Annotated in this window: 183 protein-coding genes, 2 tRNA genes, 6 pseudogenes and 1 riboswitch (2 of these 192 running past the window's edge); of the genes and pseudogenes, 74 read left to right on the forward strand and 117 right to left on the reverse strand. The window is 59.4% G+C overall.

Annotation, left to right across the window (positions count from 1 at the left end; translation table 11 throughout):
* Positions 1–1960: the 5' portion of an NEL-type E3 ubiquitin ligase domain-containing protein gene (locus ACMXYJ_RS30540; protein WP_415758119.1), read on the reverse strand. The gene continues 3680 nt to the left of window position 1, outside the view; 1960 of the gene's 5640 nt are visible here — the first part of the coding sequence; the start codon lies at positions 1958–1960; the stop codon falls past the left edge of the window.
* Positions 1961–2255: 295 nt separating this feature from the next.
* Between ACMXYJ_RS30540 and ACMXYJ_RS30545 the strand changes: the two genes are divergently transcribed.
* A complete protein-coding gene (locus tag ACMXYJ_RS30545) occupies positions 2256–3380 on the forward strand; it encodes a sensor histidine kinase (protein ID WP_415758120.1) in 1125 nt (374 codons plus the stop codon).
* Between the two features lie 5 nt (positions 3381–3385).
* On the opposite strand, the gene ACMXYJ_RS30550 is transcribed toward ACMXYJ_RS30545, so the two are convergent.
* Both ACMXYJ_RS30550 and ACMXYJ_RS30555 read right to left on the reverse strand, forming a co-directional pair.
* Positions 3386–3691: a chaperone modulator CbpM gene (locus tag ACMXYJ_RS30550; protein WP_415758121.1), complete on the reverse strand. Its 306-nt coding sequence runs from the start codon at positions 3689–3691 to the stop codon at positions 3386–3388.
* Positions 3692–3714: 23 nt separating this feature from the next.
* On the reverse strand, positions 3715–4662 hold the full coding sequence (locus tag ACMXYJ_RS30555; RefSeq protein WP_415758122.1) for a DnaJ C-terminal domain-containing protein: 948 nt from the start codon (positions 4660–4662) through the stop codon (positions 3715–3717).
* Positions 4663–4959: 297 nt separating this feature from the next.
* Between ACMXYJ_RS30555 and ACMXYJ_RS30560 the strand changes: the two genes are divergently transcribed.
* Positions 4960–6234, forward strand: coding sequence for an Hsp70 family protein (locus ACMXYJ_RS30560; RefSeq protein WP_415758123.1), 1275 nt, complete (start codon positions 4960–4962; stop codon positions 6232–6234).
* Between the two features lie 131 nt (positions 6235–6365).
* Here the strand turns inward: ACMXYJ_RS30560 and ACMXYJ_RS30565 are convergent, their stop codons facing one another.
* The 3 genes from ACMXYJ_RS30565 to ACMXYJ_RS30575 all read right to left on the reverse strand — a co-directional run bounded on the left by ACMXYJ_RS30565 (position 6366) and on the right by ACMXYJ_RS30575 (position 8779).
* Entirely contained in the window at positions 6366–7379 is a 1014-nt protein-coding gene (locus ACMXYJ_RS30565) for an AI-2E family transporter (RefSeq protein WP_415758124.1), read from the reverse strand.
* Positions 7380–7614: 235 nt separating this feature from the next.
* Positions 7615–7920 (reverse strand): PsiF family protein, encoded by a 306-nt coding sequence (locus ACMXYJ_RS30570; protein WP_223433694.1) that lies wholly within the window; start codon positions 7918–7920, stop codon positions 7615–7617.
* A gap of 64 nt (positions 7921–7984) precedes the next feature.
* Positions 7985–8779 (reverse strand): AraC family transcriptional regulator, encoded by a 795-nt coding sequence (locus tag ACMXYJ_RS30575; RefSeq protein ID WP_415758125.1) that lies wholly within the window; start codon positions 8777–8779, stop codon positions 7985–7987.
* 96 nt (positions 8780–8875) lie between these two features.
* On the opposite strand from ACMXYJ_RS30575, the gene ACMXYJ_RS30580 reads away from it, so the two are divergent.
* A complete protein-coding gene (locus tag ACMXYJ_RS30580; RefSeq protein ID WP_415758126.1) occupies positions 8876–9763 on the forward strand; it encodes a DMT family transporter in 888 nt (295 codons plus the stop codon).
* A gap of 115 nt (positions 9764–9878) precedes the next feature.
* On the opposite strand, the gene ACMXYJ_RS30585 is transcribed toward ACMXYJ_RS30580, so the two are convergent.
* From ACMXYJ_RS30585 to ACMXYJ_RS30595, 3 genes are all read right to left on the reverse strand, one after another.
* Positions 9879–10769 (reverse strand): alpha/beta fold hydrolase, encoded by an 891-nt coding sequence (locus tag ACMXYJ_RS30585; RefSeq protein ID WP_415758127.1) that lies wholly within the window; start codon positions 10767–10769, stop codon positions 9879–9881.
* A 109-nt stretch (positions 10770–10878) separates the two neighbouring features.
* Positions 10879–11184: a DMT family transporter gene (locus ACMXYJ_RS30590; protein WP_008157366.1), complete on the reverse strand. Its 306-nt coding sequence runs from the start codon at positions 11182–11184 to the stop codon at positions 10879–10881.
* The gene (locus tag ACMXYJ_RS30595) at positions 11185–11823 is read right to left on the reverse strand and encodes an FMN-dependent NADH-azoreductase (RefSeq protein WP_415758128.1); all 639 of its coding nucleotides are present in this window, start codon (positions 11821–11823) and stop codon (positions 11185–11187) included. It lies immediately after the preceding gene.
* 110 nt (positions 11824–11933) lie between these two features.
* Between ACMXYJ_RS30595 and ACMXYJ_RS30600 the strand changes: the two genes are divergently transcribed.
* Positions 11934–12878 carry a LysR substrate-binding domain-containing protein gene (locus ACMXYJ_RS30600; protein WP_415758129.1) on the forward strand — a complete coding sequence of 315 codons (945 nt, stop codon included), beginning with the start codon at positions 11934–11936 and terminating at the stop codon, positions 12876–12878.
* 138 nt (positions 12879–13016) lie between these two features.
* Here ACMXYJ_RS30600 and ACMXYJ_RS30605 read toward each other — a convergent pair whose 3' ends face one another.
* Positions 13017–15092 carry an AsmA family protein gene (locus ACMXYJ_RS30605; RefSeq protein WP_415758130.1) on the reverse strand — a complete coding sequence of 692 codons (2076 nt, stop codon included), beginning with the start codon at positions 15090–15092 and terminating at the stop codon, positions 13017–13019.
* Positions 15093–15479: 387 nt separating this feature from the next.
* On the opposite strand from ACMXYJ_RS30605, the gene ACMXYJ_RS30610 reads away from it, so the two are divergent.
* The 7 genes from ACMXYJ_RS30610 (at position 15480) to ACMXYJ_RS30640 (ending at position 20876) form a co-directional block, all read left to right on the forward strand.
* A complete protein-coding gene (locus ACMXYJ_RS30610) occupies positions 15480–16076 on the forward strand; it encodes a hypothetical protein (protein ID WP_201183752.1) in 597 nt (198 codons plus the stop codon).
* A gap of 156 nt (positions 16077–16232) precedes the next feature.
* A complete protein-coding gene (locus ACMXYJ_RS30615) occupies positions 16233–16865 on the forward strand; it encodes a TetR family transcriptional regulator (RefSeq protein WP_046044801.1) in 633 nt (210 codons plus the stop codon).
* Positions 16866–17134: 269 nt separating this feature from the next.
* On the forward strand, positions 17135–17635 hold the full coding sequence (ureE, locus tag ACMXYJ_RS30620) for an urease accessory protein UreE (protein ID WP_415758131.1): 501 nt from the start codon (positions 17135–17137) through the stop codon (positions 17633–17635).
* Positions 17632–18306, forward strand: a complete 675-nt coding sequence (locus ACMXYJ_RS30625; RefSeq protein ID WP_415758132.1) for an urease accessory protein UreF — start codon at positions 17632–17634, stop codon at positions 18304–18306. Before ureE ends, ACMXYJ_RS30625 begins: the two co-directional genes overlap by 4 nt.
* Before the next feature lie 36 nt (positions 18307–18342).
* A complete protein-coding gene (gene ureG, locus ACMXYJ_RS30630; RefSeq protein ID WP_008157381.1) occupies positions 18343–18957 on the forward strand; it encodes an urease accessory protein UreG in 615 nt (204 codons plus the stop codon).
* A gap of 35 nt (positions 18958–18992) precedes the next feature.
* Complete coding sequence (locus tag ACMXYJ_RS30635; RefSeq protein ID WP_415758133.1) at positions 18993–19565, forward strand: HupE/UreJ family protein; 573 nt, start codon at positions 18993–18995, stop codon at positions 19563–19565.
* Positions 19566–19742: 177 nt separating this feature from the next.
* Positions 19743–20876 carry an AGE family epimerase/isomerase gene (locus tag ACMXYJ_RS30640; protein WP_415758134.1) on the forward strand — a complete coding sequence of 378 codons (1134 nt, stop codon included), beginning with the start codon at positions 19743–19745 and terminating at the stop codon, positions 20874–20876.
* Between the two features lie 133 nt (positions 20877–21009).
* Here the strand turns inward: ACMXYJ_RS30640 and ACMXYJ_RS30645 are convergent, their stop codons facing one another.
* The 8 genes from ACMXYJ_RS30645 to amaB all read right to left on the reverse strand — a co-directional run bounded on the left by ACMXYJ_RS30645 (position 21010) and on the right by amaB (position 31000).
* A complete protein-coding gene (locus ACMXYJ_RS30645; RefSeq protein ID WP_056746308.1) occupies positions 21010–21777 on the reverse strand; it encodes an SDR family oxidoreductase in 768 nt (255 codons plus the stop codon).
* A gap of 842 nt (positions 21778–22619) precedes the next feature.
* A complete protein-coding gene (locus tag ACMXYJ_RS30650; protein ID WP_415758135.1) occupies positions 22620–23336 on the reverse strand; it encodes an ABC transporter ATP-binding protein in 717 nt (238 codons plus the stop codon).
* Positions 23333–24208, reverse strand: coding sequence for an ABC transporter ATP-binding protein (locus tag ACMXYJ_RS30655; protein WP_415758136.1), 876 nt, complete (start codon positions 24206–24208; stop codon positions 23333–23335). The genes ACMXYJ_RS30650 and ACMXYJ_RS30655 overlap by 4 nt, the downstream gene beginning before the upstream one ends.
* A complete protein-coding gene (livM, locus tag ACMXYJ_RS30660; RefSeq protein ID WP_415758137.1) occupies positions 24205–25488 on the reverse strand; it encodes a high-affinity branched-chain amino acid ABC transporter permease LivM in 1284 nt (427 codons plus the stop codon). The genes ACMXYJ_RS30655 and livM overlap by 4 nt, the downstream gene beginning before the upstream one ends.
* Positions 25489–25491: 3 nt before the next feature.
* A complete protein-coding gene (locus ACMXYJ_RS30665) occupies positions 25492–26406 on the reverse strand; it encodes an ABC transporter permease subunit (RefSeq protein WP_150763612.1) in 915 nt (304 codons plus the stop codon).
* Between the two features lie 170 nt (positions 26407–26576).
* Entirely contained in the window at positions 26577–27710 is a 1134-nt protein-coding gene (locus tag ACMXYJ_RS30670; RefSeq protein WP_415758138.1) for an ABC transporter substrate-binding protein, read from the reverse strand.
* 364 nt (positions 27711–28074) lie between these two features.
* Positions 28075–29358, reverse strand: coding sequence for an L-pipecolate oxidase (amaA, locus tag ACMXYJ_RS30675; protein WP_415758139.1), 1284 nt, complete (start codon positions 29356–29358; stop codon positions 28075–28077).
* Positions 29359–29509: 151 nt separating this feature from the next.
* Positions 29510–31000 carry an L-piperidine-6-carboxylate dehydrogenase gene (amaB, locus tag ACMXYJ_RS30680; protein ID WP_415758140.1) on the reverse strand — a complete coding sequence of 497 codons (1491 nt, stop codon included), beginning with the start codon at positions 30998–31000 and terminating at the stop codon, positions 29510–29512.
* 174 nt (positions 31001–31174) lie between these two features.
* On the opposite strand from amaB, the gene ACMXYJ_RS30685 reads away from it, so the two are divergent.
* A complete protein-coding gene (locus tag ACMXYJ_RS30685; protein WP_415758141.1) occupies positions 31175–32086 on the forward strand; it encodes a LysR family transcriptional regulator in 912 nt (303 codons plus the stop codon).
* A gap of 88 nt (positions 32087–32174) precedes the next feature.
* Here the strand turns inward: ACMXYJ_RS30685 and ACMXYJ_RS30690 are convergent, their stop codons facing one another.
* On the reverse strand, positions 32175–32984 hold the full coding sequence (locus ACMXYJ_RS30690) for a helix-turn-helix domain-containing protein (RefSeq protein WP_415758142.1): 810 nt from the start codon (positions 32982–32984) through the stop codon (positions 32175–32177).
* A 184-nt stretch (positions 32985–33168) separates the two neighbouring features.
* Between ACMXYJ_RS30690 and ACMXYJ_RS30695 the strand changes: the two genes are divergently transcribed.
* The 4 genes from ACMXYJ_RS30695 (at position 33169) to nadE (ending at position 37499) form a co-directional block, all read left to right on the forward strand.
* Complete coding sequence (locus ACMXYJ_RS30695; RefSeq protein ID WP_415758143.1) at positions 33169–34629, forward strand: alanine/glycine:cation symporter family protein; 1461 nt, start codon at positions 33169–33171, stop codon at positions 34627–34629.
* A 127-nt stretch (positions 34630–34756) separates the two neighbouring features.
* Positions 34757–35014, forward strand: coding sequence for a hypothetical protein (locus ACMXYJ_RS30700; RefSeq protein WP_415758144.1), 258 nt, complete (start codon positions 34757–34759; stop codon positions 35012–35014).
* Between the two features lie 417 nt (positions 35015–35431).
* The gene (gene pncB / locus ACMXYJ_RS30705) at positions 35432–36667 is read left to right on the forward strand and encodes a nicotinate phosphoribosyltransferase (protein WP_415758145.1); all 1236 of its coding nucleotides are present in this window, start codon (positions 35432–35434) and stop codon (positions 36665–36667) included.
* A 4-nt stretch (positions 36668–36671) separates the two neighbouring features.
* A complete protein-coding gene (nadE, locus tag ACMXYJ_RS30710; protein ID WP_095127380.1) occupies positions 36672–37499 on the forward strand; it encodes an ammonia-dependent NAD(+) synthetase in 828 nt (275 codons plus the stop codon).
* Positions 37500–37672: 173 nt separating this feature from the next.
* Here the strand turns inward: nadE and azu are convergent, their stop codons facing one another.
* Positions 37673–38119, reverse strand: a complete 447-nt coding sequence (gene azu / locus ACMXYJ_RS30715; RefSeq protein WP_415758146.1) for an azurin — start codon at positions 38117–38119, stop codon at positions 37673–37675.
* Between the two features lie 343 nt (positions 38120–38462).
* Here azu and ACMXYJ_RS30720 point away from each other — a divergent pair, with 343 nt between their 5' ends.
* Positions 38463–39050, forward strand: a complete 588-nt coding sequence (locus ACMXYJ_RS30720) for a TIGR00730 family Rossman fold protein (RefSeq protein ID WP_415758147.1) — start codon at positions 38463–38465, stop codon at positions 39048–39050.
* Positions 39051–39118: 68 nt separating this feature from the next.
* Positions 39119–39310, forward strand: a complete 192-nt coding sequence (locus ACMXYJ_RS30725; RefSeq protein WP_018928487.1) for a hypothetical protein — start codon at positions 39119–39121, stop codon at positions 39308–39310.
* Positions 39311–39547: 237 nt separating this feature from the next.
* On the opposite strand, the gene ACMXYJ_RS30730 is transcribed toward ACMXYJ_RS30725, so the two are convergent.
* The 11 genes from ACMXYJ_RS30730 to rnr form a co-directional block, all read right to left on the reverse strand.
* Positions 39548–40438 carry a transglutaminase family protein gene (locus ACMXYJ_RS30730; RefSeq protein WP_415758148.1) on the reverse strand — a complete coding sequence of 297 codons (891 nt, stop codon included), beginning with the start codon at positions 40436–40438 and terminating at the stop codon, positions 39548–39550.
* Positions 40438–42924 carry a circularly permuted type 2 ATP-grasp protein gene (locus ACMXYJ_RS30735; protein ID WP_415758149.1) on the reverse strand — a complete coding sequence of 829 codons (2487 nt, stop codon included), beginning with the start codon at positions 42922–42924 and terminating at the stop codon, positions 40438–40440. The genes ACMXYJ_RS30730 and ACMXYJ_RS30735 overlap by 1 nt, the downstream gene beginning before the upstream one ends.
* Positions 42925–43012: 88 nt before the next feature.
* Positions 43013–46288 carry a DUF2126 domain-containing protein gene (locus ACMXYJ_RS30740; protein ID WP_415758150.1) on the reverse strand — a complete coding sequence of 1092 codons (3276 nt, stop codon included), beginning with the start codon at positions 46286–46288 and terminating at the stop codon, positions 43013–43015.
* Positions 46289–46595: 307 nt separating this feature from the next.
* Entirely contained in the window at positions 46596–48899 is a 2304-nt protein-coding gene (locus tag ACMXYJ_RS30745) for a YgiQ family radical SAM protein (protein ID WP_415758151.1), read from the reverse strand.
* 195 nt (positions 48900–49094) lie between these two features.
* The gene (gene dnaB, locus ACMXYJ_RS30750) at positions 49095–50489 is read right to left on the reverse strand and encodes a replicative DNA helicase (RefSeq protein ID WP_008157008.1); all 1395 of its coding nucleotides are present in this window, start codon (positions 50487–50489) and stop codon (positions 49095–49097) included.
* A gap of 122 nt (positions 50490–50611) precedes the next feature.
* Entirely contained in the window at positions 50612–51058 is a 447-nt protein-coding gene (gene rplI / locus ACMXYJ_RS30755) for a 50S ribosomal protein L9 (RefSeq protein ID WP_003197251.1), read from the reverse strand.
* 19 nt (positions 51059–51077) lie between these two features.
* Entirely contained in the window at positions 51078–51971 is an 894-nt protein-coding gene (locus ACMXYJ_RS30760; RefSeq protein ID WP_046044821.1) for a hypothetical protein, read from the reverse strand.
* Positions 51972–52007: 36 nt separating this feature from the next.
* Complete coding sequence (gene rpsR / locus ACMXYJ_RS30765) at positions 52008–52238, reverse strand: 30S ribosomal protein S18 (protein ID WP_002551829.1); 231 nt, start codon at positions 52236–52238, stop codon at positions 52008–52010.
* Positions 52239–52266: 28 nt separating this feature from the next.
* Positions 52267–52689: a 30S ribosomal protein S6 gene (gene rpsF, locus ACMXYJ_RS30770; RefSeq protein ID WP_003217491.1), complete on the reverse strand. Its 423-nt coding sequence runs from the start codon at positions 52687–52689 to the stop codon at positions 52267–52269.
* A 314-nt stretch (positions 52690–53003) separates the two neighbouring features.
* Positions 53004–53768, reverse strand: coding sequence for a 23S rRNA (guanosine(2251)-2'-O)-methyltransferase RlmB (rlmB, locus tag ACMXYJ_RS30775; RefSeq protein ID WP_415758152.1), 765 nt, complete (start codon positions 53766–53768; stop codon positions 53004–53006).
* Positions 53765–56395, reverse strand: coding sequence for a ribonuclease R (rnr, locus tag ACMXYJ_RS30780; protein WP_415758153.1), 2631 nt, complete (start codon positions 56393–56395; stop codon positions 53765–53767). Before rnr ends, rlmB begins: the two co-directional genes overlap by 4 nt.
* Before the next feature lie 226 nt (positions 56396–56621).
* On the opposite strand from rnr, the gene ACMXYJ_RS30785 reads away from it, so the two are divergent.
* The 4 genes from ACMXYJ_RS30785 to ACMXYJ_RS30800 all read left to right on the forward strand — a co-directional run bounded on the left by ACMXYJ_RS30785 (position 56622) and on the right by ACMXYJ_RS30800 (position 59896).
* Positions 56622–56708 (forward strand) — tRNA-Leu (locus tag ACMXYJ_RS30785).
* Positions 56709–56874: 166 nt separating this feature from the next.
* Positions 56875–56961, forward strand: a tRNA-Leu gene (locus tag ACMXYJ_RS30790).
* 359 nt (positions 56962–57320) lie between these two features.
* Positions 57321–58331 (forward strand): extracellular solute-binding protein, encoded by a 1011-nt coding sequence (locus ACMXYJ_RS30795; RefSeq protein WP_415758154.1) that lies wholly within the window; start codon positions 57321–57323, stop codon positions 58329–58331.
* Positions 58331–59896, forward strand: coding sequence for an ABC transporter permease (locus ACMXYJ_RS30800; RefSeq protein WP_415758155.1), 1566 nt, complete (start codon positions 58331–58333; stop codon positions 59894–59896). Before ACMXYJ_RS30795 ends, ACMXYJ_RS30800 begins: the two co-directional genes overlap by 1 nt.
* An 84-nt stretch (positions 59897–59980) precedes the next feature.
* Here the strand turns inward: ACMXYJ_RS30800 and ACMXYJ_RS30805 are convergent, their stop codons facing one another.
* The 12 genes from ACMXYJ_RS30805 to ACMXYJ_RS30860 all read right to left on the reverse strand — a co-directional run bounded on the left by ACMXYJ_RS30805 (position 59981) and on the right by ACMXYJ_RS30860 (position 74986).
* Positions 59981–61915 (reverse strand): methyl-accepting chemotaxis protein, encoded by a 1935-nt coding sequence (locus ACMXYJ_RS30805; protein ID WP_415758156.1) that lies wholly within the window; start codon positions 61913–61915, stop codon positions 59981–59983.
* Positions 61916–62065: 150 nt separating this feature from the next.
* Positions 62066–63355 (reverse strand): adenylosuccinate synthase, encoded by a 1290-nt coding sequence (locus ACMXYJ_RS30810; protein ID WP_415758157.1) that lies wholly within the window; start codon positions 63353–63355, stop codon positions 62066–62068.
* A gap of 54 nt (positions 63356–63409) precedes the next feature.
* Positions 63410–64597, reverse strand: a complete 1188-nt coding sequence (locus tag ACMXYJ_RS30815) for an ATP phosphoribosyltransferase regulatory subunit (protein ID WP_415758158.1) — start codon at positions 64595–64597, stop codon at positions 63410–63412.
* A 318-nt stretch (positions 64598–64915) separates the two neighbouring features.
* Positions 64916–65785, reverse strand: a complete 870-nt coding sequence (gene hflC / locus ACMXYJ_RS30820) for a protease modulator HflC (RefSeq protein ID WP_056746351.1) — start codon at positions 65783–65785, stop codon at positions 64916–64918.
* A complete protein-coding gene (hflK, locus tag ACMXYJ_RS30825) occupies positions 65785–66957 on the reverse strand; it encodes an FtsH protease activity modulator HflK (RefSeq protein WP_415758159.1) in 1173 nt (390 codons plus the stop codon). Before hflK ends, hflC begins: the two co-directional genes overlap by 1 nt.
* A gap of 96 nt (positions 66958–67053) precedes the next feature.
* Positions 67054–68355: a ribosome rescue GTPase HflX gene (gene hflX / locus ACMXYJ_RS30830; protein WP_415758160.1), complete on the reverse strand. Its 1302-nt coding sequence runs from the start codon at positions 68353–68355 to the stop codon at positions 67054–67056.
* A 12-nt stretch (positions 68356–68367) separates the two neighbouring features.
* Positions 68368–68628 carry an RNA chaperone Hfq gene (gene hfq / locus ACMXYJ_RS30835; protein WP_007902656.1) on the reverse strand — a complete coding sequence of 87 codons (261 nt, stop codon included), beginning with the start codon at positions 68626–68628 and terminating at the stop codon, positions 68368–68370.
* A 94-nt stretch (positions 68629–68722) separates the two neighbouring features.
* Positions 68723–69694 (reverse strand): tRNA (adenosine(37)-N6)-dimethylallyltransferase MiaA, encoded by a 972-nt coding sequence (gene miaA / locus ACMXYJ_RS30840; protein WP_415760828.1) that lies wholly within the window; start codon positions 69692–69694, stop codon positions 68723–68725.
* Entirely contained in the window at positions 69694–71604 is a 1911-nt protein-coding gene (gene mutL, locus ACMXYJ_RS30845; protein ID WP_415758161.1) for a DNA mismatch repair endonuclease MutL, read from the reverse strand. Before mutL ends, miaA begins: the two co-directional genes overlap by 1 nt.
* Entirely contained in the window at positions 71601–73028 is a 1428-nt protein-coding gene (locus tag ACMXYJ_RS30850; RefSeq protein WP_415758162.1) for an N-acetylmuramoyl-L-alanine amidase, read from the reverse strand. The genes mutL and ACMXYJ_RS30850 overlap by 4 nt, the downstream gene beginning before the upstream one ends.
* A complete protein-coding gene (gene tsaE / locus ACMXYJ_RS30855; RefSeq protein ID WP_415758163.1) occupies positions 73029–73499 on the reverse strand; it encodes a tRNA (adenosine(37)-N6)-threonylcarbamoyltransferase complex ATPase subunit type 1 TsaE in 471 nt (156 codons plus the stop codon).
* The gene (locus ACMXYJ_RS30860; protein ID WP_415758164.1) at positions 73487–74986 is read right to left on the reverse strand and encodes an NAD(P)H-hydrate dehydratase; all 1500 of its coding nucleotides are present in this window, start codon (positions 74984–74986) and stop codon (positions 73487–73489) included. The genes tsaE and ACMXYJ_RS30860 overlap by 13 nt, the downstream gene beginning before the upstream one ends.
* Positions 74987–75049: 63 nt before the next feature.
* On the opposite strand from ACMXYJ_RS30860, the gene queG reads away from it, so the two are divergent.
* Positions 75050–76144 carry a tRNA epoxyqueuosine(34) reductase QueG gene (queG, locus tag ACMXYJ_RS30865; protein ID WP_415758165.1) on the forward strand — a complete coding sequence of 365 codons (1095 nt, stop codon included), beginning with the start codon at positions 75050–75052 and terminating at the stop codon, positions 76142–76144.
* A 57-nt stretch (positions 76145–76201) separates the two neighbouring features.
* On the opposite strand, the gene ACMXYJ_RS30870 is transcribed toward queG, so the two are convergent.
* The 4 genes from ACMXYJ_RS30870 to orn all read right to left on the reverse strand — a co-directional run bounded on the left by ACMXYJ_RS30870 (position 76202) and on the right by orn (position 83751).
* Positions 76202–80827 carry an RHS repeat domain-containing protein gene (locus ACMXYJ_RS30870; RefSeq protein ID WP_415758166.1) on the reverse strand — a complete coding sequence of 1542 codons (4626 nt, stop codon included), beginning with the start codon at positions 80825–80827 and terminating at the stop codon, positions 76202–76204.
* Positions 80828–80910: 83 nt separating this feature from the next.
* Entirely contained in the window at positions 80911–81906 is a 996-nt protein-coding gene (locus ACMXYJ_RS30875) for a hypothetical protein (protein ID WP_415758167.1), read from the reverse strand.
* A 435-nt stretch (positions 81907–82341) separates the two neighbouring features.
* Positions 82342–82953, reverse strand: coding sequence for a trimeric intracellular cation channel family protein (locus ACMXYJ_RS30880; RefSeq protein WP_415758168.1), 612 nt, complete (start codon positions 82951–82953; stop codon positions 82342–82344).
* A 255-nt stretch (positions 82954–83208) separates the two neighbouring features.
* Positions 83209–83751 (reverse strand): oligoribonuclease, encoded by a 543-nt coding sequence (gene orn, locus ACMXYJ_RS30885; protein ID WP_008153265.1) that lies wholly within the window; start codon positions 83749–83751, stop codon positions 83209–83211.
* A 107-nt stretch (positions 83752–83858) separates the two neighbouring features.
* Here orn and rsgA point away from each other — a divergent pair, with 107 nt between their 5' ends.
* Positions 83859–84890 (forward strand): small ribosomal subunit biogenesis GTPase RsgA, encoded by a 1032-nt coding sequence (gene rsgA, locus ACMXYJ_RS30890; protein ID WP_074873186.1) that lies wholly within the window; start codon positions 83859–83861, stop codon positions 84888–84890.
* 109 nt (positions 84891–84999) lie between these two features.
* Here the strand turns inward: rsgA and ACMXYJ_RS30895 are convergent, their stop codons facing one another.
* From ACMXYJ_RS30895 to motA, 3 genes are all read right to left on the reverse strand, one after another.
* A complete protein-coding gene (locus ACMXYJ_RS30895; protein WP_415758169.1) occupies positions 85000–85278 on the reverse strand; it encodes a hypothetical protein in 279 nt (92 codons plus the stop codon).
* A 210-nt stretch (positions 85279–85488) separates the two neighbouring features.
* Positions 85489–86523, reverse strand: a complete 1035-nt coding sequence (gene motB, locus ACMXYJ_RS30900; RefSeq protein WP_415758170.1) for a flagellar motor protein MotB — start codon at positions 86521–86523, stop codon at positions 85489–85491.
* A gap of 3 nt (positions 86524–86526) precedes the next feature.
* A complete protein-coding gene (gene motA, locus ACMXYJ_RS30905; protein ID WP_415758171.1) occupies positions 86527–87378 on the reverse strand; it encodes a flagellar motor stator protein MotA in 852 nt (283 codons plus the stop codon).
* Positions 87379–87544: 166 nt separating this feature from the next.
* Between motA and ACMXYJ_RS30910 the strand changes: the two genes are divergently transcribed.
* From ACMXYJ_RS30910 to asd, 3 genes are read left to right on the forward strand one after another with little or no spacing between them, the layout of a single operon-like run.
* Positions 87545–89083 (forward strand): HDOD domain-containing protein, encoded by a 1539-nt coding sequence (locus tag ACMXYJ_RS30910; RefSeq protein ID WP_415758172.1) that lies wholly within the window; start codon positions 87545–87547, stop codon positions 89081–89083.
* A 43-nt stretch (positions 89084–89126) separates the two neighbouring features.
* Complete coding sequence (locus ACMXYJ_RS30915) at positions 89127–89942, forward strand: rhodanese-like domain-containing protein (protein WP_415758173.1); 816 nt, start codon at positions 89127–89129, stop codon at positions 89940–89942.
* Between the two features lie 18 nt (positions 89943–89960).
* Entirely contained in the window at positions 89961–90821 is an 861-nt protein-coding gene (gene asd / locus ACMXYJ_RS30920) for an archaetidylserine decarboxylase (protein ID WP_027922000.1), read from the forward strand.
* 57 nt (positions 90822–90878) lie between these two features.
* On the opposite strand, the gene ACMXYJ_RS30925 is transcribed toward asd, so the two are convergent.
* Positions 90879–91280 carry a lectin OAA family protein gene (locus ACMXYJ_RS30925; protein ID WP_042932429.1) on the reverse strand — a complete coding sequence of 134 codons (402 nt, stop codon included), beginning with the start codon at positions 91278–91280 and terminating at the stop codon, positions 90879–90881.
* Positions 91281–91479: 199 nt separating this feature from the next.
* On the opposite strand from ACMXYJ_RS30925, the gene ACMXYJ_RS30930 reads away from it, so the two are divergent.
* On the forward strand, positions 91480–93258 hold the full coding sequence (locus tag ACMXYJ_RS30930; protein WP_415758174.1) for a molecular chaperone: 1779 nt from the start codon (positions 91480–91482) through the stop codon (positions 93256–93258).
* A gap of 71 nt (positions 93259–93329) precedes the next feature.
* Here ACMXYJ_RS30930 and serB read toward each other — a convergent pair whose 3' ends face one another.
* Positions 93330–94544 carry a phosphoserine phosphatase SerB gene (gene serB / locus ACMXYJ_RS30935; protein ID WP_008153333.1) on the reverse strand — a complete coding sequence of 405 codons (1215 nt, stop codon included), beginning with the start codon at positions 94542–94544 and terminating at the stop codon, positions 93330–93332.
* A 135-nt stretch (positions 94545–94679) separates the two neighbouring features.
* Here serB and ACMXYJ_RS30940 point away from each other — a divergent pair, with 135 nt between their 5' ends.
* The gene (locus tag ACMXYJ_RS30940; protein WP_415758175.1) at positions 94680–96212 is read left to right on the forward strand and encodes an AhpA/YtjB family protein; all 1533 of its coding nucleotides are present in this window, start codon (positions 94680–94682) and stop codon (positions 96210–96212) included.
* Positions 96213–96461: 249 nt separating this feature from the next.
* Here ACMXYJ_RS30940 and ACMXYJ_RS30945 read toward each other — a convergent pair whose 3' ends face one another.
* From ACMXYJ_RS30945 to ACMXYJ_RS30985, 9 genes are all read right to left on the reverse strand, one after another.
* Positions 96462–97175, reverse strand: coding sequence for a PqiC family protein (locus ACMXYJ_RS30945; RefSeq protein ID WP_415758176.1), 714 nt, complete (start codon positions 97173–97175; stop codon positions 96462–96464).
* 176 nt (positions 97176–97351) lie between these two features.
* Positions 97352–99619 carry a DNA topoisomerase IV subunit A gene (parC, locus tag ACMXYJ_RS30950; RefSeq protein ID WP_415758177.1) on the reverse strand — a complete coding sequence of 756 codons (2268 nt, stop codon included), beginning with the start codon at positions 99617–99619 and terminating at the stop codon, positions 97352–97354.
* A gap of 7 nt (positions 99620–99626) precedes the next feature.
* A complete protein-coding gene (locus ACMXYJ_RS30955) occupies positions 99627–100151 on the reverse strand; it encodes a retropepsin-like aspartic protease family protein (protein ID WP_415758178.1) in 525 nt (174 codons plus the stop codon).
* Positions 100148–101137 (reverse strand): esterase-like activity of phytase family protein, encoded by a 990-nt coding sequence (locus tag ACMXYJ_RS30960; RefSeq protein WP_415758179.1) that lies wholly within the window; start codon positions 101135–101137, stop codon positions 100148–100150. The genes ACMXYJ_RS30955 and ACMXYJ_RS30960 overlap by 4 nt, the downstream gene beginning before the upstream one ends.
* Positions 101137–103041, reverse strand: a complete 1905-nt coding sequence (gene parE / locus ACMXYJ_RS30965; protein WP_046045699.1) for a DNA topoisomerase IV subunit B — start codon at positions 103039–103041, stop codon at positions 101137–101139. The genes ACMXYJ_RS30960 and parE overlap by 1 nt, the downstream gene beginning before the upstream one ends.
* A 54-nt stretch (positions 103042–103095) precedes the next feature.
* Positions 103096–103704 carry a YqiA/YcfP family alpha/beta fold hydrolase gene (locus ACMXYJ_RS30970; protein WP_415758180.1) on the reverse strand — a complete coding sequence of 203 codons (609 nt, stop codon included), beginning with the start codon at positions 103702–103704 and terminating at the stop codon, positions 103096–103098.
* Between the two features lie 185 nt (positions 103705–103889).
* Positions 103890–104705 (reverse strand): 3',5'-cyclic-AMP phosphodiesterase, encoded by an 816-nt coding sequence (gene cpdA, locus ACMXYJ_RS30975; protein ID WP_415758181.1) that lies wholly within the window; start codon positions 104703–104705, stop codon positions 103890–103892.
* Positions 104706–104803: 98 nt separating this feature from the next.
* Positions 104804–105256 (reverse strand): DUF1249 domain-containing protein, encoded by a 453-nt coding sequence (locus tag ACMXYJ_RS30980; protein ID WP_008153350.1) that lies wholly within the window; start codon positions 105254–105256, stop codon positions 104804–104806.
* Positions 105247–105864: an NUDIX domain-containing protein gene (locus ACMXYJ_RS30985; RefSeq protein WP_415758182.1), complete on the reverse strand. Its 618-nt coding sequence runs from the start codon at positions 105862–105864 to the stop codon at positions 105247–105249. The genes ACMXYJ_RS30980 and ACMXYJ_RS30985 overlap by 10 nt, the downstream gene beginning before the upstream one ends.
* A gap of 228 nt (positions 105865–106092) precedes the next feature.
* On the opposite strand from ACMXYJ_RS30985, the gene ACMXYJ_RS30990 reads away from it, so the two are divergent.
* Positions 106093–106839: an RsiV family protein gene (locus tag ACMXYJ_RS30990; protein ID WP_415758183.1), complete on the forward strand. Its 747-nt coding sequence runs from the start codon at positions 106093–106095 to the stop codon at positions 106837–106839.
* Here the strand turns inward: ACMXYJ_RS30990 and cytX are convergent.
* Together cytX and thiC are read right to left on the reverse strand one after the other, a co-directional pair.
* Positions 106808–108100: a putative hydroxymethylpyrimidine transporter CytX gene (cytX, locus tag ACMXYJ_RS30995; RefSeq protein WP_415758184.1), complete on the reverse strand. Its 1293-nt coding sequence runs from the start codon at positions 108098–108100 to the stop codon at positions 106808–106810. The two genes, ACMXYJ_RS30990 and cytX, sit on opposite strands and share 32 nt — an antisense overlap.
* 151 nt (positions 108101–108251) lie before the next feature.
* The gene (gene thiC, locus ACMXYJ_RS31000) at positions 108252–110141 is read right to left on the reverse strand and encodes a phosphomethylpyrimidine synthase ThiC (protein WP_415758185.1); all 1890 of its coding nucleotides are present in this window, start codon (positions 110139–110141) and stop codon (positions 108252–108254) included.
* Positions 110142–110306: 165 nt separating this feature from the next.
* Positions 110307–110412: riboswitch (TPP riboswitch) on the reverse strand.
* Between the two features lie 192 nt (positions 110413–110604).
* On the opposite strand from thiC, the gene ACMXYJ_RS31005 reads away from it, so the two are divergent.
* Entirely contained in the window at positions 110605–112044 is a 1440-nt protein-coding gene (locus ACMXYJ_RS31005; protein WP_415758186.1) for a TolC family outer membrane protein, read from the forward strand.
* 117 nt (positions 112045–112161) lie between these two features.
* Here the strand turns inward: ACMXYJ_RS31005 and waaA are convergent, their stop codons facing one another.
* The gene (gene waaA, locus ACMXYJ_RS31010) at positions 112162–113439 is read right to left on the reverse strand and encodes a lipid IV(A) 3-deoxy-D-manno-octulosonic acid transferase (protein WP_415758187.1); all 1278 of its coding nucleotides are present in this window, start codon (positions 113437–113439) and stop codon (positions 112162–112164) included.
* Positions 113440–113450: 11 nt separating this feature from the next.
* Positions 113451–114353 carry a LysR family transcriptional regulator gene (locus tag ACMXYJ_RS31015; protein ID WP_415758188.1) on the reverse strand — a complete coding sequence of 301 codons (903 nt, stop codon included), beginning with the start codon at positions 114351–114353 and terminating at the stop codon, positions 113451–113453.
* 103 nt (positions 114354–114456) lie between these two features.
* On the opposite strand from ACMXYJ_RS31015, the gene ACMXYJ_RS31020 reads away from it, so the two are divergent.
* The 4 genes from ACMXYJ_RS31020 to ACMXYJ_RS31035 all read left to right on the forward strand — a co-directional run bounded on the left by ACMXYJ_RS31020 (position 114457) and on the right by ACMXYJ_RS31035 (position 117975).
* Positions 114457–114789: a DMT family transporter gene (locus ACMXYJ_RS31020; RefSeq protein WP_008027887.1), complete on the forward strand. Its 333-nt coding sequence runs from the start codon at positions 114457–114459 to the stop codon at positions 114787–114789.
* Between the two features lie 200 nt (positions 114790–114989).
* Positions 114990–116165, forward strand: a complete 1176-nt coding sequence (locus tag ACMXYJ_RS31025) for an NAD(P)/FAD-dependent oxidoreductase (protein ID WP_415758189.1) — start codon at positions 114990–114992, stop codon at positions 116163–116165.
* Positions 116162–116974: an aldo/keto reductase gene (locus ACMXYJ_RS31030; RefSeq protein WP_415758190.1), complete on the forward strand. Its 813-nt coding sequence runs from the start codon at positions 116162–116164 to the stop codon at positions 116972–116974. Before ACMXYJ_RS31025 ends, ACMXYJ_RS31030 begins: the two co-directional genes overlap by 4 nt.
* A 32-nt stretch (positions 116975–117006) precedes the next feature.
* Positions 117007–117975, forward strand: coding sequence for a metal ABC transporter ATPase (locus tag ACMXYJ_RS31035; protein ID WP_415758191.1), 969 nt, complete (start codon positions 117007–117009; stop codon positions 117973–117975).
* Between the two features lie 108 nt (positions 117976–118083).
* Here the strand turns inward: ACMXYJ_RS31035 and hldE are convergent, their stop codons facing one another.
* The 6 genes from hldE to ACMXYJ_RS31065 form a co-directional block, all read right to left on the reverse strand.
* Complete coding sequence (gene hldE / locus ACMXYJ_RS31040; RefSeq protein ID WP_415758192.1) at positions 118084–119508, reverse strand: bifunctional D-glycero-beta-D-manno-heptose-7-phosphate kinase/D-glycero-beta-D-manno-heptose 1-phosphate adenylyltransferase HldE; 1425 nt, start codon at positions 119506–119508, stop codon at positions 118084–118086.
* A gap of 76 nt (positions 119509–119584) precedes the next feature.
* On the reverse strand, positions 119585–121006 hold the full coding sequence (locus tag ACMXYJ_RS31045) for a PIG-L deacetylase family protein (RefSeq protein WP_415758193.1): 1422 nt from the start codon (positions 121004–121006) through the stop codon (positions 119585–119587).
* Positions 121007–121022: 16 nt separating this feature from the next.
* The gene (locus ACMXYJ_RS31050; RefSeq protein WP_415760829.1) at positions 121023–121919 is read right to left on the reverse strand and encodes a GNAT family N-acetyltransferase; all 897 of its coding nucleotides are present in this window, start codon (positions 121917–121919) and stop codon (positions 121023–121025) included.
* Positions 121919–123709 (reverse strand): lipid A export permease/ATP-binding protein MsbA, encoded by a 1791-nt coding sequence (msbA, locus tag ACMXYJ_RS31055; protein WP_415758194.1) that lies wholly within the window; start codon positions 123707–123709, stop codon positions 121919–121921. The genes ACMXYJ_RS31050 and msbA overlap by 1 nt, the downstream gene beginning before the upstream one ends.
* Positions 123710–123843: 134 nt before the next feature.
* Positions 123844–125028 (reverse strand): O-antigen ligase family protein, encoded by a 1185-nt coding sequence (locus ACMXYJ_RS31060; RefSeq protein ID WP_415758195.1) that lies wholly within the window; start codon positions 125026–125028, stop codon positions 123844–123846.
* A gap of 5 nt (positions 125029–125033) precedes the next feature.
* Positions 125034–126008 carry a capsular biosynthesis protein gene (locus ACMXYJ_RS31065; RefSeq protein ID WP_415758196.1) on the reverse strand — a complete coding sequence of 325 codons (975 nt, stop codon included), beginning with the start codon at positions 126006–126008 and terminating at the stop codon, positions 125034–125036.
* Between the two features lie 419 nt (positions 126009–126427).
* On the opposite strand from ACMXYJ_RS31065, the gene ACMXYJ_RS31070 reads away from it, so the two are divergent.
* Positions 126428–127060, forward strand: coding sequence for a toluene tolerance protein (locus tag ACMXYJ_RS31070; RefSeq protein WP_415758197.1), 633 nt, complete (start codon positions 126428–126430; stop codon positions 127058–127060).
* A gap of 18 nt (positions 127061–127078) precedes the next feature.
* Here ACMXYJ_RS31070 and ACMXYJ_RS31075 read toward each other — a convergent pair whose 3' ends face one another.
* From ACMXYJ_RS31075 to glnE, 12 genes are all read right to left on the reverse strand, one after another.
* On the reverse strand, positions 127079–128365 hold the full coding sequence (locus ACMXYJ_RS31075) for a capsule biosynthesis protein (protein WP_415758198.1): 1287 nt from the start codon (positions 128363–128365) through the stop codon (positions 127079–127081).
* Positions 128366–128476: 111 nt separating this feature from the next.
* Positions 128477–130231: a carbamoyltransferase family protein gene (locus ACMXYJ_RS31080; protein ID WP_415758199.1), complete on the reverse strand. Its 1755-nt coding sequence runs from the start codon at positions 130229–130231 to the stop codon at positions 128477–128479.
* 227 nt (positions 130232–130458) lie between these two features.
* On the reverse strand, positions 130459–131337 hold the full coding sequence (locus ACMXYJ_RS31085) for a DUF3800 domain-containing protein (RefSeq protein ID WP_415758200.1): 879 nt from the start codon (positions 131335–131337) through the stop codon (positions 130459–130461).
* Between the two features lie 71 nt (positions 131338–131408).
* Positions 131409–131744, reverse strand: a complete 336-nt coding sequence (locus ACMXYJ_RS31090; protein ID WP_415760830.1) for a YceK/YidQ family lipoprotein — start codon at positions 131742–131744, stop codon at positions 131409–131411.
* 237 nt (positions 131745–131981) lie between these two features.
* Positions 131982–133433 carry a lipopolysaccharide kinase InaA family protein gene (locus ACMXYJ_RS31095; RefSeq protein WP_415758201.1) on the reverse strand — a complete coding sequence of 484 codons (1452 nt, stop codon included), beginning with the start codon at positions 133431–133433 and terminating at the stop codon, positions 131982–131984.
* Positions 133433–134185: a lipopolysaccharide kinase InaA family protein gene (locus ACMXYJ_RS31100; protein WP_415758202.1), complete on the reverse strand. Its 753-nt coding sequence runs from the start codon at positions 134183–134185 to the stop codon at positions 133433–133435. The genes ACMXYJ_RS31095 and ACMXYJ_RS31100 overlap by 1 nt, the downstream gene beginning before the upstream one ends.
* Complete coding sequence (locus ACMXYJ_RS31105) at positions 134182–134916, reverse strand: lipopolysaccharide kinase InaA family protein (RefSeq protein WP_415758203.1); 735 nt, start codon at positions 134914–134916, stop codon at positions 134182–134184. The genes ACMXYJ_RS31100 and ACMXYJ_RS31105 overlap by 4 nt, the downstream gene beginning before the upstream one ends.
* The gene (gene rfaP / locus ACMXYJ_RS31110; protein ID WP_415758204.1) at positions 134916–135722 is read right to left on the reverse strand and encodes a lipopolysaccharide core heptose(I) kinase RfaP; all 807 of its coding nucleotides are present in this window, start codon (positions 135720–135722) and stop codon (positions 134916–134918) included. Before rfaP ends, ACMXYJ_RS31105 begins: the two co-directional genes overlap by 1 nt.
* Entirely contained in the window at positions 135722–136843 is a 1122-nt protein-coding gene (locus ACMXYJ_RS31115; RefSeq protein ID WP_415758205.1) for a glycosyltransferase family 4 protein, read from the reverse strand. Before ACMXYJ_RS31115 ends, rfaP begins: the two co-directional genes overlap by 1 nt.
* Positions 136843–137904, reverse strand: a complete 1062-nt coding sequence (waaC, locus tag ACMXYJ_RS31120; RefSeq protein ID WP_415758206.1) for a lipopolysaccharide heptosyltransferase I — start codon at positions 137902–137904, stop codon at positions 136843–136845. The genes ACMXYJ_RS31115 and waaC overlap by 1 nt, the downstream gene beginning before the upstream one ends.
* Before the next feature lies 1 nt (position 137905).
* Entirely contained in the window at positions 137906–138940 is a 1035-nt protein-coding gene (gene waaF / locus ACMXYJ_RS31125) for a lipopolysaccharide heptosyltransferase II (protein WP_415758207.1), read from the reverse strand.
* 173 nt (positions 138941–139113) lie between these two features.
* Positions 139114–142053, reverse strand: a complete 2940-nt coding sequence (gene glnE, locus ACMXYJ_RS31130; protein ID WP_415758208.1) for a bifunctional [glutamate--ammonia ligase]-adenylyl-L-tyrosine phosphorylase/[glutamate--ammonia-ligase] adenylyltransferase — start codon at positions 142051–142053, stop codon at positions 139114–139116.
* Between the two features lie 383 nt (positions 142054–142436).
* Here glnE and aceE point away from each other — a divergent pair, with 383 nt between their 5' ends.
* The 5 genes from aceE to msrA all read left to right on the forward strand — a co-directional run bounded on the left by aceE (position 142437) and on the right by msrA (position 152591).
* On the forward strand, positions 142437–145082 hold the full coding sequence (gene aceE, locus ACMXYJ_RS31135) for a pyruvate dehydrogenase (acetyl-transferring), homodimeric type (protein ID WP_415758209.1): 2646 nt from the start codon (positions 142437–142439) through the stop codon (positions 145080–145082).
* A gap of 11 nt (positions 145083–145093) precedes the next feature.
* Entirely contained in the window at positions 145094–147064 is a 1971-nt protein-coding gene (gene aceF, locus ACMXYJ_RS31140) for a dihydrolipoyllysine-residue acetyltransferase (RefSeq protein WP_415758210.1), read from the forward strand.
* Between the two features lie 380 nt (positions 147065–147444).
* Entirely contained in the window at positions 147445–148842 is a 1398-nt protein-coding gene (locus tag ACMXYJ_RS31145) for an alkaline phosphatase D family protein (RefSeq protein WP_415758211.1), read from the forward strand.
* 225 nt (positions 148843–149067) lie between these two features.
* Complete coding sequence (locus ACMXYJ_RS31150) at positions 149068–151761, forward strand: putative bifunctional diguanylate cyclase/phosphodiesterase (protein WP_415758212.1); 2694 nt, start codon at positions 149068–149070, stop codon at positions 151759–151761.
* 182 nt (positions 151762–151943) lie between these two features.
* The gene (msrA, locus tag ACMXYJ_RS31155) at positions 151944–152591 is read left to right on the forward strand and encodes a peptide-methionine (S)-S-oxide reductase MsrA (RefSeq protein ID WP_415758213.1); all 648 of its coding nucleotides are present in this window, start codon (positions 151944–151946) and stop codon (positions 152589–152591) included.
* 131 nt (positions 152592–152722) lie between these two features.
* Here the strand turns inward: msrA and ACMXYJ_RS31160 are convergent, their stop codons facing one another.
* Complete coding sequence (locus ACMXYJ_RS31160) at positions 152723–153559, reverse strand: 23S rRNA (adenine(2030)-N(6))-methyltransferase RlmJ (protein WP_415758214.1); 837 nt, start codon at positions 153557–153559, stop codon at positions 152723–152725.
* 240 nt (positions 153560–153799) lie between these two features.
* Between ACMXYJ_RS31160 and ACMXYJ_RS31165 the strand changes: the two genes are divergently transcribed.
* Complete coding sequence (locus tag ACMXYJ_RS31165; RefSeq protein WP_415758215.1) at positions 153800–154177, forward strand: hypothetical protein; 378 nt, start codon at positions 153800–153802, stop codon at positions 154175–154177.
* Here ACMXYJ_RS31165 and ACMXYJ_RS31170 read toward each other — a convergent pair.
* The 7 genes and pseudogenes from ACMXYJ_RS31170 to putP form a co-directional block, all read right to left on the reverse strand.
* Positions 154164–154661, reverse strand: coding sequence for a hypothetical protein (locus ACMXYJ_RS31170; protein WP_415758216.1), 498 nt, complete (start codon positions 154659–154661; stop codon positions 154164–154166). The two genes, ACMXYJ_RS31165 and ACMXYJ_RS31170, sit on opposite strands and share 14 nt — an antisense overlap.
* 147 nt (positions 154662–154808) lie before the next feature.
* Positions 154809–155132, reverse strand: a complete 324-nt coding sequence (locus ACMXYJ_RS31175) for a hypothetical protein (RefSeq protein ID WP_095127456.1) — start codon at positions 155130–155132, stop codon at positions 154809–154811.
* 466 nt (positions 155133–155598) lie between these two features.
* Positions 155599–156015: a hypothetical protein gene (locus tag ACMXYJ_RS31180; protein ID WP_415758217.1), complete on the reverse strand. Its 417-nt coding sequence runs from the start codon at positions 156013–156015 to the stop codon at positions 155599–155601.
* Position 156016: 1 nt separating this feature from the next.
* A pseudogene (locus ACMXYJ_RS31185) lies at positions 156017–160797 on the reverse strand (RHS repeat-associated core domain-containing protein).
* The gene (locus ACMXYJ_RS31190) at positions 160797–161534 is read right to left on the reverse strand and encodes a DUF4123 domain-containing protein (RefSeq protein WP_415758218.1); all 738 of its coding nucleotides are present in this window, start codon (positions 161532–161534) and stop codon (positions 160797–160799) included. The pseudogene ACMXYJ_RS31185 and the gene ACMXYJ_RS31190 overlap by 1 nt, the downstream one beginning before the upstream one ends.
* Positions 161524–163542, reverse strand: coding sequence for a type VI secretion system tip protein VgrG (locus ACMXYJ_RS31195; protein WP_415758219.1), 2019 nt, complete (start codon positions 163540–163542; stop codon positions 161524–161526). Before ACMXYJ_RS31195 ends, ACMXYJ_RS31190 begins: the two co-directional genes overlap by 11 nt.
* A gap of 365 nt (positions 163543–163907) precedes the next feature.
* Complete coding sequence (gene putP, locus ACMXYJ_RS31200) at positions 163908–165392, reverse strand: sodium/proline symporter PutP (protein ID WP_415758220.1); 1485 nt, start codon at positions 165390–165392, stop codon at positions 163908–163910.
* A 463-nt stretch (positions 165393–165855) separates the two neighbouring features.
* On the opposite strand from putP, the gene putA reads away from it, so the two are divergent.
* Both putA and ACMXYJ_RS31210 read left to right on the forward strand, forming a co-directional pair.
* A complete protein-coding gene (gene putA, locus ACMXYJ_RS31205; RefSeq protein WP_415758221.1) occupies positions 165856–169809 on the forward strand; it encodes a trifunctional transcriptional regulator/proline dehydrogenase/L-glutamate gamma-semialdehyde dehydrogenase in 3954 nt (1317 codons plus the stop codon).
* A gap of 244 nt (positions 169810–170053) precedes the next feature.
* Entirely contained in the window at positions 170054–171856 is a 1803-nt protein-coding gene (locus tag ACMXYJ_RS31210) for an acyl-CoA dehydrogenase (RefSeq protein WP_415758222.1), read from the forward strand.
* Positions 171857–172086: 230 nt separating this feature from the next.
* Here ACMXYJ_RS31210 and ACMXYJ_RS31215 read toward each other — a convergent pair whose 3' ends face one another.
* From ACMXYJ_RS31215 to ACMXYJ_RS31230, 4 genes and pseudogenes are all read right to left on the reverse strand, one after another.
* A complete protein-coding gene (locus ACMXYJ_RS31215; protein ID WP_415760831.1) occupies positions 172087–172932 on the reverse strand; it encodes a methyl-accepting chemotaxis protein in 846 nt (281 codons plus the stop codon).
* Positions 172933–172953: 21 nt separating this feature from the next.
* Positions 172954–174024 (reverse strand): annotated as a pseudogene (locus tag ACMXYJ_RS31220) (cache domain-containing protein); the annotation flags it as partial.
* A gap of 100 nt (positions 174025–174124) precedes the next feature.
* Positions 174125–174427 (reverse strand): cell division protein ZapA, encoded by a 303-nt coding sequence (locus ACMXYJ_RS31225; protein WP_008149648.1) that lies wholly within the window; start codon positions 174425–174427, stop codon positions 174125–174127.
* Positions 174424–174654: a hypothetical protein gene (locus tag ACMXYJ_RS31230; RefSeq protein ID WP_008149645.1), complete on the reverse strand. Its 231-nt coding sequence runs from the start codon at positions 174652–174654 to the stop codon at positions 174424–174426. The genes ACMXYJ_RS31225 and ACMXYJ_RS31230 overlap by 4 nt, the downstream gene beginning before the upstream one ends.
* Before the next feature lie 341 nt (positions 174655–174995).
* On the opposite strand from ACMXYJ_RS31230, the pseudogene ACMXYJ_RS32105 reads away from it, so the two are divergent.
* The 5 genes and pseudogenes from ACMXYJ_RS32105 to selO form a co-directional block, all read left to right on the forward strand.
* Positions 174996–175403 (forward strand): annotated as a pseudogene (locus ACMXYJ_RS32105) (MCP four helix bundle domain-containing protein); the annotation flags it as partial.
* Between the two features lie 99 nt (positions 175404–175502).
* Positions 175503–176450 (forward strand): annotated as a pseudogene (locus ACMXYJ_RS32110) (methyl-accepting chemotaxis protein); the annotation flags it as partial.
* A 327-nt stretch (positions 176451–176777) separates the two neighbouring features.
* Positions 176778–178520: a potassium/proton antiporter gene (locus tag ACMXYJ_RS31240; RefSeq protein ID WP_415758224.1), complete on the forward strand. Its 1743-nt coding sequence runs from the start codon at positions 176778–176780 to the stop codon at positions 178518–178520.
* Between the two features lie 34 nt (positions 178521–178554).
* Positions 178555–181905, forward strand: a complete 3351-nt coding sequence (mscK, locus tag ACMXYJ_RS31245; RefSeq protein WP_415758225.1) for a mechanosensitive channel MscK — start codon at positions 178555–178557, stop codon at positions 181903–181905.
* 48 nt (positions 181906–181953) lie between these two features.
* Positions 181954–183417: a protein adenylyltransferase SelO gene (gene selO / locus ACMXYJ_RS31250; RefSeq protein ID WP_415758226.1), complete on the forward strand. Its 1464-nt coding sequence runs from the start codon at positions 181954–181956 to the stop codon at positions 183415–183417.
* A gap of 6 nt (positions 183418–183423) precedes the next feature.
* Here selO and ACMXYJ_RS31255 read toward each other — a convergent pair whose 3' ends face one another.
* A complete protein-coding gene (locus ACMXYJ_RS31255; RefSeq protein WP_415758227.1) occupies positions 183424–183825 on the reverse strand; it encodes a helix-turn-helix domain-containing protein in 402 nt (133 codons plus the stop codon).
* Positions 183822–184118 (reverse strand): annotated as a pseudogene (locus tag ACMXYJ_RS31260) (type II toxin-antitoxin system HigB family toxin). The gene ACMXYJ_RS31255 and the pseudogene ACMXYJ_RS31260 overlap by 4 nt, the downstream one beginning before the upstream one ends.
* Positions 184119–184314: 196 nt before the next feature.
* On the opposite strand from ACMXYJ_RS31260, the gene trxC reads away from it, so the two are divergent.
* Positions 184315–184749: a thioredoxin TrxC gene (gene trxC, locus ACMXYJ_RS31265; RefSeq protein WP_415758228.1), complete on the forward strand. Its 435-nt coding sequence runs from the start codon at positions 184315–184317 to the stop codon at positions 184747–184749.
* 10 nt (positions 184750–184759) lie between these two features.
* On the opposite strand, the gene ACMXYJ_RS31270 is transcribed toward trxC, so the two are convergent.
* Entirely contained in the window at positions 184760–185530 is a 771-nt protein-coding gene (locus tag ACMXYJ_RS31270; protein WP_008149632.1) for a ParA family protein, read from the reverse strand.
* Positions 185531–185884: 354 nt separating this feature from the next.
* On the opposite strand from ACMXYJ_RS31270, the gene ACMXYJ_RS31275 reads away from it, so the two are divergent.
* From ACMXYJ_RS31275 to ACMXYJ_RS31375, 21 genes are all read left to right on the forward strand, one after another.
* Positions 185885–186610, forward strand: coding sequence for a beta-ketoacyl synthase chain length factor (locus tag ACMXYJ_RS31275; RefSeq protein WP_415758229.1), 726 nt, complete (start codon positions 185885–185887; stop codon positions 186608–186610).
* Entirely contained in the window at positions 186586–187395 is an 810-nt protein-coding gene (locus ACMXYJ_RS31280; protein WP_415758230.1) for a lysophospholipid acyltransferase family protein, read from the forward strand. Before ACMXYJ_RS31275 ends, ACMXYJ_RS31280 begins: the two co-directional genes overlap by 25 nt.
* Positions 187376–187636 (forward strand): phosphopantetheine-binding protein, encoded by a 261-nt coding sequence (locus tag ACMXYJ_RS31285; protein WP_008149626.1) that lies wholly within the window; start codon positions 187376–187378, stop codon positions 187634–187636. The genes ACMXYJ_RS31280 and ACMXYJ_RS31285 overlap by 20 nt, the downstream gene beginning before the upstream one ends.
* Before the next feature lie 9 nt (positions 187637–187645).
* Complete coding sequence (locus ACMXYJ_RS31290) at positions 187646–187900, forward strand: acyl carrier protein (protein ID WP_007992314.1); 255 nt, start codon at positions 187646–187648, stop codon at positions 187898–187900.
* Positions 187897–188442, forward strand: coding sequence for a hypothetical protein (locus tag ACMXYJ_RS31295; protein WP_415758231.1), 546 nt, complete (start codon positions 187897–187899; stop codon positions 188440–188442). Before ACMXYJ_RS31290 ends, ACMXYJ_RS31295 begins: the two co-directional genes overlap by 4 nt.
* Positions 188439–190121, forward strand: coding sequence for an AMP-binding protein (locus ACMXYJ_RS31300; protein ID WP_415758232.1), 1683 nt, complete (start codon positions 188439–188441; stop codon positions 190119–190121). Before ACMXYJ_RS31295 ends, ACMXYJ_RS31300 begins: the two co-directional genes overlap by 4 nt.
* Positions 190114–190848 carry a glycosyltransferase family 2 protein gene (locus ACMXYJ_RS31305; RefSeq protein WP_415758233.1) on the forward strand — a complete coding sequence of 245 codons (735 nt, stop codon included), beginning with the start codon at positions 190114–190116 and terminating at the stop codon, positions 190846–190848. Before ACMXYJ_RS31300 ends, ACMXYJ_RS31305 begins: the two co-directional genes overlap by 8 nt.
* On the forward strand, positions 190845–191786 hold the full coding sequence (locus ACMXYJ_RS31310; RefSeq protein ID WP_415758234.1) for a glycosyl transferase: 942 nt from the start codon (positions 190845–190847) through the stop codon (positions 191784–191786). The genes ACMXYJ_RS31305 and ACMXYJ_RS31310 overlap by 4 nt, the downstream gene beginning before the upstream one ends.
* Positions 191767–193311 (forward strand): HAL/PAL/TAL family ammonia-lyase, encoded by a 1545-nt coding sequence (locus ACMXYJ_RS31315; RefSeq protein ID WP_415758235.1) that lies wholly within the window; start codon positions 191767–191769, stop codon positions 193309–193311. The genes ACMXYJ_RS31310 and ACMXYJ_RS31315 overlap by 20 nt, the downstream gene beginning before the upstream one ends.
* Positions 193304–193729, forward strand: coding sequence for an acyl-CoA thioesterase (locus ACMXYJ_RS31320; RefSeq protein WP_056741216.1), 426 nt, complete (start codon positions 193304–193306; stop codon positions 193727–193729). The genes ACMXYJ_RS31315 and ACMXYJ_RS31320 overlap by 8 nt, the downstream gene beginning before the upstream one ends.
* On the forward strand, positions 193726–194328 hold the full coding sequence (locus ACMXYJ_RS31325) for an outer membrane lipoprotein carrier protein LolA (protein ID WP_415758236.1): 603 nt from the start codon (positions 193726–193728) through the stop codon (positions 194326–194328). Before ACMXYJ_RS31320 ends, ACMXYJ_RS31325 begins: the two co-directional genes overlap by 4 nt.
* Positions 194312–196651: an MMPL family transporter gene (locus ACMXYJ_RS31330; RefSeq protein WP_415758237.1), complete on the forward strand. Its 2340-nt coding sequence runs from the start codon at positions 194312–194314 to the stop codon at positions 196649–196651. Before ACMXYJ_RS31325 ends, ACMXYJ_RS31330 begins: the two co-directional genes overlap by 17 nt.
* The gene (locus ACMXYJ_RS31335) at positions 196648–197808 is read left to right on the forward strand and encodes a sodium:proton antiporter (RefSeq protein WP_415758238.1); all 1161 of its coding nucleotides are present in this window, start codon (positions 196648–196650) and stop codon (positions 197806–197808) included. Before ACMXYJ_RS31330 ends, ACMXYJ_RS31335 begins: the two co-directional genes overlap by 4 nt.
* Positions 197795–199042, forward strand: a complete 1248-nt coding sequence (locus tag ACMXYJ_RS31340; protein WP_415758239.1) for an NAD(P)/FAD-dependent oxidoreductase — start codon at positions 197795–197797, stop codon at positions 199040–199042. The genes ACMXYJ_RS31335 and ACMXYJ_RS31340 overlap by 14 nt, the downstream gene beginning before the upstream one ends.
* Entirely contained in the window at positions 199039–199764 is a 726-nt protein-coding gene (locus tag ACMXYJ_RS31345) for a class I SAM-dependent methyltransferase (RefSeq protein WP_415758240.1), read from the forward strand. Before ACMXYJ_RS31340 ends, ACMXYJ_RS31345 begins: the two co-directional genes overlap by 4 nt.
* The gene (locus ACMXYJ_RS31350) at positions 199764–200246 is read left to right on the forward strand and encodes a hypothetical protein (RefSeq protein WP_415758241.1); all 483 of its coding nucleotides are present in this window, start codon (positions 199764–199766) and stop codon (positions 200244–200246) included. The genes ACMXYJ_RS31345 and ACMXYJ_RS31350 overlap by 1 nt, the downstream gene beginning before the upstream one ends.
* Complete coding sequence (locus ACMXYJ_RS31355) at positions 200243–201439, forward strand: beta-ketoacyl-[acyl-carrier-protein] synthase family protein (protein ID WP_415758242.1); 1197 nt, start codon at positions 200243–200245, stop codon at positions 201437–201439. The genes ACMXYJ_RS31350 and ACMXYJ_RS31355 overlap by 4 nt, the downstream gene beginning before the upstream one ends.
* On the forward strand, positions 201436–201897 hold the full coding sequence (locus ACMXYJ_RS31360) for a hotdog family protein (RefSeq protein ID WP_095127485.1): 462 nt from the start codon (positions 201436–201438) through the stop codon (positions 201895–201897). Before ACMXYJ_RS31355 ends, ACMXYJ_RS31360 begins: the two co-directional genes overlap by 4 nt.
* Positions 201894–202622, forward strand: a complete 729-nt coding sequence (locus ACMXYJ_RS31365) for a 3-ketoacyl-ACP reductase FabG2 (RefSeq protein WP_415758243.1) — start codon at positions 201894–201896, stop codon at positions 202620–202622. Before ACMXYJ_RS31360 ends, ACMXYJ_RS31365 begins: the two co-directional genes overlap by 4 nt.
* Positions 202622–203848: a beta-ketoacyl-ACP synthase gene (locus ACMXYJ_RS31370; protein ID WP_282481062.1), complete on the forward strand. Its 1227-nt coding sequence runs from the start codon at positions 202622–202624 to the stop codon at positions 203846–203848. Before ACMXYJ_RS31365 ends, ACMXYJ_RS31370 begins: the two co-directional genes overlap by 1 nt.
* A 162-nt stretch (positions 203849–204010) precedes the next feature.
* The gene (locus ACMXYJ_RS31375) at positions 204011–204448 is read left to right on the forward strand and encodes an excinuclease (RefSeq protein ID WP_415758244.1); all 438 of its coding nucleotides are present in this window, start codon (positions 204011–204013) and stop codon (positions 204446–204448) included.
* A 42-nt stretch (positions 204449–204490) separates the two neighbouring features.
* Here the strand turns inward: ACMXYJ_RS31375 and ACMXYJ_RS31380 are convergent, their stop codons facing one another.
* The 4 genes and pseudogenes from ACMXYJ_RS31380 to ACMXYJ_RS31395 form a co-directional block, all read right to left on the reverse strand.
* Entirely contained in the window at positions 204491–204934 is a 444-nt protein-coding gene (locus tag ACMXYJ_RS31380; RefSeq protein ID WP_415758245.1) for a DUF2846 domain-containing protein, read from the reverse strand.
* 219 nt (positions 204935–205153) lie between these two features.
* Positions 205154–205330 (reverse strand): annotated as a pseudogene (locus ACMXYJ_RS31385) (addiction module antidote protein); the annotation flags it as partial.
* Positions 205331–205360: 30 nt separating this feature from the next.
* A complete protein-coding gene (locus ACMXYJ_RS31390; RefSeq protein ID WP_415758246.1) occupies positions 205361–205627 on the reverse strand; it encodes a DUF6124 family protein in 267 nt (88 codons plus the stop codon).
* Positions 205628–206132: 505 nt separating this feature from the next.
* Positions 206133–207035: a LysR family transcriptional regulator gene (locus tag ACMXYJ_RS31395; RefSeq protein ID WP_056741199.1), complete on the reverse strand. Its 903-nt coding sequence runs from the start codon at positions 207033–207035 to the stop codon at positions 206133–206135.
* 166 nt (positions 207036–207201) lie between these two features.
* Between ACMXYJ_RS31395 and ACMXYJ_RS31400 the strand changes: the two genes are divergently transcribed.
* Positions 207202–208431, forward strand: a complete 1230-nt coding sequence (locus ACMXYJ_RS31400) for an MFS transporter (RefSeq protein WP_415760832.1) — start codon at positions 207202–207204, stop codon at positions 208429–208431.
* A 1-nt stretch (position 208432) separates the two neighbouring features.
* Here ACMXYJ_RS31400 and ACMXYJ_RS31405 read toward each other — a convergent pair whose 3' ends face one another.
* The 12 genes from ACMXYJ_RS31405 to ACMXYJ_RS31460 all read right to left on the reverse strand — a co-directional run bounded on the left by ACMXYJ_RS31405 (position 208433) and on the right by ACMXYJ_RS31460 (position 225026).
* Entirely contained in the window at positions 208433–208945 is a 513-nt protein-coding gene (locus ACMXYJ_RS31405; RefSeq protein ID WP_415758247.1) for a cytochrome b, read from the reverse strand.
* Positions 208946–209202: 257 nt separating this feature from the next.
* The gene (gene hemE / locus ACMXYJ_RS31410; protein WP_415758248.1) at positions 209203–210270 is read right to left on the reverse strand and encodes a uroporphyrinogen decarboxylase; all 1068 of its coding nucleotides are present in this window, start codon (positions 210268–210270) and stop codon (positions 209203–209205) included.
* 248 nt (positions 210271–210518) lie between these two features.
* On the reverse strand, positions 210519–211937 hold the full coding sequence (locus ACMXYJ_RS31415) for an FAD-dependent oxidoreductase (RefSeq protein WP_008149580.1): 1419 nt from the start codon (positions 211935–211937) through the stop codon (positions 210519–210521).
* A gap of 33 nt (positions 211938–211970) precedes the next feature.
* Positions 211971–216416 (reverse strand): glutamate synthase large subunit, encoded by a 4446-nt coding sequence (gltB, locus tag ACMXYJ_RS31420; RefSeq protein ID WP_415758249.1) that lies wholly within the window; start codon positions 216414–216416, stop codon positions 211971–211973.
* Positions 216417–216766: 350 nt separating this feature from the next.
* Positions 216767–218362, reverse strand: coding sequence for an AAA family ATPase (locus ACMXYJ_RS31425; RefSeq protein WP_415758250.1), 1596 nt, complete (start codon positions 218360–218362; stop codon positions 216767–216769).
* Positions 218363–218372: 10 nt separating this feature from the next.
* Entirely contained in the window at positions 218373–219473 is a 1101-nt protein-coding gene (gene aroB / locus ACMXYJ_RS31430) for a 3-dehydroquinate synthase (protein ID WP_415758251.1), read from the reverse strand.
* Positions 219474–219624: 151 nt separating this feature from the next.
* Entirely contained in the window at positions 219625–220143 is a 519-nt protein-coding gene (gene aroK / locus ACMXYJ_RS31435) for a shikimate kinase AroK (protein WP_010464421.1), read from the reverse strand.
* 4 nt (positions 220144–220147) lie between these two features.
* Positions 220148–222238 carry a type IV pilus secretin PilQ gene (gene pilQ, locus ACMXYJ_RS31440; RefSeq protein ID WP_415758252.1) on the reverse strand — a complete coding sequence of 697 codons (2091 nt, stop codon included), beginning with the start codon at positions 222236–222238 and terminating at the stop codon, positions 220148–220150.
* A 13-nt stretch (positions 222239–222251) separates the two neighbouring features.
* Positions 222252–222779 carry a pilus assembly protein PilP gene (locus ACMXYJ_RS31445; protein WP_415758253.1) on the reverse strand — a complete coding sequence of 176 codons (528 nt, stop codon included), beginning with the start codon at positions 222777–222779 and terminating at the stop codon, positions 222252–222254.
* A complete protein-coding gene (gene pilO, locus ACMXYJ_RS31450; RefSeq protein ID WP_415758254.1) occupies positions 222776–223399 on the reverse strand; it encodes a type 4a pilus biogenesis protein PilO in 624 nt (207 codons plus the stop codon). Before pilO ends, ACMXYJ_RS31445 begins: the two co-directional genes overlap by 4 nt.
* On the reverse strand, positions 223396–223962 hold the full coding sequence (locus ACMXYJ_RS31455) for a PilN domain-containing protein (protein WP_415758255.1): 567 nt from the start codon (positions 223960–223962) through the stop codon (positions 223396–223398). The genes pilO and ACMXYJ_RS31455 overlap by 4 nt, the downstream gene beginning before the upstream one ends.
* The gene (locus ACMXYJ_RS31460) at positions 223962–225026 is read right to left on the reverse strand and encodes a pilus assembly protein PilM (RefSeq protein ID WP_415758256.1); all 1065 of its coding nucleotides are present in this window, start codon (positions 225024–225026) and stop codon (positions 223962–223964) included. Before ACMXYJ_RS31460 ends, ACMXYJ_RS31455 begins: the two co-directional genes overlap by 1 nt.
* A gap of 218 nt (positions 225027–225244) precedes the next feature.
* Between ACMXYJ_RS31460 and ACMXYJ_RS31465 the strand changes: the two genes are divergently transcribed.
* Entirely contained in the window at positions 225245–227692 is a 2448-nt protein-coding gene (locus tag ACMXYJ_RS31465) for a penicillin-binding protein 1A (RefSeq protein ID WP_415760833.1), read from the forward strand.
* 241 nt (positions 227693–227933) lie between these two features.
* On the opposite strand, the gene ACMXYJ_RS31470 is transcribed toward ACMXYJ_RS31465, so the two are convergent.
* The 3 genes from ACMXYJ_RS31470 to rpmE form a co-directional block, all read right to left on the reverse strand.
* Positions 227934–229202, reverse strand: coding sequence for a malic enzyme-like NAD(P)-binding protein (locus ACMXYJ_RS31470; protein ID WP_008149557.1), 1269 nt, complete (start codon positions 229200–229202; stop codon positions 227934–227936).
* Positions 229203–229385: 183 nt separating this feature from the next.
* Positions 229386–230186, reverse strand: coding sequence for a thermonuclease family protein (locus ACMXYJ_RS31475; protein ID WP_415758257.1), 801 nt, complete (start codon positions 230184–230186; stop codon positions 229386–229388).
* 14 nt (positions 230187–230200) lie between these two features.
* A complete protein-coding gene (gene rpmE, locus ACMXYJ_RS31480) occupies positions 230201–230431 on the reverse strand; it encodes a 50S ribosomal protein L31 (RefSeq protein WP_008080648.1) in 231 nt (76 codons plus the stop codon).
* A gap of 170 nt (positions 230432–230601) precedes the next feature.
* Between rpmE and ACMXYJ_RS31485 the strand changes: the two genes are divergently transcribed.
* A protein-coding gene (locus ACMXYJ_RS31485) for a primosomal protein N' (protein WP_415758258.1) crosses the window boundary here: on the forward strand, positions 230602–230686 show its beginning. 2135 nt of this gene lie beyond the right edge of the window; the window shows 85 of its 2220 coding nt (coding positions 1–85); the start codon lies at positions 230602–230604; the stop codon falls past the right edge of the window.

Raw genomic sequence — 230686 nt, forward strand, 5'->3', positions numbered from 1 at the left:
CCGCCGAATTGTGTTCGACCAGCGGCGCATAGGCGTCGGCCCGGGTCGGGTGTTGCAGGTGATGTCGACTGGTTTGTGCATCCTCTTTCACCACGTACTGCTTGTCCTCCAGTCGCAGCACTTGCTTGCCTTGATGCTGGTGCAATCCCAGATCATCGGGTCTGGAGCCCTTCGGTAGCGGAGTTTTGTGCTCGTACACCGTGAGATCCGGGTTCCACAGGCGCGTGGCGCCATCAGGCATCGAAACAGGCTTGAGGTTATCGACAAACGGCGACGGTTTGATCGCAGCAGCACCGCTGGGCAATATATGGCCCGCGCTCATCATCGCCAGTTGGGCGAAGTTGATGATCACGCTGTTGATGTGGGCAGAGGCTTCGTCCTTGTCCCCTTTGCTCCAGTCCTCGATGCCCTCGGCGAATTCCGCCATCAATTGCGCGACCATCACGCCCAGCACCACTTCGCCCATGCCCGGCACCAGCATCACGCCGAAGTTGAAGATGTTCCAGCCGATGTCCAGATAACCGACCAGCCTGTTCCAGCGGGTTTTGGCATCCTCATCGCCCGTGGGGACGGCAATGAGCCGGGCATCGGCAATGGCCTTGTCGCGTTTCTCGCGATACAGATACTCCCAGAGATTGACCGCGATCGGCACGGTGATCGGTTCGGCATCGGGGTTCTCGACAGGCGTTTCCCGCCACCAAGGGCCCATGCTCAGCGGTTCTCGTTGATGCCAGGTGATTTCCTTGAGCCGCTCGTTGACCCGCTTGAAGAACTTCGGCTTGTCCTTTTGCGCCACGAATCGACTGAAATACTGCTGATAGGAATTGTCCAGCAGTTGGGTGATCAGCTCTTTCATGAACACGGTCAGCGAGGCGTATTCCTTCAAGAGATGAACCGGGTCATCGGGTACATAAGCAATCAGCGGCCCGGTTAAACGGCTTTGATCGTAGAAATCGTTACGGCGTGAAACTTCTTCGGTGACGGCACCAGGGCCATTGGCGAAAACATCACTGACCACTTTATATTTTTCATAAAGATTGTCGTTAAGTCCGGGTATCCGCCTGGACCAGTCAAACAGGAATTGAAGTTCTTCCGGAAGAAAGCCCAGCAAGAACTTTTGTATTTCATTCTTTTGCGCAACAGCGCTGAACAGTACAACGCCCGACAACTTCAAGCCGAACAGACTTAATCGGTGTGCGTGCAAAGGTTGACCATTGTATTGGATATCTTTTTTACCGCTGAGCACATCCTTGAGAACAGCCTGACCGTGGCGGCCAATGTCCGAGGTCATGCCTGCAATCGCCACGGCCACTTCAAGGGCCGAGTTTTCAACGGCAATCGATTGCTGCCTCAGCGCCTCCTTCTCCTTCTCGTCGGAAGGGGTCAGCAACGCCTTGATGTGTGCCTGGTATTGCGCGCCGATATCCAGCTTGCGACACAGGGCCGTGAATTGCCCGGTGGTGACAGTATGAAGCCTGGGGGCTCCCGTCTCGTCAGGGGTATAAACGCCGGAGCCGGTGCGGAAGGCGTCATCCTCGGTTTCCGGCTCTTCGAAGTTATGCAACGCAGCCTCGAGCAATGACGTATGCCGGGCGCGACTGGCGCCACGGTCGATGCCGAAAATGATTTTGTCGGGCACATACAGCTTGAGCGTTGTCGTATCGACGTCCAGGTCCACACCCAATTCGCTCTTGATCGCTTGCGCCAGCAGCGGCCGGGCAAACCCCTGGATGTCTTGCTCAAGACCCTTCAGGGTTGAGTCGAGCACGCCTTGCAATTGCCAGTGGGTCAGTAAACTTTGTTTCAACAGGGTCCGGTCGCCAGGGCTCAGCGACCGGTAACTTTCCGCAATCGCCACTTCTTTTTTCAACGACGCCAGGCGATGCATCGGAGCCTGCTTTATTGCGTCAGGAATAAGCGCCTTGATCCGCTCATAGTGCACACCATTATCATTACGCAATGATTTATCATTATTTAAAATTGACAGCGATACGTTTTCACCAAACATGCCAAACCATCCAAAACCAAGTAAAGGAAAATCTAGATTACTGTTCAGGATGGAAAAAATATAAATCAAAAACCTGCTGACTAAATCGAAATAAAGTTGCCAACAGCTCAATTATTAAAGATACAAAAACAACTATATACCGCACCCACCCCCACTGATTCTGCAGCCCGTTTCGATCACTGCCTATCCAAAGGTGCCAGGATGTACCACACTTCCTCGCAATCACTCCCAGAGTCAGGTACCGGACATGCGTTTGTCTGAATTCATCGTGCAGCATGTGGATCGCATCGTTGATGAATGGGAAAAATTCGCCGAAAGCATCAGTGCCGACCCGTCACTGAATCGCGCGACATTGCGCGATCACGCGAAGTCAATGCTGCTGGCCTCGGCATCGGATATGCGCAAGGCCCAGACCGCCAGCGAACAAGCGGCCAAAGCCAAGGGAGAAGGCCCGGAGAAAACCCCGAGCCTGGACATTGCCGCCGCCAGCCATGGTGAACTGCGCCACACCGTCGGCTTCGATCTGGTGCAGATGACCTCCGAGTTCCGCCACTTGCGGGCCTGCGTGATTCGCCTGTGGGTCGACAGCCTCGAGTCTCCGGATCTTCAATACTTTCAAGACATGATCCGCTTCAACGAAGCCATCGACGAAGCGCTTGCCGAATCCACCGCGGCTTATGCCGAACAGGTCAATCGCTCGCGGGACATGTTCCTGGCGATTCTTGGCCATGACCTGCGAGCGCCACTGCAAGCGGTGAGCATGTCCACTGAAATGCTGCTGCGCAAAACCACGCTCGAAGACGACGCGCTGACCTACGCGATCAACATCAAGCGCAGTGCGCGGCACATGGCGGTGATGGTCAGCGATTTGCTGGAACTGGTGCGCAGCCGCTTGGGCAAGAGCCTGCCGATCGAACCGATGCCGATGGACCTGGCCGACGCCGCGCATGAAGCGATTGCCCAAGCCTGCGCCGGCAACCCGGAATGCGATCCAACGCTGAACGTAACGGGAGACACCCGAGGTGTGTGGGATGCCGGGCGGCTGGACCAACTGCTGCAGAACCTGATCGGCAATGCGTTGCAGCATGGTCTGAACAAGCGTGACGTGACAGTCACCCTCAGTGGCGAACCTGACGCGGTTCGCCTCACGGTGCATAACTACGGAGCGCCGATTCCCGAGGACGCTATCGGCACAATCTTCGATCCACTGGTGCGCAGCGCCGACGAAGAACTCGGCCAGCCATCCACCAGCCTCGGTTTGGGCCTGTTTATCGTCAAGGAAGTGGTCAACGCCCATTCCGGGACGATCGAGGTCAGCTCGAACGAGGCCGATGGCACGTTGTTTACCGTGGTGTTGCCACGCCAGGCGTGATCGGCCTACTCGACCACCAACCGAGCCAACCGCTGCTTGAGCATGCGGTTCTCGGCCCGCAGTTGCTGGACCTCTTCAAGCAGGTCCAGCGCCAGGGCGACGCCTTCCCATTCCAGCTCCAGATCGTGCCGCAGCTTGGCGGCACGCTTGGCCAGTGCCAGCTCATAATCGTTGAAACGCCAATCCTTGGGCTGCTTGCCCTGAGGTTCGAGGATGCCGTGTTCGACGATCTCGATCACGTAGACGTCCGACAGGTCGGTCGCCTCACAGAATTCTGCCATGTCCAGTTGAACGATCAGGGGGTTGCTCATGATGGGCTACTCCGTCTCTTGGATCAGAAGTTTTCTCTGGGGTTAAAAGCCGCTTTTTCCGCCAGTTCCTGCCACAACGCCTTCACCTCGTCGTCCGAGGTTTTAGGCATGACGGCCTTGAGCTGTACAAACAGATAACCACGATGACCGGCCTTGTTCAGCAAACCGTGGCCCTTGGCCCGCATGCGCTGGCCATTCTGACTGCCGGCCGGAATCTTGAGGTTGATCTTGCCTGTCAATGTAGGCACTGCCACTTCAGTACCCAATGCCAACTCCCACGGAGCCAGCGGCAAGGTAATGATCAGGTTCTCGCCTTCGACGTCGAATTTGGGGTGCGGCACAAAGCGAATGATCAGGAACAAGTCGCCATTGGCCCCGCCACCCGTGCCCGGTGCACCCTGGCCCTTGAGGCGGATGCGCTCGCCGTCGGCCACGCCGGCCGGGATCTTCACGTTCAGACTTTTGCTGGTGTTGCTGACATGCTGGCCGGCAGCGTTGTACTGCGGCACCTGGAAGGTGACCTTCTTCGATTCGTTCGAGAGGGTTTCTTCCAGAAAAATCCCGAGTTCCATTTCCACGTCTTGCCCTCGACGTCCGGCGCTACGGCCCGACTGTCCACCACCAAATCCAGGGCCACGGTTACCGAAAATCGAACTGAAGAAGTCCGAAAAATCGCCCGTATCCTGACCACCGCCGAAACCGCCTGCGCCACGCCCCTGCCAACCCGGCGGGCCCTGGAACGGTTGGCCGTGCTGGCCGTATTTGCGCAAGTCGTCGTATTCGGCCCGCTTGTCGGCGCTTTTCAGCGCTTCATAGGCTTCCGAGGCGTCCTTGAATTTGGACTCGGCGTCCTTTTCCTTGCTGACGTCCGGGTGATACTTGCGCGCCAGCTTGCGATAGGCGGCCTTGATCGTCTTATCGTCCGCGGTCGGTTCCACACCGAGAATCTTGTAATAGTCTTTGAAGTCCATCTAAGGATCACCATCCGTTATCGATATCGCGCCACTACCGGCAGCATGCGCTCATTGGCAGCCGCCAGGTTGACCGATCTCAAGATTGTGACCGGGTAGCGCATCAGAAATTTATCGGCAGCGGTGGGCAGTTCTTGCGACCGCCGAATGGCTGCCAGGGTCGATGCAGACAAGTTTGGGGCATAGGGCCAGCTTATCAAGGCGCTATTCGTGTTGATTTAGCAGATAGTCGGCCTTCGAATCTGCGCCGCACTGGCATACACTGCGCGGCCGTTTTTTAACCGGAACTCGAAAGACATGAAAAACGCATCTCCAGCCCGTGCCTGTGGTATCGACTTCGGCACGTCCAACTCCACCGTCGGCTGGCTGCGCCCCGGCATGGAAACGCTGATCGCGCTGGAGGACGACAAGATCACCCTGCCTTCGGTGGTCTTCTTCAACATGGAAGAACGCCGCCCGGTGTACGGCCGGCTGGCGCTGCACGAGTACCTGGAAGGCTATGAAGGCCGGCTGATGCGCTCGCTCAAGAGCCTGCTGGGCTCCAAGCTGATCAAGCACGACACCAGCGTCCTCGGCACGGCAATGCCGTTCAAGGACCTGCTCGGTTTGTTCATCGGCCAGTTGAAGAAGCGCGCCGAGACCGCCGCCGGTCGCGAGTTCGATGAAGTGGTGCTCGGCCGTCCGGTGTTCTTCGTCGATGACGATGAGTTGGCCGACCAGGAAGCCGAAAACACCTTGGTGGACGTGGCCCGCGCCATCGGCTTCAAGGACGTTTCGTTCCAGTACGAACCGATTGCGGCGGCCTTCGACTATGAGTCGACCATCGAAAAAGAAGAGCTGGTACTGATCGTCGACATCGGCGGTGGTACGTCAGACTTCTCGCTGGTGCGCCTGTCCCCTGAACGCCGTACCCACGACCATCGTCACGACGACATCCTCGCTACCGGCGGCGTGCACATCGGCGGGACCGATTTCGACAAGCAGCTGAGCCTGCAAGGCCTGATGCCGCTGTTTGGCTACGGCAGCCGGATGAAGAGCGGCGCCTACATGCCGACCAGCCACCACATGAACCTGGCGACCTGGCACACCATCAACTCGGTGTACTCGCAAAAGTCGACCCTGGCGCTGGGCAGCATGCGCTACGACATCGAAGACACCGGCGGCATCGATCGCCTGTTCAAGCTGATCGACCAGCGCGCCGGCCACTGGCTGGCGATGGAAGTTGAAGAAACCAAGATCCAGCTGACCCATGCCGACAGCCGCCATGTGCCGCTGGACCGCATCGAGCCGGGTTTGAGCGTGGAGTTGAGCCGGGCACTGTTCGAATCGGCCATCGACAACTTGCTGGAGCGCGTGCGCAACAGCGTTACCCAGCTGCTGAACGACGCCAACGTGCGGGTTGATCAGGTGGATACGGTGTTCTTCACCGGCGGCTCGAGCGGAATTCCGGCTCTGCGCAACAGCGTTTCGGCGATGTTGCCGAATGCGCGGCATGTGGAAGGGAACATCTTCGGCAGCATCGGCAGTGGCTTGGCGATTGAAGCGATGAAGCGCTACGGCACGATGGATTGATCCTGCTGTGATCGTTCCCACGCTCTGCGTGGGAATGCCGCCATGGACGCTCTGCGTCCGCTGTTGAAGCTGTGACGCGGAGCGTCACGGGATGCATTCCCACGCAGAGCGTGGGAACGATCGGGTGGTCGTTAAACCATTCCCACCTGCTTCAACTCACTCTTCAGGTACGCGTAATAAATCGGCCCCGCCACCACCCCCGGCAGGCCGAACGCGGCCTCGAACACCAGCATCGCCAGCAGCAACTCCCACGACTTGGCACTGATCTGCCCGCCAACGATGCGCGCGTTGAGAAAGTATTCGAGCTTGTGGATAACAATCAGGTAACCCAGCGCCGCCACGGCCACCCAGATCGACAGCGACAAGCCGACGATGGTGATCAGGGTGTTCGACATCAGGTTGCCGATCACCGGAAGCAGGCCGAGCAGGAACGTCAGCACGATCAGGGTTTTGGTCAGTGGCAGCTTGATCCCGAACATCGGCAGGACCACCGCCAGGAAAATCCCGGTAAAGAAGGTGTTGAGCAGGGAAATCTTGATCTGGGCGAACACGATGTTGCGAAACGCCTGGACCAGCAGGTGCAAGCGGTCGAACAGTGCGGCGGCCAATGGCTTGCGCTTGGTCACGTCCGGCACGCGCTGCAAGGCAATGATCGCCCCCAGCACCATGCCGATCAGCAGCGTCACAAACATGTGCGCCGCGTCCTTGCCCACCAGTTGCAAGTCGCTGAGGTGCTTGCTCACCCACTCGCCAATCGCCACGCGGAACTCGGCGGCGCTGGCGGGCAGATAGGCGTCGATGAACGGCGGCAGTTGCCCGCGCGCCCGATCAACCACACCCATGAATTTGTCGAGAGAAGCGCCGGGGTTTTCCGCTTCATGCAGCAGAAAGCTGAAGGCACCGGCAAAGATCAGCGACAACACACTGACCACCAGCGTCCCCAACAACGCCACCGCCAGCCATCGCGCACGCCGACCTTCGATCAGCCGCTGCAATTGCGGGGTGAGCATGTTGACCAGTTCGAACACCAGCAGCCCGGCCAGCAAACTCGGCAGTAATCGCAGCGGGATCACCAGCAACAAACCACCAAAGATGATGACCCAACTGACTGACAACAAGACTTGGCGTTGAGAAAACGTTGGCATACAGCCTCAAAACGAACGGCGTAAAAGGATTGGCAGTCTGCCAGCGTTCCGATGCCAGCACTAGGGATTGTGTAGGTCGACCTTAGTGGGGGTGCTGGCGACTTTTTGCAGTGAGCTTATTGGCCCCATCGCGAGCAGGCTCGCTCCCACAATGGACCTGCGTTCGCAGGACTAATGTGGGAGCGAGCTTGCTCGCGATGAGGCCCTCACACCCCCACATCTTCCAGCCCAATGTTTATTTTTTCTTCAGACAATCACTCATGAAGGTTTTGCGCGCGTCGCCTTTAAGGGCCTGAGTGGCGGCATCGGCGTTGCAGGTTTTCATTTTCTCTTGCTGAGGTGTCAGGGGTTTGGCGGCATCGGCGGCGGGTGCAGCTTTGAGGCAATTGCTCATGAAGGCTTTGCGTTCGTCTCCCTTGAGGGTTTTCGCGGTAGCGTCAGCATTGCAGGTGGTCATCTTGTTCTGTTGCTCGGTGGCGGCAAAGCCCTGGGCGCAGAACAGCAAACCGATCATCAACAAAGGGACACGCAACATCTTCATGGAGTTTTCTCCTTGTTGCCGCACTGACGAGCACGGCCTCGCTCTGGAGTGTAGACAACACCTGTTACACCTTCCTGGTCTCAAGGTGACTGCGTCGATACTGTTCCGGCGTGCACTGCGCCTGGCGTTGAAACATCGCGATAAACGCTGATCCGGTGCTGTAGCCCATGTCGAACGCGATCTCCTGGATGCTGCGATGGCTGTCCAGCGCTTCGATCGCCGCCAGAAACCTCAACCGCTGCCGCCACTCACCAAAACTCATGCCCAACTCACGCACGAACCGCCGCGCCAGGGTGCGTTCGCTGACATGGATCTGCGCAGCCCATTGCGCCAAGGGCCGGTTATCACCGGGCTCGGCCTGCAAGGCTTCGAGTATCCCGAGCAAGCCGGGGCTGCTGGCGTAGGGCAAATAGCACTCGTGGATGGGCGCCTGTTGCAGCTGATCCACCAACACCTGAGCGAGACGTTTGTCGGCTTCGTGCTCGGGAATTTTCACATCCCGGGTGGCGAAGTCTTTGAGGATCGCTTTAAGGATGTCGCTGATGGCCAGGGTGCAGGCCTGTTGCGGCAGGTCGTGGCACATCGGCGGCGCCAGGCAGACCGCGCGATAGTTGATCGGCTGATGACTGTAGAAGCTGTGCTCGGTCTGCGGCGGTACCCACACCGCGTATTGCGGCGGGGACATGAAGCGGCTGCCGCCGATTTCCATGTGCAATACGCCGTGGGCCGAATACTCCAGCGTGCCCCATGGATGACGGTGCGCCGAGGCATAACGATGCGCATCAAAGTCGGCATACCGGAAGTACACCGGGGCAGGCAGTTCGCTGAAATCCAGCAGATCGATGTGTTTACTGTTCATGCTGTCCGTCATCAGGGGCAGGTTGTCTGGATCGAAGTATAGGCTTGTATCCAGACAGTGGATAATTGCCCCTCATTAACGTTCTGGTTTTCTCTGATGCAATACGCTTATCCCCTGCTGGCCATTTTCATTTGGGCCGGCAACACCGTGATCACCAAGATGTCGGCCGGGGCGATCTTCCCCGCCGAGATCGGCTTTTACCGCTGGCTGCTTGCCGGGCTGCTGTTCACACCCTTCATGCTCAAACCGGTGATCGCCCATTGGCCAGCGATCCGCCCGAACCTGGGCAAGATCTTTGTGCTCGGCGTGCTCGGCATGGCTGTTTACCAAAGCCTGGCGTACTTCGCAGCGAGCCTGACCTCGGCCACCAACATGGGCATCATCCTGTCGCTGATGCCACTGATGTCGCTGGCCATGGCGATCATCAGCCTCGGCCAGCGCCTGACCATCGGGGCCCTGGCCGGTGCGGTGCTGTCGTTTGCGGGGGTTTTGGTGGTCGTCTCGTCCGGCAGCCTTGGCGCACTGCTGGAACATGGCGTGAACCTGGGTGACGCGATGATGCTGATCGCCACCCTGGCCTACGCGATCTACAGCACGCTGCTGAAAAAGTGGCAGCTGCGTTTGCCGCCGCTGGTGTTGCTGTACTTGCAGGTATGGGTGGCGGTGGCGGTGCTGTTTCCGCTGTTCCTCGCTTCACCGAAGATCGGCCCGACGCTGCAGAACATTCCGCTGGTGCTTTATGCCTGCCTGCTGGCCTCGATGGTTGCGCCATTGGCGTGGATGCAGGCCGTGGTGCGCCTGGGCCCGAGCCGGACCACGTTGTTTTTCAATCTGCTGCCGTTGATTACTGCGCTGATTGCGGCGGTGGTGCTGCATGAGCAGTTGGCGATGTATCACCTGGTGGGCGGGATGTTGACGTTGGGTGGGGTGATTCTTTCGGAGCGCTGGACCACCGTGTTGGGCCGTAAGACTTGCGTCGTTTGATCTGACGCTTTCGCGAGCAAGCCCGCTCCCACATTTTGGAATGCATTCCCCTGTGGGAGCGGGCTTGCTCCGGGCGGCGTTCCGACGAAGAACGATGACACGGTCTAATTGGCGGCTAAACCCCGGCGGCTTTCAATCGGGCAGCGTGCTCGACAAACAACCGCACCGGCTCCGCGCCCTTCCCCACCAGCCCCAACGACTGATTGACGATGTCGAAGTGATCCATCGGATACTCGTCACCAATCACTGTCCCCAGATGCGAGCTGTAACGTCCGACCATCCCGTCGCAATGCCCGACCTCCCGAACGAAGGTTCTGGCAAACAACCGACAACTGCGGTTGGTCCCATCAAACAGGTTTCGCCCGCGATCGGTCTTGCCCGGCTGCAAGGTCCCGGACCAGGAGTAATACCGCACGCCGTTGACCTCTTCCGGCCCATGTCCGCCCCAGGTTTCAGGCAAGCCCTGTGGATAACGCTGGTTGAACAGCGCCACGCCTTCCGTCGTCAGTGAATGATGGGAGGCATGGATATCCACCGGTAATTTCGGTCCGCGATAACCGGTTTCCAGCAGGCTCATCAGCGCACTGATCCAGCGCAGCAAAACGCTGAGCAAACGCCCCTTGGCGCTGTCTCCCGGGTAGTGTTTATGCAGGTAATCCGCCAACTCCGAGCCGTGATTGGGCCCGGCCACCGAGGTGACCGAGGCGACCCGATCCGGGCGTTTGGCCGCGGCATAGCGGGCGGTCAGCGCCCCTTGGCTGTGGCCGATCAGGTTGACTTTCTCGGCCCCGGTTTCCCGCAGGATTTCCTCGATTCGCGCCAGCAGTTGCTCGCCGCGCACTTCGCAGGAGTTGATCGGTGAGACCTGCACCGCAATCACCGTCGCCCCACCCCGGCGCAACGCCGAGATGATCCCGTACCAATACGGATAGAGCAGCAGACGGATAAACCCGAGCATTCCCGGGACCAGCACCAACGGGTAACGCGTGGCGGAACCTTGCGACATGGGCGAACGTCCTTGTGATCGGTGAGGTGACGCCAGGCTGAATGCAAGACATCAGCCAAGCATCGGCATCGAAGATGACAACTCGACGACCAGTCTATGACATTGCGCCCTACTTCAGCCCCACCACCCCCGCCACGATCAATCCGACCGACACCAGTTTGACCGCCGTCAGGCTTTCACCGAGCAACGCAAACCCGAGAAACACCGTGCCCAGTGAGCCGATGGCGGTCCAGATCGGGTAAGCGATGCTCACCGGCAACTCGCGCATGGCCAGGGTCAGGAAGTAGATCCCGCCCACCGCAGCCACCACGGTGATCATCGACGGCCAGAGCCGGGTGAAGCCCTCGGCGTACTTCATGCCCATGGCGAAGGTGACTTCGAAGCCGGCGGCAATCAGCAAAAACAGCCAGGCCATCTAGAACTCCCTGGCCAGCGCCAGCAAACGCTGCTCGGCCTCGGCGGCGGAGATCTGGAAGGTGCGCGCCTCGGACTCTTCACCTTCGGCGGCCACGACCGTGATGTCGGTGATGCCGATGAACCCCAACGCCGTTCGCAACAACGGATCGGCATGGTTCATCGCCTCAAGTTCTCCACCGGGCCCGAAACCGAACCCGCCGCGACTGGTGACGATCAACGCCTTTTTGCCCTGCACCAGCGGCTCGTATTGAGCGACGCCATTGTCCAGGGTGTGATTGAAGGTCAACCCCAACCGCACAATCTGATCGATCCAGGCCTTGAGGCCGCTGGGCACGCTGAAGTTGTGCATCGGCGTGGAGATCACCAACAAATCGTGACCGAGTAACTCGCCCACCAGTTCATCGCTGAACGCCAGGTCGGCCTGCATCGACAGCGGTCTCGCATCGGGCTCGGGGTAAAACGCGGCGGCCACAAAAGCCTCGTTGACCGGCGGAATCAACGCTCGACCGACTTCGCGACGGGTCAGGTGCGAACGCGGATTGGCCGCTTGCCAGGCTGAAAGAAACACCTCGGCCAAGCGCCGGGAGTGAGAACGGTCGCCACGGGGGCTGGCATGCACGGCAAGAATTGTGCTCATCTGAATCTCCTGAAGGACTAAACTCAAACTGCTTGTGGCTTGCAGCTTGAAGCGCGTAGCCGCCCCTCTTCAAATGAACAAAAATCAGTCTGGATGAATTGATTTCATCCATGGAGTTTTCAATGTTTGCCTCGCTGCCGCTGACCGCCCTGCGCGCCTTTGAATCCGCCTCGCGCCTGCTGAGCTTCAAGGCTGCCGCCGAAGAACTCTCGGTGACGCCGACAGCGGTTTCCCATCAGATCCGCTCGCTGGAGACCTGGCTCGGTGTGCCGCTGTTCGAACGACTGCCACGGCAAGTTCGCCTGACGGACTGCGGTGAACGGTTGTTCCACAGCTTGCACGGTGCCTTGCTGGAAGTGGCGCAAAGCGTCGATACCTTGCGCCCGCAACGCAGCGGCGCGAGCCTGACGATCTCCACGACCGCGGCTTTCGCCGCGTTGTGGCTGGTGCCGCGGCTGGGCCGGTTCTACGCCCGGCACCCGAACATCAGCCTGCGGCTCGATACCCATTGCGAAGTCATCGATTTGCATCAGGACGCCAGCGTCGATCTGGTCGTGCGCTATAGCCTCGATGATTACCCGAATCTTTATGGCCTGTGTCTGTTCGATGAATCCTTCGGCGTCTATGGTTCGCCGGAGCAAGTCGCCCTGGCCGCCAGCCGAGTGCCAACGCTGATCAGCGTGCGCTGGCACAACTCCAAACTGTACGCCCACGGCTGGGAAGCCTGGTGCGCACAGTCCGGCGAGACCTGGCTCCCGGGGAAGCCAGCAATCCGTGAATACGACGAAGAGCATTACGCCCTGCAAGCGGCGATTGCTGGGCAAGGCCTGGTGCTGGCGAGCAACATTCTGGTGTCCGAGAGCGTGGCCAGTGGTTTGCTGGTGGCTTACAAGGGGAAGGTTCAGGTCGATGGTGCCGGTTACGCTGCACTGTGCGTTCCGGGGCGCGAACGGCATCCGCCGGTCCGGGCGTTTTTTACGTGGTTGCAGGAGGAAGCTGCGTTGTCTGGGCTATTGCCAAAATCGCGGCCTACGGGAGAACGTATTCCAAGGTGAGACATCCTGAAAAATATGTAGCGCCTGCTGAACCGCCATCGTCGGATCGTCGCCCGGAACAAGCTCGCTCCCACAGGAGATCACTGTACCTGTGGGAGCGAGCTTGCTCGCGATGGCGTCATAACAGACACCAACTAATTACTTGGTTGGTTTGACGGTCACGGGCGCCTTGCCGGCCTTCATCTGCTCCAGTAACGGAGCGCACTGATTCGGTTCGCCACCGCTCGGCGCCACCAGCGCCAGCAACCCCGCCGCCGGTGCGGCAATCACACCCAACGCCACCATCCCCGCCCCGCGCAGTATCAGCGGCACAGCCTTCACACCCGCATCAGGCTTGATGAACTTGCCCCGCACGTACAACGGCGAACGCAGCGAGATCAACCGCCAGCCCTTGGATTCCGGGGTGATGGTCAGGTCCAGTTGCTCAGTCGCCATGTTGGCAGTGCCATCAATGTAGATAATCGCGTTTTCAGTATCGAAGACGAACAGACGCGTGGTCGCCAGTCCCGTCTTGATATCGAAGTCGGCGGCAGCGCAGTTGATCTTCACTTCCTTGTCGCCAAAGATTCTGCCAACCACATAGTTGCCGACGTTGAGCCCGGCCAGCTCCATCAACTCGCGGCTGATGGCGCCGTCGTTGATCAGCATTTTCAGATTGCCATTGGCGCTGCCCAGCAGTTTGGCCACCGAGTTGCCACGACCGGTGATGTCGGCATCGCCATTGAGCTCGCCGAAACTGGTTTTCATCGGCTCAAAGGTCGGGAACAACTGCTTGAGTTTGAACTTGCGTGCGGTGAGCTTGGCCCGGCCTTCCAACGGTTCGGTTCGGCCATTGAGTCGTATCTGAGCCTCCAGGTTGCCGCCGGCCACGCCGAAGCGCAGAGGTTCAAGGCTGAGCACGCCGTCAGTGAGTATCAGGTGGGTGTAGAGATCGTTGAACGGCAGTTTTTCGCTGTGGACGATGCGCTTACCAGTGAACTCGACGTCAGCGTCCATATCGCGCCAGCGCTCGGTTTTGAACTCTTCGACCGGCAATACCTTGTCTGCTGGCTGCTTGCTTTCGCCGCCACGGGCCTTTTGCTTGGCGTTGGAATCGGCACCGATCAGCGGGGCCAGGTCGGCAAACAGCAGTTGATTGGAAACCAGCGATCCGCTCAGCTTCGGACGCGGTTGGCTGGCGACATAGGCCAGGCTGCCATGGATGTCGCTCTGACCGATCTTGCCGTTGAATTCTTCGTAACGGAAAACCGCGCCGTCCGCTTCATGCAGCTTGGCGATCAAATGCCCGTCCGTCTCGTACGGCGGTGTGTCCGGCAGGGTCACGCCGGTCAGCGGGTAGAGATTGCCCAGGCTGGCGCCGGCCAGTTTCAGGCGCAAATCCAGAGCGCCGAGGTTCAGTGGATCGGTAAGGGTGCCGGCCAGTTCGACGCTGGTGTCAGCGATTTTCACTTGTGCCTGAAGCGGGAACGGTCTGGCCGCGTCCTGCAAGGCCAGCAGGCCGCCGATCTTGCCTTCGCCCGCGAGTTTCTGGTCGTGGTATTGGCCTTTGACCTTCAGTGCGAACGCGTAATCCTGCGGCGCAGCGCCCTTCTCCGACGCGGTTTTCGCGGCTTTGTCACCGACGATGTCACTGAACGGTATCGGTTTGCCCAACGGGTCGATGATCAAGTCGAGCTGAGTCTTCAGGCTCTGGTCGTCGAGGATAACGTGGCCTTTGTCGAAGCCGATCGCACCGATGTCCACCACCCAGCTTGAAGGCTCTGCGTTCGGGTCTTTCGGATCGAATTTGAAGGTCCAGTTGGCGCGACCATCGGCAAGGCGCTGGAGGTCGGCATTCGGTTCGGTCAGGTCAACACGCGGGATCACCACGCGCTGAGCCAACAAGGCCAAGGGCGAGATGCGCAACTCGACACGCTTGAGGGTGACCATCTGCGGCTTCTTCGACCAGTCCGGGTTCCCCAGGCTCAGGTCCTCCGCCACGACATGCGGCCACGGCACCCACGCGCGCCAACCGCCCTCATCGGGTTCGCGCTGCCAGACCACCGCAAGGTTGCCGTTGATGGCGAACGGGCGATGCAGCTCTTCGGAAACTTTGGCGTTAAGCGGTGGTTTGATCCGGTTCCAATCGAAGAACGCGATGATCAGAACCAGTACGGCCAGCAGGACAACAAGGCTGGCGAGGGTCCAGACAAAAACTTTACGAGTGCGCGTCATTGCACAGGGCTCCTGATACGACTGAGCGCCCTGACTGCGACGCACGCTTGAAACGTTAGGCCAGAACCGGCCTGCCATGGAGTCTAGGACTTGGAAATGGCGCGCAGGTTTAACCGAAATGCCGCTTAACGTTCAAATAATCGGTCGGCGTCACATTGCGCCCTCAAATCAGCGTTACCGCCCCCGCACTTTTGCAAGGCGCAAGTGAGTCGAAAATACCCACTCCAGTGCAAAAACGTCCGCCGGAAACGCCCGATTTAGAGCGGCTCAACGGAACAATCAATTCCGTTGATTATTACCATTGCGTTTATGAACTTTTATATCGACTTATCGAGAGTAGCATTGCCCTCGTACCCACTTTATCGCCCTCCCACGGAGCACCCAATCATGAAACGCCAATTACTGCTTAGCCTTACCCTTTCAATGCTGGCCAGCACTGCTTTTGCCCTGCCGGCTGCTGACCAGGCCACGCCGCAAGTGAAATCCACCCACTCGGTGTTCAGCCAAACCGTCGCCGAAGGTGGTAATGATCGCCTGAAAGAAAAAGGCCTGATCACCCAGGATGGCTCGGACCGCACTCCACAAGGTCAAACCCTGGCTGCTGATGGTTCTGATCGCACTCCACAGGGCCAAACCCTGGCTGCTGACGGTTCTGATCGCACTCCACAGGGCCAAACCCTGGCTGCTGACGGTTCTGATCGCACTCCACAGGGTCAAACCCTGGCTGCTGACGGTTCCGATCGCACTCCACAAGGTCAAACCTTGGCTGCTGACGGTTCCGATCGCACTCCACAAGGTCAAACCCTGGCTGCTGATGGTTCCGATCGCACCCCACAAGGTCAAACTCTCGCTGCTGATGGTTCCGATCGCACTCCACAAGGTCAAACCCTGGCTGCTGATGGTTCCGATCGCACCCCACAAGGTCAAACCCTCGCTGAAGGTGGTGGTGACCGTGTCATCGAACGCAACAGCGCTTTGAGCTGAGCCCATGGTGGCCCTGAAAAAAAGCCCAATCCCCGGATTGGGCTTTTGACGTTTTAGATGCCTCACTTCCCCGCTTGATCCTCCGATAGTCATTCGACGCCGGCAAAGCCGATTTGCTAGAGTGCGCCGCTGACTTATCCAGAAAACACCCTTGCGATGCTGCCCCGCGCCGAACAGAAACAACAGACCCGCAACGCCCTGATGGACGCTGCCCGCCACTTGATGGAATGCGGCCGAGGATTCGGCAGCCTGAGCCTGCGCGAAGTCGCTAGAACCGCCGGGATCGTGCCCACCGGTTTCTACCGGCATTTCGCCGATATGGATGAACTGGGACTGGTGCTGGTGAGTGAAGTCGGTCAAACCTTCCGCGAAACCATTCGCCTGGTGCGCCACAACGAGTTCGTCATGGGCGGCATCATCGACGCCTCGGTGCGGATCTTTCTCGACGTGGTCACGGCCAATCGATCGCAGTTCCTGTTTCTCGCTCGCGAGCAGTACGGCGGTTCGCTGCCAGTGCGGCTGGCCATCGGCCGTTTGCGCGAAGATATCAGCTCGGACCTGGCGGCCGACTTGTCCTTGATGCCGAAACTGCAGCACCTGGACATCGCCGGCCTGAGCGTCATGGCTGATCTGATTGTTAAAAGCGTGTTCGCAACCTTGCCGGACATCATTGATCCGCCGGCACAGGCGCTGCCCGAGCATCTGACGCCGCAGGCGAAAATCACCCAGCAATTACGCTTTATCTTTATTGGCCTCAAACACTGGCAAGGCTTGGGCAGCACCGAATAACCCTGTGGGAGCGAGCTTGCTCGCGATAGCGTCAGTGCAGCCAGCATTTGAGGTGACTGACATTCCGCTATCGCGAGCAAGCTCGCTCCCACAAAAAACCAATCAACGCATCAATTCGGTGCGACTCAAACATCCACGCACCACCTCCGCTCAAAATTCTGCGACATCCAGAAATACCCACTGAGCTCCGACAGGCATTTCCTACGTATCACCCGATTGGCAAGCCCCTTGCTCTAGCCTAAGCATTGTCCATTGCTGGAAGCCTTCCGATGCTGGTGATTCATCGCAGAATCGACCCTCAACCCGTCTGGGCCGCCGAGTTGCACCTGACCTTCGAAGCCCGGAGCAAAAGCCGTTTGCGCTGTTTCAGTGCCGAGGGTGAAGACGTCGGGTTGTTTTTGGAGCGCGGCCAGCCACCGCTGTACGACGGCGAGTGCCTGCAAGCTGAAGACGGGCGCATCGTGCGCGTCTGCGCCCGGGCCGAACAACTGCTGCACGTCACCTGCGCCAATGCTTTCGAACTGACCCGCGCGGCCTATCACCTCGGCAACCGCCACGTCGCCCTGCAAGTGGGCGATGGCTGGTTGCGCCTGCTCGACGACTACGTGCTCAAGGCCATGCTCGAACAGCTTGATGCCAGGGTCGAGAACATCGAAGCACCGTTCCAGCCGGAACACGGCGCCTATGGCGGTGGCCATCACCATTCACGCCACGGCGACGAAGACTTTAACTACCCGCCGAAACTGCACCAATTCGGCGTGCGGCTATGAACCCAGCCTGGGCGCTGTTGCGCCTGGCCAGTCCGCAGTTGCCGATTGGCGGCTACAGCTATTCCCAAGGCCTGGAAATGGCTGTGGATAACGGCCGGGTGAATGATCCTGACAGCGCCCGTCGCTGGATCAGCGATCAGTTGCTGCTGAACCTGGCGCGTTTCGAAGCGCCGCTATTGCTCGCCCATTGCGTGGCCGCGGCAGAAGAAAACTGGGGCGAATTGCTGCAACGCTGCGAAGAACATCGCGCCAGCCGGGAAACCCGCGAGCTGCATCAGGAGAGCCGGCAGATGGGCTATTCGTTGCAGCAACTGCTCAACGGATTGCCTGAGCTTGATGCGCCGGCCCGCGCCTTTCTTGAACAACGCCCCGAGCCGCACCTGGCCCTCGGCTGGGCACTGGCCGCTCGCGCTTGGAGCATCAGCCCGCAGGACGCGCTGGCGGCGTGGCTCTGGAGTTGGCTGGAAAACCAATTGGCCGTGTTGATGAAAACCCTGCCGTTGGGCCAACAAGCCGCTCAACGCCTGACCAGCCAGTTGCTTCCGCTGCTGCAAGAGGCTCAGCAGAACGCCACCCGAATCAATCCCGAACACTATGGCAGCGCTGCTTTCGGCCTGTCCCTGGCGTGCATGGCCCATGAGCGCCAGTACAGCCGTCTGTTCCGTTCCTAGGGCCTTTTTTTTGGGCCTGTTATTTTGGAGAAGCACATGAACACACAACCTCTGCGCGTCGGCATCGGCGGCCCGGTCGGTTCCGGCAAAACTGCCCTGACTTTGGCCCTGTGCCTGGCGCTGCGCGATCGCTACAACCTGGCGGTAGTCACTAACGACATCTACACCCGCGAAGACGCCGACTTTCTGGTGCGCAACGAAGCCCTGGCGCCGGAGAGGATCATCGGCGTGGAAACCGGCGGCTGCCCGCACACGGCGATCCGCGAAGACGCTTCGATCAACCTCGAAGCCGTGGACCAACTGAACCGCCGCTTTCCGGGGCTTGACCTGATCCTTGTGGAATCCGGTGGTGACAACCTGTCTGCCACCTTCAGCCCTGAACTGTCTGACCTGACCATCTACGTGATCGACGTCTCCGCCGGCGACAAACTGCCGCGCAAGGGCGGCCCGGGGATCTGCAAATCGGACCTGCTGGTGATCAACAAAATCGACCTCGCCCCATTGGTGGGTGCGTCGCTGGAATTGATGGACAGCGACACCAAGCGCATGCGCAACGGCAAACCGTTCGTTTTCAGCAACCAGAAAACCGGCCTCGGCCTGGAAGAAATCATCGCCTTCATCGAACGCCAGGGCCTGCTGACAGCGGCGTGAACACGATTAACTTTTATCAACAAGGAAGCTTATCCATGACACTTAAACGCATTCTGGGCGCCATGGCCCTGCTGCTGACCCCGGCCATCGCCTTCGCCCACCCGGGGCATGGCGACAACGGTTTGATCGCCGGCATCAGCCACCCGATCGGAGGCCTCGATCACTTGCTGGCAATGGTTGCGGTCGGTTTGTGGGCTGCGCAGCAGAAAGGCGCTGCACGTTGGGCGCTGCCGTGCACATTCGTCGGCATCATGCTGATCGGCGGGTTGCTGGGGTTTGAAGGGCTGAACCTGCCGGCGCTGGAAAGCGGGATTGCGGCGTCGGTGCTGGCGTTGGGTCTGGCGGTGGCTTTGGCAGTGCGTCCGCCGTTGAGCCTCGCCGTGGCGGCAACCGCGTTGTTTGCGCTGTTCCACGGAGTGGCGCATGGTCTGGAGTTGCCGCAGATGTCCAGCCCTTGGGCGTATGCGGCGGGTTTTGTAGCGGCGACGGCTGCGTTGCATGGATTGGGTTACGCCGTGGTGCGGGTGTTGCCGCAAGCGGCGGCGCCGTTGGTTCGACTGGCGGGTGCGGCCTCGGCGGCGACAGGCGTGTGGTTGTTGGCGAGCTAAGCCGACCATGATCGTTCCCACGCTCTGCGTGGGAATGCAGCCCGGGACGCTCCGCGTCCCTTTCGAAGCGGACGCGGAGCGTCCAATGAGGCATTCCCACGCAGAGCGTGGGAACGATCGACGCGTTCTCTCTGCTAACATGTCGCGCAATCAACCCTGCCGTGACGACGCCAGCCAATGCCGCCTGTTTCCCGCTCCGCCTCCCAGCCTGAATTGACCGCTCTGTTTGCTTCGGTGCAACAGCATTTCCAGGACGTGATCGTGCCGCTCTGGCAAGGCCCCGGCTGGAATGCCGACATGGCGCTGCCCTATGAGGCGCTGGACGCCGAGCACCAACCGCTGCCGCCTCAACGCTATCGCGCCATGGCCTGCGCGCGGCAGCTTTACCTGTTTTCCAGCCTGATCGGCCAGGTACCGGCCGCCGAAGAGCGCGCCGCCGCGCTGTTCCGTTCCCTGCAGCAGCATTTCCACGACGCCGAGCATGGCGGCTGGTTCTACAGCGTCGACCCGCAGGGTGCGCCGCTGGATCAGCGCAAAGACCTCTACACCCACGCCTTCATCCTGTTCGCCTGCGCCCAATACTGGGACAAAGTCCGCGAGCCGCTGGTGGAATCAGTGCTCAACGCCGTACTGGAAGTGGTCGGGCAGCGCTTCGCCACGGGCGACGGCCTGTACGAAGCCAGCCTCGACCGTGACTGGTCCTCGCTCGAATCCGGGCCGCTGCAAAATCCCCTGATGCACTTGGCCGAAGCCTTCCTCGTCACGCTGTCGGTGCGCAAAGACGTCGCCGTGCAAGACGCGCTCGTCGAGTTATGCACAGCGATGCAGAAGCGCTTTATCGACCCGCAACACAGTGTGTTGATGGAAAAGCCGCTGGGCGCTGTGGATAACTGGTTTGAACCTGGGCATCAGTTCGAGTGGTATTTCCTGCTGGAATCGTCTTCGTTGCTGCGCGGTTCGACACTCCACGCTTCTCTGGAACGCGCCTTTGCGTTCACCGAACAACTGGGCGTCGATCAACAGACCGGTGCGGTGCGGGCCATGCTTGACCTGAAGCCGGACAGCCCACCTCGGGACGCTACGCAGCGAATCTGGGCTCAGGCTGAATACCTGCGCGCCCTGACCTTGCGGCCACACAGCGAGGCTGCGGTGCTGCGCCAATTGCAGGCGTTGCAGCAGCGCTCTCTGCATGCGGGTGGCTGGTATGAGTGTCGTGATGAGAACGGTGATGTGACACGTCGGGACATGCCGTCGACCACGCCTTATCACTTGGCAACCTGCTATCGCGGATTAGCCGATTATCTGCGCTGATTGATAGATCGACTTCGCGGGCAAGTCGGGTCGCCGCACCGCTCGCTCCTACAGGTTTTGTGTTGTTCGCATCATCGCAAATCAACACAAAACCTGTGGGAGCGAGCTTGCTCGCGATGGCCGTTACGCGGTCTTAAGCCTTGGCATTGCGCTCAATCGCAAACCCGCTCCACGTCTGGCTCACCGGCATCAGCTCCAAACTGTTGATGTTGATGTGCGCCGGGGCATTGAGCACCCAGAAAATGGTGTCGGCAATGTCTTGCGGCTGGATCGGCTCGGCACCGGCGTAGGTCGCGTTGTAACGCTCCTGGTCACCAGCGAAACGCACCAGTGAGAACTCGCTTTCGCACAGGCCCGGCTCGATATTGCTGACGCGCACGCCTGTACCTTGCAGGTCGCAGCGCAGGTTCAGGGAGAACTGTTTGACGAACGCCTTGCTCGCGCCATACACGTGGCTGCCCGGGTACGGGTAGTTGCCGGCGATGGAACCAAGGTTGACGATGCCGGCGCCACGACCGTGAGCGATCAGGCGGGGCAACAACAGACGAGTGCTGTACATCAGGCCTTTGATGTTGGTGTCGACCATGGTGTCCCAATCGTCGAGGTCACACTTGGGCGCCGGGTCAACACCCAGGGCCAGCCCGGCATTGTTGATCAGACCGCGCAGTTTGGCGAAGGACGGCGGCAGGTTGGCGATTGCCTCCTCCATGGCCTTGCGATCACGCACGTCGAGCACCAGGCCATGAACCTCGGTCTGCTTCGACAACTCGGCACACAGCGCATTGAGGCGTTCTTCACGACGGCCGGTCAGCACCAGTTTCCAGCCGGCTTCGGCAAAACGACGGGCGCAGGCTTCACCAAAACCGGAGGTCGCGCCGGTAATAAACAGGGTGTTGGACATCGTGTTCTCCTTGCTTCGGCTGATCGACAGCCACTGGAATAGAAAATCAGCAGGCAGCATGCCCGGCCTTGCCCACAGCGGCAACTACCTTACGAGCTGTACAAAAAACGATCAAACCTTGCCGCGCCTTGCCCGCCGTGGCTCTCAGCCATGTGCGCGCACCTTATCCACAGGCCGGTCCACAGTTTCCGGGGGCAAGTGGAAAAGCTGTAAGCCGCTGTGCACAAGGCTTTGCGGGCAAATTGGAAATTTTTTTGCTTGACCCTGGAACGCCGGGTGTGTAGCCCATGGCATTTTGCACGATTGACCGGTCATACCGACGATGGCGCCAAGCCAGTAACTACGGCCTTCAGCCGAGTCTTTCCAGAGTTTAACCACAGACTTATCCACAGGCAGCTCCACCCTGTTTCGGCCCGTTTTCCTCATCAACAAAAAGGTTGACAAAGCCCGCTCGCGGTCACGCAAAAACACCTGGTCAAAAAAACAACCACAACTCTGCAAGCCACGGTTTAAAAGGCTTTCAGCCAGCTACTCCCACGTTATTCACAGCCAGCTCCACAGCAAACGGGGACAAGTCAAAACCGTGACAAAACAACTATTTGCAGCGGCTTTATGTCGCGCTTTAAGAGCTTGGCAAATTTGTTTTCCACAATTTTCAGAAAGCACACAGAGACACCCTGTGGGAGCGAGCTTGCTCGCGATAGCGGTGGGTCAGTCACCTCATTTGTGACTGTGATGACGCTATCGCGAGCAAGCTCGCTCCCACAGGTATTTGTGGTGTTTTGGAGACGTAAAAAAGCCCCGGCGATTGCTCGTCGGGGCTTGTGCATAACAACGCAGACTCAGTGACCGCCGAGATAGGCGTTACGCACTTCCTCGTTAACCAGCAGCTCCTTGCCGGTGCCGGTGAGGCGAATCTCGCCGTTGACCATCACGTACGCCCGGTCCGACAGTTTGAGGGCGTGATTGGCGTTCTGCTCCACCAGGAAGATCGTCATGCCGGTTTTCGCCAGTTCCCGCAGGGTCGCGAAGATCTGTTTCACCACAATCGGCGCCAGGCCCAGACTCGGCTCGTCAAGCAGCAGCAGTTTCGGCCGGCTCATCAGCGCACGTGCGATGGCGAGCATTTGTTGCTCGCCGCCGGACATAGTCATGGCCCGCTGATTGCGTCGCTCTTCGAGTCGCGGGAACAACTCGAACATGCGTTGCATGTCTTCCTTGGCGTACTTGTCACCGATAGGAATGGTGCCCATCAGCAGGTTTTCCTCGACGGTCATGTCGGGGAACACCCGCCGCCCTTCCGGTGATTGAGCGATGCCGTTGGACGCGATGTAGTGGGACGACTTGTGGGTGATATCCACCCCCTGATAAATGATCTGCCCGTCCGCCGCCCGCGGCTGACCAAAAATCGACATCAGCAAGGTCGATTTACCGGCGCCGTTGGAGCCGATCAGGCTGACGGTTTCCCCCTCATTGATGTGCAGCGAGACATTCTTCAGGGCCTGGATCGGCCCGTAAAACACATCCAGATCCTTCAGTTCGAGGATGGGTTGGCTCATAGCACCACTTCCTCTTCATCGGCGCCCAAGTAGGCCGCAATCACTTTCGGATCGTTACGAATGGCATCAGGCCCGCCCTCGGCGATGACGATGCCGTGGTCCAGCACCACGATGTGGTCGGAAATGCTCATTACCATGCCCATGTCGTGTTCAATCAGCACCACGGTCAGATCGTGCTCGTCGCGCAGCAGCCGGATCATCGCGCTCAGCGCTTCGGTTTCCTGAGGGTTGAGGCCGGCGGCCGGTTCGTCGAGGCAGATGATCTGCGGCCGGGTGCACATGGCCCGGGCAATTTCCAGACGGCGTTGCTGACCGTAGGACAGTTCACCGGCGAGACGGTTGGCGCAGTCCACCAGGTCCACCACTTCCAGCCAGTAGAACGCGTGGTCCAGCGCATCGCTTTCGGCTTTGCGATACCCCTTGGTGTTGAGGATACCGGCCAGCATGCTGCGGTTGACCCACATGTGTTGGGCCACCAGCAGGTTTTCCAGTACCGACATTTCCTTGAACAGGCGAATGTTCTGGAAGGTCCGCGCCAGACCGGCACGGTTCACCAGGTGGGTGCCACCGAACATCTTGTAGTACATCCGACTGGCGAAGGATTTCGGCGAGACAAAATCGGTGGGTTTGAACGACTCGCCGAGCAGCTTGATAACGTTGGTTTGCTCGCCACGCACATTGAGTTCGATCTTGCCGCCCGAGGCCTTGTAGAACCCGGTCAGGCAGTTGAACACGGTGGTCTTGCCGGCGCCATTGGGGCCGATCAGGGCGAAGATCGAGTTGCGTTTGACCTTCAGGCTGACATCGTTCAACGCCTTGATGCCGCCGAAGTGCATCATCAGCTTCTCGACCGAGAGTACGACTTCGCTCATGGCGCTACTCCTTTACGCGGGGTCACACCGGTACGGCTGATCCGAATCAGGCCGCGCGGTCGCCAAATCATCATCAACACCATCAGGATGCCGAACAGCAGCACGCGATACTCCGCGAACCCACGCAGCAGTTCCGGGGCGACGGTCAACACGAAGGCCGCAATCACCACGCCGATGGTCGAGCCCATGCCGCCGAGTACCACGATGGCGAGGATCAATGCCGATTCGAAAAAGGTGAACGAGGTCGGGTTGACGAAACCTTGATAGGTCGCGAAGAACACGCCGGCCAGACCGGCCGTCGAAGCACCGATGGTGAACGCCGAGAGTTTGACCAGTACGTGGTTCAGGCCCATGGAGCGGCAAGCGACTTCGTCTTCACGCAGGGCTTCCCAGGCGCGACCGACCGGCATGCGGGTCAAGCGGTGCTTGATATGCAACACGGCCAATACCACCAGGAACAACACCGCGTAGATGAAGTAATACTTCACGTCCGGGTTATAGGCGATGCCAAAGAACTCATGGAACGGCACCCCGCCCTCTTTCGCCCTTTTGCCGAACTCGATGCCGAAGAAGGTTGGCAATGGAGCTGCCATGCCATTCGGGCCACCGGTCAGGGACAGCCAGTTATTGAGGATCAACCGGATGATTTCACCGAAGCCCAGCGTCACGATCGCCAGGTAGTCACCGTGCAGGCGCAGCACCGGGAAACCGAGGATGCAACCGGCAAGGCCTGCGGTAATCGCCGCCAGCGGCAGCACCGTCCAGAAACCCAGCCCCAGGTATTGATAACCGAGCGCCAGCCCGTAGGCACCGATGGCATAGAACGCCACGTAACCCAGGTCGAGCAGGCCGGCCAGACCGACCACGATGTTCAGCCCAAGGCCCAGCAGCACGTAGATCAACCCGAGGATGACCACGCCCAGCAGGTAGGAGTTGGAGAAAAACGGGAACACCACGGCGACAACAATCAACACCGGAATGATCCAGCGCAACCGGCTTTTGTAATCAGGCGGCAGTACATGAACCCCGGAGCCGGTGCTTTCAAAGCCTTCAAGAATTTTCAGGCCCTTTGGGGTTTGCAGGAACAGGCTCAGGGCAAAGCGGCCGGCCATGACGATGGCGACAATCCACGCCACCCGCGTCGTTTCCAGGTTGAAGCCGTAGCCGTCGAGGACCACGCCGACAATCGGGCCGAACACAATCAGGGCCACCAGGCCGGCAAGAATCGCGTCAACCAGGCTTCTTTTGAGATCAATGGTTTTTTTAGTGGTTGAAGACATCGCTTACACCTTCGACACAAGAGGACGGCCGAGCAGGCCTTGGGGCCGAAAGACCAGAACAAGAACGAGCAGCGAGAAGCTGAAAACGTCTTTGTAGTCCGAGTTCACCAGACCTGAGAAGAGTGATTCGGAGATCCCCAGAATAATCCCGCCAAGCATGGCGCCAGGAAGCGAACCGATCCCGCCGAGCACCGCGGCGGTGAACGCCTTGATCCCGATGATGAAGCCGGCATAGAAGTCGAATGTGCCGTAGTTCATGGTGATCAGCACGCCGGCCAGGGCCGCCATCGCGGCACCGATGATAAACACGTAGGAAATCACGCGATCGGTGTTGATCCCCAGGATCGAGGCCATCTTGCGGTCTTGCTGGGTGGCGCGGCACATGCGGCCGAGCTTGGTGTACTTGATGACGTAGGTCAGCACGGCCATCCCGGCAAACGCTGCGACCAGAATGAAGATCTTGGTGTAGGTGAGCTGGACGAAGCCGGTCCCGACTTCAACTCGCCATGCACCGGTGAGCAGTGTGGGTACACCCTGTTGGCGAGCACCCTGGGCGATCTGTGCATAGTTTTGCAGGATCAGCGAAATACCGATGGCGCTGATCAGCGGTGCCAGTCGGGTGGAGTTACGCAGGGGTTTATAGGCAACCCGTTCGATGACCCAGCCATACACTGCCGTGACGATGATGGTGAAGATCAGTGTGCCAAGCATCAGCAGAGGGAAGGATTCAATACCGAAGTATGCCAGCAGAGCCAGACTGATCGCCGCTAGGTAAGCAGAGATCATGTAAACCTCGCCGTGGGCGAAGTTGATCATGCCGATGATGCCATAGACCATTGTGTAGCCGATGGCGATCAGGCCATAGACCGACCCGAGGGTCAGGCCGTTGACCAGTTGCTGCAGGAAAATACCATCCATAACGCAATCTCACGCATTTGAGAGACTGCACAGAAGCCGGGTGCGACAGACCGGGGTTCAGCCGCCGGCGCAACACGGTTGTGTGCAGCTCTACGAGAAAAGACAGGTACTGCACGGACATGTTCTTTGATTGCCCGGCGCACAAGGCGCCGGGCAATCAGCAAGTCATATCACTTCTGTTTTTCCAGCTGGTGGTATTTGCCATCCTTGTCCCACTGATAAACCACGTAGTCGGAGACTTTCAGATCGCCCTTGGCGTCCCAGGTCTTCTCGCCCATCACGGTTTTGACCGGATTTTTCTTCAACCACTCGGCGGCTTTCTCGCCACTGTTGGACTTGGCGCCGTTGAACGCTGCAGCCAGGGTCTGGACCGAAGCATAGGCGTACAGGGTGTAGCCTTCAGGCTCGGTGCCTTTCTTGCGGAACTCGTCCACTACGGTCTTGCTGTCTGGCAGCAGACGTGGGTCGGCACCGAAGGTCATCAGTACGCCGTCGACGAATTGCGGACCGCCAGCAGTGGTCACCAGTTCGTCGGTTACGATGCCGTCATCGGACATGAACTTGACGTCTTTGAGACCTTGCTCACGCAGTTGACGGACCAGAGGACCGGCTTCCGGGTGCAGACCACCGAAGTAGACGATGTCGGCGCCAGCGCCGCGGATTTTGGTGACGATGGTGCTGAAATCTTTCTCGCCACGGGTCAGGCCTTCATACAGCACCGGCTTCACACCGCGTTTTTCCAGCTGGGCCTTGGTAGCGTCCGCCAGGCCTTGGCCGTAGGTGTCCTTGTCGTGCAGGACCACGACTTTCTTGCCCTTGAGCACGTCGACGATGTAGTCGCCGGCCACGATGCCTTGCTGGTCGTCACGCCCGCACATACGGAACATGGCACTCAGGCCGCGCTCGGTAACAGCCGGGTTGGTGGAGCCTGGAGTGATCGCGATGATGCCCGCTTCGTCGTAGATCTCCGAAGCCGGGATGGTCGAGGAGGAGCAGAAGTGACCGACTACGCCAGCAACTTTCTGGTTGGTCAGGTCCTTGGCGACCGTCACAGCCTGTTTCGGTTCGCAGGCGTCATCGCCCTTGACCAGTACGATTTTTTCCCCGTTTACGCCGCCCGCTGCGTTGACCGCATCGGCCGCAGCCTGTGCACCCTTCATGTACTGTTCGCCAAATGCCGCGTTGGCGCCCGTCATTGGTCCCGCCACACCGATTTTCACATCAGCCTGTGCAAACGCAGAAACACCCAACGCAGTTGCCACTGCGAGGGCCAAAAAGCCTTTTTTGTAAAACGTCTGGGACATGAGGTGGTGCTCCAAGGTTTTTTTTTAGTTGGCACTGCGACTTCCTGAATGCTCAGAGCAAGGGCCGTGCCATCGGTTTTTTATTCTGAAAAAAGTCGCTGCTTTATTGTTATTTCGACTGTTTCGATCCCATTTTCATTGGGCGTGCAACCGTCTAAACCGCGGAAGGTGAAACCATTTATTTTTAAAGGCGCAACCCGAGCGCGCCATCATTGCAACCGCGGCGCCAAACGACGTGCAACCAGCCTGTAACAACGTGCGTCACCGAAGTGCACACTGCTGGTGCGCAACTGCTACAACCCGCACCTTTTACAGGCTAGCCGCTGCGCGAAAAAGCGCCGCTTCCAGCAACAAATTTCAACAATCAAATAACGATCCGCAGGCACTGGCCTGCGTGATACAGCGAGAATCCGGCCTCGTACAAACAGCTGCGTAACCCCACGCCCGCCAATGGCTGCATGGGCGCAAAGGGAATCGGCAGCGCTTGAGGGTTTCCGTTACACAGATAATCGGCAAAGGCTTTGCCGACGACAGTGCCAGTAGTGACGCCCCGGCCGTTGTAACCGGTGACTGCCACTAAACCGGGCGCCGGCTCGAACAAACGCATCAAATGATCGGGGGTGAAGGCGATGCAACCGGTCCAGGTGCATTCCCATTCCACCGGTTTGAGATAAGGAAAGTAATGCTGCTGAACCCGGTCGGCCCAGGCTTTGAGGAACCAGGTCGGTTTCTGATTGCCATTGCCGAGACTGCCGAGCAGCAGACGGCCATCCTTATCGCGACGAACACTGCTGAGGACCTGGCGGGTGTCCCAGGAACCCTGGCCACCGGGGAGAATTTGCTGTGCAGCCTCTTCGGTCAGCGGGACCGAGGCCACTTGATAGTAATAACCGGGGAAGAAGTTGCGCCGTAATTCCGTCCAGTCACCTTCGGTGTAAGCGTTAGAAGCAATCACGACTTGCTCGGCAAGCACCGAACCCTGAGCGGTTTGTACCGACCAGCGCTGGCCCTGACGTTCGAGCCGGGTCACCGGGGAATGATCGAACAACTGACCGCCGAGGCCGATGGCCGCTTTGGCCAGCCCCGTTGTGTAAGCCATTGGGTTGATCGTGCCTGCACGCCGATCGAGCAGTGCGGCGGCGATCTTTTTGGTGCCCGTCGCTTGTTCGCAGGCTTGACCGGTCAGCAGTTCAACCGGCGCGCCGCGACGTTTCCATTGTTCTTCACGACTGCGCAAGTCCGCTTCGCCACGGGCGTTGTGCGCCATGTGCAACGTGCCTTCGCGACGCAGTTGGCAATCGATGTTGTATTTGTCGACCAGGCTGAACACCAGGGACGGCGCCGCACCGAGCATGCGGTTGAGCTGACTGCCGACCGCCTCGCCAAACCCGGCTTCGATCTCGTCCGGTGGAATCCACATCCCGGCATTGACCAGCCCGACGTTGCGCCCCGATCCGCCATGACCGGAGCGATGGGCTTCCAGTACACAGACGCTTTTGCCTTTTTCCAGCAGATGCACCGCCGCCGACAGACCGGTGAAACCAGCGCCGATGACGCAGACATCCACCCTGACTTCGCCCTGGAGCAACCCGTTGTCAGGCCTTTGCGGCGTCAGTTTTTCCCACAGACACTCTTCGCGTAACGGCATTGCCAGACTCCAACAGAAACCTAACCAACCCTCGTTGTGCAGAGGCCGCCAAAAGATCGCAGCCTGCGGCAGCTCCTACAAAACCGCAGCCAGGCACAACCCCGTAGGAGCTGCCGAAGGCTGCGATCTTTTCAGGCACACCAATTTTCTATCAGTCGAACGTAATGCCCTGAGCCAACGGCAACTCCAGCGAATAGTTCACGGTATTCGTCTGACGGCGCATGTAGCCGCGCCATGCATCGGAACCGGATTCACGACCACCGCCCGTTTCTTTCTCACCGCCAAACGCCCCGCCGATTTCCGCGCCGCTCGGGCCGATGTTGACGTTGGCGATGCCGCAGTCACTGCCCACCGCCGACATGAACTGCTCGGCTTCACGCACGTCAGTGGTGAAGATGCACGAGGACAAGCCTTGTGGCACGGCGTTGTTCAGGCGCAGCGCTTCGGCGAAATCCGTGTAACCGACCACGTACAGAATCGGCGCGAAGGTTTCGTGGCAAACCACATCACTCTGCTCCGGCATTTCGACGATGGCCGGCGAGACGTAATAAGCGTTAGGGAATTTGTCTTCCAGTTGACGCTTGCCGCCGAACACCCGGCCGCCTTCGCTCAAGGCCTGCTCAAGCGCGTCCTGCATGTTTTCGAAGCTGTGTTTGTCGATCAGCGGACCGATCAGATTGCCTTCCAGCGGGTTGCCGATACGCACTTTGGAGTAAGCGGCTTTCAGGCGGGTGACGATTTCCTCTTTCACCGATTCATGGGCAATCAGGCGACGCAGGGTGGTGCAACGCTGACCGGCGGTGCCGACGGCGCTGAACAGGATGGCTCGTACGGCCATGTCCAGGTCGGCGCTTGGGCCGAGGATCATTGCGTTGTTGCCGCCCAGTTCCAGAATGCTGCGAGCGAAACGTGCAGCGATTTTCGGTGCCACTTCGCGGCCCATGCGGGTGCTGCCGGTGGCGCTGATCAGCGCCACACGCGGGTCATCGACCAGGGCTTCGCCGGCATCGCGACCGCCGATGATGACTTGGCTCAGGTGTGGAGGCGCATCGCTGAAGTTCTTCAGTACGCGGTCGAACAGCGCCTGGCAGGCCAGGGCGGTCAGCGGGGTTTTCTCCGACGGTTTCCAGATCACCGGGTTACCACACACCAGCGCCAGCGCGGTGTTCCAGGCCCAGACCGCAACCGGGAAGTTGAACGCACTGATGACGCCAACGACGCCCAGCGGGTGCCAGGTTTCGCGCATGTGGTGGCCAGGACGCTCGGAAGCGATGGTCAAACCGTACAGCTGACGGGACAGGCCGACGGCGAAATCGCAGATATCGATCATTTCCTGAACTTCACCCAGGCCTTCCTGAGTGATCTTGCCGGCTTCCCAGGACACCAGCTCGCCGAGGTCGGCCTTGTATTCGCGCAAGATGTCGCCCAGTTGGCGGACCAGTTCGCCGCGGCGCGGCGCCGGGACCTTGCGCCACAATTCGAACGCATGATCTGCACGACTGATGTGCTGCTCGACTTCAGCGGCGCCTTCCCAGTTCACGGCGGCGATCTGGCTGCCATCGATCGGCGAATGCACCGGCACTTTGCCGTTCTGGTACAGGGCCGGGTTCACACCAAGACGATCAAGCAATGCGGCAACCATGGGTCACTCCTCAAGCGAAAAACAGAAAACGTGCAGCCGGATTAATTCGGCTGGTGAGGCCTGTAGTTTTAGCGCTCCCGACGTTACCCAACAAACGACCTTTAAGAGAGATATCATTCCGTTTATTCATGCTGCGAATTGCTAGTAAGAAAGAAACAAGAAAAAGGACAACCAATGCTGAATAAACGCTACTTGCCGTCGATCACCGCGCTGCAGTGTTTTGAGGCCGTAACCCGGCATTTGAGCTTCACCCGGGCGGCTGAAGAGCTGAACCTGACCCAGAGCGCCGTCAGTAAACAGGTCGCGCAACTCGAAGAATTGTTGCAGCACCTGTTGTTCCGCCGGGTGCGCCGACGCCTGCAAATGACCCCGGCCGGTGACTTGTACCTGGTGGAGGTAAGAAAAATCCTCACGCAGGTCGAGATGTCGACCCACTACCTGCGCTCCTACGGCGGTGAAACCGAAGTCCTGCGCGTCTCGACGCCTCCGACCTTCGGCGCGCGCTGGCTAGTGCCCCGCTTGAAAGGCTGGCGCCTGCGCCATCCCTCGATCCATCTGGACCTGTGCAGCGAACAGGAAGCCGACGATCTTTTGCAAGGTCGCAGCGACCTGGCGTTCTACTTCGGCCAGGGCTCACGCCCCGGCACTGAATGCCTGAAGCTGTTCGGCGAAGAGCTGGTGCCAGTCTGCGCACCGGGCAGCCTGCCGAACACGCCGTTCACCGATCCTACGCAACTCACCGACCTGGTCCTGCTGCAAAACGCCTCCCGCCCCCAGGCCTGGCACGACTGGTTCGATAGTCAGGGCTACCACACCGAACACAGCTATCACGGCCCGCGTTTTGAAACCTTTTACATGTGCATCCGCGCAGCCCAGGTCGGCTGCGGTGTGGCGCTGTTACCGCGGTTTCTGGTGGAAGAGGAATTGGCCGACGGCAAACTGGTCATACCCTGGCAGCACGCGATGCCCAGCACCGATGCCTACTACCTGGCGTATCCGGAGCATTCGGCGGAAGTGCCGAAAGTGCGGGATTTTGTGAAGTGGATGCTGGAGCAGATTGATAGCCCGGATGCCTCGCCGCATTGAAGCTTCACACCATCTCTGTGGTGAAGGGCTGGCCCCGCTGAGTCGACCCTATGAGCCAGCAACCCGGGTTGTAAGGCTCATAGTGGCGTCACGCAATACCAAAGAGGCCGTCGACGATTTTGGTTTGAGCGAGGCGCCCGCGCAGGTCTTGATCAATGGAGGGATCATCCATTCTGTACAGGCGCACCTTGCGATACGCATTGATTCGATTGATCTCACGCCCCAGATACTCCCAAACCACCCGCGAACATGCCGGAGTGCGATGGTCGGCCGCCGAAACACCCATCTTCAAGCCATTGAGTCGAATAATCCGGCTTTTGTAGTTAGGAATAAGAATGGTCTGACTGATCTCGTTTGACGTCAGCGACTCATAGTCGAGCAGGAACAAGCGATCCTGTAGATAGTAGGCAACCCCAACGTAGCGATACCGCTCAAACGTCCCCTCTGCCCCACCAATCTGTATCCGCTCATTTCGTTCATACACGAAATGTTGGCCCTCCTCCCTTATGTGCACCAATGAACACAGAATGCAACCTGGCTCTGTCATCGCGTAGTAGTACTCGTAGTAATAACCACAATAGGCCCTGAGCTGCGGCGAAGAGTGTCTGCGAAGGTGATCAAGCATGCGCTGAGGCGCCGCCGCCTCGTCCGAGGGTTTGATTTTCTTGGCTTTAACGCCAATGAGCGTGATGAATTGTTCCGTCGGCAAATATATCTCGTACTCTTCAACGCCAAAAAAATCACAGATCCGTTTAAGGTTAAACGGTGTCGGAAGACTATTTCCACTCAAGTACTTATTGAATTGCCCGCGATTAATAAGAAGTTTCCTACAAACCTCCGCGATAGATCGGTAGTGACTGCATAGCTGCCTTAAGTTAGCCGGGAAAAAATCACGCATATCAGCTCATCACAATAGTGCTAGAAGGCTCAAACATAGCAGCAACTCGCATCATTTTTAAGCAAGTCGCGAAATTGCACTCAGCGATACGATAACCGGATATTACGAGCCTTGAGGTTTTCTCAAGACAGCCAACAAAAGCCGAACAATTCGCCACTACTCTAAAAACAGCAGGGAGCACTCAATGCTTGAAGTCATTAATGACTTTCTCTCCGGAAAAATCCTTATCCCATTGGTCCTTGGTTTGGGAGGCTACTTCACCATCCGATCAAGATTTGTCCAGTTCAGGTATTTTTTTCACATGCTATCGGTATTGCGCGGCAGTTGGCGCACCGGCAATCATCATCTGAGCTCATTACAGGCATTAACCCTCAGCCTCGCAGGTCGAGTCGGGACGGGCAACATCGTTGGTGTAGGCATCGCCGTGAGCATGGGCGGGCCAGGGGCCGTGTTCTGGATGTGGATGACCGCGCTCCTGGGCATGTCGAGCAGTTTTTTCGAATGCGCTCTTGGACAACTCTACAAACGAAGCGACGGAAACGGCCTTTATCGTGGTGGTCCATCCTGGTACATCCAGCATGGTCTGGGTAAACGCTGGTTAGGGATGATTGCCTCGCTCCTGTTGTTGGTGACCTTCGGTTTTGCAATCAATGGCCTGGAGGCTCATGCCGTATCGCACTCGCTTAAGGATGCTTTCGACATTTCGACCACTGGGTCGGGGTTGGCATTGTCGGTGATGCTGGCTGTTGTATTTGTGGGGGGGATCAAACGAATAGCAGCTGTCGCCGACCTGCTGGTACCGCTTAAAGTTCTCGCCTACGTCGGGGTCACGCTCTATGTAATTGTCCTGCAATCGGAGCAGGTGCCCTCGGTGTTAATGACCATCGTCAAGAGCGCGTTCGGCCTGGATCAAGCGTTCGGCGGACTGCTCGGCACTGCAATAATCATGGGTGTGAGGCGCGGTGTGTTTTCCAATGAAGCCGGTTTGGGAAGCGCGCCTAACGTTGCTTCGGTGGCCAAGGTCGAACACCCGATAAGCCAAGGTGTGGTGCAATCACTGAGCGTCTTCATCGATACCTTCGTCATCTGCACCTGCACAGCATTGGTCATCCTGTTATCTGGTTTCTATACACCCGGCTTCGAAGGCGACGGCATTGCGCTTGCACAAAACTCGCTGGCAGCCATCGTTGGCGAGTGGGGTCGAATGTTTATTAGCGTGGCGCTGACATTATTTGTATTTACCGCAATGCTCTATAACTACTACTTGGGTGAAAACAGCTTGCGGTTCATGTTCGGCGAGCCCCGAAAAACCTTGATCATCTACCGTGTACTGGTCTTGGCGCTGGTGTTCTGGGGCTCGATTGAAGACCTTTCCACCGTACTCGCATTTGCCGACATCACCATGACACTGCTTGCCTTCGTCAACCTTATAGCCATGGCCTTGCTGTTTAACATCGGCATACGCATCTTGTACGACTATGACGAGCAACGTCGCGCAGGAATCAAGAATCCAGTGTTCGACTCCAGCAAGTTCAAGGATCTGGATCTCGATTTTAGGGCCTGGCCAGCGAAAGAGAATGACCCGAACACGTTAAAGCATCCTGCCCACCTTTCTCGTAACTGCACATATCCGCAATCGGCATAAATGAAGAACCCTGAGCCATTGCGAACTCGCAACGGCTCAGCAGCGAAACCAACAACAATTAGTTGTCATATATAAACAATAGACACCACTATCCAAACACGATTAAAAACTCTTAAGGAGCTTGTTAATGAATCGTTACCACCCTCTTAAATCCAACACCTCCGAAGTCCCGGTACTTTGTATAGATACACACATAACTCCAAATCACCTCTTTGAAAATGCCTGTTTCAGGATTCGAACCGCTACCAGTCTTTTAGAAACACTCACCTCAGTAACCATAAAGCATACCGCCGACATTGATCTTTACCGGCTAATACTTCCAGCTTATTTATTACTGCAGGATGGTGTCGACACACTGGAACAAATCACCTTAAAGGCGGAGTGAAATCATGGCCACCCCTGCAACTAATGAAATGCTTAAGGCTGCAATGAGAAAAGCAATTGAAACCGGCCTTATCCCTAGTTACTCGCACCTTGATGGATATTTAAGAAGCTGGGAAAGCCTTGCGTTGGTCGTCCAAGCCGCGGTTGACGCTACCCCGATAGTTGAGCCCCCTCCGAATTGTTCAAACAAGTGCTGTCGAGGGTTGCCACTCTCCCGTTTTCGTTCCAAGTGAATGGAAGGCGTTACGATGCTCCCGAAAAAATCGCAGCCTTCGACAGCCCATGAAATCTGCGAGAAATCGATGCTACTGCAAAAAAGGCTGGCAAACCGGGCCACTGATATGCGCCACTAGCCCCATTCATTGAAACAGCTGCAACGTCGCTGCCACGGGCCGCGGCCAGCCTGGAGAACCCCGTTATGAGCGAGAGCGTGTTTGGCGATCGCATCGTGCAGAACCTGCTCGACACCGACTTCTACAAACTGACGATGATGCAGGCGGTGCTGCACAACTACCCGAACGTGGAAGTCGAATGGGAATTTCGCTGCCGTAACAGTGAAGATTTGCGCCCGTACCTGGCGGAAATCCGCTTCCAGATCGAGCGCCTCGCCGAGTTGAGCCTGAGCGCTGACCAGTTGAGTTTCATGGAGCGCATCAGCTTCATGAAGCCGGATTTCCTGCGTTTTCTCGGGTTGTTCCGCTTCAATCTGCGCTACGTCCACACCGGTATCGAAAACGGCGAGCTGTTCATCCGCCTGCGCGGGCCATGGCTGCACGTGATCCTGTTCGAAGTACCGCTGCTGTCCATCGTCAGCGAAGTGCGCAACCGCTATCGCTACCGTGAAGTCGTCCTGGAACAGGCGCGCGAGCAGCTCTACCGCAAGTTCGACTGGCTGACTGCCAACGCCAGCGCGGAGGAACTGTCCGAATTGCAGGTCGCCGATTTCGGCACTCGTCGTCGCTTCTCGTACCGCGTGCAGGAAGAAGTGGTGAACGTGCTCAAGCACGATTTCCCCGGTCGTTTTGTCGGCACTAGCAACGTGCACCTTTCACGTGAGCTGGACATGAAGCCGTTGGGCACCATGGCCCACGAATGGATCATGGCCCACCAGCAACTCGGCCCGCGGCTGATCGACAGTCAAATTGCCGCCCTCGATTGCTGGGTCCGCGAGTACCGCGGTCTGCTGGGGATCGCCCTCACCGACTGCATCACCACCGATGCCTTTCTCGGCGATTTCGACCTGTACTTCGCCAAGCTGTTTGACGGCTTGCGCCATGATTCCGGTGATCCGGTGCTCTGGGCGGAAAAGGCCATTGCCCATTACCACAAGCTCGGCATCGACCCGATGAGCAAAACGCTGGTGTTCTCCGACAGCCTGACGCTGCCAAAATCCCTGGAGATTTTTCGGGCGTTGCGCGGTCGGATCAATGTCAGCTTTGGCATCGGCACCAACCTGACGTGCGATATTCCGGGTGTTGAACCGATGAGCATCGTGCTTAAAATGGCCGCCTGCAACGGTCAGCCCGTGGCAAAGATTTCCGATGAGCCTGGCAAGACTCACTGCAAAGACCCGAATTTTGTCGCCTATTTGCGACACGTTTTCAAAGTACCTGCCGCCCTTTCCAGTACATCTAGCATTTCTAGCAAGGAGTGAATTCATGCAAGCCGAACAGCGTGAGATTGCTGAACAGCTCAAGGTCCAGCCGCCGTTCGCCGACCAGGCCGCCCTCGAGGCTGAAGTCACCCGGCGGATCATCTTCATCCAGGACTGCCTGGTCAATTCCGGGCTCAAGACCCTGGTGCTCGGCATCAGCGGTGGCGTCGACTCCCTGACCGCCGGCCTGCTTGCCCAGCGTGCGATGCGCGAACTGCGCACCCGCACAGGCGACAACAGCTACAAATTCATCGCCGTGCGCCTGCCGTACGAAACCCAGTTCGACGAACACGACGCCCAGGCTTCGGTGGATTTCATCGCCCCGGACGAGCGCCACACCGTGAACATCGGCCCGGCAGTCAAATCCCTGGCCAGTGAAGTCGCCGCCTTCGAAGGCAAGCACGCGGTCTCGGTGGATTTCGTGCTCGGCAACACCAAGGCGCGGATGCGCATGGTCGCCCAATACACCATCGCCGGCGCGGCACACGGCCTGGTGATCGGTACCGACCACGCGGCGGAAGCGGTGATGGGTTTCTTCACCAAGTTCGGTGACGGCGCTTGCGATCTGGCGCCATTGAGCGGCCTGGTGAAAAACCAGGTCCGGGACATCGCCCGCAGCTTCGGCGCGCCGGAGTCGCTGGTGGAAAAAATCCCGACGGCCGACCTTGAAGACCTGTCGCCCGGCAAACCGGACGAAGCGTCCCACGGCGTGACCTATGCCGAGATCGACGCGTTTTTGCATGGCGAGCCGGTGCGTGAGGAAGCGTTCAAGATCATTTGTGACACGTATAAAAAGACTCATCACAAGCGAGTGATGCCGTTCGCGCCGTAATTTCCGAGGCGTCTATGCCGACGCCATCGCGAGCAAGCTCGCTCCCACATGGGTTCTGTGAGCGACACAAGACCTGTGGGAGCGAGCTTGCTCGCGATGAACGATGATGCGGTCCAGCGTCAGGCACAAAAAAAGCGTCCCAAGTGGACGCTTTTTTTATGCGTTCGATTCGATTACTTCAGGGTAACCGTGCCTTTCATCATCGAGATGTGGCCTGGGAACGAGCAAAAGAAACCGTACTTCTCAGCAGCATCGAGCTTCGACACGTCGAAGGTCACCGAGTCGGTTTCCTTGGCGCCGATGATTTTGGTGTGGGCGATGATGCGTGCGTCGCCTTCCGGCAGGTAGTTCTTGTCGATTCCGGCCGCCAGGCCTGCGGTGGCGATCGGCTGCATATCAGCCTCTTTACTCAGCACCCAGTTATGGCCCATGACGTTTTTCGGCAGGTTGCCGGAGTGTTTCAGCTCCACGGTGAACGTCTTGCAGCTCTTGTCGATGCTGATTTCCTTGGTGTCGAAGGACATTTGATCAGTCGAGTCGACAGTGACCTTGCATTCGGCAGCCATCAATTGGCTGCTGGCCAGTGTCAGCAGGGATACCGCAACAAGTTTGGCAAACATGGTGAATCTCCAAGGCAGGGTTAACAAAAGTGCGAATGGACAGAAGACTGCCTGAAAACCTCGCAAGTTCCTATGACCTGAATCAAAAATTGTATACAACTTTCGGGCTATGACACCTATCGAAACAATCTACCAGCCAGACGTCTGGGGCAGCCCTATCATCAGGTCGTCCTCACCCATTTGGAGCGTCAGTCATGTCCCTTAACAGCCTGTTGCGCAGTTTGCTTGCCGCCTACGCCTGTGGCGCCAGCGGAACCTGTGAAACACCTGAACGCGAAGTGTAGACCTTGGAACGCCGCGTGCCTGCCTTTACTCTGTGGCCATCCTGACCATGGAGTAAGGCATGTCTTTAGCGTCCGTTTGTGTATTTTGCGGTGCCAGCACTGGCACCAACCCGGCTTATCGTGAAGCGGCTGTCGCCCTGGGGCGAGCATTGGCCGAGCGTAAGCTGACTCTGGTCTATGGCGGCGGCGCCGTCGGGCTGATGGGAATCGTCGCTGATGCTGCGCTGGCGGCCGGCGGTGAAGTGATCGGGATCATCCCGCAAAGCCTCAAAGACAAGGAAATCGGCCACAGCGGCCTGACCCGTCTGGAAGTGGTCGACGGCATGCATGCGCGCAAGGCGCGGATGGCCGAGCTCAGTGACGCCTTTATCGCCCTGCCCGGCGGCTTGGGCACGCTGGAAGAACTGTTCGAAGTCTGGACCTGGGGCCAGCTCGGCTACCACGGCAAACCGCTGGGGCTGCTGGAAGTGAACGGTTTCTACAGCAAGTTGACGTCTTTTCTCGATCATATCGTCGGCGAAGGCTTCGTTCGTGAACCGCACCGTGACATGCTGCAAGTGAGCGAATCGCCACAAACCTTGCTCGATGCACTGGACACCTGGCAACCCTCGGTACTGCCAAAATGGGCCGAGCAAAAACCCAGCTAACGGCTGGGCATCGATACAGGGCAGAATACGCGCCGCTCAACCTCACCTTCGACCCCAGAGGATCGCCCATGGCTAAACCCAATTATTCCTTCGCCAAACGTCAGAGAGACTTGGCCAAGGAGCAGAAGAAAGAGGAAAAGCTTCAGCGCAAGAAAGCTACAGCTGAAGAAGAAGCCGCCGCACTGAACCCGGATGCAGAAGGTGAAGTGGCCGCAGAAGACGATGTTGAAGCACCGAAAGATCAGGCGCCCGACGCCTGAGACCCTCAGGGCCCGATGATCTGATCAGGCCCACCGGATCTGTGTCCAGGGTCAGCAGTCACTTTGCTGACCCTCACAGTCCCATCTGAAATGCCCCCTCCAGAACTGACTTGCACATTCCCATGTGGGAGCGAGCCTGCTCGCGATGACGGCGGTACATTTAGCAATTATTTGACTGATACACCGCTATCGTCGGAACACCGCCCGGAGCAAGCTCGTTCCCACAGGGGATCTTCGTTACTCCAATGGCATCACGGTGACTCTAACCTCGGGATCATGACTGCCGCCCCCCAGAATCACCCCACGCAACGGCGAGACATCGGAAAAATCCCGGCCCCAGGCCAAGGTGATGTGTTCCAGCGCCGGCTGCACGTTGTTGGTCGGGTCGAAATCCACCCAACCGAGCACCGGGCAAAACACTGAAACCCAGGCATGGGACGCATCGGCGCCGATCAGTCGCGGCTGGCCCGGTGGTGGCTGGGTCAGCAAATAACCACTGATGTAGCGTGCCGCCAAACCCCGCGAGCGTACGCAGGCGAGCATCAGGTGAGCGAAGTCCTGACAAACACCGCGCCGGCGCTCCAGCACTTCCACCAGCGGCGTCGCCACTTGGGTCGCTTCAGCGTCGAAGGTGAATTCGCTGAAAATCTTCTCCATCAGCGCCTGAACACCCAACAGCAGCGGCCGACCCGGTGGAAAACAGCTTTCGGAGAACTCGACGAAGTTGCGCTTTAAATGCACGTAGGGTGATTCGAACCGGTAACGACACGCTTCCAGCAATTCAGTGGAAAGCGGCTGACTGCTGTAGGTCAGCGCGTTGCGGGTTTCTTCCCACGCGGGAGATTGATTGAAATCCAGCGCAGGCCGGGCCAGCACTTCGACGGTGAGCCGGGCGTTGACCAGCAATTCATCGTGCGGCCGCTCGAACGCCAACCGGGTCAGCGGATTACCGAACACATCCAGCTCATCGCGGCGGGTCGTCGGGTCGGGACTGATCTGCAGTTGCTGCTCGGTGCAGCGCTGCCAGGCACACGACCGCGGCCACAGGTGCGCAAGCTGCTGAGCCAGAGAGACCGGGCTGTCGTAGTGATAATGGGTGTCGTGGAGAATCTGGTAATGGGCGCTCATCAGACGGACACCGTGCGCTGGCTGACGTCATCGACGTGGGCGAAATGGCGCAAGGCCAGACGATCCGACACTTGCCCACTGGCGTCGGCGATCTCTTGCAACAGGTCGGCCAACCCCTCAATGGCTGCCCGAACGCTGGCTTCGCCGAACAGCGAGTTCTCCAGGCATCCCAGATCGAACTGTGCCAGGCGTTCCACCAACTGCGGCAAGCCCGCTTCGCGAGGCACGCCAAAGTCGTCATTCAAGCGTTTCAAGGTTCGAGTCACCAGTTTCAACTGAAACAGCACGGCGTGGGGGTTCTGCTCGTCGAGCAGCAACAGGTCGAGCACCGGGATCAGTTGCGCCACCGCCAGATACCGCGAACGGTAAGTGATGCTGCTGTTGCCCAGCTCCAGCAGCCACTCCAGTCCGGCCTGATCGAAAGCGCCGGTACCGCGCAGAAACGCCGCCAGGCTGGCGCTGAGAAACTGCAGACGCTCGATCCGGCGGCCGATCATCAGGAAGCGCCAGCCTTCGTCCCGGGTCATGTCGTCGAGGGCGAAACCGGATAACGCCGCCAGGGACATCACCAGACGGTTGAGGAAGTCCAGCAATTCGCCGAAATCCGGCTCTTCGGCTTCCAGCTCCATGGCTTCACGCTGCAGCTCCACCAGCGCTTGCCAGTTTTCCCGCGATAGCTTGCCGCGCACCTGCGAGGCCGCCCACTGCAAACGTTGCAGGTTGGAGCGCAGGCTGAACGACCAATCGTCGCCGAGCAATGCCGCCATTAAACGCTCCGGCAACTCGCCTTCATCGGGCAACAACATCAACCGTTCACCCAGATCGACCGCCGCCTCCAGGGCTTGCGGGTCATCGCCATCGACATAACGCGCCAGCATGATCCGCAGCAGCCGCGCGCTGTCATCACAGCGTTCGCAATAACGCCCGAACCAGAACAGGTTTTCCACCACTCGCGACGGCAGATACGGATCGCGTCTTACCAGGTCGTGCACACCGATCGTGCGCTGGGTTTTCCATTGCTCACCGCTCGGCGGGCGATCGCCCAACACCCAAGTGTCTTTGCTCGCGCCACCGCGTTGCATGGACACCACTTCGGCGTCAGCCTCGGCGGCAACGCGAGTGAGGCCGCCGGGCAGGACCCGATAACCCTCACGGCTGGCCACGGCGTACACACGCATGCCGATGGCCCGGGGTTGCAGATGACCGTCTTCAGCCTGCCAGATCGGGGCTTGCGAGAGCTGAGCCAATTCTTGCGCGACATAGGCATAAGGCCGGGCCTGCATGCGCCCGGCCAGCTCCTGACGCTGTTTTTCACTCAAATCGCGCCCAAATACTGGCGTGAAGCTCTGTGACGGGAACGCCGGTTTGATCAACAACTCCGGCAATTTTTCCAGGGCCTGAGCCAGCACCGGTGCTTCACCGCACCACCAGGTCGCGATGGAAGGCAGTATCAGTTCCTCGCCGAACAGGAATTGATTGATCCTCGGCAGGAAGCCCAACAATCCCGGCGACTCCAGCACGCCGCTGCCGAGGGCATTGGCCACCAGCACCCGCCCTCGGCGTACGGCTTCCAGCAATCCCGGCACGCCAAGCGCCGAGTCAGTGCGCAGCTCCAGCGGATCGCAGAAGTCATCGTCGAGCCGCCGCATGATCGCGTGGACCCGGCGCAGTCCGCTCAAGGTTTTCAGGTAGACCGTGGCATCCCGGACGGTCAGGTCGCCGCCCTCTACCAGCGGATAACCGAGCTGGCGCGCCAGATAGAGGTGTTCGAAATAGCTTTCGTTAAAACGTCCCGGTGTGAGCAGCACGATCAGCGGCGCTTCGTCATCACTCGGCGCCTGACGGGCCAGGGTTTCCTGAAGCGTGCGGAAGAACCCGGCCAGGTGCTGCACTTTCAAATCGCGGTACAGCTCGGGAAAGGCCCGGGACACGATGGTGCGGTTTTCCAGGGCGTAACCGGCACCGGATGGCGCTTGCGTCCGGTCCGCCGTGACCCACCAGCGACCGTCGGGCGTACGTGCCAGATCAACGGCGTACAGATGCAGAAAAGCCCCGTCGGGTGGCGTGATGCCCTGACAGGGCCAGAGGAAGTTGTTGTGACCGAATACCAGTTCAGCAGGCAGCAGACCCTCAGCGATCAAGCGTTGCGGGCCGTACAAATCTGCCAGCACCGCATTGAGCAAGCGTGCCCGCTGGGCGATCCCGGCTGACAACTGCTGCCATTCATCCGCCGCAATCACGTGCGGTAGCAAATCGAGTTCCCACGGCCGATCGGCACCCTTAGGGTCGGCGTAGACGTTGTAAGTCACGCCGTTTTCCTGGATCTGCCGGGTCAGCAGCGCCTGACGCTGCACCAATTGCGTTGGTGTGCTGCGTTGCAATTGGTCGAACAACCGACGCCAATGCGGACGCACGGCGCCGCTGTCGTCGAGCAGTTCATGATAAGTGCCCGCCGTCAGCGGGTAGCGGTCAAGCAGGTCAGGCATGGAAAGCTCGGCAGACAGCAAAGAACGGTCAGACTAACGCAGGCTCATGACGCTCGGATATACGAAAAGTCCGAGCGTCGCGTACGGTTTAGAAGCGTCGTAAATCGAGAGTCATCGGTAGCTCGTCGTTCACTTCCACATTCGGTATAGGAAGTTTCCCTGGGCTGTGTCCGATGCGGAAGAACCGCGCCATTCGCCGGCTCTCCGCCTCATTGGCGTTCACCGGCAAGCTGTCGTAGTTGCGCCCGCCCGGATGGGCGACGTGGTACTGACAGCCACCCAGCGAACGCTGCATCCAGGTGTCGAGCAAGTCGAACACCAACGGCGCGTGGACCGGGATGGTCGGCTGCAGGCAGTTGGCCGGTTGCCAGGCGCGGAAGCGCACACCGGCCACAAATTCGCCGACCCGTCCGGTGGGTTGCAATGGCACCGGGATGCCATTGCAGGTCAGAAGATAACGCTGCGGCGCCAAGCCCGTGAGTTTGACCTGCAAGCGTTCCAGCGACGAATCCACATAACGCACCGTACCGCCGACTGCGCCTTCCTCGCCCAGCACATGCCAGGGCTCCAGCGCCTGACGCAACTCCAGTTCGATCCCGCTGACGGCGTAATCGCCGACCTTGGGAAACCGGAATTCCAGATGCGCTGCGAACCACTCCGCACGCACGGGATAACCGGCGGCATTGAGGTCGACGATGACGTCGGCGAAGTCCTGTTCGATAAAGTGCGGCAACAGGAAACGATCGTGCAGCTCAGTGCCCCAGCGTGCCAGTTTCGGCGGCGCATAAGGCTCACGCCAGAACCGAGCGACCAGCGCCCGCAGCAACAATTGCTGCGCCAGGCTCATGCGCGCATGAGGTGGCATTTCAAAGGCGCGCAACTCGAGCAATCCAAGGCGACCGGTAGCGCCGTCCGGGGAATACAGTTTGTCGATGCAAAACTCGGCACGATGAGTGTTGCCGGTCACGTCGATCAGCAGGTTGCGCAGCAGCCGATCCACCAGCCACGGCGCGCACTCCTCGCCCGGCTCAGGCATCTGGGCGAAGGCGATTTCCAGTTCATACAACGCATCATTACGCGCCTCATCAACCCGTGGCGCCTGAGACGTCGGGCCGATGAACAATCCGGAAAACAGGTAGGACAAGGACGGGTGGTTATGCCAGTAGCTGATCAGGCTGCGCAGCAGATCGGGGCGCCGGAGAAACGGTGAGTCAGCCGGTGTCGCGCCACCCAGTACGAAATGGTTACCGCCGCCGGTGCCGGTGTGCCGGCCATCGATCATGAATTTCTCGGTGGTCAGTCGGGTCTGGCGTGCCTCTTCGTAAAGAAATTCGGTGCGCTCGACCAATTCATCCCACGTGGCAGACGGCTGCACGTTGACCTCGATCACCCCCGGATCGGGCGTGATGCGGAAGTTGCTCAGCCGCGGATCGCTCGGCGGCTCATAGCCTTCCAGCAACACCGGGCAATGCAATTCCTCGGCGGTGGCTTCGATGGCACTGACCAGTTCCAGATAATCCTCGACCCGTTCCAGCGGCGGCATGAACAGGTACAACCGCCCTTCTCGCGCTTCGGCGCAGAACGCCGTGCGGGTCAACCAGTCGGCGGATTCGTCGATCTTCGGCGTGCGTTCATCAGCAACCGCAGGCTCGCCTTGGCTCTGAAGTTGTGCAGTGTCGGGCAGCGCAGGGAAATCCTGATTCGGGTCCACAGGATGAATGAACGGGTACTCCGCCGCTTTCACCCAAGGCTGCGAGCCGAGCGGCAAGCGATAGCCCAGCGGCGAATCCCCTGGCACCAATCGACAATGCTCATCGCGCAGATACCAGCGGCCGCTTTGCCACTGATCACCCTTGGCGGTGCGCGCCAGCGGCAGGACCTGACCGATAACCTTGTCCAGCCCCTGGCTGAAGACTTTACGCAGGCGCGCACGCTCCAGAGGTTCTTCAAGACGTGAGTCTTCGGCGCTGACGTTCTGCGGCAACGTGCCTTCGCGCCAGAGGTAATAGAAATTGTCTTCGTAGGCGGGAAATACAAAGCGTGTCGGAATTTTCAGGCGTTCGGCGACGCTGGCCAGAAAACGACCGGCCAGCTCGCCATTGGCACCGTAGTCTTGCTGCTCATCGGCAATCAGCGCGCTGTTGTGCCAGATCGGCACATCGTCGCGGCGCCAATAGCAGTTCAGCGACCAGCGCGGCAATTGCTCGCCGGGGTACCACTTGCCCTGACCGAAATGCACCAGACCATCGGGTGCGTAGTGCTTGCGCATGCGCTGGAACAGTTCGGCGGATAGGCGCCGCTTGTCTGGCCCAAGTGCCGCCGTGTTCCACTCGGCGCCGTCCGGATCGTCGATGGAAACAAACGTCGGTTCGCCGCCCATGGTCAGGCGTACGTCACCCTCGAGCAGGTCGGCATCGATCTGCCGACCCAACGCCTGGATCGCCAGCCACTGGTCTTCGGTGTAGGGCTTCGTTACCCGCGGTGCTTCCCAAATCCGCTCCACCGACATTTCGTGGGTGAATTCGCACTCGCACGGTTCAACCAAGCCACTGATCGGTGCCGCAGAGCCCGGATCGGGACTACAGGCCAACGGAATGTGTCCTTCACCGGCAAACAGCCCTGACGTCGCGTCCAGGCCGATCCAGCCGGCACCGGGCAAATAGACCTCGCACCAGGCGTGCAGGTCGGTGAAGTCCACGTCAGTGCCCGACGGGCCATCAAGGCTTTTGACGTCGGCGGTCAGTTGAATCAGGTAGCCGGAGACGAAACGCGCCGCCAGACCGAGGTTGCGCAACAGCTGCACCAGCAACCACGCAGAGTCACGACAGGAACCGGAGGCATGCTCCAAGGTGTGTTCGGGCGTTTGCACGCCCGGCTCCATGCGAATCAGGTAGCCAATGTCTTCACTCAGGCGCTGATTGAGTGCGACGAGGAAATCCACACTGGGCAGTGGCGTGCGGTCAATGCCGTCCAGATAGGCCTTGAACTTCGGTGTCAGGGGCAAGGTTTCCAGGTACGGCGCCAGCTCCTTGCGCTCATCTGCGGCGTAGGTGAACGGAATCTTTTCCGCGTAAGGCTCAAGAAAGAAGTCGAACGGGTTGAAGACCGCCATCTCCGCCAGCAGATCGACTTCGATCCGCAGTTCATCGGTTTTCTCCGGGAACACCAACCGAGCCAGGTAATTGCCCTGGGGGTCCTGCTGCCAGTTGATGAAGTGCTGCTCGGGCGAGACTTTCAGCGCGTAGGACAGTATCCGCGTGCGACTGTGGGCAGCCGGGCGCAGGCGAACGATCTGCGGACCGAGCTCGACGGCGCGGTCGTAGCGGTAATGCGTGACGTGGTGCAATGCGACATGAATCGACACGGCGTGCCTCCTGCGAGCCTTAAGCGTTATCGAAAGCGCGCAAGACTTATGCCATCCAGCAGCGCTGGCGCTTTCTTCGGTTGCTTGAGGCAGTACAGCACCAAAATCGGGCGATGCGGGAAATTGGTTTGAGGCAGTTGCACGGAAATGTTGCGACCGGGAGCCGTCAGCCGGGTTTTGCGGCGGCGGTTCCGACGAAGAGGCCAGTTGCTGCAACCTACTTTCTGGCATTGACACAGGTTTTTGCTCTGCCAGAAACGCAAAACGCCAACCCGAAGGTTGGCGTTCTGTTATCAGCGGTCAACGTTTAGCGCGGTACAACCGGCTTACGCGTAGGCTTGGGCCCTTTGCCTTTAGCCGCGTCCTTGCGATCCTTGGCCGCCTGCTGATTGCGGGCGAACGCCGCAGCCTTGGCCTGTTCACGCTTGTCCCACGGATTGCCGCCATCACTGGCGCGCGGTGGCAAGCCCGTGTGCTGGGTCAGGATCTTGGTGGTCTTCTCACCCGCGACCTTGTGGCTGCCGGACGGTGTCGAGTTCTTGCGACGAGCGCTCTGGTAGCTGTCGGTCGCCGGCTGGTGCAGCGGGATCAACTGGGTCTTGCCCGGCCCGATCAGGTCGGCGCGGCCCATGCGGGTCAGCGCTTCACGCAGCATCGGCCAGCCTTTCGGGTCGTGATAACGCAGGAACGCCTTGTGCAGACGACGCTGCTCTTCGCTCTTGACGATGGTCACGGCGTCGCTCTTGTAAGTGACCTTACGCAGCGGGTTCTTGCCCGAGTGGTACATCGCGGTGGCGGTGGCCATCGGTGACGGGTAGAACGCTTGCACCTGGTCGGCACGGAAGCCGTTGCCCTTGAGCCACAGGGCCAGGTTCATCATGTCTTCGTCGGTGGTGCCCGGGTGAGCGGCGATGAAGTACGGAATCAGGTACTGCTCTTTCCCGGCTTCCTTGGAGTACTTCTCGAACATGCGCTTGAACTTGTCATAGCTGCCGATGCCCGGTTTCATCATCTGATTGAGCGGACCTTCCTCGGTGTGTTCCGGGGCGATCTTCAGGTAACCACCGACGTGGTGGGTCACCAGCTCTTTGACGTATTCCGGCGACTCGACCGCGAGGTCGTAGCGCAGACCGGAAGCGATCAGGATCTTCTTCACACCCGGCAAGGCACGGGCGCTGCGGTACAGCTGAATCAGCGACGAGTGATCGGTGTTCAGGTTCGGGCAAATGCCCGGGAACACGCACGAAGGCTTGCGGCACGCGGATTCGATTTCCGGGGTCTTGCAGGCGATGCGGTACATGTTCGCGGTCGGGCCACCGAGGTCGGAAATGACGCCGGTAAAGCCTGGAACCTTGTCGCGGATCTCTTCGATTTCGCGAATGATCGACTCTTCGGAGCGGTTCTGGATGATCCGGCCTTCGTGCTCGGTGATCGAACAGAAGGTGCAGCCGCCGAAGCAGCCACGCATGATGTTCACCGAGAAGCGGATCATGTCGTAGGCAGGGATTTTTTCCTTGCCGTACGCCGGGTGCGGAATGCGCGCATAGGGCATGCCGAACACGTAGTCCATTTCTTCGGTAGTCATCGGAATCGGAGGCGGGTTGAACCAGACATCGACTTCGCCGTGCTTCTGCACCAGCGCACGGGCGTTGCCCGGGTTGGTTTCCAGGTGAAGCACACGGTTGGCGTGAGCATAAAGAACCGCATCACCGCGGACTTTCTCAACCGACGGCAGACGAATCACGGTCTTGTCGCGAGTCATCTTCGGACTGGCCAGGATCTGCACGACCTTGGCTTCGCTCGGGTCTTCAAGCGGACCTTTTTCCTGCTCGATGGCGCAGGCTTGGGTGTCCTGGGTGTTTACGTACGGGTTAATGATCTTGTCGATCTTGCCCGGACGGTCGATGCGCGTGGAATCGACTTCATACCAGTCTTTCGGCGTGTCGCGACGAATGAACGCGGTACCGCGAACATCGGTGATGTCTTCGATCTTGTGACCGTAGGACAGACGCTGGGCGACTTCGACGATCGCACGCTCGGCGTTGCCGTAGAGCAGGATGTCGGCGCAGGCGTCGATCAGGATCGAGTTGCGAACCCGGTCCTGCCAGTAATCGTAGTGGGCGATGCGGCGCAGGGACGCTTCAATACCACCAAGAACGATCGGCACGTTCTTGTAGGCTTCCTTGCAACGCTGGCTGTAAACCAGGCTCGCGCGGTCCGGACGTTTACCCGCCATGCCGCCAGGGGTGTAGGCGTCATCGGAGCGGATTTTTTTGTCGGCGGTGTAGCGGTTGATCATCGAGTCCATGTTGCCGGCCGCGACGCCGAAGAACAGGTTCGGCTCGCCGAGCTTCATGAAGTCGTCTTTGGACTGCCAGTTTGGCTGGGCAATGATCCCGACGCGGAAGCCTTGCGACTCCAGCAGCCGGCCGATGATTGCCATGCCGAACGACGGATGGTCAACGTACGCATCACCGGTGACGATAATGATGTCGCATGAATCCCAGCCAAGCTGATCCATCTCCTCCCTGCTCATCGGCAGGAATGGCGCTGGACCGAAACATTCGGCCCAGTACTTGGGATAGTCAAATAACGGCTTGGCTGTTTGCATGACGATGACCGGTGTTGAGATGAAAAATCGCGGGCGCGGAATATAGCACAAAAAATAACCAATTCCGACGGCTATGGTCGGAAATTACGTGTAACCCATGTGGGAGCGGGCTTGCTCGCGAAAGCGGTACATCCGTCAACATTGATGTCGACTGACACACCGCCATCGCGAGCAAGCTCGCTCCCACACAGATTGTTACTCGTCGTCGAAGTTATAGCTGCCCGGCGCCAGGTTTTCGAAGCGGGTGTACTTACCGATGAACGCCAGACGTGACGTACCGATCGGGCCGTTCCGCTGCTTGCCGATGATGATCTCGGCGATGCCTTTGTGTTCGGTTTCCGGGTGATACACCTCGTCCCGGTACACGAACATGATCACGTCGGCATCCTGCTCGATCGCTCCAGATTCCCGAAGGTCGGAGTTGATCGGGCGTTTGTTCGGTCGCTGCTCCAGGGAGCGGTTGAGCTGGGACAACGCCACCACCGGGCAGTTGAATTCCTTGGCCAGGGCCTTCAAGGAACGGGAGATCTCAGAAATCTCGTTGGTCCGGTTGTCGCCGCCCGAACCCGGAATCTGCATCAGCTGCAGGTAGTCGATCATGATCAGGGCGACATCGCCGTGCTCACGCACCAGGCGTCGGGTCCGCGCACGCATCTCCGAGGGGCTGATACCGGCCGTATCGTCAATGAACAGCTTGCGATCGTTGAGCAAGTTGACCGCCGATGTCAGGCGCGGCCAATCGTCGTCTTCCAGGCGACCGGCACGAACCTTGGTCTGATCGATCCGGCCGAGGGACGACAACATACGCATGATCAGCGATTCGCCTGGCATCTCCAGCGAGTAGACCAATACGCACTTGTCGCTGCGCAGCACGGCGTTTTCCACCAGGTTCATCGCAAAGGTGGTTTTACCCATGGATGGACGGCCGGCGACGATGATCAGGTCAGACGGTTGCAGGCCGCTGGTCATACCGTCGAGATCGGTGTAACCGGTGGACAGGCCGGTAATGGCGTTGTCAGTGTTGAACAAGGTATCGATACGGTCGATGGCCTTGGTCAACAGGTCATTCACGCTCACCGGGCCGCCGGTTTTTGGCCGGGCCTCGGCGATCTGGAAAATCTGCCGTTCAGCTTCGTCGAGGATCTCTTCCGCGGAGCGACCTTCCGGATTGAAGGCGCTGTCAGCGATCTCGGTGGCGATGCCGATCAGTTGGCGCAAGGTCGCCCGCGCACGAACGATCTGTGCATAGGCCTTGATATTGGCGACGGACGGCGTGTTTTTTGCCAGTTCGCCAAGGTATCCGAGGCCGCCGACTTGCGAAGTCTGACCTTCCTTGTCCAATTGCTCGGCAAGGGTCACGACGTCGATCGGCGAGTTCTGGTCGGCGAGCTTGGCGATCGCACGGAAGATCAGGCGGTGGTCATGTCGATAGAAATCGCCGTCCGACACCTGATCAAGCACGCGTTCCCAGGCGTTGTTGTCCAGCATCAAACCACCGAGCACAGCCTGTTCGGCCTCGATGGAATGCGGCGGCACCTTCAGGGCAGCGGTTTGCAGATCGTATTGCTCGGGAGCGGAGATATCGTTCATGGCCACTTGAATTGAGTGTGTGAAAATCAGGAACTGCAGAAAGACAAAGGGCACGACCTGTAAACAGGATCGTGCCCGATGTTACCGGCAAGCACCCGAGGGTGCCAGCCGACAAGTGCTGCTTAAGCTGCTACCACGACAACGCGTACGGTGGCTTCAACTTCGGCGTGCAGGTGCACGGCTACGTCGAATTCGCCTACGTTGCGGATAGTGCCGTTCGGCAGACGAACTTCGCTTTTTGCAACTTCAACGCCAGAGGCGGTCAGTGCATCAGCGATGTCGTGGGTGCCGATCGAACCGAACAGCTTGCCTTCGTCACCAGCGGTGGCAGTGATAGTCACTTCCAGCTCAGCCAGTTGGGCGGCACGGCTTTCAGCCGAAGTTTTACGGTCTGCTGCGGCTTTTTCCAGCTCAGCGCGACGCTCTTCGAACGCAGCCAGGTTGGCAGCGGTCGCAGCGGTAGCTTTGCCGTAAGGCAGCAGGTAGTTACGACCGTAACCAGCCTTAACGTTCACTTTGTCACCCAGGTTGCCCAGGTTGGTGACTTTTTCCAGAAGGATCAGTTGCATGTGAAAATCCTCTTAACTTTTAACCTTCACCGTTCGCGCTATCGACGTCTTTCGGCGTCGAACGACCGCGAAAATCAATCAGGCTGTCGACGATGGCCAAGACCACCAGCAACGGATAGATCAGCTGCATGAACAGCAACAGCGTGACGTACAACCCCACCAGCCAGAATCTGGCCAGTCGCTTTTGCGCCACCAGCCCATGAATCAGGGCCAGCCCGGCGAACACCAGCGGTACACTGCACAACGGCGTCAACATGGCCATCTGCGGACCGATATTCGGCCCCAGAAGCATGAACGCCAGCAGTAACATCGCCAGCCCCAGCGGGAATCGGATGGCGCGAAACTCGCGACCAAAACCACCCGGGTTGTACAACAACGCCTGCCAGTAGCGCCCGACAAGCAGGCTCAGCACACTGACGATTTGCAACAAGGCCGCAATCAGGCCGGTCAGGACCGGTGCGATCAGGGACGCAAAATGCGCTTGCTCGTCTACCGACAACTTCTGGTAGACATCACCGAGTAGCGACGGCATGACTTTTATCAAAGCCTGCGCCAGCATCTCGATTTGGGGACCAAAAACCGTCCCCAGCACCACTGAAAACACCACTCCCATCGCTATGCTGACCAGCAGCACGCGGTTCCAGGATTCGCTTGCGCGTAAAACCAACGCAAGGCTCCAAGACCCCAGCAGCACCAGAAGTGCCCGTGGGTCATCGGAGTAAAGCCACCAGATCAACGCCGGCAGCAGTCCCAGAGCAAGAACGCCCAGGGCGTCCTTCAATCCGCGCCGCAGGAGCACAAGGCAACCAGCGGCAGCACCCAACCAATACAACAGCGGCAATGTTGCGCATCCGGCCACTACGAGAGTGGCCTGCATACGGCCGCGCATGATGAACTCAGCTATGGCACGCATGCTTTCAATCCTTTGCTACGTGTCGACTGCCCGGTCTCAGCGGCCGTGGCTGTCGGTGTAGGCCAGCAGGGCCAGGAAGCGGGCGCGCTTGATAGCGGTGGCCAGCTGACGCTGATAACGTGCTTTGGTACCGGTGATGCGGCTTGGAACGATTTTGCCGGTCTCGGATACATAAGCTTTCAGAGTGTTGAGATCTTTGTAATCGATCTCTTTCACGTCTTCAGCGGTGAAGCGGCAGAATTTACGACGACGGAAGAAACGTGCCATGTAATAGGCTCCTCAAAAGGTCCGTGGATTACTCGTCAGCGTTATCGCTGTTGTCGCTGTCATCACTATCAGCGCTTTCAGCGCCTTCGTGCTCAGGACGGTCGCGACGCTCACGGCGCTCACTGCGGTTTTCTTCAGCCTTGAGCATCTCGGATTGGCCGGTAACGGCTTCTTCGCGACGGATGACCAGGTTACGGATCACTGCATCGTTGTAGCGGAAGTTGTCTTCCAGCTCGGCCAGGGCCTTGCCAGTGCATTCAACGTTCAGCATCACGTAGTGAGCCTTGTGAACATTGTTGATTGCGTAGGCCAGTTGACGACGGCCCCAATCTTCCAGACGGTGGATTTTGCCGCCGTCTTCTTCGATCAGCTTGGTGTAACGCTCTACCATGCCGCCGACTTGCTCGCTTTGATCCGGGTGGACCAAAAAGATGATTTCGTAATGACGCATGAATGCTCCTTACGGGTTGTAGCCTGCCGCTCAAAAGCGGTCAGACAAGGAGTGAATGACACTTATGGACTTGCTTGCGATAGACACATGCGTGCCTGCCGTCACAGCAAGGGGCGCAATTGTAGAGAAGGGAAAGAAGAGGTGCAAGGCAATTGGTGATTATTTGAACAGTTCGTTCACACGCCAAATTTTGCCTCATCACAAACTACTGTGGGAGCGAGCTTGCTCGCGATGTGGATACAACATTCAACATTGATGCTGAATGTTACTCCGCTATCGCGAGCAGGCTCGCTCCCACAGGGATTACTACTGGATCAGGACTTTTTGCCGGTCCCGGCAGCCTTGACACTGCGCTGGCGCTGAGCTTCGAACAGGCAAACGCCGGTGGCGACGGACACGTTGAGGCTGCTGACGCTACCGGCCATCGGCAGGTGCACCAGGTAGTCGCAAAGATCGCGAGTCAGGCGGCGCATGCCGCTGCCTTCGGCGCCCATGATCAGGATGGTCGGCCCGGTCATGTCCTGGTCATAAATATTGACCTCAGCCTCACCTGCCGTACCCACGACCCACAGCCCGCGCTGCTTGAGTTTTTCCAGGGTGCGCGCCAGGTTGGTCACGGCGACCAACGGAATCACTTCCGCCGCGCCACAGGCGACTTTTCGTACCGTTGGGGTCAGCGTGGCTGACTTGTCCTTCGGAACGATCACCGCCAATGCGCCGGCCGCATCGGCCGAACGCAAGCAAGCACCAAGGTTGTGCGGATCGGTCACGCCGTCGAGCACCAACAACAGCGGTGCACCTTCGGTGCGATCGAGAAGCTCGTCGAGCATCGCCTCACCCCAGACCTGGCTCGGACTCACGTCCGCCACCACGCCCTGGTGCACGCCTTCAACCCAGGCATCCAGCTCACGGCGCTCGGCGTTGCCGACGGCCACGCGATTTTCATTAGCCAGTTCGATCAGCGTCTGAACCCGCGGATCACTGCGGCCTTCGGCCAGCCAGATCTGCTTGACGCGTTTTGGGTGGTGACGCAGCAACGCTTCTACAGCATGCACGCCGTAGATCTTTTCCAGACTCATGACTTGACCTTCGGTTTACGCGCCCCGCCGCTTTTGGCGGCTGGAGCAGAACCCGCTTTTGGCGGGCCTTTACGGTGTTTACTCGGTTTGGCTGGCTTGCCGCCGGGAGCCTTGTCAGGCGCCGACCGTCCGGTCTTTCCCCCAGACGCCGCTTTACCGCCGCTTTTCGCTTCAGACAGCAACGCCTGCTTCATTTCGCGGCTTTTGCGCAATTCAGCATTTTTCGCCGCGGCATCGCTCGGGCGATAGGCTTCTACGGCTTTTTCCTTGGCAGGACGACGACCGGTTTTCGCCGGAGCCGGCTCTGCAGCCGTTTTGGCAGCTGGCGCAGCGGTTTCAGCCCCACGCTTCTTGCGGCCAATCGGCGCGCTGATGGTCTTTTCAGCCATCTCGAAGTCGATCTTGCGTTCGTCGAGGTCGACGCGCATGACCCGCACTTCAACGGTATCGCCAAGACGGAAGCTGCGACCGGTACGCTCACCGGCCAGGCGGTGGTGCACAGGATCGAAGTGGTAGTAATCGCCCGGCAGCGCGGTGACGTGCACCAGGCCTTCGACGTAGATATCGGTCAGCTCGACGAACAGACCAAAACCGGTCACGGCAGTGATCACACCCGGGAACGACTCGCCCACACGGTCTTTCATGAACTCGCACTTGAGCCAGTTCACGACGTCGCGGGTCGCTTCGTCGGCACGGCGCTCGCTCATCGAGCACTGCTCGCCGAGCTGCTCCAGGATCGCCTCGTCGTACGGATAGATGCGCGCTTTCGGAATGGTCATCGCGCCAGCACGGCGAACGTGCGGGGTGTCCATTTTCGAATGGATCACGCTGCGGATCGCCCGGTGCGTAAGCAAGTCCGGGTAGCGGCGGATCGGCGAGGTGAAGTGGGTATAGGCTTCGTAATTCAGGCCGAAGTGGCCCTGGTTATCGGCGCTATACACCGCTTGGCTCAACGAACGCAGCATGACGGTCTGGATCAGGTGGAAATCCGGACGGTCCTTGATGCTCGCCAGCAAGGCCTGGTAATCCTTCGGCGACGGGCCGTCCTTGCCTTTGTGCAGGGACAGGCCAAGCTCGCCAAGGAAGGCGCGCAGTTTTTCCAGACGCTCCGGTGGCGGACCATTGTGCACGCGATACAGCGCAGGGATTTCGTGTTTCTTCAGGAATTCAGCAGTGGCCACGTTGGCCGCCAGCATGCATTCCTCGATCAGTTTGTGCGCGTCGTTACGAACGGTCGGACGGATTTCGGCAATCTTGCGCTCGGTGCCGAAGATGATCCGGGTTTCCTGGGTTTCGAAATCGATCGCGCCACGCACGTGACGAGCGCCCAGCAGCACTTTGTACAGTGCGTAAAGCTGCTTGAGGTGTGGCAGAACGTCGGTGTACTCGCCGCGAAGCTGACGTGCTTCGGTGAGTTTCGGCGTTTCCAGCATCGCGCTGACTTTGTTGTAAGTCAGACGAGCGTGGGAGTGGATCACCGCTTCGTAGAAGCAGTAGTCGGTCATCTCGCCGGTTTTGGAGATGGTCATCTCGCAAACCATGGCCAAACGATCGACGTGCGGATTCAGCGAGCACAGGCCGTTGGACAATTGCTCAGGCAGCATCGGCACAACGCGCTCGGGGAAGTACACCGAGTTGCCGCGAACCTGGGATTCGTTGTCCAGCGCCGAACCGATCTTCACGTAGCTGGAGACGTCGGCAATCGCCACGTACAACTTCCAGCCACCGGAGAACAGGCGCAGCTTGCCTGGCTTGGATTCGCAGTAAACCGCGTCATCGAAGTCGCGCGCATCTTCACCGTCGATGGTCACGAACGGCAGATGGCGCAGGTCGATGCGCTTCTCTTTGTCTTTCTCTTCGACTTCAGGCTTGAGCTTGGCGGCTTCTTTCAACACCGCCTCAGGCCATACGTGCGGGATATCGTACGCGCGCAGGGCGACGTCGATTTCCATGCCCGGCGCCATGTAGTTACCCACGACTTCAACCACGTCGCCTTGCGGCTGGAAGCGTGGCGTCGGCCAGTGAGTGATCTTCACTTCGACGAACTGACCGATATTGGCATTGGCGTTGCGACCCGGCGTGACCAGCACTTCTTGCTGGATCTTCGGATTATCCGCAACCACGAAGCCAATACCGCCTTCTTCGAAGTAGCGGCCGACGATGGTCTCGTGGGCACGGGACACCACTTCGACGATCATGCCTTCGCGGCGACCGCGACGGTCCAGGCCGGAAACACGGGCCAGGGCACGGTCGCCGTCGAATACCAGGCGCATTTGCGCCGGGCTCATGAACAGGTCGTCACTGCCGTCGTCCGGGACCAGGAAGCCGAAACCGTCACGGTGACCGCTGATGCGGCCCAGGATCAGGTCGAGCTTGTCCACCGGCGCATAGGTGCCGCGACGGGTATAGATGAGTTGAGCGTCGCGCTCCATGGCGCGCAGGCGGCGGCGCAGGGCTTCGATCTGGTCTTCTGTGGTCAGACCAAACTCTTCGACCAGCTGCTCGCGGTTAGCAGGCGAACCCCGATCAGCAAGGTGCTGAAGGATCAGTTCGCGGCTAGGAATAGGGTTTTCATATTTTTCCGCTTCACGAGCGGCCTCGGGATCGAGGGACTGCCAATCGGCCATTAGAGAGTTTTCACCTTGTCTATATGCGGGTTAGTTTGGCATAGGCGTAATGAAACGGGAAATTTCAGGCTATGACAGCCCATCTAAAGCCCTTTATCGACATCGCGAAGCTGAATTAAATGCCACTTGTAAATTTTTTCAGGTTTTTTCGACCTCAGGGGTTTACAGTTAAAAAGACGCTCCGTATAGTGCGCGCCATCGACGACGCAGACGCATTGTCGATAATGCCCAGATGGTGAAATTGGTAGACACGCCAGCTTCAGGTGCTGGTGACCGCAAGGTCGTGGAAGTTCGAGTCTTCTTCTGGGCACCAATTTCGAGCTTGAGATTAGTTCAATTTCAAGGCTCACACAAAAACCCGCGAAAGCGGGGTTTTTGCATTCTAAGCCTCTGATTTATTAAAACTAAATCAGGGGTTTACAGATCAAAAAGCTCTCCGTATAGTGCGCCACATCAACAGCGGCAACGCTGAAGATAATGCCCAGATGGTGAAATTGGTAGACACGCCAGCTTCAGGTGCTGGTGACCGCAAGGTCGTGGAAGTTCGAGTCTTCTTCTGGGCACCAATTCAAATTCAAGGTCACGATCTTGAATTTCACAGAAACCCGCGAAAGCGGGTTTTTGCGTTTCTGGCCTCCTGAAATCAAGTCAATATTTCTCCTGAATGAAGGTCTTCTTGTGGCGAGGGGATTTATCCCCGTTGGGTTGCGAAGCGGCCCCAAAACCTGCACCGGCAATGTGCCAAGATCGCGCGCTATGTTTTAACGACTGCTGCGCAGCCGAACGGGGATAAATCCCCTCGCCACAAAGGATGTGCGCCAGCCGCTCTAGCAAAGACATCCTCGCCCCGCAAGGCGCACTTGAGAAACAATATCGTTTATCATTGTTTCAAGTTTTTGCAATGCGACAGTGAGGAACCTTGCGAATGATGTTTCGAAATACCCTGCGCCGCGGCCTGACCATCACCCTGCTCGGTCTGGCACTCGCTACCCCCCTCACCCAAGCCGCCGAACCGGTTTCCCTGACACTCTATAACGGTCAACACAAAGAAGTCGGCGACGCTATCGCCAAAGCCTTCGAAGCCAAGACCGGGATTCACGTCAATGTGCGCAAAGGCAGCAGCAACCAGCTCGCCAGCCAGGTCGTCGAAGAAGGTGATCGCTCCCCTGCCGACGTGATCTACACCGAAGAATCGCCACCACTGAACAAACTCGGCGAACAAGGCCTGCTGGCGCAGACTGATGCCGCCACCCTTGCCGTTCTGCCCAAAGACTACGTCGCCGGCAACGGCACCTGGATTGGTATCACCGCACGGGTCCGCGTGGTCGCCTTCAACCCGAAACTGATCGATGAAAAAGACCTGCCAAAGTCGGTCATGGAGTTCTCCGATCCGAAATGGCAAGGCAAGGTTGGCTTCGTGCCTACCAGCGGCGCCTTTCAGGAACAGGCCGTGGCAATCATCAAAGTGCACGGCATGGACGCTGCCGAAGAATGGCTGACCGGCCTGCGCGCGTTTGGCAAAACCTACAGCAACAACATGGTTGCACTGAAGGCGGTGGAAAACGGCGAAGTCGCTACCGTGCTGGTGAACAACTATTACTGGTTCGCCTTGCAGCGTGAAAAAGGCCAGCTCGATTCGAAACTGCATTATTTCACCGGCGGCGACGTCGGCGGGCTGATCACTGTTTCCAGTGCGGCCGTACTGAAATCCAGCAAACATCCAAAAGAAGCCCAGCAATTCCTCGCTTACATGGCCAGCGAAGAAGGTCAGCGCGTGATCACCCAGACCACCGCCGAATACCCGCTGCACAAAGGCATGGAATCGGATCGCGGGCTCAAGCCGTTCAGCGAGCTGGAAGCACCGAAAGTCACGCCAGCCGACCTCGGCAATGCCGAAGAAGCCCTGGACCTGGAACGTGACGTTGGCTTGAACTGATGAGCGCATCGTTATCCGCCCCCGCCTCGAGCGGGGGTTACGTGCCACGGCGCAAGCGGCCATCGATCTGGCTGCTGCTACCGGTTTTGCTGCTGGTGGTGCTCAGCCTGTTGCCGCTGGCGTATGTAGGACTCAAAACCTGGCAGGCCGGTTGGGCCGAGGCGCTGCATTTGTTGTGGCGCCCTTATGTGTTTGGCCTGCTGCGCAACACCCTGGCGCTGATGGTCGGTGTGACGCTCGCCTGTGGCGTGATCGGCCTGTCGCTGGCTTGGCTGCTTGAGCGCAGTAACTTGCCGGGACGGCGCTTGTGGGGCGTGATTCTGTGCCTGCCGTTCGCGGTACCGGCATTTGTCAGCAGCTTTACCTGGGTCTCGCTGAGCGCTCATTTCGAAGGCCTGGGCGGGGCGATCCTGGTGATGACCCTGTCCAAGTACCCGCTGATCTTTCTGCCGGTCGCGGCGACACTGCGCAATCTCGATCCTTCCCTCGAAGAATCCGCCCGCACACTGGGGCAGAATCGCTGGGGCGTGTTTTTCAGAATTACCCTGCCGCTGCTCTGGCCGTCACTGCTCGCCGGTTCGCTGCTGATCGCGCTGCACATGCTGGTGGAGTTCGGTGCGTTGTCGATCATCGGCCTGCAAACCTTTACCACCGCGATCTATCAACAGTTCGAACTGGAATTCAGTAACGCAAATGCAGCGATGCTTTCCGCCGTGCTGCTAGCGCTGTGTCTGATGCTGCTTTGGTTGGAACTGCGCGTACGTGGCAAGGGCCGACACGTGCGTACCGGTCAGGGCGCGGCCCGGTATGCGGAACAGGTTCGGCTGGGGCCTTGGGCTGCTGCCGGACAACTTTATTGCCTGGCGCTGGCGATCATCGGCAGCGGTATACCGCTGGGGATGCTGGCGTACTGGCTGGCAGTGGGTTCGTCGGCTGCGTTCCCGGTAGCTGCGATCAGCGAGGCGCTGCTCTCCTCCCTGGCTTTGTCGCTGGGCGGCGCGGCGCTGTGCCTGGTGCTGGCAGTGCCGGTGGGATTGTTGGTGGTGCGCTACAAAGGCCAATTGGCGATCTGGGCCGAACGCTTGCCATATCTGCTGCATGCGCTGCCAGGACTGGTGATAGCGCTGACATTGGTGTATTTCGCCCTGCACTATGTGCCGGCGCTGTACCAGACTTCGGCATTGTTGCTGATCGCTTATGCGCTGTTGTTTCTGCCGCTGGCTCAGGCGCCAATTCGTACGGCACTGAACAAGGCCGCGCCGCAACTGGAAGAGGCTGCACGCACGCTGGGGGCGTCGTCCTTCAGCGCGTTTTGCCGGGTGACGTTGCCGATCATCTTCCCCGCACTCGGCGCGGCGTTTGCGCTGGTGTTTCTGGATGCGATGAAGGAACTGACGGCGACGCTGCTGCTGAGTCCCACCGGGCTCAATACGCTGGCGACGGAAGTCTGGGCACATACCGCGAATGTGGAGTTTGCGGCGGCGGCGCCTTATGCGGCGCTGTTGATATTGGTGTCGGGGTTGCCGGTTTATCTGCTTACTACCCGGATGTATTTGAGCCGCTGACATTGTCATCGTCGGAACGCCGCCCGGAGCGAGCTTGCTCCGGGCGGCGTTCCGACGATGACTTCTGACGCAGCAATACAAATCTTAAGCCCTGAACTGCCCCAGGCTCGCCTTCAACTGCGCCGCCAATCCATCCAGCACCTTGCCGCTGGCCGTGGTTTCCACCACCGCTTGAGCCGCTTTCTCGGCCTGTGCATGAATGGTTTCAACCCGACCACGCACCGCCTGCGCGCCTTGCGCCTGATGCGCCGCTGCCTGCGTTGCCAGACCTATTGCCGCATGCACTTGCTCGACCGACGCCTGCACCGATTGCTGCAACCGTGCACTGTCACGTAACACCAGCAAACCTTCACTGGCCTGACGCCCGGCCTGACCGATTGCGGCCACCGCCTCACGCGCACCTTGCTGCAAGGCAACGATGTGCGCCTGAATGTCGCCGGTGGAGCTTTGCGTCTTGCTCGCCAGTGCCCGCACTTCGTCCGCCACCACAGCAAACCCGCGACCGGTCTCGCCCGCACGCGCTGCTTCGATGGCCGCGTTCAGCGCCAGCAGGTTGGTTTGCTCGGCGATCCCGTGAATCACCGTCAGCACCACTTCAATCTGCTCACTCTGCTGCGCCAGCCGCTCGATGACTTTCGCCCCGGTATCGACCTGCCCGGCCAACGCCTCGATCAGGCTGCCGACTTTCGCCGAGGTCCGCGTGTTTTCATCCGTGGCCGAACGAATATCCACCACTTGCTGCAAGGCTGCCTGCATGGCATGACTTTCAGACTGGGCTTCGTCAGCCATCTGCGACAACGCCCGCAGGCTCTCGGCCACTTCATCGCGCTGCATGCCCGCCGCTTTATCGGCCCCGGCATTGCGCAAGGTCATCGCGCCGATTTCCACGCCGGTACGCTGAGCCACATCGCCCGCTTCGCGCACGATCGGCTGCAACTTATCCACAAAGCGATTGACCGCCGAGGCCATGTCGCCGATTTCGTCCTTGCTGTTGATCTGCACGCGCTTGGTCAGATCGCCCTCGCCCGCCGCCAGATCATCCATGGCCGCAATCAACAGCTTCAGGCGATTGACTACACGACGACCCAGCACCACGGCCAACAATAGCAACACGCCAAAGCCCACCACCGCCAGACCCATGCCGATGCGCCAGCGCAAGGTGCCCGCCGCTTCCTGCACGGTGCTGGTGGTGTTGGCCTGCATCTCTGAAGCCGTGGATTGCGCCGACTTCAGGCGCGCGCCCATCGCTGCCGCACTATCAGCCGCCGCGCCTTTGAGGCTGTCGCCGACCAGTTGATCACTGCTGGCGATCAGCGCCGAAAAGCGCTTGTCGAGGGCTGCCAGATCGACTTCCACAGAAGCGGTGGAGACACCCATCAAGACCTTGCCGATTTCCACGCCATTGGGGCTGATTGAGGCTTCGAGGTAGTAGACCGATGGATCGCTCTTCGCCGCATCCAGCACTTTGTCCAATGCGCGCTCGCCCTGGCCTTTCTCCAGCAGCGCTTTGTTGATTGGGTTCTCGCGGTTCAGATAACGCGTCAGGTGCTGGCCGGTAGCGTCGTCGTAGATCACGAATAGCACGCTGGGATTACGCTGAGCCCGGCGGGCGAATTCGGACAGGGTTGGAACGTCGCTGTCCCACATGGCGCGGGGTGCGACCGAAGCCAGAAGCTGCGCCATATCATTGGCGGAGTCCTTCAGATCCTTCTCCAGCGTCGCACGCAGCTGTGCCTGCTCGTCCTTCAATCGCGAGGACAAGCCCGCCGTAAGGCGCTGACGAGTACTGGTGGAGAGGCTGTCGAGGCTCGACGTGACTTCACGCCCCGCTTGCTCCAACTCACCGGAAAGTTTTTGACTGTCGGCACCCAGGCGCACGCCCAGATCGGCTTCCAGTGCGGTCACTGTGCTCCGAGTCAGGGCGACAGCCACCAGCACCTGCACCAACAGTGCGATACCAAGGGTAACGAACACGGGCCGTAATAGACGGCTTTGTAACAATGAGAGAACCGCGGACACTTGATATCCCTCGACCTGAACGCCATTAAATTGATGGCACGCCAGAAGACGCGCGCTTAATGAAGATCACAGCAAAGGTCATGCCGTCCAACAGGCATAAACGACAAAGGCCCCGATTAAGGGGCCTTTGTTTTTTACATCAATGACTTATTAAGCGAACGGGTGACGCAGAACGATGGTTTCGTTGCGGTCCGGGCCCGTCGAAATAATGTCGATCGGCGCACCGATCAGCGTTTCGACGCGTTTGATGTAGGCACGTGCGTTGGCCGGCAGCTCTTCCAGGGTTTTGGCACCCACGGTCGACTCGGTCCAGCCCGGCACTTCTTCGTACACAGGCTGCAGGCCCACGTAGCTGTCAGCGTCAGTCGGGGCAACATCGTTACCTTCGGCATCTTTGTAGCCGACGCAGATGTTGATGGTTTCCAGACCGTCGAGTACGTCCAGCTTGGTCAGGCAGATGCCCGAGATGCTGTTCACATCGATAGCGCGACGCAGGATAACGGCGTCGAACCAGCCACAACGACGGGCGCGGCCAGTCGTTGCGCCGAACTCGTGACCTTGTTTGGCCAGGTGTGCACCGACTTCGTCGAACAGTTCAGTCGGGAATGGACCCGAACCTACACGCGTGGTGTAAGCCTTGGTGATGCCCAGGATGTAGTCCAGGAACATCGGACCAACACCCGAACCGGTAGCAACGCCGCCAGCGGTGGTGTTAGAGCTGGTCACGTACGGGTAGGTACCGTGGTCGATGTCCAGCAGGGAGCCCTGGGCGCCTTCGAACATGATGTCTTTGCCGGCGCGACGCAGGTCGTGCAGCTCGGCCGTCACGTCCAGCATCAGCGGCTTGAGCAGCTCAGCGTATTCCTTGCACTCAGCCAGGGTCTTTTCGAACTCGATAGCCGGCTCTTTGTAATAACCCACCAGCATGAAGTTGTGGTAATCCACCAGTTCACGCAGCTTGTCTTCAAAGCGCGGCATATTGAGCAGGTCGCCAACACGCAGGCCACGACGCGCAACCTTGTCTTCGTAGGCCGGGCCGATGCCGCGACCGGTCGTACCGATCTTCAGCTCGCCACGGGCCTTTTCACGGGCCTGGTCCAGCGCAACGTGGAAGGACAGGATCAGCGGGCAGGACGGGCTGATACGCAGGCGCTCACGCACCGGTACGCCTTTCTCTTCCAGCTTGACGATCTCGCGCAGCAAGGCGTCCGGTGCAACCACCACGCCGTTGCCGATCAGGCACTGCACGCCTTCGCGCAGCACGCCCGACGGGATCAGGTGCAAGACGGTTTTTTCGCCATCGATCACCAGGGTGTGACCAGCGTTGTGGCCACCCTGGTAGCGCACTACGGCGGCAGCATGTTCGGTCAGCAGATCAACGATCTTGCCTTTGCCCTCATCACCCCATTGGGTGCCCAGGACTACGACATTCTTACCCATAACACTTGTCCTCATTCGCGCAAACTTGGTGCCGGCCGCGGCCGACAGGAAAACTCAAGAAGCCAGTGGCGATACTTGCCAAAGCCCGTTCTGCTGAATCAATTGCCGGTCGCAGTCCGCTTCACGGGCGGCGGCCAAAGGTTGCCCAGGCAACGCCTGAACGACACGCTGACCCTCACTGCGCAACTGGCAAACCTGCTGCCAGAGTGCCGCATCCGTACTGTCAGGCATCCAGATACCGCCAGACGGTAACTCGATCTCAGCACGCCCCAGGGTCACCAGGGTTTTCAAATCGGTAGAGAAGCCGGTTGCCGGACGGGCACGACCGAAGTCGGCACCGATGTCGTCGTAACGACCGCCCTGAGCAATGGACTGGCCAACACCCGGCACGAACACCGCGAACACCACACCCGTGTGGTAGTGGTAACCGCGCAACTCGCCCAGGTCGAAATACAACGGCAACTCAGGGAAACGCGCGGACAGACGCTCGGCAATCGCCAGCAAATCGTCCAGGGCTGCCAGAACCGGTGCCGGTGCATTCGCCAGACGCTCGCGGGCAGCGCTCAATACGTCACGGCCGCCACACAGGTCGACCAGCGCCCGCAACATGCCCGACAGATCGGCAGGCAAGCCTTCGGTCAAGCTAATGACCTCGTCGATGGCCTTACGTTGCAACGCATCGAACAACTGTTGTTCAACTTCACCGGACAAACCGGCGGCGCGAGCCAGGCCGCGGTAGATACCCACATGACCGAGGTCCATGTGCACATCCGGCACATCGGCCAGTTGCAGCATAGCCAACATCAGGCTGATGACTTCCACGTCGCTGCTCGGGCTGGCATCGCCGTACAACTCGGCACCCAGCTGGATCGGGCTGCGCGAGGACGACAAGGCGCGCGGCTGAGCGTGCAGCACGCTACCGGCATAGCACAGACGGCTCGGGCCTTCGCGACGCAAGGTGTGCGCATCGATGCGCGCCACTTGCGGCGTGATGTCAGCACGGAAACCCATCTGCCGGCCCGATTGCGGGTCGATGACCTTGAAGGTACGCAGATCGAGGTCCTGGCCCGCGCCGGTCAGCAGGGATTCCAGGTACTCGATATGGGGAGTCACGACAAACTCGTAACCCCAGCTCTGGAACAGATCCAACACCTGACGACGCGCGACTTCAATGCGCGCCGCTTCTGGTGGCAGTACTTCTTCGATGCCATCTGGCAGCAGCCAGCGGTCTACCGTTGCCATTACGCCATTCCCCTATGATCCGGGCGGCAAGCCTTTGGGCGAGCCTTGAGTGAAGCAGAAAATGATCGGTTCATACGCACAAACCACGCGCATGAACAACGTGGCGAAAAGCCTGAAACCGGCTTCGCCAACCACTTTCCTCGAAAAACCTGTCGAGTCATTCAACTCGCACGCCTGCATAAAAAACAGCAATCAAACGTGCAGACGCAAAAAAGCCGGGAATTTCCCGGCTGCCGCATCATACACACGTTTTCCCAAAGGATCACCCCGCCCGAGGTGTTAGCCGTCAGGCGGGGGATGATTCAGGTCAACGTCGTATCAAGGCTTGGCTTTTTCCAGGTAACGGAAGAAGTCGCTGCTTGGGTCCAGGACCATGACGTCGGATTTGTTCGCGAAGCTTTCACGGTAGGCACGCAGGCTACGGTAGAAACCATAGAACTCCTGATCCTGGCCGTAGGCCTTGGAGTAGATCGCAGCGGCCTGGGCGTCACCATCACCGCGAACCTCTTCAGATTCACGATAGGCTTCAGCCAGCAACACGCGGCGTTGACGATCAGCGTCGGCACGAATGCCTTCTGACAGTTCGTTACCCTTGGCGCGGTGCTCGCGAGCTTCACGCTCACGCTCGGAACTCATGCGCTCGAACACGCTGCGGTTCACTTCTTTTGGCAGATCGATGGCCTTGACCCGAACATCGACAACTTCGATGCCCAACTCTTTTTCCGCCATCTTGTTCAGCGAAGCCGTGATATCGGTCATCAGCGCATCGCGCTCACCGGAAACCACTTCGTGCAGCGTGCGCTTACCAAACTGGTCACGCAGGCCCGATTCCAGACGACGGGAAAGTCGCTCGTCAGCAATCTGCTTGAGGCCGGACGTCGCGGTGTAGAAGCGCTCGGCATCTTTCACGCGCCACTTGGCGTAGGCATCAACCATGACGGCTTTCTTTTCCAGCGTCAGGAAGCGTTGTGTCGGTGCATCCAGCGTCATCAGGCGTGCGTCGAATTTACGCACCTGGTTAACGTAAGGCACTTTCACATGCAGGCCTGGCTGAACATCAGCCTGGACCACGCGACCAAACTGCAGCAGCACCGCACGCTCGGTCTGAGCCACGATGTAGAAGCAGTTCCAGGCAGCGATCGCCACGACGACGCCGACAATAAGGGCGATCAGCGATTTATTGCTCATCAGCGACTCTCCCTGGTACGTGCTGGCTGTTGCTGCAGATCGGCTGCCGCACGCGCATTCGCTTCATTGCTGGTGGCTGCCGCACCGGTCACCGAAGTGCTGGTGTTGCGACCACTTTCGACCATTTTGTCCAGCGGCAAGTACAGCAGATTGCTCTGGCCATTCTTGTTGCCGGTCACGAGAACCTTGCTGGTGTTGCTAAAGACTTCCTGCATGGTGTCCAGGTACAGACGCTCACGGGTAACTTCAGGTGCCTTGCGGTACTCGGCGACCAATTTAGTGAAGCGATCGGCCTCACCCTTGGCGCGCGAGACGGTTTCGTCACGGTAACCATTGGCATCTTCGATGATGCGCTGGGCCTGACCACGGGCTTCCGGCACGACACCGTTGGCATAGGTTTCAGCCTGGTTGCGCGAACGCTGCTCGTCTTCACGGGCGCGGATCACGTCATCGAAGGCTTCCTGCACTTCACGCGGTGCGGCTGCGCTCTGTACGTTGACCTGAGTGACGGTGATGCCGGTGCGATACGTATCCATGAAGCGTTGCAGACGCTCCTTGATTTCGCTGGCCATCAATTCACGACCTTCGGTCAGCACCTGATCCATAGCGGTGGAACCCACCACGTGGCGCAAGGCACTTTCGGTCGCGTGCTGCAGGCTGATTTCCGGCTGATCGACGCTCAGCACGAAGTCCTGCAGATTGCTGATCTTGTACTGCACGGTCAGCGGCACTTCGACGATGTTCTCGTCTTCAGTGAGCATTTGACCCTGCTTGGTATAGGCACGCTCACGCGTGACGTTTTCCAGGTACTTGCGATCGATCGGCGGGAAATAGATGTTCAGGCCCGGGCCAACGGTTTCGTAGTACTTGCCGAAGCGCAGCACCACGGCTTGCTCCTGCTCGTCGACTACATAGACCGCGCTGTACAGCCATACGGCCGCCAACACGACCAGACCGATGCCGAGCAGACCGCCGAAGCCGCTACTCCTGCCCGAACCACCACCGTCATCACCGCGTTTTTTACCACCACCGAACAACCCGTTCAGGCTTTCCTGCAGCTTTCGGAAGGCCTCGTCGAGATCCGGTGGTCCCTTGCGGTCGCCGTTATTGCGGCGCTTGCCACCCCAAGGATCCTGATTATTCGAGTTGCCACCCGGCTCATTCCAAGCCATAGCGCTCTCCATCTGATAAAGCAAAGACGCACCCACGGCGCGCCGACCAATGCTACAGAATGCCTGTCACCGCGGCACAACCGCTTTCTCAGGCTTTTATTGCAAAGTGTGTTGCTCGATGAATTCCATCGGTTGCAGACCTTCGCGACTCACCAGTCGATTCAACTCGACCCGTGGCAAGCGAACGGCCAGCAGGCTGATGCCTTCTTCGTCGTGTTCTTCTTTCTGCACCGCACCGAGTTCGAAAAACTGCGCACGCAGTCGAGCAAAACGTTGCGGCAAACGCAAGGTACCGATAAACAACTCACTGCCCAGCAACTCGGCAATGGCTTGTTCAAGCAATTCCAGACCAGTGCCATCACGCGCCGACAGCCAGACCCGTTGGGGTTTGCCGTTTTCGTCGCGCTGAATTTGTGGCTCAACGCCTTCAAGCAAATCGAGTTTGTTATAGACCTCGAGTATCGGCAAGTCCTGGGCACCAATCTCGCCCAGCACCACCATCACCTGCTCAATCTGCAACATGCGATCCGGTTCGGCCGCATCGATCACGTGTAACAACAGGTCCGAGTTGCTCGACTCTTCGAGGGTAGACCGAAATGCCTCGACCAGCTTGTGGGGCAAGTGGCGAATGAAACCTACAGTGTCCGCCAGGACAATCGGCCCCAGGTCGTCCAGTTCCAGACGACGCAAGGTCGGGTCCAGTGTGGCAAACAATTGGTCAGCCGCGTAAACGTCGGATTTCGTCACGTTATTGAAGAGCGTGGATTTACCGGCGTTGGTATACCCCACCAGCGACACGGTAGGGATATCCGCACGCATACGGCCACGTCGCGACTGCTCGCGCTGGCTGCGTACTTTCTCCAGCCGGCCCTTGATCTGTCGCAGGCGAACCCGCAGCAAACGGCGGTCTGTTTCCAGTTGGGTTTCACCCGGACCACGCATGCCGATACCGCCACCTTGGCGTTCAAGGTGAGTCCAGCCACGAACCAGCCGGGTGCTCATGTGGTCAAGCTGGGCCAGTTCTACCTGGAGCTTGCCTTCATGGGTACGGGCGCGCTGGGCGAAAATATCGAGAATCAGACCGGTGCGGTCGATCACGCGACACTCGAAAACACGTTCGAGGTTACGTTCCTGACTGGGCGTGAGGATGTGATTGAAAATCACCAGATCGGCCTCTTCGGCCTTGACCAAGTCGCGCAGTTCCTCGACCTTGCCACTGCCAATGAGGAATTTGGCGGTTGGCCGATGACGCGGCACGTTAAAAAACGCAACGGTCTCGGCGCCCGCCGAATTAGCCAGCTCCTGAAACTCCTGCGGATCTTCGCGCGCCTCAGGGTCCTGTCCATCCAAGTGAACGAGGATTACTCGCTCACCACCACCGTGGCGCTCAAAGAACAAAGGAGACTCCTATCAGGCGTTACCTGGCTCAGCGTCACCTGCTTCGGATTCGGTTGCGCTAGGCAGACGAATTGGACGAACCGGCACCACTGTAGAGATAGCGTGTTTGTAAACCATTTGGCTAACGGTGTTTTTCAGCAGGATAACGAACTGGTCGAAAGACTCGATCGTGCCTTGCAGTTTGATCCCGTTGACCAGGTAGATGGAAACCCCCACTTTCTCTTTACGTAAAGTATTCAAGTAAGGGTCTTGTAGCGAATGCCCTTTTGACATGTGCCGCACTCCTTTAAGGATTCAATATAAAAAATAGGTAAACAAATGGCTTGTGGCCGTCACACCCCCAAGGATAGACGGCAAATGCAAGGACTCAGCTCAATATGGAGATGGTCCCAAGGTATTTCAAGGCGCGCGGCAGATTGTCGCAATCCAGGCTGTCCAACCAGTGTAAATCAGCCCAACTGCGCAGCCAGGTGAACTGGCGCTTCGCCAATTGGCGCGTGGCAATGATTCCACGCTCCTGCATCTCGGCTTGCGTCAGCTTGCCATCCAGGTAATCCCAGACTTGTCGGTAGCCTACTGCACGTATAGACGGCAACCCGGCATGCAGGTCACTTCGCTTACGCAGGGCTACGACCTCGTCAATGAATCCCTGTTCCAACATATTCGTGAATCTTTGTTTAATTCGCTCGTGCAATACCTGGCGATTTGCCGGAGCAATGGCCAAGTTCGCGACAGTATAGGGCAATTGTTGCAGTCCCGAGGCGGCTGCTTCAGTACTTTGCGCAGATTGTTGCAACCTTAGTGCAGTCATGCTCTGACCGCTGACGCGATAAACTTCCAGCGCTCGACTGAGTCGCTGCGGATCGTTCGGATGAATACGCGCCGCAGATTCCGGATCGATGACTGCCAATTGTTCGTGCAAGGCTTGCCAGCCAAGGCGTGCAGCCTCTTCTTCGATCTGTGCGCGAATGGCTGGGTCAGCCGCCGGCATGTCTGCCAGACCTTCGACCAAAGCCTTGTAATAGAGCATTGTGCCGCCCACCAGCAGCGGAATTTTGCCCCGCGCGGTGATCTCGGCCATGGCTTCGAGGGCATCACGACGGAAATCGGCGGCCGAATAGCTCTCTGCCGGATCGAGAATATCGATCAAACGGTGTGGAAATTCAGCCAGAAGCTCTTTTGAAGGCTTGGCAGTGCCGATGTCCATGCCACGGTAGACCAGCGCCGAATCGACGCTGATCAGCTCGCAAGGCAAGACTTTGGTGAGTTCGATGGCCAGGTCGGTCTTGCCGGCGGCGGTCGGCCCCATCAGGAAAATCGCAGGAGGGAGCTGGCTCATCAACGACCGCGCAAAAACAGTTTGTCCAGATCGTCCAGGCCCAGTTGGGTCCAGGTCGGTCGGCCATGGTTGCATTGACCGCTGCGCTCGGTGTTTTCCATATCCCGCAACAGACCGTTCATTTCCGGCAGGGCCAGACGCCGATTCGCACGAATCGCGCCGTGGCAGGCCATGGTGCCGAGCAGTTCGTTCAGGTGTGCCTGAATCCGGTCGCTGGTGCCGTATTCCATCAGATCTGCCAGAACGTCACTGACCAATCGATTGGCTTCAGCTTGCTTGAGCAGTGCCGGAATCTGCCGGATGGCCAGGGATTCCGGGCCCAGACGCTGCAATTCAAAGCCCAGGCGCTGGAACCACGCGACGTGCTCTTCAGCGCAATCGGCTTCACGCTGACTGACCGCCAGAGACTCCGGCACCAGCAACGGCTGACCGCTCAGGCCTTCGCTGGCCATGGCGATTTTCAGACGTTCATACATGATCCGCTCGTGAGCGGCGTGCATGTCCACCAGCACCAGGCCCTGGGCGTTTTCCGAAAGAATGTAGATACCCTTGAGCTGCGCTAGCGCATAACCCAGTGGCGGAACATCGTCCTGCCCGGCCGGAAGTGCGACCGCATTGGCTTCGGGCAACGGCGCGAAAAACTCGCGATACGCAGCCTGGGCTTCCGCCACCGGCACGCCGGACTGAGGCTTAGGCGTGTATTGATACTGATAACCGGCGCCAGCGCCCGAGCCCGCCGCCGTATTAAAGGACGGTTGCCCTTGAGGCTGTTCCAGCAACGCATTCGCTGCCAGACGCATTTCGCCCTGTGGACCGAACTCGCCAGCATCAATGCCGGTCGGCCGAACGATGGCCGTCGCGACAGGCGCGGCCAGATGGTCTTCCGGCCGCACATCGCCCAAGGCACGGTGCAGGGTGCCATAGAGGAAATCGTGAACCATGCGCCCGTCACGGAAGCGCACTTCGTGCTTGGTCGGGTGCACGTTGACGTCAACGCCTGCCGGATCGACTTCGAAAAACAGCACGAACGTCGGATGCCGACCATTGAACAGCACGTCGCGATAGGCCTGGCGCACCGCGTGGGCCACCAGCTTGTCGCGTACGGCACGGCCGTTCACAAAGAAATACTGCAAGTCCGCCTGACTGCGGTTGAACGTCGGCAAACCGACCCAACCCCACAAATGCAGGCCATTGCGCTCGATCTCAATCGGCAGCGCCTGCTCGAGGAACCCCGAACCGCAAATCGCCGCCACACGCCGGGCACGGGCCGCGTCGTCATGGGCTTCGTGCAGACTGAGGATGGTCTTGCCGTTGTGGCGCAGATGGAACGCCACGTCGAAACGCGCCAGTGCCAGACGCTTGATCACTTCTTGCAGGTGATCGAATTCGGTTTTTTCGGTTTTGAGAAACTTGCGTCGCGCCGGGGTGTTGAAGAACAGGTCACGCACTTCCACCGACGTGCCCACCGGATGGGCCGCTGGTTGCACGCGAGGCGCCATGTCCCGGCCTTCGGTCTCGACCTGCCAGGCCTGATCGGCCTCTTTAGTGCGAGAGGTAAGAGTCAGACGCGCCACGGAGCTGATCGAGGCAAGTGCTTCACCCCGAAACCCGAGGCTCATGACCTGCTCGAGGTCTTCCAGGTTACGGATCTTGCTGGTGGCGTGTCGCGCCAGGGCCAGCGGCAAGTCATCGGCAGAAATGCCGCTGCCATCGTCGCGCACCCGCAGCAGCTTGACGCCGCCCTGCTCCACATCGACATCGATGCGCTTGGCGCCGGAGTCGAGGCTGTTTTCCAGCAGCTCCTTGATCACCGAAGCCGGGCGCTCAACCACCTCACCGGCGGCAATCTGGTTCGCCAGTCGCGGGCTGAGCAGCTCGATGCGAGCCGTGTTGGTCAGCACCTGGTTCATTCTTTGGCCGCCAGTTCAGTGCCGGGAATGGTCAAGTGCTGACCGATTTTAAGCTCATCACTCGACAGCCTGTTGGCGCTGCGCAGCGTGGCCGGAGACACCTGATATCGCACGGCAATCATCGCCAGCGTCTCGCCGGGGCTCACCCGATGGTCACGAGGACCTTGGGCGATCCCACCGGAGTCGCGCAGCCAGGCGATGTAGGTCCCCGGCGGTGGATTCTGCTGGAAGAACTGGCGCACGCCGCTGCTGATCGAACGCGCCAGCGCTTGCTGGTGATTCGCTGCGGCAAGCTTGGAAGCTTCGTTGGCGTTGGAGATGAACCCGGTTTCCACCAGGATCGATGGAATGTCCGGCGACTTCAGCACCATGAACCCGGCCTGCTCTACGCGCTGTTTGTGCAGCGGCGTAACGCGGCCGATGTTGCTCAGCACCTTTTGGCCAACGTTAAGGCTGGAGGTCAGGGAGGCAGTCATCGACAAGTCGAGCAGCACGCCCGCCAGCATGCGGTCCTTGTCGTCGAGGCTGACGTTGCCGGCACCGCCGATCAAGTCGGAACGGTTTTCGCTGTCGGCCAGCCAACGGGCCGTTTCCGAGGTAGCGCCGCGATCAGACAGGGCGAACACCGAGGCACCGAAGGCAGCGGCCGAAGGCGCGGCGTCGGCGTGGATCGAAACGAACAGGTCGGCGCCCTTCTTGCGGGCGATTTCGGTACGGCCACGCAACGGAATGAAATAGTCGCCGGTGCGGGTCAGTTCGGCGCGGAAGCCTTTCATGCCGTTGACCTGACGCTGCAGTTCGCGGGCGATGGCCAGCACCACGTCTTTTTCACGCTGACCGCGAGAGCCGGAGGCACCCGGGTCTTCGCCGCCGTGACCGGCATCGATGACCACAACAATGTCGCGCTTGCCGGCCGGGGCTGGCGGCAGCTTCACCGCAGGCTCCACCGGCGTGACCGGCACCGGGGCGACCGTCGCGACGTTGGTCGGCGCTGGAATTGGCGCGGCGTCAGCGGCGTTATCGAACAAGTCGACCACCAGGCGATTGCCGTACTGGGCGTTTGGCGCCAGGGTAAAACTTTTCGGCGTCACGGCTTTTTTCAGGTCGATGACCACCCGCAGGTCGGTCGGCGTACGTTGAGCCGAGCGCATGGCGGTGATCGGAGTGTTCGAGCTGTTGACGTTCAGCGGCGCCCCCAGTGTCGCGCCATTGATGTCGATGACCAGCCGATCCGGGGCTGTCAGGGTAAAGACACTGTGCTGGACAGGCCCACTCAGGTCGAACACCAGTCGTGTGTTGTCCGGAGCCCGCCACAGGCGAACGCTGTTGACCTTTGTCTCGGCCACAGCGTCGACGGTCACCGCCAAAAACAACAATCCTACGGCAGCTACCATCGCGCGAAAGCGCATACCTAACCCCATCATTTAATTGGTTTCCAATGCCAAAGCGGCACACCACGACTCGCCACGCGAGCCCTGGGACAAAATTTTCAGCGAACGCCCGCCATCTTGCGGGCTAATGGTAATGGTCAGGTCGGGCTTTGGCAAAAAGCCTGCACCCTTTTCGGGCCACTCGATCAGGCACAACGCGTCGTCTTCGAAGTAGTCGCGGATGCCGAGGTACTCCAGTTCTTCAGGATCGACCAGGCGATAGAGGTCGAAATGGAAGGCCCGGATGTCGCCAATCTCGTAGGGTTCGACCAGGGTGAAGGTCGGACTTTTTACTGCGCCCACATGCCCCAGGCCACGGATGATGCCCCGGGACAGCGTGGTTTTCCCCGCGCCCAGATCTCCCTCGAGAAAAATCAGACCGTGCCCTTGAGTGGTTTTTGCGATGCGCCCGCCAAATGCAGTCATCGCTTCTTCATCAGCCAGGTACAGGGTTACTTCAGACACGGTGCTTGCTCCTCCAACAACTGACGAATGGCTGGAATCAGATCACTGGCCGCCAGCCCACGGCCCGATTTACCTTCTTGCGCGCCGGCATTGGCGTGCAGCCAGACGGCCAGGCAGGCGGCGTCGAACGCCTCCATGCCTTGCGCCAGCAATGCGCCGACCAGACCGGCCAGCACATCACCCAAACCGGCGGTGGCCATGGCCGGATGGCCCTGATGACACAACGCCAGGCGCCCATCGGGGCTGGCGATCAGGCTGCCGGCGCCTTTCAGCACCACGACAGCTGTATATTTTTTGCTCAATGCGTGAGCGGCAGCGGGGCGGTCAGCCTGAACTTCGGCAGTTGATATCCCCAGCAGTCGCGCCGCCTCGCCCGGATGCGGTGTGATCACACAATCCTTGGGCAAGCTCACGTGCTCTGTGGCCAGCAGATTCAATGCGTCGGCGTCCCAGACTTGCGGCAGCGGCGCGTTGGCAGCCGCCGACAAAAGACTGCGCCCCCAGGAAGCCTGACCCAAGCCTGGGCCGACAACCAGCACGGAAACCTTTTGCAGCAGTTCCATCAATTGATTGGCCGACGAAGTGCCCAACACCATGGCTTCGGGGATTCTCGCCAGCGCGGCCGGAACATGCTCACTGCGCGTCGCCACCGACACCATGCCCGCACCGCTACGTAGCGCACTTTGCGCGCTCAGCAGGATGGCGCCACCAAAGCCGCGATCACCGCCGATCAGCAATACGTGGCCGAATTTGCCCTTATGGGAAGTTGAAGCCCGGCTTGCCAGACGCGGCAAGGAACTGGCCGTCAGCCGACGTGCACTGATGGGGACTCCGTTAAACGACTCGGGGGAGGCCTGCAGATCGTTGAACACCCACTCGCCGACCACGTCTGCAGCATCGCCGGTGAACAGACCCAGTTTCAGGCCGATGAACGTCACCGTCAGGTCAGCCCGCACCGCAGCGCCTAGTATTCGGCCGGTATCAGCGCACAACCCCGAAGGGATATCCACTGCCGCAACCGGCAGCCCGCTGCCATTGATCGCTGCGATCACGCCGGCGTAGGGTTCTCGCACCTCTCCCGTCAGACCGGTACCGAGCAAGGCATCCAGCACGATACCGCGCAACTCGGACTGTGCGCTCCAGGCTTGAACCGCGACACCTTCGGACACGGCCTCGGCATGGGCCAATGCCGCATCACCTTGTAAACGCGTGGGATCACCGGCCGCCAACACCCGCACATGCCAGCCCGCACGCCTGGCCAGCACGGCCACCAGATAACCGTCGCCGGCGTTATTGCCATGACCGGCCACGACACTCAATTCGTTCGCCGTCGGCCAATGACGGACCAGCGCACGCCAGGTCGCCCGCGCCGCGCGCTGCATCAATTCGAAGCCCGGAGTACCGCCCGCGATCAGGCTCGCATCGAGGGCTCGCACTTGCGCGGCGCTATACAGCGCGTCGGGTAAATCATCTTTAGTGTGCGGCATGCGTCTTCGGGCTCCGATGTCTGGCAGAATTATACGCACCTCAGCTCCGGTTTCTCTCGCCTCATGCCCGCAATTACCACAGACCTATCCACCCTCGCCCAATCCATCAAGGATTGGGGCCGCGAGCTGGGCTTTCAGCAAGTCGGCATCAGCGGCCTCGACCTGGCCGAGCATGAGCAGCACCTGGAGCGCTGGCTCGCGGCCGGCTACCACGGCGAAATGGACTACATGGGCGCCCACGGCAGCAAACGCTCACACCCGGAAGAGCTGGTGCCCGGCACACTTCGGGTGGTTTCCCTGCGCATGGACTACCTGCCGGGCGACACCGAAATGGCCAAACGCCTGGCACAACCGGAAAAAGCCTACGTCTCGCGTTATGCCCTGGGCCGCGATTACCACAAGTTGATCCGTAAACGCGTGCAACAGCTGGCCGATAAAATTCAGGCCGAAATCGGCCCGTTTGGTTTCCGCGCCTTCGTCGACAGCGCACCCGTGCTGGAAAAAGCCATCGCGGAACAGGCCGGTCTTGGATGGATCGGCAAAAATACCCTGGTCCTGAATCGCAAGGCCGGCAGTTATTTCTTTCTCAGCGAACTGTTTGTCGACCTGCCGCTGCCGGTTGATCCGCCACACAGCACCGAACATTGCGGCCGTTGCACCGCATGCCTCGACATCTGCCCGACCAACGCCTTCGTCGGCCCGTACGTGCTGGATGCCCGACGCTGCATTTCCTACCTGACCATCGAACTCAAAAGCGCGATCCCGGAAGATTTGCGGCCACTGATCGGCAATCGGGTGTTTGGTTGCGATGACTGCCAGATCGTCTGCCCGTGGAACCGCTTCGCCCGTCCGTCCGGCGAAAGCGACTTCAAGCCACGGCACAATCTGGACAACGCCGAACTGGCCGAACTGTTCATGTGGGACGAAGAGAAGTTCCTCAGCAGCACCGAGGGCTCACCACTCAGACGCGCGGGTTACGAGCGCTGGTTGCGCAATCTGGCGGTGGGTTTGGGTAATGCGCCCTCAACGATTCCGGTGCTGGAAGCCTTGAAGGCGCGGCGCGAGAGCCCGTCCGATTTGGTTCGCGAGCATGTGGAGTGGGCGTTGCAGCAGCACGAACAACGCGCCTCAAAAACCTTGGCAATCAAACCGGTATGACACCCGGAACGCGCCATTCATCGCAATGACCTCACAAGATCGCGGCGTCGAAAAAGCTTAGGTAAACGCCAGACGATGTGCCGAAAGTTCCCGCACCTGAGAATGGGAACCGCCCTCGTCGCCAGCCGCCTCGCGCGGCCGCCCCTGTCTGACCCCTGATGCCTGGGTCATGCGAGAGGACAACGTCCCACGCTCGGACGAGGGCCTATTCTTGAATATCGCGGCTCCGGTAATGTTTGAGGGGTCGACACCCGCGTAAGGGTCAACGCCACTGGAACCTTTCGAATCAAACGCGCCCAACTGATCAGACAGGCCGTAACCGAGCTCAAGCACACCGTAAATCCCCCCGGCGCTCGGCCCCTTCGATAAACCATTGCCGACTTTCGAAGCAAAACCTCCTGCCCCTTTGGTGGCCGAGTTGACCCAGCCAGCGCCCATCGAGCCCACGCCCAACCCCAGACTCACCCAGCCGAGAATCCCGCTGGGATCCAGATGCGGGGCAACCTCCTGAATGATCGAGTCCGCGATACCCACCGCGGCAGACGCGACAGCCAGCCCGATACTCAAGATCGCCAAGGGTGTTGCAGCTCCGGCAGTCAGAACGGTGATCACCACGCCTGCCACCGCCAGAAACACCCCTAACAACGCCTTCCAGAAGTGCCCGGCCGGGTCGACGCGGTTGATCGGATCGCCCCCGCAATAGGCGTAAGGATTCAGCCCCCCCTTACCAAATGGGCTCATGTTGTCGGGGCTCAGGAAACGCATCAGCGTCGGACTGTAGGCCCGGTAGCCATTGCCTGACAGGTACAAACCGGTCAAGGGATCAAGTTGCTCGCCACTGAAGCGCAACAGACTGAACAATCCGCCCTCGGCCGGATGATGACCGTAAGGGGTGAACGCCAGATCCTGGTGCTGCGTTCCTTTCAACTCAGTGAGCACCGTCTGCTGCTGGTCGACACCGAACAGCCGGATTCCCGCGTCCTGCCCACGCGACTGCTGGCCGAGCACAATCGCGTCCTGGCGCATCAGCGTGCAGTTGTCGTTGCCGCGAATCTCATTGACAACCTGATCGTCTCGATAGACGCGCAAGGTGGCCGCCCCCGTTGGTTGCGAAAGTTCGACCAACTGATCCTGACCGTCATACCGATAACCACGGATAACCGCTCCGACCGCGCTGGCCACCTGAGTCAATCGTCCCAGCACATCGTAAGTAAAGGCACGTCCTTGCTCATCCTTGATCAATCGACCACTGGCGTCGTACCGCAACTCCACTGGCGCTGGATAATCCTTGTGCGTGTGAGAAATGCCGATCAACTGTGTCGGATCTGCTGCACTGTACCGATAGCTCGCCACGTTCACGCCGCCCGAAAATTCGGTTGTCAGGGTCAGGAGATTGTCCATCGCATCGAACACGTAGGTTTGCCGGTTGATCGTCTTGCCATAGGGGTCGACCGGCCGATGCTCGCCCGTGCAGGTGTACTGGCGGAGGCGTCCACGCACGTCATAGCTGAAATGCTCATCGCGCAACAACGTGCCGCCCTGTCTCCAGGTCTTCTGCGCCAGCTTGTTCGCCAGGGTGTAACTCGACGTCAGGGTGTGCGCTTCCTGGCCACTGATCTCAAAACGACGCGAGGCCTCTCGCCCTTGGTCGTCATAGGTGATCCGAGTGACCAGCGAGCGTTGCGTGGTCTTCTCCACGGTGCTGACCGTGATCAGCTGACCCAGACCGTTATAGGCAAAAGTTGCCTTGAGGGAAGGTTGTTCATAGGAAATCGGACGCCCGCACTCATCGTAGTCAGTTTTGTGTTCGTCCCCGAGGGCATCGGTGAAGGTCAGCGGACGCCCTTCCAGGGAGTAGCTATAACGAACGTTATGGCGGTGACCTGCACCGGTCAGTGTTTCAGCTTTCAGGCGTCCGGACGGGTAGTACTCTCGAACAGCTTCGCGCCCTTGCTCCGCCAACTTCGTCGGCAGGCCCAGCGCGTCGTAGTGGTAGCCGGCCAACAGTTCGCCCGCGTTGCGCGACGTCATGCATCCGCTGAGACCGGACTCATAGTGATAGTGGATCTGATCGCCACCGGCCGTGCGACTCCAGGCCGGCTGGGAGTGGCCTGCCGTGTAGCCCAATGTGGACACCCGGCCGCCGACACGATTTTCGGTCATTCGGCCCAAGCCATCGAACACTTGCTGCCCCACGCTGCGCTGGGCCACTTTGAGTTCAGTGGGCAACGCGGCCCGGCTGTGACTGGCATAGGCGGTTTCCACCCTGGTGCCATCGGGCAATACGCTGACACACAAACGATCGAATACATCGTATTCAAAAAGGGTCACGTTGCCGACCGGATCCGTCTGGCTGACCGTACGGCCCAACCCGTCATAAACTTGCGTCGTCTTGCCCAGGCTTCCTTGCTGAAGATCAAACACCTCGACGCTTTCCGGCTTGTCGAAGAAATTGAAGCGGGTGACTTTTTTGCCCATACCGTCGATCCATCGGGTTTCGGTGCGCGATACCGGATCAATGTCCTGGTGCTCTGTCCGACCATCGGGGTGAAGAATGCTTTTGATCTGCCCCCAGTCATCAAAGACAAAACCTGTTTTCATTACCACTTGGCGTCCCGCCCACCAATCGGTGCGAACCTCTTCGATCCTCTGCCCCAGCACATCGTGCCGGGCCGTGAGCACCGGCCTCATTACGCCCCCCGCCGAATTCTGCGTCGAGTCACTGTCTTGCTCCTCGATGCCAATCACCCGATCCAGGCCGTCGTAAATGACTTTGTGCTGAACATTGTTGGCATCGGTGCCGAGAATCGCGGCAGGTGTGTCACTCCCTCGGGCCAGTTCATAGGACGTGATACGAGTTGCCTTGAAGATCGTGTCGGGCGCCACGGTTTCGCTCACGACCCGACCCAGCGAGTCGTATTCGAATGTCAGCATGCTGTCGTCTTCATTGTGCTCGGACAGTTTCAAACCGTTGAGCGCGGAGAAGACCTGGGTCGTCGTCTTGCTGGTGCGGTCGAATCCTCTCTGTGTGGTTTTGCGGGTCAGGGAGGTGCCATTGAGCACGTACTCGAATTGCAGCAGGGTCGACTTGTTGTCCTGAGTCATGGTCTGCTGCTGCGGCAAACCGTGGCGCCGAGGGTCGGAGGGACTGCTGAGATACTCGTGATCGGTCTGCAGGCGCAGCGTTGCACGGCTCCCAATGACCTCAAGCAACTGCTCCTGCACGAGCACCACATCTGGCGTAACGGCCCCTTCAAGCAGCGGCAACAATTGGTACCGCGAGCGAGTGATCTTCGTCGCCGCCGCTGCCAGCCCGGCAGCCGGAATGACCGTCCGCTGCTTTTCAAAACGCACAAACGCCAACGGGTCGGCGACGCAGCCGTCGCTCCCGCCGACGGGGTAATACTCAAATACGGTTGTCACGCCATTGGGCTCAACCTTCTTGAGTAGATTTCCGTACTCGTCATAGACGGTTTCCGTGACTTCGGGAACGGATTTGAGCTTCGACGAACGATTTTCGTACACCCATGTCTGGGTTTTCGGTAAACGGAACTGTGCAGGCTGTCTGGCAAGACTTTCCCCAGGCAGCAAGTGATATTCGATGTCCTGAGTACTGACGGCATCGCCGCACGTCTCGACTTCTTTAATCAACAGATGAAACTTGTTGTAGGTACGCACGACAAACCGGTGAACCCTGTCTCCCGACATCAGCCGCTCGGTAGAACTGTAAGTAAACCGGGTGGCCGCTCGATAGAGGTTATCCCCTGTGCTTGACCAGTTGATACCTGCCGCCCCGCCGAGAAAGTTGGCGTCCGAGAATTGGTACTGCCGAGTGATGGCTGGCTGACCATGACGGGGGAAAACGGTATGCGAACTGACGCACGGTATCGATTGCATAGGCGCCTGCGGGGGAAGGCGATGTCCGACCGCTTTGTAACTGATGGTCTCGCGGCCCCCCTGGGGGGTTTCCACCGAGGTCACACACGTCACACCGCCAATTTGCTGCAAACCCAGAACCCAGGCGCCTCCCTTGGGCAGGCTCACCGTTGCCTGGCTGCTGGATTGCGAGAGCATGAAACTCGCCTCACAGGCCGAGCCCGGGTACATCACCACTCGCACGTTCGCGTTGCGAATCACGCTCAACAGCACGCGCCCCGAGCTCCCCGCCTCTGCTTCCCTGATTTCACTCAGCACCGGACGTCCATTGATCGAGGTGTACGCCAGCACCACCGTTGCACCCTTGGGCGAGACAATCCGCATCGGTACTGCCATGTTGCTTGAGCCGTAAACCCGCAACTCTTCGCGCAACCCGCTTTTGTGGAGCACATGGTAATCAACGCTGGAAAGTTTAGTGACCTTGACGGTGTTGAGCTTGAGCTCGTTGAACACCAACACGCCGGAGGTCTCCGCGGCCTGATAACTCTCGCCGTTGGACAACATTATCGTCTTGCCAAGCACGTCATAACGCGTCAATGCCAACGCCCAACCCGAACCAAAACCACTGTCAGTACGATTGAGCGGATTGAATTGCAACTGAACAGGCAGCGATGGACCGTTCAACGCACCGGACTTTATCTCGCCCAGCGATAGAGCCGCCGTATATAACCCCGTGCGCGGATCAACCCCGCCCGAGATGAAATCTTCAAAATTAAAAGCATTGGAATACAGACTTGAGCTATCCATAGCACCAAGCACTCCTTATCAAACAAATATATAAATCAATAGAAACACGCGAGAGGTAGCTGGCATTAGCCAGCCACCGGCCATCAGCCACGCAGCAAGGTGAAGTAGGCGTTAGTTAAATTGATACCGATCATCAATCGGTGTTCATTACCATATTCATCAATAACAGAAAACCGATAAGGTTCCCGACGCACGCGCGCATTATCGTAATACTTGGTAGATTGCCCAAGAACAACCGTTAGTTCACCACGACTCTGGTTTACCGGAAGATAGTAATGATGCGAAGCACCACCCGGCAGGTTCACATCAACCCGACTGACATGTACTGCGGGAAAGACGCCCATAAAATGCCGTATCGATTTACCACTCCCCAGGTCACCAGAACTGCAAAATTCTACGGGTGGATAATGTGGAGCGTATTGTGTGCTAGTCCACGACAACAAACGAACTTGTTTGGCGGACAGGTACAACCCCAGTTGATAGCGATAGATAACATCACCGTCCAACTCGCCACCGACACGCTGCGGCCCCCAGGAAAACTGCTCAACCGCATAGGTAACGGGGGGGACGGCGATGAGTGTTACAGCAGAATCATATCTATCACCAACCGGATTGGCCGTATTGTTGGTCCTGAATACTTTCCCGGCCACCGTGATTTCGGCCGCAATATCCAAAGACTCCGCTCGGTTCGAGGACACCCAGAATTCGACAGGTCGGGTCGCCAAAGATTGTGTCGATACCTTGCTGGCCAACGCCGCCTGGCTGCCACCCGGCATGTCATGGGTATATTCGTTCTCAATACTGCTCACAGTCCAGCCATCCCTTAACGGCCGGCCGTCCCGGTATTGAATCAACTTCAACGTCAAGAGATCCGGGTAATAAGCCAGCGGCACCGGGTTCCCGTCCGCATCCTCACCTTCCGCAAAAACCATGACCCGGACTTGCATCCGGCCATTACCATACAAGCTTTTGGACTGAACACTGGAGAAGGCATCGAACCTGACTTCAAACTTCGACAACTTCACTGCCGGCCCTGCTACGGTTACCGAAGAGGCGTTACTTCCTTGTAAATCATTCATAGTTTATTCCTTGCTATGACTTTAGACGTGCGACACGCAGGTCGCAATTTAACTCACCACTCGAACAAACAACTTATTCAGTCAGCGGCAAGCCATTGATCAAAAGCAATAACACGGAGATGCAACTTTAGCAAAACCCAAACAAGACACTTAACAATCAACGACAGCAACCAAACACTTCAAACCACAACAACTTATTTCAGTGTAATTATTTTCCACACCTTCAATACTTCCAAAGCAAACTTTACCCACCCCACTACCAACCCACATCAAACAAACAAAGTGCTTCAGCAATCGAATGCGCTACAGCACGCTCGATTTAAATAGACCGGTGATGTGGGTCAATTTATTTCGGCATTCCTGATTTCCGGAGATATCTTGCAGCACTCATCCTCCCGCAAAAGTCGGGCGCAAAGTAGAACGAGGCAGAGCAACTCAGGCTTCGTCGTTGTAAACGAATTTCGGCATTTCCCAGTGAAAACGGATTGCCAGTAACCGCAACAGGAAGCCGCCAAACAGGGTGATCAAAATCGCCTGTTCACCGGGCAATTGCAGGTAAATGCAGAACATGTAGCACCACGCGGCAGCGAACGAGACACTGGCGTAAAGTTCGCGGCGGAAAATCAGCGGGATGTCGTTGCAGAAGATGTCGCGCAGGATGCCGCCGAACACCCCAGTGATCACGCCACTGACCGAAGCCACCAGCATGCCGTGACCCATTTCCAGCGCGGTCATGCAGCCGATCAGGGTGAATGCCACCAGGCCCACGGCGTCGAGCACCAGGAACAGCGAGCGCAGGTGGCGCATCCAGCGTGCGGCGAAGACCGTGAACATCGCCGCCACTGAGGTCAGCACCAGGTATTCCGGGTGTTTGACCCAGGTCAGCGGGTAGTGACCGAGCAGCACGTCACGCACCGACCCCCCACCCAACGCCGTGACGCAGGCAATCAGCACCACGCCAAACCAGTCCATTCCGCGACGGCCGGCGGACAGGGCACCGGTCATGGCTTCGGCGGTAATGGCGATCAGGTAAAGCATCAGCAACATGGGGGCGGTCCTTGCAGGAAGGCGCGCAGTCTACTCATTTCACCGAAGCACCAAAAGAGGGCAAAACAGACACTGAGACCTGTGGCGAGGGGATTTATCCCCGCTGGAGCGCGAAGCGCTCCCCTGCATTCTTTCAGTGGCAACGCATTCACAGGTTTTACGACTGCTTCGCAGCCGAACGGGGCGGTGCGACGTTTCGACAAGCCCCCTCGCCACAGAAGGCCACGTCACCACAAAGGCATTGGCTGCTCTGCATCAGAACTTGATGAAGTTCTTGCGATAGTGCTGCAGCTCGGCGATCGATTCGCGAATGTCGTCCAGCGCCAGGTGAGTGCTGCCCTTTTTGAAGCTGTCGCGTACGTCCGGTGCCCAGCGTGCGGCCAACTCTTTCAGAGTCGACACGTCGAGGTTGCGGTAGTGGAAGAAGCTTTCCAGGGATTTCATGTGGGTATAAAGGAAGCGACGATCCTGGCAGATGCTGTTGCCACAGATCGGCGACTTGCCCTTCGGTACCCATTTTTCCAGGAAGGCGATGGTTTCGGCTTCCGCTTCGGCCATGCTGATACGGCTGTCGCGAACGCGCTGGGTCAGCCCGGAGCCGCCGTGCTGACGGGTGTTCCACTCGTCCATGCCAGCGAGAATTTCGTCGCTGTGATGGATGGCGATCACCGGACCTTCGGCCAAGGTGTTCAGGTCACTGTCGGTGACGATGGTGGCCATTTCGATGATGACGTCGGTATCAGGGTTCAGACCGGTCATTTCCAGGTCGATCCAGATCAGATTCTGTGGGTTTTGCATGTGTCGGCTCCTAGGCAATGCTGCGCAGTTTAGCCTAGGCCGGTGGCCGGGCGTGCTAAACTCGCGGCCGTTTTACCTAATCGCTGCATTCTTGATACGGAACACCCATGGCCAAACGCCAACTCAATCGTCGTCAAAACTGGCGCATCGAAAAGATTCAGGGCGAACGCGCTGCCCGCGCCGCCAAACGCGAGTCCTCGGCTGTCGAGGCACTTGAGGGTGGCGACCTGGGTCCGGAACAGACGGGCCTGGTGATCGCGCACTTCGGTGTGCAGGTCGAAGTTGAAGCCCTCGATGGCGATTTGGCCGGCCAGGTGTTCCGCTGTCACTTGCGCGCCAACCTGCCGGCGCTGGTGACCGGCGATCAGGTGGTCTGGCGTGCCGGCAACCAGGGCATCGGTGTGATCGTGGCGCAACTGCCGCGTAAAACCGAACTCTGCCGCCCGGACAGCCGTGGTCAGCTCAAGCCTGTAGCCGCCAACGTCGACATGATCGTCATTGTCTTCGCGCCACTGCCCGAGCCTCACGCCAACCTGATCGACCGCTACCTGGTCGCTGCTGAACACGCCGGCATTCGGCCGCTGCTGTTGCTCAACAAATTCGACTTGATCGACGAGCAGAACGCCCCGGCGTTGAATGCCTTGCTGGCGGTTTACCGCACGCTGGGTTATCCGGTGTTGGAGGTTTCGGCGCACCACGGCAATGGCATGGAGCAATTGCAGGCACAACTGGACGGGCACATCAGCGTATTCGTCGGCCAGTCCGGCGTCGGCAAATCGTCGTTGGTCAACACCCTGTTGCCTGAAGTCGAAGCCCGTGTCGGCCCGCTGTCCGAGTTGTCCGGCCAGGGCACTCACACCACCACGACCGCGCGGCTGTTCCACTTCCCCGGCGGCGGTGAGTTGATCGACTCCCCGGGTATCCGCGAATTCGGCCTGGGCCACGTCAGCCGTGCCGACGTCGAAGCCGGTTTCATCGAGTTCAACGACTTGATCGGCACCTGCCGCTTCCGCGATTGCAAGCACGACCGCGAGCCGGGTTGCGCTCTGCTCAAGGCCCTGGAAGAAGGTCGCGTGCAGCAGCAACGGATGAACAGTTATCGGTCGATCATCGCCAGTTTGCCGGAGACCAGTTACTAGACCACCACAAAACCTGTGGGAGCGAGCTTGCTCGCGAAAGCGGTATGTCAGTCAACATTGATGTTGAATCTGCTGACCCCTTCGCGAGCAAGCCCGCTCCCACAGGGTTTCAGGGTCCTGCTTTTTCCAGCTTCCAGCCCAGGGCGTCCAAGGCGTCCAAGGCGTCACAGCCATCCTGAATCAACAGGTGCGCGGCATTGGCGAAATGCTCCAGATCATGACCTTCGGCGTCTTTGACACACAGGCAGGTGACGCTGTTGAGCAGATTACGCGCGGCTTTGAGTCGGTGGACGGCGGTTTCGAGGAGATCGGAAGCGCGGGCTTCGGTGTCGATGTACAGCGTCGGGGCGACGCTGAAGTTGCCTTGGAGCGGGTGATACTTAGCCATGGGTCAAAACTCCGGATAATTTCGAGAGATTTCATCTGTGATTCGACCGGCTAAGATCGGTCACCGTGTTGGCAGCAACGGCGGAACTATAGTCAGATGTTTGTACGACTGAGAACCCCGGCACGAAATTTCAGATCGTTCCTACAACCACCACCAACGCACAAACAACAGGCACAAAAAAGCCGACATCACTGTCGGCTTTTTCATGGGTCACTGCTTCGGCGGTTCACCCGGTTTCGGCGCCGGATCTTCGAACAGATTCAAACGCTCACGAAGCTCATGCGCCGGCAACGGTTCCTTATCCGCCGGCAACGCGTTCGGATCGACCGGCGTGGCGGGCACTTCGCCCGGGCCGCCCTGCCCTTGCGTTGGCGTTTGCCCTGGCGCCGGTTCCACACCTTGCGAACCTTCGATGGCACGCTGGGCTTTCTTGGTCAGCACCACGATGTCGATACGGCGATTGATCGGATTGAACGGGTGCTCGCGGTCGAACAACGCTGACGAGGCATAACCCACGACTCGCGCCACCTGTGCATCCGGATAGCTGCCGGCGATCAGCGCTCGACGTGCCGCGTTGGCACGGTTGGCCGAGAGCTCCCAGTTACCGAAATCACCCGTGCCCGTGTACGGTTTGGCATCGGTGTGGCCACTGATGCTGATCTTGTTCGGCACCGCTTTGATGGTGTCGGCCATGGCCAGCAGGATGTCTTCAAAGTACGGCTTCAGGCGAGCTGAGCCTGAGTCGAACATCGGCCGGTTTTCGGCGTCCACGATCTGGATGCGCAAACCGTCCGGCGTGATTTCGAAACTGATCTGATCTTTGAATTTCTTCAGCTGCGGGTTCTCTTCGACCTTGGTCTGCAGTTCTTGCAGTAACAGCTCGAGACGTTCCTTCTCGACCTGCTCGGCCATGCCTTCAACCTGCTCGGTGTCGATGGTCACCTTGTCTGGCTGCGGCTGGGATTTCACCTCGGGGTTGAGGGTGCTCTCCGGCGCCAGGGTCGGTGTGCCGCCCAGGTCGATGATGTACGGCGTGCCGCTTTCCGAAAAGCCGACCGGGTCCTTGAAGTAACCGGCGATGGCGATCTTCTGTTCGGGTGTTGCGGTGGACAGCAGCCACAGCACCAGGAAGAACGCCATCATCGCCGTCGCGAAGTCCGCGAAGGCGATTTTCCAGGCGCCCCCGTGGTGCCCGCCGGCGATGCGCTTGACGCGCTTGATGATTATCGGCTGGTTATTTTCCATGACTTAGCGACCGCGAACCGCTTGTTCCAGCTCAGCAAAGCTAGGACGGTGCGCCGGGTACAGAACCTTGCGGCCGAACTCTACCGCCAGCGACGGCGGCATGCCGGAAGCGGAAGCCACCAGCGAGGCCTTGATGGCTTCGTAGACGTTCAGTTCTTCCTTGGCATCGTGGGCCAGGGAATGGGCCAGCGGACCGAAGAAACCGTATGCCGCGAGAATACCGAAGAAGGTACCGACGAGGGCCGCACCGACGTGCAGGCCGATGGATTTCTGATCGCCTTCACCCAGGGAAGCCATGGTCACCACGATACCGAGTACCGCCGCGACGATACCGAAACCAGGCATGGCGTCGGCAATGCCGTTCACCGCGTGGGACGGATGCTCGAGGTCTTCCTTGAGGCTGTAAAGCTCCATGTCGAACAGGCCTTCAAGCTCATGGGGCGCCATGTTGCCGGAGGACATGATGCGCAGGTAATCGCAGATGAACGCGGTCATGCGTTCGTCTTTCAATACAGCAGGGTATTTGGCGAAGATCGGGCTCGCGGCGGCATCTTCGATGTCGCCTTCGATCGCCATCATGCCTTCGCGGCGGCTCTTGTTGAGGATCTCGTAGATCAGGCCCAGCACTTCCAGATAGAACGTGTGGGTGAACCGCGAAGTGAACATGCCCAAGGATTTCTTGAGTACGTGCATGGTCATGTAACTAGGGTTGGCCTGGAGGAATGCGCCGAGGGCCGCGCCACCGATAATCAACACCTCGAAGGGCTGAATCAGGGCGGCAATCTTGCCGTGGGAAAGCACGTATCCGCCGAGCACGCTCGCGAATACGACGATGATGCCGATAATTTTAGCCATAGGTAGGAGAGCACTTACTGAGTCGGGTTCAAGGTCATATTCGGAAGTTAAAAAATCTCTTCTTCTACTTATCGGCAAAACTGCGCCAGACTATAGCCAGTTCAGGCGAAAAGCCAATTTGGCCCGCTCCGGGCATAGGTAATGCAGACGATGATCGCGTCCAACCATGGCTAACGAAACGAACGTTCCAACTCTAAAACCAACCACTCTCGAAGGCTGGGTCAAGCTTCTCGATGGCGTGCGCCTGCCCGTTCCGCAAGCCAGTCATGACCGCGTCTGCAAGGCCATCGCCAACAGTCGCAGCTCTTTGCGCGATATTGCCGAACTGATACAGGACAGCCCCGCGCTGGCCTTGAGCGTGATTCGCGAAGCCAATCGTCACACCCACGGCAGCATGACCGAGCCTGCGGAAAACCTTGAGGTGGCGATCAATCGCCTCGGTTTGAAGCGCACCGAAGCACTGCTCGCCCGGTTGCCCGCCCAGCCGCAATTGGAAATCCCGGTGGCCCTGCGTCAGCTGCAGTTGATCAGCCAGCACGCGACCCAACAGGCCAACGGTTTTTTCGCCAGTCGCCTGGCGCGGCTGTGGCAGGACATCCACTGGGGCAGCCTGCTGTTTCTCTCGCCGCTCTGGCCGATGGCATTGACTCATCCGCAGCTGCTCGAAGAATGGGAGCTGCGGGTCATTCATAAAGGCGAGTCGGCGTACAAAGTTGAAAAGCAATTGTTCGGCGCTCGCCTGCTGGACATCTGCCTGGCGCTCGTGGACATCTGGCGCCTGCCGATCTGGGTGCAGCAGGGTTATCGGCTGCTGCTCAACGAGCAACGTGAGCTGGTGAAAGTGCTACGCATCGCGCGCGACAGCGATCATCCATTGCGCCAGCAGAACCGCCTCGATGACGATCCGACCCTGCGCCGCTGGCTCAATCAACCGGCCAATACGGTGCTGCTGGCCAACGGTCTGGCGCTGTCGGCGCAACAGGCCTGGGACGGTCCGCACAGTGAGCGCTGGCAGTATCTGACCAGCCTTTACCTGCAAATGCCGATGGACGAAGTGCAGCAGCAGTTGCACCAACAGGCCGCCAACAGCGCCCGTCATCATGCAATGCCAGACCTTTGGCACCCGGCCGTGTCGCTGATCTGGCCGTGGGGCATGAACCGTGTCCACGCCGGATTGCTGCCGGCCCCGGCACCGACTGCCGAAGACCTGGCGAAATGGCGCAGACAGTGTGCCGAGTTGCTGGTCGAGCCGAGTCGCTTCACCAATGCCATGCACTTGACCACGTCTGCCCGGGACGCTTTGGTCGCGTGCGGCATGCGTCGGGTGATGATCCTGATGGCCGACCGTACCCATGACAATCTGCGAGTGCACCAGACGGCCGGGCTGCCAAAAGAAGTGGCCAGTCTGAACTTCGCCGTCAGCCAGAGCACCGTGCTGCAACGCCTGCTCTCGCAGCAAGCCCAGGTACGCCTGACGCCGGCCAACAATGCACAATTCTCAGCCCTGTTACCGGCCAGCCTGCGCTCACAGTTCGGCGGCGAACACTTGCTGTTGCGCTCACTGGTCAATAACGGCCGGGTCATCATGATTGTGGTGGCGGATCAGGGCGGCGGGCCGTTCTCGGAAATCACCGTGCAAGCCTTTGGCAAAACCGCGCAATGCATCGAAAAAGCGCTGCACAGCTTTAGCCAGCGCGGTCAATGAATGCTGCGCTACAATCCCCCCCTTTGTGTTCTGGAGACCTCAAATGTCTGACTTCTCTGGCTTGCCGCTGGTGATCGAGCCGAGCGACTTGCTCGCCCGTCTCGACTCCCGCGAACTGATTCTGGTGGACCTGACCAGCAGCGTCCGCTATGCCGAAGGGCATATCCCTGGTGCGCGTTTTGTCGATCCGAAACGCACGCAACTCGGTCAGGCGCCTGCGCCGGGACTGATGCCGCCGCAAGCGGCACTCGAAGCGTTGTTCGGTGAACTGGGACACAACAAAAACGCAGTCTACGTGGTCTATGACGACGAAGGCGGCGGTTGGGCCGGGCGCTTTATCTGGCTGCTGGATGTCATCGGCCACAGCAAGTACCACTATGTCGACGGCGGCTTGAAGGCCTGGCTGGCAGAAGGCTTGCCCATGTCGATCCAGATCCCGGCCCCGGTCGGCGGCCCGGTTGCGTTGACCTTGCACGACGAACCCACTGCCACCCGCGAGTACCTGCAAAGCCGTCTCGGTGCCGCCGACCTGGCGATCTGGGACGCACGCGGGCCGCTGGAGTACTCCGGCGAGAAAGTCCTGGCGGCCAAGGCCGGGCACATTCCCGGCGCGGTCAATTTCGAATGGACCGCGGGCATGGATCAGACGCGCAACCTGCGCATCCGCACCGACATGCCGCAGATCCTGGAGAAACTCGGGATCAGCAAAGACAAAGAAGTGATTACCCACTGCCAGACTCACCATCGTTCTGGCTTCACCTATCTGGTGGCCAAATCCCTCGGTTATCCGCGGGTCAAAGGCTACGCCGGTTCCTGGGGCGAATGGGGCAACCACCCCGATACGCCCGTAGAGATTTAAGGTTTTTAAGGACAGTTAATGAATAAGCGTTTGTTTATCCTCAGCCAATACCTGCTGCCCCATCACCTGCTGTCGCGACTGGCCGGCTGCATTGCCGAATGCCGCGTACGCTGGTTCAAAAACGCGTTTACCGCGTGGTTCGCCAAGCGTTATCAAGTGGACATGTCGCAGGCGCTGGTCGAAGACCTGACGGCCTACGAGCACTTCAATGCGTTCTTCACTCGCGCCTTGAAGGACGGCGCTCGCCCGCTGGACGAGACGCCAGGCGCGATCCTCAGCCCGGCCGACGGCGCGGTCAGCCAACTCGGCCCGATCGAACACGGTCGCGTGTTCCAGGCCAAGGGTCACAGCTTCAGCGTGCTGGAATTGCTGGGCGGCGACGCTGCCAACGCAGCGCCATTCATGGGCGGTGATTTCGCGACTATTTATCTGTCGCCCAAAGACTACCACCGCGTGCACATGCCGCTAGCCGGCACTCTGCGCGAGATGGTCTACATCCCGGGCCGGATTTTCTCGGTCAACCAGACCACCGCTGAAAACGTTCCGGAACTGTTCGCCCGCAACGAGCGTGTGGCGTGCATTTTCGACACCGAGCGCGGGCCGATGGCCGTGGTGTTGGTGGGCGCGATGATCGTTGCGTCGATCGAAACCGTTTGGGCCGGGCTGGTCACGCCGCCGAAACGCGAGCTGAAAACCTTCCGCTACGACGAAGCTGCCCGTGCGCCGATCCATTTGGAGAAAGGTGCAGAACTGGGTCGGTTCAAACTGGGTTCGACCGCTGTCGTGCTGTTCGGGCCTGATCAAGTGAAGTGGGCTGAAGAACTGGCGGCCGGTTCGCCGGTGCAGATGGGCCAGGGCATGGGTCTGCCAAAAGCCTGATCCCCTGATCCGCCCCCGCGAACGTCTTCGCGGGGTCGGACATTTCGGTGGGTGCCGTTACTCTATCTGTCCTCGGAAGCCGATCGGCCCTTCGTTGGCGTAGGTATTGGTGCCACTGAGGTTTTTCCCTCCATCGCTGGAGGTCACACTCAACGCCACAACGTTCTGATTATCCCGGCCTCCGATGACCCATTTGCCACCCGGATGCCATGGAGCATCGTTGCCGCCCCACTGATTTTCAACGTTGTACTGGTTCTGGCCCGTGCGTTGAGCCTTGAAGCCAATGGGACCTTCACCCGCATACGTCATGGTGCCGGTGAAACTCTTCCCGCCATCGCCCGATTTGATCTCGATCGCGACAACGTTCTGGTTGTCCCGCGCGCCTAGCGTCCAGTCTCCGCCCGGATGCCAGGGTGCCGAACTACCGCCCCATTGATTTGCCACTACGTATCTAGACATAAACTTCATCTCCTTGAAGTTACAAAGAGACCTGCCCTGCGAAGGCAGCAGGCCATACGACTGTGCGTATCCAGTCGCACGACTGTCAGATTAGTAGTACGCCCGGATGGCACTCGACTGACAGACAAACGGTCAAAATCCATAGCTGCTACAGTCAGGTCATTCACTGCCCATTTACCGGTTGGAGTTTTTCCACGGCATGAATGAGACCAGCCCCCACCTCCTGCTACGCGCGCCCGTCCCGCTGCAGGTGCGTCTGTCGTTCTGTGAAGCCACCCCGCGCGATCTCAAGCGCTGGATCGCCAATCTGCCCAAAGCCAACATCGGCGAAACCGCTCGCCAGTTGTATCAAGGCTTGAGCGAACTCAACCAACTGCTCACGCCCAGCGACAATCGCCTGCAATTGCTCGAACTGCTGCGGCCCGAGGTGTATTACGTCTGCAAACACCTTGAGCAGCATTTCCTGCATCAGTCGATTGTCCTCGACGAACGTTCGCGCAAGATCGCCAACCTCTGCCAGGCGCTGCAAAGTCACTTGGCCATTGGTTATAAACAGATCGTCGTGCGCATCACACCAAAGTTCAGCAAGGACCGTGCGCCGCTGCTGACCCAGGCGCTGCAACGGGCGATCCATTGCCTGAACGGGCCGCTGATTCGCGCGACCAAACTCTATTGCCCGGTGCCGGAAGGCCTGTGGCTGGAGCTGCATCAGCTCTACCGGATCGCCTGCGCGCACCGGCTCCAGCACACGAGCCTGCGCGATGAGCTGGCCAGCCAGACGCAAACCCTGAGCATCGAACAGACGTACGTGGTCGCCTTGCTGCTGGGCGCCTCACGCTGCAACCAACTGCGCCAGCACCAGATTGCCCGGGTGGCGGAAGTGCTGGAGCCGTGGAGCCAATGGATCAAGCTGCAACCCGGCAAACCGGCCACCGGACTATTCGCCGTCGCGCCAGACCTCGACACCGGGCCGCGTTACCGCACCAAGTTCCGCGCCGAGCAGCAAGAGAGCTTATTGGGGATTGATTCGCAGCCGTTGGTCGCGGCGATTGAAGCTCATTTGCAAAAAAACGACAGTTCATCGCCGCTGCCCGTGCCGACAGGGTTAAGCCTGGATACGTTGCAACACCTTCATGCCGCCTGGGGCCAGACGACCGAGCGCAGTTTCCAGCGCACCGTCGGCCAAGGCACGTTGACCCTGTGCATAGGCATGAGCGCGCTGCACTTTTATCTGGGTGGCCAACGTTCATTCAGCGACATCCTGAAAAACCCCGGCGCCCGGCCTGCACAATTTTCAGTAACGTCAGTGATCGGCCGTGAAAAAGACCAATGGCACCAAGCCTTCGACGCCGCGCCCCAAGGCCATGCAGACGCTCTATTGCCCTACGAAGAGATCGAATACCCGCAACTTCAGAATGACGAATGCCACGAAGCATCCGACCGCAATCAGCACTTCCCGACCCATGTCCTTTCAGTGATCAATCACAGCCCCGGCGGTTACTGCCTGGCCTGGCCCGGCGCTGTGCCGGCCGAGTTACAGGCGGGTGAAATGGTCGGTATCGAGGATTCTGCCGGTCAGGGCTGGAGCATCGCGGTGGTGCGCTGGATCCGCCAGGTCCGTGGCGGCGGCACGCAGATGGGCGTCGAGCAGGTTGCGCCCTGCGCCGAGCCTTGCGGCCTGCAACTGGTGCGCACCCGTGATGACCACAGCCAATACCTTCGCGGTTTGTTGCTGCCGCAAATCAGTGCTATCGACGTGCCGGCCACCCTGCTCGCACCGCGCCTGCCCTTTCAGGAGGGCAACAAGGTCATGATCAATACCCACGGCGAGGAACGCCGGGTCGGGCTGGAGCGGCGGGTGGCGAGCACCAACAGCTTTAATCAATTCGCTTACCGTCCGCTGGAGGTCGCCAGAAACGACAACGCCGCGGTGAGCGGCGCTGAGGAGGATTTTGATTCGTTGTGGAAAACACTTTGAGGAAGTAGCAGATCCCTGTGGCAAGGGGACTTGTCCCCTCGCCACAAGGGCCCTGTCAGTCAATACAAGACTCAGAGTTGCCCATCGCGATCCCGGAAGCCCAGCAGATACAGCACGCCATCCAGCCCCAACGTGGAAATCGCCTGCTTCGCCGACTGCTTCACCAGCGGCTTGGCACGGAACGCGACGCCCAACCCGGCAATCGCCAGCATTGGCAAATCGTTGGCGCCGTCGCCGACCGCAATGGTCTGCTCCAGACGCAAACCTTCCTTGTGCGCCAGCTCCTTCAGCAGATCCGCCTTGCGCTGCGCATCAACAATCGGCTCGACCGCCACGCCGGTGACTTTGCCGTCGACCACTTCCAGTTCGTTGGCGAACACATAGTCGATACCCAACTTGGCCTGCAATTGCTTGGCGAAGTAGGTAAAGCCGCCCGACAGGATGGCGGTTTTGTAGCCCAGACGCTTGAGCTCGGCGAACAGGGTTTCGGCCCCTTCGGTCAGGCGCAGGGAGGCGCCGATGGAATCCAGCACGCTGACGTCCAGCCCTTTCAACAAGGCCAGGCGCTCCTTGAAGCTGGCGCGGAAGTCCAATTCGCCGGCCATCGCCCGCTCGGTGATCGCAGACACCTGATCGCCCACGCCGGCCGCCTTGGCCAGTTCGTCGATCACTTCGGCTTCGATCAGCGTCGAGTCCATGTCGAACACCGCCAGGCGACGGTTACGACGGAACAGCGAATCTTCCTGGAAGGCGATGTCGACGTTCAGTTCCTGCGCGACGCTGAGGAATTCGGCCCGCAGCGCTTGCGGATCAGCCGCTTCACCGCGAACGGAAAACTCGATGCAGCCCTTGCCCTGATCGGCCGGGGTGTCCAGCGGCATGCGCCCGGACAGACGATCGATGTGGTCGATGTTCAAGCCATATTTGGCGGTGATCGAACTCACGGCCTGCAATTGTCCGGCGGTCACTTTGCGGGTCAGCAGGGTCACGATGTGGCGTTTCTTGCCCTGATTGCCGACCCACTGCTGGTAATCCTCTTCGGACACCGGCGTGAAACGCACCTGCTGATCGAGTTTGTAAGCCGTGAACAGGATGTCCTTGAGCACCGACTTGCCTTGCTCGGTGTCGGGAATTTCAACCAGGATGCCGAACGACAAGGTGTCGTGGATCACCGCCTGACCGATGTCGAGAATGTTCACACCACCCTGGGCCAGAACGCCGGTAATGGCCGCAGTCAGACCCGGACGGTCGACTCCCGTGATGTTTATCAGGACGATTTCGCGCAAGGCGCACCCCCGCAGGTGGAAAAAAACCGCATTCTACCCACATTCAGTGACCATCGGGCACCGTGAGCGCTTTGACGGTCTAGGGCCTGTCGCTATACTGCGCGTCAACTTCACGGACAAAAGAGCCGAGCTCAAGTGAACCGGCCCACGCCAGTAAAAACCGATAACTTCTTTCTGCTGATCTTCCGTGCACTGCGCCACCGCCGTGTACCGATTGCATTGCGCATCGCCAGCCATAACGTGATCCTGGTCGCTCTGGCCCTGGTGATCTACGCCTGCGTGATGGGTTTGCAGTTCAAGCAGGCCATGCACGAGCAGGCGGATGCCCTGGGCGAAAGCCTGACCACCCAGACTGCCACGTCCGCCACGGAGCTGTTGGTGTCCAACGACATCCTCAGCCTCAACGTGCTGCTCAACAACCTGACCAAAAACAAGCTGGTGGCTCACGCTGCCATCTACAGCGTGGATAACCGCATCCTCGCCGAAGCCGGTCAGCGCCCCAAGCATAGCCTGCTGGGCGAAGCCGAAGGCATGTACCAGAGCAAGATCACTTTCCAGGATGTGACCGCCGGGCAACTGCGCATCAGCCTGGACATGGATCAGTTCCAGCAGCCGATGACCATCAGCCTGCAAAGCATGGGCATTTTGAGCGCGATCCTGCTGGCGCTGTCCCTGGCCTTGAGCCTGCGACTGGGTCGGCACATCTCCACGCCGTTGCTGCAATTGCGGGTGTGGCTGCGCCATATCGACGAATACACCCCGGGCACCGAGCGTCAGGATGAGATCGGCGACCTGGCTCGCCAGCTGCACGCTGACTTCGCGCCAGAGCCCGCCGAGCCGGAACCCGCTCCCGAGCCTGAGTACGACGAAAGCGACTACGAAGACGCGGACGATAACGAGCCAAACTTCGAAGTGCGCAACTTGCGTGACCCGAGTTTCGATGAAACCAAACCCGTGGCCGGCCTCAAACCCGCGCCACGGCGCATTGTCAGCACCGTAGAAGACGATGATGACGACGATGCATTTGCCGACTTGCGTGATGAATCAGCTTCGACCGCGCCGAAACCGGTCGTAAAACCGAAGCTATCGAACGTGCCGCAGCACAGCGCGGTGCTGGCCGTGCAACTGGGCGCTCAGGATCAACTGCGTCGCCTGCCCCGCACACGTCTGGAAGAACTGCTCAAACGCTATCGCGACTGCCTCGATCAGGCCGCCTCGCTCTACCAGAGCGAGCTGCACACCCTGAACGATGGCAGCACGCTGATGCTGTTCCACACTGAAGACAGCGGCGACGACTACCTGACCAACGCCATTTGCTGTGGTGAGTTGTTGCGGGCTCTGGGCCATCAGTTGCAGATCGAAGTCGCCGACAGCGGCATCACCCTGCAATTGCAATTGGGCCTGACCCTGGGTGATGAGCTGTTCGGCCTGAGCCAGATAGATCTGCTGCTGACCGAAACCGCTCAGGATGCGCTGGCCCTGTCGCAACACAGCCGCAACCTGTTGCTGGTGGAGCGCAAGATCGGTGACGACGCGCTGATCCGCCAGCGCGCACGAATCCGACCGATCGCAAGCCCGGAAGGCGCTTGTTGCGTAGAGCGGCTGATGGAGCCTTATCCGTCGATGCTTGAACGGCAACTGGCGCGGATGCATGAGCGTCGGGCGTAAATAGCCCCGTTATGAAAAAGCCCGCAGACGAGTAATCGTCTGCGGGCTTTTTGTTGCCTGCGCTGGCCTCATCGCGAGCAGGCTCGCTCCCACAGGGATCTTCTGTGGACGCATCCTCTGTGAGCATCAGATATCCCCTGTGGGAGCGAGCCTGCTCGCGATGAGGCCCTCAGCAGCAAAGGAGATCCCCAACCCGCAGAAACAACAAAGCCCGCACATGGCGGGCTTTGTTCCTGGATCAATCCAGGCTTAGAACCTGAACACTTCCATATCGGTCCGGATCGGCGAAGCCATCGGGATCTTCGGTTGCTTCTCTTGCTCGGCTGCCGGTGCCGCAGGCTTTGCAGCAGGTTTACGTGGCGCTTCGGCAATCGGCGGCTGATTGGCCAGCGGCTTGAGCGCCGTCGACAGTTGCTCGGCCAGACGCTGCAACAACACACCCTGAGCCTGAACCTGAGCCGCCGTGCCACCGGCATGCTGTTCCTGCAGGTGAATGATGCGATTATCACGAACCTGACCACGACGGTCGATCAGACGCCATTGCGCATCAAGGATCGCCGGTTGCGCCTCACCTGAGTCCAGGCGAGTAATCGTCAGAAGAACCTGCACATCCGGCGTGAAGCCCACTGTCGCTGGCGCCAGCACCACGCGCTGGCTGTCCAGATGACCCGCTACCTGACGCAGCAGCAGCTGATCGATGTCGGATGACAGGCTACCCGCCCAACGACCATCAGTCGAAGCTTGCAGGCTGCCATCCGGCTGTCGCTGCAACAACGTTTCGCGTTGCAGGTAATCAGCTACAGTTACCGGACCCAGCAATACAGCCATGCCCGCGCTTTGCGCAGGCTGAGCCGGACTTCCGCTGTCCAGCTGATACAGCGACACCGGTTGGTGAGTGCTGCAACCCGCCAGGCCAAGTACGCCGGCGAGCATCAAAATAAAAGGAAGGCGCAGAGCAGTCATCGTCCCATCCAGGTGGTTGCCACAAGGCTAACCACAGTGAAAATACTCAATAAATATGAAGAACGCTCGGCCACGCCGGCGCTTGAAAGGCCATATCATCCGTGAATATGCGTTCCGACTCCAGCGCCAAAGCGTCGATCTACGCGTTAAATCGTAGATCGAGCGCTCTAGGACGCTTAATTGAGGTTTTCGACGAGCAGCGCATCTACCCTCTGAAAGCCACGTGGCAATTTGTTACCACGACGTCCACGCTCACCTTTGTAGTGTTCGAGGTCGTCTGCTTTTAGTGACAAGGTACGTTTTCCGGCCTGCAGTACCAATGTGGCGCCATCCGGCAATACGGCGATGTCCGTGACATATTCTTCGCGGCTGGCAACACGCTCGCCGGAAATCCCGATGATCTTGTTGCCTTTGCCCTTACCTAATTGTGGCAGATCGCTGATTTTGAAGATCAGCAGGCGACCTTCGGTGGTCACCGAGGCCAGCCAGTTCTGCTCACGATCAGCCACCGGACGCGGCAGAATCACCTTGGCGTTGTTCGGCAGGCTCAACAGCGCCTTGCCCGCCTTGTTCTTGGCTTGCAGGTCTTCACCTTTTACCACGAAACCGTAACCGGCGTCGGAGGCGATCACGTACAGCGAGTCGTCTTCCGGCATCAGCACGCATTCAAACGTCGCCCCTGGTGGCGGCGTCAGACGACCGGTCAGTGGTTCGCCCTGGCCTCGGGCCGATGGTAGCGTGTGCGCGGCCACCGAATAGCTGCGACCTGTGGAATCGATAAACACCGCAAACTGGTTGGAGCGCCCGGGCGCCAGAGCCTTGAAACCATCCCCGGCCTTGTAGGAAAGCCCGGTGGCGTCGATTTCGTGACCCTTGGCGGAACGAACCCAGCCTTTTTCCGACAGGACGACGGTCACTTTCTCATTCGGCAGCAGGTCGTGCTCGGTCAAGGCCTTGGCTTCTGCGCGCTCGACGATTGGCGAGCGACGGTCGTCGCCGTAGGTTTCGGCATCCTTGATCAGCTCGGTGCGGACCAGTTTTTTCAGCTTGGCTTCGCTGCCCAGCAGGGCTTGCAGCTTGGCTTGCTCCTTGAGCAGTTCATCCTGCTCGGCACGCAGCTTCATTTCTTCCAGTCGCGCCAACTGACGCAAACGGGTGTCGAGGATGTAGTCGGCCTGGATTTCGCTCAGGGCGAAACGCTCGATCAATGCAGCTTTCGGGTGCTCCTCGGTGCGGATGATGTGAATCACTTCATCCAGGTTGAGGTAAGCAATCAACAAACCGTCCAACAGGTGCAGGCGACGCTCGACCTTATCGAGGCGGAATTGCAGGCGACGACGCACAGTCTGGACCCGGAATTCCAGCCACTCGACCAACAGCGCGCGCAGGTTTTTCAGCTGCGGCTTGCCGTCGAGGCCGATGATGTTGATGTTGACCCGGTAGCTCGACTCCAGCTCGGTGCTGGCGAACAGGTGGGTCATCAATGCATCGTGATCAAAGTTTTTGCGTGCGCCCGGAATAATCACGATCCGGCACGGGTTTTCGTGGTCGGACTCGTCTCGCAGGTCAGCGATCTGTGGGGCTTTCGACGGCTTGGCCTGCATCATGGCCGCGATCTGTTCCAGCACCTTGGCGCCGGAGACCTGATGCGGCAGCGCGGTGACGATGATGTCGCCGTCTTCAATGTGGTACACGGCGCGCATGCGCACCGAGCCCTTGCCGGTTTCGTACATTTTCAGCAGGTCGGCACGCGGCGTGATGATTTCCGCTTCGGTCGGGTAATCCGGGCCCTGGATGTGTTCGCAGAGCTGCTCGACCGTGGCTTTCGGCTCATCGAGCAAACGCACGCACGCCGTAGCGACTTCGCGCAGGTTGTGCGGCGGTACGTCGGTGGCCATGCCCACGGCGATGCCGGTGGTGCCGTTGAGCAGGATATTCGGCAAACGTGCCGGCAACACCAGCGGCTCGTCGAGGGTGCCGTCGAAGTTCGGGCCCCAGTCCGCAGTGCCCTGGCCCAGTTCGCTGAGCAGCACTTCGGAATAGCGCGACAGCCGCGCTTCGGTGTAACGCATGGCGGCGAAGGACTTGGGATCATCCGGCGCACCCCAGTTACCCTGGCCGTCGACCAGCGTGTAGCGGTAACTGAACGGCTGGGCCATCAGGACCATCGCTTCGTAGCAAGCCGAGTCACCGTGCGGGTGAAACTTGCCGAGCACGTCACCGACGGTACGCGCCGATTTCTTGTGCTTGGAATCGGCGTCCAGCCCCAACTCGCTCATCGCGTAGATGATGCGTCGCTGTACCGGTTTCAGGCCGTCGCCGATATGCGGCAAGGCACGGTCCATGATCACGTACATGGAGTAGTTGAGGTAGGCATTTTCGGTGAAGTCAGCCAGTGACCGGCGTTCTACACCGTCCAGGCTGAGATCAAGGGAGTCGCTCATGCGGGCCTCATCGGTTCGTTGTCTGGCGCAGCAGCATGGTGCCACCGCGCTGGGTAAATTCAAGTTTGTTCAGTGCGCTCATACCGAGCAGCACTTGCTTGCCATCCAGGCCTGGCACGACGAGGGCGCGCACATCACGCAGCACAATGTCGCCCAGTTGCAGCCGATCGATGCGGGTTCGGTAACCCTGGGTGCGACCGTTGGCTGTGCTCAGGGTCACCCCAAAGCCTTTTTCCAGTTTTAGCTGTTCGGCCATTTCGGCCGGGATCGACACATCAGTCGCCCCGGTATCGAGCATGAAATCCACCGGCAGGCCGTTGATCTGACCGCTGGCAACGAAGTGACCCTGTGTGTTGCTGGCCAGTTTCACTTCGATAAAACCTTCGCCCTGCTCAGAGCTGACGACGGTGTTGGGGTTCTGCTGACGCGCTTCCCACTGGCCGAAAAACCGCGTCGCCAGAAATAGCGCCGCGCACCAGGCCAGTACCATAAATACCCGACCGGCGCGTTTTCCCGGCGTTTGCTGGCTCACGGCTTGGCACTCCAGCCACCTTCAGGCGCAGCAAAGCGCCAGACGATCGGACGTTCCTCGCCATCGGCGCGGGCATCGTTGTTGTTGTCGGTGCCAATCCACGCGCCCTCGGCGTCAATAATCAACGCTTCGGTCAGGCCGTAAGGATTTGAATAGCGGCGATGCGCCTGCAAGGCTTCATCGGCAAACGACCAGCAGCGCTCGACCTTGGCCGTCACCGGATCACGGCGGCAGATCTGGTAAGCGTTGCGCTCAAGGGTAAACAGCTTGCCGTTGAACAGCGACAGGTCGGCAAAGTCTCGGGACACGGCTTTGGCTTTGGGAAACTGCGCCGGCTGCATTTCTTTCCCGGCTTCGCTCAGCAACACACAGCCACCATCGCAATCCCAGACCGTTTGTTTGCGCTTGATCAGCAACAAGCCACGGCTTTGACGCTCGGCGGCGAGCCACAATTGATCACCCGCCGGATTGATCGCCACACCTTCAAACAACGCATTGAAATGCAGCAGCATGCCGCTGGCGCGCGCTTCGCGAATCAGAATCGGCGAGATCTTCAGCCAGGACGATGGCCCAACAGGTGGCACTTGCAGAATCGCGGCGTGGGACTCGCTGACGATGTAGCGATTACCGGCGCTGTCGCAGGTGATGCCTTCAAAATCCAGATCCCCGCCACGGACAAACGACGCTACCCAGGTCCGCGAACGCAAGCCCCAAGGCAAACCGCTGTCTGGCACCGGTGGTACGCCGATGCCCACGGTTTCGGCCTGCCATACCCTGTCGCGGGTATCGAGCCGGTAAATCTGATCGTCGTCGCGATCCGACACCGTCCACATATCCTTGCCGCACTGGGCCAGCCCGGACAGGTTGCCGCCGCGCATACCGTCAACGGGATGCTCGGACAACAGGCGCAGTTCCGGCACCGGTTCGGCAAACACCGAAACCGAGGTCAGAAGTAACGCACACGCCAGGGCAAAGCCAACCCGCATCAGCCAAGAACCTCGGCCAGGTTGCCTTTGGATTCCAGCCAGGATTTGCGGTCACCGGCACGTTTCTTCGCCAGCAGCATGTCCATCATTTCCGAAGTCGCTTCGAAATCGTCCAGCGTCAGCTGCACCAGACGCCGAGTGTTCGGGTCCATGGTGGTTTCGCGCAGCTGCGGCGGGTTCATTTCACCCAGACCTTTGAATCGTGTGACCTGCGGCTTGCCGCGTTTCTTCTCGGCCACCAGACGATCGAGGATGCCATCGCGTTCGGCTTCGTCCAGGGCGTAGTAAATCTCTTTGCCCAGGTCGATACGGTACAGCGGCGGCATCGCGACGTAGACGTGACCGGCATCCACCAACGGGCGGAAATGCTGGACGAACAACGCGCACAGCAAGGTGGCGATATGCAGACCGTCGGAGTCGGCGTCGGCGAGGATGCAGATCTTGCCGTAACGCAGCTGGGCGATGTCTGCCGAGCCTGGATCGACACCGATCGCCACGGCGATGTTGTGCACTTCCTGGCTGGCCAGTACTTCGCTGCCGTCGACTTCCCAGGTGTTCAGAATCTTGCCGCGCAACGGCAGGATCGCTTGAAACTCTTTATCCCGCGCCTGCTTGGCCGAACCGCCGGCGGAATCACCTTCCACCAGGAACAGCTCGGAACGCATCGGGTCCTGCCCGGCACAGTCAGCGAGTTTGCCCGGCAGTGCCGGCCCCGCTGTGATGCGCTTGCGCTCGACCTTCTTGCTGGCCTTCAGACGACGGCCGGCGTTGTTGATCGCCAGTTCCGCCAGCAGCATGCCGGTTTCCGGGTTGGCGTTGAGCCACAGGCTGAACGCGTCCTTGACCACACCGGAAACGAACGCGGCCGCTTCACGGGACGACAGGCGCTCTTTGGTCTGGCCGGAGAATTGCGGCTCTTGCATCTTCATCGACAGCACGAAAGCGATGCGCTCCCAGACGTCTTCCGGCGCCAGCTTCACGCCGCGAGGCAGCAGGCTGCGGAATTCGCAGAATTCGCGCATCGCATCGAGCAAGCCCTGACGCAAACCGTTGACGTGGGTACCGCCCTGCGCCGTCGGGATCAGGTTGACGTAGCTTTCCTGAACGCTGTCGCCACCTTCCGGCAACCACAGCAGCGCCCAATCGACCGCTTCTTTGTTACCGGCCAGGCTGCCGCAGAACGGCTCGTCCGGCAGGCGTTCGAATCCATTGACCGCGTCGACCAGGTAGGAGCGCAGGCCGTCTTCGTAATGCCATTCGACTTTCTCGCCGGTGGCCTTGTCTTCAAAACTGACCAGCAGCCCCGGGCACAGAACGGCTTTGGCCTTGAGTACGTGCTTGAGGCGGCTGATGGAGAATTTCGGCGAATCGAAGTATTTCGGGTCCGGCGCGAAGAACACGCTGGTACCCGTGTTGCGCTTGCCGACGGTACCAATGATTTCCAGCTCGGTTTTCTTGTAACCGTCGGCGAATGTCATCTGGTATTCGTTGCCGTCACGCTTTACGCGCACCCGGACTTCGTTCGACAAGGCGTTGACCACGGAAATACCCACCCCGTGCAGACCGCCGGAGAACTGGTAGTTCTTGTTGGAAAACTTGCCGCCCGCGTGGAGCTTGGTGAGGATCAGCTCGACGCCCGACACGCCTTCTTCGGCGTGGATATCCACCGGCATGCCGCGACCGTCATCGCTGACTTCCAGGGAGTGATCGGCGTGCAGGATGACCTGCACCGAGGTCGCATGCCCGGCCAAGGCTTCATCGACGCTGTTGTCGATGACTTCCTGGGCGAGGTGGTTCGGCCGACTGGTGTCGGTGTACATGCCGGGGCGTTTACGCACCGGGTCGAGGCCCGAGAGGACTTCGATGGCGTCTGCGTTATAAGAGCTAGCGCTGGGAGTGGCCATGGGGTCTCGTCGTCCGCCTGTAAAAAGAGTGTTCTGTGAAAAAGAGGCGACGACTCACAGTGCAGTGAAATCGATCGCCTGATACAAATCTGCGCCGATGCCGGCAAAACTCAGCATTGCCGGCAATTGCTCGGCAAAACCCTGGAAACTATGGTCGCCGCCGGCCTGGATGCGCAAGGCACAGGCCCGGTAGTACTGCTGGGCGAGGCGGTAGTCCAGCGTTTCATCGCCGGTCTGCAACCACACCTGATACCGCTGCGGGTCCTGGGGCGCCGGCACTTCCAGCTCGGCCAGAGCCGTCACGTGGTCGTGGGTCAATTCCCAGGCCTCATCGGTATACAGGTTTTTCTGCGTCCCCAGATACCCGTCGAACATCCGGTGCGGACTGACGGCAGGGTTGATCAGCAGGGCCTTGAGGCCATGGCGCTCGGCCAAGTGAGTCGCATAGTAGCCGCCGAGTGAGCTGCCGACCAGCAGTGGCCGCCCAAGCTCCTCAATCGCCTTGCTTAGCTGACCGATGGCCTCACGGGGATGGTGATGCAAGGCCGGGACGCGCAACTGATCGCTCAAGCCCAGACGTTCCATTACCTGTACCAACTGCGTGGCCTTTTTAGACGAAGGCGCGCTGTTGAAACCGTGGATATAAAGGATCGAACCAGACATTTGAGCTCCCTGTGCGTCGGGTAAAGAGGCGCAGTTTACAGGGAGATGGGGAGATCGGGGATATCCGTGGGAATCAGGTTGTCTTGGCGGACGCCATCGCGAGCAGGCTCGCTCCCACAGGTGTATGCATTCCAATGTGGGAGCGAGCCTGCTCGCGATGGCCGCGCCGCGGTCTTTCTGAGAGTTCAGTAACCGTTAGAGCCGTAATCAATCTGAAAGTCGAAACCGGTAACGCGCTCCACGCCAGTTTCGAGCTGGCCATCAGGCCTTAGCCGCAACCAGCGATACCCCGGCGCCTGGTCACTGACCTTGAAATCATCACTGCCCGGTTCGAACTGAATACACGTCGAAGGCGAGGCAATCAGCCGCACACCGTTGCGATCCTGGTCGATCTCCTGATGCACATGCCCCCATAAAACAGCGCGCACCTGCGGAAACCGATCCAGCACGGCAAACAAAGCGTCTGGATTGCGCAATCCAATGGGCTCCATCCACGCACACCCGATCGACACCGGATGATGATGGAAGCACACCAAATGATGCCGTTCTGGCGCCTCACTCAGCGAACGGGCCAGCAACTGTAGCTGCTCATCCTGCAAAAACCCCGGCACTGAACCCGGCACAGCCGAATCGAGCAACGTGACGCGCCAGTTACCGACATCCACCACCGGCTCCAGCAACGCACTCTGCACGGCGGCTTCGGCCATGATCTGCGGCTCATCGTGATTGCCGGGAATCCAGCGCGCCGGTGCATCGAGCGGCCGCGTCAGGTCGCGAAACAGCTGATAGGACTCCAGCGTCCCGTCCTGAGAAAGATCGCCACTGGCAATAATTAGGTCGATCTGCGGCTGCTGAAGCCGCACCAGCTCGATGACTTTTTGCAGGCTGTCCCGGGTATTCATGCCCAACAACGTTCCGTCCGTTTCGGCAAACAGATGGCTGTCGGAAAGTTGCACCAGCAACGCCGAATCGGCGGTGGTCAATGTGGATACGCTCGGCAAGGCGTTCTCCCAGGGCTGAATCACGGGATGGATGAGTGCCGCAATTATGCTGGGGGATGATCAAAAGGGGAAACCTGTGAAGCTGACACAGTTCACATCTATCGAACGACGGCGTACTCGTGTCCGCAGGCCAGGCAATGGCTCAGCCATTCGCCCAGAAACATATTCAGCTGGGCCTTTTCGTCCGGCTGATGCATTGAGGCATTCGGGTAAGGATAGATGCCGCGAAAGCGTCGCGCATGTTCGGCGCTGACGACTTCGGCCATGCACGCGTCGTGATAGACCTGAACTTCCAGTTGCGGCACCGGTAACCACGGCAGGCTGTGTTCCTGGCGCACTTGCAAGGTTGTGGTGTACGGGCAGACCTGCAGTACTTCGAGGGCCAGCACGCCGAGCATCTGGTCGCCGTGGGTCACGGCAATGCGCCGCGCCTCCGGCTCGTTGCGCATGTCCGGCAACAGTCGCATCAGGCGCGCGTAGTTGGCCTCGCAGGAGGCTTGCAGCCCCACAAGGTCAACCCGATAGCGATCGCGCAGTTTGTTTACGACCATAACCCCCTCACTTCAGCGCGGTTCAAAGCTAACCATTGCATGGCAATGATGCTGGCCGCGTTGGCAATTCGTCCGTCGCGTACGGCCTGCAGGGCATCTTCGAACGCCCAGACCGTGACGCGGATATCTTCTGCTTCTTCCTCCAGCCCATGCAGGCCGCCGACGCCGGTGCTGTCGCAACGCCCCAGGTACAAGTGCACGAATTCATTGCTGCCGCCCGGCGATGGAAAATATTTGGTCATCGGCCAGAGCGCCCCGAACACAAGCCCAGCTTCCTCCTGCGCTTCGCGGTGAGCAACTTCTTCCGGCACTTCATCCTTGTCGATCAGACCGGCGACCAGTTCGATCAGCCAAGGATTGTCAATCTTGCCCATGGCGCCGACGCGAAACTGCTCGATCAACACCACTTCATCGCGCTGCGGATCGTACGGCAAAACGCACACCGCATCGTGGCGAACAAACACTTCACGATTGATCTCGCGACTCATGCCACCGGCGAACAATTCGTGACGCAAGTGCACTCGATCGAGCTTGTAGAAGCCCTCGTAGCACTTTTCGCGCCGAACGATATCAACGGCGGTCGGAATGGCGTTGGCAAAATCAGTCATGACTATCCTCTTTACTGCAAATCCGTTATGAGGCTCCTTTTTGTTACTTGCAACCTCGACTTCGCGCCATCCTAACGCGCCCGCGACGTTTGATGCAGCCCCTTTACAGTCAGCGGGATAGACGGTGAGGGCGAAACCAACTCTAATTAGCTTAGTGGCGAACTGACTGCTTCGTTGATAGTCGAAGCGGATAACTTTTTGCCTTTCCCTGTTTTATGAAGGACGCCCATGTCGCTTTTTAAAATCGCCTCCGTGGCTGTAATCGCCCTGACCCTGGGCGCCTGCCAGAGTTTGTTCCAACCCAACTACCGGACGCCGCTGGAAACTACCCGCGATGCATCCGAACAACTGAAACCGGGTTGCACAACTCCTGACTGCCCGCTGGTGAACATCGATACGCTGCGCTTCCCCGCCGAACCTGCACTTGACGGCATCATCGAAAAACGCCTGCTGCAAATGACCCGCACCTCGCCCGACGCCCCGGTGGCGCCGACGCTGGCCGCGTATCGCGAGCAGTTTTTGAGCAGTGCCGGCCCGCGCTACAGCAGCTATCTGCAAGCCAAGGTACGTGAGCAGCATGACGGCTTGGTGATCGTCGAATTTTCCAGCTACCTGGACACCGGCGGCGCCCACGGCACACCAGGCCGCAGCTTCATCAACTATTCACGCCAGCAACACAAAGTGCTGACGCTGTCGGATATGTTGGTGCCGGGGCAGGAAGAGGCGTTCTGGAAAGCCGCACAAGTCGCGCACAACAGCTGGCTGATCAGCACCAAGCTCGATCAGGAACCGGAGTTCGTGAAGCAGTGGCCGTTCCAGAAAACCCAGAACGTGGCACTGACGTACGGCGGGGTGATCCTCAAGTACGAAGTGAGCACCATCGCGCCTTACGCGCTGGGTCACGTCGAACTGAAGATCCCTTACCCACGCCTGAACGGCATTATCAAGCCCGAGCTGTTTCCTGGCCGTAACTGAAGGCCCGACCCAGCACGAGTTGCAGCAGCCCTGCCAGAATCAGTGACGGCAGGGTTGCGCCGATGTCCGGATACAGATTAGCCAGCAAATGATAGGTGCTCACCCCGCCCAACCAGGCGAGCAACGCCGGCCAGCGCAATGCGGCTGACGCCACGCGAGCACCGCGTTTGCGCAGGATGAAGTGATCCACCAGCACCACGCCGAACAGCGGCGCAAACACCGAACCGATCAACAGCAAAAAGTTTTGATACTGGGCCAATGGCGCCAGGCACGCGATCAGTGTGCAGATCACGCCGATGGCCAAGGCCAGGTGCTCGACTTTCAAGCGCAACAGAATTCCGCTGGAAACGGCCGCCGAGTGAATGTCGGCGAAGGCGTTTTCCGACTCATCCAGCAGGATCAGCAGCAGCGGAATCCCCAAACCGGCACCGGCCAATGCCAACAGCAAGGCATTCACTTCACCGCTCGGCGCAAACGCCAGGGTGTAGGCCACGCCCAGGCTCATCAGCCAGAAGTTACCGATAAAGAAGCCCAGTGCCGTGCCGCCGAACACGTTTTTCGCACGCTTGCCGAAACGCGAGTAGTCGGCAATCAGTGGCAGCCAGGACAGCGGCATGGCGATGGCAATGTCGAAGCCCACGGCGAACGACATCGAACCGTCTCCGGCCTGCGCCCACAACGCCACCAGATCAGCCTTGGCGAACAGGTTCCAGGTCAGCCAGATGCACGCGGCCAGCAGCAACCAGATGCCCCACTTGCGCAGGATCTGACGGACGAATGTCAGCGGACCGCTAACGGCCAGCAAGGTCGCCAAACCACCAAAGAACACGGTCCAGAGCAGCGGATTCGACAGCAGACTGCCTTCGCTGAACGCCCGCGCGCCGAGCAGGCTGGCGGCGTCGCGCATGACGATGATTTCGAACGAGCCCCAACCGATCAGTTGCAGCAGGTTCAGCACGGCCGGCAAGCTCGCGCCTTTTGCACCGAGGCTGAGCTTGAGCGCGGTCATCGATGACAGGCCTGTGTCGCTGCCGATCACGCCGACGGCGGCCAGCAGCAAAACGCCGACCAAGGTGCCGAGGAAGATGGCCAGCAGCGAGCCGGACAGGCCCAGACCTGGCGCGAGCAGAGCGCCGGTCTGCAGGACCATCAGGCCGATGCCGAGGGAGAACCACAGGGAAAACAGATCGCGGCCGCCGAAGACACGTTTGTCTTTGGGCACCGCAATATCAGGGGAATAAGTGCTGGGTTGAATGCTCAAGGGTGTTATCTCAGAGGGACATTTGTTGTTGTGTAGATCTCAATCGCCAGCAGGCTGGCTCCCACAGGGGACTTGTGAACGCCACAAATCCAATGTGGGAGCCAGCCTGCTGGCGATGGGGCCTGTGCAGGCCCCACCGTTTCAGGTCAGATCAAACCTTCTTGTACAGCTGACTGCCTTCCTGTTTGAACCGCTCGGCCTGGTCCGCCAATCCCTGGGCGACTTCGGCGTCGACGGTTTCGATGCGTTGGTTGGCCGCGTATTCGCGGACTTCCTGGGTGATCTTCATCGAACAGAATTTCGGCCCGCACATGGAGCAGAAGTGCGCGACCTTGGCCGAGTCCTTCGGCAGGGTCTCATCGTGATACGAACGAGCGGTGTCCGGATCAAGGCCCAGGTTGAACTGGTCTTCCCAACGGAATTCGAAACGCGCCTTGCTCAAGGCATTGTCGCGGATCTGCGCGCCCGGATGCCCTTTCGCCAGATCGGCGGCATGCGCGGCGATCTTGTAGGTAATGATCCCGGTCTTCACGTCATCCTTGTTCGGCAGACCCAAGTGTTCCTTCGGCGTCACGTAGCAGAGCATCGCGCAACCGAACCAGCCGATCATCGCCGCACCAATACCCGAGGTAATGTGGTCGTAGCCTGGCGCGATGTCAGTGGTCAGCGGGCCGAGGGTGTAGAACGGCGCCTCGTCGCAGCATTCCAGCTGCTTGTCCATGTTCTCTTTGATCAACTGCATCGGCACGTGGCCCGGGCCTTCGATCATGCACTGCACGTCGTGCTTCCACGCGATCTTGGTCAGCTCGCCGAGGGTTTCCAGCTCACCGAATTGTGCCGCGTCGTTGGCGTCGGCAATCGAGCCCGGACGCAGGCCATCGCCCAGCGAGAAGCTGACGTCGTAGGCCTTCATGATTTCGCAGATGTCTTCGAAATGGGTGTAGAGGAAGTTCTCTTTGTGGTGCGCCAGGCACCACTTGGCCATGATCGAACCACCGCGGGAAACGATACCGGTCACGCGTTTGGCGGTCAGCGGCACGTAGCGCAGCAGTACGCCGGCGTGGATGGTGAAGTAGTCGACGCCCTGCTCGGCCTGTTCGATCAGCGTGTCGCGGAACAGCTCCCAGGTGAGGTCTTCGGCAGCGCCGTCGACTTTTTCCAGGGCCTGATAAATCGGCACCGTACCGATCGGCACCGGCGAGTTACGGATGATCCACTCGCGGGTTTCGTGAATGTGTTTACCGGTGGACAGGTCCATGACCGTGTCCGAACCCCAGCGAATGCCCCAGGTCAGTTTCGCCACTTCTTCTTCGATGGACGAACCCAAAGCGCTGTTGCCGATGTTGCCGTTGATCTTCACCAGGAAGTTACGGCCGATGATCATCGGTTCCAGTTCGGTGTGGTTGATGTTGGCCGGAATGATCGCGCGACCGCGGGCGATCTCGTCACGGACGAATTCGGGGGTGATGATTTTCGGCACGCTGGCACCGAAGCTGTGACCGGCGTGTTGCTGGTCCAGCAGGCCGGCGGCGCGAGCCACTTCAAGCTTCATGTTTTCGCGGATGGCGACGTATTCCATCTCGGCGGTGATGATGCCTTTGCGGGCGTAGTGCATCTGGCTGACGTTGGCACCGGCCTTGGCGCGGCGCGGGTTGTTCACGTGAGCGAAACGCAGCTTGGTCAGCTCCGCATCGGCGAGGCGTTCCTGGCCGAAGTTGGAACTCAGCCCCGGCAGACGCTCGGTGTCGCCACGGGATTCGATCCACGGCGAACGCACATCGGCCAGGCCTTTGCGCACGTCGATGATGACGTTGGGGTCGGTGTAAGGGCCCGAGGTGTCGTACACAACGACCGGCGCGTTGATCTCACCGCCGAAATCGGTCGGGGTCACATCAAGGCTGATTTCGCGCATCGGCACGAGGATGTCCGGGCGAGAGCCCTGAACATAGATTTTTTGCGAGCGGGTAAACGGCTGAACCGATTGCTGATCGACTTGGGCCGAATCACTCAGGTTCGTAGTGTTTTTTAGTTTTATCGTCATCACGGGCTCTCCAGACACACATCCAGGCAGTGGATTTTTGTCGGAGCGAACCTGTAAACGAATGGACGCACGGGCGCTGGGAAAACCAGCTGTGCTGTGCTCAGTGCTCGAGGGGTGTTCGATTGTCGAACAACATCCCGGACGAAGCACAAGAGGACTCGCCGGGTGACGAGAAATCTTGTTCCCTACGCAGGCGCTAACCTGATCAGGTTCAACGGGATCCGAAATTATTCGATCTCAGCCTCATAGCAAGGCACCCCGACAAGAACCCGGCCAGTCTAGACACAACTGGCAAAGAACGCCAACACCGCGGTAAACACCATGATGAATGGCGTAATTACAGGATTGTTGCGGTCGTTGCGCACAACTACACTCGCCATGCCATGCTGCGCCTTGACGCTGTATGAGCCGCGCCGTAGCCTTGGAGCTCAAATTATCAGCGTAATTTTTTAGGGATGGCCTCATGCTGCGCAAACTCTCACTGGCCCTTGCCGTGTCTTGTGCGTCCAATGGAATGGCCTGGGCAGCAGAAGCGCCCTTATCGACCAAGAACGATCTGGTCAACGTCTATCAGGAAGCGGTGGACAACAACGCCGACCTCGCTGCAGCCATCGCTCAATATGGCGCCCAGAAAGAAGTCGTGCCCCAGGCCCGCGCCGGGCTGCTGCCGAATCTCTCGGGCGGCGCCGAACTTGCCGCCGTGCGCACCGCGCTCGATCAGCCTTCGCTCACGTCCAACCGTAACGCTCATTCCTACCAGGCGACCCTGGCTCAACCGCTGTTCCGCGCTGATCGCTGGTTCCAGTTCCAGGCGGCCAAAGACGTCAACGAGCAGGCGGCCTTGCAGCTTTCTGCCACCCAGCAAAACCTGATTCTGCAGACCGCCGAAAGCTACTTCAACGTGCTGCGCACCCAGGACAACCTGGCCTCGACCAAGGCCGAGGAAGCCGCGTTCAAACGCCAGCTCGATCAGTCCAACGAGCGCTTCGATGTCGGCCTCTCGGACAAGACCGACGTACTGCAATCGCAAGCCAGTTACGACACTGCACGGGCCAACCGAATCGTCGCGCAGCGTCAGGTGGATGATGCGTTCGAAGCCCTGATCACCCTGACCAACCGTCAATACAACTCGATCTGGGGGGTTGTCCACACTCTGCCGATCCTGCCGCCGGTGCCGAACGATGCCAAAGCCTGGGTCGATACGGCCGCCCGACAGAACCTCAACCTGTTGGCCAGCAACTACGCCGTCAGCGCCGCCGAAGAAACCCTCAAGCAGCGCAAGGCCGGCCATGCACCCACCGTGGATGCCGTGGCGAAATACGAGAAAGGTGATAACGACGCCCTGGGTTTCAGCAACCCGAACGCCCTCGGCCAGCCTTACGGTGGCAACGTCGAGCAAACGACGGTGGGCCTGCAACTCAATATCCCGATCTACAGCGGCGGCCTGATCAACTCCCAGGTGCGTCAATCGTATGCACAGCTGGATCAGTCCGAGCAGCAACGTGAAGCCCTGCGTCGGCAAATCGTCGAAAGCACCCGCAATCTGCATCGCGCGGTGAACACCGACGTCGAGCAGGTGCAAGCGCGCAAGCAGTCAATCATCTCCAACCAAAGCGCGGTGGAAGCGACCGAAATCGGTTATCAGGTGGGTACGCGAAACATTGTTGACGTGCTGGATGCGCAGCGTCAGCTGTACACCTCGGTGCGCGACTACAACAACACTCGCTACGACTACATCCTCGACAACCTGCGCTTGAAGCAGGCCGCGGGCACGTTGAACCCGGGGGATTTGCAGGACCTGGCGCGTTACCTCAAAGCTGATTACAACCCGGATAAAGACTTCCTGCCGCCGGATCTGGCGAAGGCTGCGGCGGCGCAGTTGAAGGCAAATCCGACGCAATAAAAAGTAAAAGATCGCAGCCTCGTTTCACTCGACAACTCCTACACGGGATTTGTATTCATCCTGTAGGAGCTGTCGAGTGAAACGAGGCTGCGATCTTTTTACGTCAAGCGACTCGGTCTAACGCTCGATCAACCGCCCCAACCCATCCAGCAACCGTTGCAACGCGCCCTGATTGGTGCGCATCACTTTCAACCCGGCCTCCGCCATCCGCTGCGCATCGCGCGGCAACTCGAACAGCCGCTGCACCGCCAGCGCCAGACCTTCGGCATCCTCCACTTCCTGCAACGCCCCGGCGTTGCGCAGTTGCGTGGCGATTTCGAGGAAATTAAACAGGTGCGGCCCGCTCAACACGGGTTTGGCCAGAGCCGCCGGCTCCAACAGGTTGTGCCCGCCGTTCGGCACCAGACTGCCGCCAACAAAAGCGCTGTCAGCCAAGGCATAAAGAAACAGCAACTCGCCCATGGTGTCGCCCAGCAGCACCGACGTATCGACGGTGACGGGTTCGCCAGCGGAACGACGGACCGTGGCGAAACCCTGCTGCCGACACAACTCGAACACCGAATTGAAACGCTCCGGATGGCGCGGCACCAGAATCAGCAACGCATCGGGATGATTGGCCAGCAACTGACGATGAGCCGCCAGCACCACTTCGTCTTCACCTTCGTGAGTACTCGCAGCGATCCACACCGGACGCTCCTGCGCCTGCCATTGCGCACGCAACTCGGCGGCACGCTGAAGCAGTGCCGGGTCGATGGTCAGGTCAAACTTGATCGAACCGGTCACTTCGACCGTTTCCGGGCGGGCGCCCAACTCACGGAAGCGCTGCGCCTCGGCCTCGGTCTGCACCGCGAACAGGCTCATCTCGGCGAGCATCGGCTGGGTCAGTTTGCCGAAGCGGCCATAACCCTTGGCTGAACGCTCGGACAGTCGCGCGTTCGCCAGGGCCACGGGAATCCCGCGCCTGGCGCACTGATGGATGTGGTTCGGCCAGAGTTCGGTCTCCATGATCACCGCCAGTTTCGGCTGGACCCGATCAAGGAATCGCTTCGCGGCGCAAGGCAAGTCGTAAGGCAAATAGCAGTGCTGGATGCGCGGCTCATTGGCGAACAGCGCGTGGATGCGCTCCGAACCGGTCGGGGTCATGCAGGTCACGGTAATGGGCAACTGTGGATAACGTTGCAGCAAGGCGCGAATCATCGGCGCCGCGGCAATGCTTTCACCCACCGACACCGCGTGCACCCAGATGCCGCCCGTTTTCATCGCCGGTAACCCGAGGGAGAAACGTTCGCCAATGCGCTTGGCGTAGGCCGGCGCCTTGCGCGCCCGCAGCCAAAGCCGAATCGCTACCAGTGGCAGCCCCAGGTAAAACAGCGCGGTGTAGAGAGTTCTATTCATGGCGGCGGAGTTTATCGGCTTTTTTCACCGATCGTCTGCAAGTGCACGGCAAAACGTTCGGCCAACCAACGAGCTGCCGGACCCAGAGGTTCATCGCGGCGCCAGACCAACTCCACCACCAGCGCTGGCGGGGTCCATTCGCTGGCCAGTTCGACCATCAGATCCTGATACGCCGGGTACTGCACCACGTGGCGCGGCAGCCAGGCCCAACCGAGGCCGCGCACCAGCCATTCAGCCATCACGTAGAAACTGTCGGCCCGCCAGACTTGCGGGCTGGCCGGTTCGCTGCCGGGATAGACACTCGACTGTGTGGACATCAGCAACTGACGATGCTGCGCCAGTTGCTGACAATCGACCTGAGCCTGTTTCGCCAGAGGGTGATCGACGCCGCACACCGTGACCATTTCGACGCTGCCCAACACCCGCCGCTCCAGCGCTTCGGGAATCTGATCGTGATAAAACAGCAACCCCAGATCGGCCCGACGCTCCACCAGTTTGCGCGCCACATCGCCCTGGGCGGCGCTGGTCAGTTGCACTTCAAGGCTGGGAAATTGCTGAGCCAGGGCTTCGAAGCTTTCGATGATCGGCTGATAGGGCATCGCCTCATCCTGGGCCACACGCAAACGCGCCTCCTGGCCGCGCATCATGGCCAGCGCCCGACCGTTAAGGCGTTCGCATTGGCGCAGCACTTCCCGCGCCTCATCCAGCAATGCATTACCGGCCTCGGTGAGTTTCGGCTGGCGGCCGCTGCTGCGGTCGAACAGGCTGACGCCCAGGTCCTCTTCCAGCAGCGCAATCGAACTGCTGACCGCCGACTGCGCCTTGCGCTGATCCCGCGCCACCGCAGAAAACGAGCGCTGCTCCGCTACGCTGACAAACAGACGCAGTTGCTCCAGATTCCATTGCATGTTCATGGCTCAACCCATCTTCAAAACAGATAGGTAATGACTTTACCGCATCTGGAGAATCTCTAAAATGCCGACCTCAGAAAGCAACACTTCACACGAGGATGCACCTATGACCGCTTACTACTACCTGGCCATTGCCATCTGCGCCGAAGTGATCGCCACTGTTTCGATGAAAGCGGTCAAAGGTTTCAGCACCCCGCTGCCGCTGATCCTGGTGATTGTCGGTTACGGCATTGCTTTCTGGATGCTCACGCTGGTGGTGCGCAGCGTTCCGGTGGGCGTGGCTTACGCGGTGTGGGCCGGCATGGGGATCGTGATGGTCAGTGTTGCGGCGCTGTTTATCTACGGGCAGAAGCTGGATGTGCCGGCGATGCTGGGGATGGCGCTCATCGTGCTGGGTGTCGTCGTCATCCAACTCTTCTCCAAAACCGCCGGCCACTAGAACTTGAAACCCGATCCATTGTGGGAGCGAGCTTGCTCGCGATGACGGTATTGGATTCAGCATCAATGTTGACTGACTCACCGCTATCGCGAGCAAGCTCGCTCCCACAGGGTTTTGCATTCGCCGTGTTGATCGCCAGCAAAACCTCCAATCCTCGAGTCTGTATACTGCGCCCTCGTCTTGAACACTGAGGTCGCTGCATGCCATCCGTTATTTCCACCGACGTTCTGATTGTCGGCGCTGGTGTCGCCGGCCTCTGGCTGAATGCGCGCCTGCGCCGCCAGGGCTTTTCGACCGTGCTGGTGGAAAGCGCCAGCCTCGGTGGCGGGCAGAGCCTGAAATCCCAAGGCATCATTCATGGCGGCGCCAAGTACGCATTGCATGGCGCCCTGACCGGCGCCTCGGAAGCCATCGCCGACATGCCTCGGCGCTGGCGTGAAGCCCTGGCCGGTGACGGCGAGCTGGACCTGACCGGCGTGCGCCTGCTGTCCGAAGCTCATTACCTCTGGTCCCCCGGCACGATCGCCGGCAACCTCACCAGTTTCTTCGCCAGCAAGGCCGTGCGCGGCCGTGTCGATCAGGTCAAGGGCGAGCAACTGCCGCCCGCTCTGCAAGACAAGCGCTTCAAGGGCAAGGTCTATCGCCTGGCGGAACTGGTGATCGACGTACCGAGCCTGATCCAGCGCCTGGCCGATCTGGCGGGTGATGGCCTGCTCGCCGGTCAGAACATCGAACCGCTGCTGGAAGGTGGAAAACTGGTCGGCCTGAAGGTTGACGAGCGTGAGATTCGCGCCCAGCGCATCGTCTTGAGCGCCGGTGCCGGTACGGCGGCGCTGCTTGAAGCGCTGGGGCTGAGCCAGCCCGCCATGCAACGCCGGCCGTTGCACATGATCATCGCCAAAGGTCCGGGTCTCAAACCGCTGTACGCCCACTGCCTGGGCGGCGGCACCAAGCCGCGCATTACCGTGACCACCCATCCGGCCGCCGATGGCCAGTGGGTCTGGTATCTGGGCGGTGATATTGCTGAAGCCGAAGGTGTTGCCCGCGAACCCGCCGAGCAAATCGCCACGGCGCAGAAAGAACTCGGCCAGTTGCTGCCATGGATCGACCTGAGCACCGCGCAATGGGCCACCCTTCGAGTGGATCGCGCCGAGCCACTGCAATCGGGACTGACCCGCCCTGACAATGCATTCCTTGCCGAAGAAGGCCGGCTGCTGGTCGGCTGGCCAACCAAACTGGCGCTGGCTCCAGACTTTGCTGATCGCGTCATCACGTCCTTGCAGCGCGACGGCATCCAGCCAAGCCATCCGGCGCCGCTGCCCGACCTGCCAAAACCGCCGATGGGCGTGCCTGCCTGGGAGCAACTGCTGCCATGAGCCAACCGACCTTGCACGATCTGCATCGCCCGTTGGGCAGCACCGGCCTGTTGGTTTCGCCACTGGGCCTGGGCACCGTCAAACTCGGCCGCGACCAAGGCGTGAAATACCCCAACGGTTTCCAGATTCCCGATGATGACGAAGCGCGCATGCTGCTCAAACTCGCGCGCGACTTGGGCATCAACCTGATCGACACTGCCCCGGCCTATGGCCGCAGCGAAGAACGCCTCGGTCCGTTGCTGCGGGGTCAGCGTCAGGACTGGGTGATCGTCAGCAAGGTCGGCGAAGAGTTTGCCGACGGTCAGTCCCATCACGACTTCAGCGCCGCTCATACCCGGCTCTCGGTCGAGCGCAGCCTCCAACGCCTGGAAACGGATTTTATCGACCTGGTGCTGGTGCACTCCGACGGCAACGATCTGGCGATCCTCAACGACAGCGAGGTCTATGCGACCCTCGCCGAGTTGAAGAGTGAAGGCAAGATTCGCGGCTTCGGTTTTTCCGGCAAAACCGTCGAAGGCGGTTTGAAGGCTCTGGAACAAGGTGATTGCGCGATGGTCACCTACAATCTGAACGAGCAGAACGAGAAGCCGGTCATTGACTATGCTGCTGCTCACGGCAAAGCCATTCTGGTCAAAAAAGCCCTCGCCAGTGGCCACGTATGCCTGAGTCCGGGTGTGGACCCTGTTCGCGCCAGCTTCGAGTTGTTGTTTGAACATCCGGGTGTTGCCAGTGCTATTGTCGGGACCATTAATCCGCTGCACCTCGCCCATAACGTCGCGACCGTTGCCCAGGTCCTACGTAGAAACTGATGCCGCCCACGCGGCCTTAAGCAGGAGCCGACATGCCGCGTACGCTCATAAGAAAGAACCCGAGCAACTTCAAGACCCTGCCGTTATTCGTCGAAGCGACTCCCGAAGGCCTGAGTTATCAAAGCGTCGGGATGCCGCTCAACTTCTCCCAGACGCTGCAGCGTCGCCGCCCGGTGACGGTCGCCGACACTCAGCGATTTTCGCTTGAGCTGGCCAACCTCGGGGTCTCGGTGCGCCTGACCCTGCATTGGCAGAATCGCGATTACTGGGTGTTGGTCCGTCAGCGTCGGCAAGACCGCGGCGACGTGGTGCTCAAACTGATCTCCGGTTACGTGCCCGCCCATGAGCTGAACCTGCCGCTGCACACCGCGATTCAGGAAATTGCCGAAGAGTGCCTGCTGGAGACCCCGGAAGGCTGGCTCAGCGGGCGTTTCAATGACACGTGGCTGCCGGCGCCCTACTCGTCCGCCCTGCATTATCGCGAAGCCCTGCCGTTTCGCCTGACGCCGCTGTCCGGTTCGGCGCGGCCGGTGCGTTGCGCCAAGATGCAGTTGATCGAACGCCCACGGGCTTACGTGCATTTGCCGACGGCCTCGCTGCAATTGATCTATGACTTGCGCCTGGACGTGCCCAAGGAGGCCAAATCCCTGAGTTTGTTTCATGTCGACGAACGACTGGAAGGCGATCAACTGGTGGCCCGACTCGATCGAAAACGTCCCGATTTGTACTTGATGCCGCTGCAGGACGGCCAACCGATGGCCGAGCTCTATACCTTGAAAAAGGATCAGCTGTACCCGGCGAGTACTCGCGGGTTGTACCTGGCAGAGAGTTTTGCCCAGCAGGAAGGCTGGCTGGTGAGGGATGAGCGGATTCGCTGGAAGGATTGGGTGCGGCAGCAGGGCTTGAGCCCGCCGGGGAAAGATTCAGGTTTGGCGCGGTTGCGCGGGAAGGCGAAGCAATTGCTGAAGAGAATCGTACCGCGTAAAAAAGTCAGCTCTTAAAGCAAAAGGTCAAAAGTTCGCAGCCTCGTTTCACTCGACAGCTCCTACATTGAAATGCGATTCCCTGTAGGAGCTGTCGAGTGAAACGAGGCTGCGATCTTTTAGGCTTCACTCGGATTGACGGATTTTCTCGACAATCGCGGTAGTCGAGCTGTTTTCCACCAGCCCCAGCACTTTCACCGTTCCGCCGTAAGCGGTCACGATGTCCGCGCCGACGACCTGCTCGATTCCGTAGTCCCCGCCCTTGACCAGCACATCCGGCTTGACCTCGCGCAGCAGGTTTTCCGGGGTGCCTTCAGCGAAGCTGATCACCCAATCCACGGCGCCCAGACCTGCCAGTACGGCCATGCGACGGTCGACGCTGTTGATCGGACGACCCGGCCCTTTCAGGCGGCTGACCGACGCATCGTCGTTGACCGCGACGATCAAGCGATCACCTTGGGCCCGAGCCTGTTCGAGGTAGGTCACGTGACCGGCGTGCAAAATGTCGAAGCAGCCGTTGGTGAAGACAATCTTCTCTTTATGCGCACGCGCATCATCGACCGCCAGCAGCAGCTGCTCAAGGCCGAGTACACCGCGCTCCGAACCTTCTTCACGCTGGATGGCGCGACGCAGTTCCGGTGCGCTGATGGCCGCCGTACCCAGTTTGCCGACCACGATGCCCGCCGCCAGGTTGGCCAACGCCACCGCGTGAGGCAGTTCTTCGCCAGCAGCTATAGCGGCCGCCAGGGTGGAAATCACCGTGTCACCGGCACCGGTCACATCGAACACTTCACGGGCACGGGCCGGCAGGTGCAACGCCGGATGATCCGGACGCAGCAGGGTCATGCCGTGTTCGCCGCGGGTCACCAGCAACGCGCCGAGGTCCAGGTCGTGCATCAGCTGCGCGCCCTTGCTCACCAGCTCGTGCTCATCGGCGCAACCGCCGACGATGGTTTCGAATTCGCTGAGGTTCGGGGTGATCAGGCTTGCACCACGGTAGATCGAGAAATCCTTGCCCTTGGGATCGGCCAGCACCGGAATGCCACGGGCACGGGCCGCCTGGATCAGCACTTGATGGTTTTTCAACGCGCCTTTGCCGTAGTCGGACAGCACCAGCACCTTGATGCCTTCGAGCAATTCGTCGACCTGCTCGCTCAACGCCAGGGCGTCGGTGGCGAAAGGTTCTTCGAAGTCGATACGCAGCAGTTGCTGGTGACGGCTCATGACCCGCAGCTTGACGATGGTCGGCTGGTGCGCGATGCGCTGGAACAACGCCCGCACGCCAGCGCCTTTGAGGCTATTGGCCAGACTGTCGGCGGCCTCATCGTCGCCGGTCACGCCGACCAGCGAGGCTGGGGCGCCGAGGGCGGCAATGTTCAACGCAACGTTGGCGGCACCGCCCGGGCGATCCTCGATTTGCTCGACCTTGACTACCGGTACCGGCGCCTCAGGGGAAATCCGTGAGGTACCACCATGCCAGTAACGGTCGAGCATGACATCGCCGACCACCAGGACAGGGGCCTGATCAAATCGTGGCATGGATAACTTCATGGAAACTCCAGGGGCGATAAAAACGTCGCGGATAATAACATAGCGAAAGAGTGCGGCCGCACGCGAGACAACGGGTTCAGCGGCGGTCATCCTGTGGCGGTGCATCCAGCGGACGCACCCAGAATAGTTCGTGTCGGCGCACTGCCTTCCGGAAGAACTCGTCTTCACCGGTGCGGGGCCAGCGACGGCCGGCCAACAACCGCTGAATCACCCGGCGCAGACGTCTTTTGAGCGGTGGCCGGCCCTGCAGGTCGTGTTGCATACCCAGGGCCATGGCTTTGTCCATGCGGGTTGGGGCATCCAGCACCGGGCTCCATAGCCCGTCGGCCGGTAACGGCTCGATGGTCGGCGGCAGGGCAATGCCATAACCCGCCGGCCCCATCGGCCAGCGGTCATTGTCGTGCAAGTGATTGGCATAGAGCAGCAGGGTACGCGGGCGCCAGGTACTGAGTTCAATTGCCTCCATCAAGGCGCGAGTGCTGGCGACATGATCGCTGTGGGGATCCAGCTCCGGATGGGGCGTCAGCACCGCCTCGGGCCGGTGATGCTCAAGCAGACGCGCCAGATCAGCCACCAGGTTGCCCCAGTGGGGCTGGCCATCGACGTCACCCGGCAGGCTCAGGGCATTGTGCCGACGCACGTCGCGAATATCGCTCTCCCCCGACTCCCGGGAACCGAAGCTTTGCTCCGGCTGCTGCGCCATTGCACTCAGTTGCAGGCAGTAGTAGCCCAATTGCGCACACTGCTGTTGCGGCACCCCGCCCCACAGCGGCACCGCCAGGCTGTCCCAACTACGCAGACGACCCTTGAGACGGGCGGCCTGAGCGATGTCGAGGCCCATATCGCGGTAGTTCTCGGCCTCAATCTCGCCTTGGGTCAGCGTGACGATAGCCACATCGGACGCCCGGCTATAGAGACCGAAAGCCGCCAGTTCGGCGTCATCGGCATGGGGGGCGATGATCAGCAGACGCTGCTGGCCAAAATCCGGATTGCTCAGGGCGTGCAAAGTCGCCTGTGGCACCAGGCTGCAAAAGCGTCCACGTAATGTCAGGGTCCCGGCAGCCAGTGCAGGACCTTGCCCAGACAGATTGAGAAAACGCTCTCCCGCAACACCGCGCTCCAGGTCCTGACGATCGTCACCGATCCATACCTGAGGATCAAGAAAGCGCCCCAGCCAGTGGCTCTTGAGTCGCACCTGCAAAACCAGGGTTTGCGCCCCGCCAAAGTCACCCGTCACCTGCAAGGTGCCATTGACCAGGGTTGCGGGGAACTGCGGCGTATCCTCCGGAAACTCATAGTGATAATCGTCGCCCGGGGCATAGAACAGATGGTCGGCGAACCAGGCCTCATGGGCGATCCAGCCCAGCAGCAGGAACAGCGGCAACGGCCACCATGCGACAAAAATGCCAAATAGTAACGCAGCCAATAACGCACCGATCAATACCGCGCGTTTGCGTTGGCGATGGCGTTTTAGCAACTGTTGCTTGCGTCCGCTCATGGCTGCTTGTCCTTGCTCAAACCTGGTAGACCGGAACCTGGTGACACCAGCGATCCTTGTATTCGCGATCCGAGCGGCCGAACGAGTAACGCAGCGGCTTGCCCACGGCGCGGGCCTGCTCCCACGCGGCTTGGGTGTTGACGAAACTGAGCACACTGCCGGGGCTGAACTCGCGGTTCTGCGGGTCGACACCGCCGTTAATGTATTCCAGGCTAACCCACTTGGGCGCCTCGACCCGATACAGAATCTGGATCGCCACCGGCTCATCATTCAGGTAGATCAAGGACCCAGTCATGAACTCACGCAACAGGCTGAACACTTCAGCCAGGTGCGCCTTGCCCGGCGCTTCAAAGTTCCATCGGCGCTGGAACAGGTCGGCATAGATGGTCGCCTGTTCGCTGGCGTTCAGCTCCAGCATCGGCCGGATACTGCCGCCTGCCTCCTCCAGCAAACGCTGTTCGCGACGCTGGTTGTAGCGAAACTTCTTGCTGTAGTCCTCGGGTTCACGAGCCAGCGCCAGGCCTTCAGGCTGCTCAACGAGGCTGGTGATGCTTTCGGCATTGAGTTCGGACACATAACGCATGCGATGCCGCACACGAACCCGTGCGCTGTCGGCTGCCGGCAGAATGATCTCGGCATTGCCGAGATCGAACAGGCCGCGTTTGCCTTCACGCTTGAGCACGTCCTTGGACAAAGCCACATGACGGCCCCAGGTCGGCATCGCGGCGCACAATTCACCGTCGGCGAACCAGCCCAGATAGCGCACCGGGATGCCTACCAGCCCGGCCAAGCGCTCAACCACTTCGGGGTGAGTCGCCACGCTGCCGCCAAACTGTTGCCAGGCCTGGGCGTAAGCCGTGACATCAATGGGCGTCCAGCCGCTTTCTCGCCAAGCCCGCCAGTAACTCAAAATCAAACGTGGGACTCCGTCATCGCCTCGTCGGTGCTTTCGACGAAGTCCTTCTCGTGCAGGCGTGCATAGAAACCATTCAGCGCCAGCAGTTCGGCGTGGGTACCGCGTTCGACGATACGGCCCTGGTCCATCAACAGGATCAGGTCAGCCTTCTCGATGGTCGACAAGCGATGAGCGATCACCAGTGTGGTGCGGCCTTTCATCACTTGATCAAGGGCTGCCTGGATGTGGCGCTCGGATTCGGTGTCGAGTGCCGAGGTGGCCTCATCGAGGATCAGCAATGGCGCATTCTTGAGCAGTGCCCGGGCAATCGCCAGACGCTGACGCTGGCCGCCGGAAAGCAGCACGCCATTTTCGCCCACCAGAGTGTCGTAGCCTTGGGGCATTTGCTCGATGAACTCGGCGGCGTAAGCATCTTCGGCAGCCTTGCGCACGTCTTCGAGCGGCGCGCCGGCGAGGTCGCCGTAGGCGATGTTATTGGAGACGCTGTCGTTGAACAGAGTGACCTGTTGGGTTACCAGCGCAATGTGACGACGCAGGTTGGTCAGCTTGTATTCCTCGACATCCACACCGTCGAGCAGGATCTGGCCCTTGTCGTGGTGATAGAAACGCGGAATCAAGTTGGCCAAGGTTGACTTGCCACTGCCCGAACGACCCACCAGAGCGACCATCTGGCCCTCTTCGGCGGTAAAGGAAATATCGTTGAGCACGACCCTCTCGGTGCCCGGGTACTGGAAGCTCAGGTTACGCACTTCCAGGCGACCGCTGACGCGCACCATTTCCTTGGTGCCTGTATCGACTTCCGGCTCTTCGTCGAGCTGCTCGAAGATGCTCTCCGCACCGGCCAGCCCCTTCTGGATCGTAGCGCTGACTTCCGACAACTGACGAATCGGCTTGGGTAACAAACCGGCGGCGGTGATGTAGGCAATCAGTTCGCCAGCAGAGGCATCGCCGCGAAGGTAAAGCACTAGGTACATCAATACGGCCATGCCGATGTAAATCACCAGCTGCAGCACCGGAGTGTAGATCGACTGAGTGCGGGTCATGCCAAGGCTGCGGTTCATGTTGTCGGCGCTGGCCTTGTGGAACCGCTCAATTTCGTAGGTCTCACCGCCAAAGCTGCGAACCACGCGGTAGCCCTGGATCGTCTCCGAAGCCACATGGGTCACATCGCCCATTGCCACCTGGATTTTTTTGCTTTGCTTGCGAAATTTCTTGCTTGCGCTACTCACCAGAACCGCGATGATCGGCAGGATTGCCAGCAATACCAGGGTCATTTTCCAGTTGCTATACAGTAGGTAACCGATCAGGAACACCACCGTCAGACCTTCACGGATCACCACCTTGATCGCATCGGTGGCGGCGCCAGTGACCATGGTCACGTTATAGGTAATACGGGAGATCAGGTGACCGGAATTATGGTTGTCGAAGTAGCGGTTAGGCAGGGTCAACAGGTTGTCGAACAAGGCACAACGCAGATCGTGGACCACGCCACGGGCAACCTTGGCCAGGTAGTAGTTACCCAGAAATGAGCCGACACCCTGATAGATCGCAATCAGTACGATCAACAATGGCACGCCGAGCACCAGCGAGACACCCAGAAACTTGGTGTCATTGGGCTTCTGCAGGGCGTCGAGAAAATGTTTGAGCATGTCCGCCAGCATCGGCTGGCTGGATGCGAATAGCACGAAGCCGACAATACTGATGGCGAAAGCGCCCCAGTACGGGAGCACATATTTCAGCAACCGCACGTAAATCTTCATGCTCGACTGCTGGTCGGAATTGGCCATTCGGCGCGCCTCGTATGTTTGAAAAAGACAGACAAGCTGCGGATTGTAACAGCGAACGAATTACAACATCGGCTCAGCCAGGACAAGTGCCGGAAACCGCAGCAGTAGCACTTCGCTTCGAAGCCAGGCGCGCATCAGGGGGCTGATACGGTCCAGGTGGAACCTTGGGTTTCATTTCTCCCACGAACGGCCAACACGATACTCAAGGCGATCGGCAGCCAGGTGATCAACCAGTCCGCGTTGGGCTTGAGCCAGAGACCAATGCCATCGGTCATCAACGACGCTCCGGAAAACACCCAGAGTGCCAGCAATACCTGCCCCAGTGGCTGCTCGCGCGAAATCCAGCCACGCCAGCCAGCTGCCAGCCACAGCCAGCCGAACAGCAGCAGGCCAGGCACACCGAGACGCACACCGGTATCCAGGAACAGGTTATGGGGATGTTTGAATGCCTGTCCAATTTCAGGGACAGGAATCAGGTACCCATGGAATCCCAACCCCATCGCCCAGTGATCCAGTATCAATTGAACGCCACCGCGCCATAGCTCGGGACGGAAGGAAACGCCACGCTGCAAGAGGATTTCCGGCGCGAACAAAGCGATGGCCACCCCCCCTACGAGCACTAGAAAGATCAGCCCGCCCGCCAGACGTGACGGGCGAGCCACTCCCATCACGAGCAGGCAGGCCAGCATGCCGATCCAGACACCGCGGGTTTGGCTAAAACCCAGAAACAGCGCATATCCCAGCGCAGAAATCAGCAGCAACACCATCACCCAGGGATTGAAGCGCTTGGTCTGCAACGTGAAGGCGCCAAGTATCGCCAAGGCACCCACCGCGTGCGCGGCCGTGATCGCCGTGTCCCACAATCCAATGGCAATCAGCCTGCCGCTGTATGGTTGAGCGGATACTTCATAAAAGTAGATCCAGGAAGCCGCAGCAAAAAAACCGCCCAAAATCGATGCGTAAAGCAACATGGACTCGAACCGCCACTTGCGGTTCTGTGCAGCCAATAGCACGCCTAACAGGGAGAGGGCCACATAGAGCGTCACCTTGCTCTTGTTGAGGCCGCCGTCGCCACCCTCAACCACCAGCACCAATAACGTCCAGGCCACGAAGATGACAAAGAGGACGCACTCCGGTTGCTTGAGCATCTCGCGAAAATCCCGATGGAACAGTGCCAACAGGGCGGGAAGCCACAGCAGGAAAATCAATAATTGATGATAAAGCTTGTTGTCCGGGAGTACCCATGCCCCACACAGCAGCACGAGAAAACCGATGGATGCCCACACCGCCAGGACATCCTTACCGATAAGTTTCTTCATTCCTGTCAGCACTCGGCTTTACCCAGCATTCGATTGGCAACCCGCTGCAACTGGGCCCTGTCGGCGTTCTTCCAGCCACCCTTGATGCAGTAGTATTCGGAGAGGTAATGGAGGAAATTACGCCTCAACCTTGCGTCGAGTGGCCATTGCGCAAATGCGCGCGCCAGTTCCACCACCTGCTCGGCGCTGTCGGCATGCATCACCAGCCCCTCGACATTGAAAAACGCCTGGCCCAGGGTCAGCACGGGCTTACCCAAGAGCAGGCTTTCCAGGCCAACCGTCGAGTTCACAGTGACCACAAACTGGCTGGACTCGATCAACTGCTGAGTGGCGTTGCCGTTGGCGAACAATAGACGTTCGTGAGTACGCGCATGCAACTCGGGATACGTCTCGCGACTGGATGGATGCTCCTTGAACACTACCGTCAGACCGGTTTCTTTGGTCAGGTGCTCGCCCAGGGCAAACATCTCCCGCATGTTCCTGATCCAGGGAGAAAACAACCGAACCTGACTATCGCGGTCATCCTGGAACGGAATAAAGACGAACTGCTCCGGCAGCACAATCGGTGCCGGGCCCCTGCTACGAGGCTGGCGTGGAATCAGTACAGGCACCGCCTGACTTTCCGGTACGGGATAAGGATAGTTGAGGTAAAAACCGGCCTCACGCGGAACGGAGTTCAGGTAGTTAACGCCCTGCGGGTCAACGGTTGTGGTGTCGGGCAACAGCCCGTTCTCGAAGAAGAAAGTCTTACAACCCGGCGACGCCAGTGCCGTCAGTAATCGGCAGTAGCGATGGGAACCATTCCAGAACACCAGCGCATCAGGGCGCTCGCGATCAAGCAAGGCCTGGGCACTCAGCGCCATCCAAATGAGTTCAAGACGTAACAACAGGCGATAAAAGCGACCATCGTTTTTGTTCTTGACGCGCCGCTCCTCGCATTTTTCTTCGATCAGGCTCAGCCAGTCGATTCGCGAAAGCACTCTGGAGATCCGCAACGATCTCGGCCAGGGCATCTGTGGTGGGGTAACGACTTTACCTTGTAGCTCGGTCTCATTGAGTAACCGATTGAAATAGAGGCCTTGGTGTTTGGCCAAAGATATGAACAGCATTTTCGTCATAGGGAATCCAAAAATAGGCCGCATCCACCCGCCAAAGTGCAACATAACCACGTGCGATAAGTCCGCAGACATCAACACCCAGTTACTCGCTCCTCCGCGCACAGAAGGATAAAGCCATGAATCAGGAGCAAACACTCTGTGGTATTGCGCCAGGCAACCCCATGAACGGGCAACTGCACCTTAAAAAGTGACGCGATTGTACCACAGCGGTTTTTTGCAGCATGCGCACTGCGGTAACATAGTCGGCTGCCCATCCCATCAGGCCAAGCCTTGGAGCCTTGATGCAAACGCTCGACAATACCGATTATCTCAACATGCGCGACGGCGCTGACGTTCTCGAGGCCGATGGTGAAGGGGATAAAGTTCTGTGCCTGACCGACGGGTCGATACTCAAGCTGTTTCGCCGCAAGCGCCTGCTCACATCTGCGCTTTGGGCACCCTACGCCCGGCGCTTCGCCGACAACTGCCGAATACTGCGCGAACGCAACATCGAGTGCCCCACGGTGCGCCAGATTTATCGCATCCCCAGCATCCAGCGCGATGCCGTTCATTACGACCCCCTGCCCGGCCGCACCCTGCGTCAGTTACTGGGTGCCGGCAATCACGAAAATCTTCGCGCACAACTGGGTGAGTTCATTGCACGCCTTCACGAGGACGGCATCTACTTCCGCTCCGCACACCTGGGCAACGTGGTATTGACGCCTGAAAACACGTTGGGGCTAATCGACATCGCTGACCTGCGCACCTATCGCAAGCCACTGCGCAAAGGCCTGCGCCTGCGAAATTTCAAGCATATGTTGCGCTATCGTCAGGACCGCGAGTGGCTGCTCAAGGACAACCAGTTCCTTGAGCACTATCTGAACCACCAACGCGTGTGCAATGAACGGGAACTGAGCCTGGCACTCAACGCCTGAGCCCTTCAGTCACCAGTGTCAGCCGACGGCAGACAGCCTGAAGGTCTCGAAGTCACGCGCAGGGTCTTCGCCGCGCAGCAAGTTATCGACCAGTTGAGTGGTCTTTGCCAACCCCTGAGAGCCGTACACCAGGTGGTAATCGGCAAAACGCCGGGCCTGGGCCACATGCCCCTGATAATCCTGCTCAAGCGCTTGTAGCTGACGGGAAAGCTCCTGCTCATCGCGCACTTGCGGCCCGAAAAACAGCGAGTGAGAGAAAATATCCACATTGCTGCCCGCGTTCACATGGATCACCGGCCGCCCAGCCAACCCTGCCTCGATACCGGCATTGGACATGATGTTGACGACTACGCTTGCCTGCGCCAGAGCGTCTGCCAGTGAGCATTTGGTATCCAGCAACTCGATGCTGGCTAACTGCGCAGCGGCATCGCTCCAGAATTGCGCCTTGCTGCGCGGATGGCGCTTGAACAACACGCGATAGTGCGGATGCTGTTCGGCCCAATCACGCAGCAACTGGTAGGTGCGCTGGTAGCCCGGCTCTTTTTCCCGGTCAGGGCCAACTCCCAGAATCAACAGCGTCTGGAGTGCAGGATTGGCGACTGGCAGATCATAGGTTTCATCAGCGAGGTAAGAACCGACCAGTACGACCGTCGACTCACCGAACCGCAATCTTCGTTCTTGCAAGGCCACCAGCGAACTATGGCCAAAGACGCCGTAATAGTCATAGTCGTTCATCGCCAGTCGCCGTGAAGACTCCAACGTCGCGGAATGGGCCAATTGCAGCAGTCGAGCGTCGCGCGCAGCCAATGCCAGACGCAGGAACGGCGCATGAAGGCTACCGTTGCGCTCGTTGATCAGCACCTTGGGCGAATACGTCATCACCAGCCACTGGGCATGGGCGGCGTACACCAGATAACGCAGCGGCACCGACTGCGGTGGCGCCATGAGCATTCGCTGAGCGCAGGAGTCCGACGGCGAGCGTAATGCCGCCTCTGTCAGGTTCTGCCCACGCTTGCGCAAGGCCTCGATCAGAATATTCTTGCGCTGCAACGCCATGGACTTCGGCGCCGAATGTAGCAACAGCACCTCACAGGGTGCAGTGACCACCGAAACACTCAAGCACGCCTTTGCGCGTATCCCGACCGCCACGTCCACCAACACATCACGAACCAGGCGCAACAGGCTGCCACAGCGACCATGACGCTCGCGCAGCAGTTTCCAGCGATAACGATCCAGCTCACGGGCTTTTTGTGCCCAGCATCCCTCAGCCTGGTACACCCTTTCGCAAGACGGCGGCGCCCTCATTTGAACATCAACCGGATGGCCATACGGGCGTACGACCAGCGCGTGAGCGAGTGCAGATCGGCGCGCACGGTTTGAGCGTAAATGGCTGGAATAACGACGCTAATCAGCACTTCAGTCAACCGCATACCTGTCCGCGCCCTCTTTGACCACCAGGATGTCTTCCATGATCAGATACTGTAGATCGGAACCGAAGAACATGTTCAGGGCGTCCGTCGGCGAGCAGATCATCGGTTCGCCACGACGGTTGAGCGAGGTGTTCAGCGACACGCCATTACCGGTCAGCACCTCCAGCGCCTTCATCATGTCGTAGTAGCGCGGGTTGTATTCGCGCTTGAGCACCTGGGCCCGGGACGTACCGTCTTCATGGACGACTTCCGGCACGCGGGTCTTCCACTCTTCCGCCACTTCAAAGGTGAAGGTCATGAACGGCGCCGGGTGATCGATCTTGATCATCTGCGGTGCAACGGTGTCGAGCATCGACGGGCAGAAAGGCCTCCAGCGCTCGCGGAACTTGATCTGGTGGTTGATGCGGTCAGCCACACCAATCGCACTCGGGCAACCAATGATCGAACGTCCGCCCAAGGCGCGCGGACCGAATTCCATGCGGCCCTGGAACCAGGCCACCGGGTTGCCATCGACCATGATTTTGGCGATGTTTTCCGGCATGTTCTCAAGCTTGCGCCATACCGGCTTGCTCGGGTGACGGGCGCATGCAGCGAGGACGTCTTCGTTGGTGTACGACGGGCCGAGGTACACGTGTTCCATCTTCTCGACCGGCACACCACGTGCGTGGGACACATAGGCCGCCGCGCCGACCGCGGTACCGGCATCGCCGGACGCAGGCTGCACGAACAGTTCTTTAACGTCATCGCGGGCGATGATTTTCTGGTTGAGCTTGACGTTCAACGCACAGCCACCGGCGTAGGCCAGCTTGCCGGTTTCCTTGAGCACGTCGCCCAGGTAATGGTCGATCATTTGCAGCGAGATTTTTTCGAACAGCGCTTGAATGCTCGCGGCGTAGTGGATGTACGGCTCGTCGGCGATGTCGCCTTCGCGCTTCGGTCCCAGCCACTCGATCAGCTTCGGCGAGAAGTAGTAGCCTTTGCCCTTCTCTTTGTAGCGACGCAGGCCGATGACGTTGGCGTAGTCGGTATTGATCACCAGCTCGCCGTTTTCGAACGAAGCCAGGCGCGAGAAATCGTATTTGCTGGCGTCGCCATACGGCGCCATGCCCATGACCTTGAACTCGCCATCGAGCATATCGAAACCGAGGAACTCGGTGATCGCGCCGTACAGGCCGCCGAGGGAGTCCGGATCGAAGAATTCCTTGATCTTGTGGATCTTGCCGTTCTCACCGTAACCGAAGAAGGTCGTGGCGTACTCACCCTTGCCGTCGATCCCGAGGATCGCGGTTTTCTCTTTGAAACCGGAGCAGTGATAAGCGCTGGAGGCGTGGGCCAGGTGATGCTCGACCGGCTCGATCTTGATTTTCTTCGGATCGAAACCCAGTTGCTCGAGGCACCAGACAATCTTGTTGCGATAGCGCTTGTAGCGACGGTTGCCCATCAGGATCGCGTCAAGAGCGCGATCCGGGGCGTACCAGTAACGCTTGGCGTACTGCCAGCGAGCCTTGCCGAACAGGCTGATCGGCGCGAACGGAATCGCTACCACATCAACGTCGGATGGCTTGATGCCGGCCTGCTCGAGGCAGAACTTCGCCGACTCGTAAGGCATGCGGTTCTTTGCATGTTTATCGCGCACAAAGCGCTCTTCCTCAGCCGCCGCGACCAGCTTGCCGTCGATGTACAACGCTGCGGAAGGATCATGGCTAAGGGCGCCGGACAGGCCAAGAATCGTCAATGCCACAGGGGTCTAGCCTCTTTAGTCTGCATGCAGGCGCAAGGCGCCTCAAAGATTAATGTGCCCTCGCAAAGGGCGAGAGGCAGCTAAAGGGCGGGATTATAGCTTAAAAGCGACGGCAAGCCTCTAGCGGGAAGTGGCAAGCTGGCGCGTTGACAGATGACGGACCTCGACATAGACTCCTGCGCAAATGGACTGGGGGATCCCGGTCGGCGTTGTGGCCTCGGTGAGTTTCACCGGGGCTTTTCGCTTTCTGAGAGAGGGAAAATTTTTAACCCCCAATTCTCGAAACCCTCTCCCACATTGTTACGCCCACCACTGCAGTAGAACTTGCGCTTGAGCACGTCAAAGGCACGATTTTCTTGCCCCGACCGCAAAACGCTCATACCAATGGGCCTTGCAACAAGATCCGCTAGCTGTAACCCCGTGGAATTCACTTGTTTGGTTGCAAAGACGATGTCGAACGGCAGTTGTATGCCCAATCTGTTCGCGCCATCGCACATGCGACGAAACTCCAGTTCAAGCTCATTATCCTCCCGCTTCCCTCGACGCTCGAAAATCACATGAGTTAAAACACTCTGTTGATTCTTTTCCTGCAAATACTCATAAAGCGTTTCAAGGCAGAATCCGAGCGCGACGTGATAAGGATTGTGGACAGGACCTTGCTTTTCGCGAAGAGCGGCTTTGTCGATAACGCAGCTGATCAGGACGAAATTGCTGGCCTCAATGATTCCCGTCAACTCATCGAGAAAGGCATGTTTGTGTTGCCTTGATGTGAAAAGACTAGAGAACGCTCCCTTTTCTTTTCGAATTTCCAATTCATGCAGACCGATCAGGTCATGCCCCATATGATTAAATTTGAACTTCTGAAGGGCAGGAATAACCTTTTCGCAATAATGCCTTTTATGAAACACACAAAAGGCCAGCACAAACATTGGGTAGTTTGGATCTAATGTTTGCATCCCATGATCGCCGCTCTCATCCACATAGATTATGAAATCGCTGTACCTCCCGGACGGAGGTAATAGCTTTTCCGCCTCAACATTAGTTTCAGCTTCGCTTTCGTTTTCAAAAAGAAAAAACTGTTGAGAGGGCAAAATCTGGGGCGACACGAGCTATTCACCTTTTGTGCTTCGAGCCAAGTGCGTTAGGTGTAGCACTGACACGCCGGAATACAAAAGAGTTACCCGCGGCCTGCTCTCCAGTAAATACTGAGATTGCCGTCAGCAGCCTGTCGGTAAACCGTATAGGGCAGGAGGACGGTATCGAAAACACCCGACAGGGTGAAATCCATCAATACGAACGGCAAAAGAATACCCGTGGGATCGGGCGCTGCATTTAATACGCAAAAGTCGAACGCCAGGCCGCTGTAGATACGTGGGATGGACTGACAGTAGGTCTTTTGCTTTCTAAGGCTACGAGCCGCGTCTTCGTCATCCTGCAGCACTGTGACCGCGGTCCCGCACCCTGATAAAACCAGTGCAAAAGTGCTCAGTAACACCGTCGTTTTTATTGTCAAAATCTGCCCTCCGTGAACGTCAGGCAAACTAGCATCGCGGCTATTCAGGGCACAGTTCATGGGCTCTGTAGATCATGTAGGACGATTCATAAAAACTTGTCCCATTATCTCGGGTGGCTGTTCTGGTCCCATCGCGAGCAAGCTCGCTCCCACACTGGATCTATGTAACGCCGAAGATCCCCTGTGGGAGCGAGCTTGATCCGGGCGGCGTTCCGACGATAGGACCGAAGGTCCGATTCAGGCAGCGCTGGAGATATCTTTGGGCAGACGCTGATCAATGACCCGATACAACGCACTGCTCTCAGGCCAGTTACGCATGAACCTTGCCCGATCCCGCGCATAGGCCGGGGCGAAGCTGCTGAGCGAGGCGTGCTGACACATCGAATCCAGATCAATCAGCGCCCAGCGATCGTGCTGCCAGAACAGGTTATGCCCCTTGAAATCCCCGTGACTGATCCGCTCGCCAATCAGCTCGGCAAACAAATGATCCAGCGCCTGCAACTCGGCTTCTGGTGCTCCACCGCTTTCAACATAAGGCGCAAACCGCTCGATGATGTCCGGCCCCGGCAAATACTCGGTCACCAGATAAGCCCGACTGCGCAACCAGAGAAAACGCTTCTCCAGCAACGCCAACGGCTTGGGCGTGGCGATGCCGAGAAACGCCAGGCGATTGCCTTCACGCCAGGAGTGCCAGGCACGGCTCGGGCGCCAGAAGCGTTTGAGCCAGTGGGCAAAACCTTTGATGTTGTAGCGCTTGATCACCAGCGTACGACCCGCCACCTCGACCTTGCCGACGCTCGCCGCGCCGCCGGTCTTGTACAGATGGCCCTGATCGAGCAGCGCATCGGCCTGCGCCAGCACCGGCAGCATTGCTGCCTCTTCCTCGCGGCGAATCGCCCGTAAGCCGAACGCTCCGCGCTGGACACTGAACAGCGTGCATTCGCGGCCGACCTTGATCAGGAAGTCCTTCAGACGCCAGGTGCGAACCTTGCTGATTTGCTTCTGCAACGCTTCCATGGGCAAGGCATGCTCGCCGTTGCTCAGCAGGTAATACACCAGCAATTCTTCGGTGAAGGGCTCCAGCGACTTGGGCAACTGGGCAAAAAACACGCCGAGGTTTTCCAGGACTTTCTGCCGCGAGAGCGGTTGGCCAGGGGTTTCGGAGCAGACGCCGCCGCCATCAATCAAATACAACCGGCCGCGCTGGCGCAAGAGGTTGTCCAGGTGCAGGTCTTCCTGCCAGAGCCCCTTGCGATGCATTTGGCCGATAGCGCCCAACGCCTCGGCCAGCACAGCCCCTTGCATATCCGCCAGCACCGGCAAATGCTCGACCTGTTTCCAGGTTTCACCAAGGCTTTCGGCGCCCTCAATGAACTCGAACAGCAGCCAGCCGCCCTCGCCGTCCTTCAGGCCGTCGGCCAACAGTTGCGGCGTGGTCAGGCCCTGGGCGGCGAGCAAATGCACACCGTTGCGTTCCCGTTGAAAATGCCGCGCCGCTTTGCTGCCGACCAACAATTTGGCCAGCACCGGCCGCCCACGCCAGACGCCAGCACCGACATAACGCTGCCCCGGCAACACCCGCAACAGACTCAGCAACTGCAGCTCGGCAGGGCCGGCGGCATCGGCCAACGGAACGTTCAGCGGCAGTCTCGGGCTGCGGCCAGCATTTTTTAGCTCGGACAAACGCATCAGCGCGTCTCCTTATGAGTGCGCCGCGCGGTCAGTCGCGCAAGCCAGCTGTCGATCAGCGAACTGTCTTGCGATTGATCCAGATAGGCGGCCAACAGCTCGCGCAACTGCGCTTCGCTCCATTCAGGCGCCCGACGCAGCAACGGCTCCAGGTCTTTGGCACGGTCGCGCATTCCAAACAGCAACGGCCGGGTCTTTTCCAGGTCGATCAACTGGGCCAGGTAACCGTCGCCGGTGGCCTGGAGAAAAATGTGTTTGGGGTAGAAGCAACCGTGAACCTGACGCGCGCCGTGCAGGCACCGAGCCAATTGTCCACAAGCCTTCAGAATGGCCGAATGTTGCGCCGAGCTCAGATCCGACCAGCGCTGCAACAGCGAATCCAGATCATCCCAACCATCCAGGGCACGGGTCAGCAGAATCGCCCGGACTTCGCCGTCGACTTTGCGCTGACCAAAAAACGCCGCCTTCAGCGCTGGAATACCGAACTTTTCATAGCGACTGATATTGCGAAACTCACGGGCAAAGCTCGGCTCGCCAAAGGGCGCATGCAAGGTGCGCATCCGGTAGTTGCTCTGGCGTTTGAGGTAGTAGCCATGACCTTCCAGATCCAGCCGAAACACGCTGCTCCAGCCACCGCGAGCGGTGTTGGGCTCGTCCACAGCGTCGAGCTGCTTGGCCCAGAGTGCATCAAAGTTACCGAGGCCGTGACGCTCAAGCAGCGCACGGTCTTCAGCCGCCAGAAAATCAGTCATTCGCGTCCCTCAAAAAATCTAACCACGTGCCGGATCCGTTTTTTGTCGGCGGCATTCAGCCGATCACACTGGCGGTATTGCAGGTAAAAGCGCAGGCGCTGGGTAGCCGACAAGTGATACTTGGCGACCTTGTCCAGGCAGGCCAGGTCCTTGGTGATCCGGTACTTGAGCCAAAAGCCGCGCCAGAAATCGCCATTGGGGCAGTCGATCAAAAACAGCCGGGGCTCATCGTTGATCAGCAGGTTGCGCCACTTCAAATCGTTATGGGTGAAGCGGTGGTCGTGCATGGTCCGGGTATAACCCGCCAGCTGCCGGCTGACGTTATCGACCCAGGCGCGGTCCGCCAGCTTTGGATCATGCCGCTCAGCCAAAGCCGACAAGTCTTCGGTATGCGGCAGCTCACGGGTGATCATTGCCCCGCGATCGTACGCCGCACCGCGACGCTCCAGGCCCCAGGCCACGACCTCGGCGGTAGGAATGCCCCACTTGGCGAAGCGTTTGAGGTTCTGCCACTCGGCTTTCACCCGAGGCTTGCCCAGGTAACGGCGCAGACCTTTGCCGGCACCCGTGTAGCGTTTGACGTAATAGTTGACGCCATTGCGCTGGACGCGAATGACCTCGGACAACAGGTCGCGCGTCAGGCGTTCACCCTGAAGCGCAAACACAGCCTCAAGACTGCCGAAATCCTCTGCCAGATCGCTGTACTCAGGCACCAGTGTCCAACCCGCCATCAGAGCGCATCCCCGTATCGCTGTTTACGGTCGTAGAGTTTGTTGGCCTTGCCTTCGAGCCAGGTGAGCAACCCGGCTTCTTCACCCAGAATCTGGCGCAGGGGCTGCTGGAAATAACCCTTGAGAAAACGCAACTTGTCACGACGGGTCAAGCCGATGTCCAGTGCCGAAAAGTACAGCGCTGCCAGGTCCTTGTTACGCCAGCGTTGGGTAATCGTCGGACGGGTCTGGGCGCGGTGCAGGTCGATCACCGAGAGCCTGAAATCGTCGGCCGTCACCGGTTTGTCGGTGTGCAGCAGAAAGTGACAGATGTAGCAGTCGCGATGGTTGACCCCGGCGCGGTGCATCATGCCGGTCATGCGCGCGACCTCGGCGATCAGCGCACGCTTGAGCTTTGGTTCGGGCGGGTGCTTGACCCAGTCGATGCTGAAGTCTTCGAGGCTGACAGTGGGCGCCAGCTCTTCGGTGACGATGAACGAATGCTGGTCCGCCGGGTTGCTGCCCTTCTCGCCATAAGCCACGGCGGTCATGGTCGGCACGCCAACTTCTTGCAGGCGCTGAATGGCCTTCCACTCCTGGCCGGCACCGAGCACCGGCAGCTTGGCCGTGAGCAGGTTCTTGAAGATCTCACCCCAGCCAATGCCACGGTGGATCTTCACGAAAAAGCCACTGCCATTGACTTCGGTACGCAGGGTCCGACGCGCTTCAAGTTCGCGGTAGACCTCGCCCTGGAGACCCTCGACTTCAGCGAACGGGTCGCGTCCGGCCCAGAGGGTCTTGAACGGTTCAGCCAGCATCAACTTCATTAAGCGTGCTCCGCCAGAATCACATCGGCCGCGTGCTGCGGCATGCTGTAGAGGTCGGCCGTCTCGGCGAAGGCCAGACCATTGCGGCTCCAGGCCGCCCGTGCTTGAGCGTCGTTCAACATCCCGGTCAGGTACTGGGTCAGTTGCGCCTGATCGAAAGGTTCGTCCAGCACCAGACCGGCGTCGGCCTCGGCGATGTAATGGGCGTAACCACACACCGCACTCACCAGCACCGGCAACCCGGCCACCAGGGCTTCGAGCAACACAGTCCCGGTGTTTTCGTTGTACGCCGGGTGAATCAACAGATCGGCACCGAGCAGAAAACGCGGGATGTCGCTGCGGCCCTTGAGGAACGTCACGTTATCGCCGAGCCCCAATGTGGCGCTCTGCACCTGGAATAATTTGGGGTCATCCTGGCCAATTACAAACAGCCGGGTGCGCTTCTTCAGATCGGCGGGCAATGCGGCCAGCGCCTTGAGGCTGCGATCCACGCCTTTGGTCTTGAACCCTGAGCCGATTTGCACCAGCAGCAGATCATCGTCTTTCAGGTTGAATTCGCGACGGAACTCGGCACGGATCTGGGCGGCATTGGCCGGCGCACGACGGTCCTGAGAGATACCCGGCGGCAGCAAATGAAAGCGCTCAAGCGGCGTGTCGTAATGCTTGATGAACAGCGGCTGCTGGACTTCGGAAATCATCAGCACTTCGGTCTTGGCATCCTTGGCGAACACGGCGCGCTCGTACTCGGCGAAGTGCCGGTAGCGGCCCCAGCGACGGTACAGCGAGTTGCGCAGGTTTTGCGCCTTGTCTTCGAAGCAGCCGTCGGCGGCGTAGTAGACGTCCAGACCCGGCATTTTGTTGAAGCCGATCAAACGGTCCACCGGACGCTTGGCCAGATCCGCTTCCATCCATTCGCTGAGTTTCTCGTTGCGTCGATGATTGAAGAACGCTTTGACCGGCGCCACCAACACTTCGAAGCCCGGTGGAATGTCGCCTTCCCAGATCAGCGTGTAGACCCGAATCTGATGGCCGCGTTGCTGACATTCCAGGGCGATGCGCATGAAATCGCGCTGCAAGCCCCCGAATGGAAAGTACTTGTACAAGACGAATGCCAATTGCATCAGCGCAGCTCCTCAGCCAGTAACAACGTGCTCAGTCGGGTCGCGACACGCTCGGGATTCAGACGCGTGAAGCACAGGGGCCACTCGCGCTTAAGGTCAAACTGACGGGCATCTTGGGCCGTCGGTTGATACGTACATTTCTTTTGCATACACGGCGCACAGGGGAAATCGCTGGCGATGTGAATCTGCGCTTTACCGTAGGCGCCGGTCAGGCCCGGGTTGGTCGGGCCGAACAGCGAAAGCGTCGGCACGTCCAGCGCAGCGGCGAGGTGACCGAGACCGGTGTCCACCGCCACGCAGGCTTGCGCGCCGGCCAGCACTTTGCCGACACCCGCCAGGTTCAGCTTGGGCAGCACTTCGACATGCCTCATGTCTTTGGCGATGCGTTCAGCCCGGGCTTTCTCGATCGGATTGCCCCACGGCAGCTTCACCGCGACACCGAGATAGCCGACGCGCTCGGCCAGCTCTCGCCAGTAGGCTTCAGGCCAGTGTTTGGTGTCCCACGTGGTGCCGTGCAGGAACACCACGTAAGGATTCTTGCGCGGCAACTCCACCAGTCGTTCGACGTTCAGGCCGTAATCACCCAAGCCTTTCGGCAGGTCGTAACCCAGGGCCACGGCGAACAGCTGACGCACTCGCTCCACCGCGTGTTGCCCACAGGCCACGGCCAGACGCCGGGAATAGAAGCGTGCGGCAATCGGCTCGCGGGCCGAGTTTTTATCCAGCCCGGCCACCGGGGCTTTGGCGTACCGGGTCAGCAAGGCACTTTTCAGCAAGCCCTGGGCATCGATCACCAAGTCATATTTGTTGGCGCGAACGCTTTGCTTGAAGCGCTTCCACTCGCCACTCTTGATGGTCTGCCAGATGTTTTTGCGCCAGCGACGGATCGCCACCGGAATCACCTTGCCCACGGCCGGGTGCCAGGTCGGGATTTCGGCGAAGCCCTCTTCCACCACCCAGTCAAACTGGATGCCGGGGATCGCCCGTGCCGCGTCGGTCAGCGCCGGCAACGCGTGAATCACGTCGCCCAGCGAAGAAGTCTTGATCAGCAGTACCCGCAAACTATTTGACCTCGACCACAGTGCCTTGCAAACGCTGCAAGGCTTCGTTCACCGCTTGCGGCATGAGTTGGCGCAGGCAGTTGTAATGACCGAAGCGGCATGTGCGATCGAAGCAGGGGCTGCATTCGATGCCCAGGCGCACGATCTGTACGTGTTCGGCCAGTGGCGGCGTGAAACCCGGCGACGTCGAGCCGTAGACCGCTACCAACGGGCGATTCAGCGCGGCGGCGACGTGCATCAGGCCGGAGTCGTTGGACACCACCGCGTCGGCGCAGGACATCAGGTCGATGGCTTCGGCCAGGGAGGTGCCGCCACTGAGGTTCACCGACTCTTCACGCAGGCCGGGAATCAGCCGCGAACGGATGTCTTCGCCGACGGCGTGATCGTTTTTCGAACCGAACAGCCAGACTTGCCAGCCCTCGCGGATCTTCGCTTCGGCCACCTTGGCATAGTGCTCGGACGGCCAGCGCTTGGACTCGCCGAACTCGGCACCCGGGCACAGCACCAACACCGGGCGGTCGAGAGCCAGGCCGAACTTGGCCAATGCCGCCTCGCGAGTGACCGGGTCAATCTGCAGGCTCGGCCGTGGATAAGGTGTCGGCAGCTCGGCACCGGACTCGTAAGCCAGGGCCATGAAGCGTTCGATCATCAGCGGGTAACGTTCTTTATCCAGCGTGCGCACGTCATTGAGCAGGCCGTAGCGGAACTCGCCACGCCAACCGGTGCGCTTCGGGATGCCGGCGAAGAACGGCACCAATGCCGACTTCAGCGAATTGGGCAGCAGGATCGCCTGGTCGTACTGGCCGGCCAGGGATTTGCCGATGCGCCGACGCGTCGCCAGCTCCAAAGCACCGTGACCGAGCGGAAAGCTCAAGGCCTGGCGTACTTCGGGCATGCGCTCAAGAATCGGCCGGCTCCACTCGGGGGCCAGTACGTCGATTTCGCATTGCGGGTGGCGCTGCTTGAGACACTGAAACAGTGTCTGCGCCATCACCATGTCACCGACCCAACTGGGCCCAACGATCAGAATTTTCATGTGGTTTCCATAAACGAGCCGGGGAGGCATACGCCTCCCCGCCTCGAGAATCACTGCGGGAGCAAGGCTGCTTGCGATGGGTCATCACCTTCAACATTATTGTCGACTGTCATTCCGCTATCGCGAGCAAGCTCGCTCCCACATTGGGTATTTGGTGTTTCAAATATCCGGTTTCAGCTTAGCCCCAGCTCGCGCCAGATCCGCACTACCTGCCGCCGTTCGTCCACGAACTGGTTGCCCGGTATCACCCCGGCGTCCTTCTGCAAGGCCTGCCGGTGAGCGGCTGAACGGTAGGCTTTATAGGCCTCGCGCAACAGACTGGCGTCTTCGGCGGGCATCAGCCCTTCCTCCTCCAGCCCTTCCAGAATGCGGATATTGTCAGTCCAGCGCAGCAATGGCGGGTGCGATTCGGACCACGCCAGGGCCGCGTATTGCACCATAAATTCAATATCGACGATACCTCCGGCGTCCTGCTTGAGATCGAATGGCGCCGTGGCCTCGAAGGCATTTGCCGCGGTGCCCGCCGCGGTGCTCTTGCTGCCAAGGTTATCGCGCATTTTGGCGCGCATCTCACTGACCTCCTGGCGCAAGGTTGCCAGGTCCCGCGGCTTGCCCAATACCGCCGCGCGGACTTTCTCGAACGCCTGGCCGACGTCCGGACTGCCCACCAGCACGCGCGCTCGCACCAGCGCCTGATGCTCCCAGGTCCAGGCTTCATTTTCCTGATACCGGGCAAACGCACCGAGCGAACTCACCAGCAACCCCGACGCGCCGGACGGCCGCAGACGCATGTCCACTTCATACAGCTGACCGGAGTTGGTCTGGGCCGTGAGCAAGTGAATGATCCGCTGCCCCAGCCGGGTGAAAAACTGCGCACCGTCGATAGGCTTCGGCCCGTCAGTTTCCGCCTGCGGATCGCCATCGTGAATGAACACCAGGTCCAGGTCCGAACCATGCCCCAGTTCCAGACCGCCGACTTTCCCGTAACCGACAATGATGAAGCCGGGATCGCACAAGGTGCCGTCGGTACGCAGCGGCGTACCGTATTTGGCCACGGTCTGGCGCCAGGCCAGGGCCAGCACTTGTTCCAGGATCGCTTCGGCGAGCCACGTCAGGTAATCACTGACCTTCATCAACGGCAGGCTGCCAGCGATTTCCGAAGCGGCGACGCGCAAGCGGTGCGCCAGTTTGAAATGCCGCAGGGCTTCCATTTGCTGTTCGAGGTCGTCCTCGGGAATCCGCGTCAAACGCTCACGCAACTCGGCGGCCAGTTCCGGCGCCAATGGCGGCTTGAACAGCCGACCTTCGTTGAGCAATTCGTCGAGCAGCAGCGGGAAGCGGGTGATCTGCTCGGCGATCCACGGGCTCGCGGCGCACAAGGTCAACAAACGCCGCAGCGCGCCGGGGTTCTCGGTCAGCAACACCAGATACGCGGAACGACGGGCCACGGCTTCCACCAGCGGCAATACTCTTTCCAGCACCAGATCCGGATTGGCGTGTTCGACTGCCTGAGCCAGCAACCGCGGAATAAAGGCATCAAGGCGCTCGCGACCCAAGCGTTGCATCGCGCGCAATTGCGGACTGCTGCGCAAACCGGCCAACGCTTTCAGGGCTTTGGTGGCATCGACGAAGCCACCCTCTTCCAACTGACGGCAAGCGGCCTCTTCGTCCTGAGCCTCCTCCCACAACGGCAGCCATTCGCCGCCGACCACCACTTCGCTTTCGGTGCCTTCCTCTTCGTCGGGGTCGGCGATCACCTGGCCAAAGTGCCAGGCCACGCGACCACGCCAATACATAAGTTGCTCATGGAAAGCCTCCCAGTCGGCGAAGCCCAACATAAAGGCAATGCGTGCCTGATCCTGCGCACCGTCCGGCAGCATCTGGGTCTGGCGGTCGGCAATCGCCTGGATCGCGTGCTCGGTGTACCGCAGGAATTCGTAACCTTCACGCAGTTCGCTGATCACCGCCGGCGGCAGGTAACCCTGACCTTCCAGCGTGCTCAGTACTTTTAATAGAGGACGTTGCTGCAAACTCAGGTCGCGGCCGCCATGGATCAGCTGGAATGCCTGGGCGATAAATTCGACTTCACGAATGCCACCGGAGCCGAGCTTGATGTTGTCGGCCATGCCCTTGCGCCGGACTTCCTGCTGAATCAGCTGCTTCATGGTGCGCAGCGCTTCAATGGCCGAAAAATCCAGATAACGCCGGTAAACGAACGGCCGCAGCATGTCTTGCAATTGCGCACCAGCCACTTGATCGCCGGCCACCACCCGCGACTTGATCATCGCGTAGCGTTCCCAGTCGCGGCCCTGATCCTGGTAATACTGCTCCAGCGCGTTGAAGCTCAGCACCAATGCGCCGGCCGAACCGTAAGGCCGCAGGCGCATGTCGACGCGGAATACAAAACCGTCGACGGTCATCGGGTCCAGGGCCTTGATCAAGCGCTGGCCGAGACGAATGAAAAATTCCTGGTTATCCAGCGAGCGTTTGACGCCAACAGTTTCGCCGCCCTCGGGATAGGCGAAGATCAGGTCGATGTCCGACGACAGATTGAGCTCCACCGCGCCGAGCTTGCCCATGCCGAGAATGACCATTTGCTGCGGCTCGCCGCTGCGCCGGCCAGTCGGCACGCCGAACTGCTGACAATGCCGCGAGTACAACCACTGATAGGCCTGATCGATGCTGGCATCGGCCATGTCCGAGAGGTCGCGGCAGGTCTGGATCAGATCGCACTGACGCGTCAGGTCGCGCCAGATGATCCGCACTTGATGACGGGTACGTTGACGACGCAGGGCGCGACCGAGCTCATCGTCGGTTTGCGCTGCATTCACCGCGGTCGCAATCTGTGCGCACAGCTCGCCGGGCGCAAAACTTCGGTCCAGCTCACCGGACTGCACCAGCTCCAGCAACATCAGTGGATCACGGACACTTTGTTCAATCACGAAGTCGCTGGCAGCGGTGACGCGGGCGAATTGTGCCCAGCGTTCAGGCGTCCAGCCGGCCAGGCCATGGTCGTCGTCGAGGCCGGCGACAGCCGCACGGAACGACTGCTCGGCGCGGGTGACAAACGGCAGGAGGATGCCGGGCAGTTCGGCAAGCGAAGGGAGGCTCATGGTCTATCCTTGATCGGCGTGTAGAGGGCTGCATGTAGTGATTCGCGAGAATGCACTACCTGATCGACTGTCGAACAAAGGTTAGAAATAGCTGAAATTTCTTTATTTTTGGCAGACAGCATCAAGCTTTCACCTTTTCTGGTTGGCAAAAGACCAACCTTAACGATTATTCTCACAACGCAGCTGGAGGCCACAAGCCGCTCATCTGTAGTTTTACTACTCGTATATACATTCGAAAGGCTGAAATGCCCGAAGATTTGTAGTAAAACTACACGCCGCCGGAACAACCTCTCGGCAATCCAAGAATTTATATCGTCTGCCCACAAGGCCAGTCGCAAACTCAGGCAACCGATTCTGGAAGCCTTTCCGCCCTGGAGCAAGCCATGCAAGACCTCGATCCCGTCGAAACCCAGGAATGGCTGGACGCCCTGGAATCGGTTCTCGACAAAGAAGGCGAAGACCGCGCTCACTATCTGATGACCCGTATGGGCGAACTCGCAACCCGTAGCGGTTCGCAATTGCCTTACGCCATCACCACGCCATACCGCAACACGATCCCTGTTACCCACGAAGCACGCATGCCTGGCGACCTGTTCATGGAACGCCGTATTCGCTCGTTGGTACGCTGGAACGCGATGGCCATGGTGATGCGTACGAACCTGAAAGATTCTGACCTGGGCGGTCACATCTCCAGCTTCGCCTCCAGCGCAACCCTGTATGACATCGGCTTCAACTATTTCTTCCAGGCCCCGACCGACGAACACGGCGGCGACCTGATCTACTTCCAGGGTCACACCTCGCCAGGCGTTTACGCCCGTGCGTTCATGGAAGGCCGCATCACCGAAGACCAGATGAACAACTTCCGCCAGGAAGTGGACGGTCAGGGCCTGTCGTCCTATCCGCACCCTTGGCTGATGCCTGATTTCTGGCAGTTCCCGACTGTATCCATGGGTCTGGGCCCGATCCAGGCGATCTACCAGGCACGTTTCATGAAGTACCTGGAAGCCCGTGGTTTCATCCCTGAAGGCAAGCAAAAAGTCTGGTGCTTCCTGGGCGACGGCGAGTGTGACGAGCCGGAATCCCTGGGCGCGATCTCGCTGGCTGGCCGCGAGAAGCTCGACAACCTGATCTTCGTTATTAACTGCAACCTGCAGCGCCTTGATGGCCCGGTTCGCGGCAACGGCAAGATCATCCAGGAACTCGAAGGCGTGTTCCGTGGTGCTCAGTGGAACGTGACCAAAGTCATCTGGGGCCGTTTCTGGGACCCACTGTTGGCCAAAGACGTCGACGGTATCCTGCAGCGTCGCATGGACGAAGTCATCGACGGCGAGTACCAGAACTACAAAGCCAAAGACGGCGCGTTCGTTCGTGAACACTTCTTCAACTCGCCAGAGCTCAAGGCGATGGTTGAAGACTTGTCCGACGACGAGATCTGGAAACTCAACCGTGGCGGTCACGACCCGTACAAGGTCTACGCGGCGTACCACGAAGCGGTCAACCACAAAGAACAACCGACCGTCATCCTGGCCAAGACCATCAAAGGTTATGGCACCGGTGCCGGCGAAGCGAAGAACACTGCGCACAACACCAAGAAAGTTGATGTTGAAAGCCTGAAGCTGTTCCGCGATCGTTTCGACATCCCGGTCAAAGACGAAGAACTGGAAAACCTGCCGTTCTTCAAACCGGAACCCAACAGCGCCGAAGCCCGTTACCTGAGCGAGCGCCGCACTGCACTGGGCGGTTTCGTGCCACAGCGCCGCGCCAAAAGCTTCGACATCCCGACGCCACCGCTGGATACCCTCAAGGCAATCCTGGACGGCTCGGGTGACCGTGAAATTTCCACCACCATGGCCTTCGTGCGGATCCTCGCGCAGCTGGTCAAGGACAAGGAAATCGGTTCGCGCATCGTTCCGATCATCCCGGACGAAGCCCGTACCTTCGGTATGGAAGGCATGTTCCGTCAGTTGGGCATCTACTCGTCCGTCGGCCAGCTCTACGAGCCAGTCGATAAAGACCAGGTGATGTTCTACAAAGAAGACAAGAAGGGCCAGATTCTCGAAGAAGGCATCAACGAAGCGGGCGCCATGAGCTCCTTCATCGCTGCCGGTACTTCGTACTCCAGCCACAACCAGCCAATGCTGCCGTTCTACATCTTCTACTCGATGTTCGGCTTCCAGCGTATCGGCGACCTCGCCTGGGCCGCTGGCGACAGCCGCACCCGTGGCTTCCTGATCGGCGGCACCGCCGGCCGGACCACGCTGAACGGCGAAGGCCTGCAACACGAAGACGGTCACAGCCACATCCTGGCTGGCACCATCCCGAACTGCCGCACCTTTGATCCAACCTACGGCTATGAGCTGGCGGTGATCATCCAGGACGGCATGAAGAAGATGACCGAAGAGCAGCAGGACGTTTTCTACTACATCACCGTGATGAACGAGTCCTACCAGCAGCCAGCCATGCCGGCCGGTGTCGAGGAAGGCATCATCAAGGGCATGTACCTGCTCGAGGAAGACACCCGCGAAGCGGCGCACCACGTTCAGCTGATGGGCTCCGGCACCATCCTGCGCGAAGTTCGCGAAGCGGCGAAAATCCTGCGTGAACAGTTCAACGTCGGCGCTGACGTGTGGAGCGTTACCAGCTTCAACGAACTGCGTCGCGATGGCCTGGCCGTCGAGCGCAGCAACCGTCTGCACCCGGGTCAGAAGCCTAAACTGAGCTATGTCGAAGAGTGCCTGAACGGCCGTCAAGGTCCGGTCATCGCGTCTACCGACTACATGAAGCTGTTCGCTGAGCAAATTCGTCAGTGGGTCCCGTCCAAGGAATTCAAAGTCCTGGGCACCGACGGTTTCGGCCGCAGTGACAGCCGTAAGAAGCTGCGTCACTTCTTCGAAGTCGACCGTCATTTCGTGGTGTTGGCAGCCCTGGAAGCCTTGGCTGACCGTGGTGATATCGAACCTAAAGTGGTGGCTGAAGCCATCGCCAAGTTCGGGATCAACCCGGAAAAACGCAACCCACTGGACTGCTGAGGAGACACTCTGTGAGCGAACTCATTCGCGTACCTGACATCGGCAGCGGTGAAGGTGAAGTAATCGAACTATTTGTGAAAGTCGGCGACCGCGTGGAAGCCGACCAGAGCATCCTGACGCTTGAGTCGGACAAGGCGAGCATGGAAATCCCTGCTCCCAAGGCCGGCATCGTCAAAAGCTTGAAAGTGAAGCTGGGCGATCGCCTGAAAGAAGGCGACGAACTGCTGGAGCTGGAAGTCGAAGGTGCCGCTGTTGCAGCCCCTGCGGCTGTGGCTGCCGCTGCACCGGCTGCCAAGGCTGAAGCGAAACCGGCTGCGGCTCCTGCTCCGGCAGCCGCTGCACCGGCCGCGGCTCCCGCTGCTGCAACCACCCTGCAAGTGCACGTGCCGGACATCGGCTCGTCGGGCAAAGCCCAGATCATCGAGATCCAGGTCAAGGTCGGCGACACCGTCGAGGCTGATCAGTCGCTGATCACCCTGGAATCCGACAAGGCCAGCATGGAAATCCCTTCGCCCGCCGCTGGCGTGGTCGAAAGCATCAGCGTCAAGCTCAACGACGAAGTCGGCACTGGCGACCTGATTCTGGCGCTGAAAGTGGCAGGTGCCGCGGCACCGGCAGCGGCCGTGCCAGCCCAGGCTGCTGCGCCTGCTGCCGCTGCTCCAGCGCCAGCCGCTGCGGCTCCGGCTGCACCGGTTGCTGACAGCGTTCAGGACATTCATGTCCCGGACATTGGTTCTTCGGGCAAGGCCAAGATCATCGAAGTCCTGGTCAAGGCCGGCGACACCGTTGAAGCCGATCAGTCGCTGATCACCCTGGAATCCGACAAGGCGAGCATGGAGATTCCATCGCCTGCCGCTGGCGTGGTGGAAAGCGTTTCCATCAAGCTGGATGACGAAGTCGGTACCGGCGACCTGATCCTCAAGCTGAAAGTCAAAGGCGCTGCGCCTGCTGCTGCCCCGGCTCCGGCCGCTGCTGCACCGAGTGCGCCAGCGCCAGCCGCTGCTGCACCTGCCGCAGCCGCACCTGCTGCTGCCCCGGTTGCGGCTCCAGCCAAGCCTGGCGCCAAGGTTCACGCCGGCCCGGCTGTACGCCAACTGGCCCGTGAATTCGGCGTCGAGCTGAACGCCGTCGGCGCCAGCGGTCCGCACGGTCGCATCCTGAAAGAAGACGTGCAGGTTTACGTCAAAGCCATGATGCAGAAGGCCAAGGAAGCACCGGCCGCCGCTGCTGGCGCAACCGGCGGCGCGGGCATCCCGCCGATTCCGGTCGTGGACTTCAGCCGCTTCGGTGAAACCGAAGAAGTGCCGATGACTCGCCTGATGCAAATCGGCGCGTCGAGCCTGCACCGCAGCTGGCTGAACATTCCGCACGTGACTCAGTTCGATTCGGCTGATATCACCGACCTGGAAGCGTTCCGTATCGCTCAGAAAGCCGTTGCAGAGAAGGCTGGCGTCAAGCTGACCATCCTGCCGCTGCTGCTCAAGTCCTGCGCGCACCTGCTCAAGGAACTGCCGGACTTCAACAGTTCGCTGGCACCAAGCGGCAAGGCGATCATCCGCAAGAAGTACGTGAACATCGGCTTCGCCGTCGACACCCCTGAAGGCCTGCTGGTACCGGTCATCAAGAACGTCGATCAGAAGAGCCTGCTGCAACTGGCAGCCGAAGCCGCCGTGCTGGCCGCCAAGGCCCGCGACAAAAAGCTCACCGCTGACGACATGCAAGGCGCCTGCTTCACCATTTCCAGCCTCGGCCACATTGGCGGCACCGGCTTCACGCCGATCGTCAATGCGCCGGAAGTGGCGATCCTCGGTGTTTCCAAGGCAACCATCCAGCCAGTCTGGGACGGCAAAGCCTTCCAGCCGAAACTGATGCTGCCGCTGTCGCTGTCCTACGATCACCGTGTGATCAACGGCGCCGCTGCTGCACGCTTCACCAAGCGTCTGAGCGACCTGCTGGCGGACATCCGCACCATCCTGCTGTAACACCGATCGGCCCTCCTTCACCGGAGGGCCCATCGCGTTCCACGTTTTCCGAGCGCCACGCTCGTACCTCAACCCCGCCAGTTTGGCGGGGCTTTTTTTGCCTGCAAGAAAGCCATCCCCGTTCAGCACTCCAAGTACCAACTGCCAAAGGCCTCGCAAGCTCGACAGCTGCTACAGATCGCATTAGGGCTGAACTGACTGGCATCGGGCCCTCTTCCGAGTTTTATTCCTACATTCATGGCTTACGCCGCCTACAACTCGAGTCCACTTCCGCCCGATATTTTTCGCAAGCCAATAACTAATCTTAGTTGGGGTAATTTCCAATAGAAACTTCGACAACTTAATCTGCTTAGTTAGCATTACTTCGAATGGATTCGAACATGTTCAAACCGACTGTCGGCCCTATTATTGGCCACACTACAACTAATCACGCACGCATCTTTTTGCGCGGCGAACTTCAAAACAATGCACCGGTATTTGCAGGCATTCGTTATCGCCGGCCTGGCGAAGAACGCTGGTCCCAAGGTGTATTTACAAAGTTGACGATCTTGCGTGATATGTCCGATGTGATTGCACTCAACGACCTTGCCGCCGATACCGAGTACGAATACCAAGCGGGCTGGTTCAGCCCCATGAGCCCGGTGCACACCGTGGAAACGGTTCAGGAACTGCCGCTGCAATGGCCGCGGGATCTCTACCGGTTTCGCACGCAGTCCAGCAAAGCCACAACTCCACGGGCCTATATCGTCGGTTCATGTCGTTACCTGCGCATGACCGCTGGCATCCCGTCTGCACCGCATCTGGGGGACAGGATTTTCGCCTCGATCACGAATCTGGCGCAGCAGGCCGAACCGCCCATCAGCGCCATGTTGATGACCGGCGATCAAATCTATGTCGATGACCTGAACGTCATTGCTCCCGACCGGGAATACAATGAAATACTCAGTAAGTACCGCGCAGCTTTTTCCCAACCCAATATTGCTACGTTAATGTCCGGCGTGCCGATTTACATGATCCTCGATGATCACGAAATTGAAGACAACTGGCCCGCCAATGCAAGTAATAGCGATGCTCACTTATACCGAAACGCCATGGCGGCGTATGAACTCTATCAAGTCAGCCACAGCCCCGTACATGAACTGCTTGCCAACGGGCAAATCAACAGAGCGCTGTTGCCGCACTATTGGTATCAATTCACCGAGGGCGATATCGAATGGTTTATCACCGATAGCCGAACCCGACGCAACCTGTCGGCCAGCGACCGGCGCATCCTTGATGAAGAGCAGGAACAGGCGCTGCTCAAATGGCTGATCAACAGCACGGCTCGTGTCAAATTCGTGGTCACCAGCGTCATGTTCTACCCCGACCGCAACGCCCATGGCGACGACGCGTGGAAGGCCTTTCCCGAACAACGTCTGCGGCTTCTGGAGACAATTCGTACACACCGCATCAAGAACGTCTTCTTCGTTTCCGGTGATGTCCACGGCTCTTTGACGAGTCGTCTGACCCACAGCGAAGACCCGGACTTCGAGGTGCACACCATCGTCTCCTCGCCTTTGTGCAACAGCAAACTGCTGCCGTACGCCAAGGCCTCCACCTTCATCCTCGATCAACCATTGGCGCGAACAGCCGCTGGCGACTATCAACATGAACTGACCAGCCAGGTGGTCAGCCAGGACAATTTCGCGCACCTGGTGGTTGAGGCGGAGCAGGTTCGTGTCAATTACCACGATCGGGATGGCCAGCTGCTGCAATCGGTAGGTATTCCTTTGCGTTAAACCAAACCTGTGGCGAGGGAGCTTGCTCCCTCGCCACAGGGCTCCAAACGATTACTTTTAGCCATCCAATGGAGAAATCCTGCCGCTTGCCGACATATTCTTATAGCACTTGGCCTTCATGTCTCTTGTCAGTCAGTGTCGCAATGATGCAACCTTGCCGCAGGTAACAGTAAAGAGGGCGAGAGCCCGGCGCGATCAGCCTATTCGAAGCGAGTTTCCCTCCATATGAAGAGCCAACCCGATGCCGCCAGCCGTATGGTGGCCGAGGTAGTGACGCAGTTGCCTGTGCCCTCGCGGCTGGGCATGCTTCGTTTCGAACGGCTGAATGAAGCGAGTTGGGCGCTGCTGTTTCTCGATCCCAATTGCGAACGACAGTTCGGCCTGCCGGCTGTGGAACTCTGTGCTCTGGTCGGCTCGCCCTACGCCAGCCTGATGGAGCCCGAAGCGCGTTATCAGGCGCATGACGCGGTTCAGCAACAACTCACCGAAAGCCCGCATTACCTGATCCGCTACACCCTGCACACCGCCGCCGGCTCCTTGAACCTGCTGGAACTGGGCGAAGCCTACAAACAACACAATCGACACCTGCTGCGCGGCTATCTGCTAGTGGTCGACGGCCTGTTCGAGGGCGAGCAACTGCTGCCGGCCCTGGACCTCGAAACCCAGAACTCTCGCCTGCAAATCGCCCTGGAACTCAATCAGCGCGCCCAGCAGGAACAGCTTCTGCACCTGGACCGGGTGCGCGCCCAGCAAGACTTGATTCTGCTGCTGACCCGCCAGCGCTATAGCAGCAACAATTCCCTGAAAGAAGCCGCCGAACTGATCACTCGCAGCGCCTGTGACATTTACGAAATCGACTGCGCCAGCCTGTGGAACCTCGAAGGTCCGCTGCTCGTGCCAATTGCGGCCTATCACCGCGCCAGCCAGGAATACCTGCTGCCGGAGCCGATCGACGTCAGTCACTTCCCCGACTACGTGGAAGCCTTGCACACCAGCCGCGCCATCGACGCCCACAACGCCATGCGCGACCCGCGCACCCGGGAAATGGCCGAACACCTGCGCCCACGCGATGTGAATGCGATGCTCGATGCCAGCATCCGCGTCGACGGCCAAGTGGTCGGCGTACTCTGCCTGGAGCAGACCGGTATGACCCGCGCCTGGCAATCGGACGAAATTGCTTTCGCCGGTGAGTTGGCGGATCAGTTTGCCCAAGTCATCAACAACCACAACCGTCGCACCGCCACCAGCGCCCTGCACCTGTTCCAGCGTGCGGTAGAGCAAAGCGCCAACGCCTTTTTGCTGGTTAATTGCGACGGCGTGGTGGAGTACGTCAACCCGAGCTTCACGGCGATCACCCAGTACACCACCGAAGAAGTCCACGGCCAGCGGCTGTCGGAACTGCCGGCACTGGAAAACCTCAGCGAGCTGCTGTTCGACGCGCACTCGGCGCTGGCCAAGAGCAACAGCTGGCAGGGTGAGTTCAAAAGCCGCCGCAAAAACCTCGAACCCTACTGGGGCCAGTTGTCGATTTCCAAGGTCTACGGCGACAACCGCGAGCTGACGCATTACATCGGCATCTACGAAGACATCACCCAGACCAAGCTCGCTCAGCAGCGTATCGAGCGTCTGGCGTATACCGATAACCTGACCAACCTTGGCAACCGCCCGGCCTTCATCCGCAACCTCGATGAACGTTTCGCCCGAGACAGCGATACCCCGATCAGCTTGTTGCTGGTGGACATCGACAACTTCAAGCGGATCAACGACAGCCTCGGCCACCAGACCGGCGACAAACTGTTGATCAGCCTGGCCCGACGCCTGCGCAACAGCCTGAGCCCAAGCGGCAGCCTGGCGCGGTTCGCCAGTAACGAATTCGCCGTGCTGCTGGACGACACCGACCTGCGTGCGGGCCAACAGATTGCCAATCAATTGTTGGCGACCCTCGACAAGCCGATGTTCGTCGACAACCAGCTGATCAGCGTCACCGGCTCCGTGGGCCTGGCCTGCGCGCCGTTGCACGGTCGCGATCCGCAAACCCTGATGCGCAACGCCGGCCTCGCGCTGCACAAGGCCAAGGCCAACGGCAAACACCAGGTCCAGGTGTTCACCGAAGCGCTGAACGCCGAAGCCAGCTACAAACTGTTCGTCGAAAACAACCTGCGCCGCGCCCTGACCCAGAACGAGCTGGACGTGTTCTACCAGCCCAAACTCTGCCTGCGCAGCGGTCGCCTGTTGGGGATGGAAGCGCTGCTGCGCTGGAACCACCCGGAAAAAGGCATGATCCGCCCGGACCAGTTCATCAGCGTCGCCGAAGAAACCGGGCTGATCATTCCCATCGGTAAATGGATCGCTCGCCAGGCCTGCCGCATGAGCAAAGACCTGACCGCCGCGGGCCTGGGCAATCTTCAGGTGGCAATCAACCTGTCGCCCAAGCAGTTCTCCGATCCGGACCTGGTGTCGTCCATCGCCAACATCCTCAAAGAAGAAGCGCTGCCGGCAAACCTGCTGGAACTCGAACTCACCGAAGGCCTGCTGCTGGAAGCCACCGAAGACACCCACTTGCAGCTCGATCAGCTCAAGCGCCTGGGCCTGACCCTGGCCATGGATGACTTCGGCACCGGTTACTCGTCGCTTAGTTACTTGAAAAAATTTCCGATCGACATCATTAAGATCGATCGAAGCTTCATCCACGAAATCCCCGACAACCAGGACGACATGGAAATCACCTCCGCGGTGATCGCCATGGCCCACAACCTGAAACTCAAGGTCGTGGCTGAAGGCATCGAAACCGCCGAGCAGTTGGCGTTCCTGCGCCGTCACCGCTGCGACGTTGGCCAGGGCTATCTGTTCGACCGGCCGATTCCGGGCACCGAGCTGATCGAAAAGCTCAAGCGCTATCCGCGTGGCCCGATCGCCTGACAGCAATCCCTTGTGGGCCCCCCCACTCCCTGTGGGAGTGAGCCTGCTCGCGATAGCGTTGTATCAGGCAGCATCTACGTCACTGACACACCGCTATCGCGAGCAGGCTCGCTCCCACAGGGATAATTGGGCAAACTGGCGGTCTGACTTTCTACATCCAAACCTGACTGAGAGGACTGATCATGGTCTTGCGCTCGGAAATCCTGGTGAACAAAAACGTGCTCCCGACTAAAGAACAAGCTCTGCCTGGCCGTGAAACCCCAATGACCGTGCCGGAAAAACACTTCGTCCACGACGCCCCGCTGCTGGGCCCGTTCGCGATGGACGTGGATTTCGCGATCTTCGGCCTCGGCTGCTTCTGGGGCGCAGAGCGCAAGTTCTGGCAGCGCGAAGGTGTGGTCAGTACGGCGGTGGGTTACGCCGGCGGCTTTACGCCGAACCCGACGTATGAAGAAGTCTGCTCGGGCCTGACCGGCCACAGCGAAGTGGTACTGGTGGTCTACGAGCCGGCAAAAGTCAGCTACGACGAGCTGCTGAAAATGTTCTGGGAACTGCACAACCCGACTCAGGGCATGCGTCAGGGCAATGACATCGGCACGCAGTACCGCTCGGTGATCTACGCCACCAACCCGACTCAGTTGGCAGCCGCCAAGCACAGCGAGCAAGTGTTCCAGGCCGAGTTGACCAAGGCTGGCAAAGGCACGATCACCACTGAAATCGACGAAGCCCCGACGGTCTACTTTGCCGAGGCTTATCACCAGCAATACCTGGCGAAAAACCCTGAAGGGTATTGCGGGATTGGCGGTACAGGCGTGACTTGCCCGATCTGATTTTCGGGCCCTAAAAGCAAAAGATCGCAGCCTCGTTTCACTCGACAGCTCCTACGGGGTTACGCATTCCCTTGTAGGAGCTGTCGAGTGAAACGAGGCTGCGATCTTTTGATCTTGCTTGTCGATTTACCCTATTCGGCGATCAACCAATCCATCTGCCAACCACCCTGGGTCTGTCCCAACTTCTTGGACAACCACGGCAGCAACTCACGCAATTCCTCTTCCAGCCCCCACGGCGGATTCGCAATCGCCAGCCCCGAGCCATTCAGACTGTTCGGCGTATCCAGCGGATGCACCAGCAACTCGACACGCAACAACTTCGGCGCGCCCGTTCCAGCCAAGTCCTGATAGAAACGACGCAACAGGCGCTGGTCCTTCACCGGGTACCAGATCGCGGCCACCGTCTGACGCATCCGGCCAATCGCTTCTTTCAAAGACGCCGCACAACGCTGCATCTCATCCAGCTGCTCGAACGGCGGATCAATCAACATCACCGCCCGCTTCTCCTGCACTGGCAACATCGCACGCGGCACATGCCAACCTTCGCCCAAGTGAACCTTCACCCGACGATCACCGGCCATGTTGTCCTTGAGCAGCAAGCCGTCTTCGGGGTGCTTCTCGTTGAGCATCACCCGATCCTGCGGCCGCGTCAGCCGCCGCGCCAACTCCGGCGATCCCGGGTAATAGCGCAACTGGCCATCCGGGTTCATGTCGTGCAGCACCTTCATGTAATCAGCAGTCAGCTCCGGCAGATCCGGCTGATCCCACAAACGCGCAATACCTTCCAGGTACTCACCGGTACGGCTCGCCTGATCACCCTGCAGGTCATACAGACCAATGCCGGCGTGAGTGTCGAGATAGGCAAACGGCTGCTCCTTGCGCGACATCAAAGCGATGATGCGGGTCAAAGTCAGGTGTTTGAACACATCGGCGTGATTGCCGGCATGGAAGGCGTGACGATAATTCATGATTGCTCCTGCGAAGGGCGGGGAGTTTACCTTGTACCGAGGCGAACGTCAGGGGTGGCAGCCGAGCGGCCAGACGAAAACCCGCTGGCGAGGGCGTGCGCGACCGGCACATACTCCTGGCCCACCGAGCGACACCCTCACCTCAACTAATGACAGGGAGTCAAAAAACCGATGCGAATTCTATGTTCGGCGTTTGTTTGTTTACTGTCGGCAAGCCACGTTTTTGCTGACGAGACGCACATGGCAGAGGCACGCCAATCCTTAAAAAATTACGGACTTAGCCATTGCATTCTCAAGCACTTTAAAGAGAAGTCCGAGTTAGAAGCAGACATCGCGCGATCGGCGGGTGCTTACTCGTTCATGGGTAACGGCATGCATACCGTGGTTCAGGATGAAGACACCTTGAAGGTCACACATGACCCTTACATGAATACCCGGATCTACGTATTTAATGCTTATGACAACACCTCATCTGTCAGCAAATACACGGACAAAAAGCTGGTAATGCTTGGATGCTTGAGCGTTTATAACTCGCTGGCGTTTGACGCCTTTATCAAGACCCAGGATCAATTCATTACCGAACAAGCTTCTGAAAACCCACCATTCAGGTCAAATTAGTGCTGAACAGACTGAGATCCAGATTTTTCAAACACTGATAATAAAACTCAGAGCTACTGCTGACTTGGTCATGCCTGAAATCAAGTATCTGCTTATAAAGCGACTGAATCGCGGGATCCTTGATGGATCGCATACTGTCCAGGACAAGACAGATTTCATAAATTTTCTCCTCCCGCTCCTCGTTCATACGCCGATAGTCTTCTCTCGACATAATTCCAAGAAAACGAGAAAAATGAAAAGGTAGACCCGCGTTATTTCTGAACATCCAAAGAAACGTCTTTGCCAGCAAACCTACAAAATATAGCCGTGCCAGACAGGCAGGATCAGCGGCAAAATCCAGCAGACCTTTGACCCCGAAAAACTCAAAGACTGCGATTTCAAAGCGTGCCCCATCGCCATCATCGCCACTTTCATAGGCATCGATGACGATATCGCTATAGGCCCACTCTTCGATTAATTCCCGTGTTAGCTGTTGACCCGACATACCTGCCCTCTTGTTTTCAGGAAACGACTTTTAACGCGCCGTTCTGCGTTCCAGCCACACCGCCAATTTCGAGCCTGACACCGATGTGACGCAGAGCGTCACGGGCTGCATTCCCACGCAGAGCGTGGGAACGATCTTTCAGCAGCCCTACTCCGAAGACCGCGCTCGCAACCGCCGCCCAAGAACATCCAGCACATCACACCCATCCCGCAACGGAATGGCACAGAGCAAAGCAAAATCACTAAGAATGAAGGACTGACACTCGATCGAACCGCGCATGGACAAGTTCTCCATCACTTGGGTGACGGCGCGAATCCGGTAGTTGGCAGCGTCATACAAAACATCCAGCGGCGCTTGGGTGTCGACGAACAGGGTTGGCATGTCGTCGCAATTGCTGGTGAGCGCCATGAAGCGGCTTTGGGGATGGGGGGTTGGTTTTTCATAGGGTGGATCGGGATGAAGTGTTTTCATTTTTTGAGACCTTGGTGGATAAATTCAAGCTACCAACGGCCTTTCCTACGGGCTTGGGTGGCAGCCGTGCGCGGGAGTAGGAAACTGAGGAATCCACCAAACTCAGCCACGCCGAAGCGTGTCCCACGCACAGCCGCCGCGAACGATCTTACGGACACGAATAAAGTGCCGCAATCAAACGACAGCGCTGACGCGCGGTGAATTTCCAAGGGTTCCTACACCCTGCCACTGCATTTGCAGTGACAGCCGAAGACTATCCATGGAGCTCACTTCGCACCAGTTCATGGAAACCGCTACAACTTGAAGGAAACTTCCGACGACCGTGCCCAGAATTTTCGTTGCCTGTAAGACCGTCTTCTCGGGCAAGCCTCGCTCCTACAGTCGCCACCGTCCTGCGGGAGCGTGGCTTGCCCGCGATTGAGCGCGAAGCGATCATAAAATCTATCCACCTCAGGGATAACAAGCCTTACCAGGTTGATTGGTCTTCAAGACCGGCTTTATGAAGGTCGTCTTTCCACTCGTCTCGTGCCAATCTATATATGTCTTCAAAAAAGCCACGTGGATTTTCTATTTCGGTTTCATCCCAAGCGAGGATCCGGGGATCTTCGTGATCACTTTCAAACTGCTTAGAAAAATCAAAATCTGATTGCTGCAAAACTTCCTCAAGCATCTTAAAAACTAAAAATCTATGCCTATAGGTTAAATAGTCAAAATCTGGAATTATAAATTTCTTTATTACTTCCTCTCTTTCATCTTGCTTATTAGGGTTATAAACCCACAAGGCCTCACCAAGTGTTTCTTCTCTATCGTAGATTGAGATTCCAGCCAGAACATAAGAAAGCTGAGGCTCAAATGGAAAATTTACAAATGGATGCATCAACATTTCAATCCACCTTTCGAGGAAAAGCCGTGAATGGGTGTTTCACATTCTGCTTATCAAACTTAATTTCTGCACCATCCATATTTTCTATATAACGAGGATTATCTGGATTTTTTTCATTAGGCTTGTATCCCCGTCCTGCTCCGGGCAATTTCATTCGAACAACTGGGTTCAGGTCGGCGTCATAACCAGTTGGTTCGGGAACATCACGGTGCATTTTAGACAAAGCATAACTTATCGCACGAAATTGCATCATCCAGCTACTGAACTGAGAGCTTGGTCTGATTGGTCCTTTCACACCTTTCTTCGTCGGATGAGATCCATCAATTGACCGCTGTTTCAACGCTTTATCGTCAATTTCCGGACCATGTTTTTCAACTGAGTGCATTTTATATTCTCTCTCCCACTTTAATACCTGACGCTTGGCTTCCTCCTCGGTTTTAGGTTCCGGGTCACTTGCCTTAGGCAGCTTTGGACTGCCTTGATTTACGGCGGGTTTATTAGCGTCCGCAGGTAACGGACAGCCTACCTTTTTCTTATTTTTCGGCGGAGGACAGTTGGAGTTCAATCCCAACGGATCAACCCACCCCGTCGGATTCGGCGTGTACTGATACTGGTTCAGCCCACCCGCTAACTTGATCGGATCCGGCGTCAGATACCGACCAACCTCCGGATCATAGTACCGATGCCGGTTGTAATGCAGACCACTCTCGGCGTCGAAGTACTGCCCCTGAAACCGTAGCGGTTGCTCGAGCTGCTCTCCCCCTCCGAATGCAAGGCGAGTGACTTTGCCGTAGGCGCTGTACTTCGCCGACCAGACAATCTCGCCACCAAAATCAGTCAGTTCCTGCGGCGTACCCAATCGAGTTGGTAGTAGAACGGGCAGGCCTTGCGTGGGCCTTTGCCGTCGAGCATGGCCAGCGGGCGGAAGCTGCCGGGTTCGTAGACGTAGCTGCGGTAATGCTCGCGGCTGCTTTCGGCGATGAGGTTGTCGCCTTGCCAGAAGAACTCGGTGGTTTTGCCGTCGACGGTTTTGCTGATGCGGCGGCCGAAGGCGTCGTAGCGGTAGTTGGCGCCGCGGCCGTCCGGGGTCGTGACGCCGACCAAGCGGTGTTGGCAGTCGTAGCGGTATTCGGTGACGAGTTTTTGCGCGGTGCCGCGGCGTTCGCGGATGAGGTTGCCGAAGGCGTCGTAGTCGTAGTGGCGGTCGCCTTGCATCAGCAGGCGATTCCCCAGCACCTTCGCGGCGCCGGGACGGTCCTGCATCAGCAGGTTGCCCGCCGGGTCGTGGGCGAAGCTTTCCGGTGGGTCGTCGCGGGTGTGGCGGACGCGGGTCAGGTGGTTGAGCGGGTCGTATTGGTAATTGCGTTGGCCGTGACGGGTGTCGGCGATGCTGTCGAGATTGCCGTTGGCGCTGTAGGCATAGTCGCGGCGATACAGCGTTTGGTGCTGTTGACTGACAGCGTGGGCCTTCAATCGGCCCTGATCGTCGTAGGCATATTCGCTGAGCAACTGCCCCTGCTGGCGTTGCTGCTCGCGACCGAAGGCGAATTGGTGGGTCGTGAGTCGCGCGCCGTTGAGGTCGATGGCCGTCAGCGCGCCGCCCTTGGCGTGGTGGTAATCGAGTTTGCTGCCGTCCGGCAGGCGCAGGCGATTGAGCTGACCGCAGGCGTCGTAGCCATAACGCAGCGTGCCCCAGCCCTGGTGTTCGCTGATCAGCCGGTCCTGCTGGTCGTATTCGAACTCCAGCGGATGGTCGTGACCGTCATCGACGCTGACCAGTCGGCCGAGGCTGTCGTAGCGGTATTCAACCTTGATGCCGTCGGGCAGGGTTTTGACCAGCAAGCGCCCCGCGGAGTCTCGTTCATACGCCGTTACCAGCTGCGAGCCGTCCTCGCCAAACTCGGTTTTCTCCAGCAGCTGGCTGTTGAGGTCGTAGGCGTACGCTGTGCGTTGGCCGTCGAATCCGGTTTCCTGTCGGATCAAGCCGTTGGGCGTGTAGTCCAGGAGATATTTTTCGCCAGACTCGTTTTCGATCTCGGCGAGTAACAGCTGGGCGTTGTCGTAGCGGTACTTCAGCTGGGTGCCGTCGGCATTGATGCGGCGGCTGACCAGGTGCAGATCGTCGATGTATTCGTAGCGGGTGACGCGACCCAGTTCATCCCGTTCGGCGGTGATCTTGCCGTAGGCGTTGTAGCTGAAGGCGCGGCTGGCGCCTGTGGGAAGCGTCGTCTGGATCAGTCGGCCAACGGCATCCCATTGGTACTGGGTAACGGCGCCGTGTTCGTCCTGCCGGGTAATCTGCCGCCCAAGCGTGTCGTAGGAAAACCGCCGCACACCACCATCCGGCAGCGTTTCCTCAACCAACTGCCCCAAGCCATTCCAGACGAAGACATGCCGACTGTTGTCCGGGTACCGGATCGACCGCAGCTGCCCTCGTTCGTCGTAGTGATAGTGGCTGACATGACCGTCAGGGTCGGTCGCTTGGGTGATGTCACCCTGGGTGTTGCGTTGATATTTCCAGACGGCTTTGCCGCGAAACCGCGCGTGCAGGAAACCGTTGCGATACTCGTAGGCCGTCGGTTCGTCTTCCGGCGGAATCAGCGCGATAAGCCGTCCGACCTCGTCGTAACGGTATTCGGTGACGGCGCCTAACGGGTCTTGCTCGGCAATCAGCCGACCGTTGTCGTCGTAAGCCTTGAGGTGTTCGCCGCCGTCCAGCTCGACCTTGCGTACCAGCCGCGCCCGGTCGTCGTGGACGTAAACCTCTTCACTGCCATCGATGTTCTGGACGGTGACACTGCCCTCGTCATCCCAGACATAACGTGTGTCCATCTGCGAAAACGATGCCCAATGGCGGACACATCGGGCAGCCTTGCCGGACCGTTCCCACTCCCAGAAGAAACTCGCCCCACCGGTCAGTTGCCGCTGCAGGATGACGTGCTGATCGTCGTAGTCGTAACGCTCGCTATCGCCGGCGGCGTTGGTGGCTTCGATCAGTTGATCGCGTTGGTCGTAGCTGTAACTGACCAGTGTCAGCTCGGTGTGCCAGGCCTCGTCGAGGGTCTGGGCCGGGACAAAAACCTGGTAGTCGACGGCGACCAAATGGCTGCGGTCATAGCGCAATCGCAAGGCGCGGCCAGCGTCATTGTCGAGTCGTTTGATGCGGTCTTGTCGGTCGCGGGTGATGCGCAAACGGTTGTCGTAAGCGTCGCTGATGGTCGTCAGTCGACCGTTACGAAAGTGATAGAACCGCGCGTCGTCACCCGCCTGGGCGAGGATCAGTTCTTCGGGCTCATCGCCGAGATAAATCGCTGCCCGCGAGAGGCTGTTGTGGATCGCCGGGCGTTCATTGTTTGGCAGCGGGAACGTGGTGCGCCGGTTTTCGTGGTCGATCCAGATGACGGTGTCGCCGTCGATTTCCAGTCGATGGGCGAGGCTGTGACTCCAGCCGAAACCGAGGCCGCAGTCGATCTCGGCGGCGCTGGTGCGATAGAGCCGGGTGAAGTCGAACGGCAGGATGCCATCCAGCGAACCGTCGATGAGGGTCAGCAGTTCTTCGCCGGTGACCATCGATACCGGGCAATTGTTGGTGCAGGTCAGCGGCACACAATCGGCGCTGTCGCCGTTGGGGTTTTTCGCCTGCGTTGAGGCGTCGTCGTGGTGTTCGTCTTTCTTTAGCGAAGCGTTGCGACGTGCGCTCCAGTTCAACTGCATCCGGCCTTTTTTCATGCCGGCAGCGATGCCTCGGGCAGCGACTTTTTTGTAGCGGTCGACGTAGCTGATGAAGTTATTGATGATCGTGAAAATCGCCTTCACGAGACGCACAACAGCGCTGAGTAATTGCGCAGCTCGATTAGCCAGCCGCATCGTCAAATACGCGATACCGGCCCCTGCTGCAGCGAACGTCAGAACGATGCCAATCAGGATGTCGATCAACAATTGCACCACCACCGTCGACACTGCTTCGGCAGTATTACCGGCGATCTCGCCGGGCGGCAGCATGTCCAACCAGAGGCTGGCGGTGCGTAACAGCAAGCACAACGCCGCTTCGTCACTGGCCAACAGCTGGACTTTTTCCATGACATCCGGAGCGGTTTGCGCGAGTTTCTTCAGCTCTGTGGCGCTCTCGCCCAACCGCTCACCAAACTTCCCGGGATCCTTCAGAATCTCCGAAAGCAGGCCGATGCCGTCCCACACACCCTCGATTGCTGCCCAACTTCCCGCGAGCATTCCATTGCCTACAGCAACCGAAGAAGATTCCGACCACTTCGGCTTGAATGTCTTCCATTCATCTTGCAGCCAGTTTTCGAGCTCATTCGTCAGGCCATCGTAGGAAGAGAAGAGGTCATCGACTTGCTGCGGAGTTACTTCGTTATGGACGTGAATGCGGTAGAACTTGCCCTCTTCCCCTTTGAATATTCCCTTGCCGTTTTTGTTGAGCGTGACTGGCGTCACCTTCCCGCCCTCTCTGGCAATCACATCAACCTGAATATTCCCAACCGGAACGTCATAAACCGATTCGAACTTGCTCTCGATCTCTAGCTTTCCGCCCTTTGGGCATTGCACGACAGTGGAGAAGAAGTTGTTGTCGCTACTGCTCACCGCAGTGCTGGCATTGCCGAACTTGATGATCCGCTCCATGCCCATCAGCGAAGGCAAATCAGCGGCGCGGCTGGCCGTGTCCGCCGCTTGGCTGAACCAGTGCTTGAGCTGTTCACGGTAGAGGGAGAGGGTGTCTTTGAAACCGTCGAGCTCCTGCTCGATACGCACAATCTGATCCATCAGTTCAGCTCCGCCATCAGGTAGTCCACCAAGGCTGTTTTGGGTGCTTGAGGCAGGTCCGGTGTCTCAAGAAAAATCGCAACCTTGTGGCGCAAAACGCTTTCGGAAAACGCCTCGTAAAGGTCAGGGCGTTCCTCGCTCAACCACTTCAGCAAGTTGCTTATTCGGGTTGTTGCGAACTCGGTACCGAGGTGTTTGAGCAGTGGTTCGGAAACTTCCCACCACGGAAAAACCCGGGAACTGTTCAGCGCTTGGCCACCGATTTCGAGCGATTGACCATTGATCAAACAGCGCCCGATCACAGGCATTAACTGCGTAGCGTTAACCTCGGAAGACTGAAGGATCGACAGCAAATAACGCCCATCCCAAAAGCGAAAAAACACTGCGTTGCCGTTGGGCAAAAGGACTTGAGTGAGGCTGCGAAGATGCTCGAGCAACACCTCCTGAGGGGCAGAAGAAACCGCCAGCCAACCCCAATCACGAGACTCGGTTGTGGCCACCCACTCCAGAAACTCACTGCCAGCGGCGACGATTCCGACATAGGGCATCACCGGTTCCCACTCGGCGTACGCGGTGTCGGCCCAGATCGGACTGGGTGCTTGAGCTGCAATCGAACGCTGCAAGGCTTTGAACGGTTCAGCGGCGCTCGCGTTGCTGAAAACCGCGAACAACTGCTCGGACGGTTTAAGCGGTTGGCGATCCAACCAGGCGTGGGGTGACAAGGCATCAGGCTGCACAGACACCATCCTTGCAGCGCTCACATTCCTCACAGAACGGCGCGTCGCTTTTCAGGCTCAGAATCTGTGCGGCACTCAGCAATGCTGCGGGGGCGGCGACGAGTTGCAACGGCGTATCCGGCAAGGACGGTGCAGCCGCCATGGCCGGGATCAACGCACCACCGACCTGAATCGGCACGCTGCTGAAGATCCCGCCCGGCCCAATGTTGATCCACTGCCCGCCCGCCTGAATCGTCGCGCTGGCACCGCCGTCGATCACCACTTGCTGGCCGGCGCTGACATGGAATTGCTGACTGGCATTCAGCGCCTGACTGGTCACGCGAATGTGTCGATCCCCGACCACCACCAGGTGATCATCCAACTTCACTTCGGTCTGGCGCTGGCCATGGGTGATGCGTTGCTCGTCGGCCTTCAGCTCATGGCGAGCGGTGCCTGTGACGACAATGCTGCGGGCGTTATCGACCTGCACCTGTTGATCATTCAGCACGTGCTGCGTCCAGTTTCGCTGGGCGCGCAGGTAGATTTCCTCGGCGCCTTTGCGATCCTCGATGCGCAATTCGTTGTAACCGCCGCCACCGGGACTGCTCTGGCTGCGGAAAATGCTGCGGGTCTTGTCAGCGGGTAGATCGAGCGGTACTGGGGTTGCGGCGTTAGGCAGGCAACCCATCACCAGCGGTTTGTCGGCATCGGCGTCGACGAATCCCACCAGCACTTCCATGCCGACTCGCGGGATCATCACGCTGCCATAACGGTCGTGGGCCCAGCCGGTGGCAACGCGCAGCCAACAACTGGAGTGTTCATCGAGCTGACCGTCACGGTCCCAGGCGAGCTGAACCTTGACCCGACCGAACTCGTCGCAATGGATTTCGCTGTCGGTCGGACCGGTGACCACCGCGGGTTGATAGCCGAGCATGCGTGGTTTTTCCGGCCCCAGCGGTGGACGAAACGAAACGTCCCACGGTGTTGCCAGAAAGGTATTGCGATAGCCCTGGAAATCATCCGGGCCGTCGCTGGTAACCGACTCTTCCAGCACTTGCGGCTGGCGGCCACGGTGTTCGATTTCGGTGATCAACCACAGGTCATTCCATGCCCGATGCGGATGCTCGGCCAGGTGCAGGAAGTGCCCGCTGACCAATGCCGACTCGTCGCCACGACCTTCGGCCTGACGGAAGTCGGCGTTGTGACGTTCGAGTGCTCGTTGGGCCAGATGCTTGCCGTGTTCGCGGTCGGTGAATTGGCCGGGGAAGTGGTAATCCTCGAGCACCGGTCGCCGTTCACTGTCGAGGCGGCTTTCAAGTTGCAGGCGAGGTTTTTTGAAGTCGTAGTCGCGACGTGTTACGGCTGTCGTCCGGGTTTCCAGGCGCACGTTGAAACGCTTGATGGCCGGCGCATCCGCCGCCATTCCACTGCCTGGCAGGTAGAGCGTCGGCTCGGACAGACGAGGGAAAACCGTCTGATCATCACCAAACACCAACAGGTGCCCGTCGAGGCTGTGTTGAAAGTGGTAGTGAATGCCGATCTCGGCACACAGTCGCTGGATGAACGCCAGATCGCTTTCGGCGTATTGCACGCAGTACTCACGCTCGGAGTAATCGCTGCCGAGCCGAAACTCGAAAGCATCGCGCTGGATGCCGTGGTCCTTGAGGATTTGCGCGACGATCGCCGGCACGCTTTTGTGCTGGAAAATCCGCTGATTGATGCGCTGGCCGAGGTAGGCCAGACGCGGCACGAGACTGATTTGGTAGCCCGTCAGGCGCTGTCCGGAATCGCTTTGGCCTACGCGAAATATCTGACCATGAATGCCGGAACCCTGTGCATCAAAACTCAGAAACGCCTGACGATGCAGCAGGCTTTCGAGTTCGATGTCGGGTCGTTCGCTGACCAGTTCCAGGTCAAAACGATAGGGCTGGCTGATGGCTTCCGTGCCCGAGAACTCAAGTACCTTGAGTTCATTCTGGACGCCGTCGATCGTCAACGTGAAACGCGGTTGATTGGCAGGAGCGAACATCCGATGTGTCTCTGCAGAATGAAGGCGGGCGATTCTGCATGAGCGACAAGGGGTGTTGAGGGAGGGACAGGGAAATCAGATTTGTCCTGCTTTTTTAGGGATTTCTCCTTCAACAATCAGTGTGTTTGGCTACAGACATCTCCTTCAAAAGCACCACCAATCCCCTGTAGGAGTGAGCCTGCTCGCGATAGCGGTTAATCATTCAACATTGATGTCGACTGACCCGGCGCTATCGCGAGCAGGCTCACTCCTACAGGGGTATGCACAGGGATTCGAAATTTGCGTAGGCAAAAAAACGGCCCGCATCCAGTAGGAAGCGGGCCGTTTTGTTGTAGCCGAAAGGTCAGAGCATCAGCTCATTCCCTTCACTTGTTCAGACGGAAATCTGCCTCGGCAGCGGCGAAGCGCTGAAGCATGCCTTTAGTCGGCTCGCCCAGTTTGCTGACGATATAGATCGCCAGGCTGGCGAAGATGAAACCAGGGATGATTTCGTACAGGCCCAGCAGTTCGAAGTGTTTCCAGACGATCACGGTGATCGCGCCGACCAGGATGCCGGCCAGTGCGCCGTTGCGGGTCATGTCTTTCCATATCACGGAGATCAGGACTACCGGACCGAACGCAGCGCCGAAACCGGCCCAGGCGTAGCTGACCAGACCCAGTACACGGTTGTTCGGGTTAGCCGCCAGACCGATAGCGATCAGGGCAACCAGCAGCACCATGGCACGGCCGACCCAGACCAGCTCCATCTGGGAAGCGGTTTTACGCAGGAAAGTTTTGTAGAAGTCTTCGGTCAGGGCGCTCGAGCACACCAGCAACTGGCAGCTCAGCGTACTCATGACGGCAGCCAGGATGGCCGACAGCAGCACGCCAGCAACCCATGGGTTGAACAGGATCTTGGCCAGTTCGATGAACACACGTTCGTGGTTTTCGGTCACAGGACCGGCCAGTTCAGGGTGCGCCGAGAAGTAAGCGATACCGAAGAAACCTACAGCGACGGTGCCGCCCAGGCACAGGATCATCCAGGCCATGGAGATGCGACGTGCTTTGGCAATCGACTTGACCGAATCCGCCGCCATGAAGCGCGCCAGGATGTGCGGCTGGCCGAAGTAGCCTAGGCCCCAGCCCATCAGCGAGATGATGCCGATGAAGGTGGTGTTTTTCAGCATGTCGAAGTTGCTGGCGTCTTGCGCTTCGATGGCCAGGAACGTGGTGTCGACGCCGCCGGTTGCCAGCAGCACGATGATCGGCGTGAGCAACAGGGCGAAGATCATCAGCGTGGCTTGTACGGTGTCAGTCCAGCTCACTGCCAGGAAACCACCGACGAAGGTGTAGGCAATCGTCGCCGCAGCACCGGCCCACAGCGCCGTCTCGTAGGACATGCCGAAGGTGCTTTCAAACAGACGAGCGCCGGCCACGATGCCGGAAGCGCAGTAGATGGTGAAGAACACCAGGATCACGACTGCGGAGATGATCCGCAGCAGGCCGCTTTTATCTTCAAAACGGCTGGAGAAGTAATCCGGCAGGGTCAGCGCATCACCATTGTGCTCGGTCTGCACACGCAGACGGCCGGCGACGAACAACCAGTTCAGGTAAGCACCGATGATCAGGCCGATGGCGATCCAGCTTTCGGAAAGACCGGACATGTAGATAGCGCCCGGCAGGCCCATCAACAACCAGCCGCTCATGTCGGAGGCACCGGCGGACAATGCAGTCACGACGCTGCCCAGGCTGCGACCGCCCAGAATGTAGTCAGAAAGGTTGTTGGTGGAGCGATAGGCCATGAAGCCGATCAGCACCATTGCTGCGATGTAGATCACGAACGTGATCAGTGTTGGATTGCTTACGCTCATTGAGTGATGCCCTGGCTTTGTTTTTATGTAGCGGCAGAGTGTGAAACCGCCGACAAACGACAATGTTTGTTCAGACGATCTCGGGGCCCGCGCATTTATGACTGATGTTTCCCCAGGAAAGCCATCAGCCGGTGCACCTGTCTTTTTTGACCGGTTGCACCTTGGCGCGAATGCTATTCAACAAAGCAAATAAGGTGCAACCAGTTTCGAGAGAATAAGTTGCACCTAGTCGGATTTACCTGAAAAAACCCTGTTTTTGCTCCCTTTTAGCGCAGTCATGGCGGTTTACTAGAAGCAAAAGCACCAAGCAGGAGCGGGACGTTCGTACCGGAATTTATTTCCTGACGAGCTGCTTATAATTCCGACAAAAAAAGGGTTGCACCCGGTTGCACCTCGACGGTTGCACGGCTAATCTTGCCGCCAGCTGATGCCACGCGGTCGTGGCAAACATGAGGATAAAAATATGGCTACCACCACCCTTGGGGTCAAACTTGACGACCCGACCCGCGAGCGCCTCAAGGCTGCCGCGACCTCGATTGATCGCACGCCGCACTGGCTGATCAAGCAGGCAATTTTCAATTACCTGGAAAAACTCGAGGGTGGTGCAACCCTGACCGAGCTGAGCGGTTTGATCAGCAAAGATGCTGACGACGCTGGCGAGGTCCACGCCGACCACGCGCACCAGTGCTTCCTGGAATTCGCTGAAAGCATCCTGCCGCAATCGGTCCTGCGTGCTTCGATCACTGCTGCTTACCGTCGCCCTGAGCCGGAAGTGGTGCCGATGCTGATCGAGCAGGCTCGCCTGCCGGTTGCCATGGCCGAAGCCACCAACAAGCTCGCCGCTTCGATTGCCGAAAAACTGCGCAATCAGAAGAGCGCCGGCGGCCGTGCCGGGATTGTTCAGGGCCTGTTGCAGGAATTTTCCCTGTCGTCCCAGGAAGGCGTGGCACTGATGTGCCTGGCCGAAGCGCTGCTGCGCATCCCGGACAAAGGCACGCGTGACGCACTGATTCGCGACAAAATCAGCACCGGCAACTGGCACCCGCACTTGGGCAACAGCCCATCGCTGTTCGTCAACGCCGCCACGTGGGGCTTGCTGCTGACCGGCAAACTGGTCGCTACCCACAACGAAGCCGGCCTGACGTCGTCCTTGAGCCGCATCATCGGCAAGAGCGGCGAGCCGATGATCCGCAAGGGCGTCGACATGGCCATGCGCCTGATGGGCGAGCAGTTCGTGACCGGCGAAACCATCGCCGAAGCCCTGGCCAACGCCAGCAAGTTCGAAGCCAAAGGTTTCCGCTATTCCTACGACATGCTGGGTGAAGCCGCACTCACCGAGCACGACGCCCAGAAGTACCTGGCCTCGTACGAACAAGCCATCCACTCGATCGGCAAAGCGTCCCACGGTCGTGGGATTTATGAAGGCCCGGGCATTTCGATCAAGCTGTCGGCATTGCACCCGCGTTACAGCCGTGCGCAGTACGAGCGCGTGATGGACGAGTTGTACCCGCGCCTGCTGTCGCTGACCTTGCTGGCCAAGCAATACGACATCGGCCTGAACATCGACGCCGAAGAAGCCGACCGCCTCGAGCTGTCGCTGGATCTGCTGGAGCGCCTGTGCTTCGAGCCGCAACTGACCGGTTGGAACGGCATCGGTTTCGTGATCCAGGCTTATCAAAAGCGTTGCCCATATGTGATCGACTACGTGATCGACCTGGCTCGCCGCAGCCGTCATCGCCTGATGATCCGCCTGGTAAAAGGCGCGTACTGGGACAGCGAAATCAAGCGCGCCCAGGTCGAAGGCCTGGAAGGCTATCCGGTCTACACCCGCAAGGTGTACACCGACGTTTCCTACATCGCCTGCGCACGCAAACTGCTGTCGGTGCCGGAAGTCATCTACCCGCAATTCGCCACGCACAACGCCCACACCCTGTCGGCGATTTACCACATCGCTGGTCAGAACTATTACCCCGGCCAGTACGAGTTCCAATGCCTGCACGGCATGGGTGAACCGCTGTACGAACAGGTTGTAGGTAAAGTTTCCGAAGGCAAGCTAAACCGTCCGTGCCGCGTGTACGCACCGGTCGGCACTCACGAAACACTGTTGGCGTACCTGGTACGACGTCTGCTGGAAAACGGCGCAAACACCTCGTTCGTCAACCAGATCGCCGATCAGTCCATCTCGATTCAGGCGCTGGTGGCCGATCCTGTGGCCAGCATCGAGCGGATGGCGACGCTGGAAGGCGGCTTCGGCCTGCCGCACCCGCGTATTCCGCTGCCGCGTGATCTTTATGGTGCCGAGCGCGCCAACTCCAGCGGCATCGACATGGCCAACGAACATCGTTTGGCTTCCCTGTCGTGCGCCCTGCTGGCCACTGCTCATAACCACTGGAAAGCCGCGCCAATGCTCGGTTGCGCCTCCAGCACTGAAACCCCTGCGCCGGTCCTGAACCCGTCCGATCTGCGTGACGTGGTTGGCCATGTGCAGGAAGCGACCGTCGAAGACGTCGACAACGCGATCCAGTGCGCCCTGAATGCTGCGCCGATCTGGCAGGCCACCCCGCCCGCCGAACGTGCCGCGATTCTGGAGCGTGCCGCCGATTTGATGGAAGGCGAGATCCAGCCGCTGATGGGCCTGTTGGCTCGCGAAGCCGGCAAGACCTTCGCCAACGCCATCGCCGAAGTTCGTGAAGCCGTGGACTTCCTGCGTTACTACGCAGTTCAGGCTCGCAACGATTTCACCAACGACGCCCACCGCCCATTGGGTCCGGTGGTGTGCATCAGCCCTTGGAACTTCCCGCTGGCAATTTTCAGTGGTCAAGTCGCTGCGGCACTGGCCGCCGGTAACCCGGTACTGGCCAAGCCTGCGGAACAAACTCCGCTGGTAGCGGCTCAAGCCGTGCGCTTGCTGCTCGAAGCCGGGATTCCGGAAGGCGTGCTGCAACTGCTGCCGGGCCGCGGTGAAACCGTCGGTGCTCGTCTGGTCGGTGACGATCGGGTCAAAGGCGTGATGTTCACCGGTTCCACTGAAGTCGCTCGTTTGCTGCAACGCAACGTCGCGGGTCGTCTGGATGCTCAAGGTCGCCCGATTCCACTGATCGCCGAAACCGGTGGCCAGAACGCGATGATCGTCGACTCTTCGGCACTGACCGAACAAGTTGTGATCGACGTAGTGTCGTCGGCTTTCGACAGCGCCGGTCAACGTTGCTCGGCACTGCGAGTGCTGTGCCTGCAGGAAGATTCCGCTGACCGTGTCATCGAAATGCTTAAAGGTGCCATGGCTGAATGCCGCCTTGGCAACCCTGAGCGCCTGTCCGTGGACATCGGCCCGGTGATCGACGCCGAAGCCAAGGCGGGCATCGAGAAGCACATCCAGGCCATGCGCGACAAAGGTCGCAGCGTGTACCAAGTGGCAATCGCCAACACCGAAGAAGTCAAACGCGGCACCTTCGTGATGCCGACGCTGATCGAACTGGAAAGCTTCGACGAGCTGCAACGTGAGATCTTCGGCCCGGTACTGCACGTTGTTCGCTACAAGCGTAAAGACATCGATCAGCTGATCGGTCAGATCAACGCTTCCGGTTACGGCCTGACGCTGGGCGTGCACACCCGCATCGACGAGACCATCGCCAAGGTGATCGACAACGTCAACGCCGGTAACGTCTACGTGAACCGCAACATCGTGGGTGCTGTGGTCGGCGTGCAGCCGTTCGGTGGCGAAGGCCTGTCGGGTACTGGCCCGAAAGCCGGTGGTCCGCTGTACCTGTACCGCCTGCTGTCAACACGTCCTACCGATGCAATCGAACAATCCTTCGCTCGCGGTGATGCCATCGCTGCCCCGGATGTTCGTCTGCGTGATGCCATGAGCAAACCGCTGAAGGCTCTGCAGGCCTGGGCTGACAGCAACAAGTTTGCCGACCTGAACACCCTGTGCGTGCAGTTCGCGGCGCAATCACAAAGCGGGATCACCCGTGTTCTGGCGGGCCCGACCGGCGAACGCAACAGCTACGCCATCCTGCCGCGCGAACACGTGCTGTGCCTGGCGGAAGTCGAAGGCGATCTGCTGACACAACTGGCGGCGGTATTGGCCGTCGGCGGTTCGGCGGTATGGCCGGAAGCTGAATTGACCAAGGCGTTGTTCGCACGTCTGCCGAAGGAAGTTCAGGCGAAGATCAAGCTGGTTGCCGACTGGAGCAAGGACGAAGTGCTGTTTGATGCGGTTCTGCATCACGGCCATTCCGATCAGCTGCGCGCGGTGTGCCAGCAAGTGGCCAAGCGTGCCGGTGCGATCGTTGGGGTCCATGGTTTGTCGCAAGGCGAGACCAACATTGCGCTGGAACGCCTGGTGATTGAGCGGGCATTGAGTGTTAACACTGCTGCGGCGGGTGGTAATGCCAGCTTGATGACCATCGGTTAACACGCTGTAAGCCAGGCAACCGCAATGGTTGCCTGGCAATCAAATCCCTTGTAGGAGTGAGCCTGCTCGCGATAGCGGTCTGTCAGTCACATCCATTTTGACTGTGCAATCGCCATCGCGAGCAGGCTCACTCCTACATTTGATTAGCGGTGCCCGGACTCCACCATCACGCTCATCAATCATCCTGTTCACCCCGCCCTTCCCACGCCTAGACTCGGTCCATTCCAAAAAAAGGTAGGCCGCCATGTCCGAGACGTTGCTCAGTTCCCGCAATCTGGCTTTCGAGCTGTATGAAGTCCTCGATGCCGAAGGCCTGACCCAGCGTGAGCGTTTCGCCGAGCACAACCGCGAGACCTTCGATGCTGCCATCGGCACCGCCCGCAATATCGCCGAGAAGTTCTTCGCCCCGCACAATCGCAAAGGCGACGAGAACGAGCCGCGCTACGAGGACGGTCAGGCGATTCTGATTCCGGAAGTAAAGCCGGCGGTGGATGCCTTCCTTGAAGCCGGCTTCCTCAACGCTGCGCGCAGTTTCGACGCGGGCGGCATGCAACTTCCTACGCTGTTGTCCCAGGCCTGCTTTGCGCATTTTCAGTCGGCCAACGCGGCGTCGACCTCTTATCCGTTCCTGACCATGGGCGCGGCAAACCTGATCGAAAGTTTCGGCACCGAGGAGCAGAAACAGCGCTTCCTGCAACCGATGATCGACGGACACTTCTTCGGCACCATGGCGCTGACCGAACCGCATGCCGGCTCGTCGCTGTCGGATATTCGTACCCGCGCAGAGCCTGCGCCTGACGGCACCTATCGACTCAAGGGCAACAAGATTTTCATCTCCGGCGGCGATCACCCGTTGTCGGAAAACATCGTGCACATGGTGCTGGCGAAATTTCCGGACGCACCGGCCGGGGTGAAGGGGATTTCGCTGTTCATCGTGCCCAAGTTTCTGGTCAACGATGACGGCAGCCTGGGCAAACGCAACGACGTGCTTCTGGCGGGCTTGTTTCACAAGATGGGCTGGCGCGGCACCACCTCCACCGCGCTGAACTTCGGCGATAACGGCGAGTGTGTCGGCTACCTGGTGGGCAAGCCCCATCACGGCTTGAGCTACATGTTCCAGATGATGAACGAGGCGCGGATCGGCGTCGGCATGGGCGCGGTGATGCTCGGTTACGCCGGTTATCTGTATTCCCTGGAGTACGCCCGCGAGCGTCCGCAAGGTCGCGTACCGGACAGCAAGGATCCGAACACTGCGCCGGTGGCGATCATTCAGCACGCCGACGTCAAACGCATGTTGCTGACCCAGAAAGCCTACGTCGAAGGTTCGTTCGACTTAGGGTTGTACGCGGCACGGCTGTTCGATGACACCACGACCCTTGAGACTGAAGCCGAGCGCAAACAGGCCCACGAACTGCTGGATTTGCTCACGCCGATCGTCAAATCCTGGCCATCGGAGTTTTGCCTGAAGGCCAACGAACTGGCGATCCAGATTCTCGGTGGCCATGGTTACACCCGTGAATACCCGGTGGAGCAGTATTACCGCGACAACCGTTTGAACCCGATTCATGAAGGGACTCACGGTATTCAATCGCTGGATTTGCTGGGCCGCAAACTGGCGCAGAACGGTGGTGCGGGGCTCAAGCAATTGATCCGCCTGATTGCCGATACCGCCGAGCGCGCTCAAGCGTATGAATCGTTGACCGCGCTGCGTGAGCCGTTGGAGAAATTGGTGGCGCGCCTGCAAACGGTGACCATCGGCCTGCTGACGGATCTGGCTCAGGGCAAGGTCAACAGCAGCCTGGCGAATTCAGCGCTGTACCTGAAAGTGTTCGGGCACACGGTGATTGGCTGGCGCTGGCTGGAGCAGGCGATTCGCGCTGAGGAAGGATTGGCCAAAGGGAATTCGGCGGATGTGAGCTTCTATAGAGGCAAGTTGCAGGCGGCGCGGTATTTTCTGACGTGGGAAGTGCCGGGTTGTCACCATGAATTGGCGATTCTTGAGGCTCGGGATGATGTGTGTCTTGGGATGCAGGATGAGTGGTTTTGATAATGAAGGGTGAGGTGAAGTTTTTCACCAGGCATTAGATCCACCCCTCACCCCAGCCCTCTCCCCAGGGGGGAGAGGGGAGAGGGAGCCGATCTTCATGGTTTTCAAAGCCTGAGTTCGACTCGATATTTCAGGTCGATATAACTCGAAAGAACAAATCGGTCAGTCCCCTCTCCCTCCGGGAGAGGGTTAGGGTGAGGGGTGGCCTGAACTGACACACCGCAAAAACCTCAGCTCAACTTGAACCCACCCATCTGCCGCGCCAGATCATCCGCCAACCGCTGCAACGTCTGACAATCCTCGCGGCAAGCCCTGACCTCCCCAGCGGTAGCCCGCGCCAGATCAGAAATCCCCTGCACGTTCCGGTTGATCTCTTCCGTCACCGCCGACTGCTCTTCCGTCGCCGCCGCCACCTGATGGTTCATGTCGCTGATGCGCTCGACCTGGCCGGTAATCGCCGTCAACGACGCCCCGGTGCGTTGGCTCGACTCAACACCAGTCCCCGTCGCCGCTTGCCCGGAATGCATCGACGACACCGCGTTCTCCGCGCCTTGCTTGAGGCTGCCGATCATCTGCTGAATTTCATCAGTCGACGATTGCGTGCGCCGCGCCAACGTCCGCACTTCATCCGCCACTACCGCAAACCCACGCCCCATGTCCCCGGCCCGCGCCGCTTCGATGGCCGCGTTGAGCGCGAGCAAATTGGTCTGCTCGGAAATCCCGCGAATCACTGCCAGCACCTGATCGATGGATGCCACCTGATGGGCCAACTCGCCCACCGCACTGGCAGCGAGGCCAATCTCATCGGACATGCTTTCAATATGCCGGATCGACCCGCCCACCACTTCCCGCGCCTGCATCGCCTCATCCCGGGCGGTTTGCGAAGCCATCGCTGCATTGCCGGCATTCTGGGCAATTTCCTGCACGGTCAGGCCCATTTCGTGGACGGCGGTGGCGACCATGTCGGTCATTTCCTGCTGCCGGCCGGAGCGTTCGGCGGTGTTGTCCACCACCCGTGCCACCTGGCCGACTGCCGTGCGTAAACGCTCGCTGGTGGTCAGCACTTCACCGATCATGTCGCGCTGACTTTCCAGGAACCGATTGAAGCCGCGAGCCAGGTCGCCCAGCTCATCGGCGCGACTGGAATCTAACCTGTGGGTCAAATCTCCACCACCGCTACCGATGGCTACCAGTGCTGCTGTTACCTGACGAATCGGCCGCACCAATCCACGGGCCAACCACACCACCAGCATCAGGCAAACCAGCGCCACCGCCAGGCCAATGCCGCTGCTCATCCACATGGCGCGGCGGGCTTCGGCGTAGATCTGCGACTGTGGCACTTCGGCCACCAGGGTCCAGCCCAAATCCCGCAACGGCAGGCTCAATGCCAGGAAATCTTCGCCATCGCGATCGAAGCTGCTGTGGGTGGCAGCTTGTTGGCCCATGACGGCTTGCGCTGCCGGGACACCAATCTGTTCGGCCAAGGAGCGCTTGCCGCTGAACTGCGCCTCGGGGTGAACCTGGATCAAACCGTCGGAACGCACGAGATAGACCTTGCCGCGCTCACCAAAGTTGAAGTTGTGGATCAGCTCCGACAACTCTTTCATGCTCAGGCCGAGCCCGGCAACGCCCACAACTTTGCCGGCCTGCTCGACCTTGAAGTCGATGAACAGGGCCAACTCTCCGGTCGCGGTGTCATTGTCGATGTTGAGGGTGCGCGGCTGGTTGCTGTCGAGGAACGAATAGAACCAGGCGTCATTGGGGCTGGATCGGCTGAGCGTCCGGTCCAGGCCTTTTTCAGTGATGTAATGGCTTGAAGCGGTCCCGATAATCAGCGCGGTAAAGGCTTTGTGTTCGGCGCGGATGCCTTCCAGATACTTCACGAAGGTGTCGGTCTGGGCACTGTTCTCGCCCCCGGCCAACCAGTCGCGCACCATGCTGTTACTGGCGATGTCTTTGGCGGCGGTGAGGGGTTGAACGAGGATTCGTTCGATGTCGTTGCGCATCGCTTCGATGCTCGACGGTAGCGCTTGTTCGACCAGATAGCGCTCGGCGAGACGGTTGACCACGAGGGTATAAATGCCAACCACGATCAGAATACTGACCAGCAGGGCGGTGCCCATGCTCAGGATCAACTGCCATTGAATACTGCGTCGCCAGAACTGCATGGAGCACCCCCAAAGAATAAGAGGCTGAAACGCTGCAACAGCCGTGCCGATTGTATACAACTCAAACGACAATTTATTCTTTGGTTGTGCGCAAAGCCGATCAGGCCTGATTGATCGTCTTGGAGATCACTTCAACCGTGGCGCTGACTTGCTCTTGGTAACGGTCGAGTTCCTGCTTGTGCTGTTTCTGCATTTCGATCTGCTGGGAGCACAGATTCATCGCGGCCAGCACCAGCAAGCGGTCACCGATCAGCGTCGGGTACTTCCGTTTGGTGTCGGCCAGGGCAGCCTTCAGCATTAACGCGGCGTCCAGCAGGGTTTGCTCTTCCCCGGCCGGCGCCTTGATCGAATAGTCCTCCCCCAGGATCGAGACGACTTTTACCCCTGCGGCGCCGTGATTCATGCGCTGACTGGGCCGGCGCTGACGCGCTCAACCAGGGCCTGAATGCGTGCAGCGGTAGCACCTTGTTTCTCTTCCTGTTCCATCAGGCTCAGTTGCAGGCTCTCGTTTTCATCCTTGGCCTGGGCCAGTTCTGCGCTCAGGGTTTGGTTGGTGCCGAGCAGGGTCTGGTTCTGTTGCACCAGGTCGCTGACCAGCTGTTCCAATTGGCTTAGGGATGCTTCCAACATTTTGATTTTCCAAGCATTTTCAAGGGGCGCGTACGATAAAGAAAAGTCACCACGGATGCCAGGGTTATTGGGGCGCAAGGCCTTGATTTTCCTGGCGGGCGACCTTCCTCGCGAACTTTAAAGACTGTGATTGGCGGATCTGGTTCCTGCACTTCGTCGCCGGAGCGGTTGTGCGACAAAAACGCGCAGGGCCTCAAGACTTTAGTCGTATGACCGATAAGTCACCCATACGTCAGTCTCAGCGCCGCACGGATGCGCTCATTTCGGTAAACACCATGTCCCTTCGTAATATGAATATCGCGCCACGGGCGTTCCTCGGTTTTGCCCTGATTGGCGGTTTGATGCTGGTTTTGGGGGTATTCGCCTTGAACCAGATGAGCAAGATTCGCGGCGCCGGTGAAGACATCGCCTCCATGAGCGTACCGAGCATCAAGAGCCTCGACGAGTTCACTCAGTTGACCCTGCGTCTGCGAGTGCTGTCCTACCGTTTGCTGGTGAACCGTGAACCTGACGTGCAGCAGAAAACTTTCGAGTTGTTTGAACTGCGCAATCAGCAGATTCGCGACGCTCAACGAGTCTACGAACCGCTGATCGACGGCCCGCAGGAACGCGCGGCTTATGATCAATACGTGCAGTTGTTGGCGCAGTATCGCCAACTCGAAGACCGGATGAAGACGCTCTCGCGCAACAACCAGGTCGACGAACTGCGCACCATGCTCAACAGCGAATTGCTCTCCAACTCCGAAGCCGTCAACTCGGCCCTCGCGAAGTTGCTTGAGATCAACACCCAACAGATAGAAGCAACCGACACGCGTGCCGGTGAGCAGTATTCGACGTCCCTCAATCTGGTGATCACTTTGCTGGTCATCGCCAGTGGCCTGACCCTGCTCTTTGCCTGGTTGCTGACCAACAGCATCACCAAGCCGATCGCCAATGCCTTGAGCGCTGCAGAAGAAATCGCCGAAGGCAACCTGACTCGTCCGATCACCGTAGACGGTGAGGACGAAGCCGGCCGCTTGCTGCTGGCCATGTCGAAGATGCAGGACAAGCTGCGCGACACCCTGCAACGGATTTCCGGTTCCGCCACGCAACTGGCGTCGGCCGCTGAAGAGCTCAACAGTGTCACCGACGAAAGCGCTCGTGGCCTGACCCAGCAGAACAACGAAATCGAACAGGCCGCCACCGCAGTCAACGAAATGACCAGCGCCGTGGAAGAAGTCGCGCGCAATGCCGTCAGCACGTCCGAAGCCTCGAAAAATGCCACCACTTCCGCCGGTGACGGTCGTGACCTGGTGCAGGAAACCGTCAGCGCCATCGAACGCATGAGCGCCGACGTGCAAAGCACCGCGACCCTGATCGGCGACCTGGCCAACGAGTCCCGTGACATCGGTAAAGTGCTGGACGTGATTCGCGGCCTGGCTGACCAGACCAACCTGCTGGCATTGAACGCGGCGATCGAAGCCGCCCGTGCCGGTGAGGCCGGTCGTGGTTTCGCCGTGGTGGCGGACGAGGTCCGTGCCCTGGCACATCGCACCCAGCAGTCGACCAGCGAAATCGAACGCATGATCGGCAGCATTCAGAGCGGTACCGAACACGCGGTGGATTCGATGCGCAACAGCACCGAGCGCGCCGAGTCGACGTTGAACATTGCTCGTGGTGCTGGCATGTCGCTGGACACTATTAACAGTGCCATCGTCGAAATCAACGAACGCAACCTGGTCATCGCCAGCGCGGCCGAAGAGCAGGCACAGGTTGCCCGCGAAGTGGATCGCAACCTGGTGAATATTCGTGATCTGTCGGTGCAGTCGGCGACCGGGGCTAACCAGACCAGTGCCGCGAGCAATGAACTGTCGCGCCTGGCGCTGGACCTGAACAACATGGTTGGGCGGTTTAGCCTCTAAACGAAGATCGCATCACTGCCGAAAAGATCGCAGCCTCGTTCACTCGACAACTCCTACAGGTTTACGCAGATCCTTTGTAGGAGCTGTCGAGTGAAACGAGGCTGCGATCTTTTGATCTGAAAAAGCTTTTTGACAGCATCACATTTCAACAGGTTAGAATCGCTGGCACGCAGACTGCATGGTCAGTTTGCGCCCGCCTTTCAGCTTTCTGGAGTACTGCCTTTGAATGCGACGACCATCAACAGCCTGTTCTTGATCGGCGCGTTGCTGGTAGGTGCAAGCATTCTGGTGAGCTCACTTTCATCGCGCCTCGGCATCCCGATTCTGGTGATCATCCTCGCGGTGGGCATGTCGGCCGGCGTCGATGGCGCCGGCATTATTTTCGATAACTACCCAACGGCTTATCTGGTCGGCAACCTCGCGCTGGCCGTCATCCTGCTCGACGGCGGCTTGCGCACCCGGGTTTCCAGCTTCCGCGTGGCGTTATGGCCGGCGCTGTCGCTGGCGACGGTCGGGGTATTGATCACCACCGGGCTGACCGGCATGGCCGCTGCCTGGCTGTTCAACCTGAACCTGATCCAGGGCCTGCTGATCGGCGCTATCGTCGGCTCCACCGACGCCGCGGCGGTGTTCTCGCTGCTCGGTGGCAAAGGCCTGAACGAACGGGTGACCGCCAGCCTCGAGATCGAGTCCGGCAGCAACGATCCGATGGCGGTGTTCCTCACCGTGACCCTGATCGACATGCTCGCCAGCGGCCAGACCGGTCTGCACTGGAGCCTGCTCGGGCACTTGATGCGTGAGTTCGGTATCGGTGCTGTTATCGGCCTGGGCGGCGGCTGGGTCATGCTGCAACTGGTCAACCGTATCCACTTGGCCACCGGCCTGTATCCGATCCTGGTCATTGCTGGCGGACTGGTCGTGTTTGCCCTGACCAACGCCTTGCACGGCAGTGGCTTTTTGGCGGTTTACCTGTGCGGCCTGGTTATCGGCAACCGCCCGGTGCGCAGCCGCCACGGCATTTTGCACATGCTCGACGGCATGGCCTGGCTGGCGCAAATCGGCATGTTCCTGGTGCTGGGGCTCCTGGTGACGCCCCACGACTTGTTGCCGATTGCCCTGCCCGCCCTGGGTCTGGCGCTGTGGATGATTCTGTTTGCCCGGCCGCTGTCAGTAATGGTCGGCCTGCTGCCGTTCAAGGCGTTCCATGGGCGCGAGAAGGCATTCATTTCCTGGGTCGGGTTACGCGGCGCGGTCCCGATCATTCTCGCGGTGTTCCCGCTGATGGCCGGCCTGCCCAACGCCCAGCTCTATTTCAACCTTGCCTTCTTTATCGTGCTGGTGTCGCTGCTGGTGCAGGGTACGAGCCTGCCGTGGGTGGCGAAGCTTTTGAAAGTGACTGTTCCGCCGGAGCCGGCACCGATCTCCCGCGCAGCCCTGGAAGTGCACGTCACCAGTGAGTGGGAGCTGTTCGTTTATCGCCTCGGTGCCGAGAAATGGTGCATCGGCTCGCCCCTTCGCGAACTGAAAATGCCCGAAGGCACTCGTATTGCGGCACTGTTTCGTGGCCAGCAACTGCTCCATCCGTCGGGTAGTACGGTGCTCGAAGTCGACGATTTGCTGTGCGTAATCGGCCATGAACACAACCTTCCAGCCCTCGGAAAACTCTTCAGTCAGGCACCGCAACGGGGCCTCGATCTGCGCTTCTTCGGCGACTTCGTACTCGAAGGAGACGCCCAGCTGGCTGCGGTTGCGGCGCTGTACGGGTTGAAAGTGGAAGGCATCGATCCGAATATGTCGCTCGGCCACTTCATTGCCCAGAAAGTGGGCGGTGCACCCGTCGTCGGTGACCAGGTGGAGTGGAACAACACCATTTGGACCGTCGCGGTCATGGAAGGGAACAAGATCGGTAAAGTAGGCGTCAGATTCCCCGAAGGAAGTCGCCCCGGTCCGGGACTCTTCCTCTAAACTCCACACTTCGTCTCGCTTTCGATCGGTCTCTATGTCAACCCTGCGCACGTTTATCATCACGGCCCTGCTGGGCTTGAGTCTTTCTGTCGGTACATTGCAAGCGGCCGAACCGCCGTCCAGCGAAGCCGTGCAGGCGAACCTGAACAAGATCGCCGACCGCAAATTGCCGGAAGCCGATCAGAAAGCCCTGCAGAGCGTCCTGCAAAACACGCTGACACAGCTCAACAACAAGCGTGATTACGAGCAGAAACTGGCCGATCTCAAGCAGCAACTGGCCAATGCCCCAAAGCAGAACATCGAGAACCAGCGAGAACTGGCCAAGCTCAAAGCCGCCAAAGTGCTGCCAGTACCGCAGCGCTATGCCAAAGAGCCAATTCAGCAACTGGAGCAAATGCTCACCGAGCGCTCCACCCAGCAAAGCGACCTGCAGAAAGCCCTGGCTGACGCCAACAGTCTGGTGATTACTGCCCAGACCCGCCCCGAGCGCGCACAGGCCGAAATTTCCACCAGCCAGACACGCATCCAGCAGATCAACAACATCCTCAAGGTCGGCAAAGACGCCGGCAAGACCTTGACCCCTGAGCAACGCGACCTGCTCAACGCCGAACTCGCGGCACTGAACGCCCTGATCCCGTTGCGTCGCCAGGAACTGGCCGGCAACAATCAACTGCAGGACTTGGGCAACAGCCAGCATGACTTGCTCTCGGAAAAATCCGATCGCCTGGATCAGGAAATCCAGGAGCTGCAAACCCTGATCAACCAGAAGCGCCTGGCCCAGTCCCAGGAGACGGTGACGCAGCAATCCATCGAAGCGCAAAAGTCCGGCGGCAGCACCCTGCTGGCTACCGAAAGCGCGGCCAACCTTAAGCTTTCTGACTACCTGCTCAAAAGTACCGACCGCCTCAACGAAGTCACCCAGCAAAACCTGCAGACCAAGCAGCAGCTGGACAACGTGACCCAGAGCGATTCGGCGCTGGACGAGCAAATCAACGTGCTCAAGGGCAGCCTGCTGCTCTCCAAGATCCTCTACAAACAGAAACAGTCCCTGCCACGCCTCAAGCTCGACCGTGACCTGGCCGACCAGATCGCCGACATTCGCCTCTATCAATTCGAAGTCAGCCAGCAACGGGAACTGCTCAGCAACCCGGCGACCTACGTCGACAACCTGCTGTCGACTCAGCCTCCCGAGCAAGTCACCCCGCAATTGCGCAAGAGTCTGCTGGAACTGGCCACGACCCGCGCTGACCTGCTGGAGCGGCTGAACCGCGAACTCAGCGCGGTGCTCAACGAATCCATCACGTTGCAACTCAATCAAAAGCAACTGCTCAGCACCGCGCAAAGCCTGCGGGCAACCCTTGATGAGCAGATGTTCTGGATTCCCAGCAACAAGCCGCTGGACCTGGAATGGATGCGCGCCGTACCGGAGCGCCTGGAACGTCAGGTCACAACGCTGCCGTGGGCTTCCAGCCTGAGCGAATTAAGTGACGGCCTGACCCAACGGCCTCTGCTGTTCCTGCCCCTGGCACTGTTGATCGGTGCCCTGCTGTGGCGGCGCAAAAGCCTGTATGCCCGACTGAGCAAGGTTCACCAGGACATCGGCCACTTCAAGCGCGACAGCCAGTGGCACACGCCGCAGGCAATCCTGATCAACATTCTGCTGGCGATGCCGGTCTCCCTGGGCCTGGCCTTGTGTGGCCTGGCCTTGCAAATCGACGCCCGCGGACAGAACGCGAACATGGGCGCGGCGCTGCTGCAAATGGCCCAGGCCTGGCTAGTGTTCTACACCGCTTACCGGATCCTCGCGCCGGGTGGCGTGGCCGAACTGCATTTCCGCTGGGAAAAGCCTCAGGTCGAATTCCTGCAGGGCTGGGTCCGTCGACTCGGGCTGGTGGTCATGGCGTTGGTCGCGGTGGTGGCAGTCGCCGAACTGCAACCCGCGACCCTGGCCGAAGACGTACTCGGCATGCCGGTGGTGCTGACCTGCTACGCGTTGATGGCCTGGCTGCTCAGCCGCCTGCTGATCAGCAGCCCGACTCACCAGAACGCTTCGCTGTTCCGCAAGGCCGTGGGAGTCATGTTCACCGTCTTGCCTGTCGCGTTGTTCGTGGCGGTGTGCTTCGGCTACTACTACACCGCGCTGAAGCTCAGTGACCGATTGATCAACACCCTTTACCTGCTGATGTTCTGGCTGGTGATCGAAGCGACCTTCGTGCGCGGCCTCAGCGTTGCAGCACGCCGTCTGGCCTACCAGCGCGCCCTGGCCAAACGCCAGGCCGCGAAAGAGGCCGGCGACGGCGAAGCGGTCATCGAAGAGCCAACCCTGGACATAGAGAAGGTCAATGAACAGTCCCTGCGCCTGATCCGCCTGGCACTGCTCGGCGGTTTCATCGCGGCGCTGTACTGGGTCTGGTCGGACCTCATCTCGGTGTTCTCGTACCTGGACAACATCACCCTCTACGAATACACCAGCGGCACCGGCGCCAACATGAGCATGGTGCCGATCAGCATTGGCGACATGCTCGGCGCGCTGATCATCATCGGCATCACCTTTGCCCTCGCGCGTAACTTGCCAGGTCTGCTGGAAGTGTTGGTGCTGTCGAAGCTGAACCTGGCTCAGGGCAGTGCGTACGCCACCACCACCTTGCTGTCCTACGTGATCGCTGGCATCGGTTTCGTCTCGACCTTGTCGACACTCGGCGTGAGTTGGGACAAGTTGCAATGGCTGGTGGCGGCGCTGTCGGTGGGTCTCGGCTTCGGGATGCAGGAAATCTTCGCCAACTTCATCTCCGGGATCATGATTCTGTTCGAACGTCCGGTACGGATTGGCGACACCATCACCATTGGTAACCTGTCCGGTACGGTGAGCAAGATCCGCATCCGCGCCACGACCATCACCGACTTCGACCGCAAGGACATCATCGTCCCGAACAAAACGTTCATTACAGGACAACTGATCAACTGGTCTCTGACCGACACCATCACCCGAGTGACCCTCAAGCTCGGTGTCGATTACGGTTCGGACCTGGACCTGGTCAAGGAATTGCTGCTCAAGGCCGCGCGCGATAACCCGCGAGTGCTGAAAGACCCGGAACCCCACGTGTACTTCCTGAATTTCGGCGAAAGCACCCTCGACCACGAGCTGCGCATGCATGTGCGTGACCTCGGTGACCGTAACCCGGTGCTTGATGAGGTCAACCGCTTCATCAATCGCGAGTTCAAGAAACAGCACATCAACATCTCGTTCCGGCAGATGGAGGTTTACCTCAAGAACATCCAGGGCCAGGAATACAGAATGGTGCCCGTCGATCCGGAAGCCAAAACCATTGTGCCCAAACCCGATGGCCAACCGCTGCAAGAGCCGCCAGCCGCCAAGCTCGACTAAGCGGCTTATCCCTAGCAGAATGCTCGGACATTCTGCTGGAGATGGCCCTTGAAAGCCCTCGACGAACTGACCTTCGATAATCGTTTCGCCCGCCTGGGCGATACGTTTTCCGCCCACGTGCTGCCCGAGCCGATCGACAACCCGCGCCTGGTGGTGGCCAGCCCTGCCGCCATGGCGCTGCTCGATCTCGACCCTGACGTGGCCGAAACCCCCGAGTTCGCCGAACTGTTCAGCGGCCATAAGCTCTGGGCCGACGCGATCCCGAGGGCGATGGTCTATTCGGGTCATCAGTTCGGTTCCTACAACCCACAGTTGGGCGATGGTCGCGGTCTGTTGCTGGGCGAGGTCTACAACGAGGCCGGCGAGCATTGGGACCTGCACCTCAAGGGTGCCGGCCAGACGCCCTTTTCGCGCATGGGTGATGGGCGGGCGGTGCTGCGATCCTCGATTCGCGAGTTTCTCGCCTCCGAAGCGCTGTATGCCCTGAACATCCCGACCACACGAGCCCTCTGCGTAATTGGCTCCGACACGCCGGTGTGGCGCGAGAAGCAGGAACGCGCGGCCATGGTCCTGCGCATGGCGCCGAGCCATGTGCGTTTCGGGCATTTCGAATATTTCTACTACACCAAACGTCCCGAGAAGCAGAAAGAACTCGGCGACCACGTGCTGGCCATGCATTTCCCGGAATGCCTGGAACAGCCGGAACCGTACCTGGCGATGTTTCGCGAAATCGTCGAGCGCAATGCCGAGCTGATCGCCAAATGGCAGGCCTATGGCTTCTGCCACGGCGTAATGAACACCGACAACATGTCGATCCTCGGCATTACCTTCGACTACGGCCCGTTCGCGTTTCTCGACGACTTCGACGCCCAGTTCATCTGCAACCACTCCGATGACCAGGGTCGTTACTCCTTCAGCAACCAGGTGCCGATCGGCCAGTGGAACCTCAGCGCCCTCGCCCAGGCCTTGACGCCATTCATCAGCGTCGAAGCCCTGCGCGAAACCCTCGGCCTGTACCTCCCGCTCTACCAGGCCCATTACCTGGACCTGATGCGCCGCCGCCTCGGTTTCACCAAGGCCGAAGACGATGACCAGAAACTGCTGGAGCACCTGCTGCAACTGATGCAGAACAGTGGCGTCGACTACAGCCTGTTCTTCCGCCGTTTGGGGGAAGATTCACCTGAACTGGCCGTCGCCCGCTTGCGCGATGACTTCGTCGACATCAAAGGCTTCGATGCCTGGGGCGAGCTCTATGTTGCCCGCGTTGCCCGCGAAGGTGAGGTTGACCAAGAGCAACGCCGCGCCCGGATGCATGCGGTGAATCCGCTATACATCCTGCGCAACTACCTGGCGCAAAAGGCTATCGATGCGGCGGAATGCGGCGACTATTCAGAGGTACGTCGCCTGCATGCGGTGCTGAGCAATCCATTCGAGGAGCAAGCGGGGATGGAGAGCTACGCGGAGCGGCCGCCGGAGTGGGGCAAGCATTTGGAGATCAGTTGTTCTTCCTGAACCCGGTCAGATAAAAGTCTCCACCGACACTCCGAAGCGCTCGGCCAACCAGCGGATCTGCCGCAGGTTGAGCTGACGCTTGCCGCTCAAGATCTCGGATACCACCGATTGGGTGCCGACGCCGGGTAGCTCGCTTTGGCTCAATCCGTGTTCGCGCATCATGTAGCCGAGAACCTCTGCACCAGAGGCCTCGCGCATGGGGTGATGATCACGATCCCACTCTGCAATCCAGTCACCGATGATGTCCACCAAGCTCATCAGCGGATGGGACTCATCATCGCCCGTCATCTCGAGCAACTCGTCTAGCGCCTGCGCCAACATGTCATAGTCATCTTCATTTTTTGGTTTGCGCAGCACAGGCGAGACGAACTCCCAATGCTCGGCCGCATTTTTAATCAAAACGCTCATCCCTTCTCCTCCTTCCATTTTCCCCGGTCATACTCGCGATGATCCAGCACATGCTTGATATAAAGCTTCTGCGGCCGGTATCTGACAAAAGCAATCTAGCGCAGCTTGTTTCCCCCGATATCGAATACGTGAAATTCCCCTACCTTGTCGGTCGCAGGAAACACCGCCTTCATTGCTGCAAAATCCCCTGGATTGTTGCGTTTGACCTGTCGATACCATTGATCGAGCGCATTCGCTGCCTGAGGCCATTTTTCCTTGGCTTCCCAGATTCGTTTTTCAATGAACACATGCATGCAATCTCCTTATCGCATTTTGCTATGGAAGAGTTAAACACAGACGGTGAATATCGCAAGATGCGATATTCACGAGCGGACCAATGGTCCAGCCGGCGGCTCCCTCAGCCTAGATAGGCCGTGTCCTTCTGCACGATTGAAAATGTGAGCAGACGTCTCCACATAGAGATGATCGGCTTCTTACAGGATCATCCGCATGACCGACCCACTCCTCATCCCCTGCCCTCACTGCAACGGCCTCAACCGCATCCCCGCCGAACGCCTCAACGACCATCCAAAATGCGGCCGCTGCAAAGCCGAAGTCCTGCTGAGTAAACCCTTCGAACTGAAGCAAAGCGATTACGCCAGCCAGATCAAAGGCGATCTGCCGCTGCTGGTGGACGTTTGGGCGGAGTGGTGTGGGCCGTGCAAGTCGTTTGCGCCAGTGTTCGAGCAGGCGGCGGTGCAATTGGCAGGCAAGTGTCGACTGGCCAAGCTGGACAGCGAGGCAAACCAGCAGCTGTCGGCGCAGTTGGGGATTCGTTCGATCCCGAGCCTGATTCTGTTCAAGAACGGCCGGGAAGTGGCACGCCAGAGCGGGGCCTTCCCGTTACCGCAGTTGATGAGTTGGTTGCGCAGTCAGGGCATCTGACCCTGAGCGGTCAGGCGTTTTCCAGCAGGTTGTGAAGATCGACGAATTGCTGCGTCAGCTTATGACGCGGGTCGAGGTGGATCAGCGGCGTGTTGGCCTGGTGGGATTCGCGCATGCGCACCGAGCTGCCCAGGTACACCGGTAATACCGGCAGACCTTCGGCGATCAGTTCGTCGAGAATTTGCTGAGGCAGACTGGCGCGAGCCTGGAACTGGTTAACGACGATCCCTTCGACTTCCAGTCCTTCATTATGGTCGTCCTTCAATTCTTCGATTTCCGCCAACAGGCCATACAACGCCTGACGCGAGAAGCTGTCGCAATCGAAGGGAATCAGTACACGGTCAGCGGCAATCAACGCAGATACCGCGTAGAAATTCAGCGCTGGCGGGGTATCGAGGTAGATCCGGTCGTAATCGCCATCCAGCTCCTCAAGCAATTTGCGCAGCTTGTTGATCTTGTGTTTGGCCTCAAGCTTGGGCTGCAAGTCAGCTAGCTCGGCAGTGGCGGTGATGACGTGGAGGTTGTCGAACGGGGTTTCGTAGATATCGACCTGGTTTTTCTTCGCGAACGGTCCGGAAGACAGGGTCTGTTTGAAAAAATCGGCAATGCCCATAGGAATGTCATTACCGGTGAGCCCCGTCAGGTACTGAGTGGAGTTGGCCTGGGCATCGAGATCCACCAACAGCGTGCGATAACCCTCGCTGGCACTGACCGCCGCCAGATTGCAGGCAATGCTGGATTTGCCTACGCCACCTTTCTGATTGAACACCACGCGCCGCATGTCAAAACCTCCGTGTATCAAAGAATGACCGAGTGTAGTAGTCCACGGCGCTGCTTAGCTACCTCGCCGGCATAGGGACTACACAGTCATCGGCAATCTCTCAATAAAAAAGCCGCTAACTCTGCCGTTGACCACCGACAGAGACGACAGACATGCCCACCACAATGTGGATAATGGCCAAGTGACAGCCACGCACGAACCAACCGGTACATTTCATTGAGCAAAATGTAACCATCATTTGCTACACGCCCGCCGCAACGGGATAATGCGCGCCACTCGGCGCTAAGCGCTACGTAAGGTAGTTCGCGTTTTTTGCGACTCACCGCGTCAAAGAAGCCCGCAAGGGCGGGATGAATGTCTGTGATCAATTTCAACATCGCCCAATGGCGCGCGTGGGCCCCTGGGCTCGAAAGCGTGGACGATTGGCAGGCCTGGAGCCGACAACCGGTCGTGCTTGCGAGCAGCGATGCCGCACCCGACGTCTCGTTTTTGCCGGCCATGCAGCGCCGGCGACTCAGTCGTCTGGCGCGGATGGCGTTCAGTGTCGGCTGGCCATTGGCCGATGGCCGCCAGGACCTACCGTTGGTCTTTATTTCTCGCCACGGCGAAACCCCGCGCACTTTCGATATCCTCAGCGATCTGGCTGCCGAGCAGCCGCTGTCGCCGACTCAATTCAGCCTGTCCGTGCACAACGCGATCATCGGCCTGTGGTCGATCATGCGCGGCGAAACCAGTGAAATGACGGCCCTCGCTGCAGCCGGCGACGGCCTTGAACACGGCATGCTAGAGGCCGCGGCCTTGCTTTCCGAGGGTGCTCCCGCGGTACTGCTGATCGTTACCGAAGAGCAACCGCCCGAGGCCTACTCGACCTGGATCGACGACGTGCCGTTCCCTTACGCGGTAGGCCTGTTGATCACCCCCGGCAACGACTGGCAGTTGTCCCTGAACAGCGCCGCGGATGAGTTGTCCAAAGCCCACTGGCCCCATGCCCTGAACCTATTGAGTACCCTGCTCGGCCAGCAGACAACCTGCCAACATGCCTGGAAAAATCGTGTATGGACCTGGCAACGCAACCTGTAACCGAAAAAAACCGCGACGCCTATTACTGGCGCCTGCTGGCTACCGCCGCAAGCTTCACCCTGTTCGGGTTGGGCGGGCTGTGCCTGCGGCTTGTGGTTTTCCCGCTACTGAACTGCCTGCCCGGCGATGCCCTGACACATCGGCGGCGAGCGCGGCACACTGTTGCTCGCCTGTTCTGGTTTTTTGTGCGGTTCATGGCTCGCACCGGTGTGCTGACTTACGACATCCAGGGCGCCGAAAAACTCGGTCGACCGGGGCAAATGATCATTGCCAATCACCCGTCGCTGATTGATGTGGTGTTCCTGATCGGCCTGGTGCGCCACGCCAACTGCGTGGTCAAGAAAAGTCTCTGGGAGAACCCGTTTACCCGCGGCCCGCTGCGCTGCATCGAATACATCAGCAACGACGGCAGCATGGACATGCTCGATGCCGCTGCCGACGCGCTGAAAAGCGGCCAGACCCTGATCATCTTTCCTGAAGGCACCCGCACTCAGCCCGGTCAGGCGCCAGCCTTCCATCGGGGTGCTGCGGCAATTGCTCTGCGCGGTGCGAAAATCCTCACCCCGGTGATCATCAAGGTCAACCCGACCACGTTGACCAAGGCCGAGCCCTGGTATCGGATCCCCAAACGCCGTGTGCACTTCAGTTTCCGTGTCGGGGCCGATATAGACCCACAAGCCTTCGCGGCGTGTGGCCCTGCTCCTCAGGCCTCGCGCAAGCTCAATGACTATTTGCATCATTACTATATTAAGGAGCTCGCCGAAGATGAGCGATCTACACCGTGAAATCAAAGAACTGATCATCGACGCCCTGGGCCTTGAAGACATCAGCGCACAAGACATCGGCGACGACCAGACGCTGTTCGGCGAAGGCTTGGGCCTGGATTCGGTAGACGCTCTGGAACTCGGCCTGGCGATCCAGAAAAAATACGGCATCAAAATCGACGCCGACGCCAAAGACACCCGCAATCACTTCAGCAACGTGGCGAGCCTTGCGGCGTTCGTCACTGCAAAACAGGCAGCTTGAGACCGGACCATGCAAACTCGTGACGACATCTTCAACACCCTGCGCGATGCTCTGGTCGAACTCTTCGAGCTGGACCCCGAGCGCGTAAGCCTCGAATCCAACCTGTATCAGGACCTGGAAATCGACAGCATTGACGCGGTCGACCTGATCGATCACATCAAACGCCAGACCGGCAAGAAAATCGCTGCCGAAGAGTTCAAATCGGTGCGTACCGTCAGCGACGTGGTCGAGGCGGTCTACCGTCTGGTTCAGCCGGCCGCATGAGCCGACTGATCGGCCTCGGCCTGCTGCTGGCGGGCCTGCTGTACCCCTTCGCGGTGTATTTCGGCATGGAGCATTTCGCGCCGTGGCAGTTTGGTCTGCTGCTGGGCAGCCTGTGGCTGGCCCGGGCACTGTTGGGTACGCGCAAGCCCGGCAGTCTGTGGATGGCGATCACTGCGATCACTTTTTGCCTGTTGCTGGCGCTGTTCGACAGCCCGCTGTTGCTGCGCTGGTACCCGGTGCTGATCAGTGCGTTCATGCTCGGGCTGTTTGGCCTGAGCCTGAAATACGGCCCGCCGATCATCGAACGCCTGGCGCGCATGCGTGAACCGCAACTGCCGGCCAAGGCGATTGTTTATACCCGCCAGGTGACGATCGTCTGGTGCGTGTTTTTCTTCTTTAACGGTTTGCTCGCCGCCGCCCTGACCCTCTGGGCGCCGCTGAGTTGGTGGATGTTGTACACCGGCCTGATTTCCTACGGATTGATGGGCCTGCTGTTTGCCATTGAATGGCTGATACGACAACGGGTACGAGGCCACCCATGAATTGGATAAAACTTGAGCACCTGCTGCTCAAGGCGCAACCGGAACGTGCCGTGACGGCCGAACCGGCTCTGAATCACGCGCAACTGTGCGAACAGGCGTTAAGCCTCGCCGCGGGCCTGCAAACCCAAGGTGTGCGGCGCATTGCCGTGCACCTTGAGGACGCCGCCGACCTGGCGATTGCCCTGCTCGGTGCCTGGCGTGCCGGGGTCAGCGTGCTGCTGCCCGCGGACCTGCAAGCCCAGACTCGCCAGCGCTGGTCGACCGAAGTCGATCTGTGGCTGACCGATCAGGGCGATGACGCGCACCTGAGCGATTATCGGCATCCGCCGTTGATGGCCGCCGCGCTGGATCTGGATCGCTGTTCGCTGAGCCTGTGCACGTCCGGCTCCAGTGGCGAGCCCAAGCGCATCGACAAAACCCTGCGCCAACTGGCCAATGAAGTCGAAGCACTGGAACTGCTCTGGGGCGCCGATCTTGGCGCGGCTTGCATCATCGGCAGCGTCGCCACTCAACATATCTACGGATTGTTGTTTCGGGTGCTCTGGCCGCTGTGCGCCGGGCGCTCGTTTGTGCGCAAGCAGCTGGCATTCCCTGAAGACCTGCAGCGCGCCAGCCGCGAACACCCGGTGTTCGCCTGGGTCGCCAGCCCGGCGCTGCTCAAGCGCATGGGCGACAACCTCGACTGGCCCGCATTAAGTGCAGTTCGCCGAGTATTTTCTTCCGGTGGTGCATTGCCGGCCGAGGCTGCACAAAGCCTTCAGCAACGCCTGCAGCAATGGCCGACGGAAATCCTTGGCAGCTCGGAAACCGGCGGGATCGCCTGGCGTCAGGGCCATGCGCTCTGGCAGCCCTTTGCTGACATCAAGTTAAGCCAGGACAGCGACGGTGCTCTGCTCATTGCTTCGCCGTACTTGCCTCCCGGGCATATCGAACACACCGCGGATGCCGCGCGAATCGCTGCCGACGGCCGATTCGAACTGCTCGGACGGCTGGACCGGATCGTCAAACTGGAAGAAAAACGTATCTCTCTACCCATGCTGGAACAGGCACTAATGGCCCACAACTGGGTAGCCGAAGCGCGTCTTGGCGTGGTTCAGGAAAACCGTGCTTCATTGGGTGCGCTGCTGGTGCTGACCGAGTCAGGCCTGCATGCGCTGCGCAATCAGGGTCGACGCACCCTTACGCAAGAACTGCGTCAGCATCTGAGCCAGCATTGCGAAGCCCTGGCCCTGCCACGACGCTGGCGCCTGCTGCGGCAACTGCCACTGAACGCTCAGGGCAAACTGCCCCAGGCCACCGTTGAAGCCCTGCTGCTGGCGCCGCGTCCAAAGACGCCTGAAGTGCTGGATCAAGTCGAAGTCGATGGCGAATGGAGCCTGCAACTGGCGGTACCACCCGACCTCGCCTACTTCAGCGGTCACTTCCCCCAGGCGCCGGTATTGCCCGGCGTGGTGCAAGTGGAGTGGGCGCTAACCCTGGGTCAGCAATTGATGGACCTGCCGGCAAAATTCGCCGGCATGGAAGTGCTGAAATTCCAGCAACTGGTACGCCCCGGCGATGAAGTCCAGCTGCACCTGCGCTTCGATCCGACGCGCAGCAAGTTGTATTTCACCTATCGCAACGAGACCGCAACCTGCTCCAGTGGGCGAATCTTGCTGGAGGCGGCAGGCGATGCATAACCCCTGCGCAATCGTCCCGGTCTACAACCACGAAACCGCTATCACCACGGTGGTTGATGCGCTGCTCGCCAGCCGCCTGCCATGCATTTTGGTGGACGATGCCAGCAGCCCGGCCTGCGCAAAGGTGCTTGATCAACTGGCCCTGCGCGACAACGTTTTCCTGATCCGGCTCGGCGCCAACCAGGGCAAGGGTGGCGCGGTCATGACTGGCATGCGCGAAGCCTCGCGCCTGGGCTTCAGCCATGCCTTGCAGGTGGACGCCGACGGTCAGCATGATCTGCAAGACGTCCAGACTTTCATCGAACTGTCACGCGCCCATCCCGAGGCGGTGATCTGCGGCTACCCGCGTTACGACGCCAGCGTGCCGAAAGGTCGTTTGTACGCCCGCTACCTGACTCACGTCATGGTCTGGATCAACACCCTGTCGTTGCAGATTCGCGATTCCATGTGCGGTTTCCGCGTTTATCCGTTACCACCGACCCTGGCGCTGATCAATTCGGCGAAGATCGGCAAGCGCATGGACTTCGACTCGGACATTCTCGTACGACTGGCCTGGCGCAATCTGCCCATGCAATGGCTGCAAACCAACGTCCATTACCCGCTGGATGGCGTCTCGCATTTCCGCCTGTTCCACGACAACGTGCTGATTACAAGCATGCACACCCGGTTGTTCTTCGGCATGTTGCTGCGGGCGCCAGTGATCCTCTGGCGACGGTGGCGAGCATGAGCGCAGACAAGGAACACTGGGCTGATCGCCAGGAGCGCGGCAGTTTCTGGTTGATGAAGTTCACCGCGGTCTGCGCAAAAGTCTTGGGCCGTCGGTTGTTGAGCCCGCTGCTGTACGGCATCGTTCTGTACTTTTTCCTGTTCGGGCGCAGCGCCCGTCACAGCGCCTGGCAATACCAGCAGAGGCTCGCCGACTGGAGTGGTCGCAACGAATTACGCCCGACCCATTGGCGAGTGTTCGGACAGTTCATGGCCTTCGCCGACTCCATGCTCGACAAGCTCGACGTATGGAACGGCAAGTTGAGCATCGAGCAGATTGAAATCATCGACCCGGCATTGCTGCGCAATCAACTGCGCGGCACCCGCGGGCAGATGCTGGTGGGCGCGCATTTGGGCAATCTCGAGGTCTGCCGTGCGCTGGCCGAGATCGGCGAAAAAGTCACGATGAACGTGCTGGTGCACACCAAGCATGCCGAGCAATTCAACCGCTTGCTGGGTGAAGCCGGCGCGACCAATTTGCGGCTGATTCAGGTCAGCGAGCTGGACCCGCTGATCATGCTGCAACTCCATGAACGCCTGGAGCGCGGCGAGTGGCTGGCGATTGCCGGCGATCGCGTGCCGCTGCACGGCGGGCGTAGCGTGACGGTGGACTTCCTCGGCCATCAAGCCGCGTTCCCTCAGGGCCCATGGTTGCTGGCCGGTCTGCTGAAATGCCCGATCAACCTGATGCTGTGCCTGAAGAAGCCAACGGGCGACTATCGACTGACCCTCGAACCGTTCGCCGAGGCCGTGGTGTGGAAGCGCAGCGACCGCGAGCAGGTCATTCATCAGTGGGCCTCCCGCTATGCCGAACGCTTGGGTCACTATTGCCTTGAAGCGCCCCAACAATGGTTCAACTTTTACCCTTTCTGGAAGACCGATGACGACGCCAACGCTTGAGCCGGTAACCTTCGGCGAACTCCCTTTGCGCATCGAAGACGTGCTGGCCCTGGCCAACCGTCAGGTGCCGACGCAGTTGCAAAGCGACCCTGCGTACCGCGAGCGTATCGCCAAGGGTGCACGATTCCTGGACTCCTTGCTGGACAAGGAAGGCGTGATCTACGGCGTGACCACCGGCTACGGCGATTCTTGCGTGGTCGCGGTGCCGCTGCATCATGTCGAGGCCTTGCCCCGTCATCTGTACACGTTCCACGGCTGCGGCTTGGGCAAACTGCTCGACGCACAAGCCACTCGCGCGGTGCTGGCGGCGCGTTTGCAGTCGCTGTGCCACGGCGTGTCCGGGGTGCGTGTGGAACTGTTGGAACGCCTGCAAGCCTTCCTCGAACACGACATTCTGCCGCTGATTCCGGAAGAAGGTTCAGTGGGCGCCAGCGGTGATTTGACGCCGTTGTCTTACGTCGCCGCGACCTTGTCCGGCGAGCGTGAAGTGATGTTCCGTGGCGAACGCCGCCAAGCGGCCGACGTACACCGCGAACTCGGTTGGGAGCCGCTGGTCCTGCGCCCGAAAGAAGCGTTGGCGCTGATGAACGGCACCGCCGTCATGACCGGTCTCGCGTGCCTGGCCTACGCCCGCGCCGATTACCTGCTGCAACTGGCCACGCGCATCACCGCGCTGAATGTGGTCGCATTGCAAGGCAACCCCGAGCACTTCGACGAGCGCCTGTTCGCCGCCAAACCGCATCCGGGGCAAATGCAAGTTGCCGCGTGGCTGCGCAAGGATCTGGCGATCGACGCGCCGACCGCGCCGCTGCATCGCCTGCAAGACCGCTATTCCCTGCGTTGCGCCCCCCACGTCCTCGGCGTGCTGGCCGACAGCCTGAACTGGCTGCGCTCATTCATCGAGATCGAGCTCAACAGCGCCAACGACAACCCGATCATCGACGCCGAAGCCGAACGCGTGCTGCACGGCGGGCACTTCTACGGCGGCCACATCGCGTTCGCCATGGACAGCCTGAAAAACCTGGTGGCCAACGTCGCCGACCTGCTTGATCGTCAACTCGCCTTGCTGGTGGACGAGCGTTACAACCACGGCTTGCCAAGCAACCTGTCCGGCGCCACCGCGGATCGCGCGATGCTCAACCACGGCTTCAAAGCCGTGCAGATCGGCACCAGTGCCTGGACCGCCGAAGCGCTGAAAAACACCATGCCGGCCAGCGTCTTCTCGCGCTCCACCGAGTGCCACAACCAGGACAAAGTGAGCATGGGCACCATCGCCGCCCGCGATGCAATCCGTGTGCTGGAGCTGACCGAACAGGTTGCCGCTGCCACCCTGCTGACCGCCAACCAAGGCGTCTGGCTGCGCAGCAAGGCCGAGGATGCGCGCCCGTTGCCGCCAGCCTTGGCCGAAATGCACGAAGAACTGGCCAAGGACTTCCCGCCAGTCATCGAAGACCGCGCGCTGGAAGGCGAACTGCGCCTGTGCCTGAAGCGAATTGCCGAGCAACACTGGAGGCTGCATGCGTAGCAAGGGAGTGCTTCACACCGATACGGAAATCCTCGTGCCGTTCTTTGATGTCGACACCATGAACGTCGTCTGGCACGGCCATTACATCAAGTACCTGGAAGTCGCCCGCTGCGCGCTGCTGGACAAGATCGGCCACAACTACACGGCGATGGTCGAGTCGGGCTACGCGTGGCCAGTGATCGATCTGCAACTGCGTTATGTGCGCGGCGCCGTGTTCGGCCAAAAGCTCAACGTGCGCGCCAATCTGGTGGAATGGGAGAACCGTCTGAAGATCAGCTACCTGATCAGCGATCTGCAAACCGGAGAACGCTTGACCCGCGCCAGTTCCGTGCAGGTCGCCGTCGACATGAGCAGCCGCGAAATGCAGCTGGCCTCACCCAAGGTCTTCACCGACGCTGTCGAAAGGATGCTCGCATGACCCCGTTTTTCAAATGCCTCGGCGCGTTGGCGCTGCTTGGGTTGTCATCGATCGCTCAGGCTTTTGATTTGCAGCAGTTGAGCGATCAACTGGCAAAACCTGACGTGATCCACGGCAACTTCATCCAGGAAAAACACCTGCGCGCCCTGCCCCAGCCGCTGACCAGCAAGGGCACTTTCGTCCTCGCTAAAAACCACGGCTTGCTCTGGCTGCTGAAAACCCCACTGCAACAGGATTACCGCATCAGCGACAAAGGCATTGCCCGGCGAGACGCCAACGGTTGGCAAATGCTGCCGAGCAAGAGTGCCGGCGCCGAGCAGAACCGCTTGTTCCTCGCCGTACTGCAAGGTGACAGCAGCGGGCTGCAACGGGACTTCGAGCTTTCACTGAGCGGCGACGCACAGAACTGGAAGCTGACGCTGACCCCACGCTCCATGCTACTCAAGCAGGTGTTCACTCATATCAACATTGCCGGTGGCGAACTGGTGCACAGCATCGAGCTGCTCGAAACCCAGGGCGACAGCACGCTTTTGCGCATGCAGGACAGCACAAGCGCCCAACCGTTGAGCGATGCGGAGCAACATGACTTTGCCGAGTGAACGGAGTCTTCCGCGGCTGTTTCTGATCCTGCTGCTGGCGGTGCTCGCGCTCGCCGGCTGGCAATGGCGTGACGGCGCCCCGCTGTCGGCCAACCTGATGGAACTGGTGCCGGGCACGGCGCCGGACGCGTTGGAACTGCGCGCCGAACAACGCATGCAAGAACCGCTGAACCGAGAAATGCTGGTGCTGGTCGGCCACACCGATCGCCAGCAAGCGGTCGCCATGGCGCAGAAGCTGGGCGAGCAATGGCAGGCCAGCGGCTTGTTCGAAAAGGTCCAGTGGAACCTGCAAGCCGACTTGCCGGCGCTGCGCACGCAATTGCTCAATGGCCGACTGGCGATGCTCTCAGCGGCTGACCGGCAGCAACTCATTGAGCATCCCGACGCCTTTATCCAGCAGCGAGTGCAAGCGCTGTTCGACCCTTTCACCGGTTTCAGTCTGGTGCCGAGTCAGGATGACTGGCTGGGCCTGACCGGGCGCATCCAGAACAGCCAGCCGCAGCACGGTTCGGTGCAACTGGACATCGGCAGCGGTGCGCTGGTCGCCGATGCCGACGGCAAGAGTTGGGTGCTGCTGCGCTCGCGCACCACGGGCAACGCCTTCGACATGAACCTGCCGCTGCAAGTGGCCGACCTGCTCCAGCACAGCCGTGAACAAGCCGCACAGGCCAACGTTCAATTGCTTGCCGCCAGCGGCTTGCTCTATGCGGCCAGTGGGCAAAAGCAAGCCACCCGGGAAATGACCTGGGTCGGTGGCGGCGCCACGGTGGGCATTCTGTTGATGTTGCTGCTGGCCTTCCGGCGCTGGCGGGTGTTGCTGGCCTTCGTCCCGGTGCTGGTCGGCATGCTCTTCGGTGCGGTGGCCTGCGTGGCGCTGTTCGGCCATATGCATGTGATGACGCTGGTGCTCGGTTCGAGCCTGATCGGCGTGGCGGTCGATTACCCGCTGCATTACCTGTCCAAGAGCTGGAGCCTGAAACCCTGGCACAGTTGGCCGGCCCTGCGCCTGACGTTGCCGGGCCTGACGCTGAGCCTGATCACCAGTTGCATCGGTTACCTGGCCCTGGCCTGGACACCGTTCCCGGCGCTGACCCAGATTGCCGTGTTCTCTGCCGCCGGCCTGCTCGGCGCTTATTTGTCCGCCGTGTGCCTGCTGCCGGCACTGCTCAAGGGCACAGATTTGCGTCCGGCGCAGTGGCCGCTGCGGGTGGCCGAGTATTTGCTGGGGCGCCGGGAAGCGTTGCTCAAACTCGCGAGCACGCCAGTGCTGCTGGCGCTGCTGATTGCCTTTTGTGTGGGCGGTCTGCTGCAGCTCGACACCAAAAACGACATTCGCCAGTGGGTCGGTGCACCGCAGCAACTGACTGACGAAGCACAAACCATTGCACGCATCACCGGCTATCAACCCACCAGCCAGTTCTTCCTGGTGCGCGCGGCCAATCAGCAGCAACTGCTGGAACGAGAAACCGCGCTGAGCGAGCGACTGGATCAGTTGGTCAATCTGGAAAAACTCCAGGGTTATCTGTCGCTCAATCAATTGGTCAGCCAACCCACCGAACAGCAGAAAGTGCGTGAAGCGCTGAACAAGTTGCCGCAGTTCTGGCAACCGCTGCTCGATGTCGGCGTGCCGGCCGAGGCGCTGCAAGCAGAGCTCACGAAGTTGCAGGCACTGCCCTCCGAAGACATCGACGCGGCGCTGGCCGGTCCGTTGGCGGAACCCTACCGCACGCTGTGGCTGGGACCGACCGATGACGGTGTGGCGGCGATGGTCAGCCTGCAAGGGCTGAACAATCCTGCCCTGCTGCGCGTCCAGGCGCTGGATTTGCCGGGCGTGGAACTGGTGGATCGCCTCGGGGAGTTGAACAAGGTGTTCGCCGACACCCAGATCAGTGCCGCAGAGTTGAAGCTCGCTTCCTGCGTGCTGATCGTGCTGGTGCTGATCCTGCCGTTCGGCTTCGGCGGCGCGCTGCGGATCGTTGCCCTGCCGCTGCTGGCCGCGCTGTGCAGCCTGGCCAGTCTCGGCTGGCTAGGGCAACCGCTGACGCTGTTCAGCCTGTTCGGCCTGCTGCTGGTGACGGCCATCAGCGTCGATTACGCGATCCTCATGCGAGAACAGGTCGGCGGCGCTGCCGTGAGCCTGTTGGGCACCTTGCTGGCGGCGCTGACCACCTGGCTGTCGTTCGGTCTGCTGGCGGTGTCCAGCACGCCGGCGGTGAGCAACTTTGGTCTGTCGGTGAGCCTCGGGCTGGCGTTCAGCTTCATCCTTGCGCCTTGGGCCGGACGCCAGGTTCACACTGCCCCGGTCACGGAGTCGGCAACATGATGATCGCCGTGTTCTGGGTCATGGCCCTGGCGTTGTTCGCCGTGGCCACCCGTGTCGGTCGTCACTTCGGCGTGATCCCGATTGTCAGCCAGTTGCTGCTGGCCACCTTCGGCCTGCCGCTGCTGATGTACTTCTGGATCGAACCCCAGTGGCAATTGAGCGGCGCCGCGCTGGTCGCGCCGACCTGGCTGAAAAACGTCTACAGCCTGAGTTTTGCGTTGTTGCTGGGGCACATTCTCAGTGACGTGATTGACCTGCGACTCGACCGCCAGAGCCTGAAAATCGCCCTGCCGAGTTTCTGTATTCCCTTTGCCTGCGGCCTAGCGACTGCAGTGTGGCTGTTACCGCCGCAACCCTGGATCAGTTCGCTGGCGGTCGGCCTGCTGTTCGCCATCACCGCGATTCCGGTGTTGTATTTGTACCTGCGGCACATCAAATACCCGCCTGCCGCCACCCGGCGACTGGTGCAGACCGCCATCCTGATCGACCTCACTTGCTGGACCCTGTTCGCCATCGCCCAGGGCAGCCTGCACCTGAGTAGCCTCTTGCTGCCCCTGGCCGGCGCCTGCCTGCCGCTGCTGCTGCGCCTGCTCCGATTGCGCCAGCCGCTGCTGCACAGCGGTTGCTTCTTCGCACTGCTGGTCGTGGCGGAACACTTCAAGCTCAATGCGCTGATTTTCGGCATCGGTTACCTGCTGTGGATGGCCGCGCTCAAAGTGCCGCTGGTGCTGCCGTTGCCGGTGATCTGGATGAGTCACTTGCAGACGTATATCGCGATCCCGCTGATCCTCACGTTCGGCATCGTGCAAATCAACGTCCACGCGGCCATGGCCAGCCTCGGCTGGGTGCAACTGGCGGCACTGCTGCTGTTCCCGATTGCCAGCAAATTGCTGGGCAACTGGCTGGGCCTCGGCTGGGCCGGCGCCTCGTTTGAAGGCGCCAGTCGCTGGCGGGAAAGTGTCTTGCTGAATATTCGTGGCTTGAGCGAGATCGTCTTTCTCAACCTGCTGCTGCAACAACAACTCATCAGCCCGGCGCTGTACTTCGCGCTGATGGTGATGGGCCTGATCGCGACACTGCTGCCGGCACTCGCCGGTATGCACCGACCCCCTCTGAACATCGCCGTCCCGGCAAGGAGCCCCCGTGCCAACAGTTGAAATGGAACATCGCCAGGTCGTGGTGATCGGTGCAGGTCCGTCGGGTGCCATCGCCGCCGCGCTGCTCAAGCGCAGAGGTCATGACGTATTGATGATCGAACGCCAGCATTTCCCAAGGTTTTCCATCGGTGAAAGCCTGCTGTCCCACTGCCTGGATTTCGTCGAAGAAGCCGGCATGCTCGAGGCGGTGAACGCCGCCGGATTCCAGCTGAAAAACGGTGCGGCATTCGCTTGGGGCGAGCAATACAGCGCCTTTGATTTCGGCGAGACGTTCAGCAACGGCAAGCCGACTACCTTTCAGGTCCAGCGTGCCGATTTCGACAAGCTGCTGGCCGATCAGGCCGCGCTGCAAGGCGTCGACGTTCGGTACGGCGAAGCCATCGTCAGCGTCGATTTCACCTTGCCGAAACCGCAGCTCGATGTGCTTCGCGAAGACGGCAGTCAGTACCGCGTCGAAGCCGATTTCGTGCTGGATGCCAGCGGCTACGGCCGTGTGTTGCCGCGTTTGCTCGACCTTGAAGCGCCGTCGGATTTCCCGGTGCGCCAGGCCGTGTTCACCCACGTCGAAGACCACATCGACAACCCAACCTTCGAGCGCGAAAAAATCCTCATCACCACCCATCCGATCCACCGCGACATCTGGTTCTGGACCATCCCGTTCAGCAACGGCCGTTGCTCGGTGGGCGTGGTCGCGGCAGCCGAACACTTCGAAGGCCGCATGGAGAATCTGGACGAGTGCCTGCGTGGGTTTATCGCTGAAACCCCAAGCCTGGCGGGTGTGTTGAACAACGCCGTGTGGGATACGCCTGCTCGAACCATCGGCGGCTACTCGGCCAACGTCAAAACCCTCCACGGGCCAGGCTTTGCCCTGCTCGGCAACGCCGCGGAATTCCTCGACCCGGTGTTCTCCTCCGGCGTGACCATCGCCATGCGCTCGGCGAGCATGGCCGCCGCAGTTCTGCATCGCCAACTGCAAGGCGAAAATGTCGATTGGCAGACTGAGTTCGCCATTCCGCTCAAGCGCGGCGTCGACACGTTCCGTTGCTACGTCGAAGGCTGGTACGCCGGGACGTTCCAGGATGTGATTTATCATGAGGGCGGCTCGCCGGATATTCGCCGCATGATCAGTTCGATTCTGGCCGGGTATGCCTGGGACGAGCGCAATCCGTTCGTCGCCGAACCCAAGCGCCGGCTGCGGATGCTCTCGGAGCTCTGTGCAAAGGACGCCACATGAGCTACTTGATCGACACCTACGTCGAAGAAACCCGCTTTGGTTTCTGGTTCCTGCGCAGCCACACCTGGCAACACCATGTTCTGCGGGTGGCAATCAGCGATTTGCGCAGTCTGTTCAGCGAAACACCGCCGAGCAATCCGGTGCTGCTGGATGCCGGTTGCGGTCAGGGCAAGTCGTTCCAGTACCTGCGCCAGACCTTTGCGCCCCAGCGCCTGATCGGTCTGGACGCCGACCCTCACAGCCTGAAGCTGGCCGGCGAAGAAGCCGTCCGTCAGGGCATGGAGGTGGAGTTGACCGGCAGCGACTGCGCGAGCATCAACGTCCCGGACGCCAGCGTCGACCTGCTGTTCTGTCACCAGACCTTCCATCATCTGGTGCAGCAGGAACAGGCACTGGCCGAGTTCTACCGCGTGCTCAAGCCCGGTGGCTATCTGCTGTTCGCCGAATCCACCGAGGCTTACATTGATACCTGGGTGATCCGCTGGTTGTTCCGCCATCCGATGCACGTACAGAAGAGCGCCGCCGGGTACCTGGACATGATTCGCCAGCAGGGTTTCGAACTCGGCCCGCAAAACGTGTCTTATCCATACTTGTGGTGGAGCCGCGCCAAGGATTTCGGCCTGTTTGAACGCTTGGGTCTGCGCCGGCCGAAGCCCTTTGGCCAACGGGAAGAAACCCTGGTCAATGTGGTCGCGCGCAAACCCCTTGATAGGTGTGCCTGATGATCCGTTTTCTGCTTTTGGGTTGCGTCCTGTTGCTGAGCGCCTGCGCCAGCCGGGCGCCGCTGCCCGAGCAAACCCCGAACCTGTCGTTGCCGCTGCAATTGCACATCCAGCGCCTGATGGCCGACCAACGGCAGGACTGGGTGCTGGTGATCCAGCGTGAAGGCCCTGGCATTCGCTGGTCGATGATGGACTTGCTGGGCATTCCCCAGGCACGCCAGAAACTGGTCGATGGCGAGTGGCAGGCTGACGGTCTGCTGCCGCCCAACCCGGAAGCGCGAGAGTTGTTCGCCGCGCTGCTGTTTGCGCTGACCCCCAAAGATGAACTGTCGGGCAACTACCCCGCCGCGTGGCAGCATGGTTCGCAACGGTCCTTGCCAGCGCACTGGGAAGTCCGCTACTCACAACCCATGAGCTTTGAATTGAACCTGCCCAAAGGCCCGAAATATCAAGTCACGCCGCTCAGTGGGGACACGCCATGACGGCCTACCTGAATGCCCTCGGGGTGATCTGCGCCCTGGGCCGTGACAAGTCCGAAGTCGCCCGCAACCTGTTTGCCGGCGACTGTTCGGGCATGCGCAATGAGGCCGGCTGGGTGGCGGAACGGTCATTGCCCGTGGCAGCAGTTCAAGACGAACTGGCGCCGATCCCGGCTGAGCTTGCGCCGCAAGACACCCGCAATAATCAATTGCTGCTGGAAGCCGCGCTGCAAATTCGCGAAGACATCGACCAGGCGATCCAGACCTACGGCCGCGACCGCATCGGTATCGTTCTGGGCACCAGCACCTCGGGCATCGACGAAGCCAGTCGCGGCCTGGCCCATTACATCCGCGAGCATCAGTTCCCGGCCGATTACGACTATCAGCAACAGGAACTCGGCGCTCCGGCGAACTTCCTCGCCGACTGGCTGCAACTGAGCGGCCCGGCGTATGTGATTTCCACGGCCTGCACCTCCAGCGCCCGGGCGTTGATGAGTGCTCAGCGACTGCTGGACTTGGGCATTTGCGACGCGGTGCTGTGCGGCGGTGTCGACAGCCTGTGCAAGCTGACCCTCAATGGGTTCTCAGCGCTGGAAGCGGTGTCCGGGCAACGCTGCAACCCGTTTTCGGTGAACCGTAACGGCATCAACATAGGCGAAGCGGCGGTGCTGTTTTTGATGAGCAAAAATGTCGGCGACAGCCAGCCAATTGCCCTGCTCGGCAGTGGCGCCAGCTCCGATGCACATCACATTTCTGCGCCGGAACCGACCGGCCGTGGCGCCCTGCAAGCGATGCGCAAAGCCTTGAGCCGAGCACAACTGCAACCGCAGCAGATCGATTACCTGAACCTGCACGGCACCGCCACCCAACACAACGACGCCATGGAAAGCCTGGCGGTGGCGACGTTGTTCCCGGCGGGTGTGCCGTGTTCGTCGACCAAACCCATGACCGGCCACACCCTCGGGGCGGCCGGCGCTCTGGAAGCGGCGTTCTGCTGGTTGAGCCTGAGTGCAGGCAACCGCGAGCACGCCTTGGCGCCCCATGTCTGGGACAGCCAACCGGACCCCGATTTGCCAGCCCTGAAATGGGTGACCCCGGCCGATCGCCTGACGTCCATTGCACCTCGCTATCTGATGAGCAATTCCTTTGCCTTCGGTGGTAACAACGTCAGCCTGATTATCGGAGACGCCCCATGATTGACTGGCCGATCGCCGAACTGCTGCCGCACGCTGGCGACATGATCTTCATCGAGCAGATCCTGTCGTTCGATGACGAGCAGATTTACACCCGCCTCACGGTCAGACCCGATGGCCTGTTCAACCGCCCGGACGGCAGCCTGCCGGCCTGGGTCGGCATCGAACTGATGGCCCAGAGCGTCGCCGCCTACGCCGGTTGCCATGCGCGCCAGCGTGGCGATGCGGTAGAGCTGGGGTTTCTGCTCGGCACCCGCAAATTCGAATGCAACGTCGAGCACTTCCCCGCTGGCACCGAGCTGACCATCCACGGCATCCGCTCGCTGGAAGACGACAACGGCATGGGCGTGTTCGAATGCCACATCACCGCCCCTGGCATTCACGCCACCGCTCGTCTGAACGTGTTCCGTCCGCCTCAGGCCGCTCAATACCTTCATGAAACCCAAGGAACCCAGCCATGACTGAATCCGTACTGATCACCGGTTCCAGCCGTGGCATCGGCCGCGCTATCGCTTTGCGTCTGGCCCAGGCCGGGCATGACATCGTGCTGCATTGCCGCAGCGGCCTGACGGACGCTGAAGCCGTGAAGGCCGAAATCGAAGCCTTGGGGCGCAACGTGCGCATTCTGCAATTCGACGTGTCCGATCGCGCCAATTGCAGAGCCATTCTCGAAGCCGATGTGGAAACCCACGGCGCCTACTACGGCGTGGTGCTGAACGCCGGCCTGACACGCGACGGTGCTTTTCCGGCCTTGAGCGAGGATGATTGGGATGTGGTGATGCGCACCAACCTCGACGGTTTCTACAACGTGCTGCACCCGGTGATGATGCCGATGATTCGTCGTCGCGCGGCCGGACGGATTGTTTGCATCACCTCGGTGTCCGGGTTGATCGGCAACCGTGGCCAGGTCAACTACAGCGCTTCCAAGGCCGGGTTGATCGGCGCGGCGAAGGCGTTGGCGATCGAGTTGGGCAAGCGCAAAATTACTGTTAACTGTGTCGCACCCGGCTTGATCGACACCGCGATGCTCGATGAAAACGTGCCGGTGGAAGAAATGATGAAAATGATTCCCGCACAACGCATGGGCACCCCGGAAGAGGTGGCCAGCGCGGTGAATTTCCTGATGTCCGCGGAAGCGTCGTACATCACCCGGCAGGTTCTGGCCGTTAACGGAGGCCTGTGCTGATGAAGCGCGTCGTCGTCACCGGCATGGCCGGCATCACCTCACTCGGTAGCGATTGGGACACCATCGCCGCTAACTTCGCGGCCAACCGCAGCGGTATCCGCCGGATGGACGAGTGGGATCGTTTCACCGAACTCAACACGCGCCTGGCGGGGCCGATCGACGACTTCAAGGTCCCGAGCCACTGGACCCGCAAACAATTGCGCAGCATGGGCCGGGTCTCGCGCCTGGCGGTCGGCGCGGCAGAACAGGCATTGGCCGATGCCGGGCTGTTGGGTGACCCGTCGATCAAGGACGGGCGCATGGGCGTTTCCTGCGGCTCATCCACCGGTAGCACCGACGAGATCAAGGCGTTCGGCAACATGCTGCTCAACTCGGTGGCCGAGGGCCTGAACGCCAACTCTTATGTGCGCATGATGCCGCACACCACAGCGGCGAATATCAGCATCTTCTTCGGCCTCACCGGTCGGCTGATCCCGACCTCCAGCGCTTGCACCAGCGGCAGCCAGGGCATCGGTTATGCCTACGAGTCGGTCAAGTTTGGTCGCCTGCCATTGATGCTCGCCGGCGGCGCTGAAGAGCTGTGCCCGACCGAAGCGATGGTCTTCGATGCGCTCTACGCCACCAGCCTGAAAAACGATGCGCCGCAGACGTCCCCACGCCCCTACGACAGCGGCCGCGATGGCCTGGTGATCGGTGAAGGCAGCGGCATGCTGGTGCTCGAAGAACTCGAACACGCATTGGCTCGCGGTGCGCACATCCACGCCGAACTCGTCGGTTTCGGCAGCAACGCCGACGGCCAGCACGCCACCCGCCCAGAGCAGGTCACCATGCGCCGAGCCATGGAGCTGGCCCTGGAAGACGCAGGGCTGCAACCTTCAGACATCGGCTACGTGAATGGTCACGGCACCGCGACTGAACAGGGCGACATTGCCGAAACACTGGCAACGAGCGCGTTGTTCGGTGAGCACATGCCGATCAGCTCGCAGAAGAGCTTCCTCGGTCACACCCTTGGAGCCTGCGGTGCGCTGGAATCCTGGTTCAGCATCGAAATGATGAACCGCGACCTGTACATCCACACCCTCAACCTCGACGACGTCGACCCTCACTGCGGCAAACTCGATTACCTGCGCGGCGAGTTCCGGCAGATGAGCAACCAATACGTGATGAACAACAACTTTGCGTTTGGTGGGGTTAATACTTCGCTGATCTTTCGGCGTTGGTCGTAACTGGGAAGTAGGTGATTGATCCTTCCCACGCAGGAGCGGGGGAAGGATCAGTCAATCCCATCTACACTCGCTGAATCAGACCGCATGCACCCAGCCTGCTCGAACCGAAAACGCTGATACGTCGCATGACTCGCGGTTCTCTTTCACGTCAAGGAGATGACCATGCAAGTGAAAGCCCTGATCGCCGCGTTACTGTTCGGCCTGCTGCCCAGTGCCAGCCAGGCGACCAATCTGATGTACTTGCCTTTTGAGACAGTCCTGTCCAATGCGATCCGCGCCGGGCGGCTCGATGGCAGCGTGAGGTTCTACCTGGCCGGCAACGGACCGACGGAGCACCTTCAAGTGTTGCGCACGAATGTCGTCAGCGACTGGCCCACCAATGCCTCCAACAAGAGCGATTTCGATGCCTGTGAGTGGGCAGTGCAATCGACGTTGATCGAGTTGCAAGCAGAAGCAAAGCGGGTCGGGGCGAATGCGGTGACCAACATCGTGAGTTATTACGATCAGCATGTGCGCAAGGACCTGAACACCTATGAGTGCCGGGCCGGAGTGTTTGTGGCGCGAGTAGCGTTGCGCGGGGATTTGGTACGGATGCAGTGAACGGGACCACCCCCGCGATTTACGCAGGGGGCGCCCAGTCGCTTACTGAGCTTGAATCAATTTGCTTTCAGCGACGCCAGCGCGACCTGTCTTGTCGTCGACGACTTGCAGGTTGTTGCGCGCCTTGATGAAGCCCACTTTCACTTCCTGCCAGACAAAGTAGTTCTTGCCGGCTTCTGCGGTGAGTTTCAGTTCAGAATCGTTTTCCGCCGAAGACACCAGGGTCTGTTGACCGGCCGGGACGGATAACATCAGGTAAGACTTGGCGACGGTTTGCCCTACCGGCTTGCCATTGAGTGCCACCGGCATTTTCACGCCTGCACCCATACTCTCGTTGCGATAAACGTAGATGTTGGCTTTGTCCGGGGTGACCTGGAACGTTTTCGCTTGAGCGTCCTGGGTTTCATCAGCCATTTTTACCGAAGCACAACCACCGGTCAGAGCGGTCAATGCCAGCAAAGCGGTGAAGGTTATCTGCTTGAACATCCTGTATCTCCATTGTTTTGATGAGTCCAACGATGGTTATCGGCCGTACCCAACAAAACTTTGAAGCTCTATGGCGTCAGCCATTCAATCAACGTAACCGCCCCGCTGGTCTTCCTGCGCGGGTCATCAATCGAGTCATTCAACGATTTCCGTAACGTCAGAAACGACAAAGGGCGCCTTTCGGCGCCCCTTCACAAACAGGTCGGCTTGTCATCGCCGCCCCTCATCCAGCGCCACCTGAATCACGCCGCGAGCACGTGCAATAGTCCCGAGAGCCTTCGCGATGAATGCTGGATCATCTCCTGCTTCTTCCATACAAGCGTCAAGATAATTGGCCATGTCCTCCTCAGTCTTGAGGTACTCGGCAGAGTCCCAGCAAGTGAATTGTTCGGTCATGGGTCTACTCCTGCCAGGATTTTTGATCGTTCAGGATGGATCGAGGTTATCCAGCACACGATTCACCGCCAATTCTCCCAGCATGATCGACTGTTGAATCCCCAGCAGTGTGTTGCTTTGCGATCCTTCCAGATACCTCGCGAAATCGCTCGCCATGACGTTCGCTGATGCCAGGGATTCACAGGCGTATTCCAGCAGGGTGTGGTTGTCGATATCGGGGGCGATGAGGAAGATTTTGCTTGGTTGGCGTGGGGCGTCCAGATCGGTGCCCGGTGGGTTTGCTGTTGTATTAGTCATAATTCGGTCCAAAAGTGGAGCCGTCACCGAGTCGCTACTACACAAAAGGGTGGCAGCTGTGCGCAGGTTAGTAGACCGGGGACACGAGAAACCGGCGCGCCCGAAGGCGCCCTGCGCACTGCTGCCATCAAGTGCAGGTTGAAATACCTGACTGTCAGGAGCACAAAAGCGCCTCGTTAATCCACGGGCTACTAAACCCGATCACTGGAAATCAGTGATGCGAACGAAGTTACCGATGGCCCCCAAAGCGCACAAGCCGGCGGATTCTGGAGTAGTTGTAGGCAATGCCGCAAGGCGCTGTAGCCTGTTCAAGGCAGTTCGGAAATGTCCTACGCCCTTCAGCGAAGCGTCCGCTTTGGCATAGGCAACTGCACCTTTTTTGGTGAACTTGCGGACGCTTTCGCGAGCAGGCTCGCTCCCACAGGGATTTGCGGTGTGAACCGATTTGTGTTCCACCACCCATCCACTGTGGGAACGAGCCTGCTCGCGAATGACTGCGAATCAGTCACGTCTTCAACGGCTCGACCTTACGCGTCAACAACTCCACAAACGCCTTGGCCATCGGCGACTTCTGATCCTTGCGCTGCACCAGCCACACCGCCGATACAGCCTCAGGATCGAGCAGCGGCCGATAGACCACCCCTTCGATCCGCATCCGCTGATAAGACGCCGGCAGCACGGATACACCCAACCCCGCCGCCACCAGACCGATAATCGTCATCGCCTCGCCTGCCTCTTGCGCAAAGTGCGGACTGAAACCGGCATCCCGCGCCAGGCTGAGCAATTGTGCGTACAGACCACTGCCATAACTGCGTGGGAAAAATACGAAGGGCTCGAGGGCCAGCGCTGACAGAAACAAACCTTCCTCACTATCGGTCACTAAAGGATGCTTTGAACTGAGCACCGCCACCAGCGGCTCACGCATCAACTCCACCACGCTGAGCGAGTCCGGCAACCCAAGCGGCCGCATGATCCCGACTTCAATCGACTCATCCACCAACGCATCGGCAACCTGGGTGCTGCTCATCTCCCGCAGGTTCAGGTGCACCGCCGGAAATCGCTGGCGAAACGAAAAAATCGCCTGGGGAATGGTCGAGTTGAACGGTGCTGACGAGGTGAAGCCAATCTTCAGTTCACCCAGCTCACCCAACTGCGCCCGCCGTGCAACATCCGCCGCCTTGTCGACCTGCGCCAGCACCAGCCGCGCCTCTTCCAGAAACAGCCGGCCGGCTTCACTGAGCTCGACCCGACGATTGGTGCGCTCGAACAATCGCGCGCCCACCTCCTGCTCCAGCGCCTGAATCTGCTGACTCAGCGGCGGTTGCGAGATGCCCAGCACCTGGGCGGCACGGCCGAAGTGCAGTTCTTCGGCAACAGCAATGAAGTAGCGCAGGTGACGCAATTCCATGAAAACTCCATTAGGTCGTTAAACCTATCAAACAGGTCGAACAATATATTGGATTGAATCATTAGGCAGCTATATGCTTTTTTCATTGCCTGACCGGCTGCGTCCTCCGAGGTCCGAAGTGAAAACTGCTGTCGCTCCACTTGCCCATGAAGTTCCGCCCGCCGCACTGGACGATGCACTCTCTGAACTGAAAGAGATCTACATCGAAAAAGGCACGCCGATGTTCATGCGCACGGTGTTGGCTCTGTTCTGCGGCGGCTTCGCGACCTTCGCTCTGCTTTATTGCGTGCAGCCGATGATGCCGCTGCTGTCCCATGAGTACTCCATCAATGCGGCTCAGAGCAGCCTGATCCTGTCGGTCGCCACCGGCATGCTTGCCATTGGTCTGCTGATCACCGGCCCGATCTCTGATCGCATCGGGCGTAAACCGGTGATGGTCGCCGCGCTGTTCGCCGCCGCGCTCTGCACAATCGCCAGTTCAATGATGCCGAGCTGGCACGGCGTGTTGGTGATGCGCGCGCTGATAGGGTTGTCGTTGAGCGGTCTGGCAGCGGTCGCCATGACTTACTTGAGTGAAGAGATCCACCCGCAGCACATCGGCCTGGCCATGGGTTTGTACATCGCCGGCAACGCGATTGGCGGGATGTGCGGACGTTTGATCACCGGCGTGTTGATCGATTTCGTCAGTTGGCACACGGCGATGCTGGTGATCGGCGGCCTGGCCATGATCGCGGCGGCGGTGTTCTGGAAAATCCTTCCCGAGTCGCGCAACTTCCGCGCCCGCTCATTGCACCCGCGCAGCTTGATTGACGGCTTCACCATGCACTTTCGCGACGCCGGCCTGCCACTGCTGTTCCTTGAAGCCTTCGTGCTGATGGGCGCGTTCGTCACCCTCTTCAACTACATCGGCTATCGCCTGCTGGCCGAGCCGTACCACATGGATCAGGCTTTCGTCGGGCTGCTCTCGGTGGTGTATCTGTCGGGTATCTACAGTTCAGCGAAAATCGGCGCCCTGGCCGACCAACTCGGCCGTCGCAAAGTGCTGTGGGCAACCATCGTGCTGATGATCGCCGGCCTCGCCCTGACCATGTTTACGCCGCTGCCGGTGGTGATCATCGGCATGTTGATCTTTACCTTCGGTTTCTTCGGCGCCCATTCGGTGGCCAGCAGCTGGATCGGCCGCCGGGCGATCAAAGCCAAGGGGCAGGCGTCTTCGCTTTATCTGTTCAGCTATTACGCAGGGTCTAGCATCGCCGGGACGGCGGGCGGGGTTTTCTGGCACATGGGTGGATGGAACGGGATCGGGTTGTTCATTGGCGGGTTGCTGGTGATTGCGCTGCTGGTGGCGTTGAAACTGGCGAAGTTGCCAACCCTGCCTGGCAATCAACCCGCCTGAGCTAGAACGTCATGCGCTTAAGGATCCTGCGCCCGCACATCTCGTGTTTGATGACGGCCGAGATGTGCAACGCCACCAATATCAACAACACCACACAGGACCAAACATGGACAATAAAAAACCTGTCGATCCAAGTTGGGTCTTCCAAGGGCTGGGGAACTAAAAGCAGGTTGAACACATTAATTGCGCGATCCATCATTAAAATCCCGGCAACAAGAACAACACTCGTTATCAGATAAATAAACTTGTGCATCAGACACGCCACCTGATCCATCAGTGTTTTGTTCGTAGCGTCCCCTGCACACGAATGAATAACAACCAGATAAACCCTCACAACAAAAACTGGAATAAATAAAGCGGTCACCGAAACATTGACAAACCCTACCCAGCCCTTTGTTTGCGGCAAAACGTCAACGACCGACACATAGAATCCGGACAACAACGCCCATAAAATCACTCCCGCCGAAAGCCAGTGCAACAGCACCTGCCCTGGCGAATAACCTACTCTTCTCATCACACTCACCAAAGTTAAATTAGTGGCGCGATTACAATTAGATATCGACAGACCGTCAAGGCAACCAAACATGACAAAATATGGCATTAAGTAAGAAATTGAGAATAACGGCTCGCAAAAGCTATCCACACTAAACAAATAACAAACCACTACAAAGATCAAGTCGACATTCAGGACAATAAAGAAATAATTAGAAGAACTCTAATTACTTATTGCCACCCGGTTTTATCGCCCCGGGCAGCAATCGAGAGAGGGTCTTACTCGTGATATTGCGCCGACAGTTCATGCACCGCGCGCAGGAAGGCGCCGGCGTGTTCCGGGTCGACTTCAGGCGTGATGCCATGGCCGAGGTTGAACACGTGGCCGCTGCCTTTGCCGTAGCTGGCGAGGATGCGGCCGACTTCGGTGCGAATGGCTTCTGGCTTGGCGTACAGCACGGTTGGGTCCATGTTGCCTTGCAGGGCGACTTTGCTGCCGACGCGATCACGGGCGCTGCCGATGTCGCAGGTCCAGTCCAGGCCCAGGGCATCGGCGCCAGCGTCGGCGATGCTTTCCAGCCACAGACCCCCGCCCTTGGTGAACAGAATGACCGGCACCTTGCGGCCTTCGTGTTCACGGATCAGGCCGCTGACGATTTTGCGCATGTAGGCCAGGGAGAATTCCTGGTACGCCGCCGCCGAAAGGCTGCCGCCCCAGCTGTCGAAGATCTGCACCGCTTGCGCGCCGGCCATGATCTGGCCGTTGAGGTAGCTGGTGACCGTCTGCGCGAGCTTGTCCAGCAGCAGGTGCAAGGCTTGCGGGTTGTCGTAGAGCATGGTTTTGGTCTTGCGGTAGTCTTTCGACGAGCCGCCTTCAACCATGTAGGTGGCCAGGGTCCATGGGCTGCCGGCGAAGCCGATCAGTGGCACGCGGCCGTTCAGTTCGCGACGGATGGTGCTGACCGCGTCCATGACGTAGCCGAGGTCTTTGTGCGGATCAGGAATCGGCAGGGCTTCGATGTCAGCCATCGTGCTGATGACTTTCTTGAAGCGCGGACCTTCACCGGTTTCGAAGTACAGGCCTTGGCCCATGGCATCGGGGATGGTCAGGATGTCGGAGAACAGGATCGCCGCGTCCAGTTGTGGGTAGCGGTCGAGCGGCTGCATCGTGACTTCGCAAGCGAACTCCGGGTTCATGCACAGGCTCATGAAGTCGCCGGCATTGGCACGGCTGGCGCGGTATTCCGGCAGGTAGCGACCGGCCTGACGCATCATCCAGACAGGCGTGACGTCTACGGGTTGCTTGAGCAGGGCGCGAAGGAAACGGTCGTTCTTCAGGGCAGTCATGTCGGCATCCGGAAAAAAAGTGCGGGCATTTTCTCAGAGCGCGACGCAAAAGGCACGGTTGCAGGTCAGCCTTTTGTCTATCGGGTCAATTTGTCGCGGTGGAACACAGCTTTCGCAACACCACAAAACACTGTGGGAGCTGGCCTGCCGGCGATGCAGACACCTCGGTTTGTCAGGTACACCGAGGTGATGCTATCGCTGGCAGGCCAGCTCCCACAGGTATTGCATTGCAGTCAGTTGAACGCGGGTTAGACGCCCAGGTAATCCAGGATCCCTTCGGCGGCATTGCGGCCTTCGAAGATCGCCGTCACCACCAGGTCAGAACCGCGAACCATGTCGCCACCGGCGAAGATTTTCGGGTTGCTGGTCTGGTGCTTGTACTGACCTTGCTCCGGGGCCACAACGCGGCCCTGGCTGTCGGTCTGGATGCTGTGCTGTTCGAACCACGACGCCGGGCTCGGACGGAAACCGAACGCGATGACCACGGCATCAGCCGGGATGATCTCTTCGGAACCCGGAATCGGCTCGGGGCTGCGACGGCCACGGGCGTCCGGTTCGCCGAGACGGGTCTCGACCACCTTCACGCCTTCGACACGGTCTTCACCGACGATCGCGATTGGCTGGCGGTTGTAGAGGAATTTCACGCCTTCTTCCTTGGCGTTCTTTACCTCTTTGCGCGAACCCGGCATGTTCGCTTCGTCACGACGATAAGCACAGGTCACCGACTTGGCGCCCTGGCGAATCGACGTACGGTTGCAGTCCATTGCCGTGTCGCCGCCACCGAGCACCACCACCTTCTTGCCTTTCATGTCGACGAAATCTTCCGGCGACTTTTCAAAGCCCAGGTTGCGGTTGACGTTAGCGATCAGGAAGTCGAGCGCGTCATGCACGCCCGGCAAATCTTCACCGGCAAAGCCGCCCTTCATGTAGGTGTAGGTGCCCATGCCCATGAACACGGCATCGTATTCTTCGAGCAGTTGCTCGACGGTCACGTCCTTGCCCACTTCGGTGTTCAGACGGAACTCGATGCCCATGCCGGTGAAGACTTCGCGGCGATTGCTCAGCACGGTCTTTTCCAGCTTGAACTCCGGGATACCGAAAGTCAGCAGACCGCCGATTTCCGGGTTCTTGTCGAACACCACCGGGGTCACGCCGCCGCGTACCAGCACGTCGGCACAGCCCAGGCCTGCCGGGCCTGCGCCGATTACCGCAACACGCTTGCCGGTCGGTATGACCTTGGACATGTCCGGGCGCCAGCCCATGGCGAACGCGGTGTCGGTGATGTACTTCTCGACCGAACCGATGGTCACCGCACCGAAGCCGTCGTTGAGGGTGCAGGCACCCTCGCACAGACGATCCTGCGGGCACACCCGGCCGCACACTTCCGGCAGGGTGTTGGTCTGGTGCGACAGCTCGGCGGCCTGGAGGATGTTGCCCTCGGCCACCAGCTTCAGCCAGTTCGGAATGAAGTTGTGCACCGGGCACTTCCATTCGCAATACGGGTTACCGCAACCCAGGCAGCGGTGGGCCTGATCGGCCGAGTGCTGGGGTTTGAAGGGTTCGTAGATCTCCACGAACTCTTTCTTGCGTTGACGCAACAGTTTCTTCTTCGGATCCTTGCGCCCGACATCGATGAACTGGAAGTCGTTATTCAGACGTTCAGCCATTGTTAAAACCTCATCAAACTCTTCAGGCGCATATCACTGCGGGTTGGCACGGGTGCTGGAAAGCAACGATTTCAGGTTGGCAGCCTTGGGCTTGACCAGCCAGAAACGACGCAGATAGTCATCGAGGTTTTCAGCGAGGTTACGACCCCACTCGCTGTCGGTTTCCTCGACGTATTCGTTCAGCACGCGTTGCAGGTGGCTGCGATAGGCTTCCATCGCCTCACCGCTGATCCGCTGGATTTCCACCAGTTCGTGGTTGACCCGGTCAACGAAGGTGTTGTCCTGGTCGAGCACGTAGGCGAAACCGCCGGTCATGCCTGAGCCGAAGTTGTAACCAGTCTTGCCCAATACGCAGACAAAACCACCGGTCATGTACTCGCAGCAGTGATCGCCAGTGCCTTCCACCACGGTGTGAGCACCGGAGTTACGCACCGCAAAACGCTCGCCCGCGGTACCGGCGGCGAACAACTTGCCGCCAGTGGCGCCGTACAGGCAGGTGTTGCCGATAATGGCACTGTCCTGAGTCTTGTAGACGCTGCCCTTCGGCGGAACGATGACCAGTTTGCCGCCGGTCATGCCTTTGCCGACGTAGTCGTTGGCGTCGCCTTCCAGGTACATGTTCAGGCCGCCAGCGTTCCACACACCGAAGCTCTGACCGGCCGTTCCTTTGAAGCGGAAGGTGATCGGCGCATTCGCCATGCCTTGGTTGCCGTGTTTGCGAGCGATTTCACCGGAGATCCGCGCGCCGATCGAACGGTCGCAGTTGCAGATATCCAGCGCGAAATCGGCGCCGCTCATGTCGTTGATGGCTGAGGTGGCCAGGTCGACCATTTTCTCGGCCAGCAAGCCTTTGTCGAACGGTGGGTTGCGGTCGACCTGGCAGAACTGAGGCTTGTCTGCCGGGATGTGATCGCTGCCCAGCAATGGCGTCAGGTCCAGGTGTTGCTGCTTGGCGGTCTGCCCTTCGAGGATGTCCAGCAGATCGGTACGGCCGATCAGCTCTTCGAGGGAGCGCACGCCCAGCTTGGCCAGCCACTCACGGGTTTCTTCGGCGACGTAGGTGAAGAAATTCACCACCATGTCGACGGTCCCGATGTAGTGATCCTTGCGCAGCTTCTCGTTCTGAGTCGCGACGCCGGTGGCGCAGTTGTTCAGGTGGCAGATACGCAGGTATTTGCAACCCAGGGCGATCATTGGCGCGGTGCCGAAGCCGAAGCTTTCAGCGCCGAGGATCGCTGCCTTGATCACGTCGAGGCCGGTTTTCAGGCCGCCGTCGGTCTGTACCCGCACTTTGCCGCGCAGGTCGTTGCCGCGCAGGGTCTGGTGGGTTTCGGCCAGGCCGAGTTCCCACGGAGCGCCCGCATATTTGATCGAGGTCAGCGGCGATGCACCGGTGCCGCCATCGTAGCCAGAGATGGTGATCAAGTCCGCGTAGGCCTTGGCCACACCGGCGGCGATGGTGCCGACGCCCGCTTCTGCCACCAGCTTCACCGAGACCAGGGCCTTCGGGTTGACTTGTTTCAGGTCGAAAATCAGCTGCGACAAGTCTTCGATCGAATAGATGTCATGGTGCGGCGGAGGCGAGATCAGGGTCACGCCCGGCACTGCGTAACGCAGCTTGGCGATCAGACCGTTGACCTTGCCACCTGGCAGCTGACCACCTTCGCCGGGCTTGGCGCCCTGAGCGACTTTGATCTGCAGCACTTCAGCGTTGACCAGGTATTCCGGGGTCACACCGAAACGGCCAGTCGCCACTTGCTTGATTTTCGAGCTCTTGATGGTGCCATAGCGCGCCGGGTCTTCGCCGCCTTCGCCGGAGTTGGAACGCGCACCGAGGCGGTTCATGGCTTCGGCCAGGGCTTCGTGAGCTTCCGGCGACAAGGCGCCGAGGGAGATGCCCGCGGAGTCGAAGCGCTTGAGCACCGATTCCAGCGGTTCGATCTCGCTGATGTCCAGCGGCGTGTCCAGGGTCTTGACCTTGAACATGTCGCGGATCATCGACACCGGACGGTTGTCCACCAGCGCCGTGTATTCCTTGAACTTGCTGTAGTCGCCCTGCTGCACAGCGGCTTGCAGGGTGTTGACCACGTCCGGGTTGTACGCGTGATATTCGCCACCGTGGACGAACTTCAGCAAACCGCCCTGCTGGATTGGCTTGCGCGGACTCCAGGCTTCGACGGACAGGGCTTTCTGCTCGGCTTCGATGTCGACGAAACGCGCACCTTTGATGCGGCTCGGAACGCCACGGAAGCTCAGGTCGCAGACTTCTTCAGACAGGCCGATGGCCTCAAACAACTGCGCACCGCGGTACGACGTGATGGTCGAGATACCCATCTTCGACAGGATCTTCAGCAGACCTTTAGTGATGCCTTTGCGGTAGTTCTTGAACACCTCATAGAGGTCGCCCAGTACTTCACCGGTACGGATCAGGTCGCCCAGTACTTCGTAGGCCAGGAACGGATAAACGGCGGAGGCGCCGAAACCGATCAACACGGCGAAGTGATGCGGGTCGCGAGCAGTCGCGGTTTCCACCAGGATGTTGGAGTCGCAACGCAGGCCTTTTTCGGTCAGGCGGTGGTGCACCGCGCCGGTGGCCAGGGAAGCGTGGATCGGCAACTTGCCCGGGGCAATGTGACGGTCACTCAGCACGACCTGGGTACGGCCGGAGCGCACAGCTTCTTCAGCCTGATCGGCGACGTTGCGGATGGCCGCTTCGAGGCCGACGCTTTCGTCGTAGTTGAGGTCGATGATCGCGCGCTCGAAGCCCGGACGATCGAGGTTCATCAGCGAACGCCACTTGGCCGGGGAAATGACCGGCGAGCTGAGGATCACGCGCGAGGCGTGTTCCGGCGACTCCTGGAAGATGTTGCGCTCGGCACCGAGGCAGATCTCCAGAGACATGACGATGGCTTCGCGCAGCGGGTCGATCGGCGGGTTGGTGACCTGCGCGAACTGCTGGCGGAAATAGTCGTACGGCGTGCGCACGCGCTGGGACAGCACGGCCATCGGCGTATCGTCGCCCATCGAGCCGACAGCTTCGTAGCCTTGCTCGCCGAGCGGGCGCAGCACCTGGTCACGTTCTTCGAAAGTGACCTGGTACATCTTCATGTATTGCTTGAGCTGGTCGACGTCGTAGAACGCCGAACCGTGGTCGTTGTCTTCCATGGTCGCCTGAATGCGCAGGGCATTCTTGCGCAGCCATTGCTTGTACGGATGACGGGACTTCAAGCGGTTGTCGATCGCATCGGTGTCGAGGATCTGGCCGGTTTCGGTGTCCACGGCAAAGATCTGACCCGGGCCAACGCGGCCCTTGGCGATCACGTCTTCAGGCTGGTAGTTCCAGACACCGATTTCCGAGGCCAGGGTAATAAAGCCGTTTGTGGTGGTGACCCAACGCGCCGGACGCAGACCGTTTCGGTCGAGCAGGCACACCGCGTAACGACCGTCGGTCATTACCACGCCGGCCGGGCCGTCCCACGGTTCCATGTGCATCGAGTTGTATTCGTAGAACGCACGCAGGTCCGGGTCCATGGTTTCGACGTTCTGCCACGCAGGCGGAATGATCATCCGCACGCCGCGGAACAGGTCGATACCACCGGTGACCATCAGCTCGAGCATGTTGTCCATGCTGGAGGAGTCGGAACCCACGCGGTTGACCAGCGGGCCGAGCTCTTCCAGATCCATCAGATCGTTGGTGAACTTGGTGCGACGGGCCACGGCCCAGTTGCGGTTGCCGGTGATGGTGTTGATCTCGCCGTTGTGGGCGAGAAAACGGAATGGCTGAGCCAGCGGCCATTTCGGCAGGGTGTTGGTCGAGAAGCGCTGGTGGAACACGCAAATCGAGGTTTGCAGGCGCTGGTCGCTGAGGTCTGGATAGAAGGCGGTGAGATCCGCCGGCATCATCAGGCCTTTATAAATGATGGTCTTGTGCGAAAAGCTGCAGACGTAGTGATCGGCGTCGGCGGCGTTGGCCACGGACGAGCGACGACGGGACGTGAACAGCTTGACGGCCATGTCCTGATCGCTCAGGCCTTCACCGCCGATAAACACTTGTTCGATCTGCGGCAGGCGCTCAAGGGCCAGGCGGCCGAGGACGCTGGTGTCGATCGGCACTTTGCGCCAGCCGACGAGGGTCAGGCCGGCCGCCAGGATCTCGCGGTTCATGTTCTCGCGAGCGGCTTCGGCTTTCACCGGGTCCTGGTTGAAGAAGACCATGCCCACGGCATATTGCTTGGGCAGTTCGACGCCGAAGGTTTCCTGGGCGATGGCTCGCAGGAACACGTCCGGCTTTTGAATCAGCAGACCGCAACCGTCACCGGTCTTGCCGTCGGCATTAATCCCACCGCGGTGGGTCATGCAGGTCAGGGCCTCGATGGCCGTTTGCAAAAGGGTATGACTGGGCTCGCCCTGCATATGGGCTATCAGGCCGAAACCGCAGTTATCCTTGAATTCATCTGGTTGGTACAGACCTGCTTTCATAGACACTTTCTCACCAGGCTGCCTCTTGTCGAGGCAAATTTCTTTTCAATTCAACCACTTACCATCCGCGCCGAACGTACGCCAGCTTTGCGGGGGCAAAAGGGAGGTCATTGTACACACCGACACAGAGGCTCACAAATTTGACGACGAACTGTCGCAAATCTATGTCGCATTTGTGAAAGGTTTAAAGCGATATGCTGTGCTAGTCAAAACTTTTTTAATTTTGACCGCAACGACTCAAAGACTACTGTGACGCAGACACCACAAGGCACGCGGTCTGTAGAGACGGCATGCGCTTGTAGAAATTTTGAGGTGCCGGGAGAGGCGGCCTGGGTAAGGCCGCCGAATCTTCAGCGAGTTGTTGCCAGTTCCTGTTGGACGCTGGCGACAGTGCGAGGCCAAGGTTTACCAGCCTGAACCTTCGCTGGCAAGGCCTTGATGGCGGTAACGGCTGCATCACGGTTGGCGAAGCTACCGTAAGTGATGACGTAAAGCGGCTTGCCGTTGAGTACTTTCTTGAAATAACGGTACTCGCCGCCCTGCTCCTTGACGAAGGATTGCGCGGCCGTTTCAGAGCTGGTGCCGAGGATCTGAACCACGTAGTTACCCGGCGCTTGCGCTGAGTACCAGGTGCCGCCGGCAGCCTTGGCCACGGTGGCTGGTTTCTCGGCAGGCTTGGCAGCAGCAGCGGCGGCTGGCTTGGCTGGCACTGGAGCCGGCTTCACGGCAGGCGCAACCGGGGCTGGCTTGGCAGTCGCGACCTGAGTCGGCGCAGGCACAGGCTTGGCGGCAGGTGTCGGTGCCGGGCCAGGCTGGATGCCCGCAGGCGGCGCGGTGGTGGTTACGGTCGGCGGCGTAGCGCTCGAACCTTCGTCCGGCACGCCGTCGTCGCCTTCGGTGATGCCGCCGGCGGCTTCAGCCAGCGGACCACGCATGACCGGCTGCGAGTTGCCGACCAGTGGCAATGGCATCGGTTGCGAGTTACCGGCGAATTCGACGGCTGGCGCGCCACCGCTGTTAGGTTGTGGCGTGCCCTGGCCGAGCGGCAGTTGCGCCTGTTCGTTGGCAGGTGCGCCAGTGGTCGGTGCTTTGCTGCGACCCGGCATCAACCAGGCGGCGGCTACCGCGACCACGACAACGGCGGAAATCGCCAATACGTGTTTCTTCGGCATGTTGAACCCCATACTTGGACGCTTCACCGCTGAGCGGCTGGCAATCATGGCTTCGATCATTGCATCGCGGGCAACCTGGTTGATGTTGCCAGGCCAACCGTCGGAGCTTTCGTGAATATCAGAGATCTGATCCGCAGTGAAAAGTTCGATTCCCCGGCCGGCGCCTTCGAGCCGCTGGTCCAGATATTCGCGGGTTTCTTCTTCGGTGTAAGGCTGCAACTCGATGACGTGGAAACGCTCTTCCTCGAGGCTCAGCGCGTCCAGTTGAGCTATCAGCGACGACTCACCGAACAGGAACACATGCGGGCGACCTTCCGGTGCACCGGCAGCCAGGGCCAGCAAGGCCTCCAGCGCGGACTCGTCGAGTTGCTCGGCGTCATCCACCAGCAAATAGACTTCCTGCCCTGTCAGTGCAAGCTGCACCACTTGAGCCAGAATCGCGCCGATCTCGGCCTGGCCGACGTTCAGCGCCTGAGCCACCTGGCGCAGCACGCCGGCCGCATCGCCGGCGCCACGGGCGGAAACCACCACGCTCTGCACCGATTGTTTATTGGTGCTGGCCACCAGGGCCTGACGCAACAGCGTCTTGCCACTGCCTTGCGGGCCGGTGACGACCAGCAGCAGCTGACTGTAGCGGGCCAGGTGATGCAGTTGCCCCAGCACCGGTTTGCGCTGGGCCGGGAAGAATTTGAAGCCAGGCACCCGTGGAGAAAAAGGGTCATGACTCAACTGGTAATGGCCGAGGAAAGCCTCGTCGGCGTGCAAACTAGTCATCGGGATCTTATTAACCTTTAAGCTGAGCCAGAGCGCGGTAATCCGCTCCCAGCGTGGCCTGTAAAACCTCTTTCGGATAATCGTCGGTCACCACCGCTTCGCCCATGTGGCGCAGCAGCACCAGGCGCAAACGACCGTCGATCACTTTCTTGTCAATTGCCATGTGTTCGAGAAAATCGGCTTCAGTCATCTCTTCAGGCGGGATGACCGGCAGGCCGGCACGCTGGAACAGACGAATACCGCGATCGCGCTCTTGCTCGCTGATCCAGCCCAGGCGTGTGGACATTTCCAAGGCCATTACGGTGCCAGCAGCGACCGCCTCACCATGTAGCCAGACACCATAGCCCATGTGAGTTTCGATGGCGTGGCCGAAGGTGTGACCCAGGTTGAGCGTGGCGCGAACACCGGTCTCCCGTTCGTCGGCACCAACCACCGCAGCCTTGGCCGCGCAAGAGCGCTCGATGGCGTAAGTCAGGGTGACCTGGTCCAGGGCGCGCAGGCGATCGACGTTGTCTTCAAGCCAGGTCAGGAACGGCTCGTCGCAGATCAGCCCGTATTTGATGACTTCAGCAAGCCCGGCGGACAGTTCGCGGGCCGGCAGGGTATTGAGGGTCGCGGTATCAATCAGTACCACATTCGGCTGATAGAAAGCGCCGACCATGTTCTTGCCCAGCGGATGGTTGATTCCGGTCTTGCCGCCCACCGAAGAGTCGACTTGCGACAGCAGCGTGGTCGGGATCTGGATGAAATCGACACCACGCTGATAGCAGGCGGCAGCAAAACCGGCCATGTCACCAATCACACCGCCACCGAGGGCGATGACCGTGGTACGGCGGTCGTGCCGTGCGGTCAGCAGACCGTCGAAAATCAGTTGCAGGGTTTCCCAGGTCTTGAACGCTTCGCCGTCCGGCAGCACCACGGAAACCACCGAGAACTGTGCGAGGCTGCGGGTCAGACGCTCGAGATAGAGCGGCGCAACGGTCTCGTTGGAGATGATCGCCACTTGCCGTCCGCGGATATGCGGGGCCAGCAACTCAGGCTGATCCAACAAACCTTCGCCAATGTGAATCGGGTAGCTGCGCTCGCCTAGATCGACCTTGAGTGTCTGCATGTGTCCCCACAGTGAAGATGGAATCAGGCGTCCTGCCTTGAGTTAACGAATGTCCACGACGTCTGCTGGTGTGACGCCGTTCGGTAGCCATCCGCCACAACCTTGAGCGGCCATGACAGGACGCCGAGGATAGCGCATTTCGCGCTGCGCTTTAACGGGGAGGTAGCTGCTGCAAGCGTTCGAGAATATCGAGCACCACCATTCGCGGCGGCCGCTCATCGGTTTCCACCACCAGATCGGCGATTTCACGATAAAGCGGATCGCGGATCGCCAGCAAATCCCGAAGGGTCTTGGCCGGATCGGCAGTACGCAACAGGGGTCGATTGCGATCGCGTGAAGTGCGACCGACCTGCTGCTCGACAGACGCATGCAGATAGACCACCCGCCCGCCGGCGTGCAGCGCCCGACGATTGGCCTCGCGCATCACCGCGCCGCCACCGGTCGCCAGCACCACGCCATCGCAGCCGCACAGCTCGGCAATCATCGCCTGCTCGCGGTCACGAAAGCCCGGTTCGCCTTCCTTATCGAAAATCCACGGGATATTGGCGCCCGTGCGCAATTCAATTTCCTTATCGGAATCTTTGAACGGCAGGCGCAGCTCTTTGGCCAGCAACCGGCCGATGGTGCTTTTTCCAGCCCCCATCGGTCCAACAAGAATCAAATTTCGCACAGAATCAACGACTCACAGCAATCGCCTGGTTATTCATGATACGCGGTGTGAGAAACACCAACAGCTCGGATTTTTTCTCCGAAACCACGTCACGCCGGAAAAGGCGGCCAAGATACGGCACATCGCCGAGAAATGGCACCTTATCTACAACCTTGCTCTGAGTATTTGAGAAAACCCCGCCAATCACGATGGTCTCGCCGTCGTTGACCAGGACCTTGGCATTGACCTCGTTTTTCTTGATCGGCGGTACGTCCTGCACCTTGTTCAGGTAGTCCGGTTCGTCCTTGGTGACCTTGACCTCCATGATGATCCGGTTGTCCGGAGTGATCTGGGGCGTCACTTCCAGAGACAGCGAAGCCTCCTTGAACGACACCGAGGTAGCACCGCTGGAGCTGGCTTCCTGGTAGGGAATCTCCGTGCCCTTGAGGATTTTCGCGGTTTCCTTGTCGGACGTGACCACCTTGGGCTGCGAGACGATTTCGCCGTTGCCGGTCTTCTCCATGGCCGTCAGCTCGAGATCCAGCAGCACATTGTCAGTGATGAAGGCGATGCCGAGCCCCGAGGTGTTGGCGGCGGTGCCCAGGTCGACGAACGGCGAGTTGGTGCTGGTGCTGCCAGGCGTACCGATGGTCGATGAAGCATTTTCCCCATTATTACTGACGCCCGAGGTGTTCCAGTTGCCCTTGTTCTGGATCGATCCTCCCCAGCGCACGCCGAGGCTTTTGTCATAGTCGACGTTGGCTTCGACGATTCGCGCCTCGATCATCACCTGACGCACCGGGATATCCAGTTGCGCGACGATACGGCGGAGCTCGTCAAGGCGATCCTGGGTCTGGTAGGCAATGATGTTGTTGGTCCGCTCATCCACCGTGATCGAGCCCCGCTCGTCGGCTTTTGCCTCGGCACTGGTCACCGACTGGAAGAGCTTGGCGATATCGGCAGCTTTGGCATAGTTGACCTGCAACAGCTCGCGACGCAGGGGCGCCAGGTCGGCGATTTGCTTCTGCGACTCAAGCTCCTGGCGCTCGCGGGCAGCGATTTCATCGGCCGGAGCCACCAGCAAAACATTACCGATCTTGCGTTTATCCAGGCCCTTGGTTTTCAACACCAGATCCAGCGCCTGATCCCACGGTACGTTCTGCAAGCGCAGCGTGATGCCGCCCTGCACCGTGTCGCTGGCCACCAGATTGAGGTTGGTGAAATCGGCGATCAGTTGCAGCACCGAACGCACATCGATGTCCTGAAAATTCAGCGAGAGCTTTTCACCGGTGTAGGCGAAGCGTTCGGTGTTGCGTTTCTGCAAGTCATCGACGGTCATCGGCCGGATGCTGACGGTCAGCTTGTTGTCGGTCTGGTAAGTCGAATAATCGAAGGCGCCGCCGGGTTCAATAACGATCATGGCCCGATCGCCCGTGGCGCTGGCGTTGACGAACTGCACCGGCGTGGCGAAATCCTTGACGTCCAGACGGACACGCAACGGTTCAGGCAATTGGGTCCTGGCGAAACCGAGGATGATCTTGCCGTCGCGCTCCTGAATGTCCGGGGCGATGGAAGGATCCGACAGATCGATGACCACATTGCCTTCGCCCTGGGTGCCGCGCTGGAAATCCACACCCCGGATGGCCTTGCCCACTGGCGCAAAGGCTTTCGCCGAGGCTGGCGTTGCAGTGGCTGCGCGTGGCGTTTTGGGCGCCGGGCTGGAGGCCGTTTTGTTGGCACCTTGGCCGACCACCACGAACAGCGTGTTGCCTTCGACCCGTGTGTTGTATGGGGTCAACTGGGTCAAATTGATGATCAGCCGCGTACGGTCCTTGGCTTCCACCACCGTGGCGCTGCGGGCATTTCCGCCGCCCAGTTCACGATTTTTGCTTTTTAGCTGACTGACGACGCCAGGCAGGTCCAGCGCAATCCGCGCAGGCGATTCAGTGGTGTAACCATGGGGCGGCGGTGGCGGCCCATCGAACGATAACTTCAACTCGACGCGGTCCCCCGGCAGCGCGGCGACATCCAGCGCTTTGAGGTTGGCCGCTAGTACCATCGGCGACAGCAACGCTATCCATAGCGAAATACCGAAGGTTGAGAAAATCCTGTTCATTATTCGAGTTCCACTATGAGTGCTCTTTCAAAGGGATGGTCCGCGGCCGCTCCAGCCAGGCGCCTTCGCCGTCGGGAACGATTTCGACCACATCGACCTGCGAGCCGCTGATGGCGACGATCCGCCCATCGTTACGCCCCAGGTAATCGCCGACTTTCAACCGATGCACGCCGCCCGCCCCGCGCAGCAGCGCAAAGGAGCCGGTCGCATTGGCGATCGTTCCGACCATTTCAAACTGCTCGATGTTGAAACCTTCGAGGTACTGCTTGACCCGATTCAGGTCAGGTTTGACGTTGCGCGAGCCGTGTTTCTGGCCGGCCAGATCGACCCTGATCTGTCGGGAAAACGGGCTTCGCAGGTTGGCGGCGCTGTAGGTGAATGTTGGGTAAGACCGAAATGTCGGCGTTGGTTCAATCTTGCCGGGCGCACGCAAACGCATTTCGTTCATGTACGCGTCCAGGTCGCTGAAGTCATTGTCGCTGCCGCAACCGGCCAGGCCGGCGACCAACACCACCATCGAAAAGCAACGAATCGGGCTCATTTTTGCAGCCCCTTGTCGTTGTAGCGGTAGGTCTTGGCAAGGATGCTCATGCGCAACTTCGGGCCACCTTCCGGGTTGGCCGGCGCAAGGTCGAAGTCATGCAGGGTAACAATCCGTGGCAGCCCGGCAACGCCGCTGACGAAGGTGGCCAGGTCGTGATAGGCACCGGTAACGGTGATCTGGATCGGCAGCTCGATGTAGAACTGCTGCGTGTTCTCCGGCAGCAGTTTGATCTCTTCGAACTCCAGGCCACTGCCCAGGCCGGTGCGAGTGATGTCCTCCAGCAGGCCAGGCACTTCGGTGTCGCTGGGCAATTGCCGCAGCAGCACACCAAAGGAGTTCTCCATTTCCTTCATCTGCTGCGTATACAGCTCCAGATTCGCCGCCATATGGGCCTTGTTGGCGAATTGCTCCTTGAGGGTCGACTCTTCCTCGCGCTTGAGTTCGAGATGGCTCCGAAGGTCGCTGATGGAAAAACTGTAGCCCAGCGAAAGTACCAGGATCATGAGCAGGGTACCCGCCAGTGCCTTGATGGCTGGCGGCCAGGAACCCATGTTATTGGTGTCCAGGTCATTGATGTCGATCTTGCGCAGGCCTTCGAACCAGTCAGACAGACTCATTTGCCGCCCTCCGCAGCGGCGGGCTGAGTCTGACGAACGGTCAGCTGAAAGACGTTGGCCTGATCCAGCTGACCGGCGGTCGTCGCTTTGACCTCCGTCAGGGTCGGCGCATTGAACCAGTCTGACGCATCAAGATTGCGCATCAGGTCCGAAACACGATTGTTGGATTCTGCCGCGCCCGTAATGGACAGGGTTTTACCGGCCATTTTCACCTCGGTGAAGTACACCCCGTCCGGCAAGGTACGCGCTAACTGATCGAAGATCCGCCCGCTGATCGGACGGTTGCCTTGCAGGTCCTGGATGATGCGCATGCGCTCGACCAGTTGCTGGCGACGGGCCTTCAAATCGCTGATCTGTTTGATCCGCTCGTCGACCACGGCAATCTGTTTGCCGATGTAATCGTTACGAGCTACTTGCCGATCAATAGCGCCACTGATGGCCTGGTTCGCGATCAGCACCGCGCCCACGGCCCCCACCATCACACCGACCAGTGCCAGCAAAAAGCGTTTGCGGCGCGCTTCACGCTGCTCTTCGCGCCAAGGTAAAAGGTTGATCCGCGCCATCAGTCGAAACTCCTGAGGGCCAGCCCGCAGGCGATCATCAGTGCCGGCGCATCGCTGGCCAGGGCACCGGCGTTGACCTTGCTGCTCAGGGCCATGTCGGAGAAGGGGTTGGCCACTTGCGTCGGCGTACCCAATCGTTGCTCGATCAACCGGTCCAGCCCCGGGACCGAGGCGGTACCGCCGGCCAGCAGGATGTGATCAACCGAGTCGTACTGACCGGAGGCGAAGAAAAACTGCAACGAACGCGACACCTGCTGCACCAGCGCATCGCGAAACGGCTGCAACACCTCACTGACGTAATCGTCCGGCAAACCACCCTGCTTCTTCGCCAGCCCCGCCTGCTCAAGGGTCAGGCCATAACGTCGCTGGATTTCTTCCGTCAGTTGACGACCGCCGAACAATTGCTCGCGGGTGTAGATGATCCGCCCCTGATGCAGCACGCTCAGGGTGGTCATGGTAGCGCCGATATCGACCACCGCCACCGTCAGACGATCCTGAGAAGCCGCCAGCTGACTCGCCAGCAATCCGAAGGAACGCTCCAGCGCATAAGCCTCGACGTCGACCACGCGAGCTGTCAGGCCGGCCAGGGCCAGGGCCGCTTCCCGGACCTCGACGTTTTCCTTGCGACAGGCCGCCAGCAGCACATTGACTCGCTCGGGGTTGCGCGCAGAAACGCCCTGGACCTCAAAGTCGATGGCCACTTCATCCAATGGATAAGGGATGTATTGATCAGCCTCGATCTTCAGCTGGTTTTCCATTTCGTCGTCGGAAAGACCGGCGTCCATCTCGATGGTCTTGGTGATCACCGCCGAACCGGCCACCGCCACGGCGACGTTCTTGAGGTTGGTTCTGGCCTTGAGCAGCACGCGCGCGAGTGCCTGCCCTACGCCTTCGAGCTCGGCGATATTTTTCTCGACCACCGCATTGGTGGGCAAAGGTTCCACCGCATAGGCCTCGACCCGATAACGGTCGCCTTGGCGGCTTAGCTCCAGAAGCTTGACCGACGTGGAGCTGATGTCGATCCCCAGAAGCGTATTGGCTTTTTTATTGAAGAGTCCTAGCACTACCAATTCCCTATGACTATCCGTGTCTTACGGACTCTGTAATATCCGTTGCGTTCAAACCACCCGTCTTGACAGCAGCGCAAATGACGCCCTCGACGGAAAAATGCTTATAATGCCCAGCGTTTTTTTCCGGTTTTTACTTCAAGCGCGGGTCGTTCCCTGTTTATCTGAACCCTGATGCCTAATTCATTCTTTGCCCTGGATGTCCAAAAGCCTTGATTCGTCTGCTGAAATTTTTCGGTTGGTCCATCGTCGCCGTTTTCTGCGGACTGCTCCTCGGTCTTAGCGGCGCCTTTCTCTACCTTAGTCCGGGTTTGCCATCCGTGGAGGCGCTGAGAAGCATCCAGTTGCAGATTCCTTTGCGGGTCTACAGCAGCGACAACAAGCTGATCGCAGAATTTGGCGAAATGCGCCGCACACCGATCCGGTTCGCCGACATTCCCCCCAATTTCATTAATGCGTTACTAAGTGCTGAAGACGACAACTTCGCCAACCACTACGGTGTCGACCCCAGCAGCCTGATGCGTGCGGCCACCCAGTTGGTAAAAAGCGGACACATTCAGTCCGGCGGCAGCACCATCACCATGCAGGTGGCGAAGAACTTCTTCCTGACCAGCGAACGCAGCTTCTCGCGCAAAACCACCGAAATCCTCCTGGCCCTGCAGATTGAACGGCAGCTGACCAAGGACGAGATCCTCGAGCTGTACGTCAACAAGATCTATCTGGGCAACCGCGCCTACGGCATCGAAGCCGCCGCGCAGGTTTACTACGGCAAGTCGATTCGTGATGTCAGCCTGGCGCAGATGGCGATGATCGCCGGCCTGCCGAAAGCCCCCTCGCGCTTCAACCCGCTGGCCAACCCGGCCCGCAGCAAGGAACGTCGCGACTGGATCCTTGGGCGCATGTACAAGCTCGGCAAAATCACCGAAGCCGACTACACCACCGCGATCAACGAGCCGCTGAACGCCAGTTATCACGTGCCGACCCCGGAAGTGAATGCGCCGTACATCGCTGAAATGGCCCGCGCCGAAATGGTCGGCCGTTATGGCAGCGACGCTTATACCGAGGGTTTCCGCGTCACCACCACGGTGCCGAGCAACCTTCAGGAAATGGCCAACACCGCGGTCCACGAAGGTTTGATGACCTACGACCAGCGTCATGGTTATCGTGGACCGGAGTCGCGCCTGCCGGGCAAGACTCGCGAGGCCTGGACAACCGAGCTGACCAAACAGCGCACCATCAGCAGCCTTGAACCTGCCATCGTCACCCAGGTCGACAAGAACGGCGTGCAGGTGCTGACCCGCACTGGTACCGGCGAAGAGCACGTCGCCTGGGACACCATGAAGTGGGCTCGTCCGTTCCTGAACACCAACAGCATGGGCCCCAATCCGAAACAGCCTTCGGACGTCGCCCAGGTCGGCGACCTGATTCGTGTGCAGCGCCAGCCGGACAACTCGCTGAAATTCAGCCAGATCCCCCAGGCTCAGGGCGCGCTGGTTTCCCTCGATCCGCAGAACGGTGCCATTCGCTCCCTGGTCGGCGGCTTCGCCTTCGAACAGAGCAACTACAACCGCGCCATGCAGGCCAAGCGTCAGCCGGGTTCGAGCTTCAAGCCGTTCGTCTACAGTGCGGCACTGGATAACGGCTACACCGCCTCCAGCCTGGTGAACGACGCACCGATCGTGTTTGTCGACGAATATCTGGACAAGGTCTGGCGTCCGAAGAACGACACCAACACCTTCCTCGGCCCGATCCGCTTGCGTGAAGGCCTGTACAAGTCGCGTAACCTGGTTTCGATCCGGTTGGTGCAAGCCATGGGCGTTGGCAGGACCATCGATTACATCACGCGCTTTGGCTTCAACAAGCAGGACCTGCCGCCCAACCTGTCGCTGGCGCTGGGCACCGCGACACTGACGCCAATGGAAATCGCCACCGGCTGGAGCACTTTCGCCAACGGCGGCTACAAGATCAGCCCTTACATCATCGACAAGATCGAAAGCCGCAATGGCGACACGCTGTTCGTCGCCAACCCGCCGAGCGTCCCGAAAGGCAACGTCGCCACCGACGGTATAGCCGCCCCTGCCGCAGCCAACGCCTTCACCGTCAACGCAACCCCGGGTGAAGCGCTGACTGCCCAGCCAGCGCCACAAACGCCGGCCGTGGCCGAGCGCATCGTCGATGGTCGCACCACTTTCATCCTCAACAGCATGCTTGAGGACGTCATCAAACTCGGCACCGGCCGCCGCGCCCTGGCCTTGGGCCGCAGCGACATTGCGGGCAAGACCGGTACCACCAACGAGTCCAAGGACGCCTGGTTCTCTGGGTACAACGCCGATTATGTGACCACGGTCTGGACCGGTTTCGACCAGCCTGAAAGCCTGGGTCGCAAGGAGTTCGGCGGCACCATCGCCCTGCCGATCTGGATGAACTACATGGGCGCCGCACTCAAAGGCCTGCCGCCCCATACGCAGCCAGAGCCGGAAGGCATCCTCAGTCTGCGAGTCGACCCGGTCAGCGGCCGTGCAGCCACCCCAGGCACGCCAGGCGCCTACTTCGAGTTGTTCAAGGCCGAAGACACGCCACCGTCGGGGAACGAGCTGGGCAACGGCACTGCGCCGGGCAGCCCACTGCCTGCGGATGAAGCGGCGCCGATCGATTTGTTCTGATCGCACAGCAGCACCTGAAAGCCCCGCCCTTCTCTAGAAGGCGGGGCTTTTTAGCATCCGGGTTTCCTGTCAGGGCCTCATCGCGAGCAAGCTCGCTCCCACATTGGGTTTGCGAACGACGCAGAACCCTGTGGGAGTGAGCCTGCTCGCGATGAGGCCATTACTACCGCTGCAAAACCCCCAGACATAAAAAGCCCCGACTCGTTAGAGCCGGGGCCTTTGGTTGAAGCGCTACAACGACTTAGCCGTTGAACACGTCATCCACGCTTTTCAGCGGGTAGTTCTTCGGATACGGCAGGGTCGCTACGCCGGTCTCGATCGCAGCCTTGGCCACGGCATCGGAGATCACGGTGATCAGACGCGCATCCATTGGTTTCGGAATGATGTACTCACGACCGAATTCCAGTTTGATGCCGCCGTAGGCGTCGCACACTTCCTGAGGAACCGGCAGCTTGGCCAGTTCACGCAGGGCGTTGGCCGCAGCCACTTTCATTTCTTCGTTGATGCGCTTGGCGCGAACGTCCAGAGCACCACGGAAGATGAACGGGAAGCCCAGCACGTTGTTGACCTGGTTCGGGTAGTCCGAACGGCCGGTCGCCATGATCACGTCGTCACGGGTGGCGTGAGCCAGTTCCGGGGCGATCTCTGGATCCGGGTTGGAGCACGCGAACACGATCGGGTTGGCCGCCATGGATTTCAGGCCTTCAGCGCTCAGCAGGTTCGGGCCGGACAGGCCAACGAACACATCCGCGCCTTTCAGGGCGTCGGCCAGCGTGCGCTTTTCAGTCGAGTGAGCGAAAACAGCCTTGTACTGGTTCAGGTCGTCACGGCCGGAGTGGATCACTCCGGTACGGTCAACCATGAAGATGTTTTCGATGTTGGCACCCATGCTCACCAGCAATTTCATGCAGGAGATGGCGGCAGCACCGGCACCCAGGCAGACGATCTTGGCGTCAGCGAGGGTTTTGCCAGCGATTTCCAGGGCGTTGATCATGCCGGCCGCAGTAACGATCGCGGTGCCGTGCTGGTCATCGTGGAATACCGGAATGTCGCACTGCTCGATCAGAGCGCGTTCGATCTCAAAGCACTCAGGTGCCTTGATGTCTTCCAGGTTGATGCCACCGAAGGTGATGGAGATGCGCTTGACGGTGTCGATGAAGGCTTGCGGGCTTTCGGAGTCGACTTCGATGTCGAAAACGTCGATGCCGGCGAAGCGCTTGAACAGCACGCCTTTACCTTCCATTACTGGCTTGGAAGCCAATGGGCCGAGGTTACCCAGGCCGAGAATTGCGGTGCCATCGGAAATGACTGCAACCAGATTGCCCTTGCCGGTGTACTTGTAGGCGAGTTCAGGGTCGCGGGCGATTTCGCGGACTGGTTCGGCTACACCGGGGCTGTAAGCCAGCGACAGGTCGCGGGCGGTAGCCGTGGCTTTGGTGAGCTCGACGCTCAGCTTCCCTGGACGAGGATGGGCATGATATTCGAGAGCGGCAGTTTTCAAATCAGACATATGGGCATTCCGCTTTTTACTGTGGGACAGACGGACCGCCGAGGATACTCGTGTCGCAAAGTCCCTACAAGACTGACCGGTCACCCCTGTCAAGCGCCCAGCCCTACGACTTTGGACCAAGAGCCGCGGAACACAAGGGATTGACTGTTCACAATCCACATTAAAAATGTCTACAATTTTTTATCACTGCGCCATCTGAAGCATCGCCGGGTCAGTCAATGGCAGAAGCCAGCGCGCCTGCCCTTCTTTCAGTCCGCCGCGCCGCGAACGATCCAGCACCCAGCCACGGGCCTCGATCTGCCTGCCCTTCAGCCGCTCGAGATTGGCCACATCGAACTGCCCCAGCAAATTGGGTGCAACGCGCAATACAACCGAATCCTGCAACTCGATCCAAACCCCGCCGCGATTGCGCTGAACCTTGCTCACACGACCGCTGAGCACAGCGAAACCGGACGTGTTGATCTGCTCCGCTTTCAGTACAGGGGATTGGCGCCACAACCCGAGCCCAGCCTGACGGGCGCTGTGTTCCGCCGCTTGCTGGCAGTCGACCAGATCGACATTCGGCGCGACCGCTACCTGGAAACCGAGTCCTTCAGCGAGCATCTGCGCTTCAAGGTTGGAGCCATCGGCGCTGTAGACATGGGCCAAAGTGCGACCGTAACGATCTTTGCTTTCTTTACCGGGCAACAAACCGACCTGTCCGTCGCTGGCGGCCACCAGAGCCTCCAGACGTTGGCGCGCCGCCACCGCGAACGGCTCGTCGGAGCGGCCTTTCTTGCCCAGCTCCGGCGTATTCAACCCGATCATGCGCACGCTGCGGCCATCGCTCAGGCGCAGCGTGTCACCATCCACCACCCGTTGCACCGCAACGGATGTCAGCCCGCTCGGCACCGGGCAGAAGGCCTGGGCACCGGAAAGCCAAATCGCAGATACAAAAAAGGCGCCCGCGAGGGACGCCTTTTTCATCAGCAAGGTAAAGCCCATGGGGCTTTGCAACCTTACTCTGCAGCAGCAGGAGCTTTCTTGCCGAAAGCACCGAAGCGGTCTGCGAAGCGCTGTACACGGCCGCCAGTATCCAGAGTCTTCTGCTTACCGGTGTAGAACGGGTGGCACTCGTTGCATACGTCAGTACCCAGTGGCTTGCACAGGTTCGAACGAGTTTCGAACTTGTTGCCGCAGCTGCAAGTTACTTCGATGGTTTCGTACGCTGGATGGATATCGGCTTTCATGGTGTATTCCTCAGGCTAGTGTGCCGCCACTCAACACTATTGTTGAATACCGCACATAATTAGGCCGCGGATTCTACCAGACCTTTGCGATCACGCAAGCTGTCCCTTACACCGACCGTCTGCTAGGCTCCCGGCCTTCTTCACCGCCCCATCATCGAGAAAACCATCGCGTGCCCGACGCCATTTTGCGCCTCGCCCTGCCTTCGCCCCTGCGCCGCCTGTTCGATTACCGTGCCCCGGCCGGGGTCCTGCGTG

The organism is Pseudomonas arabinosi (genome assembly GCF_047758675.1).
GTDB classification, from domain to species: Bacteria; Pseudomonadota; Gammaproteobacteria; order Pseudomonadales; family Pseudomonadaceae; genus Aquipseudomonas; species Aquipseudomonas arabinosi.

Bases quoted from the DNA above. Each gene is read 5' to 3' on its own strand.
- ACMXYJ_RS30545 (WP_415758120.1), top strand. From the start codon at position 2,256: ATGCGTTTGTCTGAATTCATCGTGCAGCATGTGGATCGCATCGTTGAT.
- ACMXYJ_RS30550 (WP_415758121.1), bottom strand. From the start codon at position 3,691: ATGAGCAACCCCCTGATCGTTCAACTGGACATGGCAGAATTCTGTGAG.
- ACMXYJ_RS30555 (WP_415758122.1), bottom strand. From the start codon at position 4,662: ATGGACTTCAAAGACTATTACAAGATTCTCGGTGTGGAACCGACCGCG.
- ACMXYJ_RS30560 (WP_415758123.1), top strand. From the start codon at position 4,960: ATGAAAAACGCATCTCCAGCCCGTGCCTGTGGTATCGACTTCGGCACG.
- ACMXYJ_RS30565 (WP_415758124.1), bottom strand. From the start codon at position 7,379: ATGCCAACGTTTTCTCAACGCCAAGTCTTGTTGTCAGTCAGTTGGGTC.
- ACMXYJ_RS30570 (WP_223433694.1), bottom strand. From the start codon at position 7,920: ATGAAGATGTTGCGTGTCCCTTTGTTGATGATCGGTTTGCTGTTCTGC.
- ACMXYJ_RS30575 (WP_415758125.1), bottom strand. From the start codon at position 8,779: ATGAACAGTAAACACATCGATCTGCTGGATTTCAGCGAACTGCCTGCC.
- ACMXYJ_RS30580 (WP_415758126.1), top strand. From the start codon at position 8,876: ATGCAATACGCTTATCCCCTGCTGGCCATTTTCATTTGGGCCGGCAAC.
- ACMXYJ_RS30585 (WP_415758127.1), bottom strand. From the start codon at position 10,769: ATGTCGCAAGGTTCCGCCACGCGTTACCCGTTGGTGCTGGTCCCGGGA.
- ACMXYJ_RS30590 (WP_008157366.1), bottom strand. From the start codon at position 11,184: ATGGCCTGGCTGTTTTTGCTGATTGCCGCCGGCTTCGAAGTCACCTTC.
- ACMXYJ_RS30595 (WP_415758128.1), bottom strand. From the start codon at position 11,823: ATGAGCACAATTCTTGCCGTGCATGCCAGCCCCCGTGGCGACCGTTCT.
- ACMXYJ_RS30600 (WP_415758129.1), top strand. From the start codon at position 11,934: ATGGAGTTTTCAATGTTTGCCTCGCTGCCGCTGACCGCCCTGCGCGCC.
- ACMXYJ_RS30605 (WP_415758130.1), bottom strand. From the start codon at position 15,092: ATGACGCGCACTCGTAAAGTTTTTGTCTGGACCCTCGCCAGCCTTGTT.
- ACMXYJ_RS30610 (WP_201183752.1), top strand. From the start codon at position 15,480: ATGAAACGCCAATTACTGCTTAGCCTTACCCTTTCAATGCTGGCCAGC.
- ACMXYJ_RS30615 (WP_046044801.1), top strand. From the start codon at position 16,233: ATGCTGCCCCGCGCCGAACAGAAACAACAGACCCGCAACGCCCTGATG.
- ureE (WP_415758131.1), top strand. From the start codon at position 17,135: ATGCTGGTGATTCATCGCAGAATCGACCCTCAACCCGTCTGGGCCGCC.
- ACMXYJ_RS30625 (WP_415758132.1), top strand. From the start codon at position 17,632: ATGAACCCAGCCTGGGCGCTGTTGCGCCTGGCCAGTCCGCAGTTGCCG.
- ureG (WP_008157381.1), top strand. From the start codon at position 18,343: ATGAACACACAACCTCTGCGCGTCGGCATCGGCGGCCCGGTCGGTTCC.
- ACMXYJ_RS30635 (WP_415758133.1), top strand. From the start codon at position 18,993: ATGACACTTAAACGCATTCTGGGCGCCATGGCCCTGCTGCTGACCCCG.
- ACMXYJ_RS30640 (WP_415758134.1), top strand. From the start codon at position 19,743: ATGCCGCCTGTTTCCCGCTCCGCCTCCCAGCCTGAATTGACCGCTCTG.
- ACMXYJ_RS30645 (WP_056746308.1), bottom strand. From the start codon at position 21,777: ATGTCCAACACCCTGTTTATTACCGGCGCGACCTCCGGTTTTGGTGAA.
- ACMXYJ_RS30650 (WP_415758135.1), bottom strand. From the start codon at position 23,336: ATGAGCCAACCCATCCTCGAACTGAAGGATCTGGATGTGTTTTACGGG.
- ACMXYJ_RS30655 (WP_415758136.1), bottom strand. From the start codon at position 24,208: ATGAGCGAAGTCGTACTCTCGGTCGAGAAGCTGATGATGCACTTCGGC.
- livM (WP_415758137.1), bottom strand. From the start codon at position 25,488: ATGTCTTCAACCACTAAAAAAACCATTGATCTCAAAAGAAGCCTGGTT.
- ACMXYJ_RS30665 (WP_150763612.1), bottom strand. From the start codon at position 26,406: ATGGATGGTATTTTCCTGCAGCAACTGGTCAACGGCCTGACCCTCGGG.
- ACMXYJ_RS30670 (WP_415758138.1), bottom strand. From the start codon at position 27,710: ATGTCCCAGACGTTTTACAAAAAAGGCTTTTTGGCCCTCGCAGTGGCA.
- amaA (WP_415758139.1), bottom strand. From the start codon at position 29,358: ATGCCGTTACGCGAAGAGTGTCTGTGGGAAAAACTGACGCCGCAAAGG.
- amaB (WP_415758140.1), bottom strand. From the start codon at position 31,000: ATGGTTGCCGCATTGCTTGATCGTCTTGGTGTGAACCCGGCCCTGTAC.
- ACMXYJ_RS30685 (WP_415758141.1), top strand. From the start codon at position 31,175: ATGCTGAATAAACGCTACTTGCCGTCGATCACCGCGCTGCAGTGTTTT.
- ACMXYJ_RS30690 (WP_415758142.1), bottom strand. From the start codon at position 32,984: ATGCGTGATTTTTTCCCGGCTAACTTAAGGCAGCTATGCAGTCACTAC.
- ACMXYJ_RS30695 (WP_415758143.1), top strand. From the start codon at position 33,169: ATGCTTGAAGTCATTAATGACTTTCTCTCCGGAAAAATCCTTATCCCA.
- ACMXYJ_RS30700 (WP_415758144.1), top strand. From the start codon at position 34,757: ATGAATCGTTACCACCCTCTTAAATCCAACACCTCCGAAGTCCCGGTA.
- pncB (WP_415758145.1), top strand. From the start codon at position 35,432: ATGAGCGAGAGCGTGTTTGGCGATCGCATCGTGCAGAACCTGCTCGAC.
- nadE (WP_095127380.1), top strand. From the start codon at position 36,672: ATGCAAGCCGAACAGCGTGAGATTGCTGAACAGCTCAAGGTCCAGCCG.
- azu (WP_415758146.1), bottom strand. From the start codon at position 38,119: ATGTTTGCCAAACTTGTTGCGGTATCCCTGCTGACACTGGCCAGCAGC.
- ACMXYJ_RS30720 (WP_415758147.1), top strand. From the start codon at position 38,463: ATGTCTTTAGCGTCCGTTTGTGTATTTTGCGGTGCCAGCACTGGCACC.
- ACMXYJ_RS30725 (WP_018928487.1), top strand. From the start codon at position 39,119: ATGGCTAAACCCAATTATTCCTTCGCCAAACGTCAGAGAGACTTGGCC.
- ACMXYJ_RS30730 (WP_415758148.1), bottom strand. From the start codon at position 40,438: ATGAGCGCCCATTACCAGATTCTCCACGACACCCATTATCACTACGAC.
- ACMXYJ_RS30735 (WP_415758149.1), bottom strand. From the start codon at position 42,924: ATGCCTGACCTGCTTGACCGCTACCCGCTGACGGCGGGCACTTATCAT.
- ACMXYJ_RS30745 (WP_415758151.1), bottom strand. From the start codon at position 48,899: ATGCAAACAGCCAAGCCGTTATTTGACTATCCCAAGTACTGGGCCGAA.
- dnaB (WP_008157008.1), bottom strand. From the start codon at position 50,489: ATGAACGATATCTCCGCTCCCGAGCAATACGATCTGCAAACCGCTGCC.
- rplI (WP_003197251.1), bottom strand. From the start codon at position 51,058: ATGCAACTGATCCTTCTGGAAAAAGTCACCAACCTGGGCAACCTGGGT.
- ACMXYJ_RS30760 (WP_046044821.1), bottom strand. From the start codon at position 51,971: ATGCGTGCCATAGCTGAGTTCATCATGCGCGGCCGTATGCAGGCCACT.
- rpsR (WP_002551829.1), bottom strand. From the start codon at position 52,238: ATGGCACGTTTCTTCCGTCGTCGTAAATTCTGCCGCTTCACCGCTGAA.
- rpsF (WP_003217491.1), bottom strand. From the start codon at position 52,689: ATGCGTCATTACGAAATCATCTTTTTGGTCCACCCGGATCAAAGCGAG.
- rlmB (WP_415758152.1), bottom strand. From the start codon at position 53,768: ATGAGTCTGGAAAAGATCTACGGCGTGCATGCTGTAGAAGCGTTGCTG.
- rnr (WP_415758153.1), bottom strand. From the start codon at position 56,395: ATGGCCGATTGGCAGTCCCTCGATCCCGAGGCCGCTCGTGAAGCGGAA.
- ACMXYJ_RS30795 (WP_415758154.1), top strand. From the start codon at position 57,321: ATGATGTTTCGAAATACCCTGCGCCGCGGCCTGACCATCACCCTGCTC.
- ACMXYJ_RS30800 (WP_415758155.1), top strand. From the start codon at position 58,331: ATGAGCGCATCGTTATCCGCCCCCGCCTCGAGCGGGGGTTACGTGCCA.
- ACMXYJ_RS30810 (WP_415758157.1), bottom strand. From the start codon at position 63,355: ATGGGTAAGAATGTCGTAGTCCTGGGCACCCAATGGGGTGATGAGGGC.
- ACMXYJ_RS30815 (WP_415758158.1), bottom strand. From the start codon at position 64,597: ATGGCAACGGTAGACCGCTGGCTGCTGCCAGATGGCATCGAAGAAGTA.
- hflC (WP_056746351.1), bottom strand. From the start codon at position 65,785: ATGAGCAATAAATCGCTGATCGCCCTTATTGTCGGCGTCGTCGTGGCG.
- hflK (WP_415758159.1), bottom strand. From the start codon at position 66,957: ATGGCTTGGAATGAGCCGGGTGGCAACTCGAATAATCAGGATCCTTGG.
- hfq (WP_007902656.1), bottom strand. From the start codon at position 68,628: ATGTCAAAAGGGCATTCGCTACAAGACCCTTACTTGAATACTTTACGT.
- miaA (WP_415760828.1), bottom strand. From the start codon at position 69,694: ATGAGCCAGCTCCCTCCTGCGATTTTCCTGATGGGGCCGACCGCCGCC.
- mutL (WP_415758161.1), bottom strand. From the start codon at position 71,604: ATGAACCAGGTGCTGACCAACACGGCTCGCATCGAGCTGCTCAGCCCG.
- ACMXYJ_RS30850 (WP_415758162.1), bottom strand. From the start codon at position 73,028: ATGATGGGGTTAGGTATGCGCTTTCGCGCGATGGTAGCTGCCGTAGGA.
- ACMXYJ_RS30860 (WP_415758164.1), bottom strand. From the start codon at position 74,986: ATGCCGCACACTAAAGATGATTTACCCGACGCGCTGTATAGCGCCGCG.
- queG (WP_415758165.1), top strand. From the start codon at position 75,050: ATGCCCGCAATTACCACAGACCTATCCACCCTCGCCCAATCCATCAAG.
- ACMXYJ_RS30870 (WP_415758166.1), bottom strand. From the start codon at position 80,827: ATGGATAGCTCAAGTCTGTATTCCAATGCTTTTAATTTTGAAGATTTC.
- ACMXYJ_RS30875 (WP_415758167.1), bottom strand. From the start codon at position 81,906: ATGAATGATTTACAAGGAAGTAACGCCTCTTCGGTAACCGTAGCAGGG.
- ACMXYJ_RS30880 (WP_415758168.1), bottom strand. From the start codon at position 82,953: ATGTTGCTGATGCTTTACCTGATCGCCATTACCGCCGAAGCCATGACC.
- orn (WP_008153265.1), bottom strand. From the start codon at position 83,751: ATGCAAAACCCACAGAATCTGATCTGGATCGACCTGGAAATGACCGGT.
- rsgA (WP_074873186.1), top strand. From the start codon at position 83,859: ATGGCCAAACGCCAACTCAATCGTCGTCAAAACTGGCGCATCGAAAAG.
- ACMXYJ_RS30895 (WP_415758169.1), bottom strand. From the start codon at position 85,278: ATGGCTAAGTATCACCCGCTCCAAGGCAACTTCAGCGTCGCCCCGACG.
- motB (WP_415758170.1), bottom strand. From the start codon at position 86,523: ATGGAAAATAACCAGCCGATAATCATCAAGCGCGTCAAGCGCATCGCC.
- motA (WP_415758171.1), bottom strand. From the start codon at position 87,378: ATGGCTAAAATTATCGGCATCATCGTCGTATTCGCGAGCGTGCTCGGC.
- ACMXYJ_RS30910 (WP_415758172.1), top strand. From the start codon at position 87,545: ATGGCTAACGAAACGAACGTTCCAACTCTAAAACCAACCACTCTCGAA.
- ACMXYJ_RS30915 (WP_415758173.1), top strand. From the start codon at position 89,127: ATGTCTGACTTCTCTGGCTTGCCGCTGGTGATCGAGCCGAGCGACTTG.
- asd (WP_027922000.1), top strand. From the start codon at position 89,961: ATGAATAAGCGTTTGTTTATCCTCAGCCAATACCTGCTGCCCCATCAC.
- ACMXYJ_RS30925 (WP_042932429.1), bottom strand. From the start codon at position 91,280: ATGTCTAGATACGTAGTGGCAAATCAATGGGGCGGTAGTTCGGCACCC.
- ACMXYJ_RS30930 (WP_415758174.1), top strand. From the start codon at position 91,480: ATGAATGAGACCAGCCCCCACCTCCTGCTACGCGCGCCCGTCCCGCTG.
- ACMXYJ_RS30945 (WP_415758176.1), bottom strand. From the start codon at position 97,175: ATGACTGCTCTGCGCCTTCCTTTTATTTTGATGCTCGCCGGCGTACTT.
- parC (WP_415758177.1), bottom strand. From the start codon at position 99,619: ATGAGCGACTCCCTTGATCTCAGCCTGGACGGTGTAGAACGCCGGTCA.
- ACMXYJ_RS30960 (WP_415758179.1), bottom strand. From the start codon at position 101,137: ATGCGGGTTGGCTTTGCCCTGGCGTGTGCGTTACTTCTGACCTCGGTT.
- parE (WP_046045699.1), bottom strand. From the start codon at position 103,041: ATGGCCACTCCCAGCGCTAGCTCTTATAACGCAGACGCCATCGAAGTC.
- ACMXYJ_RS30970 (WP_415758180.1), bottom strand. From the start codon at position 103,704: ATGTCTGGTTCGATCCTTTATATCCACGGTTTCAACAGCGCGCCTTCG.
- ACMXYJ_RS30980 (WP_008153350.1), bottom strand. From the start codon at position 105,256: ATGGTCGTAAACAAACTGCGCGATCGCTATCGGGTTGACCTTGTGGGG.
- ACMXYJ_RS30985 (WP_415758182.1), bottom strand. From the start codon at position 105,864: ATGACTGATTTTGCCAACGCCATTCCGACCGCCGTTGATATCGTTCGG.
- ACMXYJ_RS30990 (WP_415758183.1), top strand. From the start codon at position 106,093: ATGTCGCTTTTTAAAATCGCCTCCGTGGCTGTAATCGCCCTGACCCTG.
- thiC (WP_415758185.1), bottom strand. From the start codon at position 110,141: ATGACGATAAAACTAAAAAACACTACGAACCTGAGTGATTCGGCCCAA.
- ACMXYJ_RS31005 (WP_415758186.1), top strand. From the start codon at position 110,605: ATGCTGCGCAAACTCTCACTGGCCCTTGCCGTGTCTTGTGCGTCCAAT.
- waaA (WP_415758187.1), bottom strand. From the start codon at position 113,439: ATGAATAGAACTCTCTACACCGCGCTGTTTTACCTGGGGCTGCCACTG.
- ACMXYJ_RS31015 (WP_415758188.1), bottom strand. From the start codon at position 114,353: ATGAACATGCAATGGAATCTGGAGCAACTGCGTCTGTTTGTCAGCGTA.
- ACMXYJ_RS31020 (WP_008027887.1), top strand. From the start codon at position 114,457: ATGACCGCTTACTACTACCTGGCCATTGCCATCTGCGCCGAAGTGATC.
- ACMXYJ_RS31025 (WP_415758189.1), top strand. From the start codon at position 114,990: ATGCCATCCGTTATTTCCACCGACGTTCTGATTGTCGGCGCTGGTGTC.
- ACMXYJ_RS31030 (WP_415758190.1), top strand. From the start codon at position 116,162: ATGAGCCAACCGACCTTGCACGATCTGCATCGCCCGTTGGGCAGCACC.
- ACMXYJ_RS31035 (WP_415758191.1), top strand. From the start codon at position 117,007: ATGCCGCGTACGCTCATAAGAAAGAACCCGAGCAACTTCAAGACCCTG.
- hldE (WP_415758192.1), bottom strand. From the start codon at position 119,508: ATGAAGTTATCCATGCCACGATTTGATCAGGCCCCTGTCCTGGTGGTC.
- ACMXYJ_RS31045 (WP_415758193.1), bottom strand. From the start codon at position 121,006: ATGAGCGGACGCAAGCAACAGTTGCTAAAACGCCATCGCCAACGCAAA.
- msbA (WP_415758194.1), bottom strand. From the start codon at position 123,709: ATGGCCAATTCCGACCAGCAGTCGAGCATGAAGATTTACGTGCGGTTG.
- ACMXYJ_RS31060 (WP_415758195.1), bottom strand. From the start codon at position 125,028: ATGAAGAAACTTATCGGTAAGGATGTCCTGGCGGTGTGGGCATCCATC.
- ACMXYJ_RS31070 (WP_415758197.1), top strand. From the start codon at position 126,428: ATGCAAACGCTCGACAATACCGATTATCTCAACATGCGCGACGGCGCT.
- ACMXYJ_RS31075 (WP_415758198.1), bottom strand. From the start codon at position 128,365: ATGAGGGCGCCGCCGTCTTGCGAAAGGGTGTACCAGGCTGAGGGATGC.
- ACMXYJ_RS31095 (WP_415758201.1), bottom strand. From the start codon at position 133,433: ATGCGTTTGTCCGAGCTAAAAAATGCTGGCCGCAGCCCGAGACTGCCG.
- ACMXYJ_RS31100 (WP_415758202.1), bottom strand. From the start codon at position 134,185: ATGACTGATTTTCTGGCGGCTGAAGACCGTGCGCTGCTTGAGCGTCAC.
- ACMXYJ_RS31105 (WP_415758203.1), bottom strand. From the start codon at position 134,916: ATGGCGGGTTGGACACTGGTGCCTGAGTACAGCGATCTGGCAGAGGAT.
- rfaP (WP_415758204.1), bottom strand. From the start codon at position 135,722: ATGAAGTTGATGCTGGCTGAACCGTTCAAGACCCTCTGGGCCGGACGC.
- ACMXYJ_RS31115 (WP_415758205.1), bottom strand. From the start codon at position 136,843: ATGCAATTGGCATTCGTCTTGTACAAGTACTTTCCATTCGGGGGCTTG.
- waaF (WP_415758207.1), bottom strand. From the start codon at position 138,940: ATGAAAATTCTGATCGTTGGGCCCAGTTGGGTCGGTGACATGGTGATG.
- glnE (WP_415758208.1), bottom strand. From the start codon at position 142,053: ATGAGCCTCCCTTCGCTTGCCGAACTGCCCGGCATCCTCCTGCCGTTT.
- aceE (WP_415758209.1), top strand. From the start codon at position 142,437: ATGCAAGACCTCGATCCCGTCGAAACCCAGGAATGGCTGGACGCCCTG.
- ACMXYJ_RS31145 (WP_415758211.1), top strand. From the start codon at position 147,445: ATGTTCAAACCGACTGTCGGCCCTATTATTGGCCACACTACAACTAAT.
- ACMXYJ_RS31150 (WP_415758212.1), top strand. From the start codon at position 149,068: ATGAAGAGCCAACCCGATGCCGCCAGCCGTATGGTGGCCGAGGTAGTG.
- msrA (WP_415758213.1), top strand. From the start codon at position 151,944: ATGGTCTTGCGCTCGGAAATCCTGGTGAACAAAAACGTGCTCCCGACT.
- ACMXYJ_RS31160 (WP_415758214.1), bottom strand. From the start codon at position 153,559: ATGAATTATCGTCACGCCTTCCATGCCGGCAATCACGCCGATGTGTTC.
- ACMXYJ_RS31165 (WP_415758215.1), top strand. From the start codon at position 153,800: ATGGCAGAGGCACGCCAATCCTTAAAAAATTACGGACTTAGCCATTGC.
- ACMXYJ_RS31170 (WP_415758216.1), bottom strand. From the start codon at position 154,661: ATGTCGGGTCAACAGCTAACACGGGAATTAATCGAAGAGTGGGCCTAT.
- ACMXYJ_RS31175 (WP_095127456.1), bottom strand. From the start codon at position 155,132: ATGAAAACACTTCATCCCGATCCACCCTATGAAAAACCAACCCCCCAT.
- ACMXYJ_RS31180 (WP_415758217.1), bottom strand. From the start codon at position 156,015: ATGTTGATGCATCCATTTGTAAATTTTCCATTTGAGCCTCAGCTTTCT.
- ACMXYJ_RS31195 (WP_415758219.1), bottom strand. From the start codon at position 163,542: ATGTTCGCTCCTGCCAATCAACCGCGTTTCACGTTGACGATCGACGGC.
- putP (WP_415758220.1), bottom strand. From the start codon at position 165,392: ATGAGCGTAAGCAATCCAACACTGATCACGTTCGTGATCTACATCGCA.
- putA (WP_415758221.1), top strand. From the start codon at position 165,856: ATGGCTACCACCACCCTTGGGGTCAAACTTGACGACCCGACCCGCGAG.
- ACMXYJ_RS31210 (WP_415758222.1), top strand. From the start codon at position 170,054: ATGTCCGAGACGTTGCTCAGTTCCCGCAATCTGGCTTTCGAGCTGTAT.
- ACMXYJ_RS31215 (WP_415760831.1), bottom strand. From the start codon at position 172,932: ATGATCGGTGAAGTGCTGACCACCAGCGAGCGTTTACGCACGGCAGTC.
- ACMXYJ_RS31225 (WP_008149648.1), bottom strand. From the start codon at position 174,427: ATGAATCACGGCGCCGCAGGGGTAAAAGTCGTCTCGATCCTGGGGGAG.
- ACMXYJ_RS31230 (WP_008149645.1), bottom strand. From the start codon at position 174,654: ATGTTGGAAGCATCCCTAAGCCAATTGGAACAGCTGGTCAGCGACCTG.
- mscK (WP_415758225.1), top strand. From the start codon at position 178,555: ATGTCAACCCTGCGCACGTTTATCATCACGGCCCTGCTGGGCTTGAGT.
- ACMXYJ_RS31255 (WP_415758227.1), bottom strand. From the start codon at position 183,825: ATGAGCGTTTTGATTAAAAATGCGGCCGAGCATTGGGAGTTCGTCTCG.
- trxC (WP_415758228.1), top strand. From the start codon at position 184,315: ATGACCGACCCACTCCTCATCCCCTGCCCTCACTGCAACGGCCTCAAC.
- ACMXYJ_RS31270 (WP_008149632.1), bottom strand. From the start codon at position 185,530: ATGCGGCGCGTGGTGTTCAATCAGAAAGGTGGCGTAGGCAAATCCAGC.
- ACMXYJ_RS31275 (WP_415758229.1), top strand. From the start codon at position 185,885: ATGTCTGTGATCAATTTCAACATCGCCCAATGGCGCGCGTGGGCCCCT.
- ACMXYJ_RS31280 (WP_415758230.1), top strand. From the start codon at position 186,586: ATGGACCTGGCAACGCAACCTGTAACCGAAAAAAACCGCGACGCCTAT.
- ACMXYJ_RS31285 (WP_008149626.1), top strand. From the start codon at position 187,376: ATGAGCGATCTACACCGTGAAATCAAAGAACTGATCATCGACGCCCTG.
- ACMXYJ_RS31290 (WP_007992314.1), top strand. From the start codon at position 187,646: ATGCAAACTCGTGACGACATCTTCAACACCCTGCGCGATGCTCTGGTC.
- ACMXYJ_RS31295 (WP_415758231.1), top strand. From the start codon at position 187,897: ATGAGCCGACTGATCGGCCTCGGCCTGCTGCTGGCGGGCCTGCTGTAC.
- ACMXYJ_RS31300 (WP_415758232.1), top strand. From the start codon at position 188,439: ATGAATTGGATAAAACTTGAGCACCTGCTGCTCAAGGCGCAACCGGAA.
- ACMXYJ_RS31305 (WP_415758233.1), top strand. From the start codon at position 190,114: ATGCATAACCCCTGCGCAATCGTCCCGGTCTACAACCACGAAACCGCT.
- ACMXYJ_RS31310 (WP_415758234.1), top strand. From the start codon at position 190,845: ATGAGCGCAGACAAGGAACACTGGGCTGATCGCCAGGAGCGCGGCAGT.
- ACMXYJ_RS31315 (WP_415758235.1), top strand. From the start codon at position 191,767: ATGACGACGCCAACGCTTGAGCCGGTAACCTTCGGCGAACTCCCTTTG.
- ACMXYJ_RS31320 (WP_056741216.1), top strand. From the start codon at position 193,304: ATGCGTAGCAAGGGAGTGCTTCACACCGATACGGAAATCCTCGTGCCG.
- ACMXYJ_RS31325 (WP_415758236.1), top strand. From the start codon at position 193,726: ATGACCCCGTTTTTCAAATGCCTCGGCGCGTTGGCGCTGCTTGGGTTG.
- ACMXYJ_RS31330 (WP_415758237.1), top strand. From the start codon at position 194,312: ATGACTTTGCCGAGTGAACGGAGTCTTCCGCGGCTGTTTCTGATCCTG.
- ACMXYJ_RS31335 (WP_415758238.1), top strand. From the start codon at position 196,648: ATGATGATCGCCGTGTTCTGGGTCATGGCCCTGGCGTTGTTCGCCGTG.
- ACMXYJ_RS31345 (WP_415758240.1), top strand. From the start codon at position 199,039: ATGAGCTACTTGATCGACACCTACGTCGAAGAAACCCGCTTTGGTTTC.
- ACMXYJ_RS31350 (WP_415758241.1), top strand. From the start codon at position 199,764: ATGATCCGTTTTCTGCTTTTGGGTTGCGTCCTGTTGCTGAGCGCCTGC.
- ACMXYJ_RS31355 (WP_415758242.1), top strand. From the start codon at position 200,243: ATGACGGCCTACCTGAATGCCCTCGGGGTGATCTGCGCCCTGGGCCGT.
- ACMXYJ_RS31360 (WP_095127485.1), top strand. From the start codon at position 201,436: ATGATTGACTGGCCGATCGCCGAACTGCTGCCGCACGCTGGCGACATG.
- ACMXYJ_RS31365 (WP_415758243.1), top strand. From the start codon at position 201,894: ATGACTGAATCCGTACTGATCACCGGTTCCAGCCGTGGCATCGGCCGC.
- ACMXYJ_RS31370 (WP_282481062.1), top strand. From the start codon at position 202,622: ATGAAGCGCGTCGTCGTCACCGGCATGGCCGGCATCACCTCACTCGGT.
- ACMXYJ_RS31375 (WP_415758244.1), top strand. From the start codon at position 204,011: ATGCAAGTGAAAGCCCTGATCGCCGCGTTACTGTTCGGCCTGCTGCCC.
- ACMXYJ_RS31380 (WP_415758245.1), bottom strand. From the start codon at position 204,934: ATGTTCAAGCAGATAACCTTCACCGCTTTGCTGGCATTGACCGCTCTG.
- ACMXYJ_RS31390 (WP_415758246.1), bottom strand. From the start codon at position 205,627: ATGACTAATACAACAGCAAACCCACCGGGCACCGATCTGGACGCCCCA.
- ACMXYJ_RS31395 (WP_056741199.1), bottom strand. From the start codon at position 207,035: ATGGAATTGCGTCACCTGCGCTACTTCATTGCTGTTGCCGAAGAACTG.
- ACMXYJ_RS31405 (WP_415758247.1), bottom strand. From the start codon at position 208,945: ATGAGAAGAGTAGGTTATTCGCCAGGGCAGGTGCTGTTGCACTGGCTT.
- hemE (WP_415758248.1), bottom strand. From the start codon at position 210,270: ATGACTGCCCTGAAGAACGACCGTTTCCTTCGCGCCCTGCTCAAGCAA.
- ACMXYJ_RS31415 (WP_008149580.1), bottom strand. From the start codon at position 211,937: ATGGCTGAACGTCTGAATAACGACTTCCAGTTCATCGATGTCGGGCGC.
- gltB (WP_415758249.1), bottom strand. From the start codon at position 216,416: ATGAAAGCAGGTCTGTACCAACCAGATGAATTCAAGGATAACTGCGGT.
- ACMXYJ_RS31425 (WP_415758250.1), bottom strand. From the start codon at position 218,362: ATGACTAGTTTGCACGCCGACGAGGCTTTCCTCGGCCATTACCAGTTG.
- aroB (WP_415758251.1), bottom strand. From the start codon at position 219,473: ATGCAGACACTCAAGGTCGATCTAGGCGAGCGCAGCTACCCGATTCAC.
- pilQ (WP_415758252.1), bottom strand. From the start codon at position 222,238: ATGAACAGGATTTTCTCAACCTTCGGTATTTCGCTATGGATAGCGTTG.
- ACMXYJ_RS31445 (WP_415758253.1), bottom strand. From the start codon at position 222,779: ATGAGCCCGATTCGTTGCTTTTCGATGGTGGTGTTGGTCGCCGGCCTG.
- pilO (WP_415758254.1), bottom strand. From the start codon at position 223,399: ATGAGTCTGTCTGACTGGTTCGAAGGCCTGCGCAAGATCGACATCAAT.
- ACMXYJ_RS31455 (WP_415758255.1), bottom strand. From the start codon at position 223,962: ATGGCGCGGATCAACCTTTTACCTTGGCGCGAAGAGCAGCGTGAAGCG.
- ACMXYJ_RS31470 (WP_008149557.1), bottom strand. From the start codon at position 229,202: ATGTCTGATTTGAAAACTGCCGCTCTCGAATATCATGCCCATCCTCGT.
- ACMXYJ_RS31475 (WP_415758257.1), bottom strand. From the start codon at position 230,186: ATGGGCTTTACCTTGCTGATGAAAAAGGCGTCCCTCGCGGGCGCCTTT.
- rpmE (WP_008080648.1), bottom strand. From the start codon at position 230,431: ATGAAAGCCGATATCCATCCAGCGTACGAAACCATCGAAGTAACTTGC.